This window comes from Pseudomonas sp. JL3, from assembly GCF_031570575.1.
In the GTDB taxonomy this organism is placed as follows: Bacteria; Pseudomonadota; Gammaproteobacteria; order Pseudomonadales; family Pseudomonadaceae; genus Aquipseudomonas; species Aquipseudomonas cucumis.
Map to the genome: position 1 here is coordinate 57,672 of NZ_JAKWJK010000005.1, position 226,306 is coordinate 283,977.

221 protein-coding genes, 2 tRNA genes, 1 pseudogene and 1 riboswitch (2 of these 225 only partly in view) are annotated in these 226,306 nt (G+C 57.7%); of the genes and pseudogenes, 105 read left to right on the top strand and 119 right to left on the bottom strand.

Going from position 1 to position 226,306, the window contains the following annotated elements:
• Positions 1–526: the start of a beta-glucosidase BglX gene (gene bglX / locus MMG91_RS11290; protein WP_310659623.1), read on the bottom strand. It extends 1,757 nt beyond the left edge of the window; 526 of the gene's 2,283 nt are visible here — the first part of the coding sequence; its start codon is at positions 524–526; its stop codon lies beyond the left edge, outside the window.
• A 275-nt stretch (positions 527–801) separates the two neighbouring features.
• Here bglX (MMG91_RS11290) and MMG91_RS11295 point away from each other — a divergent pair, with 275 nt between their 5' ends.
• The gene (locus tag MMG91_RS11295; protein WP_305505149.1) at positions 802–1,119 is read left to right on the top strand and encodes a helix-turn-helix transcriptional regulator; all 318 of its coding nucleotides are present in this window, start codon (positions 802–804) and stop codon (positions 1,117–1,119) included.
• Between the two features lie 11 nt (positions 1,120–1,130).
• Positions 1,131–1,382, top strand: a complete 252-nt coding sequence (locus MMG91_RS11300; protein ID WP_305448627.1) for an XRE family transcriptional regulator — start codon at positions 1,131–1,133, stop codon at positions 1,380–1,382.
• 61 nt (positions 1,383–1,443) lie between these two features.
• Here the strand turns inward: MMG91_RS11300 and MMG91_RS11305 are convergent, their stop codons facing one another.
• Positions 1,444–2,502: an MBL fold metallo-hydrolase gene (locus MMG91_RS11305; RefSeq protein ID WP_310659624.1), complete on the bottom strand. Its 1,059-nt coding sequence runs from the start codon at positions 2,500–2,502 to the stop codon at positions 1,444–1,446.
• Positions 2,503–2,715: 213 nt separating this feature from the next.
• Here MMG91_RS11305 and MMG91_RS11310 point away from each other — a divergent pair, with 213 nt between their 5' ends.
• Complete coding sequence (locus MMG91_RS11310; protein ID WP_310659625.1) at positions 2,716–3,324, top strand: TetR/AcrR family transcriptional regulator; 609 nt, start codon at positions 2,716–2,718, stop codon at positions 3,322–3,324.
• A 140-nt stretch (positions 3,325–3,464) separates the two neighbouring features.
• Positions 3,465–4,010 carry a DUF1003 domain-containing protein gene (locus MMG91_RS11315; protein WP_310659626.1) on the top strand — a complete coding sequence of 182 codons (546 nt, stop codon included), beginning with the start codon at positions 3,465–3,467 and terminating at the stop codon, positions 4,008–4,010.
• 6 nt (positions 4,011–4,016) lie between these two features.
• Here the strand turns inward: MMG91_RS11315 and MMG91_RS11320 are convergent, their stop codons facing one another.
• A complete protein-coding gene (locus MMG91_RS11320) occupies positions 4,017–4,958 on the bottom strand; it encodes a LysR family transcriptional regulator (RefSeq protein WP_310659627.1) in 942 nt (313 codons plus the stop codon).
• A 15-nt stretch (positions 4,959–4,973) separates the two neighbouring features.
• Here MMG91_RS11320 and MMG91_RS11325 point away from each other — a divergent pair, with 15 nt between their 5' ends.
• Together MMG91_RS11325 and MMG91_RS11330 are read left to right on the top strand one after the other, a co-directional pair.
• The gene (locus MMG91_RS11325; RefSeq protein WP_310659628.1) at positions 4,974–5,681 is read left to right on the top strand and encodes a CTP synthase; all 708 of its coding nucleotides are present in this window, start codon (positions 4,974–4,976) and stop codon (positions 5,679–5,681) included.
• Positions 5,678–6,001, top strand: a complete 324-nt coding sequence (locus MMG91_RS11330) for an antibiotic biosynthesis monooxygenase (RefSeq protein WP_310659629.1) — start codon at positions 5,678–5,680, stop codon at positions 5,999–6,001. Before MMG91_RS11325 ends, MMG91_RS11330 begins: the two co-directional genes overlap by 4 nt.
• 142 nt (positions 6,002–6,143) lie before the next feature.
• On the opposite strand, the gene MMG91_RS11335 is transcribed toward MMG91_RS11330, so the two are convergent.
• The gene (locus MMG91_RS11335) at positions 6,144–6,470 is read right to left on the bottom strand and encodes a DUF2025 family protein (RefSeq protein ID WP_030132586.1); all 327 of its coding nucleotides are present in this window, start codon (positions 6,468–6,470) and stop codon (positions 6,144–6,146) included.
• A gap of 236 nt (positions 6,471–6,706) precedes the next feature.
• On the opposite strand from MMG91_RS11335, the gene MMG91_RS11340 reads away from it, so the two are divergent.
• Positions 6,707–7,834: a glycerophosphodiester phosphodiesterase gene (locus MMG91_RS11340; protein ID WP_310659630.1), complete on the top strand. Its 1,128-nt coding sequence runs from the start codon at positions 6,707–6,709 to the stop codon at positions 7,832–7,834.
• Positions 7,835–8,518: a helix-turn-helix domain-containing protein gene (locus MMG91_RS11345; protein ID WP_305448619.1), complete on the top strand. Its 684-nt coding sequence runs from the start codon at positions 7,835–7,837 to the stop codon at positions 8,516–8,518. It abuts the gene before it with no gap.
• A 1-nt stretch (position 8,519) separates the two neighbouring features.
• On the opposite strand, the gene MMG91_RS11350 is transcribed toward MMG91_RS11345, so the two are convergent.
• Positions 8,520–9,398 (bottom strand): sterol desaturase family protein, encoded by an 879-nt coding sequence (locus MMG91_RS11350; RefSeq protein ID WP_305505134.1) that lies wholly within the window; start codon positions 9,396–9,398, stop codon positions 8,520–8,522.
• A 168-nt stretch (positions 9,399–9,566) separates the two neighbouring features.
• Here MMG91_RS11350 and MMG91_RS11355 point away from each other — a divergent pair, with 168 nt between their 5' ends.
• Positions 9,567–9,872 (top strand): PepSY domain-containing protein, encoded by a 306-nt coding sequence (locus MMG91_RS11355; protein WP_007934833.1) that lies wholly within the window; start codon positions 9,567–9,569, stop codon positions 9,870–9,872.
• A gap of 158 nt (positions 9,873–10,030) precedes the next feature.
• Positions 10,031–11,203 carry a GAF domain-containing sensor histidine kinase gene (locus tag MMG91_RS11360; protein WP_310659778.1) on the top strand — a complete coding sequence of 391 codons (1,173 nt, stop codon included), beginning with the start codon at positions 10,031–10,033 and terminating at the stop codon, positions 11,201–11,203.
• A gap of 15 nt (positions 11,204–11,218) precedes the next feature.
• Here MMG91_RS11360 and MMG91_RS11365 read toward each other — a convergent pair whose 3' ends face one another.
• Together MMG91_RS11365 and MMG91_RS11370 are read right to left on the bottom strand one after the other, a co-directional pair.
• Positions 11,219–11,566, bottom strand: a complete 348-nt coding sequence (locus MMG91_RS11365) for a hypothetical protein (protein WP_310659631.1) — start codon at positions 11,564–11,566, stop codon at positions 11,219–11,221.
• Between the two features lie 179 nt (positions 11,567–11,745).
• Positions 11,746–13,371: a methyl-accepting chemotaxis protein gene (locus MMG91_RS11370; protein WP_310659632.1), complete on the bottom strand. Its 1,626-nt coding sequence runs from the start codon at positions 13,369–13,371 to the stop codon at positions 11,746–11,748.
• A 275-nt stretch (positions 13,372–13,646) separates the two neighbouring features.
• Between MMG91_RS11370 and MMG91_RS11375 the strand changes: the two genes are divergently transcribed.
• Both MMG91_RS11375 and MMG91_RS11380 read left to right on the top strand, forming a co-directional pair.
• Positions 13,647–14,321, top strand: coding sequence for a CorA family divalent cation transporter (locus MMG91_RS11375; protein WP_310659633.1), 675 nt, complete (start codon positions 13,647–13,649; stop codon positions 14,319–14,321).
• Between the two features lie 153 nt (positions 14,322–14,474).
• Positions 14,475–14,615, top strand: a pseudogene (locus MMG91_RS11380) (hypothetical protein); the annotation flags it as partial.
• Positions 14,616–14,690: 75 nt separating this feature from the next.
• Here MMG91_RS11380 and MMG91_RS11385 read toward each other — a convergent pair.
• Positions 14,691–15,128 (bottom strand): multidrug/biocide efflux PACE transporter, encoded by a 438-nt coding sequence (locus MMG91_RS11385; protein WP_123360367.1) that lies wholly within the window; start codon positions 15,126–15,128, stop codon positions 14,691–14,693.
• 89 nt (positions 15,129–15,217) lie between these two features.
• Here MMG91_RS11385 and MMG91_RS11390 point away from each other — a divergent pair, with 89 nt between their 5' ends.
• On the top strand, positions 15,218–16,072 hold the full coding sequence (locus MMG91_RS11390; protein ID WP_310659634.1) for a LysR family transcriptional regulator: 855 nt from the start codon (positions 15,218–15,220) through the stop codon (positions 16,070–16,072).
• A 138-nt stretch (positions 16,073–16,210) separates the two neighbouring features.
• Here the strand turns inward: MMG91_RS11390 and MMG91_RS11395 are convergent, their stop codons facing one another.
• The 4 genes from MMG91_RS11395 to MMG91_RS11410 all read right to left on the bottom strand — a co-directional run bounded on the left by MMG91_RS11395 (position 16,211) and on the right by MMG91_RS11410 (position 18,850).
• Positions 16,211–17,446: an RNA polymerase sigma factor gene (locus tag MMG91_RS11395; RefSeq protein ID WP_310659635.1), complete on the bottom strand. Its 1,236-nt coding sequence runs from the start codon at positions 17,444–17,446 to the stop codon at positions 16,211–16,213.
• On the bottom strand, positions 17,446–17,937 hold the full coding sequence (locus MMG91_RS11400) for an SRPBCC family protein (protein ID WP_305448611.1): 492 nt from the start codon (positions 17,935–17,937) through the stop codon (positions 17,446–17,448). The genes MMG91_RS11395 and MMG91_RS11400 overlap by 1 nt, the downstream gene beginning before the upstream one ends.
• A 26-nt stretch (positions 17,938–17,963) precedes the next feature.
• Complete coding sequence (locus MMG91_RS11405; protein WP_201059721.1) at positions 17,964–18,308, bottom strand: YciI family protein; 345 nt, start codon at positions 18,306–18,308, stop codon at positions 17,964–17,966.
• Positions 18,309–18,424: 116 nt separating this feature from the next.
• Positions 18,425–18,850, bottom strand: coding sequence for a nuclear transport factor 2 family protein (locus tag MMG91_RS11410; RefSeq protein ID WP_305422900.1), 426 nt, complete (start codon positions 18,848–18,850; stop codon positions 18,425–18,427).
• 141 nt (positions 18,851–18,991) lie between these two features.
• Here MMG91_RS11410 and MMG91_RS11415 point away from each other — a divergent pair, with 141 nt between their 5' ends.
• The 3 genes from MMG91_RS11415 (at position 18,992) to aqpZ (ending at position 20,985) form a co-directional block, all read left to right on the top strand.
• Positions 18,992–19,477: a GNAT family N-acetyltransferase gene (locus MMG91_RS11415; RefSeq protein ID WP_310659636.1), complete on the top strand. Its 486-nt coding sequence runs from the start codon at positions 18,992–18,994 to the stop codon at positions 19,475–19,477.
• Between the two features lie 18 nt (positions 19,478–19,495).
• Complete coding sequence (locus MMG91_RS11420) at positions 19,496–20,101, top strand: pyridoxamine 5'-phosphate oxidase family protein (RefSeq protein WP_310659637.1); 606 nt, start codon at positions 19,496–19,498, stop codon at positions 20,099–20,101.
• Between the two features lie 185 nt (positions 20,102–20,286).
• Entirely contained in the window at positions 20,287–20,985 is a 699-nt protein-coding gene (aqpZ, locus tag MMG91_RS11425) for an aquaporin Z (protein WP_018926734.1), read from the top strand.
• Between the two features lie 20 nt (positions 20,986–21,005).
• Here the strand turns inward: aqpZ and MMG91_RS11430 are convergent, their stop codons facing one another.
• The 7 genes from MMG91_RS11430 to aceK form a co-directional block, all read right to left on the bottom strand.
• Positions 21,006–22,130 carry a GNAT family N-acetyltransferase gene (locus MMG91_RS11430; RefSeq protein ID WP_310659638.1) on the bottom strand — a complete coding sequence of 375 codons (1,125 nt, stop codon included), beginning with the start codon at positions 22,128–22,130 and terminating at the stop codon, positions 21,006–21,008.
• A 149-nt stretch (positions 22,131–22,279) separates the two neighbouring features.
• Positions 22,280–23,623 carry a porin gene (locus MMG91_RS11435; RefSeq protein ID WP_310659639.1) on the bottom strand — a complete coding sequence of 448 codons (1,344 nt, stop codon included), beginning with the start codon at positions 23,621–23,623 and terminating at the stop codon, positions 22,280–22,282.
• Positions 23,624–23,854: 231 nt separating this feature from the next.
• Positions 23,855–24,091, bottom strand: coding sequence for a zf-HC2 domain-containing protein (locus tag MMG91_RS11440; RefSeq protein ID WP_310659640.1), 237 nt, complete (start codon positions 24,089–24,091; stop codon positions 23,855–23,857).
• Positions 24,085–24,696, bottom strand: coding sequence for an RNA polymerase sigma factor (locus MMG91_RS11445; protein ID WP_305448604.1), 612 nt, complete (start codon positions 24,694–24,696; stop codon positions 24,085–24,087). Before MMG91_RS11445 ends, MMG91_RS11440 begins: the two co-directional genes overlap by 7 nt.
• 154 nt (positions 24,697–24,850) lie before the next feature.
• Positions 24,851–25,972, bottom strand: a complete 1,122-nt coding sequence (locus tag MMG91_RS11450; RefSeq protein ID WP_008009866.1) for a beta-ketoacyl-ACP synthase III — start codon at positions 25,970–25,972, stop codon at positions 24,851–24,853.
• Between the two features lie 307 nt (positions 25,973–26,279).
• The gene (gene hrpA, locus MMG91_RS11455) at positions 26,280–30,191 is read right to left on the bottom strand and encodes an ATP-dependent RNA helicase HrpA (RefSeq protein ID WP_310659641.1); all 3,912 of its coding nucleotides are present in this window, start codon (positions 30,189–30,191) and stop codon (positions 26,280–26,282) included.
• A gap of 167 nt (positions 30,192–30,358) precedes the next feature.
• Positions 30,359–32,080: a bifunctional isocitrate dehydrogenase kinase/phosphatase gene (gene aceK / locus MMG91_RS11460; protein ID WP_310659642.1), complete on the bottom strand. Its 1,722-nt coding sequence runs from the start codon at positions 32,078–32,080 to the stop codon at positions 30,359–30,361.
• Between the two features lie 129 nt (positions 32,081–32,209).
• Here aceK and MMG91_RS11465 point away from each other — a divergent pair, with 129 nt between their 5' ends.
• Positions 32,210–33,118, top strand: a complete 909-nt coding sequence (locus MMG91_RS11465) for a DMT family transporter (protein WP_310659643.1) — start codon at positions 32,210–32,212, stop codon at positions 33,116–33,118.
• 111 nt (positions 33,119–33,229) lie between these two features.
• On the opposite strand, the gene MMG91_RS11470 is transcribed toward MMG91_RS11465, so the two are convergent.
• From MMG91_RS11470 to cysK, 3 genes are all read right to left on the bottom strand, one after another.
• A complete protein-coding gene (locus tag MMG91_RS11470; protein WP_310659644.1) occupies positions 33,230–34,093 on the bottom strand; it encodes a DMT family transporter in 864 nt (287 codons plus the stop codon).
• A 393-nt stretch (positions 34,094–34,486) separates the two neighbouring features.
• Entirely contained in the window at positions 34,487–35,425 is a 939-nt protein-coding gene (locus tag MMG91_RS11475) for an aspartyl/asparaginyl beta-hydroxylase domain-containing protein (RefSeq protein ID WP_310659645.1), read from the bottom strand.
• Between the two features lie 248 nt (positions 35,426–35,673).
• Entirely contained in the window at positions 35,674–36,648 is a 975-nt protein-coding gene (gene cysK / locus MMG91_RS11480) for a cysteine synthase A (RefSeq protein ID WP_052966470.1), read from the bottom strand.
• Positions 36,649–36,774: 126 nt separating this feature from the next.
• Between cysK and MMG91_RS11485 the strand changes: the two genes are divergently transcribed.
• The 3 genes from MMG91_RS11485 (at position 36,775) to MMG91_RS11495 (ending at position 40,033) form a co-directional block, all read left to right on the top strand.
• Positions 36,775–37,851 carry a DUF748 domain-containing protein gene (locus MMG91_RS11485; RefSeq protein ID WP_305448597.1) on the top strand — a complete coding sequence of 359 codons (1,077 nt, stop codon included), beginning with the start codon at positions 36,775–36,777 and terminating at the stop codon, positions 37,849–37,851.
• Between the two features lie 145 nt (positions 37,852–37,996).
• On the top strand, positions 37,997–38,842 hold the full coding sequence (locus MMG91_RS11490) for a MoxR family ATPase (protein ID WP_007898718.1): 846 nt from the start codon (positions 37,997–37,999) through the stop codon (positions 38,840–38,842).
• A gap of 12 nt (positions 38,843–38,854) precedes the next feature.
• The gene (locus tag MMG91_RS11495; protein ID WP_305448596.1) at positions 38,855–40,033 is read left to right on the top strand and encodes a VWA domain-containing protein; all 1,179 of its coding nucleotides are present in this window, start codon (positions 38,855–38,857) and stop codon (positions 40,031–40,033) included.
• Between the two features lie 89 nt (positions 40,034–40,122).
• Here MMG91_RS11495 and MMG91_RS11500 read toward each other — a convergent pair whose 3' ends face one another.
• The 4 genes from MMG91_RS11500 to MMG91_RS11515 all read right to left on the bottom strand — a co-directional run bounded on the left by MMG91_RS11500 (position 40,123) and on the right by MMG91_RS11515 (position 43,864).
• Positions 40,123–41,049, bottom strand: coding sequence for a biotin-dependent carboxyltransferase family protein (locus tag MMG91_RS11500; protein ID WP_310659646.1), 927 nt, complete (start codon positions 41,047–41,049; stop codon positions 40,123–40,125).
• Positions 41,046–41,750, bottom strand: coding sequence for a 5-oxoprolinase subunit PxpB (pxpB, locus tag MMG91_RS11505; RefSeq protein WP_310659647.1), 705 nt, complete (start codon positions 41,748–41,750; stop codon positions 41,046–41,048). The genes MMG91_RS11500 and pxpB overlap by 4 nt, the downstream gene beginning before the upstream one ends.
• Positions 41,747–42,499 (bottom strand): 5-oxoprolinase subunit PxpA, encoded by a 753-nt coding sequence (locus MMG91_RS11510; protein ID WP_310659648.1) that lies wholly within the window; start codon positions 42,497–42,499, stop codon positions 41,747–41,749. Before MMG91_RS11510 ends, pxpB begins: the two co-directional genes overlap by 4 nt.
• A 78-nt stretch (positions 42,500–42,577) precedes the next feature.
• Positions 42,578–43,864: an MFS transporter gene (locus tag MMG91_RS11515; protein ID WP_305448592.1), complete on the bottom strand. Its 1,287-nt coding sequence runs from the start codon at positions 43,862–43,864 to the stop codon at positions 42,578–42,580.
• 186 nt (positions 43,865–44,050) lie between these two features.
• Between MMG91_RS11515 and MMG91_RS11520 the strand changes: the two genes are divergently transcribed.
• From MMG91_RS11520 to MMG91_RS11535, 4 genes are all read left to right on the top strand, one after another.
• Entirely contained in the window at positions 44,051–44,980 is a 930-nt protein-coding gene (locus MMG91_RS11520) for a LysR family transcriptional regulator (protein WP_305505097.1), read from the top strand.
• A 111-nt stretch (positions 44,981–45,091) separates the two neighbouring features.
• Positions 45,092–47,014: an IucA/IucC family protein gene (locus tag MMG91_RS11525; RefSeq protein ID WP_310659649.1), complete on the top strand. Its 1,923-nt coding sequence runs from the start codon at positions 45,092–45,094 to the stop codon at positions 47,012–47,014.
• Positions 47,004–48,215 (top strand): MFS transporter, encoded by a 1,212-nt coding sequence (locus tag MMG91_RS11530; RefSeq protein ID WP_310659650.1) that lies wholly within the window; start codon positions 47,004–47,006, stop codon positions 48,213–48,215. Before MMG91_RS11525 ends, MMG91_RS11530 begins: the two co-directional genes overlap by 11 nt.
• Positions 48,216–48,229: 14 nt before the next feature.
• Complete coding sequence (locus tag MMG91_RS11535; protein WP_310659651.1) at positions 48,230–50,341, top strand: TonB-dependent receptor; 2,112 nt, start codon at positions 48,230–48,232, stop codon at positions 50,339–50,341.
• An 81-nt stretch (positions 50,342–50,422) separates the two neighbouring features.
• On the opposite strand, the gene MMG91_RS11540 is transcribed toward MMG91_RS11535, so the two are convergent.
• From MMG91_RS11540 to MMG91_RS11550, 3 genes are read right to left on the bottom strand one after another with little or no spacing between them, the layout of a single operon-like run.
• The gene (locus MMG91_RS11540) at positions 50,423–50,965 is read right to left on the bottom strand and encodes a DUF2937 family protein (RefSeq protein WP_310659652.1); all 543 of its coding nucleotides are present in this window, start codon (positions 50,963–50,965) and stop codon (positions 50,423–50,425) included.
• A gap of 13 nt (positions 50,966–50,978) precedes the next feature.
• The gene (locus MMG91_RS11545) at positions 50,979–51,755 is read right to left on the bottom strand and encodes a class II glutamine amidotransferase (protein WP_310659653.1); all 777 of its coding nucleotides are present in this window, start codon (positions 51,753–51,755) and stop codon (positions 50,979–50,981) included.
• Positions 51,756–51,787: 32 nt separating this feature from the next.
• Positions 51,788–52,285 (bottom strand): MFS transporter, encoded by a 498-nt coding sequence (locus MMG91_RS11550; RefSeq protein ID WP_253551575.1) that lies wholly within the window; start codon positions 52,283–52,285, stop codon positions 51,788–51,790.
• Positions 52,286–52,437: 152 nt separating this feature from the next.
• Here MMG91_RS11550 and MMG91_RS11555 point away from each other — a divergent pair, with 152 nt between their 5' ends.
• Both MMG91_RS11555 and MMG91_RS11560 read left to right on the top strand, forming a co-directional pair.
• Positions 52,438–54,492, top strand: a complete 2,055-nt coding sequence (locus MMG91_RS11555) for a S9 family peptidase (protein ID WP_310659654.1) — start codon at positions 52,438–52,440, stop codon at positions 54,490–54,492.
• Between the two features lie 216 nt (positions 54,493–54,708).
• A complete protein-coding gene (locus MMG91_RS11560; protein ID WP_038979360.1) occupies positions 54,709–55,182 on the top strand; it encodes a cyclic nucleotide-binding domain-containing protein in 474 nt (157 codons plus the stop codon).
• Between the two features lie 43 nt (positions 55,183–55,225).
• Here MMG91_RS11560 and MMG91_RS11565 read toward each other — a convergent pair whose 3' ends face one another.
• Positions 55,226–55,516: a hypothetical protein gene (locus MMG91_RS11565; RefSeq protein WP_095920352.1), complete on the bottom strand. Its 291-nt coding sequence runs from the start codon at positions 55,514–55,516 to the stop codon at positions 55,226–55,228.
• Between the two features lie 96 nt (positions 55,517–55,612).
• Between MMG91_RS11565 and MMG91_RS11570 the strand changes: the two genes are divergently transcribed.
• The 4 genes from MMG91_RS11570 (at position 55,613) to MMG91_RS11585 (ending at position 57,844) form a co-directional block, all read left to right on the top strand.
• Positions 55,613–56,299 (top strand): spermidine synthase, encoded by a 687-nt coding sequence (locus MMG91_RS11570; RefSeq protein WP_007898703.1) that lies wholly within the window; start codon positions 55,613–55,615, stop codon positions 56,297–56,299.
• 49 nt (positions 56,300–56,348) lie between these two features.
• Positions 56,349–56,720, top strand: coding sequence for a YajD family HNH nuclease (locus tag MMG91_RS11575; protein ID WP_084323260.1), 372 nt, complete (start codon positions 56,349–56,351; stop codon positions 56,718–56,720).
• 183 nt (positions 56,721–56,903) lie between these two features.
• Positions 56,904–57,374 (top strand): RNA methyltransferase, encoded by a 471-nt coding sequence (locus tag MMG91_RS11580; protein ID WP_032830521.1) that lies wholly within the window; start codon positions 56,904–56,906, stop codon positions 57,372–57,374.
• 92 nt (positions 57,375–57,466) lie between these two features.
• Positions 57,467–57,844 carry a DUF2892 domain-containing protein gene (locus tag MMG91_RS11585; RefSeq protein ID WP_305448582.1) on the top strand — a complete coding sequence of 126 codons (378 nt, stop codon included), beginning with the start codon at positions 57,467–57,469 and terminating at the stop codon, positions 57,842–57,844.
• Between the two features lie 147 nt (positions 57,845–57,991).
• Here the strand turns inward: MMG91_RS11585 and MMG91_RS11590 are convergent, their stop codons facing one another.
• Together MMG91_RS11590 and MMG91_RS11595 are read right to left on the bottom strand one after the other, a co-directional pair.
• Positions 57,992–58,189, bottom strand: a complete 198-nt coding sequence (locus tag MMG91_RS11590) for a hypothetical protein (RefSeq protein WP_310659787.1) — start codon at positions 58,187–58,189, stop codon at positions 57,992–57,994.
• Between the two features lie 18 nt (positions 58,190–58,207).
• Positions 58,208–58,657, bottom strand: coding sequence for a YcgN family cysteine cluster protein (locus MMG91_RS11595; protein ID WP_052966452.1), 450 nt, complete (start codon positions 58,655–58,657; stop codon positions 58,208–58,210).
• A 278-nt stretch (positions 58,658–58,935) separates the two neighbouring features.
• On the opposite strand from MMG91_RS11595, the gene MMG91_RS11600 reads away from it, so the two are divergent.
• Positions 58,936–59,529: a nitroreductase family protein gene (locus MMG91_RS11600; RefSeq protein WP_123360403.1), complete on the top strand. Its 594-nt coding sequence runs from the start codon at positions 58,936–58,938 to the stop codon at positions 59,527–59,529.
• 56 nt (positions 59,530–59,585) lie between these two features.
• Here the strand turns inward: MMG91_RS11600 and MMG91_RS11605 are convergent, their stop codons facing one another.
• The 6 genes from MMG91_RS11605 to MMG91_RS11630 all read right to left on the bottom strand — a co-directional run bounded on the left by MMG91_RS11605 (position 59,586) and on the right by MMG91_RS11630 (position 66,121).
• On the bottom strand, positions 59,586–60,518 hold the full coding sequence (locus MMG91_RS11605; protein ID WP_310659655.1) for a D-2-hydroxyacid dehydrogenase: 933 nt from the start codon (positions 60,516–60,518) through the stop codon (positions 59,586–59,588).
• A gap of 120 nt (positions 60,519–60,638) precedes the next feature.
• A complete protein-coding gene (locus tag MMG91_RS11610) occupies positions 60,639–60,932 on the bottom strand; it encodes a YcgL domain-containing protein (protein WP_305448580.1) in 294 nt (97 codons plus the stop codon).
• Positions 60,929–62,062: a ribonuclease D gene (gene rnd / locus MMG91_RS11615; protein WP_310659656.1), complete on the bottom strand. Its 1,134-nt coding sequence runs from the start codon at positions 62,060–62,062 to the stop codon at positions 60,929–60,931. The genes MMG91_RS11610 and rnd overlap by 4 nt, the downstream gene beginning before the upstream one ends.
• 123 nt (positions 62,063–62,185) lie before the next feature.
• On the bottom strand, positions 62,186–62,848 hold the full coding sequence (locus MMG91_RS11620; RefSeq protein WP_305448578.1) for a class I SAM-dependent methyltransferase: 663 nt from the start codon (positions 62,846–62,848) through the stop codon (positions 62,186–62,188).
• 73 nt (positions 62,849–62,921) lie between these two features.
• Positions 62,922–64,571: a phosphoethanolamine--lipid A transferase gene (locus MMG91_RS11625; protein WP_310659657.1), complete on the bottom strand. Its 1,650-nt coding sequence runs from the start codon at positions 64,569–64,571 to the stop codon at positions 62,922–62,924.
• A gap of 167 nt (positions 64,572–64,738) precedes the next feature.
• Positions 64,739–66,121, bottom strand: coding sequence for a glutamine synthetase family protein (locus MMG91_RS11630; RefSeq protein ID WP_310659658.1), 1,383 nt, complete (start codon positions 66,119–66,121; stop codon positions 64,739–64,741).
• 532 nt (positions 66,122–66,653) lie between these two features.
• Here MMG91_RS11630 and MMG91_RS11635 point away from each other — a divergent pair.
• The 3 genes from MMG91_RS11635 to MMG91_RS11645 all read left to right on the top strand — a co-directional run bounded on the left by MMG91_RS11635 (position 66,654) and on the right by MMG91_RS11645 (position 69,883).
• Positions 66,654–67,838: a cyanate transporter gene (locus tag MMG91_RS11635; RefSeq protein ID WP_310659659.1), complete on the top strand. Its 1,185-nt coding sequence runs from the start codon at positions 66,654–66,656 to the stop codon at positions 67,836–67,838.
• Positions 67,839–67,852: 14 nt separating this feature from the next.
• A complete protein-coding gene (locus MMG91_RS11640; protein ID WP_310659660.1) occupies positions 67,853–68,800 on the top strand; it encodes a DMT family transporter in 948 nt (315 codons plus the stop codon).
• Positions 68,801–68,947: 147 nt separating this feature from the next.
• Entirely contained in the window at positions 68,948–69,883 is a 936-nt protein-coding gene (locus MMG91_RS11645) for a LysR family transcriptional regulator (RefSeq protein WP_310659661.1), read from the top strand.
• 3 nt (positions 69,884–69,886) lie between these two features.
• On the opposite strand, the gene MMG91_RS11650 is transcribed toward MMG91_RS11645, so the two are convergent.
• The 3 genes from MMG91_RS11650 to MMG91_RS11660 all read right to left on the bottom strand — a co-directional run bounded on the left by MMG91_RS11650 (position 69,887) and on the right by MMG91_RS11660 (position 71,631).
• Entirely contained in the window at positions 69,887–70,252 is a 366-nt protein-coding gene (locus MMG91_RS11650; protein WP_310659662.1) for a 5-carboxymethyl-2-hydroxymuconate Delta-isomerase, read from the bottom strand.
• A 57-nt stretch (positions 70,253–70,309) separates the two neighbouring features.
• Positions 70,310–71,236 carry a LysR substrate-binding domain-containing protein gene (locus tag MMG91_RS11655; protein WP_305448571.1) on the bottom strand — a complete coding sequence of 309 codons (927 nt, stop codon included), beginning with the start codon at positions 71,234–71,236 and terminating at the stop codon, positions 70,310–70,312.
• A 203-nt stretch (positions 71,237–71,439) separates the two neighbouring features.
• Complete coding sequence (locus MMG91_RS11660; RefSeq protein ID WP_305448570.1) at positions 71,440–71,631, bottom strand: DUF1508 domain-containing protein; 192 nt, start codon at positions 71,629–71,631, stop codon at positions 71,440–71,442.
• Between the two features lie 603 nt (positions 71,632–72,234).
• On the opposite strand from MMG91_RS11660, the gene MMG91_RS11665 reads away from it, so the two are divergent.
• Entirely contained in the window at positions 72,235–72,756 is a 522-nt protein-coding gene (locus MMG91_RS11665) for a hypothetical protein (RefSeq protein WP_310659663.1), read from the top strand.
• Between the two features lie 190 nt (positions 72,757–72,946).
• On the opposite strand, the gene MMG91_RS11670 is transcribed toward MMG91_RS11665, so the two are convergent.
• A complete protein-coding gene (locus MMG91_RS11670) occupies positions 72,947–73,102 on the bottom strand; it encodes a hypothetical protein (protein WP_310659664.1) in 156 nt (51 codons plus the stop codon).
• Positions 73,103–73,470: 368 nt separating this feature from the next.
• On the opposite strand from MMG91_RS11670, the gene MMG91_RS11675 reads away from it, so the two are divergent.
• Positions 73,471–74,235, top strand: coding sequence for a tetratricopeptide repeat protein (locus tag MMG91_RS11675; RefSeq protein WP_310659665.1), 765 nt, complete (start codon positions 73,471–73,473; stop codon positions 74,233–74,235).
• 219 nt (positions 74,236–74,454) lie between these two features.
• Here MMG91_RS11675 and MMG91_RS11680 read toward each other — a convergent pair.
• The 5 genes from MMG91_RS11680 to dapA all read right to left on the bottom strand — a co-directional run bounded on the left by MMG91_RS11680 (position 74,455) and on the right by dapA (position 78,144).
• A tRNA-Ser gene (locus MMG91_RS11680) sits at positions 74,455–74,544 on the bottom strand.
• Between the two features lie 83 nt (positions 74,545–74,627).
• Positions 74,628–75,341 carry a phosphoribosylaminoimidazolesuccinocarboxamide synthase gene (gene purC, locus MMG91_RS11685; RefSeq protein ID WP_095630959.1) on the bottom strand — a complete coding sequence of 238 codons (714 nt, stop codon included), beginning with the start codon at positions 75,339–75,341 and terminating at the stop codon, positions 74,628–74,630.
• Positions 75,342–75,369: 28 nt separating this feature from the next.
• Entirely contained in the window at positions 75,370–76,128 is a 759-nt protein-coding gene (locus MMG91_RS11690) for an MBL fold metallo-hydrolase (RefSeq protein WP_038979338.1), read from the bottom strand.
• A 4-nt stretch (positions 76,129–76,132) separates the two neighbouring features.
• Entirely contained in the window at positions 76,133–77,248 is a 1,116-nt protein-coding gene (bamC, locus tag MMG91_RS11695) for an outer membrane protein assembly factor BamC (protein ID WP_052966428.1), read from the bottom strand.
• A 17-nt stretch (positions 77,249–77,265) separates the two neighbouring features.
• Positions 77,266–78,144 carry a 4-hydroxy-tetrahydrodipicolinate synthase gene (dapA, locus tag MMG91_RS11700; RefSeq protein ID WP_007898664.1) on the bottom strand — a complete coding sequence of 293 codons (879 nt, stop codon included), beginning with the start codon at positions 78,142–78,144 and terminating at the stop codon, positions 77,266–77,268.
• Between the two features lie 325 nt (positions 78,145–78,469).
• Here dapA and MMG91_RS11705 point away from each other — a divergent pair, with 325 nt between their 5' ends.
• Together MMG91_RS11705 and MMG91_RS11710 are read left to right on the top strand one after the other, a co-directional pair.
• Positions 78,470–79,030, top strand: a complete 561-nt coding sequence (locus MMG91_RS11705) for a glycine cleavage system protein R (protein ID WP_253551533.1) — start codon at positions 78,470–78,472, stop codon at positions 79,028–79,030.
• Between the two features lie 10 nt (positions 79,031–79,040).
• On the top strand, positions 79,041–79,514 hold the full coding sequence (locus MMG91_RS11710) for a peroxiredoxin (RefSeq protein WP_305448564.1): 474 nt from the start codon (positions 79,041–79,043) through the stop codon (positions 79,512–79,514).
• A gap of 142 nt (positions 79,515–79,656) precedes the next feature.
• On the opposite strand, the gene MMG91_RS11715 is transcribed toward MMG91_RS11710, so the two are convergent.
• Together MMG91_RS11715 and MMG91_RS11720 are read right to left on the bottom strand one after the other, a co-directional pair.
• A complete protein-coding gene (locus MMG91_RS11715) occupies positions 79,657–80,727 on the bottom strand; it encodes an AI-2E family transporter (RefSeq protein WP_305448563.1) in 1,071 nt (356 codons plus the stop codon).
• Between the two features lie 31 nt (positions 80,728–80,758).
• Entirely contained in the window at positions 80,759–80,998 is a 240-nt protein-coding gene (locus tag MMG91_RS11720) for a sulfurtransferase TusA family protein (RefSeq protein WP_007898654.1), read from the bottom strand.
• 96 nt (positions 80,999–81,094) lie between these two features.
• On the opposite strand from MMG91_RS11720, the gene MMG91_RS11725 reads away from it, so the two are divergent.
• A complete protein-coding gene (locus tag MMG91_RS11725; protein WP_048394060.1) occupies positions 81,095–82,528 on the top strand; it encodes a M48 family metalloprotease in 1,434 nt (477 codons plus the stop codon).
• Between the two features lie 90 nt (positions 82,529–82,618).
• Here the strand turns inward: MMG91_RS11725 and MMG91_RS11730 are convergent, their stop codons facing one another.
• From MMG91_RS11730 to rpoE, 4 genes are all read right to left on the bottom strand, one after another.
• Positions 82,619–84,049, bottom strand: coding sequence for a DegQ family serine endoprotease (locus MMG91_RS11730; RefSeq protein WP_305448562.1), 1,431 nt, complete (start codon positions 84,047–84,049; stop codon positions 82,619–82,621).
• 247 nt (positions 84,050–84,296) lie between these two features.
• Positions 84,297–85,256, bottom strand: coding sequence for a MucB/RseB C-terminal domain-containing protein (locus MMG91_RS11735; RefSeq protein WP_310659666.1), 960 nt, complete (start codon positions 85,254–85,256; stop codon positions 84,297–84,299).
• Positions 85,257–85,264: 8 nt separating this feature from the next.
• A complete protein-coding gene (locus MMG91_RS11740) occupies positions 85,265–85,852 on the bottom strand; it encodes a sigma-E factor negative regulatory protein (RefSeq protein ID WP_007898648.1) in 588 nt (195 codons plus the stop codon).
• 30 nt (positions 85,853–85,882) lie between these two features.
• On the bottom strand, positions 85,883–86,464 hold the full coding sequence (gene rpoE, locus MMG91_RS11745; protein ID WP_003172477.1) for an RNA polymerase sigma factor RpoE: 582 nt from the start codon (positions 86,462–86,464) through the stop codon (positions 85,883–85,885).
• Between the two features lie 557 nt (positions 86,465–87,021).
• Between rpoE and nadB the strand changes: the two genes are divergently transcribed.
• Positions 87,022–88,638 (top strand): L-aspartate oxidase, encoded by a 1,617-nt coding sequence (nadB, locus tag MMG91_RS11750; protein WP_310659667.1) that lies wholly within the window; start codon positions 87,022–87,024, stop codon positions 88,636–88,638.
• Here the strand turns inward: nadB and MMG91_RS11755 are convergent.
• Positions 88,607–89,059: a protein YgfX gene (locus tag MMG91_RS11755; protein WP_310659668.1), complete on the bottom strand. Its 453-nt coding sequence runs from the start codon at positions 89,057–89,059 to the stop codon at positions 88,607–88,609. The genes nadB and MMG91_RS11755 overlap by 32 nt on opposite strands.
• Positions 89,043–89,297, bottom strand: coding sequence for a succinate dehydrogenase assembly factor 2 (locus tag MMG91_RS11760; RefSeq protein ID WP_030132661.1), 255 nt, complete (start codon positions 89,295–89,297; stop codon positions 89,043–89,045). The genes MMG91_RS11755 and MMG91_RS11760 overlap by 17 nt, the downstream gene beginning before the upstream one ends.
• Positions 89,298–89,445: 148 nt before the next feature.
• On the opposite strand from MMG91_RS11760, the gene MMG91_RS11765 reads away from it, so the two are divergent.
• Positions 89,446–90,387 carry a folate-binding protein gene (locus MMG91_RS11765; protein ID WP_310659669.1) on the top strand — a complete coding sequence of 314 codons (942 nt, stop codon included), beginning with the start codon at positions 89,446–89,448 and terminating at the stop codon, positions 90,385–90,387.
• A 35-nt stretch (positions 90,388–90,422) separates the two neighbouring features.
• A complete protein-coding gene (locus MMG91_RS11770; RefSeq protein WP_305448557.1) occupies positions 90,423–91,244 on the top strand; it encodes an HDOD domain-containing protein in 822 nt (273 codons plus the stop codon).
• 44 nt (positions 91,245–91,288) lie between these two features.
• Here the strand turns inward: MMG91_RS11770 and MMG91_RS11775 are convergent, their stop codons facing one another.
• Together MMG91_RS11775 and MMG91_RS11780 are read right to left on the bottom strand one after the other, a co-directional pair.
• Positions 91,289–92,677 (bottom strand): sensor histidine kinase, encoded by a 1,389-nt coding sequence (locus tag MMG91_RS11775; protein ID WP_305448556.1) that lies wholly within the window; start codon positions 92,675–92,677, stop codon positions 91,289–91,291.
• Positions 92,670–93,341: a response regulator gene (locus MMG91_RS11780; protein WP_007898613.1), complete on the bottom strand. Its 672-nt coding sequence runs from the start codon at positions 93,339–93,341 to the stop codon at positions 92,670–92,672. Before MMG91_RS11780 ends, MMG91_RS11775 begins: the two co-directional genes overlap by 8 nt.
• Positions 93,342–93,575: 234 nt before the next feature.
• Here MMG91_RS11780 and MMG91_RS11785 point away from each other — a divergent pair, with 234 nt between their 5' ends.
• From MMG91_RS11785 to MMG91_RS11805, 5 genes are read left to right on the top strand one after another with little or no spacing between them, the layout of a single operon-like run.
• Positions 93,576–94,868: an OprD family porin gene (locus MMG91_RS11785; protein WP_310659670.1), complete on the top strand. Its 1,293-nt coding sequence runs from the start codon at positions 93,576–93,578 to the stop codon at positions 94,866–94,868.
• A gap of 43 nt (positions 94,869–94,911) precedes the next feature.
• Entirely contained in the window at positions 94,912–95,889 is a 978-nt protein-coding gene (locus MMG91_RS11790) for a tripartite tricarboxylate transporter substrate binding protein (RefSeq protein ID WP_237884190.1), read from the top strand.
• A 58-nt stretch (positions 95,890–95,947) separates the two neighbouring features.
• Entirely contained in the window at positions 95,948–96,406 is a 459-nt protein-coding gene (locus tag MMG91_RS11795) for a tripartite tricarboxylate transporter TctB family protein (protein ID WP_305448553.1), read from the top strand.
• A gap of 1 nt (position 96,407) precedes the next feature.
• Entirely contained in the window at positions 96,408–97,922 is a 1,515-nt protein-coding gene (locus tag MMG91_RS11800) for a tripartite tricarboxylate transporter permease (protein WP_310659671.1), read from the top strand.
• Complete coding sequence (locus MMG91_RS11805; RefSeq protein ID WP_305505047.1) at positions 97,915–98,955, top strand: AbrB family transcriptional regulator; 1,041 nt, start codon at positions 97,915–97,917, stop codon at positions 98,953–98,955. The genes MMG91_RS11800 and MMG91_RS11805 overlap by 8 nt, the downstream gene beginning before the upstream one ends.
• Before the next feature lie 112 nt (positions 98,956–99,067).
• On the opposite strand, the gene ung is transcribed toward MMG91_RS11805, so the two are convergent.
• Positions 99,068–99,760, bottom strand: coding sequence for a uracil-DNA glycosylase (gene ung / locus MMG91_RS11810; protein WP_095630982.1), 693 nt, complete (start codon positions 99,758–99,760; stop codon positions 99,068–99,070).
• A 132-nt stretch (positions 99,761–99,892) separates the two neighbouring features.
• Here ung and MMG91_RS11815 point away from each other — a divergent pair, with 132 nt between their 5' ends.
• Positions 99,893–101,005, top strand: a complete 1,113-nt coding sequence (locus MMG91_RS11815) for an enoyl-CoA hydratase/isomerase family protein (protein ID WP_310659672.1) — start codon at positions 99,893–99,895, stop codon at positions 101,003–101,005.
• A gap of 52 nt (positions 101,006–101,057) precedes the next feature.
• Here the strand turns inward: MMG91_RS11815 and MMG91_RS11820 are convergent, their stop codons facing one another.
• Together MMG91_RS11820 and MMG91_RS11825 are read right to left on the bottom strand one after the other, a co-directional pair.
• Complete coding sequence (locus MMG91_RS11820; protein WP_310659673.1) at positions 101,058–101,558, bottom strand: hypothetical protein; 501 nt, start codon at positions 101,556–101,558, stop codon at positions 101,058–101,060.
• A 211-nt stretch (positions 101,559–101,769) separates the two neighbouring features.
• Entirely contained in the window at positions 101,770–102,009 is a 240-nt protein-coding gene (locus tag MMG91_RS11825; protein WP_305448548.1) for a hypothetical protein, read from the bottom strand.
• Positions 102,010–102,302: 293 nt separating this feature from the next.
• Positions 102,303–102,403, top strand: a riboswitch (guanidine-I (ykkC/yxkD leader).
• A gap of 62 nt (positions 102,404–102,465) precedes the next feature.
• Between MMG91_RS11825 and MMG91_RS11830 the strand changes: the two genes are divergently transcribed.
• The 18 genes from MMG91_RS11830 (at position 102,466) to MMG91_RS11915 (ending at position 125,114) form a co-directional block, all read left to right on the top strand.
• Positions 102,466–103,533 carry a putative urea ABC transporter substrate-binding protein gene (locus tag MMG91_RS11830; protein ID WP_310659674.1) on the top strand — a complete coding sequence of 356 codons (1,068 nt, stop codon included), beginning with the start codon at positions 102,466–102,468 and terminating at the stop codon, positions 103,531–103,533.
• A gap of 15 nt (positions 103,534–103,548) precedes the next feature.
• Positions 103,549–104,364, top strand: a complete 816-nt coding sequence (locus tag MMG91_RS11835) for an ABC transporter permease (RefSeq protein WP_310659675.1) — start codon at positions 103,549–103,551, stop codon at positions 104,362–104,364.
• Positions 104,365–104,383: 19 nt separating this feature from the next.
• Positions 104,384–105,172, top strand: a complete 789-nt coding sequence (locus MMG91_RS11840) for an ABC transporter ATP-binding protein (protein ID WP_305448545.1) — start codon at positions 104,384–104,386, stop codon at positions 105,170–105,172.
• A gap of 12 nt (positions 105,173–105,184) precedes the next feature.
• Positions 105,185–105,910 carry an urea amidolyase associated protein UAAP1 gene (locus tag MMG91_RS11845; RefSeq protein ID WP_310659676.1) on the top strand — a complete coding sequence of 242 codons (726 nt, stop codon included), beginning with the start codon at positions 105,185–105,187 and terminating at the stop codon, positions 105,908–105,910.
• Between the two features lie 11 nt (positions 105,911–105,921).
• Entirely contained in the window at positions 105,922–106,575 is a 654-nt protein-coding gene (locus MMG91_RS11850; protein ID WP_310659677.1) for an urea amidolyase associated protein UAAP2, read from the top strand.
• A 304-nt stretch (positions 106,576–106,879) separates the two neighbouring features.
• Positions 106,880–110,521 carry an urea carboxylase gene (uca, locus tag MMG91_RS11855; RefSeq protein WP_310659678.1) on the top strand — a complete coding sequence of 1,214 codons (3,642 nt, stop codon included), beginning with the start codon at positions 106,880–106,882 and terminating at the stop codon, positions 110,519–110,521.
• A 15-nt stretch (positions 110,522–110,536) separates the two neighbouring features.
• Positions 110,537–112,315 (top strand): allophanate hydrolase, encoded by a 1,779-nt coding sequence (atzF, locus tag MMG91_RS11860; protein WP_310659679.1) that lies wholly within the window; start codon positions 110,537–110,539, stop codon positions 112,313–112,315.
• 91 nt (positions 112,316–112,406) lie between these two features.
• Positions 112,407–112,625 (top strand): cysteine-rich CWC family protein, encoded by a 219-nt coding sequence (locus MMG91_RS11865; protein ID WP_305448540.1) that lies wholly within the window; start codon positions 112,407–112,409, stop codon positions 112,623–112,625.
• A gap of 45 nt (positions 112,626–112,670) precedes the next feature.
• Positions 112,671–113,363, top strand: coding sequence for a pseudouridine synthase (locus tag MMG91_RS11870; protein ID WP_305448539.1), 693 nt, complete (start codon positions 112,671–112,673; stop codon positions 113,361–113,363).
• Positions 113,364–113,679: 316 nt separating this feature from the next.
• Positions 113,680–114,564, top strand: a complete 885-nt coding sequence (locus MMG91_RS11875; RefSeq protein ID WP_305448538.1) for an alpha/beta fold hydrolase — start codon at positions 113,680–113,682, stop codon at positions 114,562–114,564.
• A 278-nt stretch (positions 114,565–114,842) separates the two neighbouring features.
• Positions 114,843–114,916: transfer RNA gene (locus MMG91_RS11880), tRNA-Gly, on the top strand.
• A gap of 532 nt (positions 114,917–115,448) precedes the next feature.
• Positions 115,449–116,114 (top strand): hypothetical protein, encoded by a 666-nt coding sequence (locus MMG91_RS11885; protein ID WP_310659680.1) that lies wholly within the window; start codon positions 115,449–115,451, stop codon positions 116,112–116,114.
• Positions 116,114–117,070, top strand: coding sequence for a hypothetical protein (locus MMG91_RS11890; RefSeq protein ID WP_310659681.1), 957 nt, complete (start codon positions 116,114–116,116; stop codon positions 117,068–117,070). The genes MMG91_RS11885 and MMG91_RS11890 overlap by 1 nt, the downstream gene beginning before the upstream one ends.
• Positions 117,071–117,520: 450 nt before the next feature.
• Positions 117,521–118,900 carry a site-specific integrase gene (locus MMG91_RS11895; RefSeq protein ID WP_310659682.1) on the top strand — a complete coding sequence of 460 codons (1,380 nt, stop codon included), beginning with the start codon at positions 117,521–117,523 and terminating at the stop codon, positions 118,898–118,900.
• The gene (locus tag MMG91_RS11900; RefSeq protein WP_310659683.1) at positions 118,900–122,274 is read left to right on the top strand and encodes a hypothetical protein; all 3,375 of its coding nucleotides are present in this window, start codon (positions 118,900–118,902) and stop codon (positions 122,272–122,274) included. Before MMG91_RS11895 ends, MMG91_RS11900 begins: the two co-directional genes overlap by 1 nt.
• Complete coding sequence (locus MMG91_RS11905) at positions 122,271–122,900, top strand: hypothetical protein (RefSeq protein ID WP_310659684.1); 630 nt, start codon at positions 122,271–122,273, stop codon at positions 122,898–122,900. The genes MMG91_RS11900 and MMG91_RS11905 overlap by 4 nt, the downstream gene beginning before the upstream one ends.
• Positions 122,863–123,261 carry a hypothetical protein gene (locus MMG91_RS11910; protein ID WP_310659685.1) on the top strand — a complete coding sequence of 133 codons (399 nt, stop codon included), beginning with the start codon at positions 122,863–122,865 and terminating at the stop codon, positions 123,259–123,261. Before MMG91_RS11905 ends, MMG91_RS11910 begins: the two co-directional genes overlap by 38 nt.
• A 227-nt stretch (positions 123,262–123,488) precedes the next feature.
• Entirely contained in the window at positions 123,489–125,114 is a 1,626-nt protein-coding gene (locus MMG91_RS11915) for a hypothetical protein (protein ID WP_310659686.1), read from the top strand.
• Positions 125,115–125,467: 353 nt separating this feature from the next.
• On the opposite strand, the gene MMG91_RS11920 is transcribed toward MMG91_RS11915, so the two are convergent.
• Positions 125,468–126,313 carry a GIY-YIG nuclease family protein gene (locus tag MMG91_RS11920; protein ID WP_310659687.1) on the bottom strand — a complete coding sequence of 282 codons (846 nt, stop codon included), beginning with the start codon at positions 126,311–126,313 and terminating at the stop codon, positions 125,468–125,470.
• Between the two features lie 716 nt (positions 126,314–127,029).
• Here MMG91_RS11920 and MMG91_RS11925 point away from each other — a divergent pair.
• From MMG91_RS11925 to tnpB, 10 genes are all read left to right on the top strand, one after another.
• Positions 127,030–127,200: a hypothetical protein gene (locus MMG91_RS11925; RefSeq protein WP_017704414.1), complete on the top strand. Its 171-nt coding sequence runs from the start codon at positions 127,030–127,032 to the stop codon at positions 127,198–127,200.
• Positions 127,201–127,256: 56 nt separating this feature from the next.
• Positions 127,257–128,291 carry a hypothetical protein gene (locus MMG91_RS11930; protein WP_310659688.1) on the top strand — a complete coding sequence of 345 codons (1,035 nt, stop codon included), beginning with the start codon at positions 127,257–127,259 and terminating at the stop codon, positions 128,289–128,291.
• 137 nt (positions 128,292–128,428) lie between these two features.
• A complete protein-coding gene (locus MMG91_RS11935) occupies positions 128,429–129,493 on the top strand; it encodes a hypothetical protein (protein WP_310659689.1) in 1,065 nt (354 codons plus the stop codon).
• A gap of 466 nt (positions 129,494–129,959) precedes the next feature.
• Positions 129,960–130,193, top strand: coding sequence for a hypothetical protein (locus tag MMG91_RS11940; protein ID WP_310659690.1), 234 nt, complete (start codon positions 129,960–129,962; stop codon positions 130,191–130,193).
• Positions 130,194–130,302: 109 nt separating this feature from the next.
• Positions 130,303–130,545: an MbcA/ParS/Xre antitoxin family protein gene (locus tag MMG91_RS11945; RefSeq protein WP_310659779.1), complete on the top strand. Its 243-nt coding sequence runs from the start codon at positions 130,303–130,305 to the stop codon at positions 130,543–130,545.
• A 258-nt stretch (positions 130,546–130,803) separates the two neighbouring features.
• Positions 130,804–131,163 carry a hypothetical protein gene (locus MMG91_RS11950; protein ID WP_310659691.1) on the top strand — a complete coding sequence of 120 codons (360 nt, stop codon included), beginning with the start codon at positions 130,804–130,806 and terminating at the stop codon, positions 131,161–131,163.
• A gap of 1,105 nt (positions 131,164–132,268) precedes the next feature.
• A complete protein-coding gene (locus tag MMG91_RS11955) occupies positions 132,269–134,602 on the top strand; it encodes a class I SAM-dependent DNA methyltransferase (protein ID WP_310659692.1) in 2,334 nt (777 codons plus the stop codon).
• On the top strand, positions 134,602–135,966 hold the full coding sequence (locus tag MMG91_RS11960) for a restriction endonuclease subunit S (protein ID WP_310659693.1): 1,365 nt from the start codon (positions 134,602–134,604) through the stop codon (positions 135,964–135,966). The genes MMG91_RS11955 and MMG91_RS11960 overlap by 1 nt, the downstream gene beginning before the upstream one ends.
• Positions 135,963–139,229 (top strand): DEAD/DEAH box helicase family protein, encoded by a 3,267-nt coding sequence (locus MMG91_RS11965; protein ID WP_310659694.1) that lies wholly within the window; start codon positions 135,963–135,965, stop codon positions 139,227–139,229. Before MMG91_RS11960 ends, MMG91_RS11965 begins: the two co-directional genes overlap by 4 nt.
• A 75-nt stretch (positions 139,230–139,304) precedes the next feature.
• A complete protein-coding gene (gene tnpB / locus MMG91_RS28975) occupies positions 139,305–139,484 on the top strand; it encodes an IS66 family insertion sequence element accessory protein TnpB (RefSeq protein WP_405046535.1) in 180 nt (59 codons plus the stop codon).
• A 253-nt stretch (positions 139,485–139,737) separates the two neighbouring features.
• Here tnpB and MMG91_RS11970 read toward each other — a convergent pair whose 3' ends face one another.
• Together MMG91_RS11970 and MMG91_RS11975 are read right to left on the bottom strand one after the other, a co-directional pair.
• Complete coding sequence (locus MMG91_RS11970) at positions 139,738–141,204, bottom strand: caspase family protein (RefSeq protein ID WP_310659695.1); 1,467 nt, start codon at positions 141,202–141,204, stop codon at positions 139,738–139,740.
• 521 nt (positions 141,205–141,725) lie between these two features.
• Positions 141,726–142,283, bottom strand: coding sequence for a hypothetical protein (locus MMG91_RS11975; RefSeq protein ID WP_310659696.1), 558 nt, complete (start codon positions 142,281–142,283; stop codon positions 141,726–141,728).
• A gap of 251 nt (positions 142,284–142,534) precedes the next feature.
• On the opposite strand from MMG91_RS11975, the gene MMG91_RS11980 reads away from it, so the two are divergent.
• Positions 142,535–143,368 carry a hypothetical protein gene (locus MMG91_RS11980; RefSeq protein ID WP_310659697.1) on the top strand — a complete coding sequence of 278 codons (834 nt, stop codon included), beginning with the start codon at positions 142,535–142,537 and terminating at the stop codon, positions 143,366–143,368.
• Between the two features lie 250 nt (positions 143,369–143,618).
• Here the strand turns inward: MMG91_RS11980 and MMG91_RS11985 are convergent, their stop codons facing one another.
• From MMG91_RS11985 to MMG91_RS11995, 3 genes are all read right to left on the bottom strand, one after another.
• A complete protein-coding gene (locus tag MMG91_RS11985; RefSeq protein ID WP_310659698.1) occupies positions 143,619–146,264 on the bottom strand; it encodes an AAA family ATPase in 2,646 nt (881 codons plus the stop codon).
• 120 nt (positions 146,265–146,384) lie between these two features.
• Entirely contained in the window at positions 146,385–146,795 is a 411-nt protein-coding gene (locus MMG91_RS11990) for a DUF6957 family protein (RefSeq protein ID WP_310659699.1), read from the bottom strand.
• 809 nt (positions 146,796–147,604) lie between these two features.
• Positions 147,605–148,333: a metallophosphoesterase family protein gene (locus tag MMG91_RS11995; protein ID WP_310659700.1), complete on the bottom strand. Its 729-nt coding sequence runs from the start codon at positions 148,331–148,333 to the stop codon at positions 147,605–147,607.
• 302 nt (positions 148,334–148,635) lie between these two features.
• On the opposite strand from MMG91_RS11995, the gene MMG91_RS12000 reads away from it, so the two are divergent.
• Positions 148,636–149,097, top strand: a complete 462-nt coding sequence (locus MMG91_RS12000; RefSeq protein WP_310659701.1) for a helix-turn-helix domain-containing protein — start codon at positions 148,636–148,638, stop codon at positions 149,095–149,097.
• A gap of 120 nt (positions 149,098–149,217) precedes the next feature.
• Here MMG91_RS12000 and nucC read toward each other — a convergent pair whose 3' ends face one another.
• The 4 genes from nucC to MMG91_RS12020 all read right to left on the bottom strand — a co-directional run bounded on the left by nucC (position 149,218) and on the right by MMG91_RS12020 (position 152,427).
• Positions 149,218–149,943, bottom strand: coding sequence for a CBASS effector endonuclease NucC (nucC, locus tag MMG91_RS12005; RefSeq protein ID WP_310659702.1), 726 nt, complete (start codon positions 149,941–149,943; stop codon positions 149,218–149,220).
• Positions 149,944–150,006: 63 nt separating this feature from the next.
• On the bottom strand, positions 150,007–150,939 hold the full coding sequence (locus MMG91_RS12010; protein ID WP_310659703.1) for an AAA family ATPase: 933 nt from the start codon (positions 150,937–150,939) through the stop codon (positions 150,007–150,009).
• Positions 150,939–151,454 carry a hypothetical protein gene (locus MMG91_RS12015; RefSeq protein WP_310659704.1) on the bottom strand — a complete coding sequence of 172 codons (516 nt, stop codon included), beginning with the start codon at positions 151,452–151,454 and terminating at the stop codon, positions 150,939–150,941. The genes MMG91_RS12010 and MMG91_RS12015 overlap by 1 nt, the downstream gene beginning before the upstream one ends.
• A 7-nt stretch (positions 151,455–151,461) precedes the next feature.
• Positions 151,462–152,427: a CBASS oligonucleotide cyclase gene (locus tag MMG91_RS12020; protein ID WP_310659705.1), complete on the bottom strand. Its 966-nt coding sequence runs from the start codon at positions 152,425–152,427 to the stop codon at positions 151,462–151,464.
• Between the two features lie 185 nt (positions 152,428–152,612).
• Here MMG91_RS12020 and MMG91_RS12025 point away from each other — a divergent pair, with 185 nt between their 5' ends.
• The 5 genes from MMG91_RS12025 to MMG91_RS12045 all read left to right on the top strand — a co-directional run bounded on the left by MMG91_RS12025 (position 152,613) and on the right by MMG91_RS12045 (position 157,643).
• Complete coding sequence (locus MMG91_RS12025) at positions 152,613–152,936, top strand: helix-turn-helix domain-containing protein (protein ID WP_099775649.1); 324 nt, start codon at positions 152,613–152,615, stop codon at positions 152,934–152,936.
• A gap of 2 nt (positions 152,937–152,938) precedes the next feature.
• Positions 152,939–153,829, top strand: coding sequence for an ImmA/IrrE family metallo-endopeptidase (locus tag MMG91_RS12030; RefSeq protein ID WP_310659706.1), 891 nt, complete (start codon positions 152,939–152,941; stop codon positions 153,827–153,829).
• A gap of 404 nt (positions 153,830–154,233) precedes the next feature.
• Complete coding sequence (locus MMG91_RS12035) at positions 154,234–154,878, top strand: hypothetical protein (RefSeq protein ID WP_310659707.1); 645 nt, start codon at positions 154,234–154,236, stop codon at positions 154,876–154,878.
• A 110-nt stretch (positions 154,879–154,988) separates the two neighbouring features.
• Positions 154,989–156,329 (top strand): hypothetical protein, encoded by a 1,341-nt coding sequence (locus MMG91_RS12040; RefSeq protein ID WP_310659708.1) that lies wholly within the window; start codon positions 154,989–154,991, stop codon positions 156,327–156,329.
• 753 nt (positions 156,330–157,082) lie between these two features.
• Complete coding sequence (locus tag MMG91_RS12045) at positions 157,083–157,643, top strand: magnesium transporter (RefSeq protein ID WP_305448537.1); 561 nt, start codon at positions 157,083–157,085, stop codon at positions 157,641–157,643.
• 31 nt (positions 157,644–157,674) lie between these two features.
• Here MMG91_RS12045 and MMG91_RS12050 read toward each other — a convergent pair whose 3' ends face one another.
• From MMG91_RS12050 to MMG91_RS12070, 5 genes are read right to left on the bottom strand one after another with little or no spacing between them, the layout of a single operon-like run.
• Positions 157,675–157,992: a cytochrome C oxidase subunit IV family protein gene (locus tag MMG91_RS12050; RefSeq protein WP_305505027.1), complete on the bottom strand. Its 318-nt coding sequence runs from the start codon at positions 157,990–157,992 to the stop codon at positions 157,675–157,677.
• Positions 157,993–158,005: 13 nt separating this feature from the next.
• A complete protein-coding gene (locus MMG91_RS12055; RefSeq protein WP_310659709.1) occupies positions 158,006–158,719 on the bottom strand; it encodes a heme-copper oxidase subunit III family protein in 714 nt (237 codons plus the stop codon).
• A gap of 6 nt (positions 158,720–158,725) precedes the next feature.
• Entirely contained in the window at positions 158,726–159,418 is a 693-nt protein-coding gene (locus tag MMG91_RS12060; protein WP_310659710.1) for a cytochrome c oxidase subunit 3, read from the bottom strand.
• A complete protein-coding gene (gene ctaD, locus MMG91_RS12065) occupies positions 159,415–161,190 on the bottom strand; it encodes a cytochrome c oxidase subunit I (protein ID WP_310659780.1) in 1,776 nt (591 codons plus the stop codon). The genes MMG91_RS12060 and ctaD overlap by 4 nt, the downstream gene beginning before the upstream one ends.
• 50 nt (positions 161,191–161,240) lie before the next feature.
• On the bottom strand, positions 161,241–162,707 hold the full coding sequence (locus MMG91_RS12070) for a c-type cytochrome (RefSeq protein ID WP_310659711.1): 1,467 nt from the start codon (positions 162,705–162,707) through the stop codon (positions 161,241–161,243).
• Positions 162,708–163,091: 384 nt separating this feature from the next.
• Between MMG91_RS12070 and MMG91_RS12075 the strand changes: the two genes are divergently transcribed.
• The 3 genes from MMG91_RS12075 (at position 163,092) to MMG91_RS12085 (ending at position 164,314) form a co-directional block, all read left to right on the top strand.
• Complete coding sequence (locus MMG91_RS12075; RefSeq protein ID WP_310659712.1) at positions 163,092–163,427, top strand: hypothetical protein; 336 nt, start codon at positions 163,092–163,094, stop codon at positions 163,425–163,427.
• Between the two features lie 263 nt (positions 163,428–163,690).
• Positions 163,691–163,870: a type II toxin-antitoxin system HicA family toxin gene (locus tag MMG91_RS12080; protein WP_048394018.1), complete on the top strand. Its 180-nt coding sequence runs from the start codon at positions 163,691–163,693 to the stop codon at positions 163,868–163,870.
• A 36-nt stretch (positions 163,871–163,906) separates the two neighbouring features.
• Positions 163,907–164,314 (top strand): type II toxin-antitoxin system HicB family antitoxin, encoded by a 408-nt coding sequence (locus MMG91_RS12085; RefSeq protein WP_305448532.1) that lies wholly within the window; start codon positions 163,907–163,909, stop codon positions 164,312–164,314.
• A 55-nt stretch (positions 164,315–164,369) separates the two neighbouring features.
• Here the strand turns inward: MMG91_RS12085 and tam are convergent, their stop codons facing one another.
• On the bottom strand, positions 164,370–165,140 hold the full coding sequence (gene tam / locus MMG91_RS12090) for a trans-aconitate 2-methyltransferase (RefSeq protein ID WP_310659713.1): 771 nt from the start codon (positions 165,138–165,140) through the stop codon (positions 164,370–164,372).
• 225 nt (positions 165,141–165,365) lie between these two features.
• On the opposite strand from tam, the gene MMG91_RS12095 reads away from it, so the two are divergent.
• On the top strand, positions 165,366–165,683 hold the full coding sequence (locus MMG91_RS12095; protein WP_405046533.1) for an AidA/PixA family protein: 318 nt from the start codon (positions 165,366–165,368) through the stop codon (positions 165,681–165,683).
• A gap of 130 nt (positions 165,684–165,813) precedes the next feature.
• Here MMG91_RS12095 and MMG91_RS12100 read toward each other — a convergent pair whose 3' ends face one another.
• Positions 165,814–165,960 carry a hypothetical protein gene (locus tag MMG91_RS12100; protein ID WP_008074520.1) on the bottom strand — a complete coding sequence of 49 codons (147 nt, stop codon included), beginning with the start codon at positions 165,958–165,960 and terminating at the stop codon, positions 165,814–165,816.
• Positions 165,961–166,156: 196 nt separating this feature from the next.
• On the opposite strand from MMG91_RS12100, the gene MMG91_RS12105 reads away from it, so the two are divergent.
• Positions 166,157–166,558: a low affinity iron permease family protein gene (locus MMG91_RS12105; protein ID WP_310659714.1), complete on the top strand. Its 402-nt coding sequence runs from the start codon at positions 166,157–166,159 to the stop codon at positions 166,556–166,558.
• Positions 166,559–166,609: 51 nt separating this feature from the next.
• Here MMG91_RS12105 and MMG91_RS12110 read toward each other — a convergent pair whose 3' ends face one another.
• From MMG91_RS12110 to fos, 5 genes are all read right to left on the bottom strand, one after another.
• Positions 166,610–167,113 carry a DUF4142 domain-containing protein gene (locus tag MMG91_RS12110; protein ID WP_310659715.1) on the bottom strand — a complete coding sequence of 168 codons (504 nt, stop codon included), beginning with the start codon at positions 167,111–167,113 and terminating at the stop codon, positions 166,610–166,612.
• A gap of 76 nt (positions 167,114–167,189) precedes the next feature.
• The gene (locus MMG91_RS12115; RefSeq protein WP_008014777.1) at positions 167,190–167,345 is read right to left on the bottom strand and encodes a KGG domain-containing protein; all 156 of its coding nucleotides are present in this window, start codon (positions 167,343–167,345) and stop codon (positions 167,190–167,192) included.
• 117 nt (positions 167,346–167,462) lie between these two features.
• Entirely contained in the window at positions 167,463–168,812 is a 1,350-nt protein-coding gene (locus MMG91_RS12120) for a diguanylate cyclase domain-containing protein (RefSeq protein ID WP_305505013.1), read from the bottom strand.
• Between the two features lie 103 nt (positions 168,813–168,915).
• Entirely contained in the window at positions 168,916–169,554 is a 639-nt protein-coding gene (locus tag MMG91_RS12125; protein WP_310659716.1) for a LysE family translocator, read from the bottom strand.
• Between the two features lie 64 nt (positions 169,555–169,618).
• Entirely contained in the window at positions 169,619–170,035 is a 417-nt protein-coding gene (fos, locus tag MMG91_RS12130; protein ID WP_310659717.1) for a fosfomycin resistance glutathione transferase, read from the bottom strand.
• A 49-nt stretch (positions 170,036–170,084) separates the two neighbouring features.
• On the opposite strand from fos, the gene MMG91_RS12135 reads away from it, so the two are divergent.
• A complete protein-coding gene (locus MMG91_RS12135; protein ID WP_305448524.1) occupies positions 170,085–170,219 on the top strand; it encodes a hypothetical protein in 135 nt (44 codons plus the stop codon).
• Here MMG91_RS12135 and yiaY read toward each other — a convergent pair.
• Positions 170,216–171,364 (bottom strand): L-threonine dehydrogenase, encoded by a 1,149-nt coding sequence (gene yiaY / locus MMG91_RS12140; protein ID WP_305505005.1) that lies wholly within the window; start codon positions 171,362–171,364, stop codon positions 170,216–170,218. The two genes, MMG91_RS12135 and yiaY, sit on opposite strands and share 4 nt — an antisense overlap.
• 156 nt (positions 171,365–171,520) lie before the next feature.
• On the opposite strand from yiaY, the gene MMG91_RS12145 reads away from it, so the two are divergent.
• The gene (locus MMG91_RS12145; protein ID WP_310659718.1) at positions 171,521–172,540 is read left to right on the top strand and encodes a DUF4917 family protein; all 1,020 of its coding nucleotides are present in this window, start codon (positions 171,521–171,523) and stop codon (positions 172,538–172,540) included.
• A gap of 68 nt (positions 172,541–172,608) precedes the next feature.
• Here the strand turns inward: MMG91_RS12145 and MMG91_RS12150 are convergent, their stop codons facing one another.
• From MMG91_RS12150 to MMG91_RS12170, 5 genes are all read right to left on the bottom strand, one after another.
• Positions 172,609–173,130: a hypothetical protein gene (locus MMG91_RS12150; protein WP_305448521.1), complete on the bottom strand. Its 522-nt coding sequence runs from the start codon at positions 173,128–173,130 to the stop codon at positions 172,609–172,611.
• Entirely contained in the window at positions 173,130–173,774 is a 645-nt protein-coding gene (locus MMG91_RS12155) for a hypothetical protein (RefSeq protein ID WP_305448520.1), read from the bottom strand. Before MMG91_RS12155 ends, MMG91_RS12150 begins: the two co-directional genes overlap by 1 nt.
• Before the next feature lie 158 nt (positions 173,775–173,932).
• Entirely contained in the window at positions 173,933–174,277 is a 345-nt protein-coding gene (locus MMG91_RS12160; RefSeq protein WP_095632345.1) for a YegP family protein, read from the bottom strand.
• A gap of 199 nt (positions 174,278–174,476) precedes the next feature.
• The gene (locus tag MMG91_RS12165; protein WP_038979286.1) at positions 174,477–174,782 is read right to left on the bottom strand and encodes a ribbon-helix-helix domain-containing protein; all 306 of its coding nucleotides are present in this window, start codon (positions 174,780–174,782) and stop codon (positions 174,477–174,479) included.
• Positions 174,783–174,796: 14 nt separating this feature from the next.
• Complete coding sequence (locus MMG91_RS12170) at positions 174,797–175,378, bottom strand: DJ-1/PfpI family protein (RefSeq protein WP_305448519.1); 582 nt, start codon at positions 175,376–175,378, stop codon at positions 174,797–174,799.
• A 241-nt stretch (positions 175,379–175,619) separates the two neighbouring features.
• Between MMG91_RS12170 and MMG91_RS12175 the strand changes: the two genes are divergently transcribed.
• A complete protein-coding gene (locus tag MMG91_RS12175; RefSeq protein ID WP_310659719.1) occupies positions 175,620–176,525 on the top strand; it encodes a DMT family transporter in 906 nt (301 codons plus the stop codon).
• A gap of 59 nt (positions 176,526–176,584) precedes the next feature.
• On the opposite strand, the gene MMG91_RS12180 is transcribed toward MMG91_RS12175, so the two are convergent.
• From MMG91_RS12180 to MMG91_RS12195, 4 genes are all read right to left on the bottom strand, one after another.
• Positions 176,585–177,799, bottom strand: a complete 1,215-nt coding sequence (locus tag MMG91_RS12180) for an SAM-dependent methyltransferase (RefSeq protein ID WP_123721990.1) — start codon at positions 177,797–177,799, stop codon at positions 176,585–176,587.
• Between the two features lie 152 nt (positions 177,800–177,951).
• Positions 177,952–178,569: a TPM domain-containing protein gene (locus MMG91_RS12185; protein ID WP_310659720.1), complete on the bottom strand. Its 618-nt coding sequence runs from the start codon at positions 178,567–178,569 to the stop codon at positions 177,952–177,954.
• Positions 178,570–178,615: 46 nt separating this feature from the next.
• Positions 178,616–179,365 (bottom strand): TPM domain-containing protein, encoded by a 750-nt coding sequence (locus MMG91_RS12190; protein WP_310659721.1) that lies wholly within the window; start codon positions 179,363–179,365, stop codon positions 178,616–178,618.
• A gap of 43 nt (positions 179,366–179,408) precedes the next feature.
• A complete protein-coding gene (locus MMG91_RS12195) occupies positions 179,409–180,020 on the bottom strand; it encodes a LemA family protein (RefSeq protein ID WP_310659722.1) in 612 nt (203 codons plus the stop codon).
• A 237-nt stretch (positions 180,021–180,257) separates the two neighbouring features.
• Between MMG91_RS12195 and bglX (MMG91_RS12200) the strand changes: the two genes are divergently transcribed.
• Complete coding sequence (gene bglX / locus MMG91_RS12200) at positions 180,258–182,549, top strand: beta-glucosidase BglX (protein WP_310659723.1); 2,292 nt, start codon at positions 180,258–180,260, stop codon at positions 182,547–182,549.
• 109 nt (positions 182,550–182,658) lie between these two features.
• Here bglX (MMG91_RS12200) and MMG91_RS12205 read toward each other — a convergent pair whose 3' ends face one another.
• The 5 genes from MMG91_RS12205 to MMG91_RS12225 form a co-directional block, all read right to left on the bottom strand.
• Positions 182,659–183,816 (bottom strand): phosphatidylserine/phosphatidylglycerophosphate/cardiolipin synthase family protein, encoded by a 1,158-nt coding sequence (locus MMG91_RS12205; protein ID WP_310659724.1) that lies wholly within the window; start codon positions 183,814–183,816, stop codon positions 182,659–182,661.
• 1 nt (position 183,817) lies between these two features.
• The gene (locus tag MMG91_RS12210) at positions 183,818–184,408 is read right to left on the bottom strand and encodes a YceI family protein (protein WP_310659725.1); all 591 of its coding nucleotides are present in this window, start codon (positions 184,406–184,408) and stop codon (positions 183,818–183,820) included.
• A 101-nt stretch (positions 184,409–184,509) separates the two neighbouring features.
• A complete protein-coding gene (locus MMG91_RS12215; protein ID WP_310659726.1) occupies positions 184,510–184,839 on the bottom strand; it encodes an amidase in 330 nt (109 codons plus the stop codon).
• A complete protein-coding gene (locus MMG91_RS12220) occupies positions 184,836–185,930 on the bottom strand; it encodes a serine hydrolase (RefSeq protein WP_310659727.1) in 1,095 nt (364 codons plus the stop codon). Before MMG91_RS12220 ends, MMG91_RS12215 begins: the two co-directional genes overlap by 4 nt.
• 90 nt (positions 185,931–186,020) lie before the next feature.
• On the bottom strand, positions 186,021–186,902 hold the full coding sequence (locus MMG91_RS12225; RefSeq protein WP_310659728.1) for an acyl-CoA dehydrogenase family protein: 882 nt from the start codon (positions 186,900–186,902) through the stop codon (positions 186,021–186,023).
• 154 nt (positions 186,903–187,056) lie between these two features.
• On the opposite strand from MMG91_RS12225, the gene olsB reads away from it, so the two are divergent.
• Both olsB and MMG91_RS12235 read left to right on the top strand, forming a co-directional pair.
• Complete coding sequence (olsB, locus tag MMG91_RS12230) at positions 187,057–187,812, top strand: L-ornithine N(alpha)-acyltransferase (RefSeq protein WP_310659729.1); 756 nt, start codon at positions 187,057–187,059, stop codon at positions 187,810–187,812.
• Entirely contained in the window at positions 187,812–188,606 is a 795-nt protein-coding gene (locus MMG91_RS12235) for a 1-acyl-sn-glycerol-3-phosphate acyltransferase (RefSeq protein ID WP_310659730.1), read from the top strand. Before olsB ends, MMG91_RS12235 begins: the two co-directional genes overlap by 1 nt.
• Positions 188,607–188,698: 92 nt before the next feature.
• On the opposite strand, the gene MMG91_RS12240 is transcribed toward MMG91_RS12235, so the two are convergent.
• Entirely contained in the window at positions 188,699–189,268 is a 570-nt protein-coding gene (locus MMG91_RS12240; RefSeq protein ID WP_310659731.1) for an ACP phosphodiesterase, read from the bottom strand.
• A 155-nt stretch (positions 189,269–189,423) separates the two neighbouring features.
• Between MMG91_RS12240 and MMG91_RS12245 the strand changes: the two genes are divergently transcribed.
• The 3 genes from MMG91_RS12245 to MMG91_RS12255 are packed head-to-tail and all read left to right on the top strand — an operon-like array spanning position 189,424 to position 191,984.
• A complete protein-coding gene (locus MMG91_RS12245) occupies positions 189,424–189,744 on the top strand; it encodes a helix-turn-helix transcriptional regulator (protein WP_030132713.1) in 321 nt (106 codons plus the stop codon).
• Positions 189,745–189,746: 2 nt separating this feature from the next.
• Positions 189,747–190,913 carry an MFS transporter gene (locus MMG91_RS12250; protein ID WP_310659732.1) on the top strand — a complete coding sequence of 389 codons (1,167 nt, stop codon included), beginning with the start codon at positions 189,747–189,749 and terminating at the stop codon, positions 190,911–190,913.
• Positions 190,914–190,934: 21 nt separating this feature from the next.
• Positions 190,935–191,984, top strand: a complete 1,050-nt coding sequence (locus MMG91_RS12255) for an alkene reductase (protein WP_305448505.1) — start codon at positions 190,935–190,937, stop codon at positions 191,982–191,984.
• A 93-nt stretch (positions 191,985–192,077) separates the two neighbouring features.
• Here MMG91_RS12255 and MMG91_RS12260 read toward each other — a convergent pair whose 3' ends face one another.
• Positions 192,078–192,692, bottom strand: coding sequence for a DMT family transporter (locus MMG91_RS12260; protein ID WP_310659733.1), 615 nt, complete (start codon positions 192,690–192,692; stop codon positions 192,078–192,080).
• Between the two features lie 161 nt (positions 192,693–192,853).
• Positions 192,854–193,486: an efflux system transcriptional repressor EmhR gene (gene emhR, locus MMG91_RS12265; RefSeq protein WP_030132716.1), complete on the bottom strand. Its 633-nt coding sequence runs from the start codon at positions 193,484–193,486 to the stop codon at positions 192,854–192,856.
• 266 nt (positions 193,487–193,752) lie between these two features.
• Between emhR and MMG91_RS12270 the strand changes: the two genes are divergently transcribed.
• From MMG91_RS12270 to emhC, 3 genes are read left to right on the top strand one after another with little or no spacing between them, the layout of a single operon-like run.
• Entirely contained in the window at positions 193,753–194,910 is a 1,158-nt protein-coding gene (locus tag MMG91_RS12270) for an efflux RND transporter periplasmic adaptor subunit (RefSeq protein ID WP_305448503.1), read from the top strand.
• Positions 194,911–194,913: 3 nt separating this feature from the next.
• Positions 194,914–198,078: an efflux RND transporter permease subunit EmhB gene (gene emhB, locus MMG91_RS12275; protein ID WP_305448502.1), complete on the top strand. Its 3,165-nt coding sequence runs from the start codon at positions 194,914–194,916 to the stop codon at positions 198,076–198,078.
• Positions 198,078–199,538, top strand: a complete 1,461-nt coding sequence (gene emhC / locus MMG91_RS12280) for an efflux RND transporter outer membrane subunit EmhC (RefSeq protein WP_310659734.1) — start codon at positions 198,078–198,080, stop codon at positions 199,536–199,538. Before emhB ends, emhC begins: the two co-directional genes overlap by 1 nt.
• A 71-nt stretch (positions 199,539–199,609) precedes the next feature.
• Here emhC and MMG91_RS12285 read toward each other — a convergent pair whose 3' ends face one another.
• The 4 genes from MMG91_RS12285 to MMG91_RS12300 form a co-directional block, all read right to left on the bottom strand.
• Entirely contained in the window at positions 199,610–201,580 is a 1,971-nt protein-coding gene (locus MMG91_RS12285) for a DUF692 family multinuclear iron-containing protein (protein ID WP_310659735.1), read from the bottom strand.
• Between the two features lie 15 nt (positions 201,581–201,595).
• The gene (locus MMG91_RS12290) at positions 201,596–202,756 is read right to left on the bottom strand and encodes an aKG-HExxH-type peptide beta-hydroxylase (protein ID WP_310659736.1); all 1,161 of its coding nucleotides are present in this window, start codon (positions 202,754–202,756) and stop codon (positions 201,596–201,598) included.
• Positions 202,757–202,771: 15 nt separating this feature from the next.
• Complete coding sequence (locus MMG91_RS12295) at positions 202,772–203,248, bottom strand: GNAT family N-acetyltransferase (RefSeq protein ID WP_310659737.1); 477 nt, start codon at positions 203,246–203,248, stop codon at positions 202,772–202,774.
• A 114-nt stretch (positions 203,249–203,362) separates the two neighbouring features.
• Complete coding sequence (locus MMG91_RS12300) at positions 203,363–203,626, bottom strand: Os1348 family RiPP precursor (protein ID WP_305449754.1); 264 nt, start codon at positions 203,624–203,626, stop codon at positions 203,363–203,365.
• Between the two features lie 603 nt (positions 203,627–204,229).
• Between MMG91_RS12300 and MMG91_RS12305 the strand changes: the two genes are divergently transcribed.
• The gene (locus tag MMG91_RS12305) at positions 204,230–205,489 is read left to right on the top strand and encodes an OprD family porin (protein WP_310659738.1); all 1,260 of its coding nucleotides are present in this window, start codon (positions 204,230–204,232) and stop codon (positions 205,487–205,489) included.
• Positions 205,490–205,555: 66 nt separating this feature from the next.
• On the opposite strand, the gene pcaC is transcribed toward MMG91_RS12305, so the two are convergent.
• The 10 genes from pcaC to pcaR form a co-directional block, all read right to left on the bottom strand.
• A complete protein-coding gene (pcaC, locus tag MMG91_RS12310) occupies positions 205,556–205,948 on the bottom strand; it encodes a 4-carboxymuconolactone decarboxylase (RefSeq protein WP_008005892.1) in 393 nt (130 codons plus the stop codon).
• A gap of 10 nt (positions 205,949–205,958) precedes the next feature.
• Positions 205,959–206,765, bottom strand: coding sequence for a 3-oxoadipate enol-lactonase (gene pcaD, locus MMG91_RS12315; RefSeq protein WP_310659739.1), 807 nt, complete (start codon positions 206,763–206,765; stop codon positions 205,959–205,961).
• A gap of 11 nt (positions 206,766–206,776) precedes the next feature.
• Positions 206,777–208,141: a 3-carboxy-cis,cis-muconate cycloisomerase gene (locus tag MMG91_RS12320; protein ID WP_310659740.1), complete on the bottom strand. Its 1,365-nt coding sequence runs from the start codon at positions 208,139–208,141 to the stop codon at positions 206,777–206,779.
• A 75-nt stretch (positions 208,142–208,216) separates the two neighbouring features.
• Entirely contained in the window at positions 208,217–208,783 is a 567-nt protein-coding gene (gene pcaG / locus MMG91_RS12325; RefSeq protein WP_310659741.1) for a protocatechuate 3,4-dioxygenase subunit alpha, read from the bottom strand.
• Between the two features lies 1 nt (position 208,784).
• On the bottom strand, positions 208,785–209,489 hold the full coding sequence (gene pcaH / locus MMG91_RS12330) for a protocatechuate 3,4-dioxygenase subunit beta (protein WP_310659742.1): 705 nt from the start codon (positions 209,487–209,489) through the stop codon (positions 208,785–208,787).
• 53 nt (positions 209,490–209,542) lie between these two features.
• Positions 209,543–210,748: a 3-oxoadipyl-CoA thiolase gene (gene pcaF / locus MMG91_RS12335; RefSeq protein WP_310659781.1), complete on the bottom strand. Its 1,206-nt coding sequence runs from the start codon at positions 210,746–210,748 to the stop codon at positions 209,543–209,545.
• Positions 210,745–211,524: a CoA-transferase subunit beta gene (locus tag MMG91_RS12340; protein ID WP_310659743.1), complete on the bottom strand. Its 780-nt coding sequence runs from the start codon at positions 211,522–211,524 to the stop codon at positions 210,745–210,747. The genes pcaF and MMG91_RS12340 overlap by 4 nt, the downstream gene beginning before the upstream one ends.
• Complete coding sequence (locus MMG91_RS12345; protein WP_305448492.1) at positions 211,524–212,381, bottom strand: CoA transferase subunit A; 858 nt, start codon at positions 212,379–212,381, stop codon at positions 211,524–211,526. Before MMG91_RS12345 ends, MMG91_RS12340 begins: the two co-directional genes overlap by 1 nt.
• Positions 212,382–212,673: 292 nt before the next feature.
• On the bottom strand, positions 212,674–214,020 hold the full coding sequence (locus MMG91_RS12350) for an MFS transporter (protein ID WP_310659744.1): 1,347 nt from the start codon (positions 214,018–214,020) through the stop codon (positions 212,674–212,676).
• A gap of 288 nt (positions 214,021–214,308) precedes the next feature.
• On the bottom strand, positions 214,309–215,151 hold the full coding sequence (gene pcaR / locus MMG91_RS12355; RefSeq protein WP_305448490.1) for a pca regulon transcriptional regulator PcaR: 843 nt from the start codon (positions 215,149–215,151) through the stop codon (positions 214,309–214,311).
• 664 nt (positions 215,152–215,815) lie between these two features.
• On the opposite strand from pcaR, the gene MMG91_RS12360 reads away from it, so the two are divergent.
• On the top strand, positions 215,816–216,016 hold the full coding sequence (locus MMG91_RS12360) for a hypothetical protein (protein WP_007903846.1): 201 nt from the start codon (positions 215,816–215,818) through the stop codon (positions 216,014–216,016).
• Positions 216,017–216,394: 378 nt separating this feature from the next.
• Positions 216,395–217,870, top strand: coding sequence for an inorganic phosphate transporter (locus MMG91_RS12365; RefSeq protein ID WP_007903847.1), 1,476 nt, complete (start codon positions 216,395–216,397; stop codon positions 217,868–217,870).
• A gap of 247 nt (positions 217,871–218,117) precedes the next feature.
• On the opposite strand, the gene ccoM is transcribed toward MMG91_RS12365, so the two are convergent.
• The 3 genes from ccoM to MMG91_RS12380 all read right to left on the bottom strand — a co-directional run bounded on the left by ccoM (position 218,118) and on the right by MMG91_RS12380 (position 218,984).
• Positions 218,118–218,231, bottom strand: coding sequence for a cytochrome c oxidase subunit CcoM (gene ccoM, locus MMG91_RS12370; RefSeq protein ID WP_010462558.1), 114 nt, complete (start codon positions 218,229–218,231; stop codon positions 218,118–218,120).
• A 144-nt stretch (positions 218,232–218,375) separates the two neighbouring features.
• Positions 218,376–218,537, bottom strand: coding sequence for a hypothetical protein (locus MMG91_RS12375; RefSeq protein WP_007935839.1), 162 nt, complete (start codon positions 218,535–218,537; stop codon positions 218,376–218,378).
• Positions 218,538–218,642: 105 nt separating this feature from the next.
• Positions 218,643–218,984 carry an aspartate-semialdehyde dehydrogenase gene (locus MMG91_RS12380; protein WP_305504967.1) on the bottom strand — a complete coding sequence of 114 codons (342 nt, stop codon included), beginning with the start codon at positions 218,982–218,984 and terminating at the stop codon, positions 218,643–218,645.
• 229 nt (positions 218,985–219,213) lie between these two features.
• Between MMG91_RS12380 and rapA the strand changes: the two genes are divergently transcribed.
• Positions 219,214–222,060: an RNA polymerase-associated protein RapA gene (gene rapA, locus MMG91_RS12385; RefSeq protein ID WP_310659745.1), complete on the top strand. Its 2,847-nt coding sequence runs from the start codon at positions 219,214–219,216 to the stop codon at positions 222,058–222,060.
• Positions 222,061–222,178: 118 nt separating this feature from the next.
• On the opposite strand, the gene MMG91_RS12390 is transcribed toward rapA, so the two are convergent.
• On the bottom strand, positions 222,179–223,528 hold the full coding sequence (locus MMG91_RS12390) for an MFS transporter (protein ID WP_310659746.1): 1,350 nt from the start codon (positions 223,526–223,528) through the stop codon (positions 222,179–222,181).
• Between the two features lie 290 nt (positions 223,529–223,818).
• Between MMG91_RS12390 and MMG91_RS12395 the strand changes: the two genes are divergently transcribed.
• Positions 223,819–226,101 (top strand): bifunctional diguanylate cyclase/phosphodiesterase, encoded by a 2,283-nt coding sequence (locus MMG91_RS12395; protein WP_310659782.1) that lies wholly within the window; start codon positions 223,819–223,821, stop codon positions 226,099–226,101.
• On the opposite strand, the gene MMG91_RS12400 is transcribed toward MMG91_RS12395, so the two are convergent.
• Positions 225,992–226,306, bottom strand: the end of a protein-coding gene (locus MMG91_RS12400; RefSeq protein ID WP_310659747.1) for an NAD(P)-dependent oxidoreductase. The gene runs 582 nt beyond the window's last position; 315 of the gene's 897 nt are visible here — the last part of the coding sequence; its start codon lies beyond the right edge, outside the window — the gene reads right to left on this strand; its stop codon occupies positions 225,992–225,994. The genes MMG91_RS12395 and MMG91_RS12400 overlap by 110 nt on opposite strands.

Here is a 226,306-nt window from a genome sequence, read left to right on the forward strand (position 1 = left end):
TGCGCGACACCAGGTAGGTGTCTTCGCCGAAGCCTTCGGAGGTGCGTCCCCAACGAGGGTCCCGGGCGATATCTATCATCGGGGCGAAGGTCATATCGATACCGTCGGCACTGGCTTCTTTTGCCGCTATCCGACCGCTTAACTCGATAGCGCCAATATCCCAGCTGGAGGCCAATGCCAGGCCAATGGGGAAAATGGTTCGATGGCCATGTATCACGTCCCAGCCGAAAAACATCGGTATTTTCAGGCGGCTTTGTTGAGCCGCGTCCTGCATGGGTCGGTTTACGTAACGGCTTACAGAGCCGTAGGTACCACCGATTCGCCCGGCGGCGATCTCTTCGCGTATCTTTTCGGGCGTCATCTTTTCATCAATGGCGATCAGCCGCAGTTGGCCAATTTTTTCCTCCAGGGTCATCTGATTTATCAGGTTGCTGACAAAGGCCTCTTTGCTCAACGATGCCATATCAGCCACGACAGGCAGACTTGTAAAACCGATCAGGGCACATAACAGACGTAGTCTTTTCATGATTCCCTTCCCCGCACAACGCTGTAACGCACTGCGTCATAAACGCCACTTTCCTTGTATTGAAAATCAGAAAGCTGACGTTCAATCATGCTGCTGACGGGAGTTGAAAAGCCTGAGCTTTCAAGATCCCGCATAGAAACAGCGTAGTCGGTCCCAGGCGCCTGCCTGAGCGAAAAAAGGAATCGATCAAAAAAATGAGTTTGATCCGGGCCCAAAACAACTGTACAAAAACACAGTATATTTTTGAATCAGCACTCTCGAGCCCGGAGAACACCATGGCCACTCTTGCGATGAAAATTACCCTGGAACGTATCGCCCTCTTCCAGTTCACCCCCGCCCACTGTGCCCAGGCCCGAGCGATGCTGGGCTGGAGTGTTGAAGAGTTATCCGGGGAATCCGGGGTTTCCGTTGATGCCATTCAGCGCTTCGAGGCGGAACGCGATGTGCTGGATGTCACCCGGCTGGCGTTGGCGTATCGGTTTGAATCGCAAGGTCTGGTGTTCTTCCCGGGGTTTGCACCGGGCAGAGGGATGAATGTGCGAGGGTCTACGCCGGATCCGGTGGGGCGTGCGGATTATGCGATGGTTGAGTGAGGTGTCAGCAGATGAATGAAATCGATGGAAGCAACAGCTGCGTTTATGAGGCGCTGGGCTATTCCGAGGCGGGTGAGATGCGGGCCAAAGCCGAACACGTCATGAAGATTGGCCTGCTCCTCGAAACCGGTCGGCTGAGTAAGACTGAGGCCGCGCAAAGGCTCGGACTGTCTCAGGAGGAGCTGGACGAAATACTGAGTGGAAAATTTCGCGATTTGACCGTGGCAAAGATCTCGGAATATCCAAACCTGCCTATTGGATGAACGCAGATAGATGGGTTCAGAACCCGGGCCGCTCCATGGCAGGCGGCCCGGCAGCACAACATCAAGCGTTCTGAGGCACCATCGGATCGCTGACACCGTCCACCCCCAGCCACCAGGGACGACCACGCTGCGGATACATCACGTTGAATGCTTCGCCCATTTGCGGTGTGGTGATTGACACGCTCCGTTCCCAGGCCAACGCCAAAATACGGTCGAAAGGTTCGTACCAGGTGTGCATCGACAGGTCGAAGGTGCCGTTGTGGATTGGCAGCAACCAGCGCCCTTTAAGATCAATGTGCGCTTGCAGGGTTTGCTCGGGCTGCATGTGAACGTGCGGCCACTCGACGTTGTAGGCGCCGGTTTCCATGAGCGTGAGGTCGAATGGGCCGTACTGTTCGCCGATGCGTTTAAAGCCGTCGAAATAGCCGCTGTCGCCACTGAAGAAGATCCGCGTGTCGCCGTCGATCATCACCCACGACGCCCATAAGGTGCTGTTGCTGTCGAACAGGCCACGACCGGAGAAGTGCTGCGAAGGTGTGGCGACGAATTGAAGACCACCGACCTCGGTGCTCTGCCACCAATCCAGTTGCCGTATTTTGCTGGCATCGATACCCCATTTGATCAGGGTGTCGCCGACCCCCAGCGGGGTGAGGAAGTATTGCGTTTTGTCCGCCAGTTTGAGGACAGCCTGATAGTCGAGGTGGTCGTAATGATCGTGGGACAGGATCACCGCTTCAATCGGCGGCAGGTCTTCGAGGCTGATCGGCGGTTGATGGAAACGCTTCGGGCCGGCCCATTGTACCGGTGAGGCGCGTTCGGCGAAGACCGGATCGGTAATCCAGAATTTGTCCCGCAGCTTGAGCAGTATGGTGGAATGACCAAGGCGATAGACGCTGTGGTTGGGCGCAGCGATCAACGCAGCCTGGGTAAGGGTTTGCACCGGGACCGGGGTGGACGGCCGGGTGTCGCGCGGTTTGTGAAAGATCATGTTCCAAATAATGCGCAAGGTTTTGCGAAAGCCTTCGCGCTTTACCGGTACATGATTTCGGTACTGCCCTTGAGCCTGTCGTGAAGCTTCAGGCGTTGAGGCGTTATCCGCTGGAGAAGTTGAAGTGGCCATGACTGAATGACTCCAGAAAAACCGCAGCACACGATTTTTCGCTTGGGACGATAAATGGCCAAGGCACGCACGCATCAGCCGCAGATTCTATTTTTTACTGGGCAGGATTAACAAAACATTACACTGCACAGTGTAGTTCCAAGGTTGCATCAAAGCTGATCACAAGTAAACTACCAAGTGTAGTTCCCCACTTCTTCCTGCCTAAGCGTATTTATGACAGCTCCCCAGCGCCTCACTGACCGTAAACGCGAAGCCATCATTCAGGCGGCGATTGCCGAATTCCGTGCCAACGGTTTCGACATCACCAGCATGGACAAGATCGCCGCCACCGCTGGCGTGTCGAAGCGCACGGTGTACAACCACTTCCCGAGCAAGGAAGAATTGTTCGCCGAGATCCTCAATCAGTTATGGGCCCGGGTGACGGCCGAACAGGAAACGGCCTACCGCCCTGACCTGCCCCTGCGCGATCAGTTGCGGCTGATATTGCTGGCGAAGCTGCAGATACTGGCCGATGACAATTTCCTCGACCTGGCACGGGTGGCGATCGCCGCCGCCATTCATTCTCCCGAGCGTGCGCAAAACATAATCGCCCGCATGGGTGAGCGTGAAGAAAGCCTGACCGTGTGGATTCGCGCCGCCCAGACCGATGGCCGTTTGAAACCGGTCGCGCCTGAGTTTGCCGCGCAACAGATGCAGGGATTGCTCAAGGCCTTTGCGTTCTGGCCGCAGATTTCCATGGGCCAGCCAGGCTTGTCACCCGAGATGCAGCACACCGTGATGGAGTCGGCGCTGGACATGTTCCTGGCGTGTTATGAGTTCTGAATCGCGCTGCAAAAAATGACAATGTCCGCCGTTCTATCGCTGATCGGTCGCGCTGCATAAAACATCGCAATGTGTTTCAGAATGAAACTGGCGCTGGGTCTATAGTGAGCCTCAGTCCCAGCGGCCATGCAGAGAGCACCATGAGCACCCCGACCCGCGAAACCGAAACCGAACTCACCGGCCCCGTCGATCACCTGCGCTTCCATCGCCCTCACGCTCACTTGGCACCCACTTTCGGCACCGACCGTTTTGCCCTGCGCGCCGAGGCCTTTGCACGGTTCTTCGGCACGCCGACTTTTCTCGGCGCCCAGACCCTGATTGTGGTGCTCTGGATGTGCCTGAACGTGTTCGGCGTGACGGATTTCGATCTGTACCCGTTCATCCTGCTCAACCTGGCATTCAGCCTGCAAGCGGCCTACGCCGCGCCGCTGATTCTCCTCGCCCAGACACGTCAAGCGGCACGGGATAAAGCCCAGTCAGACGCCGATGCGCGACACCGTGAAGCCTTGGCCATCGCCAACAGTGAACGCCAGGCCCAGGCCGCGCGAAACACTGCGCAACTGATGGAGTTGCTGGAGCAAAACACCCGGCTTACCGAGATCACCAAAACCCTGACCGAGCGTATCGAAAGCCTGACGTCGGAAATGCATCAACACTTCGTAGGCAAAGAGCCACCGAAGACGTGATCCGACTCAAGGCAACTTCAGCGCCCGTCCCAACTCATCGAACAACGTCACCACCGAGCGCAACGCGCGGCAGTCCGGGCGCGTGAGCAACCACAGGGCGGTGTCGTAACCGTGCAACGGCTCGGTCAACGGTTGCAGTCCATCACCGATGAGGAAGTCCGGCAATGCCGCGACACCCAGCCCGGCCCGCACCAACTCGGTCACCGACAACATGCTGTTGCAGCGATAACCCGGTGTCACGCCAGGCAACTGCTGACGACGCCAGGCAACGGTGGGGTGATCGGGCAGGAAGTCGTCCGGGGCGATCCAGGTCAATGCAGCCAAGTCGTGGGAATCAACCGATTGTAGATAGGCCGCGCTGGCACAGACCCGGTAGGAAATATCCGCCAGCCGCCGGCCAACCAAATGCTCGGGCGGTGTGCGTGTCAGCCGCAAAGCGATGTCGGCGTCGCGACGGCTGAGGTTGGCGAAATCGTTGGACGTGCAGAGTTCAATGGTCAGCCCCGGGTAAGACGGCATGAACCGCGCCAGCGCCGGCAACAACAAACTTTGCAGGACCGAGTCGGTGCAGGTCAGGCGCACGGTGCCGCTGATGACTTCACCGCCCTGCTCCACGCCAATGCGCGCCGCCTCTAGCGCTTGTTCGGCGCGTTCAGCCTGCTCGGCCAGGGTCTGTGCCAAGGTGGTCGGCAGATAACCGGTACGGCTCTTTTCGAACAGTTGCTGGCCCAACGCGGCTTCCAGTCGGCGGACGGCGCGAAACACCGTCGAGACATCGACTTTCAACAACGCCGATGCCCGGGCCAGAGAGCCGCCGCGCACCAGGGCGAGGATCAGGGACAGGTCCGGGTAGTCCAATCGATAGTGCGTCGGTGCATTGATCACTTGGAATAACGCCAATATTGATTGCGTGAACGCCAATCTATAGTGGGTGCCAGGAATCAACAAGCGTCGAGATCACTCATGGAAACCAACGCCATCCGCATCGCCCTGATCGGCGATTACGACCCACAGGTCACCGCCCACCAAGCCATTCCCATCGCCCTCGGCATGGCCGCCGAACATTCAGACAAGGACATACAGTTTCAATGGTTGGCCACTGACACCATCAACGCCGATACGCCACTGGATGACTTCGATGGTTTCTGGTGCGTGCCCGCCAGCCCTTATCGCGACATGGACGGCGCATTACGGGCGATCCGTTTTGCCCGCGAGCAGCAGCGACCTTTCCTCGGCACTTGCGGCGGTTTTCAGCACACGGTACTCGAATTTGCCCGCAACGTTCTGGGCTGGAACGATGCCGAACACGGCGAGACCTCACCCGAGGCGACGCGGGCGTTACTCACGCCGCTGACCTGTTCGCTGGTGGAAGCCGTCGACAGCATTCATTTGCTTGAAGGCTCGTTGATCGCCAAGGCGTACGAAAACGCTGAGATTCGCGAGGGATATCGCTGCCGTTATGGTGTGAATCCTGAGTTTGAACGGGAGCTGCTTAAACAACAGTTGCACGCGGTTGGCCACGACTCGGCGGGAGGGCTGCGGGCGGTGGAGCTAAAAGATCATCCGTTCTTCGTAGCCACGTTGTTCCAACCGGAACGCGCCGCGCTCAAGGGGATTCTGCCGCCGTTGGTCCGCGCGTTGATCGAGGCTTGTGCGAGGCAAAAATCATGATCGCCCAGACACCTGCAACGCCTTACTACGCAGTGATTTTCACCTCGCTGCGCACCGACGGCGATCACGGTTACGAACAGGCCGCCGAACGCATGGTGCAACTGGCCCGGGAGCAACCCGGCTTCCTTGGCGTGGAATCGGCCCGGGGTGCGGAGGGGCTTGGTATTACGGTGTCCTACTGGGACAGCGAAGCAGCGATCCTGGCCTGGAAACACCACCCCGAGCACAGCGCGATTCGCGAACGCGGGCGTTCGACCTGGTATTCGGCGTGTCATACGCGGGTGTGCAGGGTTGAGCGGGCCTATGCGTTCAAACAGTAAATGACGCAGTGTTCTGTAGGCCGTCTTCGCGGGCAAGCCCGCTCCCACAGGTTTTCGGGGTTGGGCCAGATTGCATGCACGCTACAAATCCTTGTGGGAGCGGGCTTGCCCGCGAAGAGGCCAGAACAGCCACCACAAACCCTCAACCCCGCACCAAACTCCTCACCGCCGTAATCTGCGGCACTTCCCGCCGATTCATGTACACCCGTAGCGGCTCGGTGATGTTGATCCGGTCGTCGATGTTCTGGTCCAGCAGCAACTGGATCAGTTCGCGCTTGAGCGTCATGGTCTGCTCGGGGCCGGGTGCCCAGACGAATTCGCTGGTGGGGATGATGCCGTCGTCGGCCACGTCCATGCCGAACGAGTCTTCGCTGAAGCGAACGATGTATTGGCCGGTCTTGCGATTGAGGCCGACGAAGCCTTTGAGTTGGTCGGCGGCCTGGCAAATGAGCTGGGATGTGATGCGCATGATAAACCTCACAAAAGGTCGTAAAGGACCGGTGATCGATGGTTTACACGCAGGGCAAGCGAACGGGTTTCCCTCTGCCGGGGAAATTGCCGGGGCCAAGAGTACTGCAAAGAACTGCACAAAAGCGCTGAAAAAAAATGCTTTAAATACGTTTATGTCGGTCTGGCGATAGCGCAAGTGGCGCTCAGTTGTTAAAAGATAGGTCTTTGAAAACCCATCGCAAAAGGACTTCGACCATGCCTGTCACCTTCACCAAGAGCGCCTTGCTGCTGAGCCTGATGCTCGGCCTCGGCCAGGCACAGGCTGCCAACGAGCCAAGCCCCACCGCACTGGCCACCCGTCTGGGCATTCCGCACCCGGCGGTGATCGCCCACCGTGGCGCGTCTTTCGACGCACCAGAATCCACCGCCGCGGCCTACAAACTGGCCCGCGATTTGGGTGTCGACTACCTGGAATTGGACCTGCAACGCAGCAAGGATGGCGTGCTGTTCGCCCTGCACGACAACAACCTGCAACGCACCACCGACGTCGCCACCAAATTCCCCGAGCGCAAGGACAGCCTGGCCAACGAATTCACTATCGCCGAACTCAAAACCCTGGATGCCGGCAGCTGGTTCAACCGCGCTTACCCGGATCGCGCACGCCCGAGCTACGCGGGTCTGAAGATCCTGACCCTGGACGAAATCATCGACATCGCCCAGGGCAACCCGCTGCACAAGCCGGGCCTGTACATCGAAACCAAGGAGCCAAAACAGTTTCCCGGCATCGAGCGTGACCTCAAGGATAAATTGCAGGACCGCGGCTGGCTGAGTCCTACCGGCTCAAAACTGGCGAAGAGCAATCTGGCAGTCGGCCAGGGTAAGGGCAAAGTGGTGCTGCAAACTTTCGAGAAGAGCAGCCTCGAACTGCTTGAGAAGGAAATGCCGCGAGTGCCGAAAATCCTGCTGCTGTGGGTGGGCGAAGGCAGCATCGAGCCGAAATCCAAAGTGACGCTCGCCGAGTCCGGTGACAAAGACAAAGCGAGTTACTACGCCAAACAAGAGCCAAAAGACAAAGCCGAGTTCCAGCAATGGGTCGAGTACGCCAAAGCCCAGGGTGCGATCGGTACCGGGCCTTCTGCCGCACTGACCAAGGGTGGCGATCAGAGCTATTCGGACCTGGTGAAACCGTGGATGAACCAGTACACCCACGATCAGGGCCTGTTGGTGCACGTCTACACCATCGATGATGCGGTGGATTATCAGAAAGTGGCGGATGCCGGTGTCGATGGCATCTTCACCAACCGCGCCAGCGAACTGCTTAAGTTCTACAAGCGCCCGGCAGCGGCGAGTGTTGCGCAGTTGTTGCAGAACAACGGGTACTGAGTGACACAAAACACCGAGTGGACTGGCCGCCTGTGGTTAGGGCGTGACTATGGCCTGATCCACGCAGAGCTGGGGCGCACCGCGCCCCATGCCCATTACGCCCATCAAGTGATCCTGGCCCCTGATCGACCGGTAACCGTCAGTCTCGACGGCGTGAACCAGACGGCCCATCGCTTGTTCATCCCCTCTCAAGTCTGCCACTCCATTGTCGATTCGCCGGATGCGGTGTTCACGGTCTATGCCGAGCCATTGATGTTCGACGCCCAGGCGCTGCACAACGTCGTGTTCGAAGCTGCGCTGTCCCTGGAAAGTCTCGACCACGCTGTTCGCCATTGTCCGCGCCGATCCCTTGGCGATCCTCGGGTCGAGCGCGCCTTGTCCGCCCTCGACAGATGGCTGACAACCAAGGTGCCAGGTAGCGCATTGGCCGCAGAGGCGCACCTGTCCTTGAGTCAACTGCAACGGCTGTTCGCCAGCCAGCTCGGCCTGCCCGTGCGCAGGTTGGTGCTGTGGCGGCGACTACGAATGGCGATGGTGCTGATTCTGGCCGGCAGCCCCGTGACCGATGCGGCGCACGAGGCCGGGTTTGCCGATTCTGCGCACTTCTCCCGGAGTCTGAAAAAGCTCTTCGGCGTGACCGCTCGCCAAGCGTTGCACCACATCGATCTGCGTCTACTGGCTTGATTCAGTGCCGCAACGGCTCAGGCACCGCGGGCTCTTTGCTCAACGACTCCGGCCCGAACGGGTCCAGCAGTTGCGCCATGTAGTCCCGAGGGAAGTCTGGACGGCTGCCGATGCCCAGGTCGCCCTGACGGATTTTATAATCCGTTGTGTAAAACCCGGTCCCCAGCAGCCAGTCCCACAGGTTGAAGAACAAGGCAAAATTCACGTCGCCGGCCCGTCCATACTTCATGTGATGAAAGCGATGCACCGGCGCCCAGGCGAACACCCAGCGCAAGTACCCCAGTTGCATATCGACATTGGAATGTTGCAGCAGTAACTGGATGGCGATGGCGAATGCCAGCAGCGCCGCTACATCTGACGGGATGCCCAGCATCAGCAACGGCAACAGCCCCGTCGAGGCTTCCAGCAGCTGATGCAGCGGATGTTTCATCAAGCCATTGAAGCAGTACAGCCGTTGAACGCTGTGATGCACCGCATGCAGCCGCCACAACCATCGCACACGGTGGCTGGCGTAGTGCATCAGGCTAATGCCGGCGTCGGCAATGAACATCGCCAGCGCCAGTTGCAGCCACAGCGGCCAACCCCTTGGCCATGCTCCATCGGACGACAACAGCGCCACCAGGCCCGGTAATGCGAGCAAACCCACGGCATTCAACGCCTCGTTGACCAGCGCATGCAGAATATCTCGCCGGCGATCACCGGCCGAAAGGTTCCAGCAGGCTTCATAGGGCAATGCCCATTCGGCGGCGAACGCCACCGCCAACGCCGCGAGAAACAGCGGCAACAGCCACAGCGTCGACTCCCCTACCAGCCACAATCCTGCCCCAATGAATCCGCCCCAGAACAGCGGCGCGTACAACCCGGCAACGATGAGTTTCATGTTCACCTCCATTGATCGAGGGTCCAGCATGAAAGCTGGCGACGGCAGGGAATTGAACAAACGACGCAATCGAAGGTGGCGTTTTAAGGGTGAGTTAAGTTGCGGCGATTAATCTGAACTCACTTAAACAGCTCACCCGCTTAAACAAATACCCCAAGGAATGAACCGATGAAAACCTTAACTGCCCTGTTCACCGCTGCCGCCCTGACCCTCACCGCTGGCCTGGCCCAAGCTGACGTTCGCGTCGACCAGATCCCCGAGTTGGTCAAAAGCGGCAAGATCAAACCCCTGGAAGAAATGAACCAGGCCGCGCTGAAGTTGCATCCGGGCGCCACAATTACCGATACCGACCTGGATAACCACTTCAACGGTTACGAATATGAAGTTGAACTGCGTCTGGCTGACAACACCGAATGGGACGTGGACTTCGATGCTGCCACTGGCAAGGTCCTGAGCAACAAACAAGACAAGTGATTCAACTGCAAAAAGCCGCACGACCTTCGGGTCGTGCGGCTTTTTTGCGTTCGGCGTAAGGCAAATCGCTGCAGTGATGAACGAAGCCGCGACAATTCGCGCAAGCCCGCTAGAATCCCTCAAAACCATTTGGCATGTTGAAGCAGAGAACCAAGGATATGGGGCAAACAGCGGCAGCAGACATCGCCACAATCAGCCGGATCAGCGCAGTGCCGGCGATTCTTCAGGTGATCAGTGAGTTGACCGGTTTGCGGTTCGCGGCGGTGGCTCGTGTTACCGAGGAGGCCTGGACTGCCTGCGCGGTGCTTGATCGACTGGATTTCGGTTTGCAGGTGGGCGATGAAATGGATCCAGTCTCCACCCTGTGCAACGAAGTCCGCCAAGGCCACCACTCGGTGGTGATCGACAAGGCCAGTGAAGATCCGCGCTACCGCGATCACCACACGCCCCGCACCTATCCATTCGAAAGCTACATTGCCGTTCCGATATCCCGCACCGACGGGCGCTTTTTCGGCACCCTTTGTGCCCTTGATCCCAATCCGGCGCCGCTCAAGGCCAGTACGATCCAGAGCACCATGGAATCGTTCGCCCGGATGCTGGCGCTGCAGATCGAAACCGAAGAAAACCTGCAACGGACCGAAGCGGCGCAGATCAAGAAACGCCAAACCGCCGAACTGCGCGAACAGTTCATCGCCGTGCTTGGCCATGACCTGCGCAACCCGTTGTTCGCCATCAGCGCCGGCGCCGAAATGCTCCTGCGCAAAGTCTCTGACCCGGCGAATGAGCAACGGGCCCGGCACATCCTCACCAGCGCTCGACGGGCGACCAAACTGGTGGACGATGTGCTGGACTTCGCGCGAGGTTCACTGGGCCGAGGCATCCCCGTAAATATCGAGCCGTGCCCGGATCTGGCGGATGCATTGCGGCATGTGATTTCCGAGATCCAGAGCATTCACCCTAAACGCATCATTCAGTCGTCGATTGGCGACCTGAGCAACATCCATTGCGATCGCGAACGGGTCACGCAATTGCTATCCAATCTGCTGGCGAACGCCGTTGTCCACGGTGATCCCAATGGCCCGATCGAGGTCAGTGCGCAGGTTGAAGAGGGGCACTTTGTGTTGCGTGTGAAGAACCAGGGGCTGATTGCCGAGGATGCGCTGCCACATCTGTTCCAGCCCTACTCGCGACGGGCCGGCGGAACACCGCAGGCCGGCCTCGGGTTGGGGTTGTACATTGCCAGTCAGATTGCGCAGTCCCATGGCGGGCAACTGGAGGTGGTATCGACCGAGCAACAGGGCACGACGTTTACCTTCAGCTTGCCGGTGTGACCTGCCAGGCTCGAATCACTTGACCATGATGATCAACGGCTTGGAGCGCCAGATTCGGTCGTCCCTAAAAACCTCGTAAAAAGTAGTCACCAAACCCGGTGTGATGAAGGTTTCCTTCACATAGAAATGCACAGGGTTTATTTCTTCAATCTTGGTGATCGTGTGCGTAAAAACTGTTTCAGTGCTCGTTTGGGTGATCCATACCACCTCAAGACGGTCCCCTTCGCTCAAACCCTGTTCGCCAGGGACAGACGCCCGCAGACCGGGAGCCCCGGGTAAAGACACCTCGCCTTCGTACTCTTGCCCGTCGACCGGCGTCATGCTCGGGATCTCCAGTTTTTTCAACACTTCAAGCGTAGACATGAAAACACTCCTTATCAGGAAATAGCGCCAGAGCGCAGACCCGATCATCAAGCCGTTCGGAATGCTCCTCGTCTACTGTCAGAACTAACAGGTACCCTCTAAATCAATGGGTTCGAAACGACGAACCCGACCAACGGTCATGCCTGCTGAATGGAATCTGCGATACACAGCCCCTTTCACTAAGCGCTCAACCGCGCCGTCACATCATTCAACTGCCCCGACAAGCCATGCAGATTTTGGCTGGCCGCCTCGGTGCGCTGCACGTTGTCCAGGTTGGTACTGGCGATGCTGGTGATTTCGGTGAGGTTGCGCGAGATGTCTTCGGCCACTGAAGTCTGTTCTTCGGCGGCGGTGGCGATCTGGCGGTTCATGTCGCGGATGGCTTCCACGGCATGGGTGATTCGCTCGAGCATGGCGCCGGCCTGGGTCACTTGCTCCACGCTTTCCTCACTGCGCGACTGTCCGCTTTCAATCGCCTGGGCCGCGTCCACCGCGCCGGTTTGCACAGTTTGAATGATCTGGTTGATCTCGATGATCGACGCCGCCGTGCGCTGGGCCAGGCTGCGCACTTCATCGGCGACCACCGCAAAACCACGCCCGGCTTCACCGGCACGGGCTGCTTCGATTGCCGCGTTGAGTGCCAGCAGGTTGGTCTGTTCGGCAATGCCGCGAATCACTTCCAGCACTTTACCGATGCGCCCGCTGTCGGCTTCCAGACGACGGATGACCGTGGCGGTGTTGGCGATTTCGCCGCGCATTTGGGTGATGGTGTGAATAGTCCCCTGCATGACTTTTTCGCCCTGCTGGGCGGACTGGTCGGCATCATCGGCCGCACGTGCCGCGTCGGCTGCGTGACGCGCGACTTCTTGCGCGGTGGCAGACATTTCGTTCATCGCCGTGGCGACCTGATCGGTGCGATTGAACTGCTCGTTGGTGCCGCTGGTCATGACGCTGGCGATGGAATTCAACTCGCCGCTGGCGCTGTCCAGGTCCGACGCGCTGCGCTGCAAGCGGCTGAAGGTTTCGGCGAGGAAATCGCGCAGGGTGTTGGCAGCCTTGGCCAGGTTGCCCAACTCGTCCTGACGGGTACTGGCCACGCGCTCGGCGAAGCGGCCCTGGCTGAGTTGTGCCACGTAATCGATCAGTTTACGGATCGGCTCCACCAGGTTGCGGTTGACCAGCCACAGACTCAACAGACCAATCAGCACGCCCGACACCAACATCACCACGAGCCCCAGCAACACCGTCTGATCGGCGCTGGCACTGATCAGCTTCGATTGCTCGGTGCCCTGCTTGCGCAACTCGCTGACCAACTCGCTCATCTGCTCACTGGCTGCTCGGTCCACGCCTTTGACCGCGTTGTCGCCGGCTGTTGGGTCGGCACCGGCCGCCACGTAGGCATCCCGCCCCTTCTGATAGGCCGCGCCTAATACACGATGTTCTTCACGCAGGCGTTCGATGCGGGTCTTGAGTTGCGGCTCGATGCCCTTCTGCCCCGCCAGCTCACTCAGGATGCTCTGCACGTCGCGCTGGCGGTCCTCGAACTGCTTCCAGTATTTATCCAGGTTCGCAGGTTCCTTACCGCGCAGCAGGACGTTTTTCCACTCCTGAACCTGCACCTTGAATTGCAGGTTGGCTTCGTCGATCAGTTGTGAAGTGTGCAGCGGGCCTTCGATCAGGTTCGCGTAGTTCTGAACGCCATTGGACAGAAAGTGAAAGCAGGCCAAAGCAATCAGCAACATTGCCAACAGGCTGCCACTCAACAGGGCGAGAATTTGTGCTCTGAGGGACTTTTGCAAAAACATCGAGGGATATCTCATGGCAGGGATGAAGCACGACTTATAGGCGTGCAAGGTGTCCGGACATCCCTGTCAGCAACGCTGATTAACGACTGGAATCGAAAGATCAACATCTGTCTCATCGGCGTGCCAGAGCTTTTCTTGAGCGCTTCCGACCATCGGCATGGAGGCGGATGTTCGGCGCCACCAAATTGTCGCAAAACCTTCAAAATGCGTTGCGATGATGGGGCTCAAGTGAACCTGTGAAACCTGCGACAGGCGTCTCCTCACAGCGAGACCTCATGAACCACAGCATTGACCAGCGCCATCGCGATTCCGATCTGTTCGGCATGCTCTACGGTTTCAGTTTTCGCCCCGGCGAGCGCGGCCGGGAAATCGATTCGGCCACGGCGACGCGCATCGAGCATGTCGACTCGGCGTTGCTGGCGGTGGTCAACGACGTGGTGTTCAACCTCAGCAGCATGGTCTCCTCGGATGTCTCGACGCTTTGGGTTTGTGCCCGCAGTCGGCTGATCATCAGCGCACGCCTGCAACCGCTGCACTCGGTGGACAAGCTGCGCTCTTCGGTGAAGGCCGGTGAATGCTTTCGCTCGCCGCTGGAGTTGCTGGTGCATTTGCTGCGCGATCAGGGTGAGGTGTTGACGCAGATCGTGCGCAAGACCAGCCTCAGCGTCGATCAGATCGAGGATGAGTTGCTGTCGTCGCGCCTGTCCACCAACCGCGCCGAACTGGGCGCCAACCGCCGGGTGCTGGTGCGCCTGCAACGGTTGCTGGCGCTGGAGCCGGGCTCGTTGCTGCGCCTGCTCAATCGCCCGCCGCAATGGTTGCAGAAGGAGGACGTCGGCGGCGTACCGCTTGCCGGCGATCCGGAAAGGTTCTGGATTCTGGTGACGCTGGTCGCGACGTTTACCCTGATTGCCGGACGCTGGGCGTTTCGCAAGCGCCAGGATTATTGAGCCTTTCCCGCCGATCGCCGCCGATCGCCGCCGATCGCCGCCGATCGTTCCCACGCTCTGCGTGGGAATGCCGCCCCGGACGCTCTGCGTCCAGCGTTGACGCGGAGCGTCAATGGATGCATTCCCACGCGGAGCGTGGGAACGATCAGTATGGGGACCGGGACCATGGTCGCCAACGGTGGCGGGTTGCAGATGAAGACCATCCGCAACCCGCTGATGGCCTGGGTGCTGACCTTGCCGGCGGCGATTGTGTTGTCGGGGAGTTTGTATTGGTTGTTTACCAAGCTGTTCTAACCACACAGCACCTGTAGAAGCGTTGTTGTTCAGTTCCAATTTATCAACGCTGCCGAAGGCTGCGATCTTTGCTTTTTAAACCTCGCAAGCCCTGCGCACCAACAGCCGCTCACGCACCACGTCGTAACCCCAGTGGTAGACGTAGGTGTAGGGCAGGAAAAACAGCAGCACGCCGATGTCCAGCAGGAACGCCTGCCACAGGCTGACCTTCAGCCACCAGGCAATCAACGGCACGCCGAACGCCACCAGACCACCTTCGAACAACAGCGCATGCACCACGCGGACCCACGCGTTACGCACAATGGCAAAGCGCTTGAGCAATCGGTCGAACAAGCCGTTGAAGACCACGTTCCAGGCCAGGGCAAGGGCTGCAATGGCCATGGTTACCGCGCCCATTTCCAGCATGGGTTTGTCCATGACCCAAGCCAGTAGCGGGGTGCAGATCAATATCGCCAGCAGTTCGAAACCGATGGCCTGGAAAATTCGTTCAGTGATGGATTTGTTGGCGTTCATGGCCAGACTCCCTGAGTGACTATGGTTGCCATGATCCGTCATCACGCCGATACTTCATAACCAATAACCATCGATCAAGGCGATAGTTCATGGCTTCCCACGAAGTGTTGCTGGCGTTTGTCCAGGCGGCGACTCAAGGCTCGTTTTCTGCCGCGGCGCGCAAGCTCGGTCGCAGTCAGTCGACCATCAGCGCGGCAGTGGCCAGTCTGGAAATCGACCTGAACCTTGTCCTGTTCGACCGCAGCAGTCGCAAGCCGAGCCTGACCCCGGCCGGGCACGTCATGTTGCAGCGGGCCGAGGAGATTCTGGCCGCCACCAGCCGTCTGGAAATGACCGCCAGCCAACTGTCCCAAGGCGTCGAGCCGAAGCTGACGGTAGCGATTTCCGATACCTACCAATCCGACCGTTTCGAAGCGGCGCTCAGTGCTTTCGAGCAGCGTTATCCAGACCTGGAACTTGAATGCCTGATCGCCGAATGCGATGACTTGGTGGCGCTGGTGCAACGCGGTCGAGCGCACGTCGCCTTCGCCGAGATGCAAGACCGCTACCCACCCGACCTGGTCAGTTCGACGGTGGACGAGCGCACGGAAATCGCCCTGTTCGTGTCCCACGCTCACCCGTTGGCGAAGCTGAAGGGAATCGATCAAGACGTGCTGCAACAGCACCGCGAGCTGCGTCTGGCGACGATCGTCAATCCGTATGAAAGCAGGGCGAAGGGGCGCGTCTGGTCAGCACCGAGTTACCTGATGCTGCTGGAAATGGCCCAGGGCGGGTTCGGCTGGGCGCCGTTGCCTCGGTGGTTGGTGGGGCGGTTCGGGGCTGGCTTGCTGGTGGAGCTGAAGGTGCGCGGCTGGCCGAAACCGGTGTGCGTCGATGCGCTGTGGTCGCGCCTGCACCCGCCGGGGCCGGCGGGGAGTTGGTTATTGAGCAAGATGCTGGAGTGAAGGTCCTGCGGCCCTTATCGCGGGCAAGCCTCGCTCCCACAGGGTTCTATGTCAGACACAGATTTTGCGCACATCATCGTTCACTGTGGGAGCGGGCTTGCCCGCGATGGGGCCAACTGCCGCACCGCACATCCATGATCATCCCAACTCCCGTAATCGCCCCTCGATAAACCGTCGCTCCGGCACCTGCTGCGTCAACTCCAGCGCACGCTCATACGCCGCTCGCGCCTCATCCACCCTCCCCAACTGCCGGTAAAACTCTGCCCGCGCCGAGTGCGCCAAGTGGTAATCCAGCAATTCGCCCCGCGCCAGAATCCCCTCGACCAACATCAACCCGGCCAATGGCCCATCGCGCTTGGCCAGCGCCGCCGCGCGGTTGAGTTCGATCACCGGTGAAGGCACGGCCCGCAGCAGTACGTCATACAAACCGACAATCTGCGGCCAGTCCGTCTCCGCCGCCGTGGGCGCTTCGGCGTGCACCGCCGCAATCGCCGCTTGCAGGCAATAAGGCCCGAAGCGCCGTGTCGTCAGCGCCCGCTCAATCAGGGCACAGCCTTCAGCAATCAACTCGGCGTCCCATAACGAGCGATCCTGCTCGTCCAGCACAATCAGTTCACCGCTCGATGAGGTCCTGGCCGGGCGCCGGGATTCATGCAACAGCATCAGCGCCAGCAGCCCCATCACTTCCGGTTCGGGTAGCAATTCCATCAACAATCGACCGAGACGAATCGCTTCGCGCGTCAGGTCTTCGCGGGTCAATTCGTTGCCGATAGACGCCGAATACCCTTCGTTGAACACCAGGTAAATCACCCGCAACACACTGTCGAGACGCTCAGGCAGTTCCGTCAGGGTGGGCACCTGATAAGGGATTTTCGCGTCACGAATCTTGGCCTTGGCCCGCACGATGCGCTGGGCGATGGTGGCCGGCGCCGAGAGAAAGGCCCGGGCGATTTCTTCCGTGGTCAGGTCGCAGACTTCACGCAGGGTCAACGGCACTTGGGCGTCCGCGGCGAGTGCCGGGTGACAACAGGTGAAAATCAGCCGCAAGCGATCGTCTTCCACATCTTCATCACTCCAGTCAGCCTGCTCCAGCTCTTCCAGTTGAGCGATCAACATCGGCCGGGATGCGTTAAAACGCGCACGCCGGCGCAACACATCGATAGCCTTGAAGCGCCCGGTGGACACCAGCCAAGTGCGCGGATTGTCCGGCACGCCGTCACGCTGCCAGCGTTCGACCGCGACGAAGAACGCCTCGTGCAGCGCTTCTTCGGCGAGGTCGAAATCGCCGAGCAGACGGATCAGGGTCGCCAGAATCCGCCGCGAGTCTTCGCGGTAGACCTGCTCGACTCGCGCCCGTACCGACTCGCCAGGCATCAGTCCGGCATGCCTTCAGTCACCAGCGTCTCCAGCCGATCGAGGCTTTGCCCCCAACCGTCATGAAACCCCATGGCCTCGTGCGCCTGACGATCTTCTTCGTTCCAGTGCATGGCGCGAGCGGTGTAGAGGGTTTTGCCGTCCCGGTCTTCGAGCGTCACTTCGGCGGTCATGAACGGCTTGCCGGAGGGAATCCAGCCGGGAAGAAAAGCGTCGGTGAACACCAGACGCTCCGGGGCGACGATCTCCAGAAACACGCCCATGGTCGGGTACTCGGAGCCATCCGGCGCCCGCATCAGGGTGCGAAACTGACCGCCCACCCACAGGTCCATTTCGCACTCGGGCGTGGTCATGCCGTGAGGCCCCCACCATTGGGCGAGCAGCGTGGGCTCGGTCCAGGCGCGGAAGATTTTGCTGCGCGGCGCATCGATCAGGCGACTGATGGACAGCTCGAATTTGGCCGGTTTTCGCTGGACGGATTGCGGACTCATGAAAGAACTCCTGTTGTGATTGTTATTCAGGGATTCAGCTGGCGAACGGGCCGCACCTCAACACAGCCGACCCGGGCCGCCGGGATGTTGCCGGCGACCTGGATGGCTTCATTGAGGTCCTTGGCATCGATCAGGTAGAAGCCGGCCAACTGCTCCTTGGTTTCAGCGAACGGGCCATCGGTGACCGACATTTTGCCGTTGCGCATGCGCACGGTGGTCGCTGTCTGTACCGACTCCAGCGCTTCGGCGGCGATCATCCGGCCGCTGCCCTGGATCGACTCAGCATAGGCCATGCACTCGGCGTCATTGGGGCTTTCGGGCAGCGAGTGCAACTCGTGCTCGTTGCTGTAGACCAGGCATAAATACTTCATGGGGACTCTCCATTCTTTGGGGCTCTCCATCTCTTGGAGCTCTGCCCTGATCGAACTGATCAACTATGGCTGCAGATGGGGGCTTTGGCGTTGCTTTCCGATAAACAGCCCGACCATCAGGGTTTCAAGTCGAACAGTGCCGCGCCGCTTGTCATGTCGAACGGCGCCGACCAGTGTTCGTGGACGATCTGCCATAGCCCCGCTTCCTGGCGGTAGCACGCGGTGACGCGCATCCAGCAGGCCTGGGTTTCACCCTTTTCATTGGTGCCACCGCAATGCGCCAGCCAGTGCGCGAAAGCGATCTCCTGCGACGGCACGATGTCGATCTCGTGGAACTCGAAAATGTGCGGGCCAGGGCACATCTCCATGCATTCCTGCCAATGCGCACGGTAGGCCGCCTTGCCCTTGAATTGCAGGGCTTTGACGGCATCGAAGGAGACAATGTCGTCGGCGTACAGGGCCATGACCTTTTCCACGTCCTTGGCGATGACCGCCTGGCGATAGTTCTCGATCAGGTTATGGATTTGTGTCTGAGCATTCATGATGGTTTCTCCGTGTTTTTTTATTGAAGACACCCTTAGTCGTCTGGCGAAAAGCCAAATCGACAGCCGAAATAAAAATAATCCATGGCTGCAAACTCGCTAGAATCCGAGGCTCATTTCCGTTGGAAAAAGGACACTCCAGTGACTGCCCGACTCGTGCCTTACGAAAGCCTGAACGCCCTGCAGCGCCAACAGGTCGAGGCGATCGAAATCCACGCCGAACAAATCAAATTCTCCGGCGACATTCATGGTGCGTTGCACACCTTGCTGTCCAAGCCGGGCCCTGGCGTCAAAGGCTTTGCCCTGCTGGTGGAGGATGTTCCGGTGGCCTTCCTGCTGCTCAAGCGCCCGCCGGTTTTGCCGGCCTGGGCGAACGAACACAGCGCTACCCTGCACGCCCTGCAAGTCGATCACCGTGCCCAGGGCAAAGGCTATGGCAAAGCCTGCCTGCAAGCCCTGCCCGAGGTTGCGCGCCAGGCCTGGCCGGAAATCAAAGGGCTGGAGTTGTCGGTGGATGCAGACAATGAGTCGGCCATCGCGCTGTATGCCAAATATGGCTTTGTCGACAGCGGCGAAGCGTACAAAGGCCGAATCGGTTACGAACGACGGATGGGGCTGGTTCTCTGATTCGTAGAGGGATGAACGATGTTGAATTCAATCGAAGCGCTGGAAGCGATCTACGGCCTGCCCCATGACCGCGCCGTGCGCAAGCAGATCCCGTTTCTGAACGAGGACTATCAGGCGATGGTCCGCGCCTCGCCATTGGTGATTATCAGCTCGGTCGGCCCCGACGGCATGGACGGCTCGCCGCGTGGCGATACGCCGGGTTTCGTGCGGATCGTCGATGAACGCACGCTGGCGATCCCGGATCGACCGGGCAACAACCGCATCGACACGTTGCGCAATGTCATGCTCGACTCGCGGGTATCGCTGCTGTTCATCATTCCGGGGATCGGCGAGACATTGCGGGTCAACGGCACGGCGCAGATCAGCGCCGAGCCCGAGTTGCTGGAGAGTTTTGCAGTCAATGGCAAACCGGCGCGCACGGTGATGCTGGTGACGGTGCAAGCGGCGTATTTTCACTGCTCGAAAGCAATGGTGCGTTCGGATTTGTGGAACCCGCAGAAACACCTCGAACGCTCTGCCCTGCCGACCGCCGGGGCGTTTCATAAGCGCCTGAACGATGGGCAGTTCGATGCCGAGACGTATGACCGGGAAGCACCGGCGAGAGTGCGGGATAGTCTCTACTGATTACCCGCTTTCACATTAGATCTGCGATAACCGCCATAACCCTTTGAACACGGGCTCTGGCGGTTTTTTATGGTCACTGGAATTTCATTAAAACCCTGCTGTACTCAGCCAAGGTTCTGGAGATGGTTCTGTAGTCCATCTGCTGGATGCACAACGACAGTGTTATCTCGACAGGGAAATTCGCTATGTCTTTGTTCAAACGCTCGGCTACAGAATTGGTGGGGACGTTCTGGTTGGTGTTAGGGGGCTGCGGCAGTGCGGTCTTGGCGGCGGCGTTTCCAAACGTGGGGATCGGTTTGCTGGGGGTGTCCCTGGCATTCGGTTTGACGGTGCTGACGATGGCCTTCGCTATCGGCCACATTTCGGGCTGTCATCTCAATCCTGCGGTCTCGGTCGGGCTGGTGGTCGGTGGACGATTCCCTGCCAAAGAACTGCCCGCCTACATCATCGCCCAAGTGATTGGCGGGATCATCGCAGCGGCTCTGCTGTATTTCATCGCCAGCGGCAAACCCGGCTTCGAACTGGCCAGCGGCCTTGCATCCAATGGCTACGGCGAACACTCGCCAGGCGGCTACTCGATGGCGGCGGGGTTTGTCAGTGAACTGGTGATGACCGCCATGTTCATCCTGATCATTCTCGGCGCCACCGACAAACGCGCCCCGGCCGGGCTGGCGCCCATCGCCATCGGCCTGGCGCTGACCCTGATCCACCTGATCTCGATTCCAGTCACCAACACCTCGGTCAACCCGGCCCGCAGTACGGGCCCGGCGCTGATTGTCGGCGGTTGGGCGATTCAACAACTGTGGCTGTTCTGGCTGGCGCCGATTCTGGGTGCAGTCATCGGTGGCGTGATGTATCGCTGGCTGGGTAAAGAGGACAGCTAACAAGGGACATAACGCGAAGATCAGCCTTGTCGGTAGGGCAAGGCCGTCTTCGCTTCTTCTGCATACCCCATGACCCCGACCCGCTCACGCTCAAGGAAGTCTTTGACCGCCGACTTCAAGCCCGGGTGGCGCAGGTAATGCCAGGAATGGGTGATCACCGGTTCGAACCCGCGAATCAACTTGTGCTCGCCCTGAGCGCCAGCGTCGAAACGTTGAAAGCCGTTGGCGATCGCGTAGTCCATGCCTTGATAGAAACAGGTCTCGAAATGCAGGCGATCGAACTCCGCCAGGCAGCCCCAGTAACGGCCATAAAAGCTGTCGCCCCCGACCAGACTGAAGGCCATGGCCACCGGTCGTGAGCCTTGTTTGGCCAGCACCACACGAATCGACTCCGGCATGCGCTCGGCCAGCAGACTGAAAAATTCCCGCGTCAAATACGGTGCTTGCCGACGCACCGCGTAGGTATTGGCGTAGCAGGCATACACAAAGTCCCACTGCGCCTGGTCCAGTTGCCGTCCTTCCAGCCATTCGAAGTCAATGCCCTGCCCGGCCACTTGCTCACGCTCCTTGCGCATTTGCTTGCGCTTGCGCGAACTGAGGGCGTCGAGGAAGTCCTGAAAATCCCGATAGCCGCGGTTCTGCCAGTGGTACTGACAGCCAATGCGCTGCAACCAGCCAGGCTGTTCGGCCAATGCCGCGTCGGTGAATGGATCGGTGAAGTTGATATGGGCGCTGGAGAGTCCTTCGATCTCCAGATAACCCGGCAGGCTCTGCAGGAGTTCGAAGCCGTCCTCGATCGTCGCCGCCAATAATCGCGGGCCGCTGACCGGGCTGAACGGCACCGCCGTCAACAGCTTGGGGTAGTAGTCGATGCCGGCACGCTCACAGGCTTCGGCCCAGGCATGGTCGAACACATACTCGCCGTAGGAGTGCCATTTGCGGTAGCTCGGCAGCGCGGCGATCAGGCGATCGCCTTCAACATGCAGCAGATGCTCGGGCTGCCAGCCGGAATGCGGGCCAAGGCTGCCGCTGTCTTCCAGCGCGCTCAGAAAGGCATGGCGCAGAAACGGCTGAGTTTCCGGCACCAGCGCATCCCAGGTGTGCAGCGCGATTTCGGACAGACGTTCCAGACGTTGCAGCGGCATCAGTATCCCCGACCATCATTTTCTACAGATGGGACGAGTATCGCCTATCTGATGGCCTAACCCGAAACAAAAAAAACCCCGCCGAAGCGGGGTTAAACGAGAGGAGCTTTAACGGATGAAGAAAGAGCTCGTACAGCGTTTACTGCGATTTAGAACACGTATTGAGCACGGACCACGAAGCCGTCACCGCTGTCATCACCGGTACGACGTGCCGGGGTAGTACCGCTGGCAGCAGTGGCATTGGTCACGTTGTCAGTCTTGGCCTTGAGGTAGGCGCCAGTGATTTTCACCGCTTCGTTGGCGTACCAGTTAACGCCCAAGGTGTGCACCTTGGCTTCGGCATCGCCGACATCGCGGGTCAGGCTGGCGGTAGTGATGTTGTCGTCTTCGACGGTCAGGCTGTCGTAACGATAGAACAGCTCCCAGGCACCGATCGACTTGTTGGCCGGTTTGATCGCATCGAACTTACCGACTTTATAGCCACGGGCTTCACCGGTGAGGGTGTAGGCACCCTGAACGTAGAAACCATGACCCTTGATGTCTTCGCGGTTGCTGGCATCGGCCTTGGTCTTGCGGGCGATATACTCACCCTGGATCGATGCCGGGCCCATGGCGAATGCGGCCTCCAGACCGTAAGCGTCGTCACGGTCATAGGAGCCGGCCGGCGACGAGGAACTACCGCCCAGCACCGGACGGTTACCGTTAGGGCCGGCATCGTTGCCGCCAAAGGTTTCAACGCCACGCATGCCCATACGGGTGCGATAACGCGAATCGAACGCGGTGTCGGACACATCACGCGAAGCCACGTTCACGCCGAAGTGCAGCACGTTACCGGCATCATGCAACGGGGCGAAGACAAAGCGGCCGTTGACCTGTTTGACGCTGTCGCCATCGGTGTCGTCGGTGTCTTTGCTGAATACGCCGGCGGAGGCGTAGAACGAGTCAGCGAAGGTACTGGAGGCTTGCAGGCCCAGGCCATTCTGGTGACCGTTTGCCCAATCGACCATGTCGTACGCCATGTTGCGCTCTGGCGCAGTGACCCACTTGGAGCTGGTGGCTTTTTCCAGGCCGAAGTCCGGGTCGAAACGACCGACTTTGATCGAGACCGGTTTGAAGCCGTTGTAGGCCAGCGACGCTTCGTCGAAGTAGCCGTTCTCGCTATCACCGGCGTTGTGGGAGAAGTCGTAGCTGATGGTGTAGGCCCAATCCGTGTACAGCACACCGGACAGTTCCAGGAACGCACGACGGAAGTAAGCGGCATCGGCCTTGTTGCCATTGTCGGTGTAGATACCGTCGAACTGGCTGTAGTCAGCCTGCAAACGACCGCCGAGTTTGAAGCTGAATTCTTTATCGGTAGTGGCGACTTCGAGGCCGCCCTTGGTTTTGACTACGATATCGGCACCGTCAGTGGTGACTGTGCCAGCGAAAGCCTGGGCGGTTACTGCCATGGCCAATGCGCTGGCGGCAAAACCGGCGAAGTGCTTACGGATCATCGAAGAGTTCCCCTAATTGGTGGTCTGTAGCTTGGAAACACGCGGTTCTGGCCCGCTTGTGTTGGGAGGGAATCTTGGAGGCGGGGTATTTCAGCAGGGTTGCTGATAGATAAAGATTTTATGACAGGGGAACTTTTTTACTTCGAATCGAAATAACAGAAAGCAGCCACGGAAGATGAGCTGCAAGCCGCACGCTAGAGCGCTTGAAGGGGTGTGTTACACGCGGGGAAGCTACGATTTATTTTTCAGATGCTCATTGGCAAGCCGTTCAGCCAGCGCATCCAGGTCAGCCACGGCCGGCTCGGGCATCACCTTGAGGGTGGCCTGCATCAACCGCATCTGCCGAATGAATCGCCGGCAATTGGGGCAGAACATCAAATGATGCCGCACCATCAGTCGCTCACGAAAACTCAACTGGCCATCGAGATAATCACTGGAGCGCGCCACTTGTTCCTTGCAGGTCAACATTCGCCGGTTTCCTCAAAATGCTCCACGGTCGCAAAGACCTTCAATCGTGCCCGATGCAGCAGCACACGAACATTGGAGAGCGATATTTCCAGAAGATTACAGATTTCTTCTAGCTCCAACCCCTGCCGGTCGCGCAAAAGCAGCACACCTCTTTGCAGGTCCGACAAATTGAGCAATGTATCTTCCAGGCATTCGCGCAGCTCGTTTTCGATCAACAGTGCCTCTGGCGTATCCTGGTGCCAAGCGAATGGCGCAACCAGCCAGTGACCGTCAGCAGAAGAAAAACGATCATCATCAAGAGTGCCATGAGGGGATGGCAGGTCATCGAGCAGCACTTCCCGGCGGTTCTGCTTGTAGCGGTTTTTGGCCGAGTTGGCGGTAATCGTCAGCAGCCAGGTCTTGAGGCTTGAACGCCCCTCAAACCCCCTCAAGTTACGCACAACCGACAACCAGGCATCTTGAACCACTTCATCGGCGTGGCGGTTGCCTACGATAGCGTAGGCCACAGCACGCATGGCACTCTGATAGGTTCCGACCAATTCCTTGAAAGCCTTTTGCTCACCTGCCAGCAAGCGCTCGAGCAGTTGCGCGTCGTCAGCCGCCATTAACAAACCCCTTGTTCTAACCTCGAAAATAAATACAACAGGACTTCGCTGTAGGCATCGTCCTGCTGGCATTTCCGAAAATTACAGCGTTCGGACTATTTCGAATGTAGGAAAAGTCATCACAATCCATAGGAAAGAACAACAGCAGGGCTGATCAGCGCTTGCGCAGAATCACGCTACCAATCGAGTAGCCGGCGCCGAACGAGCTGAGTACGGCCAGCGAACCGCTGACGAGGTCGTCCTGATTTTTATGAAACGAAATCACCGAACCGGCAGAACTGGTATTGGCATAGGTGTCGAGAATCACCGGGGCTTCTTCTTCGGTGGCTTCACGGCCCAGCAGCTTCTTGACGATCAGGTGGTTCATGCTGAGGTTGGCCTGGTGCAGCCAGAAGCGCTTCACGTCGCTGACATTGAGCTGGTTTTCTTCCAAGTGCGTGGCGATCAGCTCGGCGACCATCGGGCAGACATCGCGGAACACCTTGCGGCCTTCCTGGACGAACAGTTTGTCGGGGGCACCGATGCCCTCTTCCGCGGCGCGGTTGAGGAAGCCGAAGTTGTTGCGGATGTTGTTGGAGAACTTGGTCAGCAGTTTGGTGCTGACCACGTCGAACTGGTACTTGGACGTCGCGAGATCCGCACGTTCGATGATCACCGCGGTGGCGGCGTCGCCGAAGATGAAGTGGCTGTCACGGTCGCGGAAATTCAGGTGGCCGGTGCAGACCTCCGGGTTAACCATCAGGATCGCCCGGGCCTGGCCCAGTTGCACACTATTGGCCGCAGCCTGGATGCCGAAGGTCGCCGAGGAACACGCCACGTTCATGTCGAAACCGAAACCCTGAATGCCCAGCGCTTCCTGAACTTCGATGGCGATGGCCGGGTAGGCGCGTTGCAGATTGGAGCAGGCGACGATTACACCGTCGATGTCAGCGGCGGTCTTGCCGGCACGCTGCAAAGCTTGTTCGGCCGCGCCGATGGCCATCTGGCAAAGCACCGACCACTCGTCGTTGGAACGTTCGGGCAGGCGTGGCGCCATGCGCTGCGGGTCGAGGATGCCGTCCTTGTCCATGACAAAGCGGCTTTTGATGCCAGACGCTTTTTCGATAAACGCTGCGCTGGATTCGGTCAATGCCTGGATTTCGCCGCGCGCGATGGCTTCGGCGTTGTCGGCGTTGAACAGCGCGACGTAAGCGTTGAAAGACTGCACCAGCTCTTCATTGGAAATGCTGTTGGCCGGGGTGTACAGGCCGGTGCCGCTGATGACGACGTTATGCATGGTCGTTTCTCTAATCCGTTCAGGCAGAAAGCGCTGGCACCGACGTACCAACACACAAAGGGTCTATTCCAGGTCTGGACGCACACCTGGCATCGCTTTATTCCGATCCGCCCGGGCCCGTGAAGGCTCAAAACCGCGGGGCTGGCGTTTATAGGCGCGAAGTTTGCCATAAACGCTGGCTTTTGGCGCCTTTTGCGAGAGCAACAGCAAACCTGTGGGAGCGGGCTTGCCTGCGATGAGGCCATCACATTTAACATTTTATGTTGAACGGCAGGCCGCCATCGCGGGCAAGCCCGCTCCCACAAGGTTACGGTTCGACCTGGCTCCATTGCTTGTTCAGGCGCTTGTCGGAGATAGGTACTTTGGTCCCCAATTGTTGCGCAAATAGCGAGACCCGGTATTCCTCCAGCCACCAGCGATAGAGTTCCAGCTGCGGATCGCGCTTGCCTTCCTGGGCGTGTTTGTTGGCGCGGGTCTGGTATTGGGTCCAGAGGCCGGACAATTCGCCGCTCCAGACCCGATCTTTCTGCACTTGAGCGCCGAGTTTTTCGAAACGTTGCTCGACGGCCTTGAGGTAACGCGGCAGTTCCTTGAGCCACGGCATCGGCGTTTCACGCACGAACCCCGGATACACCAGATGGCTGAGCTGCTGCTTGATATCGTTCAAGGCCACGGCTTGCGCCAGGTCGATCTTGCCCTTGAAGCGTTTTTGCAGGCCGTGCCACAGCTTGAGAATCTCCAGGGTCAGCTTGGCCAACCGTTCAGCGTGCTCGGTCCAGCCGCCGCGTTTGCGTTCGGCCAGCGACGCCAGCCCGGCGCCATCGCGCGGCAATGGGTCTTCGCCATCGAGAATGCAGCTGTCGAGACTGGCCAGCAGAATGTCTTCCACCAGGCTGTCAATGCGCCCCAGTTCGCGATACATCAGGCCCAACTCGGTCAGCCCCGGCAACTTGCCGCGCAGGAACTTCGCCGGCTCCGCCAATTGCTGCATCAGCAAACGCTGCAAGGCCCGGCGATGCTGGAACTCGGCTTCGGCCGGGGTCGAGAATCGACCTTCCTTGACGGTGCCGGCCTCTTCCACCAGCGCCGGATACACCGTCATCGATAGCCCGGCGATTTTTTGCTGGGTTTTTTCCGCCACGGCGGCAAAGACTTTCGGCTCCACCGGTTGTTGGCTCTTCGCCGTTTGCGGCACTGCCAACGCAGCCTGACTGGCCTCGGCAAAGCGTGCGGTCAGTTCGGCCAAGTCACGGCCTTCGCCGAGGAACTTGCCCTGACCGTCGACGATTTCCAGGTTCATCCGCAAATGACTTTCGACCTGCTGCGAGGCTTCGGCCCAGGCTTCATCGCTGACCCGCGCGCCGGTCATGCGCAGCAACTCGCGGCCCAACGCCTGAGGCAACGAGCCCTCGGTAAACGTGATGCGCTGCAATGCGGCTTTGACGAAGTCCGGCACCGGCACGAAATTCTTGCGCAGGGCCTTGGGCAGGTTGCGCACCAACGCAATGCACTTGGCCTCGATCACCCCCGGCACCAGCCATTCCAGACGTTCCGGCGGCAGCATCGGCAACAGCGGCGCCGGCACCCGTAAGGTCACGCCGTCGCGAGGATGGTTGGGCTCGAAGTGATAACTGAGCGCCAGTTCCAGATCGCCGATGTGCAGGGTGTCCGGGTAATGCGCGGCGGTGACTTCACTGGCTTCGCGGGCCAGCACGTCTTCTTCGCGCATGATCAGCAGCTGTGGGTCTTTCTGACTGTTGACCCGGTACCAGCTATCGAAGGTCGCGGTCTGGTGAATCTCTGCCGGCAACCGCGCATCGTAGAAAGCGAACAGGGTTTCTTCGTCGGCGAGGATGTCGCGGCGGCGCGCCTTGGCTTCCAGTTCGTCGAGCTGCTCCAGCAGTTGCTGGTTAGCCGTCAAGCACTTGGCTTTGGATTGAATCTCGCCGCGCACCAAACCTTCTCGAATAAAAAACTCACGAGACACCACCGGGTCGATCGGCCCGTAATGCACCGGTCGGCGCCCCACTACGATCAGCCCGAACAGGGTGATCTGTTCGAAAGCCACGACCTGACCGCGCTTCTTCTCCCAATGAGGTTCGAAGTGGTTTTTCTTGATCAGGTGCCCGGCCAGCGGCTCGATCCAGTCAGCGTCGATCTTGGCGACCATCCGCGCGTAGAGCTTGGTCGTTTCTACCAGTTCGGCGGTCATCAGCCATTGCGGACGCTTCTTGCCCAGGCCCGACGACGGGTGAATCCAGAAGCGCCGCTGACGGGCGCCGAGGTAGTCACCGTCTTCGGTTTTCTGGCCGATCTGGCTGAGCAGTCCGGAGAGCACCGCTTTGTGCAGTTTCGGGTAATCCGCCGGCTCTTTGTTGAGGCTCAACTGCATGTCGCGGCAGATCAGGCTCAGCTGACGATGGGAGTCGCGCCACTCGCGCAGGCGCAGGTAATTGAGGAAATTCTTGCGGCACCAGTTGCGCAGCGGGCTGGCCGTCAGGGCCTGGCGCTGCTCTTCAAAACCACGCCACAGATTGACCAGCCCGGCGAAGTCCGAATCCACGTCTTTCCACTGCGCGTGGGCCTGATCCGCCGCTTGCTGCCGCTCCGGCGGACGTTCGCGCGGGTCCTGAATCGACATGGCACTGGCGACGATCAGCACTTCCTGCAAGCTGCCAAGTTTCGCCGCTTCCAGCAGCATGCGGCCCATGCGCGGGTCCACCGGCAACCGCGCCAGTTGGCGACCGAGCGGCGTCAGTTGACTGTTGCGGTCCACCGCCGAGAGTTCTTGCAGCAGGTTGAAACCATCACTGATGGCTTTGCCGTCAGGCGGCTCGATAAACGGGAAATCGGTGATCTCGCCAAGGCGCAGATGAAGCATCTGCAGAATGACTGCTGCGAGGTTGGTCCGCAGGATTTCCGGGTCGGTAAATTCCGGGCGACCGATGAAATCTTCTTCGCTGTAGAGGCGGATGCAAATGCCCGGCTCGACCCGGCCGCAACGGCCTTTACGCTGGTTGGCACTGGCCTGGGAAACCGCTTCGATGGGCAGGCGCTGAACCTTGGCGCGGTAGCTGTAACGACTGATGCGCGCGGTACCGCTGTCGATCACGTAACGAATGCCCGGCACCGTCAGCGAGGTTTCGGCGACGTTGGTCGCCAGTACTACGCGGCGCCCAGGGTGCGACTGGAAGATCCGCTGCTGCTCGGCCGGCGACAGCCGCGCGTACAACGGCAGAATCTCGGTATGTTTGAGCTGGGCCTTGCGCAGCATGTCCGCCGCGTCACGAATCTCCCGCTCGCCGGGCAGGAACACCAGCACGTCGCCGGGGCTCTTGCGCTCGCTGCGTTCGAACGCGGCAATTTCGTCGAGGGTGGCGAGGATCGCCTGATCCACGGTCAAGTCATCCTCGACACGGTTGCCCTCCTCGTCCTGCTCCAGGGTCAGCGGGCGATACCAGGTTTCTACCGGGAAGGTGCGGCCGGAGACCTCGACGATCGGCGCATCATCGAAATGCTTGGAGAAACGCTCCAGGTCGATGGTGGCCGAGGTGATGATGACTTTCAGGTCCGGACGACGTGGCAGCAGGGTTTTCAGGTAACCCAGCAGGAAGTCGATGTTCAGGCTGCGTTCGTGGGCTTCGTCGACGATGATCGTGTCGTAGCGTTCGAGGTAGCGGTCGTTCTGGGTTTCCGCCAGCAGGATGCCGTCGGTCATCAGTTTGATCAGGGTGTTGGAATCGCTCTGATCCTCGAACCGCACCTGATAACCGACCAGCGCGCCCAACGGCGTCGCCAACTCCTCGGCAACACGGCTCGCCACGCTGCGGGCAGCGATTCGACGGGGCTGAGTGTGGCCGATCAGGCCGTGCTGGCCGCGACCGATTTCCAGGCAGATCTTCGGCAACTGGGTGGTTTTGCCCGACCCGGTTTCGCCGGCAATGATCAGCACCTGATGCTTGAGCAGCGCCGCTTTGATTTCGTCGCGCTTGGCGGCGATCGGCAGGCTGTCGTCGTAACGAATCACCGGCAGGCTGGCGCGCCGCGCCAACACCTGATCACAGGACGCCTGCGTGCGCGTCACCCACTGGGCCAGTTTGGCCTCGTCCGGTTTCTTGCGCAGCTCAAGCAACTGCCGCCGCAGCCGGTGGCGGTCGGCGAGCATGGCGTGATCGAGGTTTTTCAGCAGTTTGTCGATTGAAGGCGATTCGTCAGTCATCAGGTACGCAAAAGTCGTCTAGTGGCGCAGGGGGCGGATTGTCGCAGATTTGGGCTCCGCTGTGATCGTTCCCACGCTCTGCGTGGGAATGCCTCAATGGACGCTCTTGGGACGCAGAGCGTCCCGGGCTGCATTCCCACTCAGAGCGTGGGAACGATCTCTTGAGGCTATTCGTTGTCCAGGCCCTTGCGCCGATACGGGAACACATCAATCACCTTCCCCGCTCGAATCGCCTCCTGCAAACTCTTCCAGTAATCAGCGTTGTACAACTCACCGTGCAGCTGATCGAACAACTTTCGCTGCCCCGAATCGGCAAACAGAAACGGCGGAAACTCTTCAGGAAACACGTCCAGCGGTCCGATCGAATACCACGGCTCGGAGGCCATTTCGTCTTCCGGTGTACGTGGTTGCGGGATGTGGCGGAAGTTGGCTTCGGTCAGGAAACAAATCTCATCGTAGTCATAAAACACCACACGACCGTGACGGGTGACGCCAAAGTTCTTCAACAACATGTCGCCGGGGAAAATGTTCGCCGCCGCCAGTTGCTTGATCGCCAGACCGTAATCCTCCAGCGCCTCGCGAACCTGCGCCTCGTTGGCGTGTTCCAGATAGAGGTTCAACGGCGTCATCCGGCGTTCGGTCCAGCAGTGGCGAATCAATACCGTGTCACCTTCCAGCGATACCGTGGACGCGGCCACTTCGAGCAATTCTTCCAGGCATGCCGGCTCGAACTTGCTCAACGGAAAACGGAAGTCGGCGAACTCCTGGGTATCGGCCATGCGCCCGACCCGGTCGACGCTTTTCACCAGGCGATACTTTTCGATCACCGTGGCGCGATCGACGTTTTTCGACGGCGAGAAACGGTCCTTGATGATCTTGAACACGGTGTTGAAGCCCGGCAGGGTAAACACGCTCATGACCATGCCGCGCACGCCGGGGGCCATGATGAACTGATCGTCGGTGTTGGCCAGGTGATTGATCAGCGCCCGGTAAAACTCGGACTTGCCATGCTTGTAGAAACCGATCGAGGTGTACAACTCGGCAATGTGCTTGCCCGGCAGGATGCGTTTGAGAAAGCCGATGAATTCCGCCGGCACCGGCACATCGACCATGAAGTACGATCGGGTGAAGGAGAAGATGATCGATACTTCCGCCTCGTCGGTGATCAGCGCATCAATCTGGATGCCCCGGCCTTCGCGGTGCAGCAGCGGAATCACTAGCGGCCATTGCTCGTCGGGGGTGTAAATGCGCCCCACCAGGTACGCCCCCTTGTTGCGGTAAAGCACCGAGGAAAACAGTTCGACGCTCAGCTCCGGGTCCTTGCAGACCCAGTCCGGCAGGTTCTCGCGCAACTGCACTTCGAGGCGACGCAGGTCTCCAGAAAGGTCGGCGTAATCTTCGCTGAAGCGGTAGTCGGCAAAGATGCTCGTGAGCATGCCGGACAACTGCCCCTGAGGCTTGTAGATGCGGGTTTGCGCGGCCCGGGCGCGGCGCAGGCTCGGCCGCGTGGTGTGGATGAACATGCAGCCGTCGCTGATCAGGTCGTGGCTGAACAGCCCGCAGAAAATCGAGTTGTACCAGGTCTCGGACAGTTCATCGTCGAAGCGCAGGTCGATCAGGCTGATGTAAGCGCTTTTGACCAGCGGCCAGTTGCTGACGTCCATCAGCACATCGGTCGCGAACGACGCCTGCAAGCGCCCTACCGTTTCGCCGACCTTGTCTTCGTAGAGGTTGATTCGCGCCGCCGACGCGACTTGCGTTTCCTGCCACTGGGCCTGCTCGAAGCGGGCCCGGGCGCCGTCGGTGATCTGACGGAAATGCTCGCGGTAATCGTCAAAGCCATCGAGGATCATTCGGGCGATGTCGGCGGCTGGCCATTGCTGCGGCATAGGTAAAACCTCGGCGGCTGTTCTTGTCGTTGGAGCCTGAGCTTAGTGGCCCTGTGTTATGCAACGCAACCATTGCCTTGTGCCCTGACTGGCGCGACACTTGCGCGCCAATCAAGGAAGGAAAGTGCTGTGAACCCCGTCGATATCCTGCGTATGTTGGCACTTGCCGCCATTTGGGGGGCGAGCTTTCTGTTCATGCGCGTGATTGCCCCAGTGATTGGCACAATACCCACTGCTTTTTTTCGCGTGTCGATTGCCGCCGTCGGGCTGCTGGTGATCCTTGGCCTGATGCGTATCAGCTGGGATTTCAAAGGCAAACTCAAGACAGTGATGATGCTCGGGGTGATTAACTCAGGGATTCCAGCAACGCTCTATTCCGTGGCGGCTCAAGTGCTGCCGGCCGGTTACTCGGCGATTTTCAACGCCACCACGCCTTTGATGGGGGTGTTGATTGGCGGCCTGTTCTTCCATGAAAAACTCACCGCTGCCAAGTTGGGCGGGGTATTTCTCGGCCTGTTCGGTGTCGGCATCCTCACCCGGGCCGGGCCGGTGGCGTTCAACATGGAACTGCTGATGGGCGCACTGGCGTGCCTGATGGCCACCACCTGCTATGGCTTTGCCGGGTTCCTCGCCCGACGCTGGCTCGACCATGCCGGTGGCCTCGACAGTCGCCTTTCGGCCTTGGGCAGCATGCTCGGCGCGACCTTGTTTTTGCTGCCGCTGTTCGGCTACAGCGTGATCAGCCAGCCACCGGCGAGTTGGGGCGGCTGGAGTGTCTGGTTGTCTTTGCTGGGGTTGGGTTTGGTATGCACCGCCTTTGCCTACATCATTTACTTCCGTTTGCTCAGCTCGATCGGCCCGGTAAAGTCGATGACCGTGACCTTCATGATCCCGCCGTTCGGGGTGTTGTGGGGGGCGCTGTTGCTGGATGAGCCGCTGTCGATGGCGCACCTTTATGGCGGAGTGTTGATTGCGGTGGCGTTGTGGTTGGTGTTGAAGCGGGCGGTGGTGAAACCGGTTGAAGTGGTTGCCAGGTAGTGCTGTTGACAATGCCATCGCGAGCAAGCTCGCTCCCACAATGGATCGGTGTCACGACGAAAATCCAATGTGGGAACGGTGCCCGAAGCAATGCTTCGGGCCTTGTTTGACTCAAGCAGTTTTACGGAAGACGAATACCAGACCAATGATGATCAGCAGCATGCCGAGCATGCTCAATGCTGCCAGGCGATTGCCAAAAATCAGGTAGTCCATGACCGCTGTCACCGCCGGCACCAGGTAAAACAGGCTGGTGACATTCACCAGATTGCCTCGTGCAATCAGCCTATACAGCAGCAGCGTCGCCAGCACTGATACCACCAACCCCATCCACAACACCGGCACAATGAACCCAATGCTGTGTTCGACGTGAATCGGCTGGAACGGCACAAATATCCCGCAGAGCAACAGCCCGGCAAGGTACTGCACCGGTAGTGTGCCGAGAGGATTGTCGGTAATACGCTTTTGCATGATCGAGCCGAAGGTCATGCTCGCCAGTGCCAACAGACCGAAGAGCATGCCGGCCAACGACATGCCGGCCAGACCGATGCCCTGGTAAACCACCATGATCAATCCGGCCAAGCCTAGCGCCAGACCGAACATCCGGCTTATTGATCGGTGCCGCTCCATGATCACCACGGTGAGAATCGGTTGCACGCCCATGATGGTTGCCATCATTCCCGGCGTGACGTTCAGGTTGAGGGCCAGCAGATAGAAAATCTGATAAGCCCCCAGCAACACCACCCCCGTGGCCATCGCATACAACATCGGTTTGCCGCTCTTGGGCAATTTCAGCTTGAGCAACGGCATCAACAACACCAGCCCGCACAAGGCAATGGCGAAGCGAACCAGCAGAAAAGCAAAAGGCGACGCGTGGGCCAAGCCCCATTTGGAGAAAATCGCCCCGCTGCTCCACAGCAAAATGAACAGGCTCGTGGACGCCGCCGCGAGCGCGGTTTTTTTCGAAAGGACAAACATGAATACCACCTGTAGTCAGGCAAAAAGCCAACTCAGCCGAAGCTGAAATTCAGTAGTTTTTTCAGGCGCTTTTTCAGACGGGCATGGGAACAGCAGAGAAAAGCTGATCAGCCCGAAAAGCCAACGCCCGGCGGTGATACGACTGCGCACACCGGCGTGCTACTGACAGGTGGAGGGTAATGACTGATCTGCACAGGCTGCTGATCCCCGCACGGCACGACGCCAGCGTTGACCGCTGAATCGACTACCGCTTTGATGGAGGAAGCTGGCATGGGCTGATCTTTTTAGATGGGTGAAAGGTGGTTCAGGAAACCACAGAGCGCCGACTATAACCAGCGCTCGACAGGGATTGCAATGACTTGACGAAAGAGCCCAGGAAATAGACCTGAGGCCTCAACCAAACAACCAATACCCCAACAACGTCAACACCACCACCGCCAGCACCGGCCGCAGTACGCGGTAGGCCTTGGGATTACGACGCTTCCATTGTTTGACCATACCGCTGAATTTGTCGGTGAAGCGCTTGCTCCAGGCATAGACCTGGTTGATCCCGCCGACGCGTTCATCATCAAGGTTCTGGGGGGCAGTGGCGCGCCCCAGCAAGCCACTGATCCAGCGGTTGACATGGGTCATGAGGCGATTGCTCATCGGACGCTCGATGTCGCAAAACAGGATGACCCGGGTTTGCTCGGTTTCGTTCTTGACCCAATGCACGTAGGTTTCATCGAACATTACGTCTTCGCCATCACGCCAGGCGTAAACCTGACCGTCGACGAAGATGCGGCAATGGTCGGAGTTCGGTGTCGACAGCCCTAGGTGATAACGCAGGGAACCGGCGAACGGGTCGCGATGCGGGTTGAGGTGACTGCCACCCGGTAGCAGCGCGAACATGGCGCCTTTGACGTTGGGAATACTGCTGACCAACGCCACGGTTTTCGGGCACAAGGCTTCGGCCGATGGCAGCGGTTTGTCGTACCACTTGAGGTAGAAACGCTTCCAGCCCTTCTTGAAGAACGAACCAAAACCGGCGTCGTTGTTCTTTTCGGCGGCGCGAATAAACCCCTCGTCAAACAAGTGCATGGCTTCGTCGCGAATAACTTCCCAATTGTCCTTGAGCACATCCAGTTCGGGGAACTTGCTGCGGTCCAGGTAGGGTTTGGATGGCACGCTGGAGAACAGGTACATCAGGGCGTTATAGGGTGCAAACAGGGCCGAGTGATTGACGAACTGACGCAGAACCGGCAAACGCGCTTTGCCACGCAAGTGCACATAGAGTGTGCTGCCGAGGAACAGCAACAACACCGAAGCCTTCGCCACAAAGGAAAAGCTCATCTACAACTCCTTGATAATAGTAACTTTGCACAACGCCATTTACCCGACGTGGCAGTCGGCCATGATCCACATTACCGGCCTCGGGAAAAACCCCCATAACTCACATTCAGTGTTAAGGATTTCGCAATAAACACTTATTAACACAAGGTACCTGAACGGGGGCTGACCTGAATCACCCCCCTTTCATACGAGAATCAAAAGCAAGATTCAAAAGATCGTCCGAACGCGGCCCGAACCTTCGGCAGCTCCTACTGTTTATTCTCCTGTTCGGTGAACAAATCACTGAACAGCATGCTCGACAGGTAGCGCTCGCCAGAATCGGGCAGGATCACCACGATGGTCTTGCCCTGCATTTCCGGGGTTTCCGCCAACCGCACAGCCACCGCCATGGCGGCACCGCACGAGATACCGCTCAAAATCCCCTCTTCCTGCATCAGGCGCAGGGCCATCGCCTTGGACTCATCGTCGCTGACCAGTTCGACCCGGTCGACCATCGACAGATCCAGGTTCTTCGGCACAAAACCAGCGCCGATGCCCTGGATTTTGTGAGGGCTCGGTTTGATCTCTTCCCCGGCGATTGTCTGGGTTATCACTGGAGACACCAGAGGCTCCACTGCCACCGAGATTATCGGCTTGCCCTGGGTATTCTTGATATACCGCGAAACTCCGGTAATGGTTCCACCTGTCCCGACGCCTGCCACCAGTACGTCGACGGCGCCGTCGGTGTCATTCCAGATTTCCGGCCCGGTGGTTTTTTCGTGGATGGCCGGGTTAGCCGGGTTTTCGAACTGCGCCGGCATGTAGTAGGTCGATGGATCACTGGCGAGGATTTCGGCGGCCTTCTCGATCGCGCCTTTCATGCCTTTGGCCGGTTCCGTCAACACCAGTTCGGCACCAAGGGCTTTGAGCACCTTGCGTCGTTCGATGCTCATGGACGCCGGCATGGTCAGAACCAGCCGGTAACCGCGGGCGGCGGCAACGAACGCCAGGCCGATGCCGGTATTGCCCGAAGTCGGTTCGATGATGGTCATGCCGGGCTTGAGTTTACCGCTGCTTTCGGCCTCCCAGATCATGTTCGCGCCGATCCGGCACTTGACCGAATAACCGGGATTGCGCCCTTCGATCTTGGCCAGGATGGTGACACCGCGCGGGGCGATACGGTTGATCTGAACCAGCGGCGTATTGCCAATGGAATGGGCGTTGTCAGCATAAATACGGCTCATGGCTGGGTCCTTATACAGCGTTGAATTAGCTGTCCAAGGTATGCCTGTTACCCGTGGTCGTCCAGTTAGTCGAACGTCCGCTTAGCCCCGCAGTCAATCGCTTTATACCGCCAGAGATTTGCCGTCATGAAGCGTCGATACAGTTGGCCCCTGTGGACCCTCGCCGGCCTTGTTGTGCTGCTGGTTGCCCTGCACATTGCCCTGCCCTACATGGTGCGCGATTACCTCAACGAGAGATTGGCAAACATGGGTGACTATCGCGGGCAGATTACCGATGTAGACCTGGCCCTGTGGCGCGGCGCCTACAAAATCAATGGACTGAAAATCGTCAAGGTTAATGGCAAGGTCCCCGTGCCTTTCGTCGACGCGCCATTGATTGACCTTTCCGTCAGTTGGCATTCACTCTGGTACGACCATGCCGTGGTGGGCGAGGCCCAGTTCGACAAACCCGAGGTGAACTTCGTCGATGGTGGCGCCAACAAGAAAAACTCCCAGACCGGTGAGGGCACTGACTGGCGGGCGCAATTAGAAAAATTGATGCCGATTACCCTGAACGAGGTGCGGATCAACGACGGGCGGGTCACCTTTCGAAACTTCAATTCAAAACCACCCGTAAACATGAATGCCACCCAGGTTAATGCCAGCATTTACAACCTGACCAATGTGGTCGACACCAAAGGCAAACGCGACGCCCGTTTCGAAGGCAAGGCGCTGTTGCTGGGGCATGCACCACTGGAAACCCTGGCGACCTTTGATCCATTCAGCAATTTCGAAGACTTCGAATTCCGCCTGCGCGCCAGGAACCTTGAACTCAAACGCATGAATGACTTCGCCTCGGCTTACGGCAAGTTCGACTTCAATTCCGGCCATGGTGACGTGGTTATTGAAGCCGAAGCCAACAAGGGCCAACTCACTGGCTACATCAAGCCGCTATTGCGGGACGTCGATGTGTTCAATTGGCAACAGGACGTGGAGAACAAAGACAAAGGGATTTTTCGCTCCATCTGGGAAGCACTCGTCGGTGGCACCGAGAATGTGTTGAAGAATCAACCGAAAAACCAGTTCGCGACGCGCGTCCAGCTCAGAGGCAGCGTGCATCAGAAAGATATCAGCGCATTCGAGGCGTTTTTGCAGATTTTACGTAATGGTTTCATTCAGGCGTTCAATGCCCAGTACGAACGACCCAAGCCGGATACGGACTGAGTCAAGATGTGACGCCCCATTCAGAGACTGAATAAGTCGTCTGCGTTCACAGTCGACCGGGCAGCGCGTTATAGTCGAGCCTGACAATTTATTGCGCCCCGCCCTGCCTCGTTCAGGTCGGCGTTTACCGTTCGAGGATTAGCAGATGAAGTTCGAAGGCACCCAGGCCTACGTCGCCACCGATGACCTGAAGCTGGCGGTCAACGCCGCTATTACTCTGGAGCGGCCACTGCTGGTCAAGGGCGAACCGGGCACCGGCAAGACCATGCTCGCCGAGCAACTGGCCGAGTCCTTCGGCGCCAAGTTGATTACCTGGCACATCAAGTCCACCACCAAGGCACATCAAGGTTTGTACGAGTATGACGCGGTCAGTCGCCTGCGGGACTCGCAGCTGGGTACGGAGAAGGTCCACGACGTTCGCAACTACCTGAAAAAGGGCAAGCTCTGGGAAGCTTTCGAGTCCGAAGAGCGGGTGATTCTGCTGATCGACGAAATCGACAAAGCCGACATCGAGTTTCCTAACGACCTGCTGCAAGAACTCGACAAGATGGAGTTCTACGTTTACGAGATCGACGAGACCATCAAGGCCAAGAAGCGCCCGATCATCATCATTACCTCCAACAACGAGAAAGAGCTGCCGGACGCCTTCCTGCGCCGCTGCTTCTTCCACTACATCGCCTTCCCGGATCGCGTCACGATGCAACGGATCGTCGACGTGCATTATCCGAACATCAAGAAAGACCTGGTCAGCGAAGCGCTGGACGTGTTCTTCGACGTGCGCAAGGTGCCGGGCCTTAAGAAAAAGCCATCGACCTCCGAACTGGTGGACTGGCTGAAGCTGCTGATGGCCGACAACATCGGCGAAGCCGTGCTGCGCGAACGCGATCCGACCAAGGCGATCCCGCCGCTGGCCGGTGCTTTGGTCAAGAACGAACAGGACGTGCAATTGCTTGAGCGTCTGGCGTTCATGAGCCGTCGCGGCACCCGCTAAGAGGCTGATGCCATGCTGCTCAACCTGTTCAATGAAATGCGTGCAGCCAAGGTGCCGGTCTCGGTGCGCGAGCTGCTGGACCTGATCAACGCGCTGAAACAGCGCGTGACCTTCGCCGACATGGACGAGTTCTATTACCTGTCCCGGACGATCCTGGTGAAGGACGAAAAGCATTTCGACAAGTTCGACCGAGCCTTCGGTGCTTACTTCAATGGCCTGGAAAAACTCGACGACCACCTTCAGGCCTTGATTCCCGAAGACTGGTTGCGCAAGGAATTCGAACGCTCCCTGAGCGATGAAGAACGGGCCGCGATCCAGTCCCTTGGTGGCCTGGACAAGCTGATCGAAGAGTTCAAGAAACGCCTCGAAGAACAGAAAGAACGCCACGCCGGCGGCAACAAATGGATCGGCACTGGCGGCACCAGCCCGTTCGGTTCCGGCGGTTTCAACCCGGAAGGCATTCGGGTCGGCGATGCCGGTAAGCGCCAGGGCAAAGCGGTGAAAGTCTGGGATCAGCGCGAGTACAAGAACCTCGACGATTCGGTGGAACTGGGCACGCGCAACATCAAGGTCGCCCTGCGTCGCTTGCGTAAATTCGCCCGTCAGGGCGCGGCGGAAGAACTGGACATCGACGGCACCATCGACCACACCGCGCGCGATGCCGGGCTGCTGAACATCCAGATGCGTCCGGAGCGCCGCAACACCGTCAAGTTGTTACTGCTGTTCGACATCGGCGGCTCGATGGACGCCCACGTGAAGATCTGCGAAGAGCTGTTCTCGGCCTGCAAGACCGAGTTCAAGCACCTGGAATACTTCTATTTCCACAACTTCATTTATGAATCGGTGTGGAAGAACAACATGCGCCGCACCTCCGAGCGCACCGCCACCCAGGACCTGCTGCACAAGTACGGCGCCGACTACAAAGTGATCTTCATCGGCGACGCCGCGATGGCGCCCTATGAAATCACCCAGGCCGGTGGCAGCGTCGAGCACTGGAACGAAGAAGCCGGTTACGTGTGGATGCAGCGCTTCAAGGAAAAGTACAAGAAGCTCATCTGGATCAACCCGTACCCGAAAGACACCTGGGGCTATACCTCGTCGACCAACATCGTAAGGGATTTGATTGATGACCAGATGTATCCGCTGACGTTGCGGGGGTTGGAGGAAGGGATGCGGTTTTTGTCCAAGTAGGACGCCGATCGTTCCCACGCTCTGCGTGGGAATGCATCAAGTGACGCTCTGCGTCCCGGGCGGCATTCCCACGCAGAGCGTGGGAACGATCAGTGTGAGGCAAACCGGCGTAGGTACTCGACGTGTTCCCGATGCGCCACATCCTGCACCACCGGTTTCAACCGCACCTTCGCCCCTGGCAAACACTGCGCCAATCGCGCCAGTGCCAACGGCGTCAACGCCCCCAACCGCGGATACCCGCCAATGGTCTGCCGATCATTGAGCAGCACAATCGGCTGCCCGTCCGGCGGCACCTGGACCGCGCCCAGCGGGATGCCTTCGGAAATCATCGGCTTGCCCTGATACTGCAACGCCGTTCCCAGCAAACGGATGCCCATGCGATCGGCACGGCTGTCGAGGGTCCAGACATTGTTGAACGCGTCAAACAGACTCTGCCCGCTGAACTCACCGATTTGCGCACCGAGCACCAGGTCCAGCGGTGCGTTGAGTTTGAAGTCCGGCACTTGTTCGGGCGCCAACTCCCGCAACAGTAACAGCGAGCTCCCCGAGTAGCTCAACTGCGCATCTTTGGCCAAAGCCCGCCCCATGCCATCCAGCCCACCGAGTTCCTCACGGACCACCGTTGCGCTACTGCCCAATACCTTTGGCGCATCAAATCCGCCCGGGGCCGCCAAATAAGCCCTAGCGCCAAGCAGCGGCTGAGTGAATTTCAATTGCTGACCTTTGTTCAGCCGGAAACTGCGCCACGGCGCCAATGCCTCGCCATCCACCCGCGCCCCCAGATCCGCCCCGGCCAACGCCAGCACGCAATCTTCCTGGGCAACGACAGTAAACCCGCCGAGGGTAATTTCGATCACCGATGCATCCAGCCCATTGCCCAGCAGCCAATTGGCCCACGACATCGATCGCCAATCCGCCGCCCCGCCCTGGGTCACGCCCAGATGCCGCACACCAAATCGCCCGGCATCCTGCAACAGGCACAGCGGCGTACTTGCTTCAATCGTCAGTCGGCTCATGCCAGGGCCTCCAACGGCGTGTCATCACCGCCCAGATTGATGAACTCGGCATGGCTGACCGCTTCGAAGCGCACCGTGTCGCCCGGTTGCATCAGGCTGTAGCCGTCGCGTTCGCGGTCGAACAATTTGGCCGGGGTGCGGCCGATCAGGTTCCAGCCGCCGGGGGACACCACCGGATAAGCCGCCGTCTGGCGTTCGGCGATACCAACACTGCCGGCAGCCACTTTTTTGCGCGGAGTATTCAGACGCGGCGCAGCCAATATTTCCTCCACCAATCCCATGAAAGCGAACCCCGGTGCGAAGCCCAATGCGAACACCTGATATTCGTGTTCGCTGTGGCGGCGGATCACCTCTTCCACCGTTAATCCACTGCGCCGGGAAAGCAGGCTCAATTCCGGACCGACGCTCAGGTCATACCAGACCGGCAACACATGGCATTTACCGCCAGTGCGAGCGTTGGGAGACAGATCGATCAAGGCTTCAACAATCAATTCCCGCGCCTGAGCCGGATTCAGCGCCATCAAATCGTAATGCACCATCAACGTCGTGTAGGACGGCACCAGATCGATCAAATGGCTGGCGAACGCTTCTCGCAGACGCTCGCTGGCGGCGAGCATCCACGGCATGTTGGCTTCGCTGATTTCATCGAACAGACGCACCATCAGGCAATCCAGCGCCACCACTTCCACCCGTGGTTTCATGATGCGCTCTGCTGATTCAAGGCTTCGCGAATGCGCTGCACGGCGGCCACCGAGCTGGCGTTATCGCCGTGTACGCACAAGGTATTGGCCTGCAAATGCAAGGCGCTGCCGTCGCTGGCCGTAAGGTTGTCACCGCGAGCAATGATCAGCGCCTGTTCGATGATTTTCTCGGGATCGTGATGCACGGCGCCCGGCAGTTGCCGCGAAACCAGCCTGCCTGCGCTGTCGTAAGCGCGATCGGCAAAGGCTTCGAACCACAACGTCACGCCATATTCATTGCCGAGTTGCTGCGCGGCACTGTTGTCGCGGGTCGCCATCAGCATCAGCGGCAAGCTCCGATCATAGGCTGCCACGGCCTGAATCACCGCGCGCAGTTGCGCCGGGTTGGCCATCATGTCGTTGTACATCGCGCCGTGGGGTTTGACGTAACTCACCCGCCCGCCCTGCGCCCGGCAAATGCCGTCAAGGGCACCGATCTGGTAATGCAACAGGTCCTGAAGTTCCTGGGCGGTGTAAGCCATGGACCGGCGACCGAACCCCACCAGATCCTGATAGGCCGGGTGCGCGCCAATCTGCACGCCGTGGCTCAGGGCCAAGCTGACGGTCTTGCGCATGATGCTTGGGTCGCCGGCATGAAAGCCGCAGGCGATATTGGCGCAGTCGATGAAGGGCATGACCTCGGCGTCCAGACCCATGGTCCAGTTACCAAAACTCTCGCCGATGTCGCAGTTCAATAGCAGGCGGTTCACGGTGAACGCTCCTGTAGGCTTTTATCTTTTTAACTGAAGGGCATATGCCCCTCAGATTATCAGTTACCGGACATTCGGTTATTGAGCATCGAGTTGCTTGCCACGGGTTTCCGGCAGGCTCAGGGCCGCCAGAATCACTACCCCGTAGGACACCGCCGCGAAGGCCCCGATTCCCACGCTCAGGGGCACCTTCTGGCTGAGCAAGCCGATCAGCAGCGGGAACAACGCAGCCAGTGCCCGACCGATGTTGTAGCAAAAACCCTGGCCCGAACCGCGAATTCGCGTGGGGAACAGCTCGGTCAGAAATGCTCCCATACCACTGAAAATTCCCGAGGCGAAGAACCCCAACGGGAAACCCAGCCAGAGCATCACACCGTTGCTGACCGGTAATTGGGTGTACAGCAAAACAATGGTGAACGAGCCGACGGCGAACAAAATGAAGTTCTTTTTGCGGCCCAGAATGTCAGTCATATACGCGCTGATGACATAACCGACGTAGGACCCGACGATCACCATCGCCAGATAACCGCCCGTGCCGAGGACGCTCAAGCCCCGTTCGTTTTTCAGAAACGTCGGCAGCCAGGAAGTGATCGCGTAGTAACCGCCGAGGGCGCCGGTGGTCAGGATCGAAGCGCGGATCGTGGTAAAAAGGATGCCGGGGGCGAAGATTTCGTAGAATTTGGCGGGGTTGCTTGGCTCTTGTTTGGCCTTGGCTTCACGATAGATTTCCGGGTCTTTCACCAGGCGACGGACGAAGATCACGAAAATCGCCGGCACGATGCCAAGGATGAACAGCGCCCGCCAGGCGTCTTCCGGCGGCAATACCGAAAACAGCAGCGCATACAGAATGGCCGTCAGCCCCCAACCCAGCGCCCAACCCGATTGAACCATGCCGACGGCTTTGCCACGGTCCTTGGCGCGAATCACTTCGCCCATCAGCACGGCACCGGCGGTCCATTCACCGCCGAAACCGAAGCCCATCAAGGTACGGCTGATCAACAATTGTTCGTAGTTCTGGGCAAAGCCGCAAAGAAAGGTGAAGAACGCAAACCACAGCACCGTCAGTTGCAGGGTGCGCACCCGACCGATGCGGTCAGAGAGAATCCCCGCCACCCAACCACCGATGGCCGAGGCAATCAGGGTGCTGGTGTGGATCAGCCCGGCCTCGCCGGTGGTGATGCCCCACATGGCAATCAGGGTCGGTACCACGAAGCTGAGCATCTGGGTGTCCATGCCATCCAGGCCATAGCCGATCTTGCAGCTCCAGAACGTGCGACGTTCCTGCTGATTGATGTTGCGGTACCAGTCGAAAGGTCCCGGGCGAGCCGTGGCCTTGGGGATGTCGAGGGTGTCGGGCGCACTCATGGCAAGTCTGCGTGCAAATTTTATTGGTATTGTTCTGAGCCCCGACGACGCCTATCGTGGGAACCGGATGTGCCGATTTTTGGGCCGCCAGCCCTGCTGCGTCCAACTAATAAAAACCCGCCCTAGACATAAGAAAACTTTATCCCACAAGCTGATCCCACAAGCTGATCCCACGAGCTGAGTCCCATGAACCTGAAGTTCCTCGAGACCTTTGTCTGGGTCGCCCGCCTCAAGAGTTTTCGCCTGACGGCAGACAAACTCTTCACCACCCAGGCATCGATTTCCAGCCGTATCGCCGTGCTCGAAGGCGAGCTTGGGGTGAAGCTGTTCCTGCGCGATTCTCGCGGCGTGAGCCTGACACCCGAAGGCCTGAAAGTGCTCGAATACGCCGAGCAGATGATGGACACGATGCAGGCGCTCAAGCAGTCGATCGAGACGCGTTCGAGTAAGGTCGGGCGGGTCCGGATCGGCGTCATGGACACCGTGATCCACACCTGGCTCAGCCCGTTGGTGGCGCAAATGATGGATCACTACCCGCTGGTGGAAATCGAACTGGTGGCCGATACCGCGCTCAACCTCTGCGATCAGCTGCAAAAAGGCTTTCTCGATCTGATCCTGCAAACTGACCTGCTGCGCCAGGAAAGTGTGCGCAGCCTGGAGTTGGCCAGTCATCCGATGGGCTGGATCGTCGCCAGCAATTCCATCTACAACCGCGAGTATTCAGGTGTCGCCGATCTGGCGCGGGAGCGGATCATCACCTATTCGAAAAACTCCCATCCTCACCAGGACATCTTGAGCCTGATGCAGGCCAACGGGGTCATGGCACCACGGCTGAACTGTGTGAACTCTGTGTCGGCGATTACCCGATTGCTGAGGGACGGCTTCGGCATTGGCGCGCTACCGCCGGTGCTGGTGGCCGAAGAATTGGCACGGGGGGAATTGACCTTGCTGGCCATCGATCAGCGGCCGCCGAATTTGCAGGTGGTGGTGTCGTGGCGGGTTGGCGTGGAATGGGTCGAAGAAATCGTGGCGTTGTGTCAGCAAGTCGTGGAGCGTTATGCACATAAAGTGGGCGAGCAGTACATCGTCTTGAGCAAACCACAGGCCCGGATCTGAAGGATATTTCTCAAATTGTAAATATGAACCACTATCATTTGCATTATTTTTTCAAGGAGGTATTCTCTGCGCGCTTTCAGCTAATCCATTGTCCAGAAGGAGTCGGACCTGATGCGCGGCTACACGCAAAAACAGCAACAATTGCTTGCTCACTGGAGCGAAGCTCTTGGCACTCAAGCTTTCCAGTCCCACCGCATCACGCTCGATCATTTGAGCAATGCACTGGAGCCTGCCGCCCAACGCTGTTTCCAACGCCTGATCCAGGCGTTGTTTCGTGAAGATCTGATCAACCCCGACGCTTGTGAATACGACGACTCCAGCCGTTGCTGGCTGCCACTTGGTGATGGCACGCATCTTTGCTTCGAGCACTTGTCCGGCGGCAGAATGAACAGCTGGGACGTACGCGGAAGCATCGTCCTCCACACCCCCGACAGCCTGCCCCAAAAAGTCCAGTTGCCCAGCGAACTGCTCGCTCTCCTCAGCACTCAGCTCAACCCACCAGCCTCCCCGCAAGTACTGGAACGTCTGGCCCGGGAGCTGGATGACAGCTTCAGCAACGACACCCTGTGCCTGGCGTTTCACCATGGATGGACCGAGCGCCTGAGAGAGCAGATCGATACCGAATACGACGACAATCTGCTCGCTTGGCTCAAAGCCGGCTCCAGCCATCAGAACCCTACGTCACTGCTCGAACAATGGGGCACGCTCGGCCATCCGTGGCACCCGAACTACAAGACCAAACTGGGCTTGAGCGCCGCTCAGGTCATCGCGTTCTCGCCAGAATTCGAAGCGAGTTTTCCGATCGTGCTGTGCGCCCTGCACCGCCAGTACGCACACGTCGAAGCGCTGGCTGGCACCACCGATTACTGGGACTGGTGGCAAGGTCATTTCCCACAGGCCGCCGAGCAATTGCAGCACCATTTGCAGCAGCTGGGTCTGGAAGTAAAAGACTACCTCCCGCTCCCGTCGCACCCGTGGCAAGCTCATGAAGAACTGCCACATTCGTTCGCCAACGAGATCGCCGACAACCTGCTGATCGTCACTGACATCGTAGCTTTTACCGGTCACCCGACCATGTCCTTCCGCACGGTCCTGCCGGAGGCCAGTCGCGTGGCGCCGATGGTCAAACTGCCGGTGGCTCTGCGACTGACCAGCGTGCAGCGCACCGTGTCGCCGCGCTCCGCCCGAATGGGGCCGCGCATCAGCCAACTGATATTGAATATTCTCGATCAGGAGCCGCAGATTCAGCGTCTGCTGAACATTGTTCCCGAGCGCATCGGCGTGCACTACGCACCATTGCCGGCCGATGACGAGCGCTCCCGACATGCTGCCGTGCTGTATCGCGATAACCCGCTGACCCTGCTGCAAGAAGGCGAGTTGGCGGTGCCGGTCGGCAGCCTGTTCGCCGTCAACGAATTCGAACAACCGCTGCTGCGTGATTGGGTAAGACTGGCTCAGGGCAGTGACGACAGCGAGTCCATGCTGGCGTTCTTCGATGATTACCTGTCGATTGCCGTACCGAGCCTGCTGGGCATTTACCTGATGTATGGCGTGGCGTTCGAAGCGCATCAGCAAAACAGTTTCATGGTGATGGGCGCTGACGGGCAGTTGAATCGGCTGCTATTGCGTGATTTCGGTGATGTTCGTATCGATCGCAAAACCCTGCACGCCAAGGGTCTGGATATCCAGTTGCACGATCCGAAAATGACCCTGTATGACGATTCCGGATTTGTCCGCGACAAGCTTCTGCACACCACCTTCATGTGCCACCTCGGTGAGCTGACGTTGCTCTGTGCCCGCCACTGGAATGTTCCGGAAACTATCCTTTGGGAGCGATTGGCATCGCACGTTGCGCAGTGCTTCGAGACCTTGCGCGAACGCGTTGAACCGGCACGTTGGGAAAACGAGCGCCAGGCCTTGCTGGAACAGGATTGGCCCGCCAAATCGTTCATGCGCATGCGCTTGCTTGACAGCCATGCCGACATCGTCGGACGCCTGAGTAACCCGCTGCGACCCAACAGCCATGCTCGCTGACAGTCGCGCCTTGCGACTGCTGATCGTCATCCAGTTTGTCTCCATGGGCGCCATGGAGATGAGCGGCCCGTTCTGGCCCTTGCAGATCCAGCATCTGCTCGGGCCGGAGGGTGCCGGCTACACCGCGCTGTTATCAGCGATGGTCTATGCCGGTCCGATGCTGGCGGCCATGCTCCTGACGCCCATGTGGGGCCGGTTGGGGGATCGCACCGGGCACAAACCGATGATTGTTCGGGCGTTGCTGGCACTCGCGCTGTGCCAAGGGTTGGCGGCCATCACCCTCGACCCGTGGCTGCTGGTGGGTATTCGCGTGATGCAAGGCGCATTGGCCGGTTTTCTCGCTGCCGCGCAAGCCTATGCCTTGGCCTGCTGCGACAGTTCCAGACGCGGTCAAACCCTGGCTCGCCTGCAATCGGCCACCGCCGTCGGCTCATTGATCGGCCCCGTGCTGGGTGGCTGGCTGATGGACGTCTCGGGGTTTGCCCTGCTCTGTTATGGCGCGACGGTGATTTGCCTGCTGTGCGCACTGGGGAGTTTTTTCCTCCCGGCCGACAAGGCTCGGACTTCGAAGAAAAAAGCCGTTGAACCGGTGGCCCTGCCCAAAGGCTGGCTCGGTGGAATCCTGTTGGTGATCGTCTTGATTCAGGCCGCGAAGATGATGCCGCAGTCGTTCTACGCGCTGTACGTTGCGAACATTCTGCATGCCCCAAGCTGGCTGATCGGCGCCACCTACGCAGCGAGCGCAGCGACCCTGGCCATTTCCGCGCCGCTGTGGGGACGCCTGTTCGACCGCTGGCAGCCCACCCACACCTTGCGCGTCATCGAAGGCGTGGCCTGGCTGTGTGCGCTGACGCTGGCGGCCACGGCATTGGCCAACGAATGGCTGGGGTTTCTCGTCAGTCGGCTCGTCTGGGGCATCTGGCAAGGCGCCCTGCTGCCCGTCGCTTATGCACTGATTGCCAACACCATTTCCGTAAACAAGCAAGGCTTCGCGCTCGGCCTCGGCAACAGCGCGGCAAAGGCTGGCGCTCTGCTCGGTGTCGTCCTTGGCGGGCTCGGCATGGGCCTGGTCGGCCTGGCTCACAGCTTCTGGCTGGTGGCGCTGACTTACGCCATCGCCGCCATCGGGATCCGCTGGGTGCGCTCGTTCAACGCCACGCCTGACCGCTCGACCTTATCTCCCCACACTTATCACAACTAAAAAAAGACCACGTCATGATCCGAACCAAGCTCTCCCTGCTGATCCCGCTGCTCGGTACCTTCAGCGCCCAGACCTGGGCCGAGGATACCGAGCAGCAGCCCGGCACCTTGAACATGCAAGCCACCGTCGTCTCCGCTACCCGCAGTGAAGCGAGCATTGCCTCGATTCCGGGCTCGGTCCAGGTTATCGATGAACAGCAGGTCCGTGAACAGAGCGGCGCGGGTCGCCGGGTCTCCGACATCCTCGGGCAATTGGTCCCCGGTCTTGCGCCGTCCAGCGGCGGGATGAGCAACTTCGGTCAGACCCTGCGCGGGCGCAACATGCTGGTGTTGATCGACGGCGTATCGCAGAACACCACGCGCGACAACTTCCGCCAGCTCAACAGCATCGCCCCGGCCAGCATCGAACGCATCGAAGTGATTTCCGGCGCCAGCAGCATCTACGGTGCCGGTGCTTCGGGCGGCATCATCAACATCATCACCAAGCGCAATCAGGGCCAGGACATTGCCTACAGCAGTAAACTGGGCCTGACCAGCGGCAACAACCTCAACCGCAAGGGCTTCGCCTACGAAGCCTTTCAGAGTGCGACGGGGCGCAAGGATGCCCTTGACTGGTACGTCTCCGCCGACCTGACCCAGCGTAACGATCAGTACGATGGCAACGGCAACCGCATCCCTCAGGACACGTCCCAGGGCAGCAACATGGATACCGAAACCTATGACCTGCAAGGTCGTTTCGGTTACGAACTGGATGCCGACAAAAAACTTAGCCTGTCGCTGCAGGACTACAAGGACCAGCAGGACACTGGTTACACAAAAGACCCGACAAACCGGCAGGAAGCCGTGGCAGTCAAAGGGCTGAAACTCGACGACCAGCCCTATACCCATAACCAGGCGGTCAACCTCAACTACACCGACAAGGACTTCTACGGTCAGGGCCTGCAGCTGGAAAGCTACTGGCGCCGCGCCGATGCACTGTTCTTTCCGGACCTGTCGCGAGGCAGGGCCGGGATCTCCGACAACAACAGCGTGCAGGATGTCTACGGCCTGCGCGCGGCCATCGACACGCCGCTGCCGGCGATCGGGAGCGCCACGGGTAACCTGGTCTGGGGCGCCGACTATGATAATGAGCGCTCTCGCCAACGAGGTGATCAATACACGCTCAATGGCCTGAATTACACCAAGACCGGCACCACCTACGAGCTGGGCCCGGACATCGAAACCACCACCAAATCGCTGTTCGGGCAGATGTCCTGGGACATTGGTGACTGGACCTTGCGTGGCGGTGTGCGCCGTGAATGGATCGAAAGCGACGTCTCCGACAGCATCGCTTATGGTCAGATCGTCCAGACCGGCGTACGCGCAACGCTGCCCGGTGACACCCTCAAATACGATGCCACCCTGTACAACCTGGGGGCGGTCTACCACCTGAGTGAAAACCAGGACGTCTTCGCCAATTACAGCCAGGGGTTTTCGCTGCCGGATATCCAGCGCTTCATGCGTGATGTCAGCAGCACCTTCGACATCCAGAGTCTCAACGCCCAGGCCATCAAGGTCGACAGTTACGAGCTGGGCTGGCGCGGTAACTGGGACCAGTGGCAGGCCGACGTCACCGTGTACGAAAACACCTCGGACGTGACCCAGTTCTACGATGCCAACGATCGCGTATTGCGCCTGATCAACCAGAAAGAGCGAGTTCGCGGTATCGAAAACAGCCTGACCTACCGCGCGACCGATCGCTGGTCGGTGGGTGGCACTTATGCCTGGGCCAAAGGCGAGACCGAACAGAACGGCAAATGGATCGATCTGCCGGCTACACGCATTTCACCGGCCAAGACCACACTGTTCGTCGGCTACACCGAAGACGACTACACCCTGCGCCTGCAAGGCATGCATTTGTCCAGTTACGACGCCGCCGCCAAGGACAACAACGGACGCGAGATCGAAGGCTATACGCTGGTGGACCTGCTTGGCTCCGTGCAACTGCCGGTCGGTCGTCTTGAAGGCGGCGTGTACAACCTGACCAACCGCACCTACCAGAACCTGTTCACCCAGGCCAACGCCAGAGCGCCGTACGCCAACGCCGAAGGCCGCACGCTGAGCATGAGCTACTCGGTGGATTGGTAAAAACCAGAGCCGGCTTGCCAGCGATGCGATCTGCCGGGCATACCGTGTCGCGGCAATCGCCGGCAAGTCGGCTCTACAGGGTTACAGGCCGCGCACATCCCGGTCTTCGATCGGCCGGCTCTGGCGCAAACGCTTGCCGCCCAGCACCACCCAGTCGATCAACCGGAACAGGCATTCAATGCCGAACGACAGCAGCAATGCGCCACTCATGCCCCAGATCATTGCTTCCGGTGTCAGCAGGATCTGGTAGCTGTAGCCGCTCCAGGTTTCCTTGCGAATATCCGGGTCGGCGGCCAGGGCCACTTGCAGGACGCGGATGTACCACGGGCCCTGCATGGCCTGGAATTGCTTGTCGAGGGCCAGTTGCCGGGTGAGCAAGGTGCTCAGGCTGTCGGCATCGCTGCGAAAGATCGGGTCTTCGCTGGCACGGTAATGGGCCACGAGCGCCTGCATGTCACCCTTGAAAAATTGATTGGCGGTGCCCTGAAAACCGCTCAAACCGGTCTGCGCCTCAATCAGATGCGCCTCGACCCGCTTGGCATAATCACTGATGAACCCAGGCACCTGGACACCAATCAACAGGCCCGCAGCGAACAACACCAGCCGAAGATAACTGAGCAACATGGGGGAGAGATCCTTATGCGGTCTTGCCCTGGCTGACGCATTCACCGCGTCGCCAGAGGCTCCATTGGCCCGGTTCGTAGCGGGTCCAGGTTTCATTTTCGGTCAAGGGTTCGGTAGCGATCACCGTGACTACATCGTTGGGTGTGGTTTCGGCCTGGAAGTCGACGATCACATCGACGTCCTTCAAACGCGCCGGGCCGAACGGTGCACGGCGGGTGATCTGCGCCAGTTTGCTCGAGCAGTAGCAGAACAGCCAGTCACCATCGCTGAGCAAGCAGTTGAACACGCCTTTGCTGCGGTACTCGGCGCAGGCGGCCACCAGGTCCGGCAACAGCGCTTCGATGTCTACCGGCTCGGGGAATGCAGCGCGTACCCGATTGAGCAAATCGCAAAACGCCGCTTCGCTGTCGGTATCGCCAACGGGGAGGTAAAAACTGGCGGTCGGATTGAAATCGGCCAACTGGCCATTGTGGGCGAAACACCAGTTGCGCCCCCACAATTCCCGCACGAACGGGTGAGTATTGGACAGGCACACTTTGCCAACGTTGGCCTGGCGGATGTGGCCGATCACCACTTCGCTCTTGATCGGATAGCGCTGCACCAGGTTCGCCACTTCCGACTCGCTGCTCGCCGCCGGGTCCTGGAACAGCCGCAGGCCACGGCCTTCATAAAAAGCGATGCCCCAACCGTCACGGTGTGGCCCGGTGCGGCCGCCGCGCTGCATCAGCCCGGTGAAGCTGAACACGATATCGGTCGGGACATTGGCGCTCATGCCCAATAACTCACACATGCTCGGACTCTCGATTCAGTACAGGGGCACGGTTACAGACGCGGTTCGACCCGCGAACGCTGAGGGTTGCTCGGCACCGGTGGCCGGCCGTAACGATCATCGCCGGCACCGCCGAAAGGCTGATCGTCGTCAGGCTCGTCGGCCCGCGCCGCTGCCTTGGCGGCAGCCGCCTGTTCCTTGCGAGCGTTGGAGGCGCGCTCGATGGGGAAACGGATGGCCACGAACACCAGGTAAATGCCGAAGACAATCATGCCGTACATAAACAGATCGGAAACCGCGCGCCAGGCGTTGTTGCCGACCTTGAACAGCAAGTCGAGGGCAGTAATGGCGATGGACGGGGCGACCTTTTCTTTCACCGGGTCGATGATGGTCGGGCTGAACAGCAACACCGCCACCAGCAGCCGCAGCGGCTCACGCAGCCAACGCCACATCCAGCGGGTGATGCGCATCCACACCAACAGGCAGCCTAAAGCGGCAAAGGCGTAGAGGCCCCAAGCGATCAGATAGTCGTTCTCGGTCATGGTGTCCATGGCAAGGCAGGCAAAGAGGCGCTTATAGTAACGACTTTTCGCACGTCAGGCTTGTCCCAATACCAGTCGGGCAAGACACAGGGTCTGCAGAGGCATCAAGATTTGCATGTCGCCTGCAAAACCCTATTCCGTACATTGTTCGAGAGCCATTCATGCCCTTATACGCCAACGTCACCAGCGCTCCGATTGCTCACAAGGCCGACGGTTCTGACCCGTATGCCTGGCTGCAGGAGCGCGACACCGACGCGGTGCTCGATTACCTGAAAGCTGAAAACCGCTATCAAGAGGCGCAAACCGCCGATCAGGCCAGTCTGCGCGAAACCCTGTTCGAAGAGATCAAGGCGCGGATTCTCGAAACCGATCTGTCGCTGCCCTCGCCCTGGGGCCCGTACCTGTATTACACCCGCACCACCGCCGGCGATGAATACGCCCGTCACTACCGCTGCCCGCGTCCCGCCGACGGCAGCCTGCAGATCGACGAAAGCCAGGAACTGCTGCTGCTTGATCCGAACGTGCTGGCCAAGGGTGGCTTCTTTTCCCTGGGTGCGTTCAGCATCAGCCCGGACCACCAGCGTCTGGCCTACAGCATCGACTCCAGCGGGGAAGAGATTTACACGCTGTTCGTGAAGGAATTATCCAGCGGCCGCGTCAGCGAACTGGAATTCCAGGACTGCGACGGCAGCATGACCTGGGCCAACGACAGCCTGACGCTGTTCTTCGGCGAACTCGACGACACCCATCGCCCGCACAAACTGTTCCGCTATCGGCTGGACGGCACCGCGGCCGAAGAAGTGTTCCATGAGCCGGATGGCCGATTCTTCCTGCATTGCTACCGCTCCAGTTCCGAACGGCAACTGCTGTTGTCGCTGGGCAGCAAGACCACCAGCGAAGTCTGGGTGCTCGATGCTTCGCTGCCGCATCAGGCCTTTACCTGCCTGGCACCAAGGGTTGAAGAGCATGAATACGATGTCGACCACGGCAAACTTGATGGCGAGTGGACGTGGCTGATCCGCACCAACCGCGACGGCATCAACTTCGCCCTGTACCAGGCCGCTGATACTGGCGTCGCGCCGACCGAAGCCGACTGGCAGAACCTGATTCCCCACAGCGACACGGTGATGCTTGAAGGTATGAGCCTGAACGCCGAGGCCATGACCCTGAGCCTGCGTGAAGGAGGCCTGCCGATCATCGAAGTCCGCCCACGGGACTTGGTGCCGTATCGCGTGCAATTGCCGGACGCGGCCTACAGCCTGCATGTGCAGAACAGCCTGGAATTTGTCAGCGACAGGATCCGTCTGCGCTACGAAGCCTTGAACCGTCCGGCGCAGATCCGCCAGCTGATTCTGAGCAGCGGCGAGCAGAAAGTCCTCAAGGAAACCCCGGTGCTCGGTCCGTTCGACGCCGATGCGTACGTCAGCCAGCGACTGTGGGCGACGGCCCCGGACGGTACGCAAGTGCCGATCAGCCTTGTGGTCAAACGCGAGTTCCTCGGCAAGCCGACGCCGCTTTATCTGTACGGCTACGGCGCCTACGGCGAAAGCCTCGACCCGTGGTTCTCTCACGCACGCCTGAGCCTGCTGGATCGCGGCATGGCGTTTGCCATTGCTCATGTACGCGGTGGCGGTGAGCTGGGCGAAGCCTGGTACCGCGCCGGCAAGCAGGAGCACAAGCACAACACCTTCAGCGACTTCATTGCCTGCGCCGAACACCTGATCGCCAAGGGCTTCACCACCCCATCACAACTGGCGATCAGCGGTGGCAGCGCCGGTGGCCTGTTGATTGGCGCTGTGCTCAACCAGCGGCCGGAGCTGTTTGGCGCGGCGATTGCCGAAGTGCCGTTCGTCGACGTGCTCAACACCATGCTCGACCCGGAACTGCCGCTGACCGTCACTGAATACGACGAGTGGGGCAACCCGCAAGAACCGGACGTCTATGATCGGATCAAGGCCTACGCCCCGTACGAAAACGTCACCGCGCAAGCCTATCCGGCAACACTGGTGATCGCCGGCTACAACGACAGTCGCGTGCAGTACTGGGAAGCGGCCAAATGGGTGGCGAAACTGCGTGCGACCAAAACCGACACCAATCCCCTGCTGCTCAAGACTGAACTGGGCGCCGGGCATGGCGGAATGAGCGGTCGTTATCAAGGATTACGTGACGTAGCCCTCGAATACGCATTTGTTTTGAAGGTTTTGGGCATCGCCTGAGGAACTTGGCCCGGTGTGCCGGTCTTAACACCAGACACCGGGGCCCGAAACCACACACATCCCCTGTGGGAGCGGGCTTGCCCGCGATGAGGCCATCACATTCCATATCAACATTGGCTGTGACATCGTCATCGCGGGCAAGCCCGCTCCCACAGGGGATGATGGGTGACTGAAGGCCCGGAACAGACACAGACACAAGAAAAAGACCGTGACGACATGTCAGAACCGACCTTACTGAACAACGAAATTCGCGACTGGCTGATGGACTGCGGCCTGTTCGATCAACTGCTGCCGGCAGACTTCGTGGCGGCTTCCGGTTACTTCAGCATCAGCACCATCGCCGAAGGTGAAGAAATTTTCCATGAGGGCGATGCCGGCAGTTTCATGTGCATCATCCACACCGGCCAGGTTGCGGTGCAGAAGACCAACAGCGACGGGCAACGGGTGACCATGGCCACCTTGCGCAGCGGTCGGGCGTTCGGCGAAATGGCCGTGCTCGACGGCGAACGGCGCTCAGCCAGTTGCGTGGCTGCGAGCAATTGCCAGTTGCTCAACCTGGGCAAGGATTCCCTGGAAAAGATGCTCAACGATGCACCAAAAATCGCCGCCAAGATTATCCGCGCCCTCGCCGTCTCCCTCTCCAAACGCTTGCGCATGGCCGACGGGCAACTGCTCTCGCAGCAGATTTAGTGTCCTGTCTCAGGTTTCACAAATAGTATTTGTGAAACAGACACTACCCGCCCGGCGTTTTGATTTTCGTCGTGCTCGGCTCAAGGCCCGGCAAGGTCTGGTCCTTGGGGGGATTGGGCATTTCGATCGGCGGCAACAGCGGTGGCCCGCCACTGCCGGAACCGGCCTTGGGCACGCTGGTCGGGGTGATCTGCGGGTACGGCGTCGGGGTGGCGGTGCCGGGTGAGCCGGGCATCGGCACGGGGCTGGTGGGGATGGTTTGCAGCTCCTGGGCCTGCACTGCAGTTATCGAGAGCGCGGCCAGGGCAATGACCGTTAGAATGGTGCGCTTCATCAATGGCTCCGTTGGCCTTGTTGTCTTTTTGCAGGCTACTCCCAACTGCGCGTGTTTGCCTTCCTCCGTATGTCAATTTCTCCTCAAGAGAGCCCCATGAAACGTTTCGTTCTGCTCGACACCACCCCCATCCCTGAAAACGGCGGTGCCCTGTGCCTGTTCGAATACGGCGAGGATTTCGTCATCAAGATTCAGGGCGGTGACGGCGGGCAGTTGATGAACACTCGCATGCATGGCTCCGAAGATGCCCTGGCGGAAATCCCCTGCCGCAAGGTCGCCGGCCGGCCGAATTCACGCGTGTTGATCGGCGGCCTGGGCATGGGCTTCACCCTTGCCTCGGCGCTCAAGCATTTGGGCAAAACGGCTGAAGTGGTGGTCGCCGAATTGGTACCTGGCGTGGTGGAGTGGAACCGCGGGCCGCTGGGCGAGAAAGCCGGCAACCCGCTGCTCGACCCGCGTACGGTGATTCGCATGGAAGACGTGGCCAAGGTGCTGCAAGCCGAGCCACAAGGTTTCGATGCAATCATGCTCGACGTCGACAACGGCCCCGAAGGTCTGACCCAGAAGGCTAACAGCTGGCTCTATTCCGCTGGGGGCCTGAGCGCCTGCGCCAAGGCCCTGCGGCCAAAAGGCGTGCTGGCGGTGTGGTCGGCCAGCGCCGACCGGCAGTTTTCCGACAAGCTGAAAAAAGCCGGTTTCAAGGCCGAGGAAGTGCAAGTCTTCGCCCACGGCAACAAGGGCACCCGCCATACCATCTGGATTGCCGAAAAGCTCAAGGGCTGAGCTAAACTCACGTCATAACCGTCATTAGTCTTTTTACAAAGGTGAACCCATGAGTTCGTCCACTCCAACCAACACGTCGAAGCTGGACCGCATCCTTGCCGACAACCAGCGCGACAAGGAAATGGGTTACCGCGACAAAGCCCTGAAGATGTACCCGCACGTGTGCGGCCGCTGCGCCCGTGAGTTCTCCGGCAAGCGCCTGAGCGAATTGACCGTTCATCACCGCGACCACAACCACGACAACAACCCTCAGGACGGTTCGAACTGGGAGCTGTTGTGCCTGTATTGCCATGACAACGAACACTCGCGTTATACCGATCAGCAGTATTTCGACGAAGGCTCGCTGAGTACGCCGAAAATTGCCAAGGCGACGCACAACCCGTTTGCGGCGTTGGCGGGGTTGATGAAGAAGGACGAGTAACCCACCTACTGATCGTTCCCACGCTCTGCGTGGGAATGCATCCCGTGACGCTCTGCGTCACACTCGGAAGCGGAACGCAGAGCGTCCCTGGCGGCATTCCCACGCAGAGCGTGGGAACGATCACTGAACACCCCTCCCCCAATCCCCGTATAATCGCCGTTTTTCCCCGAAGGCACCCCGCTCGTGGCAGACAAACGGTACAGCTGCATTGGTTTGTATAACCCCAAATCACCGGAGAACGTCGGTTCGGTGATGCGCGCCGCCGGCTGCTATGGCGTGGCGTCGGTCTTCTACACCGGCAAACGCTATGAGCGTGCCGCCGACTTCGTCACCGACACCAAGAGAGTCCACTACGACATTCCGCTGATCGGCATCGACGACCTGAAAAAAATCCTGCCCTTGGGCTGTGTGCCGGTCGCGGTCGAACTGGTCGACGGCGCCCGCTCGCTGCCGGAGTACACACACCCGGATCGCGCCCTCTACATCTTTGGCCCCGAAGACGGTTCGCTGGATAAAGAAATCCGCGACTGGTGCGAAGACGTGGTCTACATCCCGACCACCGGCTGCATGAACCTGGCGGCCACCGTCAACGTTGTGCTGTACGACCGCATGGCCAAAGGTAACAACACCCGCTCCGGACCGAAATTCCGCTGAATTGCCGCATATTCGATGGAACAAGCCGCTCGCCCAGGCAGTCAGCTAAATATCTATTGCTAAAGCAGCCCTTCCCTGCCTGGAGACAGATCATGCGCGAATTCAATCCTGTAGAACGTATCGAAACCACCCCGTTCCAGAGCCCTTCCGAAAAGAACGTTCACGGCTGGGAACGCGCCGGCTCCCTGGCGGGTGGCGTGGTCATGCTAAGCAAAGGCCTGCGACGCGGCGGCGTATTCGGATTGATTGAAATAGCCATTGGCGGCATGGCCCTGGCCCGGGGAATCACTGGGCATTGCTCGGCGAAAAGACTGTTGGAAAAGAATCGTCAGGACATGGAAAACGCCCGCGCGAGAATCGAGCGCGCCGGGGATGAGCTGAGCCGCATGAAAGCCAATGCCGAAGCGGCGACCAGCACGGCGACCGTGACGGGTAATGATTCGTTGAACTCGCCGAAGGCCGGGGTCTGATCCGAAAGTTACGGTGGGACTTAGGGCCTCTTCGCGGGCAAGCCTCGCTCCTACAGTAATTGGCGGTGTTCACACATGTTGTGTACGCCACGAATCCTGTAGGAGCGAGGCTTGCCCGCGAAGCGGTATTACTGAAGCAACCCGGTATCAAGCACCTTGGAAGACTCGCCTATAACGCTCTCGGATCAGCGGCAGACGCGTGTTCAGGAAGATCGATTCACGCGCGGCAAGGCTGCCGCGCCACATCGGGTCTTTGGCGCCGACAATCAGCAGCTTGCCGGGATAACGCGGAAAAACCGCCTGCACTTGCGGCCACACGAACGTCAGCACGTCCATGCGGCGCATGCCCTGCCTCGCCACAAATTAACCCGCGCGGAAAATCAGATGGTCTTCCCAATCATCTTCGGCCACGCTGCCCTCGGCGAGCATGCGCCCGGATTGGGAAATACGTTCGTGATGCACCGCCTCGCGATCACCGCACACCAGGTGATGCCAGAGCGGCAAATCCTTGCCTTCGCTGACCAATCGATAACCGCAGGTCGGCGGCAGCCATTTGAATTCATCAGCCTTGCCCGGCGTGAGCTGAATGCAATCGGGCACAAAGTCGCGGCGGTTGGGGTAATCGGTGCACTGACAGGTTTTGAGGTCCAGCAGTTTGCAGGCGATGCGCGTGTAGTAGACGGCGTTGTCGTCTTCGTCCTCGAGCTTTTGCAGGCAGCACAGGCCACAGCCATCGCACAGCGATTCCCATTCCTCTTGATCGAGTTGATCGAGGGTTTTGCGTATCCAGAACGGTTCGACTTTGGCGGCCATGGCTCAAGCATCAACATCAGGTGGTGAAAAGGCCGCCAGTCTAGTGCCAAGGCACTGGCGGGCCAAGCATTGGCGACTGCCGGTACATGGCACTTGTGAGTTTTTGCGCCGCCCGGTAGCTTTGCCAGTCGCAAGAAGCTCTAGCCAAGTGCCATTAACGCTCAACCGAGTTGCATCCAGGTGAACGGCCCAAGCTCTCGGAAAACCCTATCGCTCAGCTTAACTGCACCCGCCGTTTTTTTAGACGCCCCTCACTTTCAAACGTAAAGGATCTCTTGATGAGTGCTAACCCACGCGTTGCCGACTACGCCATTCACCCTCAGTTCACCGATCGCTGGTCGCCCCGCGCCTTCACCGGAGAAACCATTGCCGAAGAGACCCTGCTGAGCTTCTTCGAAGCCGCACGCTGGGCACCATCGGCGTACAACTCGCAGCCTTGGCGGTTTCTCTATGCGCGTCGCGATACGCCGAATTGGGAGCGTTACCTGGGTCTGCTGAACGAGTTCAACCGCAGCTGGGCGCAGCACGCCTCGGCACTGGTGATCGTGGTCTCGAAAACCACCTTTGCGATACCTGGCGCCACCGAAGAAACACCGGCGCTATGGCACACCTTCGACACTGGTTCGGCCTGGGGCCACCTGGCGCTGCAAGCGAGCATCAGCGGCTGGCACACCCACGGCATGGCCGGTTTCGATCAGGAACTGACCCGCAAAGAGCTGAATATTCCTGAGGGTTATGCGCTGCACGCGGCGGTAGCGATCGGCAAGCTGGGCGACAAGGCGACGCTGGCCGAGTACCTGCAAGCGCGCGAAGAGCCAAGCCCGCGTCGTCCGCTGAGCGAGTTGGCGGCTGAAGGCGATTTCACCCTCTAAACGCGCCGGAGCTGATCGTTCCCACGCTCCGCGTGGGAACGATCAGCTGGGTGAATTCAATACCCGCGATTGAAGTCCACTTCCCCGCGCAACGCTTCGCCCGCCTGATACGCCCGCAGGTTTTCGACGAACAACTTCACCATCATCGGTGGCGAAGTCGGTGCCGAACTGTGCCCGGTCAACAGCAGGCCCCACGCAGTCCAGAACGGATGGCGTTGCGGCAGCGGTTCCTGACGGCAGACGTCAATCACGGCCCCGGCCAGATGCCCTTCCTTCAAGGCTTCCACCAGATCCGCATCGACCACCGCCACACCGCGCCCGACGTTGATGAACAACCCCGTCGGTTTGAACTGCTTGAACAGTGCGGCGTCGTACAGGTCGTGAGTATTCGGGGTGTTCGGCAGCAGATTGATCACGTAATCCACTTCGCCGACCAGGCGCGGCAAGTCGCTCAGCGCGCCGACTTCGACAAACGGTGCCTGCTCCCGGGCGGTGCTGGCGATGCCGTATAACTCGACGCCAAACGGCAACAGAAACTGGGCCACGGTCTGACCGATGTCACCGGTGCCGACGATCAACACCTTGCGTCCGGCCAGGCTTTGACCTTGACGATTGTCCCATTTGCGCTCGACCTGGCTGACCAGCCGCGCCAGTACTTCGCGCTCGTGGCCGAGCATATAAGTCAGTACGTATTCGGCCATGACCTGACCGAAAATCCCTACCGCCCGGGTCAGGCGATAGTGCCGAGGCAAGCCGTCGGCCAGCAGCGGAGTGATGCCCGCCCAGGTCGATTGCAGCCATTGTGGTTCGTGGCCCTGACGCAGCAAGGTCGCCAGCAGGTCCGGCTGGCCGAGCCAGACCTGGCAATCGGCGGCCTGACGGGCCAGTTCGGCGGAATCACCGCTGGTCAATACTTCCAGATCAGGCGCTGCCTGACGCAACAATTGGGCATACACAGGGTGGTCGTGTTCAGCAATCAGAACGCGCATGGTTCAAACCTTTCAAAAACAGTGCAGACGGCCGCCGACGGAGTGTCACTCCATCGCCCTGGCCATCGCCAAAATCATTCCAGTGTTTCATAAAGGCTCTGAACAGAGCCTGTCTGCCGACTATATCGGATCGTTACGTCGCAGCAATTCTTCCGGCAGATGCTCGATGTATTCATCTTCGGCCGGCGGCATTTGCAGGTGGTAGCCCTGTTTCTCGAGGTTTTCCAGCACCACCGTGATGTCTTCGCGTGACAGCTTGCGCTCCGGTGTCAGCACCAGATCGAAAGCGTGATGCGGTTTGCCGAAGGCCGCCATCAGACTTTCCGGAACGCGCTCCAGTGCATCGCTTTTGAGCACATAGAGGTACATCTCGTTTTTCTTCAGGCTTCGATAGATGGAGCAAATACGTTTCAAGGCTGTTCTCCGGCGGTGGCCAGGCTGTCGAGCAGCGCCTGGCCCATCAATTCGCGGCGCCAGCCACGCAGCGAATCAGGCAATTGGTAGGGACCATTGGGGAAGCCGCTCTTGAGCAGCGCTTCCAGGGTTTTCTTGCGCAGCATCAGTTCTGGCGCGATGTTCAGGCGTTCGGCTTCAGCCTGGCCGATGGCGCGCAGCTGTTTGACCAGCGCGGCGGCGTCCACCGGCAACGGCTCCGGCACCGCCGGTGGCCATTGATCAGGCGACACACTGCCAGAGCGCTTGATCAGATCAAGCAGAAATTCGCCGTCCTGACGCACGGTACGCGGGTGCATGTCTTCGATTTTCGCCAGCGCGCCGAGGTTGTCCGGTTGCGTACGCGCCAATGGCCACAGGGAATGTTCACGGATGATGCGGTTGCGCGGCAGATCACGGGCACGGGCCTGCGTCTCACGCCAGGCGCAAAGCTCACGCAACACGGCGAGTTGGGCGCGGGACAGTTTCCAGGCCAGTTTGGCGTCGCGATAGACCTCATACGGGTCGACCTCGCGACGCAGGTTGGCCACCAGCTCGGCACCGTCTTCCAAAACCCAGGCGTATTTTTCGTCAGAAAGCTTCGGACGCAGCTGTACGAAAACTTCCGCCAGGTGCAAGGCATCTTCGGCGGCGTAGCTGATCTGCGTGTCGGACAGCGGACGTTGCAGCCAGTCGGAACGGGTTTCGCCCTTGGGCAGGTCGATGCCGAGCACTTCCTGCACCAGCCGCGAATAGCCCATGGAGAAACCGAGGTTCAGGTAAGCGGCGGCCAGTTGGGTGTCGAACAGCGGCGCCGGCAGGCTGCCGGTCAGGCGCAGCAGGACTTCGAGGTCTTCGCTGCACGCATGCACGACCTTGACCACGGCCGGGTTTTCCAGCAACGCGGCCAATGGCTGCCAATTGTCGATGGTCAGTGGATCAATCAGGTAAGCGCGTACGCCATCGCCGATCTGCAGCAGGCCTGCGATCGGGTAAAAGGTGTCGACCCGCATGAATTCGGTGTCGAGGGCAACGAATGGCAGCTGCTGCCACTCGGAGCAAAACTGACCGAGGCTATCGTTGTCGCGAATCCAGTGAATATCGATGGCCACACGGCTCTCCCTTGAAGAATGGCGCGCAGTATATATCGCCCCCGGCGATTTCCGCGCCTCCACTGAACAAGAGCTTTAGCGAAAATACCTGCTGGACCGCAAGAATAGTCTGACAGGAGGAAACTAACTGCCCTTACGCAGCACGTAGACCCGCATCCGCGCACAACCTGGCAGGAAGTCCTGATGGCTGAGCAAGTGGAAACCCGCCTGCCTGAACTCGGCCTCAAGCTCGGCCTTGCTCGCCTGTGGCTGGGCCTGTGCGCCTTCCACACCCGATCGGTGCAGTTTGAAATGTGCATCAGCCCGCACCGCCACGATCACCGTATCGCGACTGACCCGATGGAACTCGCCCAGCATGGCCAACCGATGCTCAGGACTGGCGATGTGTTGAAACAGTTGCATGCAAAAAATGCAATCAACCGCGTTCGCCGACAAGCCGATGGTGAAGGCTGAACTTTGAAAGGTCTTGATCCGTTCCAGCAGGTGCTGCGGATGGTGGGTGCGGGCGTGATCGAGCATGTCCTGGGACGGATCGGTGGCAAGAATCACCCGATTCGCATGCTCGGCCAGTACCGGCCAGAAGCGCCCGGCACCGCAGGCCACATCAAGAATCAATCCCGGTTCGCCAGCAACCTGAAGCGCGTTACGCACCAGTTGCTCGTCGCGCCAGAACGTCAAACGCCCCGCCAGGCCACGCGGTCGCGACTGAAGGCAGACGCGGGCGTGTTCCTGATCGTAGCGCCGGGCGAACTCGAGTTCGATGGCGGATGGGGACTGCGCAGACATGTGCAATGGCTCTTATTGGAATATCGACTGGCGGCAGGTTAACGACTGGCGCGTGAAAAAAAGGTCGACGGATTCACTTTTTGGCCAGCACACCGTCGATCACTGCACCGCGACACCCGGCAAACATGTCCAACTCCGGGTTGTAGACCTTGCTGTTGACCTCCAGCAAACCGAGCATCGAATGGAACAGATTGTCCTGGCTCAAGGGCTTTTCGCGACTCAATTGCAGGCAATGGGTGTCCACCGAGAACGACTTTTGGTAGCTGTCGGAGAACCATGCCAGCATCGCTACATGCTTCTGTTGTTCCGGCGCCAGCATGTAAGGCGTGCCATGAAGGAACAGGTTGTATTCGCCCAGGGATTCGCCGTGGTCCGACAGATAGAGCATCGCGGTATCGACTTTGTCCTGATTACTGCGCAATAGGTCGATCAGGGTCGACAGCACATGGTCGGTGTACACCAGCGTGTTGTCGTAGCCATTGACGATACTTTCGCGGCTGCAATTGTTCAGCGCATTGCTTTCACACACCGGCGTGAAGTGTTCGTACTCTTTCGGGTAGCGCTTGAAATATTCCGGACCGTGACTGCCCATTTGGTGCAATACCAGCACGGTGTCTTTATCCAGCGTGTCGATGAAGTGCTGCAAACCTTGCAGGAGAATTTCATCGCGGCACTCGCTATTGGCGCACAGCACCGGGTCTTTCAGGTTACTCACGTTGTCGACAGTGACCCGATCGCAAGTACCTTTGCAGCCCGACTGGTTATCGCGCCAGATCACCTCCAGACCAGCGTGTTTGAGCACGTCCAGCAAACCTTCCTCGTTCTTCGCCTTGCTGGCGTTGTAATCCTTGCGGCCCATGTTGGAGAACATGCAAGGCACCGACACGGCCGTTTCCGTGCCGCAGGAATGCACATCGGTGAAGGCAATCAGCCCGGCTTCCTTATCCAGTTGGGGGGTGGTGTCGCGGTCATAACCCAGGATGCCGAAGTTCTCGGCCCGGGCACTTTCGCCCACCACCAGTACCGTCAGGGATTTACGGCCGTGGGTCTGCCAGATCGGGTTTTTCCGAGCGTCTTCACCGATGTTGATGAAGGGCTGCCGGGCAGAAACGACTTGCTCGCGCAGATAGCCGAGCGAGGCACCGATGTAGTTGCTTGGCACCACCATCAGGCGCAATTCATGATGATTGCGAAACAACGACGACAGGCCTTGATAGTTGACCAAGGCGACACCACCGATCACCGCAACCGACGCGACACTCACCAGTACTTTACTTAATAACTCCCGGTGCCAGCGCCGGTAATTAACCGGCGTTTTCCACAACAACCACGACGGTAAAACTCCGAGCAATACAATATAAACAAACAACTTCACAGACAGTAAGTCGCGCACTTCTGTGGCATTGGTTTCCGCGAAATTACGAAACATATCGGCGTCGATCAACACACCGTATTGGCTCATGAAATAGGCCACGCAGGCACTGACCAAAAAGATCAACGTCAACACGGGTTTCATCACAGGCCGGAACGCCAGCAAGGTCAGCACAATGTTGAAGGCCGCCAGGATCATTACCCCGAACGCGACACGCATGGCGATGCCTTGACCGTCTGCAGCGGTGATCTCAAACAGGTGTTGCCAGAGAACTATATTGAACCCTGCCAATAAAAAGGCGCTGGCAATCAACGTCACCCACTCGGGGCGCACGGCTTTGAACTTCAACATGATGATTGGCTGTTCCTGAAAAGAAGTGCCCACGGCAAATGTGAAAATTTCATTTACCGCGACAACACAAATGTTAAGCAGCCAACCATCAATTTTTCGTGAAAAAGAAGCCAACGAATAGTTGGCCCATGGCGTCAGGCCCAAACTTTCAACACTGGAGATTAGTTTCAGGCCTGATGCAGATACCAGCGCCAGTCCTGCTCACCGACTTCGCCCATGAACTGCCGATATTCGGCATGTTTCACCGCCAGATACACACCAAGAAACTCACTGCCAAATGCTTCCCGCGCCCAATTTGAAGCCTCCAGCGCTCGCAACGTGGTCAACCAGTCGGTTGGCAACAATTCCGTAGCCTGGGCGTACCCGTTGCCCTCGACCGGTGCCCCTGGGTCAAGCTGCTCGCGGATGCCGCGATGAATACCGGCCAGAATCGCCGCAGCCGCCAGATACGGGTTGGCGTCAGCGCCGCAGATGCGGTGTTCGATATGCCGGGAGAATGCCGGCCCGCCGGGCACCCGCAAGCTCACGGTGCGGTTGTCCACACCCCAGGTGGCCGCCAGTGGTGCATAGCTGTTGGTCTGGAAACGACGGTACGAGTTGGCGTTCGGACAGAACAGCAGCAATGAATCGAGCAATGTACTGAGCATTCCGCCTACCGCTTGTTTGAGCAGTGGCGTGCCGTCCGGGGCTTCGCTGGCGAACAGGTTATTGCCGTCCTTGTCCGCCAGGCTGACGTGCATGTGCATGCCGGTGCCGGCCAGGTCATCGAAAGGCTTGGCCATGAAACAGGCGGTCATCCCGTGTTTGTGGGCCACGCCCTTGACCAGCCGTTTGTAGCGCACCGCTTCGTCCATCGCCTGCAAAGCATCGGTGCGGTGTTCGAGGGTGATTTCCACCTGCCCCGGCGCGTATTCGGAGATTGCCGTGCGCGCCGGAATGCCCTGAAGCTTGCAGGCGCTGTAGAGGTCGGCCAGAAACGGCTCGATCTGCTCCAGTTCACGCAAGCCGTAGACCTGAGTCCCACGTGGCCGCCCGCCATCGACATCCCGCGCCGGCTGCGGCCGACCGTTGCTGTCACGCTGCTGATCCAGCAAATAGAACTCCAGTTCTGCTGCCATCACCGGGTAATAACCGTCGGCCTGCAAGCCTTCGATAACCTTGGCCAGCAGGTGCCGTGGGTCGGCGATGGTCGCGGGCATGCCCTCTTTGGGATGCATGCTGACCTGCACCGCCGCCGTGGGAATCAATCGCCACGGCATACGCTGCAAACTGCCGCTGATCGGGTAGGCCCGGCAATCGATATCACCGACATCCCAGACCAGCCCGGAATTCTCCACGTCATCGCCATTGATGGTCAGGCCCAGAATGGTACTCGGCAGCGGCCGCCCGCTTTCGTACACCGCCAGCAGTTCATCGCGATGCAGCAACTTGCCCCGTGGCACACCATTGTTGTCGAGGATGAACAGCTCAAACATCTCGATATCCGGATGGTGTTCCAGGAAGGACAGGGCTTCTTCTTTCGTGGCGAAGGATGTCGTGGCACAGCTCATGGGAATTCTCGTCTATCCGCGTCAGGCAAACGCACAGGCGCCGCCGGTTTGACCCCGACGCACAGCGCGGGGCCTGTCAGAACAATCAACGGGACATGCAGGAATCCGGCGGGCGGGCGTGGCGGCAGTGCCATAGCGCCCAGAAGGCCAGTTCGGAGGGAAGTGCGACCGGACAAGCGTCCATAGAAAAGACCGCCGTAAACAGATGAGCAGCAGCGTCACACGGGTGGTTAAGTCGTTCAATCTGGAGTTGAAGAACCTTGGGTAAGGATTGGCTAAACATTCACTTAATGCCTTAAGTGAACAAAACCTACCAAACACCACCTCCCCCTGTGGGAGCGAGCCTGCTCGCGAAAGCGGCGGCACATTCAGTACCGAGGTTGACTGACACACCGCTATCGCGAGCAGGCTCGCACATTGGACCTACATTGCATCACAGCTATTTAATTTTTAAATACTGCTCCAGACTTTCTGATTTGCGGCTTCTGGAGCTCGCGCGCCTAATCGGCTCCTTGTTTCTGAAGGTCCGATTATGGAAAACGTTCGCGCAACCTCCCGTCCAGCCACCTGGCTGATGTTCAGCATCATTCTTGTCGCCCTGAACCTGCGTCCGTCGATGGCCGCCGTCGGCCCCCTGCTGTCAGCCATTCGCGGTGACATCCCGCTGAGTTTCAGCCTGGCCTCGCTCCTGACGATGCTGCCAGTCATGGCGATGGGATTGGCGATGTTCTTCGGTATCGGTGTCAGTCAGCGCCTGGGCGAGCAGCGCACCGTGGTGCTGTCGCTGCTGATCATCGGGCTCGCCACGGTGTCGCGGCTGTTCCTGGATTCGGCGGCGGAACTGATCCTGAGTGCCGTGTTGGCCGGCATCGGCATTGCACTGATACAGGCGTTGATGCCCGCCCTGATCAAGTCCCGTTTCAGCGACAACGTTTCCGTATGCATGGGTCTCTACGTGACGTCGATCATGGGCGGCGCGGCAATCGCGGCGTCGTTTGCACCGCTGGTGATGACCCGCACCGACAGTTGGCGAGTGGGGTTGGCGATCTGGGCAGCGTTGGCGCTGGTGGCGTTGCTGTTCTGGAGCGCTCAACGCTCGAGAAGGCCGACACCCAGTGCAAAATCATCAAGCAACGAATCCTTTTTCACCAATTCCCGCGCCTGGTTACTCGCGATCTTCTTCGGCCTGGGCACGGCGTCCTACACCTGTGTACTGGCCTGGTTGGCGCCGTATTACGTGGAGAAAGGTTGGAGCGAACAGCAAGCCGGTTTGTTGCTTGGCTTTTTGACCGCCATGGAAGTGTTGTCGGGGCTACTGACACCCGCCATCGCTAATCGCAGCCGCGACCGCCGCCTGGTGCTGGTGGTGTTGCTGACCCTGATCATGGCCGGTTTCTGCGGGCTGATTCTGAGCCCGCAACACCTGAGCCTGCTATGGCCATGCCTATTGGGGCTGGGTATCGGGGGGTTATTTCCGATGAGTCTGATTGTGTCGCTGGATCATCTGGACAATCCCCAACGCGCTGGCGGCCTGACCGCCTTCGTGCAAGGCATCGGCTACCTGATTGCCGGCCTCTCGCCGCTGATGGCCGGGATGATTCGCGATCAGATGGGCAGTTTCGAATGGGCCTGGTGGTCACTGACGGGCGTCATGGCGCTGATGATTCTGATGGTTCTGCGCTTCGATCCGCGACATTACGCCAAGCACATACACTGACCCGGAATCTCATCATGAAATACACAGGTTTTGCTGCCGCTCACATCGGCATGCTGCTCTGGGCTCTGTTGATTGCCGTCTCGTTTTCCGCAGCAGCCCAGGTCAGCCAGGCCATCGACCCGATTCTGCTGACCGGTTTGCGCCTGCTGTTTTGCGCCTTGGTATTTTTGCCCCTGCTGCTGTTCAAGGGCGATACCGTCATGACCGTCCGTGGCCTGTTCGGTCATGCCGTGCTTGGTATGCTGCTGGCGCTGTATTTCGGCTCGTTGTTCGAAGCGCTGCGCTACACCTCGGCGGTCAACACCGGGACGATGTTTACTCTGGTGCCGTTGCTGACGCTGCTGTTCGAAGCCTTCCTGATACCCGACAGCAGCCTGAAACAACGTGTATTGCCCATGCTGATTGCCGCGGCGGGTGCCGTGTTGCTGGTGTTGAAAGGTGCAGGCCCCGGCGAACTGCCGTCGCTTTATGCCGTGTCGGTGTACGGCGTCGGCTGCCTGGCAATGGCGCTCTACTCGCCCCTGAGTCAACGGTTCAAGGCCAACAGCCTCAAGGGTCGCGGCCCGGTGGGCATGACTTTCTGGAACATGCTGTTCGGCGCACTGTTTCTCTTGGCCTTCTGTGGGTTCAACGGCGGCTGGCGATCAGCGTCGTTACTGACTGCGAGCGATCTTTGGTGGTTGATCTACCTGGCACTGTTCGCCACCCTGGCGACCTTCTGGCTGCTGCATCGAGCCATTGGCGTCATCGCCCCTTCCTCAGTCATTTCCTACATCTACCTGAGTACACTGTTCATTACGCTTTTCCACTGGTTCTGGCTGCGCCAGTCGCCATTAACCCTGGAGATCATCGGCGCTTTACTGGTGGGCATCGGCATGTTGGCGCTGCTAATATCCAGCCGCGACGCGATCCCCGCGCAGCCATCAGCGTTAAAGGCCTCTGGCCAGCTTTCAAGAGATTGAATTCATAGGTCGTGTTGATAACATTTTCTGTCCCACAACTGACCATGAAACGTCCTACAAGGCATTCTCTTGGCACCATCGTTCCGTTAGGATCGTTCGCACACATTTGCGCATAGTCTGCGCAAGGAGCACAGCGAGACAGAACGGATGCTGAACAGTAACTTGCTTAGAAAGCTCGACATGCAGGACCTCATGGTGTTCGTCGCCGTGTATGAGCAAAGCAGCGTCACCGGCGTGTCGGAGGCGCTCTGCGTCAGCCAGTCCACCGTGAGTTACTGCCTGAAGAAACTGCGTACCAGTTTCGAAGACGAGTTATTCATCAATACCCGCACGGGTATGCGCCCCACCTACAAAGCCAGCACCATGTATACCCATGTGCTGAAGATTCTCGAAAGCATCAACCTGTGCCACGCCGGGACACCGACGTTCGACCCGACCTTGCAACCGGTCACCTTTAATATCTGTGCGCCGGAATACTTCGAGCAGTTGATCCTGCCGCGCTTGTTGAAGAGCTTCGATTTTGCCGACCTGCCGGTGATGGTCAACATGCACAAGTTCGAAACCGACATCCCGGCCGAAGAACTGCGCGATGGCAGCCTCGACCTGGTGATCTGTTTCGGCCCGGGTTTTCATCGTAGCCACGCCGATTTCAACGCCAGGAGGCTGCTGGAAGATGACTTGGTCTGTGTCTTCGACAAACGCGCCACGCCGCTGGAACCGCGCTTGAGCTTGCAAGCATTCACTCAACGCCGGCATGTGTTCCCGACGCCTTGGACATCCACTACCAATATGGTCGACGGTTGGCTGGCTCAACAGGCCCACAAAAGACAGATAGTCGCGCGGTCCAACAGCTACAGCGCGGCGCTGAAGATGATCACCGGCACCGACTTCATCCTGACCCTGCCCCGTCGCATCCAGCAGTTGCTGGCTAATGAGGCGATCTTCAATCACTGCGAAGCACCCAACGGCTTACCGGGTTTCACTCTCGACATGCAGTGGAGTCAAAGCGTCGATCAGGACAGCGCCAACACCTGGCTGCGTGAGCAAGTGATCAAGGCCTGCGTCGAACAGGAAATGGCCTGAAACTCATTGACCGATGGCAGTCTTGGTGTAGGACTCTCGATCGATGTCGAGGATTTCCACACACAGCTGGACCTCAACACCGACCGGCCATTCACATAAATCCTGCACCACCGCCAGCAAGCTATCAGACAATTGCTTCTTGATCTGCGGCGAGCGACCGCTCAACATCGCCAGCTTCACATGCACGAACGCCCGCTCGCCCAGTGCAGTGCCCGCCCTGAAAGTCTCGACCTTCACGGCACGAGCCTTGATGTCGAACTCAGCGCCAAACTGCCCGGAAGCGACCAACGCATTATTGAGTCGCATCAACGCCACATCGGCATTCAATTCGGGCAAGTTGGTGGTGTATTCCATGTGCAGGTGGGGCATGAAGGGGCTCCTGAAGATTGGCAGAAAGGTCGTACATATAACACAGCGCTGTCCTACTCACGGGGACAGCGAAGGAATTGCATGCTCACTCATAAACGCCTCCAGGCGCGAACGTAGCCAACGTTCGGCCGGATCGCTGTCGACATGACTGAGCCAGACCATGGACAAATCCAGGGTCGGTGTTTTGAACGGAAACGGTTCCCTGAACAGTTGGCCGGACGCGGCCATCGCCTCGGCCGTGTAATCGGGCAAGCTGGCGATCAGATCGGTGCCGGCGAGCAAGGCCGGTAACGAACTGTACTGCGGGACGGACAGCACTACGTGGCGTGTACGACCGATCTCCGCCAGCCATTCATCGGCGTAGCCACTGACATTGGCGGTGTGAGACACCAGCACATGCGGCCGCGAGCAATACTCATCAAGCGTCAATGGTGTGTCCGATGCGTCTGCGCGCAAGATACTGGGCTGGATGTGTCGCAGCAATTTGCGCTTGGCGTTGGCTGGCAGGCCGCGGGTCTGGCTGATACCGACGGTGATATCGCCGGACGCCAGCAGATCGGGAATGCGCCAGTAGTCGACATGTTGGACCACGAACACCACCTTCGGCGCTTCCTGGCGCAAAGCACGCAGCAACGGCGGCAACAAACCGAACTCGACATCGTCCGACAGCCCGATGTGATACGTCATGTTACTGCTGAGCGGATCGAAATCGTGGGTCAGGCTCAACGCCACAGACAATGAATCCAGTGCTGGTGACAGGTGCTGAATAATTTCCTTGGCCCGCGCCGTCGGCTCCATCCGATGGCCCACCCGAATAAACAGCGGATCGTTGAACATCGCCCGCAAACGGTTCAGCGCAGCGCTGATAGTCGGCTGACCGAGGAACAGCTTCTCCGCCACGCGCGTGACGTTGCGTTCGAGCATCAATGTCTCGAACACCACCATCAGGTTGATGTCGGCCTTGCGCAGTTCGTTGCGATTCATCCGTTGCACCCCGGTCCCCAAGACTTGGGTGACAGTTTAGGGAGGTGTCGTAATCGGCGTCTATGCGGGTTGGCAAACAGCCTCGAGCACTTTGTATTTAAAACACACGACCGGATCCAGAAAAAACCAGGGCACTCAACCTCCGTAAGACCACCCGGTTCAAATGAAGCTGCTCCCATTGAGCAGCTTCAGCGCCCTGAAACCTATATTTCCCTGACCGGGGTCTGATCGTGAGTCCCTTTGATCAAACTGATGGCATGCTCGCAGTCTGACTTGTTGACGTAAGCCTCCCCGCTAGCAATAGTTTCATGATTCCCCGCCCGCAAACGCCAGCGCCATTGACCCTTGCCGGTCTGTGCAATGCCACGGGTTTGCCTGTAAATCTCAAAATACATTGATCGCTCCTTGCGATTGCTGATTACGACAGGTCAGTGACCTGCGAAAACAGAGTAGATGAGGTTTTTTTGAGGCAACGTCTTTCAATGTCAGTGGATGTTTCGCAGAAAAGACCTTGATGGACGAAACGATCAATAGATACGGGGGCGGTAATTAAAGAGACTCGGTTGAGTTATTTTTCCCTTGAACAGGCATATTTTTCTCACGCTGTTGCGTTGATTAATCCGACACCAAAATCTCGAGGAAAAAGCAGACGAACGCGAAAATGGACCCACGGAAAAAGCTGCGCAAACGAAAAAGCCCCGTAGATGAAAATCTACGAGGCTTTTTCTATGTAATGGCGGAGGGATAGAGATTCGATTGGCTACCGTAGCGCAGCACAGAAGCTGGAGGCGATCTCCAAGCTCCCTCCCCTATCGCGATCACTCGCCTAAGCCTGAGTAGTTGCTACAGGGCGAATGCGTGACATGACAGGGGCAGTTGATGCAGATCAGATCACCTGGACTACACAGAGCTACACTCAATCTGCGTCATTAATTCTGAATGCTGTGTACTTCCGGTGTCAGAGTCTTCTTAACCTCCGCTCGGAAAGGAAGCTAACGATGAAAGCCCCAAAGCTTGCTGCCATTTTATTTGCTGTCGCCCTTGCCCCCACTTGGGTCGCAGCAGCAGACAAAACAGATCAATCAGCAACCTCCTCCACTCAAGCTGATCAACCAACAGTTAACGTTGAGGAGTTTGATAAACAGATGTCCCAAGCTCAAGAGAACTTGCGGAAAATGCAGGAACAAATGAGCAAAATCCAGCAGACCAAAGACCCCAAAGAACGCCAGAAACTCTTGCAAGAGCATCAGACCATGATGCAAAGCGGGATGGGGATGATGAACGGCATGTGGGGCAATAGAATGATGGGCCACAACATGATGAACGGTGGAATGAAGAGTGGCGGCCGTATGATGGGCTGGCAGGACATGCGCCGTAACTACTCGAACATGACCCCCGAACAGATGAAGCAGCACCAGTACATGATGGATCGGTACATGGGAATGCAGCAAATGATGATGGATCAAATGATGCAGCACCAGCACATGATGGGGATGCCAGCAGCTAAACCAACCCAGTAAGTGCCTTACTGACCATTTCACTGCGGAGCGTACCCCCCGTTTTTCGGGCTTTGCACAGAGCGGGGGGCGATCCAAACGCCAGCCAAACAAGTAAGCTGAACGTCCCCCATGAAATCACAGCTCGACATATCAGGCGCTTAGCAGGCGAGTGACGCGGTAAAGCGCCCTTCGGCCCAAGCCCCCAATTGAATTATTCACGATAGGCTTTCTCCCGCTCTCGATAGAACTCCGTCCTACTCTTGGCATCTTCCCGCTCCATTTCCTCGAAATGCTTGCGCTCTTCGCGATCCATCTCCTCATGGAACTTCCCGTGTTCCCTGTGCGCCTCCATCTCAGCCTTGTCCATTTGCCGGTGGCGTTCCCAATAACGTTTATTCGCTTCCCGGATGTCTTGTCCGGGTCATCAGCGAAAGCACCCACTGAGGTGAAGCAGAGCAAGATGAGTGCAAAAACGGGAGCTTTTTCCATGGTGCAGGCCGCGCTATCCGCGGCTTCCAGTAGACAACAAGAATCGTCGAAGGTACTGACTCGGCTACTGCGCCGGTTATCGTTACTGTGGGCGTTTCTGCGGGAACTTCAGAGTACTGGTCAGGTCGATAGAAGCCCCTTCATCCGCGATTGACGGGGCAGTAAACCAATCCCAGCCGAGCAGCGCTGGAGGCCTGTTTTACGATTACGACAGTGCCGTCTGTGATCAGCCGAGTCCACCCCCTGATGCCAACCAAGAGTTTTCTGCCGGGTCTCATCCTAGTGCTCTGCGCAGCCGCGTCGCATTGCTCGGTTGCTGCGGAGAGAAAAGCCTCCCCGCAAAGTAACAATGCATCAACCACCCTAATTGAATCCGCCTCGCAGCAGTATGCAGATGGCCAGTTGGACCAAGCCGCTGCCACGCTAGAGCGTGCACTGCATATCCAGCCGAACAATCCCGCAACGCTGCACTATCTCGGTGTGTTGCGTCTTCAGCAAGGACAGTACCAGCAGGCCGAAGCGCTGGCGGCGCGCTCCAACATGCGGGTTGGTCACAACGTCGCATTGCGCAACCGCAACTTCCAATTGATCCAGGCGGCGCAGAAGGCTCAGACGTCGAATAGCCCACCCAAGGCCGCAGAGGATTTGGTTGCAGTAGAGGAAGGGCTGGAAGAAGAGGTTGAAAGGCGCCGCGAAGCAGAAATTACGGCTACTGAGCAATCCACTCCGGATACTAAGCGCCACGCTGGCACCTTCGCTCGTCCAGAGGCGGAATGGGTAGCGAACTCGTCGACGAGTGGCAGGCCACGTCCCGAAGGGAAATTGCAAATGGCTTCCGTCAAGCCAGAACCCGCGTACGACGAGGTTGAGATTCCCCGCGGCCATCGGCCGCCTCCGGGTAAATGTCGAATCTGGTTTCCTGATCGCCCGGCGGGGCATCAGCCCGCACCCGGCAGTTGCAAGAAGCTGCAATATCGGGTTCCGTTCGGAGCCTACCTAGTGCGCGGCTGAGTTCACGAAGGGACATCATAGGCCCTGGCTCAAGCTCAGCTGAAGCGCCTCGAAATCAGAGTGCAATTTACTGCGGCAAGGAGAAAGCTCAGGTTGGATAAAGGTATTGAGCGGTCTGTAGAGCGAGTTTTTGCCCTAAAAATGCCCTAAATTAAACGCCAGAAACGAAAAAGCCCCTGCAATCTTCAACGATTACAGGGGCTTAGTCTTATTCAATAATGGCGGAGAGATAGGGATTCGAACCCTAGGTACCGGTGAAGGTACAACGGATTTCGAATCCGTCCCATTCGGCCACTCTGGCATCTCTCCAACGGCGCGCATCATAACAACACTTTTGCCGGAAGCGAACCCCCTAAGCGAAATTTTTCCGTGCTATCAGATGCTTGCGTCGATTACAGCGGTACGCCCAGACGGTTGGCGACTTCTTCGTAGGCTTCGATGACGTCACCGAGGCCCTGACGGAAGCGATCCTTGTCCATTTTCTTGCCGGTGGCCTTGTCCCACAGACGGCAGCCGTCCGGGCTGAACTCGTCGCCCAGGACGATGGTGCCGTCGGAGAAAACGCCGAATTCGAGTTTGAAGTCGACCAGCAGCAGGCCGGCGTCGTCGAACAGTTTGCTCAGGACTTCGTTGACCTTGAGCGACAGTTCTTTCATGCGAACCAGTTGCTCGGCGGTGCCCCAACCGAATGCCACGACGTGGGATTCGTTGATGAACGGATCGCCCTTGGCGTCGTCCTTCAGGAACAGTTCGAAGGTGTAAGGGTTGAGCTTCATGCCCTCTTCGACGCCCAGACGCTTGACCAGGCTGCCTGCGGCATAGTTACGCACGACGCACTCGACCGGAATCATGTCGAGTTTTTTCACCAGGCATTCGTTGTCGCCCAGCAGTTTGTCGAATTGGGTCGGCACACCGGCTGCTTCGAGTTTCTGCATGATGAAGGCGTTGAACTTGTTGTTCACCATGCCTTTGCGGTCGAGCTGCTCGATGCGCTTGCCGTCGAACGCCGAGGTGTCGTTGCGAAACAGCAGGATCAAACGGTCAGCGTCATCGGTCTTGTAAACCGATTTGGCTTTGCCGCGGTAGAGTTCTTCACGTTTTTCCATGATGGGCTCCGCTTGCTAAGTAGGTGGGCTAGGCGATGTGTCGCCAGTCGAGCCCTGAATCTTGATCGGCCAGTTGCAGCCAGTCCGGGTCGCACCCGAGGGTGTCGACAAAACATTGCCGGGCCAGCTGCGGCAGGTTGTTCTTGCTGCTCAGATGGGCCAGGACCAGGTGTTGCAGGCCTTGCCAGCCCAACTCGGCCACCAGGAATGCCGCCTGATGGTTGTTCAAATGTCCCAATTCACCGCCCACCCGCTGCTTGAGAAAGTACGGGTAGTGACCGCGAGCCAGCATGTCACGGCAATGGTTGGACTCGATCATCAATGCATCGAGGTCCCGGTAACCGTCCAGCACCGTATTGCAATACGAGCCCAGGTCGGTCAACAGGCCGAAACGCCGCTGACCGTCACTGAAAACATACTGCGTCGGCTCCTGCGCATCATGGGCCACGGCAATGACGCCAATGCTCAGGTTGCCGATTTGCAGTTGCTCGCCGCCAGCCAGAAAGCCTGCGGGTTCAATCGGTTTGCGCATCCCGCGCAGGGTCCCGCGACTGAGGTAGACAGGCAGATTGTAACGCCGAGACAGTAAACCCACGCCATGCACGTGGTCGGCATGTTCGTGGGTCACGAGTATCGCGCTCAGCTGTGAAGGGTTCACACCCAGTCGCAGCAGGCGTTTTTCGGTTTCTCGCAGGGAGAAACCACAATCCACCAGGACATACGTGTCGTCGCTGGCTATCAGCGTGCCGTTCCCTTGGCTACCGCTGCCGAGAACGGCAAAACGCATGTGATCAGCCCAGGTTGTCCTGAATCACGCTCAACACTTTACGCGCCACGTCTGCTGGCGCCACGGTGTTGATGTTTTTCTCGACGGTGACTTGGACGTTCTCGCCAACCTTGCTCAGGCGAACCTGATAACGCTCGGCGCGGGCTTCAACTTCTTCCTTGTCCGGCTTGCTGCCGAACAGACCGCTGAAGAAACCTGGCTTCTCGTCCTTTTTCTCGGCTTTTTCGGCGAGGTTGATGTAGTACAGGCCCAGGCTGCGGTTGATGTCTTCAACACGCCATTCGCCCTGTTCCAGCGCACGACCGACACTCGACCAGGCACGATCCAGATCGGAACCGACGTTGAGCACCGGGTTGCCGCTGCCATCTTCGGTCAGGCTGACACGACTTGGCGTATCGAAATCACGAGAGGCCAGCATGGAGACCGAACCGCCCTTCTCCGAGGTGCGACTCATGCTCGCGAGCATGTCGTCGACCAGTGCTGCGTCCAGGCCGGTGTTGACCGAACGATTGGTGAAATCCACATTGGCAGTGCTGCCAGCAGGACGCTCGGCGCTGACCACGTAGACTTCACTGGTGTTGCGCTGCACGCCTGGTTCGATACGCACCCGCACGCGGCTTTCGCTGTCGGCGCCGACACCGGCCGCGCTCAGGCGCTTGGCCATTGCTGCGGACAGTTCGTCGGAATGCTGCCAGGTGGTGGTGAATTCACCGGTTTGCGGGCGTTGTTCGTCCAGACGGAAACCGTTGTCCTGGAAGAACTGCACAGCCACGGGCCAGACTTCGGCCGGTGGATGCTGGGCCATGACCCAACGCGAATCGCCGCTCTTCTGCAGGGTGTAGTCGCTGGCATCAGCCGCTGCCGACAGCGGCTGCGGACGAGGCACGATGTATTCGCCCTTGGCGGTGTCGTCGGCCACGTTGCGCGGGATCGGCAACAGCGGATCCAGACGCTTGGCGGTGCTGACGTCCGGTGGAAGTTGCATCGGTGCAGTCTGTTGCGCTTCCAGGTAATCGCTACCACGGTCACGGAAGTAACCTTCCGGGCCCCAGATCCATCCACAGCCACTGGTGCTGGAGATAATCAAGGCAAGTGCGGAAAGTCCGGCCATTCGCTTCATGCGTAGTACTTCCTCAATTAAACCAGGACGCCGGACTGGCGCATGGCCTGCCGCAGCGGTTCGTGACAGGCAGCACTGAGCCAGGTGAGCGGCAGACGGATACCGTCCGGCATCAAGCCCATTTCATGCAGTGCCCATTTCACGGGGATAGGGTTGGATTCGATAAACAGGGTTTTATTGAGCGGCATCAGCTTTTCGTGGATCGCCCGGGCTTTGACGGCATCACCGGCCATGGCCGCGGCACACAACTCGCTCATGGCGCGCGGTGCGACGTTGGCGGTCACCGAAATATTGCCCTTGCCGCCGAGCAGCATCAGCTCGACCGCGGTCGCGTCGTCACCGGAGTAAACCAGGAAGTCGCTGCTCACGCCGGCCAGGATGTCCTTGGCGCGCTGCAGGTCGCCCGTGGCTTCCTTGATGCCGATGATGTTCTTCACGGTCGACAGGCGGATCACCGTTTCGGCCTGCATGTCGCATGCGGTACGGCCCGGCACGTTGTAGAGAATCTGCGGGATGTCGACGGCTTCGGCGATTGCCTTGAAGTGCTGGTACAGGCCTTCTTGCGTCGGCTTGTTGTAATAAGGGGTTACCAGCAGGCACGCGTCGGCGCCGGCGTTCTTCGCGTTGGTCGTCAGTTCGATCGCTTCGCGCGTCGAATTGGCGCCCGTACCGGCGATCACCGGAATACGCCCTGCAACCTGGGCAACCACGCGACGAATCACTTCGATGTGCTCGTTCACGTCAAGCGTGGCCGACTCACCTGTAGTGCCGACCGCCACGATGGCGTTGGTGCCCTCTTGCAGGTGGAAGTCCACCAGTTTGCTCAGGCTGTCCCAGTCGAGACGACCCTGTGCATCCATGGGTGTGACCAGTGCCACCATACTGCCCGCAATCATGCAACCGCTCCTGCCGGAAAAAGAGAGCGGTAATGGTACTGGCGCCAAGATGCTTGTACAAGCGAAGTACTGTACTGCTGCCATTCCCCTTGGCGCTGCTTTTCGCTACCCTTCAGACTTTGATCGGTACTGATAAGCTCGTACGCCGCGTTCCAGCCTCCATTTTCGGCATCACAAGCCCCGATCCAGCGTTGCCACCCCTCGCTCTCGCCACTCTGGAGCACGTCGCAACCTTCGGCCGGGTTTTCTGAATTCGCATCCGCAGGCTCGTCCCGGTAAAAAAAGCCATAAAAGTATCGACCGCTCATCGCTTTAGGAATGCTGCATGTCCACCCCCACAGTTCGCGAACAATTCCTTGTCATCAGTGCCCTCGGCGCCAACCCCATGGAGCTGACTAACGTCCTGTGCCGTGCCAGCCATGAAAACCGCTGCGCCGTGGTCACCTCTCGTCTGACGCGCCATGGCGAATGCAGTGCGCTGATCCTCGAGATCTCCGGCAGTTGGGACGCCTTGGCGCGCCTCGAAGGCAGCCTGCCAGTGCTGGCCAAACGGCACGCCTTCACCGTCAACGTGGTCCGCAGCGCGGCCCTGGAGAATCGTCCCCAGGCCTTGCCGTACGTCGCCTATGTCAGCTCGGCCTATCGCTCGGACATCATCAACGAGCTGTGCCAGTTCTTCATGGACCACAACGTCGAGCTGGAAAACCTGACCTGCGACACCTATCAGGCTCCGCAAACCGGCGGCACCATGCTCAATGCCACGTTTACCGTGACCTTGCCGGCCGGTGTGCAGATCAGCTGGCTGCGCGATCAGTTCCTGGATTTCGCCGATGCGCTGAACCTGGATGCCCTGATCGAGCCGTGGCGCCCACAAAACCCAATGTAAGGAAACTTTCATGGCCGTTGCCATCGACCAACCGGTTGCCGACTTCGAAGCCCCCGCCACCAGCGGGCAATCCGTCAGCCTCGCGGGCCTCAAAGGCAAGCAAGTGGTGATTTACTTCTATCCAAAGGACAGCACGCCGGGCTGCACCACCCAGGGTCAGGGTTTTCGTGATCAGCTTGACGCCTTCAAGGCCGCCAATACCGAAGTCTTCGGCGTGTCTCGCGACAGCCTGAAATCCCATGAAAACTTCAAGGCCAAGCAGGCGTTCACCTTCGAGCTGATCAGTGACAAGGAAGAAGCGCTGTGCCAGCTGTTCGACGTGATCAAACTGAAAAAGCTCTATGGCAAGGAATACATGGGCGTTGATCGCAGCACGTTCCTGATCGACAAGAACGGCGTGCTGCGTCAGGAATGGCGCGGCGTGAAGGTGCCGGGGCACGTGGATGCGGTTTTGGTTGCTGCTCAGGCGCTGAACAAGGCCTGATGATTTGGGCGTCTGTTCGGACGCCTTCGCGGGCAAGTCGGATCGCCGCACCGCTCGCTCCTACAGGATTTGCGGAATCTATGTGGGACCGAGCCTGCTCGGGATGAGGCCATTAGCCTTACTGAAAAATTCAGCCTGACAATTAAAGCAGTGGTGCCACAATCGGCTCCTTGCGCGGCCAGGCATCCAGCACGGCCTTGAATAGCGTCGCCAGGGGAATCGCAAAGAACACGCCCCAGAAGCCCCACAACCCGCCAAACAACAGCACCGCGCAAATGATCGCCACCGGGTGCAGGTTGACCGCTTCCGAGAACAGCAGCGGCACCAGCACATTGCCGTCCAGGGTCTGGATGATCCCGTAGACCGCCATCAAATAGATGAACTGATCGCTCCAGCCCCACTGGAACAGCGCAATCAGCAGCACTGGCACGGTCACCACCACTGCCCCGACGTAAGGCACCACCACCGACACACCCACCAGCAACGCCAGCAGCGCCGAATAGTTGAGCCCCAGCGCCACGAATGCGATGTAAGTCACGCCACCGCAAATGAAGATTTCGATGACCTTGCCGCGAATGTAATTGGCAATCTGCCGGTTCATTTCCTGGGCGACCCGGGTGATCAGCGCCCGTTCTCGCGGCAGATAGCCGCGCACCCACTGGCCGATCATCTCCCGGTCCTTGAGAAAGAAGAACACCAGGATCGGCACCAGCACCAGATAGATCATGATGTTCACCAGCAGCGGCAGACTCGACAGCGAGAATGTCAGCGCCCACTGGCCGAACTTGCCGATCTCACCCCGCGCCACTTCGATCGCCTGCAGCACTTGCTCATCCGACACCAGGTGCGGATAGCGCTCGGGCAGCAGCAACAGCAGCGACTGCCACTTGGCGAGCATGCCGGGCAATTCGTTGAACAGCGTGATCAGTTGATGCCAGAGCAGGGGCACCACGATGATGATAAAGACCAGCAGCAACCCCATGAATAATGCGAAAACCAGCCCCACCGCCGCGCCACCCGGCACGCGCAGGCGCTCGAGGGTCACCACCAGCCCCTGCATCAGATACGCCAGCACCATACCGGCCAGTACGGGCGCAAGCATTCCACCCAGGGTGAGCACCGCGGTAAATGCCAGAAACAGCAGTACCGCCAGCACCACAGCTTCTTCATCCGAGAAGTAGCGCTGAATCCAGTCGCGTAACACTTTGAACATCAATAATCCTTAGAAACGAACGCAGCGGATTTCAGGCTTTTTTCAACCAATAGCGGTAAACGCCCGCCTCATCTTCCTCACGAAGCAGCGTATGACCGGCCAATCGGGCAAAGGTGCGAAAGTCGCGTTGAGAGCCCGCATCGGTGGCGATCACCTTGAGCACCGCACCGCTGGCCAGCCGGTTGAGTTCCAGTTTGGCCTTGAGCAACGGCAGTGGACAATTCAGACCGCTGGCGTCCAGCTCGGCATCGTGGGTTACAGCGTCAGTCATCGAATCACTCCGGGGCAGGGGTTGAGAGCTTAGAATATCTGGTCCCAAGCGTAGTGTCCGGCTACAGTAAGGTCTTTGTCGACTAAGGCTTTGTGCATGACTTTTTTGCGCCCTACCCTGCTGACGCTCGCTTGCCTGCTCGCCTCACCGGGCTTCGCTGACGACTTGCCGTCACTCGGTGACGCCAGTTCTGCCATCGTCTCGCCGCAACAGGAACACCAACTGGGCCGTGCGTGGCTGGCGCTGTTGCGCAGCCAGGTGTCGCAGCTCAACGATCCGCAGCTCAAGGATTATGTCGAGTCCAGCGTCTATCGGCTGGTGGAAACCAGCCAGGTCAATGACCGACGCCTTGAGTTCATCCTGATCAACAGTCCGCAGCTCAACGCTTTTGCCGCGCCGGGCGGGATCGTCGGCGTCAACGGTGGCTTGTTCCTCAATGCCCAGACCGAGGGCGAATATGCCTCGGTACTGGCCCACGAACTGGCTCACTTGTCACAGCGTCACTTCGCACGTGGAGTTGAAGCGTCGCAACGCATGCAAGTGCCCATGATGGCTGCGTTGCTGGCTGGCATCGTGATTGCCGCAGCAGGTGCCGGCGATGCCGGGATCGCGGCCATTGCCGGTACTCAAGCAGCGGCGATTCAGGAACAACGACGCTTCTCGCGCCAGAACGAACAGGAAGCCGACCGCATCGGCATCATGAATCTGGAAAAGGCCGGTTACGATCCGCGTTCGATGCCGACCATGTTCGAACGGCTGATGCGTCAGTACCGCTTCGACGCCAAGCCACCGGAATTCCTGCTGACTCACCCGGTGACCGAATCGCGGATCGCCGACACCCGCAACCGCGCCGAACAGGCCAAGCCGGGCGGTATCGAAGACAGCATGCGTTACCAGTTGATTCGGGCGCGCGTGCAGCTGATCTATGAAGAAACCCCAGGCCTGGGCGCCAAGCGCTTTCGGGCCCAACTGGATGAAAACCCGAAAAACGACGTCGCGCGCTATGGCTTGGCGATCGCCCAGATCAAGGGTGGCCAGCTGAATGAGGCTCGCGAGAACCTTAAGCTGCTGCTGGCCAAATCGCCGAACGAGATCATCTATAACCTGGCGCAGGTCGATCTGGACATCACCAATAATCGTCTGCCCGATGCTCAATCACGGGTCGACCGGATGCTCACTCAATACCCCGGCAACTACCCGCTGAATCAGGTGCGTGTCGACCTGCTGCTCAAGCAGAATCGAGCGGCCGATGCGGAAAAAGCGCTGGAGAACCTGCTCAAGAGCCGACCTGATGATCCGGACGTCTGGTACATGGTGGCCGAGACTCGTGGCCTGTCGGGCAACATCATCGGCTTGCATCAGGCTCGCGCGGAGTACTTTGCGCTGGTCGGCGACTATCGTCAGGCGATCCAGCAACTGGACTTCGCCAAGCGCAAGGCTGGCAGCAACTTCCCGCTGTCATCGCGCATCGACGCACGGCAACGCGAGCTGATGGAGCAGGAACGCATGGTCAAGGACATGATGGGCTGACCGCTTCAGAAAAAAAGCTCAGAAACAAAAAATCCAGGTACAAAAAAACCGCCTCTTTCGAGGCGGTTTTTTATTCAGCCGATAACCGGTTTATTCAGCCAGTTTGAAGGTAATGAAACTGGCGCGACCTTGACGCAGAACCCGCATCGACACCGAGCGGTTCTTCGGCAGCGCCTTGGCAATGTCCGTGAACTCCTTGGAGGAGCCGATCGCCTGATTGTTCAGGTGAGTGATCACATCGCCAGGCTGCAAGCCGATCAGGGCAGCAGGACCGTCCTGCACTTCCTTGATGACCACGCCACCTTTAAGGTCGTAGGCTTTCTTCTGCTCATCGGTCAATTCGGCAACAGAAACACCCAGGCGATTGCTGCTGCGCTCGGTGCTGGATTTAGGCAGGGCGTCCAGTTCCTTGCCTTCTTCAGGGATAGCGCCAACGGTCAGCTCGACATTCTTGCGTTTGCCTTCGCGGATCACTTCAAGATCGGCTTTCGAGCCGGCTTTCAGCGCACCCACCAAGTGTGGCAGGTCAGCGGACATGACGATCGGTTGACCGTTCATGCTCAAGATCACGTCGCCCACTTGCAGGCCACCCTTGGCCGCAGGACCGTCATCCTGGATCTGAGCCACTAGCGCACCGGCCGGTTTCTCGAGACCGAACGACTCGGCCAGGTCCTTGCTCACTTCCTGGATCACGACACCCAGCCAGCCACGGCTGACTTTACCGCCGCTTTTCAGCTGATTGGAAACGTCCATCGCCACATCGATAGGGATTGCGAACGACACACCCATGAAGCCGCCGGAGCGGGTGTAGATCTGTGAGTTGATGCCGACCACTTCACCCGCCAGGTTGAACAGCGGACCACCGGAGTTACCCGGGTTGATCGCCACGTCGGTCTGGATGAACGGCACATAGTTTTCGTTCGGCAGGCTACGGCCGATGGCACTGACGATGCCTTGAGTCACAGTGTGATCAAAGCCGAACGGCGAGCCGATGGCCACGACCCACTGACCAGGTTTCAGATCCCGCGATTTGCCGAGTTTCAGAACCGGCAGATCCTTGCCTTCGATTTTCAGCAAGGCGACGTCGGAACGCTGATCGGTACCGATCAGTTTGGCTTTCAACTCACTGCGATCGGCGAGGCGCACGAGGATCTCGTCGGCATCGGCGATCACATGGTTGTTGGTCAGAATGTAGCCGTCGGACGAAATGATAAAGCCCGAGCCCAGGGATTGGGCTTCACGCTGACGATCGCCGCGGGGGGAACGCGGCGGCTGCGGCATGCCCCGCTCAAAGAACTCGCGCAGCATCGGCGGCAAGCCTTCAAGATCGGGAATTTGCTCACTGGACACCTTACGATCCGGCAACTTCTGGGTAGTACTGATGTTAACCACCGCGGGCGAGGCTTGCTCGACCAACTGCGTGAAGTCAGGCAACTCGACCGCTTGCGCAGCGACCGCCTGACCGAGCACCAGCACGGTGGCAAAAATGGAGAGATAAGACTTCAAGCGTGGTATCGACATACGGCTCCCGTTACGACGAGCATGGTTAAGCGATATGGAGCAAGGAACACCGGAAACGATACGCCGGTATTTTTGTTCCGGGAACAACAAACAAGGCCAGAGCCGAGGGGCTCTGACCTATAAAAAATTTTCGGGATATTTGCAAATGAAAATGCTCGGCAAAACATTTCGAGGCATCAACGGCGGGACAGCCATTGCTGACCTCCCACACCATAGAGACCTTGATTGGTGAGCATGGCAGATCAGCTCACTGCTTGCTGGCCGCGGCATCGTTGCGCATGGACAGCGCAATCCGTTCGGCGGTGCCAATCGGTATTTCACCAACCACAGTCACCATCATCTCGCCTTGTGGAGTAGTCAATCGCCGGGAGACAGCAACGGTTGGCCCCAACTGGGTGCGCGTGTCAGTAACTGTTGCGCCATTCAACGGCTCAAGGAACACCGAGAATCGGGCGAGACCGTCGTCGAACATCAGACTGTTGACCTGGGCTTTGGTCTCCGGGTCCTTGTGCGAGGTACTGCTGGTCAGCTCAAAACCTGGTGGTAGCCAGTCCGAACGCCAAACCTGCGCGGTTTTGACGGCGGAAGCCTTGTCACTGTCGAGGATAATGGGTTTGCAATCAGAACCGGCCTGCAAATCGCTATCGGAAGGCATCTGGGCAGTGTCCAGTCGGGTGAACTGGAACCGCTCGAGCAGTTGCCCTTTGTCATTGAGCAACAATGACTTCAACGGCAAACCGGTTTCCTTGTCCAGATGCAGCTCAAAACCGTAGCGATGCTGATCGCGAGGCTTCAACGACACGATCACCGCCGAACGCCCGGCCACACGCGACTTGCCAATGACGGCAAGGTCATACCAATTCTTTAGCTTTTGTGGATCGAGTGCACGAGCAGTGGAGTTGGGTGAGTCCCCCAGCCCTGCTATCAGGGTGCCGCTCACGCATTGAGTATGCCCATCAATGCGCACGACTTCCTGTGCCGAGCCGTCGAGCTGGAGTAAACGCTCGCGGACCTTGCCATCCTGGACGCGATGCCAGATGTTATGGGTAGAGAAACTACCGTTACGCTCGTAGACGAAAGTACCGTGAAAGCTCTGCGTTTGCTCCGCCTGTCCCAGACGCTTCAGCCAGTCCTGGGCTTCATCGGCGTGGGCTGGAACAACAAACCAGCCACTGAGCAGAAGCGTAAGTAGAGGTATGGCGCGCATGATCCTCCTTAACGGTTTTCCAGGCTTGCTGCACGAGCGTAAGGCAGAGCGCTCTCAGTACCTTTCAGTGCAGCCTGTTGAGCATGTTGGCGCAAGTAGCCTGGCAGACGCTGATCGTGCCAGCCTGGTTGACCTTGCAATACGCCGTTGGCCATAGGGCCAGTGGCTTCCGAACTCTCATTGTAGCCTGCCAATACAGCGGGGCCCTTGACCTGAGGAGCGGTCAGACCCGGTTGACTGGATTGCTGGGCCAGTTCGACACCGGCGATCTCGTCCTGATTGTACAGACGAACACCCGCAAGCACGGCAACGGTCACCGAAGCAGCGACTGCCAGACGACCCAGGCTGCGCCATGGACCGCGAGAGGCTTTTGCCGGTACGGCCTCGTCAGCCAGCGCAGCAGAGACTGCCGCAGCGATGTCCAGACGAGGAAGTAACAAATCCTTGTGCATAACTGCCCGAGCGATCTGGTAACGAGCCCAGGTATCGCGGGTTTCAACATCGTCGAAGGCATTCAACACCCGACGCAATTCCAATTCGTCCGCTTCGTTATCCATCACTGCGGACAGCGATTCCTGCAGGGCTTCACGACTCATGGCGTTCCTCTCTTGGCTGTCGCCGCTGTCTCAGTTTTCCTGCAACAACGGCTGCAGGGCTTTATCGATGGCTTCCCGAGCGCGGAAAATCCGGGAGCGCACGGTACCCACCGGACACTGCATGACGCTGGCAATGTCCTCGTAACTCAGACCATCGAATTCACGTAAAGTTAAAGCCGTACGCAAATCTTCTGGCAGTTGCTGAATGGTTCGATGGACGGTGCCTTCGATCTCATCCCGCAGCAATGCGCGTTCTGGCGACTCGAGATCCTTGAGGCCATGATCGCCATCGTAGAACTCTGCATCCTCGGAACTGACATCGCTATCCGGCGGCCGGCGGCCGCGTGAAACCAGATAGTTTTTCGCCGTGTTGATGGCGATGCGGTAAAGCCACGTATAAAACGCGCTGTCTCCGCGAAAATTACCAAGTGCACGGTATGCCTTGATAAAGGCTTCCTGTGCGACATCCTGGGCTTCATGGGTGTCGTGCACGAAACGCACGATCAACCCGAGAATTTTGTGCTGGTATTTCAGCACTAGCAGATCGAAAGCTCGCTTGTCGCCGCGTTGAACGCGCTCGACCAGCTGCTGATCCTCTTCCTGGGTTAGCATGAACACTCCTCGATAAGCTCGAAGGAGGCTTGCATTACTGAACGACCAGACTTGCAAACATAGACTCGGGCTTTTCGCAAAAGTTCTCCCCCTCCAAGCAAGTTTCCTGCGGGCTCTGATTTGGCACGCACGAAAAGCGCAGCGCGGGATAACCCGGCTGCGCGAATAATCTTGTCATCGGATTCATCAGCAAGGACCCAATCGCAAGTCCCGCACCGAAGCCGACGCTGTCCCTTGTTTCAGGCAACCGTCTATTGATCTTGGGCCTTTGGCAAAAGTTCCATATTTATAGCTGCCCGAAACCGACATTGTGCAACCGTGAAGAGAAAAAGACTGTTAAATCCACGATACAGTCGTTTTGTCGCCGAAGCAGTCCAAAAAACTTCCGACGAAGCGTCCAGGCTTTTTCGTCACAGTAGTTTCACAATGCCATGCTGGGCCGGCTATTGTGCCGCTCCCCCCCTCTATATACTAGGGGGCTGTGTGGCTGTCTTGACTCGCCGATCCAGCTGTCTTGCGCCAACCCCGTCCCGGGTCGCTTTGAGCGGAATCCTGAAATGAGCCAACAGTTTCAACACGATGTTCTGGTAATTGGCAGCGGTGCTGCCGGCTTGAGCCTTGCGCTGACCTTGCCCGGTCATTTGCGCATCGCCGTATTGAGCAAAGGCGACCTCGCCAACGGCTCAACCTTCTGGGCCCAGGGCGGTGTCGCTGCCGTTCTGGATGACACCGACACTGTCGAATCCCACGTCGATGACACCCTCAACGCCGGTGGTGGCCTGTGCCATGAAGACGCCGTGCGCTTTACCGTCGAGCACAGCAGAGAGGCGATTCAATGGCTGATTGACCAAGGCGTGCCCTTTACCCGCGATGAACAGTCGGGCACCGAAGACGGTGGTTTCGAGTTTCATCTGACCCGCGAAGGCGGTCACAGCCATCGGCGCATCATCCACGCTGCCGATGCGACGGGCGCGGCGATCTTCAGAACCCTGCTCGATCAGGCCAAACAGCATCCCAACATCGAACTGCTGGAGCAGCGAGTCGCGGTCGACCTGATCACCGAAAAGCGCCTCGGCCTTGAAGGTGACCGCTGCCTCGGCGCCTATGTGCTCAACCGCAGCACCGGTGAAGTCGACACCTACGGCGCGCGTTTCGTGATCCTCGCATCGGGCGGCGCCGCGAAGGTCTACCTCTATACCAGTAACCCCGATGGGGCCTGCGGTGATGGCATTGCCATGGCCTGGCGTTCGGGCTGTCGGGTGGCGAACCTGGAGTTCAACCAGTTCCATCCCACCTGCCTTTATCACCCGCAAGCCAAGAGTTTCCTGATCACCGAAGCCCTGCGTGGCGAAGGCGGGCATCTGAAACTGCCCAATGGCGAACGCTTCATGCAGCGCTTCGACCCGCGGGCGGAGCTGGCACCACGGGACATCGTCGCCCGCGCCATCGACCATGAGATGAAGCGCCTGGGTATCGATTGCGTTTACCTGGACATCAGCCACAAGCCCGAAGACTTCATCAAGACGCACTTCCCGACGGTTTATGAACGCTGCCTGAAATTCTCCATCGACATCACCAAACAGCCGATCCCAGTGGTGCCGGCGGCGCACTACACCTGCGGCGGCGTGATGGTCGATCAGCGGGGCCGCACCGACGTGCCGGGCCTGTATGCAATTGGTGAAACCAGCTTCACCGGCCTGCATGGCGCCAACCGCATGGCGAGCAACTCGCTGCTGGAATGTTTCGTTTACGCCCGTTCGGCGGCGGCGGACATTCTTGAGCAGTTGCCAGACGTGTCGATTCCGACCGCCCTGCCCGTTTGGGATGCGAGCCAGGTCACCGATTCCGACGAAGACGTGATCATTGCGCACAACTGGGACGAACTGCGGCGATTCATGTGGGACTATGTCGGCATCGTGCGCACCAACAAGCGCCTGCAACGGGCTCAGCACCGGGTGCGTCTGTTGCTGGACGAAATCGATGAGTTCTACAGCAACTACAAGGTCAGCCGGGACTTGATCGAGCTGCGTAACCTGGCGCAGGTGGCCGAGCTGATGATTCAGTCAGCCATGGAGCGCAAGGAAAGTCGCGGCCTGCATTACACACTCGACTACCCGAATTTGCTGCCGGTCGCCCTGGACACTATTCTGGTGCCGCCCACCTACGCCGACTGAACTTGAGCCGAACCCGCAGGCGTCGGTGTAAATCCGCCGCCTGCGAATCCCGCGGTACGCATATCGCCCTGATCCGTCGCTCACCGCGCAGACGAAAACGCAGTACCACAATCAATGGCAACGCCAGACTGTCCGGCCGCAGTTGCACGGGCTGCCAACCCACCGCCTGATTCCACAACTGCCAACCATCGGCATCGCGACGCAAGCCGCGAAACGCCTGCGGGTGTGTCAGCAGAATCTGTCGCGGCAATGCCCAGACGCCATGAGCCAGACAGCAAAAAGCGCCGAGCAGACTGGCCCAGGGCGGTATAGAGAGAAGAAGCAGCGAACCCAGCGCGAACAGCTGGGCCAGAAGATAGGCCGCCAGCAACTGCCGTGAGGCATGCCAGCGACATTCGAACGCGTTACTTGGGCTGGACACGATCCAGGATCATGCGAACCATGCGCTGAAGCTCCGGATCTTCGGATTCGTTGCGCTCCATGAACCAGCCGAACATGTCCTGATCCTCACACGTCAGCAGACGGACGTATAAATCGCGATCCACCTGGTTGAGGTGCGGATAAACCTCTTTCACAAACGGCACCAGCAACACGTCAAGCTCAAGCATGCCGCGACGACTGTGCCAGTAGAGGCGATTCAGTTCAACTTGTTCGACCATGGAGCGCTCCTCAAATAGGCGGCAAGTATACAGCCCCGAGACGAGTCGAACAGTCGGCTTTGGTCGCCCTCCACGAACCTTTGTGAACTACCCATTTCAAGGGCGCCCCCTTATGATGTCCTTCGGACTCTTTACCCTGCGATGACCCATGGCCGATTCTGCTTTTTTCTGCACCCTGTCTCACGAAGGCGTTCTCGCGGTACGCGGCGCGGATGCCAGCAAATTCCTGCAAGGCCAATTGACTTGCAATCTCAATTACCTGAGTGATACCCAGGCCAGCCTTGGCGCGCGCTGCACGCAGAAAGGCCGGATGCAGTCGAGCTTCCGCATTCTGCTCGAAGGCGACGGTGTGCTCATGGCGATGGCCAGCGAACTGCTGGAGCCGCAACTGGCGGACCTGAAAAAGTACGCAGTGTTCTCCAAATCGAAACTGACCGACGAAAGTGCCGGCTGGGTTCGTTTTGGCCTTGAGCATGGCGATGCGGCACTGGCCAGCCTGGGCCTGGCGCTACCGGCAGACACCGACAGCGTCGTTCGTAATGACGACCTGATCGCCCTTCGCGTCTCGTCTGACCGCGCTGAACTGTGGGTGCGTACCGATCAAGCCGACACCGTCAAGGGCAAGCTGTCCGCCCTGTTGGCCGAAGGCGATCTGAATCAATGGCTGCTGGGCCAGATCCGCGCCGGGATCGGTCAGGTCATGCCAAGCACCCGCGAGCTGTTCATCCCGCAGATGCTCAATCTGCAAGCCGTCGGTGGTGTGAGCTTCAAGAAGGGTTGCTACACCGGCCAGGAAATCGTCGCGCGCATGCAGTACCTGGGCAAACTCAAGCGCCGTCTATACCGCTTGCAACTGGAAAGCGGTGAATTGCCTGAACCCGGCACCCAACTGTTCTCCCCCACTCACGGCAGCTCAATCGGTGAAGTGGTGCTAGCCGCCCGCGCCGAGCAAAACATTGAACTCCTTGCCGTGCTGCAAGCCGAAGCTGCAGAAGATGGCAACCTGCACCTTGGCACACTCGAAGGTCCGGGCCTGCATCTGCTCGACCTGCCTTACCAACTGGATCGCGATCGCGAAATCCAGCGTTAATTGCAGCACTTGTCGCAATACCCTAGAGAAAAGAAATGAGCGAGCTGGCGGATAAGGTCCAACAGGATTTGGTTGAGGCCATCGATAACGATGACCTGGTTCTGCCAACGTTACCGGAAGTGGCCCTGCAGATTCGCAAGGCCGCCGAAGACCCGGAAATCAGTGTCAGCACACTGAGCAAAGTGATTGGCCGCGATACCGCGCTGTCGGCGCGCCTGATCAAAGTGGTCAATAGCCCGTTGCTGCGCGCGACCCAGGAAGTGACTGATTTGCACACGGCCATCACCCGGCTGGGTGTCAATTACAGCAGCAACCTGGCCATCGGCCTGGTGATGGAACAGATCTTCAACGCCCGTTCCGAAGTGGTGGAACAGAAAATGCGCGAGGTCTGGCGCAAAAGCCTGGAAATCGCTGGCGTCAGTTACGCGTTGTGCCGCAGCTATACGCAGCTCAAGCCTGATCAGGCGGCGCTCGGCGGGCTCGTGCATCAGATTGGTGTACTGCCGATCCTGACCTACGCCGAAGATCACTATGAATTGCTGTCTGACCCGGTCAGCCTCAACCATGTGATCGACCGGATTCATCCACTGCTCGGCGATAAATTGCTCAGGGTCTGGGAGTTTCCGGAAATGCTGGTGCAATTGCCGGGACTGTATCTGGATCTCAAGCGGCAATCGGAGCGGGTCGACTATGTCGATCTGGTGCAAGTGGCCAGCCTGTACTGCCACAAGGACACCGATCATCCACTGGCCCGAATCGACCCCTTCAGTGTGCCGGCCTTCAAGAAGCTGGGAATCGATCCGGAGAACGAGGCGATGTGCAAGGATCTGGAAGAGTCGCGGTCGATGTTTTACTGATTTCTGTGGCGAGGGAGCTTGCTCCCTCGCCACAGGTGTGGTGTTCACTCTCCTGCAATAAAACTCACCCGTACCTTCAGCCCCGCCTGCTCGCCATCGTGCAGGCTGATCTGCGCCAGGTGGGCGCGGCAGATCTCGCCGACGATGGCCAACCCCAACCCCGATCCAGCTACCTGTTCGTTACGCCGATAAAAACGCTCGAACACCCGATCCCGCTCTTCAAGAGGAATTCCCGGGCCATCGTCCTCGACCTCCAGCACCGCCGGCGCCATGACCCGCAGGATCACATTGCCCCCCGGTGGCGTGTGGGCCAGCGCGTTGTCCACCAGATTGCTCAACAGTTCGTTCAATAGCGTTGGCTCACCACGCAGCCACACCGGTTCGTCGGCTTCCAGCGCCAGCGCCACGCCACGTGCATGGGCCAGCGGCGCCATGGCCATGCCCAGTTCACGGGCCAACTGACTGAGGTCGAGCAACTGCGCACCGCCCTCGGCGATTGCCCGGGCACCATTCTCGACCCGTGCCAGCGAGAGCAATTGATTGGCCAGGTGGGTCAGGCGATCTGTGCCTTGGGCGGCGGTTTCCAGTGTGCTGCGCCAGGTTTCGGGGTCGTTCGACCGCATACCCAGTTCGAGCCGTGCCTTGAGCGCCGCCAACGGAGTACGTAATTCATGGGCGGCATCGGCGATGAACTGCGCCTGACGCTCGAACTGCCCGCGCAAACGCTCGGTAAAGTGATTGAGCGCACGCACCAGCGGCCCCAACTCGTGCTGCACTTCCACCAACGGCAAGGGCCGCAAGTCATCGGGCTGACGCTCTTCCACCGCCGTGCGCAAGCGCTCCAGCGGACGCAGCGCCGCACTGACCGCAAACCACACCATCAGCAATGCACCGATCGCCAACATGCCCAGACGCAACAACGTGTCGGCCATCAGGCTGCGAGCCATGCGTACCCGCGCCTCATCGGTTTCCGCCACGCGGATTTCCGCCATGCCGTTCATGTTTGGCTCGCTGACCGCTTTGAGCAGGCTGACCACTCGCACGTTCTGCCCTTGATAAGTGGCGTTATAGAAACGCGCCAGCGCCGGGTAGTCATCGGTGCGCGGCGTTCCCGGCGGCGGTGGCGGCAGGTTTTCGTAGCCCGAGATCAGCTTCTGATTGATGTCATTGACCAGGTAAAAAATCCGCCCGGCGCTGTCGTAGGCGAATGTATCGAGGGCGACGTAAGGCACGTTGGCGCTGAGACTGCCATCGCGCTGGGACAGGCCCGCGGCGATGGTCCGCGCCGAGGCCAGCAAGGTCCGGTCATACGCGGTGTCAGCGGCTTCGCGGCCGTTCCAGTACGCGCTCAATCCACTGGCGAGCATCAACACCACCAACAGCAGCGCGAGGTTCCACAGCAGCCGCCAGCGCAGGCTGCTGGCCTTATGCATCGCGGCTTTCCAGCAGGTAGCCAAGGCCGCGGAAGGTCACGATGGCTACCGGCTGGCCGTCGAGTTTCTTGCGCAAGCGGTGGACGTAGATTTCGATGGCATCGGGACTGGCCTCCTCGTCCAGACCGAACACCTGGGCGGCCAGTTGCTCCTTGCTCATCACCCGACCGGGACGGGCGATCAGGGCTTCAAGCACCGCCTGCTCGCGGGAGGTCAGGGTCAGCAATTCTTCGCCAAGGGTGAAGCGCCGGGTGTCCAGGTCATAGGCCAGCACGCCACAACGCTGCTGACGTTCACCGCCGAGCACACTGCGGCGCAGCAAGGCTTTGACCCGGGCCTCGAGCTCTGTCAGCTCGAAGGGTTTGGCCAGGTAATCGTCAGCCCCAAGGTTCAGGCCATGGACCCGATCCTTGACGTCGCTGCGGGCGGTCAACATCAGCACTGGCAGGTTTTTGCCCCGGGCCCGCAGGCGGGCCAGTACTTCGAAGCCATCCATGCGCGGCAGGCCGACATCAAGGATCGCCACGGCGTATTCCTCGCTGCTCAAGGCCAGGTCGGCCGCCACACCGTCGTGCAACACATCCACGGTCAGCCCGGTGCTCTTGAGCGCCTGAGCGACACTTTCGGCAAGCTGCAGATGGTCTTCAACGAGCAGAACACGCATGGATCTTTACCTCATTCAGGGATGGTCGACGCGATTCTTTGGCGCGGAGTTTACAGCCGCATCCGTCGCTGTGAAGCCCGAAAACCGTGAAAGTCAGCTGAAAGGTTAGCGAAAGGTTGGCCGGTTAGAGTCCAGCCACGGACAGTTTCGACTGCCGTTGCCAGTGCCCATAGCAGTACGAGAAACGCCTCGAAGCGTTTTCGTCAATAAGAACAATAAACGGAGTACGTCACCATGCTGTCCATGCAGCTTCAGGCTCACCCGCCTGCTCGTTTTTCCCGCCTCAGCCACACCGCCCTTGCCAGTGCCGCCGCCCTCGCCGGCTTTTCGCCGTTGAGCCAGGCTGCCTTCTTCGAAGACAGTACGGCAACCTTCGAAACCCGCAACATGTATTTCAACCGCGACTTTCGCGACGGTACCAGCGCCCAGCAATCCAAGCGGGACGAATGGGCCCAGGGGTTCATGCTCAATCTGCAATCGGGTTACACCGACGGCACCGTGGGGTTCGGTGTCGATGCACTGGGCATGCTCGGGGTAAAACTCGATTCAAGTCCGGACCGCACCGGCACCGGCCTGTTGCCGACCCATGACGACGGTCGCGCGGCGGACGAGTATTCCAAGCTCGGCCTGACCGGCAAAGTGAAAATCTCCGCCACGGAACTGAAGATGGGCAGCCTGATTCCGGAATTGCCGATCCTCAAAGCCAACGACGGGCGCATTCTGCCGCAGACCTTTGAAGGCGGTTTGCTGACCTCCAAAGAGATCAAGAACCTGACCTTCACCGGCGGCCGTCTGGAGAAAGCCAAGGACCGCGACAGTACCGACTTCGAGGACATCGCCCTCAACAACAAGAACAGCCGCTTCGCCGGCACCGTGGCCGGCAAGCATTTTGACTTTGGCGGCGTGGACTACAAGTTCGCCGACAAGATCACCGGCAGCTACCACTTCGCCCAACTCGATGAAGTCTACAACCAGCACTTCCTCGGCGTTGTCGCGTCGCAACCGTTCGGCCCCGGCACGTTCGGCACCGATCTGCGATTGGCCATCAGTGACGACGAAGGCGCAGCACGGGGCGGCAAGATCGACAACAAATCCCTGAACGGGCTGGTGAGCTATGCCTTGAGCGGGCATAAATTCAGCGCCGGTTATCAGCACATGTCGGGGGACAGTGCCTTCCCCTACGTCGATGGCAGCGATCCGTACCTGGTCAACTTCGTGCAGATCAATGACTTTGCCGGTGCCGAAGAACGTTCCTGGCAGGCACGTTACGACTATGACTTCGCCAAACTCGGCATTCCGGGCCTGAGCTTCATGAGCCGTTACCTGAGCGGTGACAACATCAAGCTCAAGAACGGCGACGAAGGCAAAGAGTGGGAACGCAACACCGAGATCAAATACGTCGTACAAAGCGGCGCCCTGAAAGATGTCGCCGTACGCCTGCGCAATGCCACCTACCGCTCCAACTACTCCGCTCGCGATGCCGATGAAGTGCGTCTGCTGGTGAGCTATAGCGTTGCCCTTTGGTAAACATCACGTTCAATAACAACAATGAATGCCCGTGGAGACTCAAATGAACTTATCACTGCGTAAAGTTGCTCTAGCCGCCAGCTGTGTACTGTTTGCCGGCCAACTGATGGCCGAACCCAAGCGCCCGGAATGTATCGCCCCGGCCTCTCCAGGCGGCGGTTTCGACCTGACCTGTAAACTGGCGCAAAGCGCGCTGGTGAACGAAAAACTGTTGACCAAACCGATGCGCGTGACCTACATGCCCGGCGGTGTCGGCGCGGTGGCGTACAACGCGGTGGTCGCTCAACGCCCGGCCGATGCCGGGACGCTGGTGGCGTGGTCCAGCGGTTCGCTGCTGAACCTGGCGCAAGGCAAGTTCGGTCGTTTCGATGAAAGTGCAGTGCGTTGGTTGGCCGCCGTTGGCACCAGCTATGGCGCCATCGCGGTAAAAAGCGATTCGCCTTACAAGACCCTGGACGATCTGGTCAAAGCCCTGAAGAAAGATCCAAGCTCCGTGGTGATCGGTTCCGGCGGCACCGTCGGCAGCCAGGACTGGATGCAGACCGCATTGATCGCCAAGGCAGCCGGGATCAATCCCCGTGACCTGCGTTACGTCGCTCTCGAAGGCGGCGGTGAAATTGCCACCGCCCTGCTCGGTGGCCACATCCAGGTCGGCAGCACCGACATCTCCGACTCCATGCCACACATTCAGAGTGGCGACATGCGTCTGCTGGCGGTGTTCTCCGAGAAGCGTCTGGACGAGCCGGAAATGAAAGACATTCCGACGGCTAAAGAGCAAGGCTACGACATCGTCTGGCCGGTGGTGCGCGGTTTCTACCTCGGGCCAAAAGTCAGCGACGAAGACTACGCCTGGTGGAAAGACGCCTTCGACAAACTGCTGGCTTCCGAGGATTTCGCCAAGCTGCGCGATCAGCGTGAACTGTTCCCGTTCGCCATGACCGGCCCGGAGCTGGACACCTACGTGAAGAAGCAGGTCGCGGACTACAAAGTGCTGGCCAAAGAGTTCGGCCTGATCCAGTGATCGCCTCTGTCTAGCGGCTACGGCCCCGGTTCTCGGGGTCGTGGCCCAGGAGTTCCTCATGCTCATACAACGCATTTTCGCTTCGGTGCTGTTGCTGGCCTGTGTCGGCTTGGCGCTGATGGCGTGGCCGTATCAGGCGGCTTTTTCCTACGAACCGGTCGGGCCTCGGGCCTTCCCTCTGCTGATGCTCGGCCTGATGGGCCTGGCATTGCTGTACATGGTGTTTCGGCCGACGCCGATCGTGCACAGTGACGATGACCCGAAACTGGACCGCGAAACCCTGACCAAAATCGGCATTTGCGTGCTGCTGTTGCTGGTGTTCGCCGGGACCTTCGAACCCCTTGGTTTCATCGTCGCCAGCATTCTGATCGGTGTCCCGATGGCACGCCTGTATGGCGGCCGCTGGCTGCCCAGCGCGGTGATCATCAGCCTGATGGCGATCGGTCTTTATCTGCTGTTCGACAAGTTGATGGACGTGCCACTGCCGCTGGGCGTGCTCGACGTTCTGGAGAACTGATATGGATACTCTTGGCTATTTGGGTCAGGGCTTCGGCGTTGCGCTGAGCCCGTACAACCTGGTGACCGCGCTGTGCGGCACCCTGATCGGCACCGTCGTCGGGCTGTTGCCGGGTCTGGGCCCGATCAACGGCGTGGCGTTGCTGATTCCGATCGCATTCGCCCTCGGCCTGCCACCGGAGTCGGCGCTGATCCTGCTGGCGGCGGTGTACCTGGGTTGCGAATACGGCGGCCGGATCAGCTCGATCCTGCTGAACATTCCAGGCGAAGCCTCCACCGTAATGACCACCCTCGACGGTTACCCGATGGCCCGCAAAGGCCTGGCCGGTGTAGCGCTGTCGCTGTCGGCGTGGAGTTCGTTCATCGGTGCATTCATCGCGACGTGCGGCATGGTGCTGTTCGCCCCGCTGCTGGCGAAATGGGCGATTGCCTTCGGACCGGCGGAGTATTTCGTACTGATGGTGTTTGCGATTGTCTGTCTCGGCGGCATGGCCGGTGATCGACCGCTCAAGACCTTCATTGCGGCGCTGATCGGTCTGTTTCTGTCGAGCGTCGGGATCGACGCCAACAGCGGCGTATACCGTTTCACCGGGGATAACATTCACCTGACCGACGGCATTCAGTTCGTTGTGCTGGTATTGGGCCTGTTCTCCATCAGCGAAATCCTCCTGCTGCTGGAAAAAACCCACCGCGGCCAGGAAGCGGTGAAGGCCACCGGGCGCATGATGTTCAACGTCAAGGAAGCCTCGGCGGTGTTCCTGGTAAACATCCGTTGCGGCTTGCTGGGCTTCATCATGGGCGTGTTGCCGGGTGCCGGCGCGACATTGGCCAGCGCTGTGGCCTATATGACCGAGAAACGTATTGCCGGCGCCAAGGGCACGTTCGGACAAGGCGACATGCGTGGCCTCGCGGCTCCGGAAACCGCCATCGGTGGCGCCGCCTGCGGTGCACTGGTGCCGATGCTGACCCTCGGCGTTCCGGGTTCGGGTACCACGGCGGTGATGATCGGCGCGCTGTCGCTGTACAACATCACGCCGGGCCCGCTGCTGTTCCAACAGCAACCGGACATCGTCTGGGGCCTGATCGCGTCGTTGTTCGTCGCCAACGTGATGCTGGTGATTCTCAACATTCCGATGATCCGCATCTTTACCCGCATCCTCGCCGTGCCTAACTGGGCGCTGGTGCCGGTGATCGCGATCATCACCGGGATCGGCGTCTACGCGGTGCATGCCACCACGTTCGACCTGTTCCTGATGATCGGCATCGGAATCTTCGGTTACATCCTGCGCAAGCTGGATTTCCCATTGTCGCCGGTACTGCTGGGTTTCATCCTTGGCGGTCTGATGGAGCAAAACCTGCGTCGCGCGCTGTCGATCTCCAATGGAGCACTGGAAATTCTCTGGTCGAGCCCGATCACGTTCGGTTGCTGGGTGCTCACTGCAATCATGTTGCTGATGCCGCTGCTGCGCATCTGGCGCAAACGTTCAGTCGCCCGGCGCGCTATCGCCGATGTCTGATAGGCCCCCCTTCAAAAGCTGGTGGGGAACACCGCTGGTCGGTCTGCTGGGCGGTTACCTCGCCAGCCAGATCGGCTGGCCACTGCCGTGGATGGTCGGCTCGTTGCTGGCGATCATCCTCGTGCGCTGCCTGACCCCCTGGCAATTGGCGGAAATCCCTGGCGGCCGCAAGTGCGGCCAGTGGGTTGTCGGCATCGGTATCGGCCTGCACTTCACCCCATTGGTGATGGAGCAGGTGCTGAGCCACTTCGGTTTGATCTTTTTCGGTGCATTAGTCACCAGCCTGTCCGCCGTGGTGGGGGTCTGGTTGATGCGGCGCACCGGGGAAGATCGCGCCACCGCATTCTTTTCCAGCATGCCCGGCGGCTCCGGGGAGATGGTCAACCTCGGCGCCCGCAACGGCGCGGTGCTCAGCCGTGTCGCGGCGGGGCAAAGTTTGCGGGTGTTGGTGGTGGTGCTGTGTGTGCCAGCGGCGTTCAAGTATCTTTTGGGCGACGGTGCGCCGGTCTTGCATCCAACAACCGTCGACTGGTGGTGGCTGGCCATTCTGTTCCCGGCGGGCGCCCTTGCCGCCTGGATCTGGGAACGGCTGCGACAACCCAACCCCTGGTTGTTCGGGCCGCTGCTGGTGAGTGCGACGGTGAGCATTGCTTGGGACCTGCACATCGGACTGCCCAACGGCGGCAGTCAGATTGGCCAGTGGCTGATTGGCAGCGGGTTGGGGTGTCACTTCAATCGGCAGTTCTTCCGGCGGGCACCATCGTTCATGGGCCGAACCCTGCTGGGCACGGTGTTGACCATGTTGATCGCCACCCTGGCGGCGCTGGGGTTGAGTGCGCTGACTCATCTGGATCTGCGTTCGCTGACGCTGGGCATGATGCCCGGCGGGATCGCCGAAATGAGTCTGACGGCGGAGACCCTGCAATTGTCGGTGCCGCTGGTGACGGCGATGCAGGTGATGCGGTTGTTGTTTGTATTGTTTCTGGCAGAACCGTTGTTTCGGTATTGGAACCGGGAGCCGGATTCTCCCTGATAGACCGAGTCGCCTGCTTCGCGGGCAAGCCTCGCTCCTACAGGATTTCGGCTAGTCGCGGGTTTGCGTCCGGCACAACATCTGGAGCGAGGCTTGCCCGCGAAGGCAATCTTCAGACCGACGGCAACCGCCACTCGATCGGCGTCTCGCCATTCTGCTCCAGAAACTTGTTCGCCCGACTGAAGTGCCCGCATCCGAGGAAGCCGCGATAGGCGGACAGCGGCGACGGATGGACCGAGGTCAGCACCAGGTGTTTGGTGGCGTCGATGAGTTTCTGCTTGCTCTGGGCATGCGCGCCCCATAGCAGGAACACCAGATGTGGCTGATGTTCGCTGACCACTTCGATAATCCGATCGGTAAAGTGCTGCCAGCCCTTGCCCGCATGGGCGTTGGCATTCGCGCGTTCCACGGTCATGGTGGTGTTGAGCATCAACACGCCCTGCTCTGCCCAACTCTGCAGGTAGCCATGGTTGGGAATGTCGATGTTCAGGTCGCGCTTCAACTCTTTATAGATGTTCACCAGCGATGGCGGTGCCGGCACGCCCGGTTGCACCGAGAAGCACAACCCATGGGCCTGTCCCGGGCCGTGGTAAGGGTCCTGACCGAGAATGACCACTTTGACCTTGTCCAGCGGCGTGGAATTGAGCGCGTTGAAAATCATCGGTCCGGGTGGATAAATCTCTTTGCCCGCCGCGCGCTCCTGTTGCAGGAATGTGCGCAACTCTGCCATGTAAGGCTGGTCGAATTCGGCACGTAGTGCCTCCTTCCAGCTCGGTTCGAGTTTGATACGGTCGTCAGCAGTCATGGTTACATCCGGCAAAAACAATGGGGCGAACCCTAGGAAAGCTGGCCATGCTTGTCAATTGATCTGACGCAGATCCGGCACTTTCCTATAGAGCGATCATACTGAACGCTCAATTTCCCGATCGAGGTCACGATGAATCTGCACTTCGAAGAACTCACCGGCACCGACGGCGCACGCATCGGCATCGCCAGCCTGGATGCCGAAAAGTCCCTCAACGCCCTCTCCTTGCCGATGATCAACGCCCTGCGCGATCAACTGGATGCCTGGGCCAAGGAGCCACAGATCGTTTGCGTGCTGCTGCGTGGCAATGGCGCCAAGGCTTTTTGCGCCGGCGGCGAAGTACGCAGCCTGGTGGAGGCGTGTCGCGCCCATCCCGGCGAAGTGCCGCCCTTGGCTGCACACTTCTTTGCGGCAGAATATCGCCTGGACTTCAGCCTGCACACCTACCCCAAACCGTTGATCTGCTGGGGTCATGGTTACGTGCTGGGTGGTGGCATGGGGCTGCTGCAAGGAGCGAGCATCCGGATTGTCACGCCGAGCAGCCGGTTGGCGATGCCGGAGATCGGCATCGGCTTGTACCCGGACGTCGGCGCCAGTTGGTTTCTGTCGCGGTTGCCCGGCAAGCTCGGATTGTTTCTCGGCCTGACCGGCGCCCAGATGAACGGTCGTGATGCGATCGATCTGGACCTCGCCGACCGCTTCCTGCGCGATGATCAACAGCATGAGCTGCTCGAAGGTTTGCTGCAATTGAACTGGCAGGAACAGACAGCCATGCAGCTCAACAGCCTGCTCAAGGCCTTGCAGCAGGAAGCGATCGCGCAGCTGCCCGAAGCGCAGTGGCTGCCTCGACGCGAGCAGATCGACGAACTGTTGGATGTCAGCGACGTTCGTTGCGCCTGGAAGGCCATCAGTGCGTTGCGCGATCATGCCGACCCGCTGCTCGGTCGTGCCGCCAAAACCATGACTGAAGGCTCGCCCCTGACCGCTCATCTGGTGTGGGAACAGATCGTTCGCGCCCGGCATCTATCGTTGGCTCAGGTCTTTCAGATGGAATACACCATGAGTCTCAATTGCTGCCGTCATCCGGAGTTCAGCGAAGGCGTGCGAGCGCGCTTGATCGACAAAGACCAGAAACCTCGCTGGCACTGGCCGGACATCAACACTGTGCCGGAGGCGGCGGTGGAGGCGCATTTCCATAAGGTCTGGGAAGGCCGGCATCCTTTGGCTGATCTCTCGGAATACTAAAAATCAGGCACAAAAAAGCGGCGCTTCATGCGCCGCTTTTTTATTGAGTGGTTTACCGGTGGTTGCCTCGGCCATCCCAATTGCCATCACGGTGATCGCCCCGACCGCCACGATTATCCGACCTGTTGTGGCCTCGATGGTCATCGCCTCGGCCGCCGCGGTGACGGCCATCCCAGCCGCCACGGTCACGACGGTCATGACGGTCCCATCCACGATTCTGATAGACCCGGTAGTCTGCTCGTGGCGCCGACTGGTAATAGCGCGGGGCCGGTTGATAGTAACGCGGTGCCGGTTGATAAACCCGCGGCTGGTGGTAGTAACGCGGCGTTGGTTGGTAATACCGTGCCGGCGGTGCGTAATACCTGCGCGGGGCCGAGTAGTAACGACCATCGGAGTAATAAGCCCCGCCACCGGAGTAATACGGCGCAGGGGACGTGTAAACCTCGGAACGGTAATAGCTGGATCCTCCATCGGAATAGGGCACGCACGCACCAAGAGACAATCCCGATAAAACAATCAGCAGAATTTGGCGGAGTTTTTTTTGACAGAGCATAGCGGCCTCCTGGACCGCGAGTGAGCCACACCAGCGACGCTGGCAGGCGACAGTCAATGGTTCGGCGACTGTCGAAATATCAGACAGTGAATTCGGAATCTGGTGCGTTCCTGCAACACGTTGAAACAAGTAGCCGATGAAAGGTTTTTCATCTACGCCAAAGAAAACGGCGCGTTCGTGAGCCGGACGCGCCGTTTTATTGATGAGCTGATTAACGGTGCCCGCGATGGTGTCCTCCGTGGTGATGACGGGGATGTCCACCGTAGTAAAAATAGCGATAGCCCCCGTAAAAACGCGGGCCGCCGTAGTAGTAAGGAGAGTAGTAATAGCCAGGGTAGTAATAAGGTGTCGAATAAACGTCGGCACCACCTACGTAGTAATAGCAGCCGGACAAGCCCAAACCAAAAAACACACAGAGCAGTATTCGGCGGAGCTGTTTTCGACAGAGCATGGCGGCCTCCTGGAAGACCCGCAACAGCAGTCGGCACAGGCCGGCTGACACCTGTTTTGACTTTCAAACCGGCATCGAGTGCCAGACGGCGTCGGCCTTCAGATCAGCGGCCACTGCGTCCATCTACGGTGCATAGACATGCGCCAACGCACCATGACAAGGCAGGGCATGCCGCTTGTTTATCCCTCCTCCTTTCCTCCATGCCCAAGCCAGAGGGCTCAAGCCGACTTGGCACGGCTCTCGCTTAACCAAAGACGTGCAGGAGTCATCACAGGTTCGCGGCACCACAATTTGCAATGGCTGACTAGGGTTCCGGCTCGCAATCGCGAGTGGCTGGTCCGAGAGTTGGCGACCTCCAGTTGAGGTTACACGGCGGGACAAAAGCCCGGGAGACAAGCCACCGTTCGCGGTGCCGCGTTGACTCCTGCCCGCCCTTGATCAACTGGAGAACCACCCATGCTCAAGCTTCGTTTACCCGCCCTCCTCGCCGCTACGTTCGCAGCCCTTGTGAGCGTCTCATCCCAGGCCGCACAAAAAGACCATTTCAGCGTCTGCTGGACTATTTATGCCGGCTGGATGCCCTGGGAATATGCCGGCAGCCAAGGCATCGTCGATAAATGGGCGAAAAAGTACGGCATCAAAATCGATGTGGTGCAGCTCAACGATTACGTCGAATCCATCAACCAATACACCGCCGGCCAGTTTGACGGCTGCACCATGACCAATATGGATGCGCTGACCATTCCGGCTGCCGGTGGCGTCGACAGCACCGCGCTGATCGTCAGCGACTTCTCCAATGGCAACGACGGCATCGTGCTCAAAGGCGAAGGCAAGAAAGTCGCCGACCTCAAGGGCATGGACGTCAATCTGGTGGAACTCTCGGTGTCCCACTACCTATTGGCTCGGGCACTCGGTTCGGTGGACCTCACCGAGAAAGACCTGAAAGTGGTCAACACCTCCGACGCCGACATCTCGGCCGCCTTCAACACCGACCAGGTCAACGCCGTCACCACCTGGAACCCGATGCTCTCGGACATCAAGGCCAAGCCCGGCGTGACCGAAGTCTTCAACTCCAGCCAGGTTCCCGGCGAAATCATGGACATGATGGTGGTCAACAGCGCCACCCTCAACGATAACCCGGCCTTGGGCAAAGCCCTGACCGGTGCCTGGTTCGAAGTGGTGGAGTTGATGAACGCCAAAAACGCCGCCAGCAAAGCCGCCCTCGAACACATGGCCAAAGCTTCGGGCACCGACCTGGCCGGTTTCCAGGCGCAACTCGACACCACCAAACTGTTCGCCACACCGAAAGAAGCGCTGGAATTCTCCACCAGCAAGCAACTGCCCGACACCATGCGCAAGGTTGCCGAGTTTTCCTTTCAGCATGGATTGCTCGGTGAAGGCGCCAAGGACACCAGCGCCATCGGCATGGCCTTCGCCAATGGCGTGACCAGCGGCGACAAGACCAACCTCAAGCTGCGCTTCGATCCGACCTACGTGCAGATGGCCGCTGACGCCAAGCTGTAAACCGGAGGACTGGCCATGCGCCTGATCAATCGCCACCCGGATCGCCCGAGTCGCCTGCTATTGGTGATCCTGCCGTTCGCCCTGGTGCTGTTCGCCTACTTCATGGGCTCGGCCGAGCGGCTGACGGACAACCCCAACGACAAGCTGCTGCCGAGCGCCGTGCAAATGACCGACGCCGTGAAACGGCTGGCCTTCACCGCCGACACGCGAACCGGTGAATACCTGCTCTGGCAAGACAGCGCCGCCAGCCTGCGAAGGCTGGCTATCGGCCTTGGCATCAGTGCATTGGCCGGGTTGTGCCTGGGCATCGCCGCCGGGACTCTGCCGCTGTTCGGCGCACCGTTGTCGCCGGTACTCACCGTGCTGTCGATGGTGCCGCCGCTGGCGATCCTGCCGATTCTGTTCATCGTGTTCGGGCTGGGGGAGTTGTCGAAAGTGATGCTGATCGTGATCGGTATCACCCCGTGCCTGGCCCGCGATCTGGAACAGCGCGCCCGGGAGATTCCTGTCGAGTTGCTGATCAAGGCGCAGACCCTCGGCGCGTCGACCTGGACCTTGATGTTGCGCGTGGTGTTGCCGCAACTGCTGCCGCGACTGTTGATCTCGCTGCGTTTGATGCTCGGCTCAGCGTGGTTGTTCCTGATCGCCGCCGAAGCCATCGCCTCCACCGACGGCCTCGGTTACCGGATTTTCCTGGTGCGCCGCTACCTGGCGATGGACGTGATTTTGCCGTACGTGGTCTGGATCACCCTGCTTGCCTGGCTGATGGATTGGGGCCTGAAACGCCTGACTCAGCGTGCTTTTCCCTGGCACCAAGGTGCCTCCAAATGAGTTATGAAGGGGCACGCGCATGAGCTTCATCACAGTAAAAAACGTCTGGCAGCAATACGCCGATCAGGTGGTGCTCGAAGGTCTGAACCTGAACGTCAACGAGGGCGAGTTCTGCACCTTGGTGGGTGCGTCAGGTTGCGGAAAATCGACTTTCCTGCGGCTACTGCTGGGCCAGGAACGGGCCAGTCGCGGCGAGATTCTGTTGGACGGCCAGACCCTGGCCAGCGAACCGGATGCCAGCCGTGGCGTGGTATTTCAGCGCTACTCGGTGTTCCCGCACCTGAGCGTGCTGGACAACGTTGCCCTCGGCCTCGAACTGCCGCGCTCGCCCCTGCTGGGACGGTTGTTCGGCAGCGCCAAACGCGAGGCGCGGGAACAGGCTTCGGTACTGCTGCACAAAGTCGGCCTCGGTCACTCGCTGGACAAGTACCCGGCGCAGCTCTCCGGCGGTATGCAACAACGGCTGGCGATCGCCCAAGCGTTGATCATGAAGCCGCGCGTTCTGCTGCTCGACGAACCCTTCGGCGCGCTCGATCCGGGCATCCGCAAAGACATGCACGGCTTGCTGCTGGAACTGTGGCGCGAGACGCAGCTGACGGTGTTCATGGTCACCCATGACCTCTCCGAAGGTTTCAGCCTCGGCACCCGCTTGCTGGTATTCGACAAGGTCCGCATCGACCCGCACGCCCCCGGTGCCTATGGCGCACGCATCACCTACGACATCCCTTTGAACAGCGACCGCCGCGCCAATCGCGCCGCCGTCGACGCCCTGCCGGCTCAGTTGGCAGGTTCGCTTCGCATCGCTTAGAGGAATCTACACATGACTGATTCGACCCAACTGTTTACGCCCTTCGCCGAAGAAATACTCCCCGGTGGAGGCCATCGTTCCTTCATTCTGAAACGCGGCCAACTCCTGCGCCTGACCGACCTGCGCGGCGGTGCCAACGTCAGCCTGACGCTGCTCAACGCCCATGAAAAAACCGAACGCCTGAACCTGCCCGACAGCCTCAAATGCCAACACACCGCCAAGCTCACCACCGGCCATTGCCTGTACTCGGACATGGGCCGCGTATTGGTGGCAATCACTGCCGACACGTGCGGCTGGAGCGACAGCCTCGGCGGCGTGCTGTGCGCTGAAGAGGTTGCGGAAAAATACGGCGCGGGCCGCTATCAGGAACTGCGCAACGGTTTCTTCCGCAACGGCACCGACAACCTGTTGGTGGAACTGGGCAAGTGGGGTTTGGGCCTCTCCGATCTGTTGATGACCCTCAACCTGTTCAGCCGTGTGAACGTCGATGAGGCCGGTCATTTCCACTTCGTCGAAGGCCATTCCAAGGCCGGTGATTACATCGAGTTGTACGCACCGATGGACACCCTGGTGGTGCTCACCGCGCTGCAACATCCGATGGACCCGGCGCCTGAGTACGCACCCAAACCGCTGAAGCTCAGCTGGATGAACGCCGATGCGAGTGTCGCCGAACACTGCCGCACCTCGCGCCCGGAAAACGAGCGCGGCTTCATCAACACCGACCGTCTGTTCGCCTGAGGATCGCTGCCATGTCACTCACTATCGCCACCGCTGCCGTTACTACAAACAGGCAGCCCGAAACCGCGATCTACCGCGCCACCATCCCCGCCGGCGAACCCTGGCTGATGGAGGTCAAGGCCGGCCAGACCTTGCGCATCCTCGACCTGGAAGGTAATCAGGCCGTCGACACCTTGTTCTACAGCCTCGCCAATCCCAAAGAGCGTTACGACGTGCAGCGCACGTTGCGCCGGCAGAACAGCGTCTACCTGAGCACCGGCAGCGTGCTCTATTCCAACCTCGGCAAACCGATGCTGACCATCGTCGCCGACACTTGCGGGCGTCACGACACCCTCGGCGGTGCCTGCGCCCAAGAGAGCAACACCGTGCGTTATGCGCTGGAGAAACGCTACATGCACAGCTGCCGCGACAACTACCTGCGCGCCTGTGTCCACGATGGTCGACTGGGCAAGGGCGACATCGGGCCGAACATCAACTTCTTCATGAATGTGCCGGTGACGGCCGACGGTGGCCTGACCTTCGAAGACGGAATTTCGGCGCCGGGCAAATACGTCGACCTGCGGGCCGAGATGGACGTGATCGTGCTGATCTCCAACTGCCCGCAACTGAACAACCCATGCAACGCCTACAACCCGACGCCTGCGGAGCTGCTGGTATGGAACTGAAAATTTCGTGCTTGCGGCGGTGGCTGTTTGCCCTGTGCCAAGCCCGTTCCGGGCAGTGCCTAAAAAAGTAAAAACACCACGAAACCCTGTGGGAGCGGGCTTGCCCGCGATAGCGGTGTGTCAGTCGACATCATTGTTGAGTGTGCTGGCCCCATCGCGGGCAAGCCCGCTCCCACAAGGTCAGCGGTGGTTTCAAGTTTAATAATTCTGCCGCCGAGGACGACCTTGGCGCCTATCGAAAAACTGCGGGACGGCCCGCATCCCAGGTAGAGGCTGATGCGTTATCGCCTCCGGGGGTTATGCCATGTTCGAAAAAGTCCTCATTGCCAACCGTGGCGCCATTGCCTGTCGCATCTTGCGTACCTTGGCTGAATTGCAGGTCAAGGGCGTTGCCGTTTACTCCGAAGCCGATGCCGCCAGCCTGCACATCCTGCAAGCCTTTGAGTCCCACAGCCTCGGCGAAGGCGCTGCCGCTGGCACTTATCTGGCGGTCGACAAAATCCTCGCCATCGCAAAAGCCACCGGCGCCACCGCGATCCATCCCGGCTACGGTTTTCTCTCGGAAAACGCTGCATTCGCCCAAGCCTGCGAAGCGGCCGACATCGCCTTCATCGGCCCCACACCGGAACAGCTTCGGGTGTTCGGCCTCAAGCACACCGCCCGCGCACTGGCCAAGCAACACGGCGTGCCAATGCTCGAAGGTACCGAGCTGCTCGATAGCCTCGATGCAGCATTGATAGCGGGCGAACAGGTCGGCTACCCGGTGATGCTCAAAAGCACCGCCGGCGGTGGCGGGATCGGTATGCGCGTATGCCGCAGCGCCGGCGAATTGAGCGAATCGTTCGAAGCCGTCAAACGCCTTGGTCAGAACAATTTCAGCGACGCTGGCGTGTTCATCGAGAAGTACATCCAGCGCGCCCGACATCTGGAAGTGCAGGTCTTCGGCGACGGCCAGGGCGAGGTGTTGGCCCTCGGCGTGCGCGACTGCTCAGTGCAGCGACGCAACCAGAAAGTCCTCGAGGAAACCCCTGCACCGAACCTGCCCGAGGGCATGGCCGAGGAACTCTGTGCAGCGGCAATCAAACTGGCCAAAGCGGTGCATTACCGCAGCGCGGGCACTGTGGAGTTCGTCTTCGACAGCGATGCCCAGCGTTTCTATTTTCTTGAAGTGAATACCCGTTTGCAGGTGGAGCACGGCGTCACAGAACAAGTGTGGGGCGTGGACCTGGTGCGCTGGATGGTGGAATTGGCGGCCGGTGATTTGCCGCCGCTGCGTGAGTTGAGCCAGGGATTGAAAGCCAACGGTCATGCGATTCAGGCACGACTCTATGCTGAAGATCCGGGTCGGGATTTCCAGCCGAGTCCCGGTCTGCTCACGGCCGTCAATTTTCCCGTTGCCGATGGCCAACACCTGCGCATCGACACGTGGGTCGAGGCCGGTTGCGAGATCCCGCCGTACTTCGATCCGATGATCGCCAAGGTCATCAGTTGGGCAGCGACTCGCGAAGCAGCACGCGTCGATCTGCATCAGGCTCTGGGCGACAGCCTACTGTATGGGGTGGAAACCAACCGCGATTACCTGCGGCAAATTCTGCTCGATGCGCCCTTTGCCAGCGGTCAGCCGTGGACCCGTTGCCTGGAAAGTCTGGTCTATCAAGCCAACACCTTTGAAGTGCTCAGCGCCGGTACGCAGACCAGCGTTCAGGACTATCCGGGACGCCTCGGTTACTGGGCGGTGGGCGTGCCGCCGTCGGGGCCGATGGACAGCCGGGCACTGCGTCTGGGCAATCGCTTGCTGGGTAATGATGAAGGTGCGGCGGCGCTGGAAATCACGATGAGTGGGCCGCTGCTGCGTTTCAATTGTGCTGCGGTGGTGGCCGTTACGGGTGCGGTGATTCCGTTGATGCTGAATGGTGAAGCGGTGCCGATGAACACCGCACTGTTGATTCCCGCCGGTGCCACTTTGAACCTCGGCACCATTGGCGGTGCAGGTGCGCGCAGCTATCTGTGCCTGCGCGGCGGCGTGCAAGTGCCGGATTATCTGGGTAGCAAAAGTACCTTCACCCTCGGCCAGTTTGGTGGCCATGCCGGTCGTGCATTGCGCGCTGGGGACGTATTGCACATTCGGACCTTGAGCGACCACAGCGCCGGGCAAAACCTGGCGAGCCAGCACGTTACCGAGTTGCCCGCCGTGCGGCAGATTCGGGTGATTTACGGCCCCCACGGCGCCCCGGAATATTTCACCGAAAACTACATCGCCACCTTCTTCGCCACGCAGTGGGAAGTGCACTTCAACTCCAGCCGAACCGGCGTGCGGTTGATTGGGCCGAAGCCTGAATGGGTGCGCGCCGACGGTGGTGAAGCCGGATTGCATCCGTCGAATATTCATGACAATCCGTACGCGATTGGCGCGGTGGATTTCACTGGTGACATGCCAGTGATTCTGGGGCCGGATGGTCCGAGCTTGGGCGGGTTTGTCTGCCCGGTGACGGTGATCGAGGCGGACCTTTGGCAGCTGGGGCAGCTCAAGGCTGGGGACAAAGTTCAGTTCGTCCCGGTCGATCTCAAAACCGCGCGCAATCTCGCCTTGAAATGGGATTCCTGTGGGAGTGGGCTTGCTCACGAAGAAGTTGATGCGGTGCCTGATCTGGCCCCTTCGCGAGCAAGCCCGCTCCCGCAGGGAATTGCGTCGCCTGTGGTGTTGGATTTGGGTCAGGACGACACGAGACTGGTTGCAAGGTTATCGGGCGACACTCATTTGTTATTGGAAATCGGTGCCCCCGAACTGGACCTGGTCCTGCGCTTTCGCGCCCACGCGTTGATGCAGGCACTGGAAAGCAAACACCTGCACGGCGTGATCGACCTGACGCCGGGCATCCGCTCGCTGCAAGTGCACTACCAACCCGAACAACTGCCGCTGGCCGATCTGCTGGGTATTGTCGCCGGTGAATGGGACGCCGTGTGCGCCGCCAAGGACCTGCAAGTGCCCTCGCGCATCGTCCATCTGCCGCTGTCCTGGGATGACCCGGCCTGCCAGTTGGCCATCGAGAAATACATGACCACCGTGCGTAAAGACGCGCCCTGGTGCCCGAGCAATCTGGAGTTCATCCGCCGCATCAACGACCTGCCGAACCTCGACGAAGTGCAGCGCACCGTGTTCGACGCCAGCTATCTGGTCATGGGCCTGGGCGACGTCTATCTCGGCGCACCGGTCGCCACCCCGCTCGATCCTCGGCATCGCCTGGTGACGACCAAGTACAACCCGGCCCGCACCTGGACCGCGGAAAACTCGGTAGGCATCGGCGGCGCCTATATGTGCGTGTACGGCATGGAAGGCCCCGGGGGTTATCAGTTCGTCGGTCGCACGCTGCAGATGTGGAATCGCTACCGCGAAGTCGCCGCGTTCGATGGCAAGCCGTGGCTGCTGCGCTTCTTCGATCAGATCCGGTTCTACCCGGTGAGCGCCGATGAACTGCTGCGCATTCGTCGGGATTTCCCGCTTGGGCGCTTTGATCTGAACATCGAACACAGTCAGCTGAATCTGGCGGATTACCAGGCGTTTTTGACGAAAGAAGCCCAGAGCATCGCGGCCTTTCGGGATCAGCAAAAAAACGCGTTCAACGCCGAGCGCGAACGCTGGATCGCCAGCGGCCAAGCGCATTTCGACAGCGAAGAGCTGGCCCCGGAAGTTGCCGAAGATGCACCGTTAGCCGACGGTCAGCAGAGCATCGACAGCCACATCGCCGGCAACCTCTGGCAGGTTCAGGTGCAGGCTGGCAGCCGGGTCGCGGCGGGGGATGTGCTGGTGATTCTGGAGTCGATGAAGATGGAAATCCCGCTGCTCGCGCCCATGGCGGGCGTGGTGCGCGAGATTCGCGTGCAACCGGGTTCGGCGGTGCGCGCCGGGCAGCGTGTGGTGGTGCTGGAACTCGATTCAAGCCATTAAAAAAGGATTAACGCCATGAACATCAATCTGCAACTCGACGCCCTGCGCAACGCTTACCGTGACGGCAGCACTACGCCTCGGCAACTGCTGCTGAGCCTGCGTGAAAAAGCCGCGGCCCTGAACCCGGACTATCACTTGTTCATCCATTTGCTCAGTGTCGAGGATCTGGAACCCTACCTCGCCGCACTCGACGATCGCGACCCAGACAGCCTGCCGCTGTACGGCGTGCCGTTCGCGATCAAGGACAACATCGACCTGGGGGGCATTCCCACCACCGCGGCGTGTCCGGCGTTTGCCTATGTGCCGGAACGCTCGGCAACCATCGTCGAGCAACTGCTGGCGCTGGGGGCGATTCCGTTGGGCAAGACCAATCTCGACCAATTCGCCACTGGCCTCAATGGCAGCCGCTCGCCGTATGGCGCTTGCCCGAACAGCGTGTTGCCGGAGTATCCGTCGGGCGGTTCCAGCGCCGGGTCTTCACTGGCGGTGGCGCTCGGCGTGGCGAGCTTTTCCCTGGGCACGGACACGGCAGGCTCCGGTCGCGTACCAGCGGCATTGAATAATCTGGTCGGTTTGAAAGCCAGCAAAGGGCTGATCTCCACTGCCGGTGTGGTGCCGGCCTGTCGAACGCTCGATTGCGTCACGACCTTCACGGCCACGGCCCGGGAAGCCAGTCAGTTGCTCGCGCTCACCGCTCATCTCGATCCACGGGACGAATACAGCCGCAGTAATCCGCTGTGGAATGACGGTTCGGCCTTCGGTACACCGCGTCCATTCCGTTTCGGTGTACCCCGTGCGCAGGATCTGGCGTTCTTCGGCTGCCCTGAAGGCCCGTTGTTGTTCGGCGACGCCATCGACCAACTCAAAGCCATGGGCGGCGAAGCGGTCGAGCTGGATTTGTCGCCGTTTCTCGAAGCGGCGCGGTTGCTCTACGAAGGGCCGTGGGTGGCGGAACGTTACAGCGTCGCCGGCGAGTTGATGGAGCAACATCCTCAAGCCGTGCTGCCGGTGATTCGCGCCGTATTGGCCAAGGCCCCAGCGGTAACCGGCGTGCAAACCTTCCGCGCCCAATACCGTCTGCAGGCCTTGAAAGCGCTGTGCGACAAAGCTTTGGAAGGCCTTGATTGCGTGGTCACGCCAACCATCGGCCGCCCGGTGACACTGGCGCAGCTTGCGGCCGAACCGGTGCTGCGCAACTCGGAACTGGGCTACTACACCAACTTCATGAACCTGCTCGATTACGCCGCCGTCGCCGTGCCCAGCGGATTCATGGGCAATGGTTTGCCATGGGGCGTGACGTTGTTCGGCCGGACGTTTACCGATCAGTATCTGTTGAGCGTGGCGGATGCCTTGCAACGTCAGCAAGGCTTGGCCGCACCTGCGCCGACGAATAGTGCGCGCAATGATCGCGCACGGCTGGTGGTGTGCGGTGCGCACCTGGATGGGCTGGCGCTGAACTGGCAACTCAAGCAACGTGGAGCCCGTTTGCTCGAAGCCACTTACAGTTCCCCCGACTATCAGCTGTATGCCCTGGCCGGTGGCCCACCCTATCGCCCTGGCATGGTCCGAGTGAAGGAAGGTGGCGCGGCGATTGCGGTGGAAGTATGGGAGTTGCCAAGCAGTGAGCTGGGTTCGTTCCTGACCGCCATTCCCGCGCCGCTGGGGCTGGGCAAGGTACAACTGGCGGATGGGCGATGGGAGAGCGGGTTTATCTGTGAGCCCTATGGGCTGGAGGGGGCGGTGGATATCAGTCATTTGGGCGGGTGGCGTGCGTATCTGCAAGATCGGCATTGATTTCCAGGATCGCCGGCTTGCGCAGGAATGCTTGCCGGCCGATCATGCGCGGTCTCGGGCCAAGCAAACCGGCCGTAATCGAATGCTCCTCATGAATAAACCTGACCTCTGCCCGGCTTGCGGCGCCGCCAACGACTGCAGCCTGGCTGACCCGCGAACCGTCGATCGTGCCTGCTGGTGCTACGGCGTCAGCATCGATCCGGCGGTGCTCCAGGCATTGCCCGCTGAGCTGCGCGACAAGTCCTGCCTGTGCCCGGCCTGCGCCCAGGTCGAGATGCAGTTGCAAGCAGCCGCCTGGCCGATCACGTAAGATGCGCGGCACTCTCCCACCGAATCCCCCCACCGATCCCTGACCATGCGCGTTGACCGCTTCCTCAGCAACCTGCCCCGCTTCAACCGTAAGCAGGTACGCCTGTTGCTGGTGGAAAAGCGCGTCAGGGTCGACGGAGAAGTCGTCAGCGACCCCCACGCCGAGGTGCTCGAGTTCAGCCGCGTGGAAGTCGACGACGAGGTGCTGCAAGTTGGCAAGCCGGCCCGCTACTTCATGCTGCACAAACCGCCCGGCTGCGTCAGTGCCACCCGCGACCCGCAACACCCTACGGTGCTCGACCTGATCGATGAACCGGACAAGGAAGACTTGCACATCGCCGGTCGCCTCGACTTCAACACCACCGGCCTGATGCTGATCACCAACGATGGCAGCTGGTCGCGACGCCTGACCCAACCGCAGACCAAACTGCCCAAGGTCTATTACGTCGAGACCGAGCAGAACATCACTGCCGAATACGCGATCACCTTCGCCAAAGGGTTGTATTTCGCCTTCGAAGACCTCACTACACAACCTGCCGAATTGGTTGTGCTCGGGCCAAAATCTGCGCGCCTGAGCATCGTCGAAGGCCGCTATCATCAGGTAAAACGGATGTTCGGCCACTTCGACAACAAGGTGGTGCGCCTGCACCGCGAATGCATGGGACCGTTGGTACTCGACGCTGTGTTGAAGCCCGGCGAGTACCGGCCGTTGAGTCGTGAAGAGATCCGATTGATCTAAGCAGACGACCGCTCAGCAGATGTTGTCGAACAATTTACGAAAGATACTTGCGCGATGACGTGACCCCTGCTTGAATCAGGACGTCGGCGCGAAACGTGACCGACGAGTCACCAAAACTACTCTAAGAAACTTTTTGCCGGCAGAGAACCCTCAGGTTCCGCCTTCCCCCGGCAAACTGCCCGCTTATAACAATACCCGTCGACCAGCGTGCAATGGATCGACATGGGCCTTCAAAAATTCCAGGCGTATGCCTACCTGTCACAAAGCTCGTGCAATCTGATTTGCGCGCATACCCGCTTGCCAGGAGTCTTATGTCATGAGGCCAGAAATCGCTGTGCTGGATATACAGGGTCAGTATCGGGTTTACACGGAGTTCTATCGCGCAGACGCCGCAGAGAAGACCATTATTCTGGTCAACGGCTCGATGTCCACGACTGCGTCGTTTGCACAGACCGTGAAAAACCTTTACCCAGAGTTCAATGTGGTGTGCTACGACCAGCCCTACGCGGGCAAGTCCAAGGCCCACAACCTGCATGAGAAAATGCTCACCAAGGAAATCGAAGGGCAGATCCTCCTTGAGCTGATCGACCACTTCGCCGCCGAGCATGTGCTGTCGTTTTCCTTTGGTGGCGCCGCCACGCTCGTCGCCCTCGCGCAACAGCCACGGCGCATCGAAAAGGCTGTGATCAGCTCGTTCTCGCCGGTGGTCAACGAGCACATGCTCGACTACCTTGAGCGCGGTGTCGATTATCTCGGCAGCCGTGACGGGAACCGGGTCGGTGACTTGGTGAACAGCACCATCGGCAAACACCTGCCCTCGCTGTTCAAGCGCTTCAACTACCGTCACGTCAGTTCGTTGGCCGAACATGAATACGGGCAGATGCATTTTCACATCAACGACGTGCTCAACAGCGACCGCCAGTGCTACCTGAACGCGGCAAAGAAAATCAACGTGCCGGTGCTGTTCATGAACGGCGAATGGGACGAGTACACAGCCGCCGCCGATGCCAAGCTGTTCGCCGGCCACGTGCAGCACAGCACCTTCAGCACCCTTCAGGCCACCGGCCACTTTCTCGACATGGAGCACAAAGCGGCCTGCCGAGACAGCCGCAACGCACTGCTGGGTTTCCTGAAACCGGCGCAACACGAAAGCCGACCGCGTTACCAGTACGTCCAGGACCAACATGCATTGGCAATCTGAAACAGAGTCATCGCGAGCAAGCTCAGCCCTGCAGCGTTAAACGCATTCCTGTAGGAGCGAGGCTTGCCCGCGAATGACCGCCATGCGGTCTCGGCTTTCGTTTCACCCGTGCTAAAGCCATCGCGTGCAAAGAAAAACTTCATTTTCACGCGCACATCTGGTACAAAGTCAGCCGCTCTGAGCGGGTGTCGTATAATGGCATTACTCCAGCTTCCCAAGCTGATAACGAGGGTTCTTATTGGACAGCCCGTTTTGGTGAGTAAAGACTGGCGCAAAAAGCGGGTATAGTTTAGTGGTAAAACGAAAGCTTCCCAAGCTTTAGTTGAGGGTTCGATTCCCTCTACCCGCTCCATCTCCTTCCAGTCAAACCCCGTATTCTTTGCCTTTCAGAGCACTTAAGCCGACGAAAGCGAATTCCTCCCCATGCTGGCTTCACAGCACCCTGTCAAACCGTTTCGGTTAGAAATCTGCCTGCAGTCACCGACCAAAGTGGTGAGTAAAGGGCTGCGACACTGGCCCGCAACAAGATCGCACCTTTATACCCACGCCCCACAAAATCCTTTCCCCATTTTCGATATTTAGCCACATATTGATCGCCTCCCAGCTAGTCTCTTCCCGTGAAGAATTCCAACCTCAAAGACCAGTAACCCACATGAGGCAGCCCCCGCCGCCGCCCCCAGGAATTCCAGTAACGCCCTGACAATCCGGTAGCGAGATCCGAAGAGCCAGAACAGTCGAGAGCAGATCCGCCCCATCCCAATGTGGCGATTCAAAATCTGGAGCTCCACAAGGAAGTGAAAAGGATAGCGATGAACACCCGCGCCAGTAGAGAACCCAGACCTCACGCTACCCCTATAGCGAATAACGACTGTTTTGAGCAGCTCATGCACCTCGTAAGCATGAACGGTTATGCATTCACCAGAACCTTGCTTCCTGAATCATCAACCCAAGAAATCGCAATTCGCCTCGGCTCCATTCTTGATCCACAGAAAATTGCACCAGGCCATGGGATCGCAACCGTTCAGACGTTGAAGCCACGAGAGTCAAGTGACCTCGACCTTCAAACCTACGGCGGAGTTTATGGCCGAAACGAATTTCCACTTCATTCCGACTACGCCCACTGGGGATCACCACCCCGCTTCCTGATGCTGCGCTGCCTTGAGGGCACCCCCTCGGTGAGTACCTATCTACTGCCAGCCTCTGACATTCTTGAGCATGCAGATGGACTCGCAGAAAGAGCTGTCGTAGTGCCGCGCAGAGCCCAGCCTGGAAGGATGCTATGCCCCATGCCAGTTTGCTTCCGAGATGGGGGAAATGCGGGACTGCGCTGGGACTATCTGTTTCTCAAACCACTGAATCAGGCTGCAATCAGAGTCGGCAAAAGCATCAAATCGATCCAAGAAATCCGTCGTATCGATGTCTGTCTGGCCGATCCCGGAGATACGCTAATTATTGATAACTGGCGAATGCTACATGGACGGTCTTCGGTTCCAAGCGCGACACACCGACGATTGGAGCGCATCTACATTTCAAAACTTTGGGAGCAGTGATGAATACAAGCGTGGATAGTTCACCTTGGGCCAAAGACACTCTACTAAGCAAGGCTCAGCTGTACGCGGATCAGATGAGCACCTACTCACCTGATGACTGGCAGTTTGGGTTGTTTTCATCATTGGGATTGGAGTTTCTCGCTCGTGCAGCCCTCTCAAACATTTCACCGGCTCTCCTCGCGGATCAACAGAACTGGCGCAATTTGATGTACGCGATGGGGAAAGAGGCAACGAGCAAACAGTTCTCTGCCGCCTCGATCGGCACGAAAGAGGTCTTAGCCAGACTGGCAGAGCTGCTTCCAACCTTCACTGCTGAGATTGCAGGCTTTTGCGCCAAGCATGTCGAGCGTAGAAACATCGAGCTGCACACTGGAGAAGCGGTATTTCTAACTGCCTCCAATTCTGAGTGGCTTCCTCGTTACTACCGAGCTTGCTCCGTGTTACTAGAGTCGATGGATAGACCGCTGAGCAGCCTCATGCCTGACGCCCAGAAAGCCAAGGAGATGATTGAGTCGCTGGAGGATGCATCCGCCAAAGCAGTGGATCAGGACATCAAAGCCCACGCGAAGGTTTGGGGCAACAAAAGTGACAAGGAGAGGCGGGTTTCAGAAGCCCAGGCAGACGCTTGGGCTACAAGGCAAGCCGGTCACCGTTGCCAATGTCCAGCTTGCAAGTCCGCAGCATTGCTACATGGCACCCCGATAGGGACGGTAGCAACAACAATTGGAGATGACGAGGTGACGCAGCGCCAGGGCATGCTTCCCTCCTCCTTCGAATGTGTTGCCTGCCTGCTCAAGATCTCCGGCTATTCGAAACTCTCCGCGTGCGGTCTCGGAAACGTCTTTACGGAGACGTCCAGATACTCAGCTGCAGAATTCTTTGATCTCTATACCGAGGATGATCTTGAGGATGCGAAGCGCGAAGGCCACGATTACGAAAGGGACAACAACGAGTAGAGCTGGTCGGCTGAAGTACTCAGCCCCACCAATGCACCACGGTCGGCGGTAATAACAGCCGACCGATCAGAATCCCTATCTCGCTAACCTTCGAAACTACGTCACTTCCCGCACCAACACCCACGACAACGCACGAGGAAGCCTTAGCTAGACTTGCCAACTTCTAAAATGAATGTAATATCCGGCACGAATTTATACATGAATCAGATAAGTCTGTCAATATATGCTTAAATCGTTTTTCCAAAATTCTTTCGCCACCGCCCAGAATCCCAGTTTAGCTGCCCGGAAGCCTCACTCACCCACTGCCGGCACCCTTTCACACCTTCGACTTGAGGCAGCGACCACTGCTGCCTACGCACGAAAGCCCTCACTGCTCACCAGCTTGGAGACGGAGGCGCTGTCGACTGCGAAAACCCCATCCTTCGATGCGACCTTTGGTGGGACAGGTCAATGAAGAATGTACGCCTCATAAATCGGGGGATTCCACGTCTCTATGAGACCGACACCGGCAAACCTATAGACGCATTCAACGCCTATTCGGATCTACTGTTCAACAATCTGTATCACTCAAGCGGCGCGAGCACTCCCACGATCTACTGTCCCGATGTGGCCGAGTTCTTTGACTACGGGTACGAAACCGGAATCTTAGGTGCTAGGTGCCTCACCCCAGAGGCGGCACACGCGACTATGTGCCAGTACCGGAACTATCTGACTGAAGGCGCGCAGAGCAAAGACTTCGTCATCAGAAGAGCAGCCATCGCGCTGAATCACCGACCTGTAAGTCCCGCGTTTGCGGCGCGCAAGATAGCAGCCGTCAACCATTTTCTACATAACAGCACGAGAGTGGCTCAAGACACTGCGGCACACCGGAGCATTCTTGCCGGAGAGAAACCTCTTCCGCCCGTGATGCCGCTGGTGATCAAACCCAGGCGAAGGAGCCTGGCAGAAAGAGAGCGTATCTTTGAGGAGACGCTTCAATTCGGCACACCCAGAACCGATTTCGCTTTTGCCCGAGGCGGAATCCCCAGCCTCAAGGTAAAACGCATCAATGCGAAACGGGACTTTCCGACCTGCCATATCCTGAGCCTGCTACGCCACGCACCTTCTGCATACTATCGCTGCCTCTGGGCGTTACAAGCCGGGGGAGGCTTGCGGATTTCGGAGATTTTTTTGGTTCGCAGGAGTGACATTAACTCCAATAATGAAACTATTAGGATTGAAGATCCGAACAATCGTCGTGATCCATCAAAGAAGAAGGAAAAGAAAAAAGACGGCTCCAATATCGCTTACAAAGGACGCGAGACGGCATCAGTCATTATGTTTGAGCCCTATAAAAGTATATTTTTCGAGGCGCTGGACGAATACGAAAAAGAGCGCCCAACTTCGTCAAGCGATTTCCTGTTCGTGTCAGAAAAACGAGAATCGCATGGCGAATCAGTTATTCAATCAGCTCTATTTAATACCACAACCAAAACCTATAACACAGAGCTCAGAAAAGCCCAAATAGCAGCGGGTATTGCAGGAGAAGGTGAAAAGTTTTTTACCTCTCATAGCCTTCGCCACTTCTATGGTAACTGGGCACGAAACTGCGTCTACATCCCCGGACGCAACCGCGTGGGTCTTGAACTTTCCGAGATTCAACTTCTAATGGGTCACAAAGACATCAAGTCAACTGAACGCTATGCCAAGCTGGACGAACTAAATGTGGCGGCTGAGATAGCGTCAGCCAATCAGCTTGTTCATGGCTGGAGCACATCCTATAGCGCTGATTTGGTTAGAGCACAAACCTACGCGCGACTTGCAGATGAGCTTCTGGCGAGGGCAGCCTAATGATCAATACATCAGATTTGATCATCTGGACAAAAAAAGGGACTATCCGTCGAGCAATCGAGATTCTGAAAGACCTCGAATGCACCAGTGCTACAAATGCAAAATACAATGGGAAGCCCATAGAAGAAATCTTTAACCTTCAGGCTCGCTCCCGAATAGCTCTTTGCATCTTAGTTCAGAAGACAGATATCGAGCGATTCAGCAAAGAGACCTTTGACACTCTTTATAATATCACAAAAGCCCCAAAGACAGACAGGCGTCATCTGAAAGAACTCTACGAAAAAGTGGTAGGAACCCCTCCCGCTTACCTAGAGGATGTTGAGGGACTTCGCTCTCCGCTTCGAGCAATGTTTGCAATTTTGTGGTCGGAAGGCGCCCTCACCTTACCCTATACATTCAACCTAGACGGAGCCTGGCAAAAATTCCCGCAACTCAAAGAAATCAGCCACGGATTCATTCATAATTTCACAAAGAACTCACCATCGCTATTCAAGTACGCGCGCGCATTCCAGTATAGAACCACTTGGCATACGCTAGCAGACATTTCATTTTCTGAACTATGGGAAGCCGCACCCAGAGTTATTGACATTCAAAAAGTGATAAGAGACTCTGGACAACTAAAAAATCTGGATTTCGGCTACCTGTCTTTTATAAAGCTGATTTCAGAACACCATCCTGGAATTGTCTCTCCAGACCAGTATTTTCATTTGGAAAAATACCACCAACATCTTCAGCAAAAGCCAAGGGCTTCAACTGCTCTTGAAAACCGCCAAAGCTTTGAGGCATTCAGGGATATGTGGGGGGTAGATTTGGAGTCATGGAAAAATATGACTCCCAAGGAGCGCGAGCACCTGCGCTATGAAAAGCGAACCCACCACTTACATGTCGCTTATCAGTTAGCGAATCAACAAGAGGCTACCGAAAAGCGGAAGGCCGTCATCATCGAGGCTCAGGAAAACTCTACGCCCGAGGAATTAGCTAAGGTTATAAAAAAAGCGGTTACTCGCACTTCAAAAGACTTCTCATGGTTGGCTAATGGCGCTTATATTGGACTAGAACATGTCAACATAAACTATCTATCATCCCACTGGAAAGCTGCTATTGGCCTTCTGAGCGATCATCTTGACAAGAAGGGTATACATGGGCGAGCCAGAAATAATTATTACATCGAAGTAACATTGCTGCTAGATTACATTTTTTGCTATCTGCCTCTCTGGAAGCAAAAGAACCAAAACAGCATAATTGACTTACCTCGCTTACTCACCGATTTCCATCGTACAGTATTCTGGAGCGATGACTACGTAGATACTGAAAACACATACCCAGATTCCGAAGACCACACCGCCAGTAACGACGAACTAAGCATCCTCAGAAAAAAGAACCTGCCACTCACGGCAATTCAATTTTATCTGCAATGCTATAGCCGAAAGACAGCCGCATCATTTGTATCAACCATCCATCTTCTATTTGACCTAGCGTGCGCAAAAGGCGTAGATCGCTATATCGATGATGAGGCGCTTAACGACGGAACTCTTGTCAACCCTGTATTCCCCAAGCTCGACTCGCCAGGGAGCGGCGGGCGGACGAAGACTGACAAAGTTGTCCTTCCGCTAGCTTCAGTTCCAGTTGCAAAAGAGTACATGCTTGCAATCGACGACATAGGGACAACGATACGAGCGAAGATTCTGGCTGGCGAAATGTCTGCCGAACTTCAAAATAAGATCAGATCCGAAGATTGGATTGATTTGGAAGAAGTTGGAATAGCTTATACTATCAAGCTAATCAACCCCAATACTCAAGCCATTGCTAAGGAGATACCGCTCCAAAGAATCGCAAATGCATACCACTGGCACCATGGTCGTTACAACGGCAAATTGGCCTGGATACCATGGCTATCAGCAAACAGGATGCTCACTGTTGCGATGTATGGCGGCCTGCGTATGCAAAACTGCCAATGGCTCGATATACTATCATTCGATAAATATTATTCACCTGAAAAAACTGTACTCGGATATACCACTCTATTCGTCAACACAGATAAAAATGGGGACAGCAGGCCCGTCTCGTTACCAACAGAAGTTTTTGAGCGTTTACTGGAAGAGCGCCAATTTCAAAATTCTTGGCGCCCTGTAACCCCGATTCACTACGAAAACAATCCTAAGGATCAAAAATACGGGGAAATTCATCCATTATTCAGAAGCCCATTCAATAAGAATGGCTTGCCCTTTTCGGACAACGCATACTCCAGCAAGTGGATCAGAATACTGAATGGAATTGAGTCCGTATACAATTCGATTGTACCAGACCATAAAAAACACAGCTTTACAACTGTCAACTCTAAAGGGGTAACGCTAGCAGTCCATACGCCGCACGCACTGCGTGCCACATGGATTACTTACATGGGGATTTATGGGCACCTTCCTCCGGCGATAATGGGAGAACAAGTGGCGCATGCCAATCCGAAATCGAGCATCTATTATACAGCACCCACTCTTCAGCAAACGGAAGAGCATATTCGCGCAGCTGAAATCAAGGCTAGTCAAGCGAGTTGGGACTCGCTGTGGCATGAACAATCTGCACAAACACCGCAAAATGGTTTGAAAGCGGCATGGCAAGCCGATGCCGCGAGGGCCGCACAAAGCCATGGCTTAGTTAGCCTCAGCTCGCCTGTAGTTGAACTAGAGAATGCAGGACTAAAACTTATAAAGCTTCAAAATGTAACGGATATTGGATGGTACCAATTATGCGCTTGCATGGCCAATGGGAAATGCCCAAAAGAATTGTTGGCATTTACTACCTGCGCTAAGACCTGTGGAATGTGTCCACACGCCGTATTTGGTGTAAGCCACCTGCCTGCTATTAACGCGAAGATGCGCTTTCTCATCGATGAGTGCGAAGCACTACAAGAGCAGTTAACTGCAACCTCCACAGCTCAGCCTGCATCACAGACCATACATGATCTTCACCACTTATTGACCGTATCGAAACTTGAACTAGCAGGCCTTGAACAGGTTCGGCAAATCCTAAATAAGCACATGGAAAGTGATGAATACAGAACCAAATACATTTCTCGTCACGGGGATCTCCGTGACCGTTGTTTAGAATATGACGACCAAGATCCTGTTCAACGCTTTCTTGCGAACATCATTGATGGCCGCGAGTTTCCTGCTTTTACCGCTAAAAACTATCTTATTCGCCTGAAAAAAATTGCATCTCAGCCACACCTGTTGTCCATTGCTCTGGCAAAACCTGAAGAAAGGGAGATCATTGCAAATCAGATCATTTACATGCTCGACAACACAGGCATTACAATACCTGAGCTTGCTCAGCGCATGGAAGACCAAACACTTTTCAGAATTGGACACGCAGCATGAGCAAAGCAAATGCTCACCTCGAAAAACATCAAGCCGACCAGCTTGATGCCACTCTAAGGAGGTTAGATGAGACTCTTTCCGAGTGGGTTTCGACCAAAAAAACATTTAAGTCTCTTTCTAAGTTAGCTACAGAACTAGCTAAAACTCTTGGATACGATAGGACGCTTTTCCTTGCAAAGCCCGACCCTAAAAAATCTCAGAACCATGGGATACATCGCGTATTAGTCGACAAATACGTAGGACGGCTAGTTCCCGGTAAGCCTATAGTCCCCTATGAAGTACTGGAAGCTCAGCTTAAGGAGACTCAGCGTCAGCTTGTCATGATTGAAGATGCCTACAAGGCTGGCTTGAGAAGGAAAAATACACTTCAGCCAGAAGCGGGTTCAAGCACCACTCAGGTCAATTTTTTCTATGAGTTCGAACAGACTTGTTTGGTTTTACAAAAGCTTTTGCGACACCCGAATACTGGCTTGGAGATAATTGACGGAGAACTATATGACACAGCACCTATCGTTGGTGACATCGTCCTCATCTGCAAAGCCGAGCGCTGCAAACCCTACCTCGACTGGCAGTCAGGGAAAGGGAACCTTGCTCGCAAACTTCTCAGCGCTGACAGCCCAGAGTGACGACGCAGTCAAACTAAAAAAATGGGCGATTTCAGTGCTCTCTGAAGGCCATCCGCTAGCAATGCGCGCGGGCAACTTGCAGTTGTCCTGGGTGGCGAGCGAAAGCGGCATCGACCGCCAGAAGTTTTACCCTGGTCGAGGGCCGAAAGACCTTCATGATCTGATAGCGGCGCTGTCGGAATACGCAAAGTCCTGCCCGCCCTCATCGACTGGCTCAAGTCGAAAACCAGGTAACGACGTATCTGCGCTTCGGGCGGCCTTGAAGGCACAACACCTGAAATCACGCGAGCTCAGAGCAGAGGTCAACCGGCTGAAGCTCATGCATGACCTGATTCACTCTGGGAAGCCCATGGTCTATTGATGAAGCAATACCTAGTGATAAGCGTCCTCCACCGACTTGATCGACGTACCGTCTTCTCCACAATCGACATCAGCAGAAATCGGCCAGAACGGATCGTCATAGACACGAATGAGATCGCCTCTCCGATCCTACCCGGTCTCGTCTTCGAAATTAAGCTCAGCTACCGGTCTGGACGCCCCCAGCTCGTTTACTCCCGCCCTGTAGGTCATATGCCTGAGAGCATTCGTATGGCATTTGATCGGGGAATAATTGGGGCCCAGCTCCATCTACCACGAGCGATCAAAAAGCTGATCCATCAACGGGCCAATGCTATATCCGACTGGCTCAATCTCGCAGATATCTCCCACCTCACGGCTCCAATCAATGAGCCATACGCCACCCAAATATGGCTTGAGATTTCAAACCAACGACAAGATCAGCAGATTTTGATGGAGCTGATTTCAGCTGGATTGAATCAACAGCAAGCTGAACGGTATCTGCAGTGCTATGGCGTTAACGCGTCCTCGCATTTGGCAGCCGTCCCCCAGACTGCATGGCCATTTGTGAACAACGGGATAGTTGCGTTGAAGGGGCAACAGGGGGATGTAGCTGAAAGCACCAATACCTCGTTTGAGATGTTGCTTTGGCTTCAAGACCAGGCGGATCGGGGTCACACTCTGTGTGCACGTAGTGAAATCCCGCCAAAGCTACGACCTGCGTTGGACATCTGTGTGGAGAACCACTGGGTAAGGGCCGATGAAAAGAAGATTCAGTTGAGCTCGCACGCCGTGCTGCAATCAAAGCTCAGGGAAAAGCTTGAAGGATTAACTGCCAATTTCTTTCCGACCTACAGCGACCCAGAGATAGAGTTTGCGTCTTCACGGCTTGCAGGGCTTTCAGGAAGGGTCACTATGGATTTTTATGCCCTCCTCCCCCTGCTGGTGAATCAACAAGTTGTGATGGTGAACTACGGCTCACTGACCGAGCTTGCACAGCTCATTGAAGAATACTCTGCGTTAGTCCAGACCCTTCACTGGAACCCTCCGCAAATTGCAGCCTATTCAGAGCAGAGAGCTCACGTACTGGCCAAATGGCTTCCTTATGAAGAGATCGTCCCTTTTTACCAGACTGCCCCTCATCGAGCCCGCATTGGACAAAGCCGGATCGTGATCGACTTCGACCGGTTTACACTTAGCGATCTAGTCGTCCTGCTTGAACAGGTGGGGAATGAAGATCAACTGATTCTCATCAGCCACCATGCGGCAGAACCCTGCGCCCTACGCCGTAGATTCCACCTGAGACAGCTACGAAGTTATTTCCATACCGTGGCTCTCGACCGCAGTGTACGAGCCCCAGAATTTCCTCCGGCAGCCAGTGATGCTGAAATCGATGAAGCGATTGGCCATGGGCATACGATCATCTCCGATGATATCGACGTTGTTCAGCAGATCAACTCACGTCGCAAAGCTGCTGGCACTCTAAAATTGGTGACCACTGATGGCGGCTATTCCAAGCATCAACCAGTGCTGTTCCAGCCCAGTGGCGCTCGTCGCTTTGACTCTTTTATAGGTGTAATCATCTCAACGACAGACAAAGGCTTAATGGTCAACGTCGCCGGAGTGGTTAGGCAACTGACGAGCGAGTTTGTCAGTGGGTGTAAGACATCGAAGGCATACGCAATCGACGTCTTTGACGCGGTACGAATCGGTATAAATCGCGGAGTGCTGATCACATGTCACGACCATGGCCTAGCGGAGTACTTGCGCGACTCTGGCACAGAGATAGTCCGGCATTATGCTTTGCCCGCCGCATCCAACAACGCCAAAATCCCTTCAGGTCAGCGCATTACCCCGCAGGTTGAAGGGCTAAACTGAACCCTGCCCTGAGGGCAATTTTCACAGACGGACTATGACTCTCACCCACGCCTCACTGGTCTTGCTTTTGGCAGCAAAAATTCACCGTATGGATACAGGTGTGTGAGCCGCCGCGAAGAACGTGGTCAAAAAGCGCCCTCGCAACAACCGTGAACTCATCTATCTGATCATCGACAGCAAACGGCGCCTAGAAATGACCAGGCAGATTGTGCTGAATCTCGACGCTTGATCCTCCAGGCCTGCCTCCAAGAGTCGCAACCGCGCGAAAGCGATCCTCGGCCCCTCACCTGCTCAGCCGCGTTTCCGATCGCCAGAGGACGACATGCACGCAGCGACCACTCACCGAATCATTTCTAGTCTGCCTGCTGTAATTTGTATTCACGGCGAGATCGAACAACAATCGGCATTGGTCGCAATTCGTAGGCTTGCAACAAGCGCTTAGCCGACTTGGGACTAAAGTGTTTGAGCTCATAACTGCTCAACACCTCATTGGTTGAAGACCATGAACGCGCCAAAAGCAGTACGAAGGCTTCATGCCGCAAGTCATCGCTCGCAAATTCTACCTGTTCGATTGTCAGGTAGGCTTTCGTGATGCACTCCCAAATTTTGATCTCCTTTTCCGGCGTTGTGTCGCGACTGAACGAGCTCAGTATTTCCTCCATTTTGCCAGGGTAGAGCCGACTGAGATGCATCTTGAGAATTTCAACGCGATCCAGTTGCTCCGGCGTCAAAGTACTAGTTCCTAACGGAGAATCACGTAGCGTGAAGGGATCTACTAACTCCGTTATCCCATCAAATGCTTCAGCCACACTTTTAGCATTCTTATCTCGCAACCCAGTGGGCAAGTGTGGTGGTGTTTTGTCGATTTCAAAGACTTCGGGAGGTGGCAGCCCGAGATGGTCATTGATTTTTGTACACGTGTCATACGCGATGGCAGCCGCTACAGCAGGAGAGGTGCGGAAGAATTCGCGACCGCGATTTAATCGATAGGCTGCCAAACGTTTATGGGTTTGCTTCTCGGCCAGCTTGCAATCGCCCACTGAGTAAGCGGTGGCAATCTCAAAGGGAACAGGAACCCCAGAGGAACCAACATAGAGCTCACGTGCTCGGACATCCGGCTCTCGCGTGGTAAGGCCGATTTTGATCACGTATGCGCCGTAGAGAGGGTTCTGCAAAAGATAGAGGTAACCAGGTGTCACTGAGAGTCATCCAGAGAGGTCAGGCAGCGAGTTGACAGTTAAAGCACACCTTTGGCTTTGCCAATATCCCGCGCTGCAGGCTGCGTCCCAGAGCAGGTTGTGCTTAACGGCATCGCAGGCATGTCGATAAGCCACCACTATCCTATCTATTGCTGCTGGCAACAACCGCAATCTCCTGGCGCATATAAGCTGACCAACCTTCACTCCAGCACGTCGATGCCAGTCAGCCGCTGGAATCCGTCCAATCTTCCTCCCTGATCTTGCCTGTTCCCCATGACAGCAGCTTGCGGCCCCGCAGGGGGCTTCCCCTTGGCACACTGAATTAGGGCCGCGTAGTGATTGCGAAAAGAGGTCAGCCGGGAAAAAAGGCGTTGCGCCCGGGCGCCATCGTTATGCCATACTCAAAGAATATCCGCCTTACCATAGCGATGGCCTCCCAATTGGCCCCGAGCTGAGCGAATCTAAACACAAACGTTCGGTCACGCCTTCACCGCGCGCGGTAGACAGTCCAGATGCGTTGAACAACTGACATCCGTCGAAGTCATAGGGGTGTGGACAAATGTGGAAGAAGATGGTTGACTCACTCAATCGGATCTCTATAATCCGGTAGCTTTTTTCAAGGCATTTCCCCTGAAACGCCTTTAGTATGCCCCGAATCACGCATCAAGACGTGTCAATGGGCCACAAACGTAGAATAGGAAAAGGAGTTGAATGCGATGACGACTGATCGTCTGTTTGACAAGATTCGCAATCGAGTTGGCGAGACCCCAGAGCTGCGTGAGGCTGCGGCCCGCGCGCGTATGAGCGCACTCAATGAGAAGCTGGAGCGTCAGCTCGCCTCTCAAGCCATGACTCCGGAAGTGCTGGCAAAAGCCTGTAGCCTCTGATCTTTCCTGTTCCATAAAAAGCAGCCTCAGCGGCTGCTTTTTTTTGCGCGATCAAAATGACTCCATACCTCGTTTCCAGTTTTCAGAAGGCCACACTCAGCGCCTTGATACGCGAATGCTTCGGCTACGACTTCGCTGATATTTTCCTGAAAGATCAGGTCACGTACCTGTTCAATTACCTTCAGGAGCGAGACTGCGTCTCCATGCTGCTGGAGCCTGAGTACATCGATCGCGAGTTCTTGGAAGACTATTCCCGTTACTACGTAAAGCGCTTCGGCAACGACAGCTATGAGTGCGGTCGCATCCACTTCTTCAGCCACGGTATTGACCACGAGCACTTGGATCTGCTGCTACAAGGGGAGCCGAAGGATGGGCTGACCCCAGAGAAGCTGCAGCAACACTACCTGGGGTTTATGGTGGTCAAACCGTTAAGCCGAACCTTTGTAGGCAAAACGTGCCTGCAACTCACAGGCGACAAGGGTGTGGGTGACGGCACCAAAAAGAAAATCGCCAAGCGTTACGACGTGAACCTTTTTGGCATCAAGCTGCATGTCGACTCGATCGCTTTCCAGGAACAAGACAAGGTCGTGGCCGCTTGTGCGACCACCGCCATTTGGACGGCACTCCATGCGCTCCCTTGGCGGGACGTTAAACACGTTCCTTCCTGCAGTGAAATCACCATCAATGCTCTGAATTTCGTCGACGGATCTAACAACGGCTTCCCCAACAAAGAGCTCACCAACAAGCAGATTCAGCGCTCCTTGGACGTTGAAGGCCTTCGCTACCACTCGACGCTGCTATTGGAGCAAGCCCTAGAATGGTTCCGGGCCTGCGTGACCTCCTATATCGACAGCGATCTACCCCTGGTGCTGGTGGGTGAAGTGTACTCGGTCGTGTCGCCTGCCCAGACTCAGGCCCAAACGGAGGAACAGACTGAGACCCAGGCGGGGGAACAGCCTGACGAAGCGGTGCCCACCCTTAAGAGAGTGGGCGGTCACGCAGTCACTGTGCTCGGGTACGATTTCAGGGTCGGCTCGAACCTTCTCTACATTCACGACGTCGCTTGGGGCCTTATGCCCGAGTTGACCTGATAGAACTGAACAACTACGAAACGCTAGGAGAACTACCCAAGCGCCGGACAGGCTGGGCTTTAGCATTTCGCCGTACCCCTGACCTAGGCAAGACATGGTTAGATGCCCACGAAATTCTCATCCCGGACGCTTGCATCGTGCCCGCAGAGAAGAAGGCTCGTCTGCCCTTTCAATACGCGCACGGCACAGCTGAAGCGATCGCTGAACAGATCGGTCTTTGGACGGAGCCACTACTGGCCTCTACAGAGAGCCGGCTTGAGCCAGGCCCCTTGAGGTTCAACATCAAGCTGTCCTCGATTGCTGAGGTCAGAGAGCATGTGCGCAACCACAAGCTGGAATACTCGGGTGGTGAAACGCTACAAGTCGAAGTCGATGAAGTGGTTTCCTTTACCGCAACAGAGCTGGAAAGGTGGAAGGAGGATCGCATCCGCATCCTGACCAGTCCGATGGCCAGATTGCAGTGGGAAATCGACTTCTTCTGGGGCAACAAAGAAATTTTCAAAGTGCTTCTGGACGCGACAGACATTCCCTTGGGCAATGCGGTGTCTGGCGTGTATGCAAGCGACCCCCTGTATTCTGAGTTGTTCTTCGGTCTGTTCCGTAAAGCAGAGAACAGCGGTGCTGAGACTGATACAACGCATTTCTATGGATCGTTTCGCAAGGCGCTTGAGCTGCGCGAACTCGACTATGTCAGCCACCTCAACCAGGCATACGGCGCACTCCGCGCGCCACTTAAGCTTGAACCCAGTGAGGTTGATGCGTCGGGCAAGGGTTTGAATGATACCCTGGAGCATTACTTCGATCCTCAAGAGACGACGCTGACAGACATCTTCCCCGGAATTGTCTCAGATCCAGTTATGAAGAACCTGATCTGGGCCATTGGCCGCGATGGCAGCCTGTTCCTTGCGGTGGATATCTCGGAACCGAAGCTGGGCCACCCCAGCATGACCGGCCTCCAGGCAGCTCGAATCGCAGGCGAGATTTGGTGGACAGAAGAAAATGGGGAGGCCATCTGGCATGTCAACTACTCGTCGGGTCGGTACAGCCGCGACTACGCGACTCCTGACAAGTACTTGAAAAACGCTGTACGGAAAATCGCCTCGTTCTTTCAGGATAAGGTCGATTTCGTGGCAAAAGGCCTGAGTCGCCCTCCTCTGGTTGAGGAGCGCATGAGGCGGGAGAGAGAAGAAAGAAAGGCTTGAGCTGGATCAAGCGTAACGACCTCGGCAGGCAGGCTACGGCCTGCCGGACTTCCTCTTTCAGGACAACAAGTGCCTCCCGAAATCGCGACCCCATCACCATCAGGGTTAGATCGGGTTTCCCTGTGCTACTTCTCCTATACGTCCATTATCTGATCTGCAATTTCCAACAGGTTGTACTCTTCAGTGTCTAGAACTTTGTCCGAAAAACCTACGAGCAAACGAGCACTCTGCTCGTTAGGATGCAGTACGCTCGCCTGATACTCTTCGAAAAGACTTGGGCTACGCGCAGCGTATCTCTGCTCCAGAACAGATTCTGGCGCGACGATATGCACGTGCCTCACCGTATCCCCGAAACGAAGCCTGACGCTCACGACGGACAAATATTTCGCCATGGAAGAAGACCTACTGGAACCTCGAACGCAAGCTAAAGCCGAACGGGCGATAGCAATTCTCGCGAGAGTCTGCAATGAATTATGTTGAATTGATTCAGCGTCAAGCCGAGCAAGCCTTTGGCAACAAAGTCAAAGCCGAGGTAACTCGTGATGCGGGTTCTCTCACGGATTCAAGGGATTCTCAAATTCCAGGCTGCGGACGTCTTGCCAGGCGCCATCAGCGAACGCTTGGGGGGGGATTTTTTGGTCATAATCAGACCGGTCATCAGCGCATTATAATGCGCCAGTATGTGAGGAATGAGGGGTGATGGCGCATTATAATGCGCTGACCGAATGCACATCATCCTCTCAGTGCTTTTTAAAATATAACGAAGAGGCCTGGCACTGATGGCTGGGATTTTTCAAAGTCTGAAGCGAATGGTTTGCTCGAAGGGCCCTCTCTTGAACTCAAAACAAAACCACGGCCAAGACTCAACGACAACAGAACTGATCCGTCACCTAGCTGAGCAGGTCTTTGGCAACAAAGAAAAAGCCAACATTTGGCTGACCCAACCGAAAACCGCTCTTGGAGGTAGCACACCACTGGAGCTCGCTCAGACTGAAGCGGGATACGAACGTGTCAAGGCAGAACTCGAAAGGCTTAGTCACGGATTCGCCTGAGAACTACATTCCCTTCTCCAAAACCCCGGACTCAACATGATTGTTTTTGATCTCAACACAAGCGGTGCCGAAGCCCTGCACAGTCCCGTCGAAGAATGAAGGCCATGTCAGGCAACACTCGTGAATAAGCTCGATTGCGAGATGCGTTGCTTGAGTTACCCACCGCTTTTGTGTCAAAACTTGAAGTCCCAGCGTAAACCATAACGGTGGATTTAGACCTGTCCAGAAACCCAAGCACATGATCATTTGGAGTTTTGTATGAGGATCACTACTCCCTTGGAGGGCCAGCTTTGGAAATTGGCCGTGGCTACGCTGGGAGCGGTACGCCTGGAGCACCTGGTAGCTGAACTCCTGACGGGCCATGAGAAGACTCGCGCGGTCAACATGTTTGGATTTCTGCGACTCGAATGGCTTGGCCTGGAAGCCCTTGAAGCGCTCCGTAACGGCCTACGCTTGGCTGGAGCGGAGTTAGCGCATTTGAGGGGAGACCCAACGAAGGTCGCGATACTGCACTGCCATTCCAGTCATTTGTTGCGAGGCATCGCCCAAGCTCTGCCTCCGGAGGTACTGCCTGAAGAGTTGTTTGAATGGCGTATACAACTTGATATGGGGATGTGATTTCGCGCCGTAGATAGCTGTGCCTCTTTACCTCCGAACAATGAAGAAAAAGGTCGCGATGACCACGCCCACCCTCGATATTGCGGAGGTGGGGAATTAAAAACTCCGCGCAACACAACGACTGACCCCCGGTGCCAAATCCCGCACGCTGCCACCTATAGCGCATCCCGTTAAGCACATAATGGATCACCAATCGGGCTCTGGCTCTGTACCCAAATGAATCGACATAACCAATGCACGTCGGTAATGCAAAGGGGTAGCGTTTAACTCTAAGGACAGAAGTCGGTCGGCTGCACCAACCAGGGCGTCAATCCGCTCTCGGGGAACTGCTATATACGCAATCAACCGTGTCCCGTTTGCAGCCATAGACCCTATTCCTTTCGGGGGGGCTATGTCTTGCGTAAATCGTGGATCTGCGTAGAGCTGGCACTCGACCTCTGGGTATTTGAAACCCTCAGGGTAGACCACTTCGCCTTTCAGCGTCAGGATCATATGCTCATGATAATGGCCTTCGTTTGCCCTCAAATTATTGGTCAGGGCTAGGCTGAGCGACCACGTAAAATCCCACCCGGACAATTTGATTTGATAGAGAGTTCGCTGCGTTTCAAGCCGGGGTCTGCCCCGCCGTGCTTTAGATTTTTGCTGGGCTATACGCCTCATAGCGATCTCCAGCGGGCCTTGTGGAGAGGTTTGCAACCCCCTACTCATCTCCAAAGCATAGTCGCATTGAACGTCGAACTGCTGCTCACAACTGTTCAACGCGTACATGCCTGGGGGTTTCGATGGGCCGTACCTAGGTCAACGCGGCACCTTGTAAGCTCACCAAAATTACTCACCCTTTGCGCTTATGGGAGCAATTTCAAAAACTCTCTGGGACAACGTTGCGCCGATAAAATCGATGACGCAGCAAAGTAGCCTCTGCGATCTAGATGCAACCCCGTCACTAGGGGAGGCATCGGCCCGCGCAAACCTATCCAATGGAAATATTATCGATCTGAGGCCATCACCGTGCTCTGTCGTTGCAGCATAATGCGCCCCAATCATATTTCATCACCGAGCTGCGCAATGGTTCAGCTGCCATCGAGCACTACAGGGATTTCAGAAAATGTCGCAAGCCTCTAACAACTTGGCCGCTTTTATCTGGTCATTGGCCGACTTACTCCGTGGCGATTTTAAGCAAAGCCAATATGGCCGGATCATTTTGCCGTTCACCTTACTGCGTCGCCTGGAGTGCGTGCTGGAGTCAAGCAAAGCAGCGGTGCTGATGGAGCATGCAAGAGTCCAGCAACTCAACATTTCCGAAGAGGCACAGGAAAAACTGCTCCTGCGCGCCAGCGGCGGGCTGTCGTTTTTCAATACCTCAAAAATGGATCTGTCCAAGCTCGGCGAGGCTGGCATCAAGGCCAACCTGGAATCCTATCTGCAAGGCTTCTCCAAGGATGCTCGGGAGATTTTTGAGCACTTCAAATTCACCGAATTCCTCGGCCAGCTCAACGACTCCAATCTGCTTTACAAGGTCGTGCAGCGGGTTCGGCAAACTGACTTAAGCCTCGCCGCGATTTCCAACCACGACATGGGCCTGGTTTTTGAAGAGCTGATCCGCCGCTTTGCCGAAGGGTCGAATGAAACCGCCGGTGAGCACTTTACCCCCCGCGACATAGTGCGCCTCACCACCGCCCTGGTGTTTATGGAAGATGATGATGCGCTGACCAAGCCCGGCATCATTCGCACAATCTACGACCCTACAGCAGGTACGGGCGGCTTTCTCTCATCCGGCATGGAATACGTGCATGAGCTGAACCCGCAAGCCCTGATGCGAGCTTATGGTCAGGAGCTAAACCCCGAGAGTTACGCCATCTGCAAAGCGGACATGCTGATCAAGGGGCAGGACGTCAGCAACATCAAGCTAGGCAACACCCTCTCGAACGACCAGCTTTACGCCACTGAATTTGACTACATGCTCTCCAACCCACCCTTTGGCGTGGATTGGAAAAAGATCGAGCAAGAGATCAGTGAAGAGCACACGCAGAAAGGTTTCAGTGGCCGTTTTGGCCCAGGTTTGCCCCGGGTCAGCGATGGTTCCTTGTTGTTCCTAATGCACCTGCTCAGCAAGCTACGCGACGGTTCTCAAGGTGGCGGGCGGATTGGCATCATCCTCAATGGGTCGCCGTTGTTTACCGGTGGCGCCGGCTCTGGCGAATCGGAAATCCGCCGCCACATTCTCGAAGCCGATTTGCTCGAAGCAATCGTCGCGCTGCCCACCGATATGTTCTACAACACCGGCATTTCCACTTACGTCTGGGTGCTGTCGAACAAAAAAGCCGCAGAGCGCAAGGGCAAGGTTCAGCTGATTAATGGCGTGAACTTGTGCAGCAAAATGCGCAAATCTCTCGGCTCCAAGCGCAATGAAATGGACGAAAGCGATATCGCCACAGTGATCCGCGCTTTCGGCAGCTTTGCCGCAATTGACGCCTACGAGCTAGACAAACGAAGCGCACAGAAAAGCAATCGCGGTCGCCAGGCAGCCAGCCCCAAAGCCGAAGTGGCCAAAACCTTCGCCAGCAAAATTTTCAGCACCTATGAATTCGGCTATCGACGTATCAGCATTGAGCGCCCGTTGCGGCTGTCCTGGCAGTTCAGTGACGAACGCGTTGCGACCTGTCGTTTCGCCCCCGGCGCCCTCAACAGTGCCATGCAGTGGCTCTACCAAGAGTACAGCGCGGTAGAGGGTGAGAGCTGGAATGACAGTGAGACCTGTAAGCGTTACGGTGATCTGAGCGCACATGAAGACGCGATTCGCCGTTACTTCAAACTGCACTTCGCCGATCTAAAAGAGAAGCACATCAAGGATCTACTCAACAGAACAACGTGGATGGATCAGAAGCGGCTGTTGCTCAAGGCGCGTAGCCTGCAGACCGTTATTGGCACTGCCCAGCATGATGACTTCAACACCTTTGACAACGTACTCAAAACCGCCTGCAAGCAGCAGGGCATTGCCGTTGACGCCAGAGACAAAAAACAGATTATCGATTCCGTGAGCTGGAAGAACCCTGCCGCAGCCAAGGTCATCAAGAAGGTTCACAAAACCAAAGCCAATCCACTGTATGGATTGTTTGCCGTCGACGGAGAGGTGCTGGAATACCAAACCGACAGTGAGCTGCGCGACAACGAGAACGTCGCGCTTGATCCAAGTCATGACGTTAATGCCATCAACGAGGCGTACTTCCTAAAAGAAGTGCAACCGCACGTACCCGATGCCTGGATAGATGCCAGCAAGAAGGACGCTAAGGATCAGCAAATTGGCATCGTCGGTTATGAAATCCCCTTTAACCGACACTTTTACGAATATCAGCCTCCGAGAGATTTGCTAGAAATTGATTTAGCTTTGGATGCCGTGTCGAAAGAAATTATGAAGTTACTGCAAGAGGTGCATTCATAATGACAGGCAAATACAAGGCATACCCAGAATACAAGGACTCAGGGGTTGAATGGATTGGAAAAATACCTCTCGATTGGGATATGTGGAAGCTTACTCATGCATGTCCGTATATTGCAAGCGGCACAACACCAAAATCAGATGGCGACAATTACTACAATGGTGAAAATCTTTGGGTGACGACTGGCGAGTTGCGAGAAGAAATTATTTTTGACACCCAAAAAAAAGTTACAAATAAAGCGTTAATTGATATGCCAACCTTGCGACTCCACCCAGAGGGTTCAGTTGCGATTGCCATGTATGGCGCAACGATAGGGCGTCTTGGGATATTCGGTAAAGAAGCGACAACAAATCAAGCTTGCTGCGTAATGCCTCCCTCAACAATCATCCACAACAAATTCCTATTTTATTGGCTGTATGCAACACGACAAGAAATCATCAACTTGTCGTCTGGTGGAGGCCAACCAAACGTCAATCAAGAAAAGATAGCCTCATTAAAAGTCAGTGCTCCTAATTATAAACTGCAGGCTAAAATTGCAAACTTCCTTGATTATGAAACCACCAAAATCGATACACTCATCAAAAAACAACAACAGCTCATCCGGTTGCTAAAAGAAAAACGTCAGGCCGTGATTAGCCATGCCGTTACTAAAGGTTTTAACTCCAAAGCCAAAATGCGCGAATCGGGTATTGATTGGCTGGGAAAAATTCCAGATCACTGGGTTAGCTGTCCCCTAAAGCATTATGCTCGCATTATTGATTGCAAGCATATAACAGCAGAGTTTTTTGATGATGGAATACCTTTAGCCAGCATTGGCGAAGTAAAGGAATGGCATGTAAATCTGCAGTCAGCAAAGTTGACTAGCGAAAAATACTATCTCGACCTAATTGAAGGCGGGAGAAAGCCACAACCTGGCGACATTATATATAGCAGAAATGCTACAGTTGGAGAGGCTGCGCTTGTTGCCGATGGGATGCCAAATTTTGCAATGGGCCAGGATGTTTGCCTCATAAGGCCGGATGCAAACTTGCTGCCCGAGTTTATTCTGCACGTTTTAAAGTCTTCAGTGGTACTTCAACAGCTAGACCTCGCTATGGTTGGCTCTACATTTAAACGAATCAATGTAGATGACATTAGAAACTTCTCTCTTGCCCTACCTTCAGTTACAGAGCAGGCTGAAATTGCCGAAAAAATAAATCGAGCATTAAGAAAATATGATGTTTTAGGTTCGAAGGCTCAGGCCGCTATTGAATTAATGCAGGATCGCCGCACTGCTCTAATCTCCACAGCTGTTACCGGGAAAATAGATCTTAGAAACTGGGTAGCGTCGAAAGAAAGTCAAACCAACAGGGAAGTAGCCGCATGAGTGCATTGGGTGGCGGTAAGGCCAACGAGTTGACGTTCCAGAATGAAATGCTCAAGCATCTCGTTGCCAAAGGCTGGCGGCTAGGCAAAATGGAAAACTACAACCGTGAACTTGCCCTGTACGTCGATGACCTGCTGGGTTTTGTCAAAGAAACCCAGGATGAACAGTGGCAAAAATTCTGCGCGCTCTACCCGAGCAACCCAGAGCACCACTTTCTTGAGCGTGTTGCCACCCAACTGAATAAAACTGACCCCAATGCCGCCAGTAAAGACATGCGAACCTTTGGCACATTGGGTGTGTTGCGTCATGAACTGCGTCACCGTGGTACTCGCTTCAGCCTGTGTCAGTTCAAGCCTGAACACGATCTAAATCCCGACACCTTGGCCCGTTATGCCAAAAACCGCTGCCGTGTCGTCCCCGAGTTGATTTATTCACCGTGGGCTAACAAAGCTCACCTCGAACAAACCGGCAGCAAGGCTAAAGCCTGGCGAATTGATTTGGTGTTGTTTGTGAATGGCTTGCCGGTTGTGACGCTGGAGCTGAAATCCGAATTCAAACAGGCCGTTCAAAGCGCCATTAAACAATACAAAACCACACGCTTTGCGACAGACCCTGTCACAAAAAAGCCCGAACCGCTGCTGACCTTCAAGCGTGGTGCTCTGGTGCATTTTGCCGTGAGCCAGTACGAGGTTTATATGGCTACGCGGCTGGAAGGCGCGGAGACCTTCTTCCTGCCATTCAACAAAGGCACCACGGTCGGCGGTGCCGGTAACGATGTACCGGCAGACATTAACCAGTACGCCACCGATTACCTGTGGAACGAGGTGTTGCTACCCAACAATCTGCTGTCGATTCTCGGGCGTTTTGTGCATCTGCAAATTGAAGAGAAAGAAGATTGGGAAGGCCGCAAATACAAAAAAGAAAGTCTGATTTTTCCGCGTTACCATCAGTGGGACGTGGTGAATAAACTGGTCAATGCCGCTCGCACCGAAGGCCCCGGCCATAAGTACCTGATCCAGCACAGCGCCGGTTCCGGTAAGTCGAACTCGATTGCCTGGATAGCGCATCAGCTTTCAGCGCTTTATGACGACCAGGGCTGCAAGCAATTCAACTCCGTGATTGTGGTGACGGATCGCACCGTGCTGGATGATCAGCTGCAAGACACCATCAACCAGTTTGAACACGTTGACGGCGCGGTTGGCCGTATAAATAATCAGGAAGGCGACGGCTCGAAATCAGAGAAACTGGCAACCGCACTGGAAAATTCACAGCCGATTATTATCGTCACCATCCAGACCTTTCCCTACGTGCTGCGCGCCATCGAGAATAGTGTCAGCCTGAAAGAGCGCAGCTACGCGATCATTGCCGACGAAGCCCACTCCTCGCAAACCGGCTCTACAGCGCGCCAGCTGAAAGAAGTGCTGATGATTGAGGCCAAGGCTGATGGTGAGGACGAACTCAACTCTGAGGACATCCTCGATGCCGCCGTGGCGTCCCGCCGGGCATCAAAAAACCTGAGTTACTTTGCCTTCACCGCCACGCCAAAAACCAAGACGCTGGAGCTGTTTGGCCGTTTGCCCAAGCCAGCTGAGCAACCCTCTAAAACTAATAAGCCCGAGGCCTACCATGTGTACAGCATGCGTCAGGCCATTGAAGAAGGCTTTATTCTGGATGTGCTGAAGAACTACACCAACTACAAAGTGGCCTACAACCTGGCGCAAAAAATCGATAAGGCCGATCAGGAAGTTGAGAGCAAAAAAGCCAAGGTCAAGCTCAACCAGTGGGTGCGTCTGCACGAGTACAACATCGCGCAAAAGGTGCAGGTGATCGTTGAGCACTTTCGCAGCAACGTCATGGGCCTGCTGGGTGGGCAAGCCAAGGCCATGGTAGTCACCAGCTCGCGCAAAGAAGCTGTGCGCTACAAGCTGTGTTTTGACAAATACATCGTCGATAAGGGCTACCAAAAAATCCATGCCATGGTGGCGTTCTCGGGTGAGGTGGAATTTACCGAGAAAGACCCGAACGCTGTCGCGCTACTCGGCACCAAATACACCGAAAGCAACATGAACCCAAACCTCAAAGGCCGCGACATGCGCAAAGCCTTTGATAGCGATGATTATCAGGTGATGATTGTTGCCAACAAATTCCAAACCGGCTTTGACCAGCCCAAGCTCTGCGCCATGTACGTTGACAAAAAGCTCGGCGGTGTGGAGTGCGTGCAGACCCTGTCACGATTGAACCGGACTTATCCGGGCAAGGCGGAAGTCGGCACTTTCATCTTGGATTTCTTCAACGAGCCGCAGGAAATCCTCGACTCGTTCCAGCCGTATTTTCAGACGGCAGAGCTGGCGGAAGTTTCCAATCCAGACTTGATCTTCGATCTGTTTGAAAAGCTAAACGCCGCTGGTATTTATAAATCGACTGAGGTTGAGCAATTCTGCGAGGCCTTCTTCGTCAAAAATAAAAGCAATGCGGCGATTGCCAATATTTGCAAGCCTGCGGTCGAGCGCTGGACAAAACGCTACAAGCTGGCGGCTGAGGCTTACGCGCACTCGAAAGAAATTTTTGAGCGGATTAAAAAGACCCAAGATGCGGTATTGATTGCCAACGCGGAAAACGACCTGAAGGAATGCAAGCAGGCCAAGGACGCTCTGGATATCTTCAAAAAGGATCTGGGCACCTTCGTGCGCTTTTATGAGTTCATGTCGCAGATCGTCGATTACGATGATAAGCAGCTGGAAAAGCTCAGTCTGTACGCGCGCAATCTAAGCCCTATGCTGCGCGAAACTGCTGTGGATGAGGACGATATTGACCTCAACAGTATCGTGCTCAGCCATTACCGCGTATCAAAAATACGCCAGCAAGACCTGAAGCTAATAGAAGACTCGCCCGACTATAAACTGGTGCCAGGTGAGGGGCTTGGCTCAGGAACGGCAAAGGACATCAAGGAAGAGCTGCTTTCGCAGATTCTAGAACGGCTCAACGAGCTGTTTGTGACTGATCAGCTGACAGAGAAAGACATGGTGAATTACGCCTATACCATCCGTGACAAGGTCAGTGAAAATCAATTGGTCATGCAGCAACTGGCCAACAATACCGCTGAGCAAGCACTGCTGGGTAACTTTGCTAACGCGGTAGATGACGCAATTATGGACAGTGGCGATGCTCACCAGAACCAGATGATGCAGTTGTTATCTGACCCGGCTAAAGCCAGTAAATTTGCAAAAGTGGTTTTCGATTTACTTCACCTAGCAAAGTATTGATCGACCGATTTTTGTACGCTTACGACCCCGTTTGACCATACCGCCGGGTGGGGTCTACAGCCGCATAGTGCTTATCTGTCTGCCAACTGCCGCGCCAATCGGATGAAAGAGGCGGTGCGCGACGGGGTGGGCATCTGGCTCCTGGCCCGTCGCTTGTACCAAGGCAAGTTTCTCTGGCCGAGTTCTTGGCACGGCTGGTTCTTAGATGAAGTTGGTTGCCGAACAATTGCCACCTCCCGTACTGCTTTGCCCTAGTAACGAGTGGGGTCAGGCCATGCGATTTCCACCGTATAACACCTGCCATGACCAACTAGGCTGTGTTGTCCGATAAGCCTACCTTCGGTTTGGGTCGGCCCCGACAATCAGCAGCATGACTCCGCTGCCCAATCTTGACCAGCTCTGCAAGACTAGCGTTCCCCAGAGTCCTGAGCACATTGGCACGGTTAGCTCGCTATGCTCAGGAAAGAGGGGTTCCATCCCGGCTTTCCTGTCGCTCTTTGAGACAGGATCACATAGCGCTTTTTCGAACAGTCCAGCCTAACGGCTGCCGCACAGCCGAAGGCTTCTTTTTAGTGCCGGAATAAGTGAAAGACAACAAACGTAGCGGGATCATCAGCTGTTGCGAGATACGCTCCTCAAAATCGTCCCTGCTTCGGGGACGGAATCGACTCGGCTCATCATTTTCATCCTCTTCTTCATCATCCTCTGGTCGAAGTAAGTTTTCCGAGGCGATACAAATGCGGCGGACGGTGGGGCTATTCTGACTTTCCTCTAGTATCAGAACAACGTCGACGGACACATCTACTTCTTTGCCTGGGAGAGCATAAAAGCGATGAGAGTGAGGTACCAGGCATTCCGAAATGAATTCAAAACTGGCTGCCGTCGATTTGTATTTTTGGAGCTTGAAAACTTTGTTGAATTGGTCAGATTTGAAATCCTGACGGAGATTTCCATCGCTATCAAAAAAAATCTCAAAGAGCGCGCCGTCCAGTATCGCCTTCTTTTTGTCTGGAGTTAGCCCTCGCGTCTTCGCGGAAAAGTCATCAATGAAGCCTAAGGCCGCATGCGCCCCACCACATGCCGCTTGGTAAATATTGCGCCCGATCACAAAGAGGTTATTTTTGCTAAACCCTCTGGCATCGGCGACATTGAAGTGCGCCAACGCGGCGTTCTGCACGCTCCAAGTGTAAACTTTCAATCCTCGAATCATCTCGTGGGATGAGCGCGTTACATCGAGTTCCAGTAGCCCATCCCTCAAAGAAGGTACACTGTAAGTATCAATACGGGCGCCTGTGCTGAGGTTGAAGAAAAACTCAGTTGCCAGCGAGGTATGCTCCCAAGAAATCTGCTTACCTTCAGTGGCGACACTCAATGTGTTACGCACTCGCTTGAACATGGCTTCAATGGTGCAATCTGGCGCATCTATATGCTGGAGGAGAGCAGCAGTGTACCGACCGTTCCTCTGCCCTCTACCGTCGGATGCGGTCTGACCAGGCGAAGTGGCGAAAGCGATCAGCGTCCCTCTAGGGGCATAGATGGAGGCCAAACCTGTTGTACCAGCAGACCTCTCCCATCGCCGCTCCCAGGGATTGTCCCGACAAGCGTCAAGAATGATGAGGTTTGTCGCAGTATGGGCCCTCTCCATACACTCGATCACGAAATCCAAATTCATCGCTGTGTGCTTGGCATCCAACTCAGAATCCATACAGGTATCAAGCGCTAGAAGGTAATTTTTACCCTCGATTTGAATACCATGCCCGGCGAAGAAAAAAAGGCCAACGTCCGCTCGGTGAAGCTCAGCGCGAAAATCTCTGAGCGCCACATCCATCTCATGATAGGTGCCGTCAATGCAATCGAACACTTCAAAACCAGAACTTGCCAGAGCACTTGCCATATCGAGTGCATCATGGCGTGGATTGGACAAGGGTTTTTCTTCATACCCTGCGTTACCGATGACAAGAGCAACACGCTTCATGGTTATCGCCTAGCTCCTTTAGATCGAATGGCTGAAAGCCATTAGAAGGGTTTTAGATCACTGGTTCAACCCACCGAAAAAAGAAGTACCTGCCTGAGGACACCTCACCGTCGGCGGAAGGATTACGGCGTTCGTCAATTTTTTACCCAGCGGCTAACCCCTACTTTTCGTCACCAGAGTCGCCGCATCGACGGGGCATGCGCGATGATAATGGCGCGCGAACGTATCCTGAGGACTCCGTTCCAGAAAAACGATGGCTATACTTTCGACATCGTGCTTGACCACCACATACCATAGCCTTGGATGATACGATTTGAAGCCGCGAGCGCGGGCTAAACTCGCTTTCGCAAAGTAAATTGTGCAAGTGATTGCGCCGCTTTCTACGGTTGTGCGTACATGAAATGGAACCCCTTGCTGCCCATAAAGAAATTCTTCTTACCTGATCAAGTTCTATTTGAACACGAGCCGCCTCACCAGCTAAAACTGGCCAGATAACCAAAGATGCTACCTGAAGCAAAATATCAAACTAACTCGATGGCACGCGACATGAAGGCGGCATCAAAAACTAACATACCAACTAACGCCAAGACCTGCACAGGGTGACGATCCATAGAACCGTGGAGAGTCCTCGCAAATATTAGGAGATACACGCCTATCAAAGCAATGACTACTATAGTCATTAAAAAAGAAATCAGCATTATTCCGCCCACAGGAATTGCGCTCTTCAGCAACCAAAGCACAAATGTCAAAAGCGTACACATCAGTGTTAGAGCACCATAGTGCTTTGATAGGAGCGAAAAATATTTCACTCCTATCAGAGAACTCATATCCACTTGTGATTCTGCAATTAACCTTACATCAACGTTAAACTCTCTAACCGCGTAGAAAAGTCCGCCAGAAAAAAACAAAATACTAGAAATCATCACTATTAGTGCAGCGTCTTCCGGACGCCACAAATTCGCGTTAAATGTCCCATACCCCGAAGCCGGCCATAGATAAATTACAACTGCCAACATACACATCAAACAAAAAACCGAATAGCTCACTAACGGATTTGCACGGATACTACGGTCATTCATAGCTTTACTACCTCTGGAAAGGCTTCACTACTACGCCATCAGCACCTCAATACTGGCATGTGTAGACTTGAATACCAATCATCTCAGTATAAAATCCCCCACGCCTTAAGCATTACGACACGCGTGGCCAGTCTCTGTCCCCTGGCAGCAAAGGAGTCGCCCCCGGCTTAAGCGTACATGTCATCGAGACCACGGCAGCGAGCGCCAAGCTTAATGAGCATCACTTAGATCTTCAAAACAGGGATATGAAAGTGTCAAAACGTGAAAACCCGCTGAACCCACGTCAAATGGAAGACCTAAAAGAGGCCCTGTCTATCGCTGCGGATGCCACCTCAAGATTCTCCTTACCTATCTATAAGCTCACGGAGAGTGGACTCCCCGACCTCGTAGGTACGGGCTTCGTAATCGATTTTCATGGCAGCTGCTATTTTGTTACTGCTGCCCATGTCATGGATCACCATGAGGTTGATCGCCCGCTCTTCTATTTCGTAAATAGTAAGCAACGGCAGTATATCGAAGGCCCTTGCAGAACGTCCTCAACCAACGTGGCTGATAGAAAGAATGATCAGATCGATCTCACAGTAGTGAAACTGCCTGATGGGGAAGGCCGGCCTTCTGAAGAGATTCAAAAATCAGTGATCTTCCCTGGCATGATCACCCAAGACACTTCAAAAATTGGAGATTGTCGTTTTATCGTGCCGGGATACCCACTGACCAAGTATGACCCGGACAAAAAGCAAAAATTATTGAATCCTGCCTGCTTCACATGGATGGGCAAGAGTATCCCTGATGAAACCTATAAAAGACTGAAGTTCAAAAAGTCACAAAATTTACTTATTCAATTTGGACGCAAACATGTAATGCGGACAGACGAAATTGTGGGATCGATGTTTCCTGAACCACGAGGAGTCAGTGGGTCTCCAGTTTGGCATACTGTCGGTTATCGAAACGAAGAAAGAATCCTAGTTATTGAAGAAATCTTTCTCGCTGGCGTACTAATTGAGCATATCCCGGAAGGTAAATGCTTCCTGGCAACTAGTATCGATATTGTAATGAGTATGATAATCGACCTTGACGGCGCGTGATCACAGTAAAATGGCCATACTGGGCGACTTCTGTCGCCCTTCCCTCCTACGTTAGCGACAATTGAAGGCCAAGGACGAAAACCGTTAATCCAAACTTCGAGATCATCGGTACTGCAAGCACCTAATCGGGTAGCAGGCACGCAATCATCCTGCCAAACACTTCTCCGCTAGCGTCGCAGATCGCCAGTAGATGAAGAAACGCGGATTGTGTCTAACCCCCAGTAAAGCTGGGTTAAAGTCAGCACGGTTTTCATCGACCTTTAAGCTTTAGCATGGCCAGTGTTTCCAGTCGAATTACGACTTGCTCAACAATTGCATCATCGAAGTCTTCGCGGTTCGCTTCCTCATGTGTACCCTTATTCAAATACAACCACACGAGTGACTGCTCCGGTTGCCCCAATATGAATCCAAGCGCCTCCACAACTGCCGGCTTATCAATGTGAACAAAATCCGGTGTTTTGTTGAGTTTGGATAACAACCCTTCACAAAGATTTCTCAAGGCAGGCTCAGCTCCGGAACCCGCAAGCTTGAGTGTCAGCATTCCTTGCTCACACTTACCGAGCCACCGCCATATCTTGTCCGTGAGCATCTCCAGGGCTTGCCGTGATGCCCCCAATGCCGCCCGGCTATCACCTCTGTCGACCGCCGCTCGCGCATTTAAAAGATAGGTTTGAGGTGGTACGTTGCCGATCACTCTAGGATGGTAATTGCCACTGTGGTGACGGAAGGCGTAGGCCGTCCAGTACTCTGGGCCAACGCGATTCTGAATGTCCTTGATGAACTCATTACTGTGGCAGGTCACAACGATCTGAGTGTCCATGAACCGCTCACTTTCAAATATCGTCTCCCGTATACCCTGCCGGTGCTCGTGGTCAATTGCATTGATTGCGTCGTCAAAAACAATCACAGGAGCGCGGATGCTCAAAGCCTTGGCGAGCAAGATGGCAAGACCAAGGCAACGGACATGGCCTTCACTCAAAATCTGCAGCGCATCAACCCACTCATCGGGTTTACCGCGAAAGCTCAGTTCGATCCGACCTTCACCCGTAACCGGGAGATACAACGATGCCAATTTGTCCTCTTCTGCGTCCCTCACGTTGAACTCGTTGTACAACTCAAGAGTAAGGGCGTTTAGACCCGCCATAAGTGTCCCTGGTAGCTCAGTTCGGTATTGGCGCAGCAAAGTCAAAAACTGGTTGTAACCCATGTTGATTCGGGTGTCCCGACTGATCTCCTGAACTTCTTTTTCAGCAGCGCGTATCAGAGGCTCGTTGGCTTGGTCGAAGGCATCGATACGCTGCTTGGCCGCAGAGGCAATTTGGATGACCTGCTGACGATTTGCAGCGTGTGTGGCCGCATCGATGCGTGCCTGATTCAACCGATCACGTTCTGCTATCAATCGCTCACGATCTGCGATGGCTGAACGTGCAGCCGCATCTTGTTGCTCCAAATTTTGGGCCCAATCCACTGCCTGCTGGGCGACTGATTTTGCGCCACCCTCGGCTTGGTAGCCCGCCACCCACCAAGCACGATGCAGATCTACATTTGGGTCAGCCAGGTACCGCTGTACTGGGGTAGGACTCTCTAACGTTGCTCCGACTCGCTGAGCGAAGTTAGCCAAAAACACTCGGAGTGTCTCCGAGGCGAGACGCCGCTTTTCTAGCGCTTGCGCGTGTCCGGCCTGGATAATGCTTAGTTCCTTCAAAGCAGCCAGACCTGCAGTCGCCTTCAAGTAAGGATCGTTGGTTACACGGTGCTCTCCAGTAAGCGGCGTATCACATGCTGGACAATGATCACCAGCGATGTGTTGGAGCCCTAGAACAGCGTTGTATAAATCCTGAAATGAAACATCACTGCTGCGATTGGCCAGCTCCTTTTCGCTAGCTTCGACTATGGCATGAGTAGCATCGGCGGCTCTGTAAGCCTCCACAAGTCCATTGCTACTGATGCCATAAACAAAAGGTGGTGGCTGATTCAGCAGGGCCTCAAGCTCCTGTAATCGTCCAGGAATGCCGTGACTTCCGATAGAGCTCAGCAACATCGGGTAAGTCATTCCGGCTTGAAATCTATCAGCGTACGCGTTCTCGTTTTTGGCTAGCTGCAAGAGTGCAGCAGCCTCATTAGCCACTGCCGATAAATCTTGGGACAGTGCCCCCCGTTTGCCGATCAGCTCGGTCTGCTTGGCGGGCAGCAACGTAAGCTGCCCATCCATTGTCTCGTTGAAGTGCCCTACAAACTCATTGAACTGATCCATCCCAAATAGGGCAGCTATCAGCTCTGTTTTTTCTCCGGCAGGTTTCGCCGCTATCCGGGAAAATGCATCGATTCTATTTTTTTCGACAAAGAAGAATTTGTAGGCGTCCGGGTCTGCTACTACCGGTATAGATAAACCTTCGATGGTGGTTGCTGTGAGTATCGGGGGAACGTAACGACCTTCGTGAGAATTAGAGAGATAGCGGTTGATGGCAATTCTCTTTATGCCGCTCTCATCCACCGCACCCAATAACGCGAACTCCAATGCTTCACAGAGACTGGTCTTGCCACTGCCGTTAGGCCCATAAAACATGGTGATCCGTTTTTGAACATCGAACGGTTCTGGATACCTGAATCCACGAAATGGCCCCACAGTAAGATGTGAGAGTCTCTTCCATTTCCATCCGGCGCCAGGTTTAAGTGGCTGAATCTGAGGCTCGGCAGGATTGATCGTAAGGAGTGATTTACGGGCCAAATCGGCAAGTAGAAATGAGCGCTGGCTACGGTGACGGGTCGTATCAGCAACGCTGACGAAGTTATCCAATACAACGTTTGCAAAGCGGCGGGCATCTTCTGATGCGCCTATGGCCGGATCGTGAATCCAGTGCACGAATTGCTGGAAGTCCTGTAGTGCCGACGTCATCCCTTTCTCCCGACGCTGCAAGCAAGTGATAGGGATCCACAATACATCGACAAAAGAAAGAAACATACAAAGGGCTGGTGTGCATTGACATGCTGACGACCGTACCTTCCGACGCGACCCCTAAGTTGCTTTTACGGCCTCCCTCAACGACGTCACAGCAGGCAAGCTCGCATGCTTTCGGGAGCCTCGACCAGCCAGGATGTACAGCGTGTCTTTGCTTTCAAAAAAGCATCCGTGGAAATCTTTTTGATAGCCAGTGATGAAACCATCGCCAGTTGGGGGGCAAGCTTCGCTGTCAAACACAGCTTTGCTTATGAATAGGACAGTGGGCTGAAGTCCCTGCTTCCGTACTTCGCGCTCCTGGGCCTCGGTGAGCAGGAGGTCGAGCAACATCCAATTCCGAACAATACAAAATGGCTGACCCTCGAACTCCTCACGCGCCAGTTGAATGAGCTCACCGTCTTCAAGCTGAGAGCCTCCGAGAATCTGCGCGGGGCCATACAGCACATCTTCAATCAAATCTGCTTGCACACTGCTGCCTAGTTTTCTAAAGACTTATAAAGCGGCACGGATCCAGACATCTGGGAGCCGTGCATCCTGGGAATTGGGTAACCTTGGATGCCGATTGAAAAGCCTATAATTCGCTAGTGGATCATATTGATCTCGGGCATAGCGCCGTTCTCATGCCACCAGTGACAAACAACGTATCGGCTTCCGTTGTGAGTTTCACAAAGCTGATATCCCATCAGTTCGAATACCCTTTCGAGCCTGGAAGTACGGATCGTTTTCCCGTCCTCAAACCGCCCGCGTGTTTCAGAAAAAACCACTCCGATCATGCAGGGAGGCTGGAATTCAGCGCAGCACAGGTAGCCTGTCACTTGGACACCGAAATCAATTTTCTTGGCGTCCAAAACGCATATTGGGAGCCCCATTTTTTCTTTCCTAAGCCTCGTTCATCACCACAAGCGCCCCACCAAAAACATCAATGAACTCGGTCGAACCGATCTAAGGCACCGTTCTCAAACAGCCAGTGAGCGACGACAAAAATCCCACCATCGATAGTCGTAAAAACGTCGTAGCCTGCACGCTGGCTTCGATCTACAACAGGTAGTGCATGTATGGGTAAGCCTTCGGGGTACCTTTGCGCAGGGTCACAGAACAGCAGCCCTGTGATTTTTGGAGGGAGCTCCAGAGCACACAACAGGTACCCAACAACGTCTGGATCAGCAATGGCAGCTCGCGCTCTCTCAATGACCGCTGGATACCTATGAAACCTGAAGTCGGACAATCTCGCTCCGTAAGTTTTGATCCAGTACATCCTCCCCCTCCTCCATCACCGCTCAGACTTCAATCGTGAAATCCGAGATGAAGCCTGTGTCTTCTCGGGGATAACCACGAGGATTTGAGATGAGCCGGCATCCGCCCAGCTCGATATCGATAGCCCTATGTGTATGTCCAAAAATCCAAACGTCTGCCATCGGAAGAAGTGAGTGCCACCGGTTGGTATAAGCCGCACTTAAATGGCCGTCATTCTTATCGCCAGCCACCTCCGGAACCGGGCAATGGTGCGTGATGACAACCGTTTTTCCTTCGAAAGGCTTTGCAAGTTCGATAGCCAAAAAGTCAAACGCTTCGTGGTTTCGCTCAATCACGTCCGACGGGCGTAGTCGCCGAAATCGTTCCTCGGCTCTGATCACCTGAAAGTCGTTCATCCACATCCCGCACGTGATCATCGCTTCCATCGCATCACCGCTGGAGGAGAAATCCGTCCAAGCCGTCGTGACCAAAAAACGCGTTTGGTTGCAAATCCAGGTCTGGTTTTCCAGCACATGCACATGCGGCGCAGCGGCCTCTCGCATTTTGCGAAGCGTGTGGTCGATGTGGCCTTTGTAAAACTCGTGGTTGCCGCTGCAATAAATGACGGGCTGGCTGAACACCTCGTTTGCCCAACTGACGCCTCTCGCTTGGGTGTCGATGTCGCCGGCCAACACAACGATGTCAGCATCCGTTGTGGGCGGTTCAAACGGGGCGAACTCGTTGTGCAGATCCGAGAAAATCTGGATTTTCATGTTTCGCCCATTTCCAAAAAGTAGGTCGACAACTGGAAAGCGCCATCCATTATCGGCGCCACAAATCAGGGAGATACAACCAAGGCCCTGACTCGATTTAGCTCTATATTGAAAGGTGCATTTCTCTCGAAAGGAACGTTTCGATGCTGACGCCTGCGAGCACCGCAATAGGGAGCTTGCCCAAAGGCCTATCCCACTCGTCTGTCTCAGACATAGCGACCTTGTCAGATCATTATGCCAATACGCATTTGCGTCTGACAACACAAATTCGACATATCGTTCTATTTGACGGGAACGCTTGAATGTCGCTTCGCACCGCCTATGCCGCAACACTGCAATTTCTGCGAGCCCACAAAAAGCTCTCGCAGCAGAAAATTGCAAAGCAGATCAACCAATCTCAAATCAGCCGCTTGGAGGCAGCTGAGAGATCGGTGTCACTGGAGGTAAGTGAGCAGCTTGCTGAGTCCTTTCAACTTGATCCGCTGTCTCTGCTGACAGTCGTTTACGCGGCACATCGTGGGCAATCACCACGCGAGATTCTCCGTCGCCTCCATGACGACCTCGATTCATCGAACTTGCTGGACGTCTCGGTTTCCAACGAACTGGACAAAACCGCACACCCTGTCACCGCGAAAGCGACCAAACTGAAGAGCGACATCTTCGAGTTGATGGATGAAGGACATTCACAGGCAGAGGTTGCCCGTCGGCTTGGCGTATCAAGGCAAACCGTCAGCAAGCATGTACGCGAGCGAGAAAACGATTGATTTAGGGGGGAGTGCCGAAACGCCTCGGAGGTGTCTAGTAAACCCGGGGCAGTTCAGTAAGTGCGGTTTTTTTATTCATATGGATTTCCCTACTTGGCGGCTACGCAAATTGGTAAACAACTATTTGGCCAACCACTTTCCATAGGCATCGATGTCAATCATGGGCACCGTGCCGCTGAATTGGAGCTGCGCTATGAGCTTGAATAGGAACGCCGTCGCTGGCTTATTTTCACTTTCAAAATTAAAAGTATTGCCGCCGACATCGTAGAAAAAATGACCATGGGAAGCCACGCAACCGAGGTCTAGTCTTCCTTCAGCCGTATCCACTTTGAGAGCTTTATCGAACGACGGCCCCAATGCCGGGCTCCAATCACTCTCGAAGGTCAACAGACCGCCCAGGATTGGAATCAATGGTTTAGCTGGGTATACACCACCTGCGTGAGGTATTGGCAGGCTAGTACGGTGAAGCTTGCGAACGCTGGCGACCTTTCGCTGGGCATAGGCGACAAGATCCGCCGAAGCTGTCTGCTTCGCTTCAAAAACAGCATAAACGCTTTCTGCTGGCACGATGATGTGCTCATCAAATTTGAAGATGAATGGGGAATACTGCCGATCAAAGACCACTACGTCGATCTGGTCGCTGAAGTTGCCCAGGCTGTCTACTACAAACGCATTAGCGGCCTGATAACGCTTGGGAAGATATGTATTAAGCATCTCGATCCACACACCCTCGCTCGCGTCACCCTTTGCGCCGGGATGTGCAAACGCTTTGCGCGCTGTTCCTAAACGGAGCTGGATATCGTCATGCAGAGATGCAAGCAATGTAGAAAGTGACCATGTTGACATATAGCCTCCGAAAAAACGGATATGGGTCGAGCATCATGCCTAGCACCTGCTCGACCCAACTGGTTAACGATCCTGGAAAGCGGGTGTAGGTAGCATTGCTTTGGCTGCCAGTAGTGCTGTTCTGGCGTCCACTGCTGAGCGCGGGTAGGCCGAAAGCACAATGGCAGGGATCAGTCGCTGGTTGATGTCGGAGAATGTAAAACCTGGCGCATCAACTGCTCGCGGGCCGGTCAGCTTAACGAGCTCATCAATCGCCTGAACGCCCAACCCGATGCCTTGCAACTTGGTCGTCAGCAGATACCGCCTCTGGGTCTCGTCTGGACGGCCAAATGTCAAAACTTCCGCCGCACGCCGTTGGACTGCAGGGTCGAGAGCTTTTAGACGGTTGGTGCACATCAGCACAGCTGCCGGCAGCTTCTGATTTGCAATACGATCGATGCCGCGAATTAAGGCGTTTACCCCCGCTCGATCCTCATGGTGCATTTGAGCGTTTTCTCGGGATTGAGCCAGGGCGTCAGCTTCGTCAATGAGCAGCAGCACCGCACCCCGAGCCTTACCACTGCGATTCTTGAGCTTTTCAGCAGCCTCGATTGTGTAGTCGAAGGCAGCCGAAACCAGTTGAGTCATTTCGCCCACTCGCCCCTGACCCCGGGTCGCGAGACTCAATGGATAGAGTGTGATATCAATGCCTTCTTGCCGAGCGACAGCGTCCCCGATCGTCTCCGCCAATTCAGTCTTCCCAGATCCGACATCCCCAGCCAGTACAGCAAGAGGTGGTCGGCGCATTACGGTATCGACTGCAGCCCGAGCTTGCGGGTGATACTTCTCCGCCCACTCCTGCAAGCCAAAAGGGTTGACCAGCAAGCCCAATACCTTGGCGAGCCGATCCTTCTGATCATCAAGACCCACAAGCCGCGCCAGACGCTCCTGTGGTTCAAAGTCAGGGAAAGACACACGCCGCTCAAACAGTTCGTCCAGAGACGGTTTCACGTTCATCAGTAGCTCCTTACGCTTGCGCGATTGAGGGCGCGACCGCCCGCTGAGTAGGTTTTGTCGTTGTCGAGATAACCACTGATGCCGGGTTCCGATGCGCTGCCGCGCGCAAATGGCAAGTCTTTCAGGGCGCTCTCCGTATCTGCAGACGAAGCGTTATGGTATTTCGAGCTGTAAGTCAGGTAGCTATAGAAAGACGCGCCGGAAACGTCCCGCCCCTGCCGAACACGCCCTGGGTCATCATCAGAGCCCGATCCAATCAGGTCGCCCGCGGTGTATCTCAACGTCGGTTCGATCCAATCGTCGCCACGTTTAAAGCCGTACGTAACCTCACCTAGATACCCTGCCTTGAGCAGCACAATCAGCTCCGCCTCGTATTGCTCGATCGAGACATCGCTGGGTTTGCCATAGAAGCGCTGCATACGGCGCAAATCCGTTGCAACCTTGGCTGCCATGTGGCGGGCATGGGTGACGGTAAAAGTCTGCGACTCAGCAACCGTAAAACTGTAGGAAGACATAGTGTGATCACCCCTGAAAAGAAGAGCCAAAGACCTTCTGCCAATAGCCCACCGTCAGCTGTTTAGTCGGCGCGTAGAATGCGGCGTCGATAGCGTCACCTGCGTCCATTGCCGCGTCGATGATCGCGTCGACATTGCGCTGGTTGTACAAACGGGCCACGTTGTTATCGGAGTTAACCGGGTCGATGATCTGAACCAGATCAGTCAAAGGGCCCACCTTGGAGGCAGAGTAGTTATCCTCAAAGACGATTCGCTCGCGGAGCTCGCTGGTGACCAGATAGGTAAAGAACGCCTGCAAGGCTTCAGGGTAATTGGAGAAATTCACGCCGTTGTCGCTCAGCTTGGCAAGGATCAACTCGATCATGAAGGATTTGAACCTGAAGTCCTGACGCTCCTGCTTCATCAGGCGTGCCCAGTATTTGGCGAGTCGAACAACCTGAGCGAAATGCGTCGGGGACGCGCGTTTTCTCGATTTCGCGAACTCAAGGTGCAACGGAATACTGGTTTCCAGGAAAGACCCATCCTCCTGACTAACCAAGTTACCCCGCCACTGCGGTAGGCCGGAGTACAAGACCGGTACGAGATCGACATCCAGGCCAGACCCTTTGAAAGACACGGTTACCGAGTACGTCTGAGGCTGGACTTGATCCGCGCTGAAATTCGGGAACGCCTTACGCAGTCGTTCCGCCAGGTAATCCAGAAGAGCGCGGGTGTCGCGTGGTGCATCTGAGCCACTGATGTAAACCGCAACGTCAATATCATTCAGCGAACGCAGAGCCGTACCCTTGGCCAAGCTGCCCGATACCATCATGCGCTTGAGCGAAAAATCAGGATGGTCCGACAGATAGCCCTCCAGCTTGTCCTGCAGGCGTCCTGCCTGTTCCCGGTACTCCTTCGCCTTTTCTTTGGGCAGGTTCACCCGCTCTTCCGCAAATCGGGCTATATCCTTGTGATCAACGTGCTCTTTCGACATCTCATCCCCCCTTGGAGATCTGTAGGTACTAAGGCCGGGCGAGGAGCTCAGAAGGCATGTCGTCTAGCCAAACAAAAAGTTCGGAGTAGCGAACTTTGTGACAAACTGCCCCCGCTTAGCGTCTTTGTCAAACGATTTGTTCGGAATCGTGGTACATTTTTCACCACTACTGGAGGAGATAGGACATGGCTACCCATCTCGGCGAGAAGCTCCGCGACCTGCGCAAGCAGCGCGGATTGACCTTGGAAAAGCTCGCGGACATGGCGGGGTTGAGCAAGAGCTACCTATGGGAGCTTGAAAATCGGGAATCTCAACGCCCTTCTGCTGAAAAGCTCACCGCGTTGGCAGATGTTTTGGGAGTAGGAACTGCTTACTTTTTCGAGGATGATCTGAGGGAGCCTGAAGAGAAACATCTCGACGAGGCTTTCTTTCGTGGATACAAGAATCTTGAACCAGATGCCAAGGCGCAGCTGAGAAAGATTCTGGATACATTCAAAAAGGATTTTTGAAAATGCCTGAGCCTGAGGTGTGGACACCGCAGAAAGCTGCAATTCGACTGACCAAGATTTGTGATTTTTTCAGTCAGGTTCATGGGGTTCCGCGCTTTCCCGTAGATGTACCAAAACTGGCTCTGGATACAGCGGAGGTCTTTAACTGGCCTGATCCCATTGCCAAGGTGGATGCGGTCGATATCAAGGGATTTGATGGGGCGCTATTTGCCAACGAAGCAAGAAGCCGCTGGATGCTGCTTTACAACAGTGGGTTGGAGTCACCCGGTCGAATCCGCTTTACCCAGGCCCATGAGCTTGGTCATTACATTCTGCACCGCCTCAAGCGCGACGAGTTCAAATGCAGCAGTGATGACATGCTGTCATGGGAGGACAAGAATATTGAAGCCGAAGCTGATCTATTCGCTTCTTTCCTGCTGATGCCGCTTAATGACTTCCGTAACCAGCTCACCACGAGCGTCGACTTCGAGGTGCTGCGTCACTGTGCGATGCGCTATGGCGTTTCACTGACGGCTGCAGCATTGAAATGGATTCAGTGCACCGAAGAGAGCGCAATACTCATCCTTTCTTGCGATGGATTCATGAAGTGGGCATTCCCCAGTGCTACTGCACGCAAGAACGGGGCCTTTTTTCGGACACGCCAAGGAGCTGTGGAAATTCCTGCAGGTTCACTGGCCGCGTCCCCTAACGTTGCGCAGGAGCGCCAAGGAATTGAGCTTCCAGCATCGCTATGGTTTCCACACGCTGATCGAAGCGCCAGCGTGCGCGAGATGAAGATCCAGTCCGAAAAATACGAATATACGATGACTCTGCTGTGCCTGCCGCGTAATGCGTCCGTATGGCCGCCCTTTGCTCAAAGCGACAATGAAAATGGCCGTTGGCGCCGTGATTGATAGGCACGGCATGACAAGCATGAGTGGCATATGAACGCGAATATCCATCGGTTAGTAGTATGAGGTGACGCTCCGGTACGCCACCAAAAATATCTTGCCAACCAGCAGTCCATGAACCGCTTTTACGAGCTCGTTGATGTGCAGGCAAGTTTGGCGATGGTGTGCGGAGCTTCAAGGGCCTGCTCAGCACTGCCGGCGCCTCGGCCTGAATCGCCGTGTAAAGGCCATAGCCATGAGGCTCGACTGCAGCATCTAGAAGAATACATCTCGCCATCTGCCTTTGTAGACATGATGCTGGGCTTGGTTCATCCGGTGCTCCTCAGTAGCGAGCGCCTCAACGAGCACTATTCCCACCATGGGGCAGGCACCGCTTTCGTACTGGAGACGCGGAGGAACTCTTCCTCGTGACGGCCCAACACGTGCTTAATGCCCAAGGCGCAACCCATGACGAGTTGCAGATTCTGCTTCGCCGCGCTCCTATTTCCATCTTGTTCGACCTCTGCGCAGTCTTCTGGGATGAATTCAATCCCGATCCCGATCCCGACTCTGACCTGGTCATTGTTCGAATCGTAAAGTCTCAGCAGGCAGGGCTATTCGCAGCAGGTCTTGCAAGCCTGGATGCAGCCCTCCATGTCGAAATCGAAAAGTTTGGAGCCGTCGATTGCTTCTACGTCTTCGGTTTTCCCGACGAAGGCCGAGAATACGACTACGAAAAAAAGGAATTGGCAGCAGAGATGGACTGTTTCAGAGGGCACCTTACCGAGCCGAAGGTTGAGGGCCTTTCAACTATTCAAATCGAGGGCGATCGCCCGGATGACCTACGTGGCATGAGTGGTTCAGTAGTCATCGCCGATCTCGATGAAGTGTGGAAATTCACGGGTATGGTGACGCTTGCAAGCGAGAAGCGCGGGCTTTTGCACTTCATTCCGACAGAGAAGATTGCTTACTACTTGAATAGTATTGTGCTGATGAAAAAAATGGGACTAATGATACCTAAGGACACGGACATCCCCCATTTGAGCGGATGGAACAAGCCACCTCTGACCTGATTGCGTTCTGGCAATTGGTGCTCTCTGGTATACATCGCGGCCAGCCACGCTCCGAGAGCACCTGGGACATAATCTCATCAAGATACTCATCCCTAGGAAGGGCCTAAAACATGAACTCCCCGCTTTGGATAGCCCCCCGCAATGGCCAGGATTGGATCGATCAACCGTGCCTCGATGCCATTGCGTGGTTTCGCTCGGTCATTGAGCATCGAGACTGGGAAACTCGCATGGACAATGTGCAAGCCAATTACGAAAGCGCCCTAACGAAATGGGCACAGGGTGAGCAAGTCCCGCTTTACGATCCGAACGATGCCATTTTCTGGTACATCCATCAGGCCAATGCTTTCGCTCAGGATAGGCGGAATTTCTTTGTGCCCGAGGGGTTTCGAATCGCCCCAGTCATGCATCGTATCGGCCACCTCCTGGCCCACCTCATGCAGATCGAGGGTGTGAACGACAGAGTCGAAACCCTACTCAAGAAAGGACGAAAGACGCCTGACGCGGGACTGTATGAAATATTGGTAGCAGGCGCATACAAGAGCCGAAGCTGGGCAAACGTTCAGTTCGTACCCGAGCAGTTAGGTAGTTCCAAGACGCCAGATTTAGTGGTCAGTAGTAACCGCCGACGTTGGGCAGTGGAATGCAAACGCATTAACCGCTCCGGCTATGAGCTGGAAGAACACGCATGTGCGGAGGCCTTGGCCAAGCCCGTTCACGAATTAGCTCGGCGTTTACGCCGTCGGTTACTGGTGGATGTGCGATACCTTCGGGAACTCAAAGAGTACCCTGCCGATACCTTGATCAAACACGTGGAGAGCTACATTGCGAACCCGCAAGCGCGGCTAGTTTTGGAGAAAGACAACCTGATCATGCATATCCGGGACGCAGACTGGACGATGCTGGAGACCGTCATGGCGCATGACGATGTCTACTACGGCTCAAGCCGTATGGTCGAGCTTATCAAAGGTTCTTACGACCTATCGTATGATCACAGTTTCAGCGCCGAGTGGACGCCCTCCACGCGGATGCCTTTGCATGCCGATCGGGTTTATCAAGCAAGCATCGTGAGCTGGCGAAGCGAGTCATTCCAGGCTGCAAAAGCCAAGGCAAAGCATTTCCGAAGCACTGTAGGGCGGGCCTCACAGCAGCTTACTCTGGAGATACCTAGTGCGGTGCATGTGGGCTACGAAGCATTGGGCGGGTCGTCTGCAGATGATATGCGCCACATACTCAATGCGATGGAAATGAGTAGGTTCGACGCCGAAGGCACCAGGCTCCGCTACGTCTACGCCAACTACTGGCGACCAGAGAATTCCACAGCTCGCATGGAGTCTTGGGCTGTAAGTGAAACTACTGCGTTTTACAGGGTAGGCAAACATAAGACGCCCGAGCCATTGCCCCATCACCTGTTATTTGCTGACGGTGATGGAGCACCTGGGAATCACTGGTAGCCTCGGCTTCGGAAAAATCGCTCCAGGCGATTGCAGATGACCTCAAAATACCTGGCTAAAGGATCTAAAGGGGTGGCAATTCATATGGTCTGAATGACTGTCAATCAGGTCGGGCTAAATGGGTGTCCGGTTTCATTAGACCACTACAAGTCCAAGCCTGTGCAAAAATACCGGACACCTCAGGAATTGCTCCGCGTTGCAGCGTAAAGCCTGATGAGGCTGGATCGAGCGGCAGTCTGGTTTGATCTGCCCCCCATGCTACAGCTGTTTTTTTTGGGGGGGGGGATTTGAATCGGGAGTCGGCGCCAGTACTCACCAGGTGAGTGAAGACCGATGGGGATGCACCATGCCGTAAACGGTTGCCGGGCAATTCGTGGGGGCCTCACATATTTACACACTTACACACTTCACCCGCCCTTTCGTCCAATAAAGGTTCGATTCCCTTCACCCGCTCCACTCAGATTTCAGTCTTACGTTGTTTTTTGACGGGAGATGCAGGAACAGAAAAAACCGGTCTTGATGGCCGGTTTTTTTATGTCTGGGATTTGGTGGAATCGGGCTGGGTGCGCCAGGCCCTAATGCTGCTTTCCAGTCCTTGTCGCTTCCCGCCCCGCATGCTAGCGAATGCTATACTTCTTTCGAATTGCATGAAGCATGTAACGTTCCCCATGGACACAGATACCGACTGCAAATCTCAGTTAAAGGCTGCAGGACAGAGGAGGTCTACAGCCAACACGAGATGGGAGGTGTGGCATGAATCGGCACTATTACATCAGTGACAATCTCGACGAACTCGAAGCCGTTGAAAATGAACTGGAAGCAAACGGCATCAATACCGAACAAATTCATGTGCTCAGTGAACAAGTGGCTGATGTGGAAGAACATCACCTCCACGAGGTTAACTCGTTAATGAAACAGGATGTTGTTCACTCTGGCGAGATTGGTGCTGTGGTCGGTGTGCCACTCGCGGCGCTGATCCTTGCCGGCGCCTATTGGATGGGCTGGACTGAATCCGCCGCAGGCTGGGTGCCTTTTATCTTCCTGGCCATTGTTATATTTGGCTTCTGCATCTGGGAAGGCGGTTTTTTTGGTATTCAGGTGCCGAACGCTCACTTCCGCAATTTTAAACAGATGGTAGAAGATGGAAAACATATCTTCTTCGTGGATGTTGAACCGGATCAGGAACCGGTATTGGACCGGGTAATCGAACATCATCCAGCGCTGACGATCGCCGGCACGGGAACGGCAGCCCCCCACTGGACAGTGGCCTGGCAGCACAAATGGCATCAGTTCAAGCGAGTGATTTCGGGTTAGCCCCTGTCGACTCAAGGCCACCGGAAGCTATTTATTGGCCGAAGGAAATGACCCGGCTGAGGAAAACATAGTCTGCCTCGGTGGCCATCAGCCCGACGAGCACCAGTAAACATAACGGTGGCAACAATATGGCGTAGACCATGGCCAACCGTTCCCAGGCCATGTGCATGAAGATGGAGACAATCAAACCTGCCTTCAACAACATGAAAGTGATAATCAGGGACCACCGAAGGTAGCCATGGAAGTGGAAATAGTCGACAAGGTACGACAGCGTGCTGAGGACGAATAACAGCCCCCAAATTTTAAGGTACAAACTGATTGGATGTTGCTGACCCTGAACATGTGCCATCACCCGTGCTCCTCTACCATAAATAGAAGAAAGCAAAAATAAACACCCACACCAAGTCCACGAAGTGCCAGTAGAGCCCGGCTATCTCGACATTCTGATAGTTTCCGGAGCGCTCATAATCTCCCCGCATTACTTTCAGCGCCACAATGCCGAGGTAGAGGGCGCCGATTGACACATGCAGTCCGTGGAAACCGGTAATCATGAAAAAGCTGGCACCAAACTGCGCCGCCCCCATGGGGTTCCCCCAAGGACGCACCCCTTCCGCGATGAGCTTGCTCCATTCAAATGCCTGCATGCCGACGAAGGTCACGCCCAAGGCCGCGGTCGCCAGCATCAGGGCAGCGGTTTTCGCGCGATCACGGCGATAGGCGAAGTTAACGGCCATGGCCATGGTCCCGCTGCTGCTGATCAGCACAAAGGTCATGATGGCGATCAGAATAAGCGGGATTTCTTGACCGGCAATCGTCAATGCGAACACTTCACTGGGGTTCGGCCAGGCGGTGGTGATGGTCATGCGTACCGACATGTAGCCGGTTAAAAAACAGGTGAATATAAAAGTATCGCTGAGCAGGAATATCCACATCATCGCCTTGCCCCAAGGGACCTGCTTGAAGACCTCTCTATCCGAGGCCCAGTCGCTGGCGATGCCCTGCCATCCCGGTGCAGGCGGTGAGTCTGGTGGATTGGATGAACTGGATTCGCCTGGGGCGAGTGGGTGCGATGCCATGGCTTTTCACCTCAGGCCGCAGAATCTGGCGATGGCTTCATAGGTTTGCGGCGTGCTGGCCAGCAAGGCGAATAGCACGAACCAAAGACCCAGTAAGTAATGCCAATAGGTGGTACAGAGCTCTATGCGGACGCTGAATTGCGCCAACGGCACGCGACGCAGGAATTTAGCGGCGATGATGCTCCAGGCTATCAGCCCGCCCAGCAGGTGTAGCCCATGCAGACCGGTCAACAGGTAGAAGAAACTGTTGGCCGGATTGCTGGCGACAAAGTAGCCCCAGGCGACAAACTGCTGCCAGAGCCAGAGTTGCCCCACCAGAAAGGCAATGGCAAATACGCCCCCCAATGCAAAACCCATGACCGTTGCGCCCAGTCGAGCCTGCCGGGCGGCCATACGAGACCACTGCAGTGCGATGCAACTCAATACCAGAAAAGCCGAATTCAGCCATAGCTGCCAGAGATTGGCTAACGGCGCCAAGGGGTCTGTCAGGGGGAGCCAGTCGGCCATTTGTGAACGGGCAATAAAGGCGAACAGGAAGAGAAAGAATAACGAACTCACCACAACCAGAAACAAGCGCAGGCCCACTCTTGCGATTTGGCTTCTATCGGCACCCTCGGTGCCCTGAATACCCCCAGGGTCGCGACTCCAACTGCCGCCGGGGTCAGCATCGTCGGCGTTTCTCAATAGCAGCCTTTTCATGTTTTAACGTCCGCTATCTTGGTTCCGGCACTCAGTTGCCGCATCTGCTCCAGCTCCTCGGCGGAGACCGTTTGCGCAACGAAATCCTGCTCTATCCCCGGCACACTGTAGTCATAGGCCCAGCGGTGCACGACCGGCAACTTCGCTCCCCAGTTACCGTGTATCGGCGGGGTGTTCGGCGTTTGCCATTCCAGACTGGCCGCGCCCCACGGATTACTGCCTGCGGGCTTGCCCTTGAATGCACTCCAGGCCAGGTTGAACAGGAACAGCAGCTGGGAAACGCCGACGATCAATGCGATCACCGTAATGAAGGCATTCAACTCTTGCGCCGATTGAGGAATGAACGCGTAGTTTTCATAGGCGTAGTAACGGCGTGGCATGCCCTGGAAACCCAGGTAGTGCATGGGGAAGAAGATGGCGTAGGTACCCAGAAAGGTAATCCAGAAATGCAGCTTGCCCAGGGTGTCGTTCAACATGCGCCCGGTTACTTTCGGGAACCAATGATAAATGCCGCCGAACACCACCAGTACCGGTGCGACCCCCATGACCATATGAAAATGGGCAACGACGAAATAGGTGTCCGAGAGCGGAATATCCACGATCACATTGCCGAGAAACAATCCGGTCAAACCGCCGACCAGGAAGGTGACGATAAAGGCCAGGGCAAACAGCATCGGCACGGTCAGATGGATGTCGCCGCGCCACAGGGTCAGCACCCAGTTGTAGACCTTCAGTGCGGTCGGCACCGCGATGATCAAGGTGGTGACGGCGAAGAAAAAGCCAAAGTACGGGTTCATTCCGCTGACATACATATGGTGCGCCCAGACCACAAAGCTGAGTACGCCAATCGCAATAATGGCCCACACCATCATTCGGTAGCCGAAGATATTTTTACGCGCATGCGTGCTGATCAAGTCGGAGACCAGACCAAACGCAGGCAGAGCCACGATGTAGACCTCCGGGTGGCCGAAGAACCAGAACAGGTGCTGGAACAAGATCGGGCTGCCACCCTGGTGCTCGAGCTGCTGCCCAAGCGAAACCATCGCCGGCATAAAGAAGCTGGTGCCCAACAGCTTGTCGAACAGCATCATGACCGCACTGACGAACAACGCCGGGAAAGCCAGCAAGGCCATAATCGAGGCCATGAAGATGCCCCATACGGAGAGCGGCATGCGAAACAATGTCATGCCGTGCGTGCGCGCCTGCAACACCGTGGTGACGTAGTTCAACCCGCCCATGGTGGCTGCAACAATAAAAATCGCCAGTGAGACGAGCATCAGGACGATGCCCCACTCCACCCCCGGTGTTCCCTGAGAAATGGACTGTGGCGGATAGAGCGTCCAGCCCGAACCGGTGGGGCCGCCAGGGGCAAAGAAACTGGAGAGCAGCACCACTACCGCTAGCAGGTAGAACCAGTAACTCAGCATGTTGACATAGGGGAAGACCATGTCGCGGGCGCCCACCATCAGCGGGATCAGATAGTTGCCGAAGCCACCCAGAAACAAGGCCGTCAGCAAGTAAATGACCATGATCATGCCGTGCATGGTCATCGCCTGATAGTAAGCACTGGCGTCCATGAACTCCAAAGTGCCGGGGAAGCCTAGCTGTATGCGCATCAAGCCGGACAACACCACGGCGATAACGCCCACGAATATAGCCGTCAAGGAGTATTGAATGGCTATGACCTTGTGGTCCTGACTCCAGATATATTTGGTCAGGAAGCTTTTAGGTTCGTGTAGTGCTTCTGTTTCGGCTTGCTCCGCATAGGCCATCACGTCATCCTCCTGTTCGAAGTTTCGGTGCATTCCTGGCTGCTTTATGGCTACTTCCCTGGCTCCGCCTTGCTCGCATCAGCGTCGGCATTCGCTTTGGATTTGATAAAAGCGATCAGTGCGTTCAACTCCTGATCACTCGGGGTAAAGGCCGGCATGACGGCTGCATAGCCTTTGACGATTTTGGTGCCTGGATTAAGAATCGAATCCTTTAAATAACCCTCATCGACCTTGATACTCGTACCGTCGGCAAGGGTTACGGTCTCGCCATAGAGGCCCTGCCAGCTGGGGCCGACACCCTTACTGCCATCGACACTGTGGCAGGCCAGACAGCCGAGCGACTCGGCCAGTCGCTGCCCCTGCGTCGCCAGATCGTCACCTCTGTCCAACTTTTCGCTGGCAGAAGGTTCTTGCGGCGCGGCACCCAGTGATTTGATCAGGGCGACGACAGCACCCAGCTCATCTTCAGTGAGAGTATAGGCCACCATGACTGGCGGGTAGCCCTGTACCAGTCGGGCCTTCGGATCGAGGATCGACTCTTTCAGGTAGGCCTCATCGACCAGCACACTGGTGCCATCGGCAAGCTGTTCAGTGCGGCCGTACAGCCCCATCCATCCCGGGCCGAGACGGGTACTGCCATCCTGGCTATGGCAGGCACCGCAGCCGTATTGTTCGACCAACTGGCGACCTTTTTCCAGCACGCTGTCCTGACTGGGTTTGGCAGCTGTCGTTAATGTTTGCGCAAAAGTCGGTTGGCTGTTCAGCCATTGATCGAAGGCGCCCTGCTCTTCCACGATCATCTGGCCGCGCATGTTGTAATGACCTAAACCACAATATTCAGCGCAAAGGATTTCATATTTCCCGGTTTTAGTCGGCGTAAACCAAAAGTACGACACCATCCCCGGCACCATGTCCATCTTGCTGCGAATTTGCGGGATATAGAAATTGTGCAGTACATCTTTAGAGCGCAGTAAAACTTTCACTGGCTGATCGAGCGGAAGGCGAACCTCATTGCTTTTTATAAGCACATCGTCCTGCCCAACAGGATCCTTGGGATCAAGGCCGAGGGGATTGGTGAAATCAACAAACTTAATATCCGATTTACCCAACTTCCCGTCCTGGCCGGGAAAGCGAAAGGCCCACTGCCACTGCTGGGCGACCACTTCAAGTTCATAAGCATTTTTCGGCACCTGGATGAAATCACTGTAAACCACCAGACCTGGCGCCAACATCGCGGCAATACCTACCGAGGTCACGATAATCAACCATGTTTCCAGTTTTTTATTTTCTGGCTGATAGTGCGCTCTGGCACCCTCCTTGTGACGATAACGCATCACGGCGACCGCCATAAATACCGTGATGGCGATGAAAAATATTCCGCTAATGATCAGGGTGATGAACAGGGTGGTGTCTATTGATCCCCAGTTGGAAGCTGCCGGTGTCGCATGCCAAGGCGCTAGTATATGGAACAACACTGATGCAATAACGATTAGTATCAAGATAATTGCTATTGCCATTTTCTATTCATCCTATTCCTGTTGTTCACTGGTTATGCAACAGCATCGCCACTGACGTCCAAGCAGGGCAGACAAGTACCATCCATTCCGACGGTAAAGTCAGCACAAAGTATAGTGCAGGGACGGAACAAGCGCTTTTTCTGCTGGCCAGATATTCCAATTCGAACATTAAGTTAATCGTTTAAAACTATTCGCTACATATAACTATGGATATCAGCATTACGTCTCGGGACTAATGGGCGTAGCGAATTGATGCGGGTTAGCGAGGCCGGGTTGCCAGCTATACTCACCCCTGATGACGGGATAGCAGAACTGGCCAGAAGCGGATGGCTTGAGAAGAGACAAGAGCTACAGAGTCCAGCAGTCCACGACGGAGGTTTCGTCATGAGTAACCTGACGATCGAAGGCTGGTGCAAACCCAGCGGCGCCCAAAAATCCACCCCGGTGGGTGAGATCAGCTTTGATGTCGATGGCCCCCTCCATCTGCGTCTGGAGCAAGCTGAAGAACGCCTGCAGAAAACCCATGAGCCTGAAGCCATGGTTGATGTCGACATGAACTCAATGGATTTGATCTTGCCAGAGGGATACGGCCCCTTGTCCGACTGCCAAATGCGCGTCTACTTGCAGCACGGGCGCGGTCAATTCCATTTGGTCGGGCATCGAGCGAGCGATGGAAGCCTGGTCTATACCAACGCGGTGTTGATTGATCAGCTGATTTAGAAGCTAAAGCGTGATTCTCGGGGAACACAAGCCGGCCCGAAGTGGCCGGTTTTTTTATACTTGAAATTTGATTTCTCTCTCTCCAGCGCCTCGGCAAAACCCTGCAATACAGAAAGCCGGCCTTCCCCAGCCATCGCCAAATGCCCTCCTAGACTCATTTCATGCTGCTGACACATCGATGCTCAGGATGCATTGGTGGTTATAGTGTTGATTAGTGAATCTCAGTAGGTATAGTAACCACAAGCACACCACAGGGAGGTGATGTGAATAGCCGTTTTTTGATAAGCCAAATCGTTGCAGACGGCTGGTATCTGGTACGGATCAAGGGCAGCCATCACCATTTCAAGCATCCGACCAAGCCGGGACTGGTAACGGTTCCTCATCCGAAAAAGGATCTGCTCAAAAAAACGGCCATCAGTATTTTGCAACAGGCGCTGCTCTGACGAGCCGATGGACAGCGCCTTCGGAGGATGACGAACATGCTTTACCCGATTGCGATTTCCTTGGGCGATGATGAACACGCCTGGGGTGTAGAAGTACCGGATATTCCGGGTTGTTTCTCCGCTGGGGAAGATCTGGATGACGCCATGGCCATGGCGCGCGAAGCCATCGAAGGTCATTTCGAGATATTGGCCGAAGACGGATCACCGATTCCGCCCGCCAACAAAGTGACCCTGCATGCGGCCAATCCGCAGTACGCAGGGTGTACGTGGGCCGTGGTGGACATCGATGTCACCAAATATCTGGGCAAGGCCCAGAAACTCAACATCACCCTACCCGGTTACTTGCTCAACCGCATCGACGAATACGTACTGCATCATCCGGAAGAGAAAAGTCGCTCCGGGTTTCTGGCCTCGGCGGCGCTCAAGGTTTTGCAGCAGGGCTGATGGTTCGACGGAGGGCAACCCAAGGGACAAACGACCAGGCGCGTCCCTTTACAGGTCAGCGCGTCGCTACCATGAACAACCGCGGAAACGGCAATAGTACCGAACCATCGCTCAGTGCCGGATAGGCCTGCTCGATCGCCGCCTGATACTCCTTGAGATACTGAACCCGCTCCGCTTCATTCAGCGGCTCAAGAAAAGGCCGTAAACCGCTGCCCTTGAACCACTCGACCACGCCCGATGCGCCGTCCGCGAGCGGATGATAGTAAGTGGTGCGCCATACATCGACGCGGGTGCAGTGGGCACGCAGCATCGAGTAATAACCGCCCGCATCCTCCATTTCCGTTCGCAGGCCAGCGACCCTTGCCAGTTTGTCAGCCCAAGGGCCGTTCGCTGCGACCTCGCGCATCAACCTGTGCGACGGTTCGTTGAGGTTGTCGGGCATCTGAATCGCCAAGCTACCGCCGGGTGCAAGCCTGGTGACCAATGACGGCAGCAACCGGGCGTGATCGGGCAACCACTGCAATACCGCGTTGGCGAAAATCACGTCGAACGGGCCGGTCTCGTTCCAGTTATCAAGGTCAGCGGTGTCGAATTGCACTTGAGGCAAGCGCTGGCGGGCGGCCTCGATCATATCGGGCGAACTGTCCAACCCACGCACCGCGGCATTGGAAAAGCGCTGCACCAGCAACTCGGTGGAATTACCGGGGCCGCAACCAACGTCGATGGCCGATTGGACATCCACTGCGGGAATGGCGGCCAGCAAGTCACGCGCCGGGCGCGTGCGCTCATCTTCAAACGCTACGTATTGTTTGGCGGACCAACTCATATCGTTCTCCTGTCGGTGCAGGTTGCAGCCAGAGGCATCTATAGTCCTACTCGCGGCCTGTTGGAAGGAACCCAACCCGTCATTTCAAGGCAAGGAGCAAGGCCAGCTCGTCCCCCGTGATCGAGTGGGTTCCGCAGTAGTGTGTTTGCAACGGCCGCAAGGCAAACCAGCGTTGTCGTACCTGGTAGGTAGCCAGGTAATCACTATGTTCAAAGGAGCTTTACTATGTCTAGAGTCACGGATGTACTTGTTTCGATCCGCGGCAGGACCGTCAGCCTGCTGGCCGAACACAGCGTGGTATTTCACAACATTTCGGTGGGCGATACCGGGATCCTTTCGCCGCCCAAACTGGTCGTCCACAGCGAGCAGCAGTCCCCGCGCCCGCCCCAACCCGGTAGCCACAAGGCCGATGATCATTATTGGGAGTGCTCGCAACTGACCCCAGGCGTGGCGGCCTGCGAATTGAGCTTCATGCTGATCAACCAGCGTTGTGAAGTGTTGGGGTATTTCAGCAGGGAGACTGAAGTGACGCTGTCGGCATGAACAGATAGGTAGACAACCAATACCAGTTCAGGCGAGGAACCTGTGGGAGCGGGCTTGCTCGCGAATGCGGTGTGTCAGGCGATATCAATATTGACTATGCCGCCGTCTTCGCAAGCAAGTCGGATCGCCGCTATTTACTATCCGCCCCCTTCTCCTGCATCTGCACCGAAGACTTGGTGCCATCCGTATTGTCTTTGGTCTCGTTATCCGAGTTATCGAAGCAGCCCTGCAACGCAAGCAGGCAGCAACAAAGGTAAAACGTGCGGGCGAGGTTCATGCTGTTCTCCAGTTTCAGGGGGTTGAAGTAGTGACCCATGTCGGTGGAAATGGTTGCGACTTTCTCGGCCCCGAGCGATGAACTCTGACAGAGGGTTCAGCGCAGCGGTTTTTCATCCCGCAGGCAATATTCAGCAGAATTTTCGTCATGCCCATGCTGTCTGAAAATCAGGCGCATCCTTATAAGGAACACGGCAATGAAATTCGCGAAAATTGCGCAGAAACTCTCCCTGTGGGCCGGCCAGCCCCGGACATTTCTGGGGGCGATCGTTCTGATTATCCTGTGGGGTTTGAGCGGGCCGATTTTCCATTTCAACGATACCTGGCAGCTGATCATCAACACCTCTACCACCATCATCACCTTCCTGATGGTGTTCCTGATCCAGAACACCCAGAACCGCGACACGGACATTTTGCACTTGAAGATCGATGAGTTATTGCGAGTAACGAAAGAAGCGCAGAACGCGATGCTGGGGCTCGAATCGCTGGATATCAAACAGTTGGAAGCGTTGAGAAAGAAATATCGCCACCTCGGCGAGGGCGAAACGATTTCCCTGGACGGCACTGTCGTCCCGGAAACAAAGAAACAGGATGAATGAATTGGTCCCTGCCCCCGCGGGTGACCGGTGACGTCACCCGCGCCATTGGTGCTAGCGACTGGCTTGCAGGGCCCTGGCCATTTGCAGATGGTTTTGCAGTTTGGGCAGGGTCTCTTGGGCGAACGCTTTGATTTGCGGCACATCCGTGGTCTGCGCTTGTTGTTGAAGCTGCTCGATGGTCTCTTGGGTGGTTTTCACCTGACTGGCGGCGTACGCCTGATCGAAGGACGCGTCGTCCTTCACCTCCGGAATCAGCGTTTTGGCCTTGTCCATCACCTCTTCGCGTGGTGCGACCGGTAAATCGAGTTGCTTGGCAATTTTCGCCAGATGCTGGTTGGCGGTGGTGAGGTCGTTGATCACCACGATGGTGTAATCCTTGACCTCTTTGGACTCGGTTTTCTGGTGCGCCAAGCGACTGGCTTCGATGTCGGCCATGCCTTTGGCCGACGCTTCGTTGATGAATTCGGCAGCCGACTGGGCAAAGGCACTGCTGGCAAACAGACCCAGTAACGTGACAAAACTGACATTGCGTAAACGGGTGGCCATCCGGCTCATGGTCGCGCCCTCCTTCTTTCTTTGAACATTCCAACGGGGGCTTTCGCCCCCGTCTTTAATAAAACCACTTTCACTATTACCGGGATTTCTGACCACCTTTGCGGCCCATGCCGCCTTTCGCGGAGTCTTTATCAACGGTCGTCGTGGTGGTTTTCCCACCTTTGCGACCGGCTTCAGACGCCTTCGTTCGATCGTGGGCACTACCCGGGCTTGGATTTTTTGAAGTAGGCATGGTTCTCATCCTCTTGATGATGATCGCTGCGAGCAGCCGCCCGCATAGAATAAGAATTTGCATCGCCAAAAAGGTTTAGAAAAACTGGCAACGCTGCGACGAACGGTGACGGTTTTTTCAGGCCCCGAGACGCAGGTGCTGCTGGCGCTTGGCGCTGTACATCGCCTCATCGGCATGCCTGAACAATTGATTTTCTTCAGTCCCATGTTCGGGGTAGCGCGCAACGCCAATGCTTGGCTGGATGTTCAGGTTATGCCCGTCCAGGCGCAGGGGCTGAACCAGCACCTGGCGGATTTTTCCCGCCACACGCTCGGCATCCTCCGCGGCCTGGATGCTGTGCAACAACACGACAAATTCATCACCGCCGATGCGCGCCACGGTGTCGGTTTCACGTACGCAGCCCTTGAGCCGATTGGCGACCGCTTGCAGCAGCATGTCGCCAACCGTATGCCCGTGGGTGTCATTGACATGCTTGAAGCGGTCGAGGTCGACGTAGAGCAAAGCCATTTGACCGGAGTCTGTTCGGGCCAGCTCCAGCGACGCTTTGAGGCGTTCGCGCAGCAACTCGCGATTGGGCAACTGAGTCAGTTGATCGTATTGAGCCATGCGCTGGAGCCGGGCATGCAATTGCTTGCGCTCGATAGCGGTCGCGATCTGAGCGCAAACATATTGCAGCAGTTCCTTGTCTTGCTCGGTGTAACGCTCGCCGCCGGGTACGCTTTTAACGATCAGCGCGCCAATGGTGCCGTTCTGCGAACTCAAAGGCACACCCAGCCAGCAAGGCGAATCCCGGCCCGCGACCAGCGATGCAAACCCCGCCGGCGGATCGTCCTGATCCGGGGTCAGCAGAATCGGCAAGCCGCTGCGAATCACTTCACTGCAAAGACGCCCGGTCACAGTTCCGGGCTCCTCGGGTTGGGGTTCACGATCGTCGACGTGATAGGGAAAGTTCAGCTGCGCGCAGTGCTCGTCATACAGCGCCACGGAGAAATTCAACGCCGGGAGCCATTCGCCGATAATCAAATGGATGCGTTTGAACAGCGCCAGCAGATCCTCCGCCGCGTGGGCCGCTTCGGAGATTGCATACAGCGCCGCTTGCCGGGACTCGGCCTGTTTGCGCTCGGTGATGTCGCGCGCGACGGCAATGCGCAACTGATCGACCTGCGACCAACGCGCCGACCAGAGAATATGCACCACCCGCCCGTCCTTGCGCAGGTAACGATTTTCAAAGTTGAGCTTGGGCTCGCCCCCCATGATCTCCCGCGCGGCATCGAGGGTGCGCTGTCGGTCGGCGGGATGCACCAGGTCGATCATCGGCTGGCCGATCAACTCGTCGGGGGTGTAACCGAAAATGCGCTCGCAGGCCGCGCTGACAAATACAAAGCGACCTTGTTTATCCACCGCACAGACGGCGTCCAGCAACAGATCGATGTAGCTCGCCAGTGGTGCGGAATTTCTGGTTTCCATAATGCCGAGAGCGTGTCCGGACAATGCAACATTGAACAACCCTCCCTGACCGGTCATACGCCCGAGCGATGACTGTGCAGCTGACGCTTCCCTGCGATCAGCCTCAAGCCTTGTTCGTCACCAGCCCCGGCAGCGCATGCACCAGGGCGTTGATGGCAAAACCGATGAACATTACGCCGCAAAAACGAGTGATCGCCAGTTCATGACGCTGATACAACGTGCGCACCTGACGCGCACCGACAATGCCTATGAGGATAGCGTAGGCCAAAAGGCCACCTACGAAGCTCAGGATGATCAACCATGGCAGCATCGACCAATGCAGCAGTTCCGCACGGCTGGACAACAGCGCAGTAAAGGTCGCCACCGCCACCGGGTATGCCTTGGGGTTGGTCAAACCGAACATGATGCCGTGCCAGAACGGCTGCCGAGCCGGCCCCTGAGGCGCCTCGGCGCTGCCGCGACGAGCCCGAACCGCACGCAGACCCAGCCAGAACAGGTACAGCCCACTGAATACACCCAGCACATCGAACGCGGTGCTGCCGATTTCCCGCGCACCGACAATCGCGATCAACGCCGTGCTGCACCAGACCACGTCGCCCAGCAAATGCCCGCACAGAAACCCCGCTCCGGCCCGCCGCCCGCGCGCCGCACCGATGCCAAACACCGCCAGCACACCCGGCCCCGGCGTGATGCCGTAAATGAAGCCCGAGGCGAGAATGGCCATTAGCAGCGATGGAGTCATGGGAATTCCTGTTGAAACGCCGGATGAATGGACGCAAGTCTATCTCAGGTCTTCCAGCATCGACCTACTGATCGTCGAAGAACTTCATCCCCGCATACGGCCGTTGCCGACATGCCGCCAGCCGCGACGCCAGATCCCCGACATGCGCCTCAAGCTTGTGCCCGTCCGGGTCGAGAAAATAGAACGACGCGCCTTCGCTGCGGTTGTCCCGCCATTCCCGCACATTGGCGGTTCGCAGGCGTTCGACGAACAACGGGAAATCCGTAGCGCCGATACTGAAGGCGTAATGAGTGTAGTCAGCGGCGGGCGTGGACTCGCGCAGCGGATCGAGGGAAAGGCACAACCACAGCCCGGGTAATGAGAGATAGGCGCCGGTGTCCCAAGTCGCTTCAAGCTGGAGTTGCAGCAGATCGCGATAGAACGCCACGCTGCGGTTCAGGTCGGTGACGGCGAGGGTCAGGTGGTTGAGGCCGGTTAGCATGGGTTTAGTAACCTTGAGGCTGGGTCCGACCGGAGCGTACAGCTTAAACGTGCTTGAGCGTATTGCGGTACTGGCCGGCAGCGCGGTCATGTTGCTGGGTAGCATCGCCGGTACGTCAATAGCGCTGCTGGCCGTGGGCGCGCTACTTTGCGTAGTGTTCGCGCCCGGCCGTCGAACCACTTAGAACGCGCTGCGGAAAATCTCCTCGATCTGCCGCTGATCCGCCTTCCGAGGATTAGTCAGTCCACAGGCGTCTTTCATGGCATTGCTGGCAAGCACCGGGATGTCGTTGAGCCTGGCACCGAGCTCGCGTAAACCGGCGGGAATTTCCACATCCTTGGCCAGGTTGCGAATGGCCGCGATCGCTGCTTGAGCGCCCTCTTCCGGGCTGAACCCGCAAATGTCGGCGCCCATCGCGCGGGCAACATCGGTCAGGCGGTCGGCGCAGACCAGCGCGTTAAAACTTTGCACATGAGGCAGCAACACCGCATTGCATACGCCATGGGGCAAGTCGTAGAACCCGCCCAACTGGTGAGCCATGGCATGGACATAGCCCAAGGACGCATTGTTGAACGCCATACCGGCGAGGAACTGCGCGTAAGCCATGTTTTCCCGCGCGATCATGTCACTGCCGTCCCGCACGGCCAGGCGCAGGTTATTGCTGATCAAGGTGATGGCCTTGAGCGCACAGGCATCGGTAATCGGGTTGGCCGCGGTGGAGACGTAGGCTTCGATGGCATGGGTCAGCGCATCCATGCCAGTGGCGGCAGTCAGGCCCTTGGGCATGGCGACCATCAGCGCCGGATCGTTGACTGACAGTAGCGGCGTGACGTTGCGATCGACGATGGCCATTTTCACGTGACGGGATTCGTCGGTGATGATGCAAAAACGGGTCATCTCACTGGCAGTGCCGGCAGTGGTGTTGATCGCGATCAACGGCAGCTGCGGTTTGGCCGACTGATCGACACCTTCGTAGTCACGAATCGTCCCACCGTTTGTGGCGCACAAGGCGATGCCCTTGGCGCAGTCATGAGGCGAACCGCCGCCCAGAGACACCACGAAATCACAGCGACTTTCCTTGAGCAGGCCCAGGCCAAGTTCGACGTTGGCGATGCTCGGATTCGGCTTCGCGCCGTCGAAGATCACCGAGTCGATGTCCTGGATTGCCAGTTTCTCGGCAATCATCGTCGCCACGCCAGCCTTGGCCAGCCCGGTGTCGGTGACGATCAGTGCCTTGCGAAAACCATACTTGCGAATGGCGTCCATGGCTTCGTCAAGGCAACCAGTGCCCATGATGTTCACAGCGGGGATGAAAAACGTACTGCTCATGCGCGAGTCTCCTGACTGAAGCCGAATCAACAGCACCGATCCGGCGGGTGCGCACAGGATCGACCCATTAGTCGTGCGGTAACTTGATCTGGCTCAAGTCCGGGTCGTGATAAAGTCGCCGTCCATCAGACCTTTTGCTTTGAGACGACAAACGCAATGACCGATTTCCAGGATGTCGATGCCCAACTTGAAGACTGGAACGCCTTGCGCACCACCGCCTCTTTTGGCGGCCTGCTGGTGGGTAACGGGGCCAGTCGTGCGGTATGGGACGACTTCGGCTATGACTCGCTGTTCGAAAACGCCCGCACCGTCGAAGAGAAGCCTCTGAGCCAATCCGAACTGAGCGTGTTCGACGCGATGCAGACGCGCAGTTTCGAACAAGTGCTTGGGGCGCTGAAAACCACCAGCCGAGTCAACAAGGCCCTGGCTGTCAGCTCTGCCGCACCGCGCAACCGCTATTACGCGATCAAGGAAGCACTGATCAACACCGTGCATGCAGTGCACATCCCATGGAGGCTGGTACAGGCCTCGACCCTGGCGACGATCAATCAGGAGCTGGGCAGCTATCGAACGGTGTTCACCACCAATTACGACTTGCTCAATTATTGGGCGATCCAGCACCGGCCTGACGTTATTACCGATCTGTTCCAGGGCACCGAGCCGAGCTTTGATCTGAGCATCACCGCGACAGACAAAACCCGGCTGCTGTACCTGCACGGCGGCCTGCATCTGGTGCGCAATCAGGACGGCACGGCGCGTAAATTGATGTCGACCGAGGGTACGTTGCTCGGCAGTTTCGCCATCAATAATACGATCAAGACTCTTGACGACGTACCGCTGTTCGTCAACGAAGGTCCGACCCAGGACAAACTCAAGACCATTCGTAGCTCGGATTACCTGTCGTTCTGCTACGACCAGTTACTGGGCCATGGCGACGGGTTGTGCATCTTCGGGCACGCCCTTGGCGAGCAGGACAGTCACATCATTCATGCATTGCGCCAGGCGAGGCCGAAGACAGCAGCGATCTCGATTTACCCGCGCAGCAAGGCGTTCATCCAGCATCAGAAGCGGCATTACACGAAGGTGTTTGGGGGGACGGGCGTGGAGCTGCGGTTTTTTGATTCGAAGACCCATGCGCTCGGTAGTCCCAAGCTGACCGTACCGGTCGAGGTTTAGGTCAAGATCAAAAGATCGCAGCCTTCGGCAGCTCCTACGATGTCGGAGGCTGCGATCTTTTTTATCGGTTAAATGCCTGCTGCGTTCTTTAAAGCTTCGCGCCGGAACGGCTGATCCTTCAGCACCTGAGCGATAAAGGTGTCTGCAATCAATTGCACATGCTCGAACTGTCCTCCGGATGCATTGAATGCACCGCGCCAGGACTTGGTCTGGTTATGGACCGTGTAGACACCCAGCACCTCTGTGCCATGGCTGACGCTAAAGATCAGCGTACTGTCCCAACTCACTGGCACCGGAACCAGAAACAGCGTGAAGGCGCTCAGAAACATCTGTGGCTGCAACGCGCCGACATCGCTGTTGGCAATGACCAGCACGTTGTAACCGTCAGCGCTTCGACCAGCCTTGACCTCGTCGAACGTACCGCGACGGCGCAGTTCGTCCCGCAGCATCCAGCTTGGGAGCCCCATAACACTGACATTGATCACCGGCAGTCGCTGGTTGTAATCAACCTCAGGGGCTTTAAGTGTATGGGTTGCCTGACAGCCACCGAGCAGCAGGGTCAGCCACAGAAATAGTGCTTTGGTGCGCATTAGAGTTTTCCTGAGAGCATGGATTTGTAAACGGAGGAGCTCGCTCCATCCTCTTCGCGGATGAACGGCGTTGCCGAATAAAGGTTTGGCAGGTCCAGCCGTTGCAGTCCTGGTACTTGGGGATATTTCGCCCGCACCAACGCTGAGTCACGCTCAAGGTGATCGCTGTGCAAAAAGAGGCAAGTGGATTGTCCAGGTGTCACGCAGCCCGCACGGAAATCACCGATGTAGTAAGCCTTGCCGGCTTCTAATTGAAATGGGATGGTGAAATCTTCCCGGCTCCAGGACACCGAAGAACCATGATCGAAGCGCAGGTTATAGAGCTCATAACGCCCAGGTTTGAGCGGCATGACAAACAGTGTGCCGATTCCGTGCCCTGTCTCGCGCACGTCCCGCGGTGTGCGAGCATAAAACTCATTGTGCAAACGCGCCGTGGCAAAGTTGTCGCTGCCTCGCTGGCGAATCATCAGCATTTGTTCCTGTGCGGTATTGACCGCCTTGGGCCAGATACCGACAACACCCACCACATAAGCCACGCCTGAGCCGGCGTTGGGCGTGAGTTCTTCGTCGATGTGAATCGGGGACATGCTGTGACAACCCGCCAGGCCCAGCAGCAATGTCAGTAGAGCAAAAACGCGGATCATGGAAGAAAACTCTCTTCAGTGAATATTTGAAGACGTCACGAAAGAGGGCTTGCAGAACCACTTCCATGTAATGGACGCGGAGAATAATGGAAATGATGGCACTTAGCCAGAATCTGGTCGCCAATGATCTGGCGACCTTTGATGGAAGGTATTTTCGATCAGAGCACTGGCAAGGTCTTGTCCTTGATCACCGTGGTCGGGCCGTTGGCTTTGACGCTGGCGATGCCTTTATCCCTCGCGGCATCCGATGAGTAGGATTCGCTACTGCCGATGATCTCGTGGTTACCGGCCTTCAGGTTGAAGTAAGGATGACCGTCCTTGGTGGTTTTTTTCTCGTAGCGTTCGTCCAGCGGACTGTTGGCCTGAACCGAGGCGATACCGCCATCGGCCGCACCGCGAGAGGTATACAGCTCACTGGTCAGAATGGTTTCGGCATTGGCCGCTTTCAATACAAACTTGAATTGACCGTTGACGGTTTTGCTCACTTCGTACCATCCAGACATGCTTTTTCTCCTTGGCGATTGAGAGGTTTCGCGCTTCAGAGTAAAGACCACGCCAGGATATCTGTCGCCTGTACCGGCCCCTTCGCGGGCAAGCCTCGCTCCTATAGGGATTCGGTTGACCGCGAATTTGCGTCCGACACAAAACCTGTAGGAGCGAGGCTTGCCCGCGAAAGCGTCCTCACGACTGATGCAAATTGCTCTATTTCACCACCGCCCGCACCACCGATAACTCAGGTGTCTGCACCCGGCGCTGGCTCAGGTAACGCATGCAGCTGACCCGCAGGAACGAGGCGAAATTCACCACTTCACCGCGGTAGTCCATCACCTCTTCATACAGCTTGGCGATCAGCTGATTGGTGGTCATGCCGTCGACCTCGGCGATTTCGCTGAGGATGTCCCAGAACTGATTCTCCAGCCGCAGGGTGGTGACCACCCCGCAGATGCGCAGCGAGCGGGAACGCGACTCGTAGAGAATCGGATCAGCCTTGACGTAGAGCTCGCACATGGACAGGTCCCTCGTTACAGCGTGATTTTGGTGCCCAGCAACCCGAGGAAACCAGCCAACCAGCTCGGGTGCGCCGGCCAGGCCGGAGCAGTGGCCAGATTGCCTTGAACATGACCTTCCGTCACCGGGATATCGATGAACGTGCCGCCAGCCAGACGCACTTCCGGAGCACATGCCGGATAGGCGCTGCACTCGCGCCCCTCAAGAATGCCTGCCGCGGCCAACAGTTGCGCACCGTGACACACGGCGGCGATCGGTTTGCCGGCCTTGTCGAAGGCTCGCACCAGGTCCAGGACTCTTTCGTTCAGGCGCAGGTACTCCGGCGCACGACCGCCCGGCACCAGCAGCGCGTCGTAGTCCGCCGCGTCTACCTTGGCGAAATCGAAGTTCAGGGCAAACAGGTGGCCGGGTTTTTCACTGTAGGTCTGGTCGCCTTCGAAGTCATGGATTGCTGTGCGCACGGTCTGGCCGGCGGTTTTGTCCGGGCAAACGGCGTGTACCGTATGGCCGACCATCAGCAGTGCCTGGAAGGGCACCATCACTTCGTAGTCTTCGACGTAGTCGCCGACCAGCATCAGAATTTTTTTAGCCGCCATGGGAAGGACTCCTCTGGAAAATGCGTGGGCATGCAGGAGTATTCAAGGTAGTCCTTATCCGGCGGGTCGGGTAATAACCAGCTACTACCTGAAGGACCGCTTTCTCGTTCTTCGCGGGCTTGCCCGCGAAAGCGTCCTCAAACTGTACGGATAACTCTGCGCCTATCTGTAACAGAGCAGCGCCTGCGGTTTATGGCTAGATAAAGAAACTTCCCGCCATCTTGAATTCTGGTCACCCATCATGTCCTCGCGCGAAAACACCGGCATGGCCCTCGGCCTGCTCGGCGTCGTTATCTTCAGCCTGACCTTGCCCTTCACACGGATCGTCGTGCAGGAACTCCATCCGCTGCTCAACGGCCTCGGCCGTGCGTTGTTCGCGGCGATTCCGGCAGCGCTGCTGTTGCTGTGGCACCGGGAAAAATGGCCCACTTGGAAGCAGGTCAAAGGCCTGACGCTGGTGATCGCCGGGGTCATCCTTGGTTTCCCGGTGCTGTCGGCCTGGGCCATGCAGACCTTGCCAGCCTCCCACGGCGCACTGGTCAACGGCTTGCAACCGCTATGTGTGGCGCTGTATGCCGCGTGGCTGTCCCATGAGCGACCATCGAAAGCCTTCTGGGCTTGCGCCGCATTGGGCAGTGCGCTGGTGCTCGGCTATGCGCTGATCAGCGGTGCCGGCAGCATTCAGGCCGGCGATTTGTTGATGCTTGGCGCGATTGCCGTGGGCGGGTTGGGTTATGCCGAAGGCGGCCGGTTGGCCAGGGAGATGGGCGGCTGGCAGGTGATCTGCTGGGCGCTGGTGCTATCGACGCCGCTGCTGATCGGACCGGTGATGTATCTGGCACTGCAACATCAAGGTGAAATTTCAGCCAAATCCTGGTGGGCGTTTGGTTACGTCTCGCTGTTTTCACAGTTCATCGGGTTCTTTGCCTGGTACGCCGGGCTGGCCATGGGCGGCATTGCCCGGGTCAGCCAGATCCAGTTGCTGCAGATCTTCTTCACGATCGCATTTTCGGCGTTGTTTTTCGGTGAGCATGTCGAGCCGATTACCTGGCTGTTCGCGGCCGGGGTGATCGTGACGGTGATGTTGGGACGCAAGACCGCAATCAAACCCCATGTGGGAGCGAGCCTGCTCGCGAAGGGACCATGACATTCAACATTTATGCTGAGCGTTAAGCCGCCTTCGCGAGCAGGCTCGCTCCCACAGATTTAGAGAAGGCCGTCGGCCCGCAGCAATGTTTCCAGGCAATGTTCGCTGATGTGGTAGAAATCCTTCAGTTCCTGAATCTTCACCAACAGCTGAGCCGGGTCCACCGGCTCGGCGCGTTTGACCGCCAGGATCATCTTGTTTTTGTTGGTGTGGTCCAGTGAGATGAACTCAAAAACCTTGGTCTCATAACCGCAGGCTTCCAGAAACAGTGCACGCAAACTGTCAGTGACCATTTCCGCCTGCTGGCCCAGGTGCAGGCCGTATTGCAACATCGGCTTGAGCAGCGCCGGGCTCTGGATCTGCAGGCGGATCTGCTTGTGGCAACACGGCGAGCACATGATGATCGAAGCGCCGGAGCGAATGCCGGTGTGAATCGCATAGTCGGTGGCGATGTCGCAGGCATGCAACGCTATCATCACGTCCAGCTCGCTCGGCGCCACGCTACGCACATCACCGCATTTGAACACCAGCCCCGGATGCTCCAGCTTCGCAGCGGCGGTGTTGCAGAGGCTGACCATGTCTTCGCGCAACTCGACGCCGGTCACCTCGCCCTCGGCTTTCAGGGTATTGCGCAGGTAGTCGTGGATCGCGAACGTCAGGTAACCCTTGCCCGAGCCGAAATCCGCCACCCGCACCGGTTTGTCCAGCGCCAGCGGCGACGAGGTCAGCGCATGGCTGAAGACTTCGATGAACTTGTTGATCTGCTTCCACTTGCGCGACATCGCGGGGATCAGCTCATGCTGCGCGTTGGTCACGCCGAGGTCTTTGAGAAACGGTCGGCTCAAGTCGAGGAAACGGTTCTTCTCGCGGTTGTGCTCGGCGGACGGTACTTCGCGCAATTGCTGAGGTTTGCTCTTGAACAGCGAAGATTTGCCCTTTTTGCTGTATTCGAGCTGGGCTTCGTCGGTCAATGACAGTAAATGCGCATTTTTGAACGACGCCGGCAACAGCGCCGCAATGGTCGCCACGCCTTCGGCAAGCGGCAGGTTTTTGGTGATGTCGCGGGTCTTGTAGCGGTAGACGAAGGACAGGCATGGCTGATCCTTGACCGTCAGCTGCTTGATGATCAGCCGCTGCAAGTCCGCTTCGCCACCGACGTACTTGGCCAGCACCAGTTTGATGAAGGCGTTCTGATCGAGGCTGGTTTGCAGCAAGTCGATGAACTGAGCGTGATGATCCGGCGCGAGGCTGGCGGGAGTGGCGGTGACAGACATGGGAAAAAACGGCCTCGGGCGGTGCGAATCGGAGAATGGCGGGTATTTTAGGGGGGATGGCCGTTCGGGACACGCAGTTATTTGCCGAACGGTGTGAATCCTGAGGCTAGCGAGCCCCCTCGCCAAAAAAGCGCCTCAGGCTGGAAATGGCGTCAGCTCAACACCACCAACCGATTCGGCAATTCATTCCTCACATGGGTCACCGGCACATGCACCTTGAGCAATTCGCCGCATCCCTCGATGCACGTCACAAACCCCTGCAACGTCTGCCCCTGTTTCACCTGGTGCGTAAACGCCGCCACTATCGCGTCCCAGTTTTTGTTGTCCAGCCGTTTGGAAATGCCTTCATCCACCAGAATCTCCACATAGCGCTCGGCCTCGGAGACAAAAATCAGCATGCCGGTGCTGCCCACGGTGTGGTGCAGGTTTTGCTCCAGGAACTGCCGGCGCGCCAGGTTCGACGCGCGCCAGTGACGGACCGAGCGCGGGATCAGGCGCGTGGTGACTTTCGGAATACGGAACACCAGGCACAACACGATGAAGCTGAGCCATTGCACCAGCAACAGGCTGTGCATGGTCAGCCAGCCCGTCAGGTAATGCACGATACCCGGCACCACCAGCGCCAGCAGACTGGCCCAAAGCAGCGGGATATACGCGTAATCGTCGGCGCGGGCCGCAAGCACCGTCACCAGTTCGGCGTCGGTGTCGCGCTCGACCCGGGCAATGGCCTCGGCGACTTTGCGTTGTTCATGTTCAGTCAGTAATGCCATGGTTATGAATGCCTGCTCGCTATTGTTGTTTTTACCTGCAGTGTTATCACCAGCCGCCCGACGAACCGCCGCCCCCGAAACTGCCCCCACCGCCGCTGAAGCCCCCGCCGCCACCGCCGCCAAAACCTCCGCCGCCGAAGCCCCCTCCCGAGCTGCCCCGGCCGCCGCCACTTGGCAGAATACCGAACATCTGGCCGACGAAGATCGTCAGGATAAACAGCAACACCAGGAACACGAACACCCCCGGATGCCGCTCAACCAAATCACTCTCCTGATCGCCACGCGGTTCATACACCGTCGACGGTTCGTCCAGCGGATTACCGCCCAGCACCACCAGCATCGCCGCCACCCCGTCGCTGATGCCTTTGCTGAAATTGCCGGCCTTGAATGCGGGCGTGATCACTTGATTGATGATCACCGAACTCTGCGCATCGGTCAGGCGACCTTCCAGGCCATAACCGACTTCGATCCGCAGCTTACGCTCCTCTCGCGCGACGATCAGCAATGCGCCGTTGTTCTTGTCCTTCTGGCCGATGCCCCAGTAGCGCCCCAGCTGATAACCGAAATCCGCGATGTCAGCGCCCTGCAAGTCCGGCAATGTGACCACCACCAACTGCTCGCCGGTGGTTTTTTCGTGGGCGTTGAGCTGTTGCGTCAGTTGCTCGCGCACCGCAGGCTCGATCATCTGGGCGTTGTCCACCACCCGCCCGGTCAATTCCGGGAACTTCAACTCGGCCTGGGCCGTCAGGGCAAACACCCAGAACACCAGCAGCAGGCCCACTTTCAACACGCGCATTGGCAACCTCATCCTTGGTGACGCTTCAAGCCCGTTCCGGCACTTACTGGAACTTCACTTCAGGCGCTTTCTCGGCACCGGGGCTGGTGGCCTCGAAGGTTTCGCGGATTGGCAAATCGCTATACATCACGGTGTGCCACAGACGACCGGGAAAGGTACGGATCTCGGTATTGTATTTCTGCACCGCCAGGATGAAGTCGCGGCGCGCCACGGCGATGCGGTTCTCGGTGCCTTCAAGTTGCGATTGCAGCGCCAGGAAGTTCTGGTTGGCCTTGAGGTCCGGGTAGCGCTCGGACACCACCATCAACCGGCTCAAGGCGCCGGTCAGCTGATTCTGCGCCTGCTCGTACTGTTTGAGTTTTTCCGGATTGTCCAGCGTGCTGGCATCTACCTGAATCGAGGTGGCCTTGGCGCGGGCTTCGATCACCGCGGTCAGGGTTTCTTGTTCATGCTGGGCATACCCCTTGACGGTTTCCACCAGGTTGGGAATCAAGTCGGCGCGACGCTGGTACTGGTTCTGCACCTGGCCCCAGGCGCCCTTGGCCTGTTCGTCGAGGGTCGGGATATTGTTGATGCCGCAGCCGGCCAGCAGTGTTGCCAGCCACATCAGGGCTGCAATCTGCAGGCTCGACCGATAGTGATGTCGTACATTCATCTGGTTGATGCTCCCTTGCATATTCCGTTTATGAAACAACCTGCGAACTCTGAACCCGGCTCTTGGGGCATAATTTGCGCCGCTACTGGATTGCATCGAGCCAATGGGCTAAAAGATGTCCCGGCGCTAACACATTGCACAAGTGTGCTGCATTCACCTGAACAACAATAGTCGCTCCCAAAATTTTGGCTGACCGGCGTGTATTCACTGCCGTTTAGGCTTTTGAGAAAACAATTCATGAAGAAGCTGTGTTTGCTGGGCCTGTTCGTCAGCCTGGCCAGTCATACCGTATTGGCCGCCACGACGCCCGCACCTCTGGAGAACAAGGACGCTTTCATCGCTAACTTGATGAAGCAGATGACCCTCGATGAAAAGATCGGCCAGTTGCGCCTGATCAGCATCGGCCCGGAAATGCCGCGGGAGATGATCCGCAAGGAAATCGCCGCCGGCAATATCGGCGGCACGTTCAACTCGATCACCCGCGCCGAAAACCGTCCGATGCAGGACGCGGCCATGCGCAGCCGGTTGAAGATCCCGATGTTCTTCGCCTATGACGTGATCCACGGCCACCGCACCATTTTCCCGATTCCGCTGGCCCTGGCCTCGAGCTGGGACATGGACGCCATTGGTCGCTCCGGGCGCATCGCCGCCCAGGAAGCGGCGGCTGACAGCCTCGACATCACCTTCGCGCCGATGGTCGACATCTCTCGCGACCCACGCTGGGGCCGCACGTCCGAAGGCTTCGGCGAAGACACTTATCTGGTTTCGCGGATCGCCGGCGTAATGGTCAAGGCCTTCCAGGGCTCCGGTGCGAACGCGGCCGACAGCATCATGGCCAGCGTCAAGCATTTTGCCTTGTACGGCGCGGTCGAGGGCGGTCGCGACTACAACGTCGTCGACATGAGCCCGGTCAAGATGTACCAGGATTACCTGCCACCGTACCGCGCCGCCATCGACGCCGGTGCCGGCGGGGTGATGGTCGCGCTGAACTCGATCAACGGCGTGCCGGCCACCGCCAACACCTGGCTGATGAACGACCTGCTGCGCAAGGAATGGGGCTTCAAGGGCCTGGCGGTCAGCGATCACGGGGCAATTTTCGAGCTGATCAAGCACGGCGTTGCCGCTGACGGTCGCGAAGCCGCGAAGCTGGCGATCAAGGCCGGCATCGACATGAGCATGAACGACACGCTCTACGCCAAGGAATTGCCAGGGCTGTTGAAGGCCGGTGAGATCGAACAGAAAGACATCGACAACGCCGTGCGTGAAGTGCTCGCCGCCAAGTACGACATGGGCCTGTTCAAAGACCCGTACCTGCGCATCGGCAAGGCCGAGGATGACCCGGCCGACACCTACGCCGAAAGCCGCCTGCACCGTGCCGAGGCCCGCGATGTCGCGCGCCGCGGCCTGGTGTTGCTGAAGAACCAGGGCGAAACCCTGCCGCTGAAGAAAACCGCAAAAATCGCTCTGGTCGGCCCGCTGGCCAAGGCCCCGATCGACATGATGGGCAGTTGGGCGGCCGCTGGCCGGCCTGCGCAATCGGTGACCCTGTTCGACGGCATGACGAATGCGCTGGGGGCACAGTCGACGCTGATCTACGCCCGTGGCGCGAACATCACCAGCGACAAGAAAATCCTCGATTACCTGAACTTCCTCAATTTCGATGCGCCGGAAGTGGTGGACGATCCCCGCCCAGCCAACGTGTTGATCGACGAAGCGGTAAAAGCCGCCAAGGATGCTGATGTGGTGGTGGCCGCGGTGGGCGAATCCCGTGGCATGTCCCACGAATCGTCGAGCCGCACCGACCTGAACATCCCGGCCAACCAGCGCGAGCTGATCCGGGCGCTGAAAGCCACCGGCAAACCGCTGGTGCTGGTGTTGATGAACGGCCGTCCGCTGTCGATTCTCGAAGAGAACGAGCAGGCTGACGCGATTCTGGAAACCTGGTTCAGCGGCACCGAAGGCGGCAACGCCATTGCTGACGTGCTGTTCGGCGACTACAACCCGTCTGGCAAACTGCCGATCACCGTACCGCGCTCGGTGGGTCAGATTCCAACCTACTACAACCACCTGAGCATTGGCCGGCCGTTCACTCCGGGCAAACCGGGCAACTACACCTCGCAGTATTTCGAAGACACCACCGGGCCGCTGTTCCCGTTCGGCTTCGGCCTGAGCTACACCCAGTTCAGCCTGACCGACATGGCGCTGTCTTCGACGACACTGAACAAGACCGGCAAGCTCGACGCCAGCGTCGTGGTGAAGAACACCGGCAAGCGTGATGGCGAAACCGTGGTGCAGCTGTACATCCAGGACGTGACCGGTTCGATGATCCGCCCGGTCAAGGAACTGAAGAACTTCCAGAAAGTACTGGTCAAGGCCGGCGAACAGAAAGTCGTGCACTTCACCATCACCGAGGATGACCTGAAGTTCTACAACGCCCAGCTCAAATACGCCGCGGAACCGGGCAAGTTCAACGTGCAGATCGGCCTGGATTCCCAGGACGTGACGCAGCAGAGTTTCGAATTGCTGTAATTTGGTGTTGATCGTTCCCACGCTCCGCGTGGGAATGCCTCAAGGGACGCTCCGCGTCCAGTGACGCGGAGCGTCACGGGCTGCATTCCCACGCAGAACGTGGGAACGATCAGCCCCGTCGATCCAGCAGATTCACCACCAGCCGATCCACCCATCCCCACACCCTCTGCTTGACCCGCCGCCACAACGGCCGGCGCGTCCATGCTTCGAGGCTGACTTCCTGGCTCAGGGCAAAGTCATTCTCGAAACTCGCCGCCACTGCCCGGGTCAGTCCGGGGTCCAGGGCTTCGAGGTTGGCTTCCAGATTGAAACGCAGATTCCAGTGATCGAAGTTGCACGAGCCGATGCTCACCCAGTCATCGATCAACACCATCTTCAGGTGCAGGAAACACGGCTGGTATTCGAAGATCTTCACCCCGGACCTGAGCAGACGCGGGTAGTAGCGATGCCCGGCGTAGCGCACCGACGGGTGATCGGTGCGCGGCCCGGTCAGCAGCAGACGCACATCGACGCCACGAGTTGCCGCCCGGCGCAGTGAGCGGCGGACTTTCCAGGTCGGCAGGAAGTACGGCGTGGCCAGCCAGATTCGCCGCTGTCCGCTGTTCAGCGCGCGAACCAGCGATTGCAGAATATCGCGGTGTTGGCGGGCGTCGGCATAGGCGACCCGGCCCATGCCCTCGCCCATGGCCGGCACTCGCGGCAAGCGCGGCAAACCGAAGTGCGCAGCGGGTTTCCAGGCGCGGCGATAGCGGTTGGCGATCCATTGGCGGTCGAACAGCAACTGCCAGTCGATCACCAACGGGCCGACGATTTCCACCATCACTTCGTGCCATTCGCTGGTGTCTTCGCCCGGTGTCCAGAACTCATCGGTGACCCCGGTGCCACCGACCACCGCCAGGCATTGATCCACCAGCAGCAGCTTGCGGTGATCGCGATAGAAATTGCCTACCCAACGGCGCCAGCTCAGGCGATTGTAGAAACGCAACTCGACACCGGCGGCCGTCAGGCGCTTGCGCAAGGTCAGGGTAAAGGCCAGGCTGCCATAGTCATCGAACAGGCAACGCACCCGCACGCCGCGTTCGGCCGCCTGGACCAGCGCCTGAACCATGGCCTCGGCGCAGGCTCCCGCCTCTACCAGGTACAGTTCCAGTTCAACTTGTTCTTCGGCGCGGGCTATCGCCACCAGCATTCGCGGAAAAAACTGCGGGCCGTCGATCAGCAGTTCAAAGCGGTTGCCGTCGCGCCACGGGAAAATTGCGCCGCGCATCTCAGCGCGCCGTGAAAATCAGCACCGCACCCACCGGCACCGACAGACTGATGGCAGACAAGCCGGCAACCTTGCGCAAGGTTTCCAAGCCTGGGGCCAGGTCGAAATCTTCAGCGCTGATGACCAGAGGTTCGAGGGTCACCACTTGAAAGCGTCGGTCATCGAGGCGGGTCGCCAGCAGTTCGGCGTTGTATTGGTGTTGTTTGCCATGCAGGTTGACGGTCAGCGGCAAACGCAACTCCAGCTGCGCACCGGGCGCCAGGTCGTTGATCGGCCGCAGGTCGATTTGCGTGGTGATCAGCGCTTCGGGGAACGTCTGGATCTCGAACAGCTCCTTGCGCATGCGTTCGTCGCGCAGCGGTATGCCGCTGTTGACCGACTCCAGTTCAACCTCCACCTGCGCCAGGCCCTTGGGATCGACCTTGCCGTGCAGCACCAGAAAGCGCTGCACTTCGGAGATGTTGGCGTTTTTAGTGCTGATGAACGACAGCCGCGAAGACTCGCCATCCAGATACCAATTGGCCTGGGCCGACACGGTGGCACCGGCCAGCAGCAGGAAGGCGAGGGTTTTGCGGATGGAACGCTTGAACATAAAAACTCGGGGGCAGATAAACCTGAGCGAACCTTAACTGTCCGCAAGCCAGTTGCAAACCTGTAGCAGCTGCCGAAGGCTGCTACATAACTGCGATCTTTTCAGGGCATCAACCGGCAACCCTGCCGTTCACCGACCCAAGCGGCGCTGTTGCTGCGCCCCATACCGCCGACCGTCACCTGCTTGCTGGCGGCATCATCGATAAAATCGCTGGTGGGCAAATACTGCTTCACATAGCCCTGGCAATACTCGGCCGGATTGTTCATCACATAGCGGCACGAGCAGTATTCCTTGGCGGTGTAGGCGCTGATGATGTCGGGGAAGGCCCACAGCGCCAAATGCTCCTGCCAGCCCCAGCCAAGCAAGGCGATCAGCAGCACCAGCAACAGTGTGCTGAATGGCCGACGGCGAATAAAACTGCGGCGGCTCATGGCTGCACCTTCATGGCAAAGGCTTTGAGCGCGAGTTTGAGCAATTCGTTGTGCCGATAACTTCCATCGCGGTCATCGCCGTAGCGCACGATCACCAGCTTTTCGCTGGGAATCACGTACATCGCCTGGCCCCAATGGCCCAACGCGGCGAAGGTGTCGGCGGGGGCGGCGGGCCAGGGCTGTGTCGCGCCATCCACTGCGCGATTGAGCCACCAATGTCCGCCGGGCACCGCTTCATCCTGGTTGGCTTGATAGCGGGCAAAAGGCTCGCGGCTGAAGTCGACCCAATCCTTGGGCAGTAATTGCCGCTCACGCCAACGACCGTCGCGCGCCATCAACAGGCCGACCCGCGCCAGATCCCGGGCGGTGAGGTAGGCGTAGGACGATGCGACAAACGTGCCCGTGGCATCCGCTTCCCATACCGCACTGCGAATCCCCAAGGGTTCGAACAGCGCGGTCCACGGATAATCCGGATAACGGGCCGGGCCGACGATGGTTTTCAGCGCTGCCGCCAGCAGGTTGCTGTCGCCGCTGGAGTAGCGGAATGCCTGGCCAGGTTTGGCGTACTCGTCGTGGTCGGCGGTGAACGCGGCCATGTCGCGGTGACCACGGGTGTAAAGCATGGCCACCACCGAGGACTTCAACGGTGCGTATTCGTAGTCTTCCTGCCAGTCCAGGCCCGAGGCCCAGTGCAGCAGGTCGGCCATGGTCATGCCGGGATGTTTTTCCAGCGCAGGATAGAACTGCACCGCCGGGTCCTGCAGTTTGAACAGCCCTTCGCCATAGGCCACCCCGAGCACCGCGGCCATCAGGCTTTTGCTGATGGACCAGGTCAGGTGCGGCGTTTCAGCAGTGGTCGGGCTGGCGTAGCGTTCGTAGATCAGCTGACCATCGCGGATGACCAGCAAGGCATCGGTGCGAATGCCTTGGTGAGTGGCATCGTTGCGAGGTGGGAAGGCGTAGTTTTCCAGGGTTTGAAGCGCCGGGCCGCTGACTTTCGGGCCGGGCGACCATTGCTCGGCCGGCCAGTTTTCGGCCTGGGCCGCGAGGCTGAGCAGCAGCATGAAAATCAGGGACAAGCCTTTGAACATGAGGGGCGCTCGGAGGGATGAACCTGCAGAGCCTAGTTGAGCTTGATGACAGTTTTAGAACTTGCGTTGCCAATAAGATCGCCTTCAGCCTTACAACAATCCCGCCAACGCCTTGGCCAACCGCTTGCCCCGCGCCCCTGCCGCCAAATCCATCACGCTCTGATCGCGCTGCCACATCGCCGCCCATTGTGGCGAGCCATCGGCCAGGGCCTGATTCACTTCAGCCTTGAGCCCATCGAACTGCGCAAACAACCCGCCCAGCAACACATGCCCGGCCGGATTGTTCGGCGCCTGGCGGCTGACTTCCGCGCACCCGGCCAGCAACGCCAGCAAGCGCAGCTGCAAGGTTTGCGGCCAGTCGCTGTCTTGGCCAACGCCAAACAGCCACGCAGTCATGGCGCTCAGCACATAGATGTCTTCCAGGGTGCGGAATGGTTTGACGTACGCATCCCAGCCATCCCCTGCGAGCAATTCACACAGTGCGTTGTCGAGAAACAACCGGCCGTGGCTTATGTCTGGCATCAGAGGCATCGGCGCGAGTTTTTCCAGACGCACACCCGGTTCGCCGGGATAAACCACCGCAAGGTTCAAGCGCGGCACTTCGCCGGGTTCTTCACTGCGAGCAGCCACCAGCAACCAGTCGGCGGCATCGCCTGCGGTGACGAAATCCTTGCGCCCGCTCAGGCGCAAATCGCGCAGCCGGGTCTGCATATCCGCCACCCGCAAACTGCGCTGTTCGGTCGCACATAACGCGCCGAGGCTCAGCGGTGCGCTCGGCCAGAGCATGCGCAAAGCCGCCTGATAACCCACCAGAAACGCCAGCCCCGGTGTCGCCATCAGCCGCCCACCGACCACCGCCAATTCGAACGGCGTCACCGTGCCCAACTGTTGCAACAAGGTTGCAAATCCTTCGCCCAGGTCCGGGTTGGCGGGCAGACGGTCGCGGCGATTCAACAGAGATTGCCAGGGCATAAGAGGCTCCTTGTGGGCTGTCATATAAGCATCACCAAAGCTTCATGGCGATGACACCGGGGCTACATAGCCTGACTTTGCACAACACGGCTGCATAAAGAAAGTCGATCGGCTGCAACCCAAGACGGGTGGCCAGCCCGTACGGAGACTCACAATGACTCAGATCGCCCGCATCAGCGACACCGGCAATGAACGCCGCCTGCAAGCCGAACGCCTGGTGGGCGCCGAGGCGTTGCAGGAAGCCCAGGCCTTGCGCTTCAACGTGTTCAGCGGCGAATTCAACGCCACGCTGAAAGGCGCGGAGCTGGGTCTGGACATGGATGACTATGATGTTCACTGCGCCCACATCGGCGTACGTGACTTGAACACCGGGCGCCTGGTGGCGACCACTCGTTTGCTCGACCACACGGCCGCCAGCAGCCTGGGCAAGTTCTACAGCGAAGAAGAATTCAGCCTGCATGGCCTGGTCCATTTGAAAGGCCCGATCCTGGAAATTGGGCGCACCTGCGTCGACCCGGCCTACCGCAACGGGGGCACTATCGCGGTGCTCTGGGGTGAACTGGCGGAAGTGCTGAACCAGGGCGGCTACAGCTATTTGATGGGGTGCGCGAGCATTCCGATGCAGGACGGCGGCATCCAGGCCCACGCGATCATGCAGCGCCTGCGCGAACGTTACCTGTGCACCGAACACCTGCGGGCCGAGCCGAAAAAACCACTGCCGACGCTCGATATCCCGTCCAATGTCATTGCCGAAATGCCGCCGCTGCTCAAGGCCTACATGCGCCTGGGCGCGAAAATCTGCGGAGAGCCGTGCTGGGACGAAGACTTCCAGGTGGCCGACGTGTTCATCCTGCTCAAGCGCGACGAGCTCTGCCCGCGTTATGCCAAGCACTTCAAGGCGGCTGTGTAATGAGCCGCTTGCGGGTGTACGCGCGAATTGCGCGAGTGCTTTTGGTGGTCACGCTGGGCTTGAGCATGGCCAGTGTGTTCGGGGTGTTCGAGCGACTGGGGATTGCCCATTCGATGGTCCGTCGCCAGCGTTGGTCGCGGTTTTTCATGGCGCGGCTGAGCAATGCCCTGCCCTTTCGCGTGACCGTGCATGGTGAATTGCCGAAGGCGCCGATGCTCTGGGTCAGCAATCACGTGTCCTGGACCGACATTCCGTTGCTGGGCATGCTCACACCGCTGTCGTTCCTGTCCAAGGCCGAAGTGCGCACCTGGCCTGTGGCGGGCTGGCTGGCCGCCAAGGCCGGCAGCCTGTTTATCCGTCGCGGGTCGGGCGACAGCCAGTTGATCCGCAAACAAATGACCCGCCATCTGGAGCAGGAGCATCCGCTGCTGATGTTCCCCGAAGGCACCACCACCGATGGCCGCTCGCTGCGTACGTTCCATGGCCGTTTGCTGTCCGCTGCGATCGATTCCGAAGTGGCATTGCAACCGGTAGCAATTCGTTATCTGCGCGGTGGCGAGCTCGATACTTTGGCACCGTTCATTGGCGATGATGATTTGCTGTCGCACCTGATGCGCTTGTTCGCCCATGATCGGGGTGAGGTGGAAATTCATTTGCTCAAGCCGATCGAATGCCAGGACAGGGAGCGTGCGGCGCTGGCGTTCGAAGCGCAGCAGGCGGTGCAGAGGGCGTTGTTTGGTGAAGTCGCGAAATCTGCCGAGCCACAGCATGCCGGCGAACTGATCGCCGCATAACCCCGCTGTCCGTAGGAGCGAGGCTTGCCCGCGAAGCTTTTGGCGCTCGAGGGCCTCTTCGCGGGCAAGCCTCGCTCCTACAGGGATTTGTGTTAACGGTTCTGGGCGAACGCCTGCAACTCGGGATAGAACAACCGGAAATCCTCGCTCAACGGCTCATACAATACCCGTAATTCCTGCATCGCCCGCGCCAACTCCTCCGGCCGGGTCAACCTGCGCGAAATCCCGCGCAACACCTGCTCAAGCACTTCGAACTCCTGATAAGCCCCCAACCAGTCATTGGCCACCATGTGCGGCGCAATCTTCGCCAGGCGCTCCGGCAACTGCGGCTCGGCGGACAGCACCCGGTAAACGTCCGAGGTGAATTGCGCAAGCGGACGGTCAGCGTATAGCACCCAGTCCCGCGCCAGGCAGTGGTCGAAAAACACATCGAGCACGATCCCGGCGTAACGCCGGCGCGTGATGGAAAACCGCGACAAGGCGATGTCCACCAGCGGATGGCGATCAGTAAACACGTCGATGCTGCGGTGCAACTGGATGGCCGCTTCTATCTCCGGATCGAACTGCCCTTGCAGCCGCCCTTTGACGAAATCGCCATACAGACTGCCGAGCATTTGACCGGGGCGCTGGCCACCGAGGTGCAGATGTGCGAGATAGTTCATGCGCGCAGCTTAACACCGCGCCATCCATATCGTTATAACCCGATATACCGATTCATGCGGTCATCAGACCAAAATCATATTGGTATATCGCGAAGTACCGATTTAAAGTTCGCCTCATCGCGATATAGCGTTTTACTCATCACGAGCCCCAAATCATGACCATCGACCTCGACGAAATAATAAAAGCGCTGGCACACCCAGTACGCCGAGACATCCTCATCTGGCTGAAAGACCCCAAGGTCCAGTTCCCGGAACAACTCCACAACCATGAGTACGGCATTTGCGCCGGACAGATCGATCAACGCTGCGGCCTGTCGCAGTCGACCGTGTCCGCCCATTTGGCGACCTTGCAACGGGCGGGACTGATCAGCAGCCAGAAGGCCGGTCAATGGCACTTTTTCAAACGCAACGAGGACGTGATTCAGGCGTTCCTCGATGCCATCGTCAAGGAGCTCAGCGCTCCGACAAGGAACTGACAATGCCCCTCTCGCTACTCATTCTGGCCTTGAGCGCCTTCGCCATCGGCACCACCGAGTTCGTCATCATGGGCCTGTTGCCCGAGGTGGCGGCTGATCTTGGTGTGTCGATCCCCGGCGCTGGCTGGCTGGTGACCGGTTACGCCCTGGGCGTGGCCATCGGTGCACCGTTCATGGCACTGGCCACCGCCAGACTGCCGCGCAAGGCCGCATTGGTAGCGTTGATGGGCATCTTCATCATCGGCAACCTGCTCTGCGCCCTGGCCAGTGACTACAACGTTTTGATGTTTGCCCGTGTGGTCACCGCGCTGTGTCACGGCGCCTTCTTCGGCATCGGTTCGGTGGTGGCGGCCGGTTTGGTGCCGGCCAACAAACGTGCATCGGCCGTGGCCTTGATGTTCACCGGCCTGACCCTGGCCAACGTCCTTGGCGTGCCGCTGGGCACCGCGCTCGGTCAGGAAGCCGGCTGGCGTTCAACCTTCTGGGCGGTGACCGGGATCGGTGTGATTGCGCTGATCGGCCTGATTCGCTTCCTGCCGGCCAAGCGCGATGAAGAGAAACTCGACATGCGCGCCGAACTGCGCGCCCTCAAAGGCGCCGGCATCTGGCTGTCCCTGAGCATGACTGCGCTGTTCGCTGCCTCGGTCTTCACCTTGTTCACCTATGTCGCGCCTCTGTTGGGCGAGGTCACCGGAGTCTCGCCGCGCGGCGTGACCTGGACCTTGATGCTCATCGGCCTGGGCCTGACGGTCGGCAACATCATCGGCGGCAAGCTGGCGGACAAAAGCCTGGCTGCGACGCTGATCGGTGTGTTCATCACCATGGCGGTCGTGTCCACCGTGCTGACCTGGACCAGCATTGCCGTGATCCCCACCGAAATCACCCTGTTCCTCTGGGCCACTGCGTGCTTTGCCGCCGTACCCGCCCTGCAAGTGAACGTGGTGACCTACGGCAAGGCGGCACCGAACCTGGTGTCGACCCTGAACATCGGCGCTTTCAACGTTGGCAACGCGCTCGGTGCCTGGGTCGGCGGCAGCGTCATCGCTCACGGTTTCGGCCTGACACGCGTGCCACTTGCGGCCGCCGCACTGGCGGTGCTCGCCCTGCTGGTGACCCTGATTACTTTCCGTCAGAGCGGCGATGCCGAGCTGGCCCCCGCTACTAACTGATCGCTAAAAGAGAGCTACTTCATGACGACTATTTTCGATCCGATCAAACTGGGTGACCTTGAACTGGCCAACCGCATCATCATGGCGCCGCTGACCCGTTGCCGCGCCGACGAAGGCCGTGTGCCGAACGCACTGATGGCCGAGTACTACGTGCAACGCGCCTCTGCCGGCCTGATCCTCAGTGAAGCGACTTCGGTGACGCCGATAGGCGTGGGCTACCCGGACACTCCCGGTATCTGGTCCAACGATCAGGTGCGCGGCTGGAGCAACGTGACCAAAGCAATCCACGGCGCTGGTGGCAAAATCTTCCTGCAACTGTGGCACGTGGGTCGGATTTCCCACCCCTTGTACCTGAACGGCGAAGCACCGGTCGCGCCGAGTGCCATCCAGCCCAAGGGTCATGTCAGCCTGGTGCGTCCATTGGCCGATTTCCCAACCCCGCGCGCTCTGGAAACCGCTGAAATCGCCGACATCATCGACGCTTACCGCGTGGGTGCCGAGAACGCCAAGGCCGCCGGTTTCGACGGAGTGGAAATCCACGGCGCCAACGGTTACCTGCTCGACCAGTTCCTGCAAAGCAGCACCAACCAGCGCACCGACAACTATGGCGGCTCCCTGGAAAACCGTGCGCGTCTGTTGCTGGAAGTCACCGATGCCGCCATCGAGATCTGGGGCCCGGGCCGCGTGGGTGTGCACCTCTCACCCCGTGCCGATCTCCATGACATGGGCGATGACAATCTGTCCGAGACCTTCACCTACGTCGCTCGCGAATTGGGTAAACGCGGCATCGCCTTCATCTGCTCGCGCGAGAAAGAAGCCGGCGACAGCCTCGGCCCACAACTGAAAGAAGCCTTCGGCGGCCCCTACATCGCCAACGAACGCTTCACCAAGGACAGCGCCAACGAGTGGCTGGCCAGCGGCAAGGCTGATGCGGTCGCCTTCGGCGTGCCGTTTATCGCCAACCCGGACCTGCCGGCGCGCTTGAAGGCCGATGCGCCGTTGAACGAGGCGCGTCCGGAACTGTTCTATGCGAAGGGTCCAGTCGGTTACATCGACTACCCGGTGTTGTAAACGTGCGCCGTTGAAACGCAAAAGCCCCGACTCGAAAGAGCCGGGGCTTTTGCGTATGGAAGATCAAAAGATCGTCCGAAAGCTGCGATCTTGTCAGCGCTTGCGCTGTCCCCAGGCGACCGCAAGACCGCTGAGGCAAATCACCGTGATACCGATCACGCCAAAGCTGTCCGGGGTATGGTCGAAGATCAAATACCCGTATATCCCGGCAAACAGAATCTGCCCGTAACTGAAGGGTGCCAGCATCGCCGGCGCTGCATGGCGGAAGGCTTGGGTCAGCAGCATGTGCCCGAGCATGCCGCAAGTGCCAAGCCCGATCATGAACAGGCCGTGCAGCAGCGTCGGCGTGCTCCAAAAGAACGGCACTAGCGCAGTCATGATCAGGCTGTTGAGAATGCCGGTAAGAAAGTTGCTGGTGGTCGGGCTGTCGATACCGCTGAGCAGTCGGGTGAGCAATTGATAAAAGCCAAAACACAGCGCCGAACACAGCGGCAGCAGAATCGCCGGGGTGAACAGCGCACCGCCGGGCCGCACGACGATCAACACGCCGACAAATCCACCCAGCACCACCATCAGGATCGGATAGAACCCGGACAGGTACTTGGACAAAGTGTCGTGACTGGCGAACAACAACACCGCCAGGCAAATCAGCGCGATACCCTTGATCGGCTGCTCGGCGCCCTTGTAGCCTGGGTTGTTAACACTCATTCACACACTCGACACAAAATCCCTACAAAATACGTAGCTCGCTACCTATCAACCTGGCGAACGTATGTATATAAAAGCACCCCATTACCAAAGGCGAGCGAAGCAGGGATATTCCCCCCGCTTCAAGTCTTGACACAAACGGATCCAATTACGCATTTTGTTCAATTGCGCAGGCTGGGACTCAAGCGCAGCATATCCAACCCTGTATCGACGCAACGCTCGGCCTCGGTGTGCAGTTGAAAACTGTCGGGAGCCAACAGCCATTGATACAGAATGCCATCTATATAGGCATGCAAACTGATGGCCGCGCGGGCAGTATCGAGGTCTTCCGGCAATTGCCCGCGATTCACCGCATTACTCAGGGCCAGAGCGATTCGCACATTGCAATCGAGACTGGCCGTTCGGCGCTGCTGGCGCAGATCGCACATTTCATCGGTGAATTCGCACTTATGAAACAGAATCTCGTTGATGCGTCGGGTTTTCGGGTCCAGGGCAACTTGATGAAACAAATGAATCAGCAGTTTGCGCATGCAACCCAGCGGATCGAGTTCATCTTCGCTTTCACTGGCCTTGGCCATTTCATCCAGCGGCTCATGCAAGGTATCGAGCATCGCCTGCACCAGATCCGCCTTGTTACTGAAATGCCAGTAGATGGCCCCGCGAGTCACGCCGGCCAGGGTAGCGATATCCGCCAGCGTCGTGCGGGCCACGCCCCGCTCGTAAAAGGCTTTTTCTGCCGCTTCGAGTATCTGGCTTCGGGTTTCTTGAGCTTCCTCTTTGGTACGACGGACCATGGCAGTAAAACCTCAATCAGGGGTGCTTCAGCGATGTCTGAATATCAGCTGAATAAAAGTGGGGCGAGCGCTCTTGGGCGTCTCATCAGGCCTACAATTCAAACCTTTCAACGGCTTTTGTAACCATGTGGGTACACCGCCAAGGCCTTTACAAACAACCATGAACGTAAGTATATTCCTTAGCAAGCTACTTATCCACCCGGAAAAAATTTTTTAACCTTCCACATTTCTTGTGCGCAATGTGCGCGCCTGACCCGAGGATCTTCATGCAATTCAAGCCAGCTGTTACCGCTCTGGTTACTGCCGTCGCCCTGGCATCGCTGCTCAGCGGATGTAAAAAGGAAGAGGCGGCACCTGCCGCACCAGCCCCTCAGGTCGGCGTCGTAACCCTGCAACCTCAAGCCTTCACCCTGACGTCCGAACTTCCGGGGCGCACCAGTGCGTTCCGCATCGCCGAAGTTCGCCCACAGGTCAACGGCATCATTCTCAAACGACTGTTCAAGGAAGGCGGCGACGTCAAGGCCGGTCAGCAGCTCTATCAGATCGACCCATCGGTCTATGACGCGACCCTGAAAAGCGCCGAAGCCAACCTGCGTTCGACCAAGTCGATCTCCGACCGCTACAAGCAACTGGTCGACGAACAGGCTGTCAGCCGTCAGGAATACGACACAGCGCTGGCCAACCGCCTGCAATCGGAAGCGTCCCTGCAGAGCGCCCAGATCAACGTGCGCTACACCAAGGTTTACGCACCGATCTCTGGTCGCATCGGCCGTTCGTCGGTGACCGAAGGCGCGCTGGTCAGCAGCGGCCAGACCGACGCCATGGCCGTCATTCAGCAACTGGACCCGATCTACGTCGACGTCACCCAGTCTTCGGTGGAGCTGCTTGAGCTGCGCCGCGAACTGGAAAGCGGTCGTCTACAAAAGGCTGGCGACAACGCCGCCGCGGTCAAGCTGACTCTCGAAGACGGCAGCCAGTACACGCTGGACGGCAAGCTTGAGTTCTCCGAAGTTTCGGTTGACCAGACCACTGGCTCCGTGACCCTGCGTGCCGTGTTCCCGAACCCTGATCACACCCTGCTGCCGGGCATGTTCGTTCACGCGAAGCTGCAGGCCGGTGTGGACAGCGCGGCGATTCTGGCTCCGCAACAAGGCGTGACCCGCGACCTCAAAGGCTCTCCGACCGCGCTGGTCGTCGGTCCGGACAACAAGGTCGAACTGCGTCAGCTCAAGGCCAGCCGCACCGTCGGTAACCAATGGCTGATTGAAGACGGTCTGAAAGCCGGCGATCGCGTGATCACCGAAGGGCTGCAATTCGTCAGACCTGGCGTTGAAGTCAAGGCCACTGAAGCCACGAACGTTGGCATAAAGAGCCCGGCCCCCGCACACGCAGCTAACACAGCTGTCGGCGGCAAAGGGGAGTAAACCATGTCGAAATTTTTTATCGACCGTCCGATTTTCGCCTGGGTGATTGCCCTGGTGATTATGCTGGTCGGGGCTCTATCGATTCTCAAACTGCCGATCAACCAGTACCCGAGCATTGCGCCACCGGCCATTGCGATCTCTGTGACCTACCCGGGCGCGTCTGCACAAACCGTGCAGGACACCGTGGTGCAGGTGATCGAGCAACAGCTCAACGGTATCGATAATCTGCGTTATGTCTCGTCGGAAAGTAACTCCGACGGCAACATGACCATTACCGCGACCTTCGAGCAGGGCACCAACTCCGATACCGCGCAGGTTCAGGTCCAGAACAAGCTGAACCTGGCCACCCCGCTGCTACCGCAAGAAGTGCAGCAACAGGGCATCCGCGTGACCAAGTCGGTGAAAAACTTCCTGATGGTCATCGGCGTGGTGTCGCGCGACGGCAGCATGACCAAGGACGACCTGTCCAACTACATCGTGTCGAACATGCAGGACCCGATTTCGCGCACGGCCGGTGTCGGTGACTTCCAGGTCTTCGGTGCCCAGTACGCGATGCGAATCTGGCTCGACCCGGCCAAGTTGAATAACTACAACCTGACCCCGGTGGACGTGAAAACCGCCATCGCGGCGCAGAACGTCCAGGTCTCGTCTGGTCAACTCGGCGGCTTGCCTGCCCTGCCCGGCCAACAGCTGAACGCAACGATCATCGGCAAGACCCGTCTGCAGACTGCCGAGCAGTTCAAGGCGATCTTGCTGAAGGTCAACAAGGACGGTTCGCAAGTGCGCGTCGGCGACGTTGCGGAAGTCGGTCTGGGTGGCGAAAACTACTCGATCAGCGCCCAGTTCAACGGCGCCCCGGCCTCCGGCCTGGCGGTGAAACTGGCCAACGGCGCCAACGCCCTCGACACCGCAAAAGCCCTGCGCAACACCATCGACACCCTCAAGCCGTTCTTCCCGGAAGGGATGGAAGTGGTGTTCCCGTACGACACCACCCCGGTGGTGACCGAGTCGATCAAGGGTGTGGTTGAAACCCTGGTCGAAGCGATCGTACTGGTGTTCCTGGTGATGTTCCTGTTCCTGCAAAACTTCCGCGCCACCGTCATCACCACTATGACCGTGCCGGTGGTATTGCTGGGTACGTTCGGGATCCTCGCGGCGTTCGGCTTCAGTATCAACACCCTGACCATGTTCGGTATGGTGTTGGCCATCGGCTTGCTGGTGGACGATGCCATCGTCGTGGTGGAAAACGTCGAACGGGTCATGAGCGAAGAAGGACTGTCCCCCAAGGAGGCCACCAAGAAATCCATGGGGCAGATCCAGGGTGCGTTGGTCGGTATTGCCCTGGTTCTGTCGGCAGTACTGTTGCCGATGGCGTTCTTCAGTGGCTCCACCGGTGTGATCTACAAGCAGTTCTCGATCACCATCGTCTCGGCCATGGCCCTGTCGGTACTGGTCGCGTTGATCTTCACCCCGGCGCTCTGCGCCACCATGCTCAAAGCGATTCCGAAAGGTGAGCACGGCACGCCGAAACGCGGCTTCTTCGGCTGGTTCAACCGCAGCTTCGACCGTGGCGTCAAAAGCTACGAGCGCGGTGTCGGTAACATGCTCGCGCACAAGGCTCCGTACCTGCTGGCGTACCTGATCATCGTGGTTGGCATGATCTGGTTGTTCACCCGTATTCCAACGGCGTTCCTGCCGGAAGAAGACCAGGGCGTACTGTTTGCCCAGGTGCAGACACCGGCCGGTTCCAGCTCCCAGCGCACGCAAGTGGTCGTGGACGAAATGCGCGAATTCCTGCTGCGTCCGAGCAATGAAGGCGGCGAAGGCGACGCAGTGGCCTCGGTGTTTACCGTGACCGGCTTCAACTTCGCCGGCCGAGGCCAGAGTTCGGGTATGGCGTTCATCATGCTCAAACCATGGGAAGAACGTAACGCTGACAACAGCGTGTTCAAACTGGCGGCCCGTGCCCAACAGCACTTCTTTACCTTCCGTGATGCCATGGTGTTTGCCTTCGCACCACCGGCGGTACTGGAACTGGGTAACGCCACCGGTTTCGACGTGTTTCTACAGGACCGCGCCGGTATCGGTCACGAAAAGCTGATGGAAGCCCGTAACCAGTTCCTCGGCATGGCGGCGCAAAGCAAGGTCCTGTCGCAAGTCCGTCCTAACGGTCTGAACGACGAGCCGCAATACCAGCTGGAAATCGACGATGAGAAGGCCAGCGCCCTGGGCGTGACCCTCACCGACATCAACAACACCCTGTCGATTGCCCTGGGCAGTAGCTATGTGAACGACTTCATCGACCGCGGTCGCGTGAAGAAGGTTTACATCCAAGGCCTGCCTGGCGCTCGCATGAGCCCCGAAGACCTGAAGAAGTGGTACGTGCGCAACAGCGCCGGCACCATGGTTCCGTTCTCGTCGTTCGCCAAGGGTGAGTGGATCTACGGTTCGCCGAAACTGGCCCGTTACAACGGCGTAGAAGCGATGGAAATCCTCGGTGCCCCGGCGCCAGGCTATTCCACCGGTGAAGCGATGGCCGAAGTCGAAGCCCTGGCCAAGAAACTGCCGGCCGGTGTCGGTATTTCCTGGACCGGCCTGTCGTACGAGGAACGTCTGTCCGGCTCGCAAGCGCCAGCGTTGTACGCCTTGTCGCTGCTGATGGTGTTCCTGTGTCTGGCGGCGTTGTATGAAAGCTGGTCGATCCCGATCGCGGTGATGCTGGTGGTACCGCTGGGGATCATCGGTGCGCTGATGGCGACCAGCCTGCGCGGCCTGTCCAACGACGTGTATTTCCAGGTGGGGCTGTTGACCACCATCGGTCTGGCGGCGAAAAACGCCATTCTGATCGTCGAGTTCGCCAAGGAACTGCATGAGCAAGGACGTAGCTTGCGCGATGCCGCGATCGAAGCCTGCCGGATGCGTCTGCGACCGATCATCATGACCTCGCTCGCGTTCGTGCTCGGCGTAGTACCACTGGCCATTTCCACGGGCGCCGGTTCGGGTAGCCAGCATGCGATCGGTACCGGGGTGATTGGCGGTATGATCACGGCCACTGTGCTGGCGATCTTCTGGGTCCCATTGTTCTTTGTCACCGTGTCGTCCATGGGTCAGCGCAAAATCGCCGACCAAGATGACGACGCTATTGAACCTTCTAAAGAGGCTGGCTAATGAGCAAGTCGCTACTCTCCATCGCAGTCGCCGCCTTCGTGCTGAGCGGCTGCTCGCTGATACCCGATTATCAGCAACCTGAAGCACCGGTGGCGGGCCAATACCCGCAAGGCCCGGCGTATTCGTCGGCCCAGGCGCCCAACCAGGCCGCCGCCGAACAGGGCTGGAAGCAGTTTTTCCACGACCCGGCGCTGCAACAGCTGATTCAGACCGCACTGGAGAACAACCGTGACCTGCGTGTCGCGGCGCTGAACATCGACGCTTATGCGGCTCAGTACCGCATTCAGCGTGCCGATCTGTTCCCGGCGGTTTCGGCCACCGGCAGCGGTAGCCGTCAGCGAGTCCCGGCACGGGCCTCGCAAACCGGTGAAGCGGCCATCAGCAGTTCCTACTCGGCCACCGTCGGCATCAGTGCTTATGAACTCGACCTGTTCGGTCGGGTTCGCAGCCTGAGCGAAGAAGCCCTGCAGAAGTATTTCGCCACTGAAGAAGCGCGCCGCAGCACGCAGATCAGCCTGGTGGCCAGTGTGGCCAATGCCTATCTGACCTGGCAGGCTGACAAAGAGCTGCTGAAACTGACCCAGGAAACCCTCGGTGCCTACGAGGAAAGCTACAAACTCACCTCGCGCAGCAACGAAGTGGGTGTAGCCTCGGCGCTGGATCTGGCCCAGTCGCGTACCTCGGTGGAAAACGCCCGTGCGCAACTGGCGAAGTACACCCGCCAGGTCGCCCAGGATGAAAACAGCCTGGTGCTGCTGCTCGGCACCGGTATCCCGGCCAATCTGCAAGCGGCCAAGCCACTGTCGGACGACGTGCTGAGCGAAGTGCCGGCCGGCCTGCCGTCGGACTTGCTGCAACGCCGGCCCGACATCCTTCAGGCCGAGTACAACCTCAAGGCTGCCAACGCCAACATCGGCGCGGCACGGGCTGCGTTTTTCCCGAGCATCAGCCTGACCGCCAATGCCGGTTCCCTGAGCCCGGACCTGTCCGGTCTGTTCAAGGGTGGTTCGGGCACCTGGTTGTTCCAGCCGCAGATCAACCTGCCGATCTTCAACTCCGGCAGCCTGCGCGCCAGCCTGGATTACTCCAAGATCCAGAAAGACATCGGCGTGGCAAACTACGAGAAGTCCATTCAAACGGCCTTCCAGGAAGTCGCCGATGGCCTGGCCGCCCGCCAGACCTACACCGAGCAGTTGCAGGCTCAGCGTGACTTCGTCAGCGCCAACCAGGACTACTACCGTCTGGCCGAGCGTCGCTACCGCATTGGTGTCGACAGCAACCTGACCTTCCTCGACGCCCAGCGCCAGCTGTTCAGTGCCCAACAGGCACTGATCACCGACCGTCTGGCGCAGCTGACCAGCGCGGTCAATCTGTACAAGGCGTTGGGCGGTGGCTGGAATGAACAGACGGCGAAGAACGAGCCGTTGAAAGAAGAAGCGCCGAAGATGAAGTTGTTCTGATAGCGCGGTAAACACGAAGCCCACCGTCTGGTGGGCTTTTTGTTGGCCGTGAATAAACCAGCCTGTTCACTTCACCCCCCGACTCCGTTGACCAGAAACACCGGTTCCTCCAGATAATCGAGCCCCAAGCGGTTTTCGAACATTTCATCGCGTAATGCCGCAGTGGTAAAAGAGCCCAGGCCCAGGGCGGTGGCCAGCAGTGAAAAGGTCTGACTCAGATGCCCGGCATCCATCAGCGCCACCCGCAGTGCGCGGCTGAATTCGTATTTCCAGGCCATTCGCTCGACCCGCGCCGTGGAAACGAACACCGCTGCCGCATCCTTGATCCACGCCTGTCCACCACAAGCCTCGCTGATCCAGGTTCGCGGATCTTCCAGGGAAATCAGCTCAAGCCCATGACGGCGTACTGAATAGTGGTAAAGGCCCCGCTCGAAACCCTGCACGTTCATCAGCACCGCATACACCTCGGTACCCTGCAGCGAACCGCCGGCCGGCGAGGTCTTCTTCAGGAAGTAGTCGCCCATGCGGTTCTGCTCCATGACGGTCGCGCCCCAAGTGTAGTAGAGCAACAAAGACAGTTGCGCCGAACTCAACGACTGGTCACTGAAGGTTCGTGACGTGCGGCGATTGCACAGCGAGTCCAGCAGCGTCGGCTGAGTGATCGCACAGGGCGTCAGCAGCGGATTTTCCAGGGCGATGAACGGATGGGACCAATAGTCCTTGAACGCCGAGGGCTGGCGTTGCGTCGAGGCCTTTTGCTCCAGCTCCGTATCCAGCTCGGCAACGCTGATGTAGGGCGTGTGCGAGCCGGTCCGGGTACTCAGGTAAAACTCCAGCGCGGCGTCCCAGCGGGTCCAAAGGTTGAGCGGATGCTTACCTTCGTTATAGGTGACCGAATCCGATTGATTCGCCACGGGCAGCAAAACACCATGGCTGACCAGTGTCCTCAGAAACGCCAGGTTGTCGTCCTGTGCAGGACTTTGCAAAACACCCGGCAGCAACAAGGCACTTTCCAGCGATTGCGGGCTCAGGAAATGGCGCAGTAACGGCAGCAACGTCACGCCAAACTCCAGGCTTAGGTCTCGTTGCCGATCCCGAATAAAAAACGATCCCATCCCGATGCTGAGCCAGGTGCTCTCCCTGAGTCGCAAAGGAGTCTGCGCATCCTCCGCCAGGGCCTCTTGCGCGCCCTGTTGATCACGGCCCCGCCAGAACAGGGCCTTGGGCTTCAAGGATTTGATGGCTTTGATCAACGTCAGCAGTTCCGCGTCATCGGTTCTGCGGGAAATATCCCACTCCAGGGTGATCGCTTTCACCGGGGATGAGGCGAACAGTTGGCGCAAGATCTCCCAATCCCGCTGCGGATGGCCGGTGTGAACCTCAATCAATCGGTCCAGCGGCAACGAACGCAAATAGTCGTTCAGGTCATACCCCTGGGTTCTGGCGGTCGCCATCGCGCTGTCCAGATCCAGCAGGAAACCCGCCCCGCTGCGCTCCACCACACTGGAGATGAATTCACCTTCGGGCAGTTCTTCTCCACCCGAGAATGAAAACAACCGCGGCGCGTTTTCCAGCACCAGCAGTGTGGCCGTGAGCTCGCGCAATTCGATGGCATTGGCCACCACCGTATCAGCCACCTCTTGGGCCAGGGTCGGCAAAATGAAGTGCTGCGTGTCGCCACCGTGGAAACGCGACCAGGAAATATGCTCAGCCAGCCACGGCGAGCGGGTTTTGTCGCACAGTCGCCGCGTCATGTTCAGAAATTCGCGATCCATCGCGATGCCCACGCTGCCCAGGGACAAACTGGACGAATGCAGCAGGCTCGGTGTTTGCACGCCGACCTCGAGCAAGCGCGGCTCGAGGATGCAATGGGTCGGTTGAAATTCGACATAGTCAAAGTGCGGCAGGCCCTCGGCGAGAATCCGTTCGACGGTTGGATCAAGCCCTTCCTGCGAACTGTCATGCCGAGGACCGCGTCGCGGCAAGTGGTATTCCAGCCCTACCCCTGCCTCGGGAAATTGCGCAGCATCAAACATCGCCATGATCGCCTCCCGGGCTCAAGCGGTCGCATCCAGCGCACGCTCAGGCACTGTCGCCGGCGCTGTCTTGGTCATTAACCCGGCGTGCTTGCTCTCCAGTGCCCTGACTTCTTTGGCCAGGTTTTCCAGAAGCTGTCGTCCCTGGGGCGTGAAATCGCCACTGGCTTGCAGATCCGGCAAGGCCCGGATCAATCCTCGCATGATGAACGCCAGCCGGTTTTGCGCTCGCTGCAACTCTTCGGACGAGCGCGAGCGGACCCGCTCCAGGTATTTGACCAATGCGATATACACGTAAAACGCATGAAAATAGCCGTACAAATCACGCTTCTGCCCTGACCACGGCAGGGTGAACGACGCCTCCCGCGAGGCAACTTCTTCGATCACCGGGCACATTTCGACAATGTAATAGAGTAGTTGATGAGTGGCCTCATGCACCAGTGACTCTTCCAGATCGAGTATCGAATTGTCGCGGCTCGACAGCAGGATGACCCCGGTGTAACGGGACGCCGAACAACTTCGAAATGAGCCATCGGGCAAATAACAAATGGCCTTGACCAGCTTCTTGAACCGCTCATGGCAGGCGGGCCAGGTGTGCTCTATTCGCAATAAGGCAATACTGACGATATCGCTAAAGAAACGCACTGGGTGACCATCACGTTCCAATTGCTTGCGGGTCGCTTCATCTTCCGGAAACTTATAACTGGGTGGTACCGCCATCGCGATGAGCGGATCGACATCGAATCGATACACCGGCGGGCAATCATGAATCAAACGGGATGTATCTTTTGCCTTTACCCGCGCCAGCATATCGGGAAAACCGATCAGCAGTTTTTCCAACTCGCCTGTCTCTTCAGATTTTTCGGTCAACACCAGATTGGTATGACGAAACGTCAAGCCCTGCCATATTTGAAATATCGGATCATTAATAATCGGATGCTGCTCCTGAGGTTCAAGCAATATAAGATTCACCGCTTGTTCAAAAAAGACGGCCAAGTGTGGTGAATCGGGAAACAGTCTGAAAAGTTCGGCATACAGCACAGTAAAAGTCGTATAACGATTTCGGCTGACACGCTCCAGTAATACGTCAAATCGAGAGGACTCCGTATCAGGGAGAAATGTCGTGCCTTGAAATAAATCGTCGACGGATAACTCACGTTGTCCACTGTTCCCGGTATCCATTTTTCAAACCTTCCCTTAGGCAGACGGCAACAGCTTCGCCATCGTCAGACTGGCGACGCCATAACCCAGTTGTTCATAAAGACCACGAGCCGCCTCGTTGCGGCCAAACACATGCAAGCGTATTTCCTCACACCCCGCCTGGCGCGCCCACGACTCGGCGGCCAACATTGATTGCTTGGCATAACCCCGACGGCGTTCGCCGGGCTCAATGTAGATATCCAGAATAAAAGCGCTCAGCCGGGTACCGGCATGTCGCAGGGCGATCCACAGTTCACCGATTCGCCGATCTTCGTCCTTGATCACCCAGAGTTGATTGTTTTCAGTCAGTCGCCCTTGCGGCAACAATTGCTCGAAGACGTTCCTGGACTTTTGCGATGCCTCTTCCTGCCCCCACTCACCTGAGGCGACCATGCCCTGGCCATATTCGGCAACGGCTCTTTCGGCGAACGTCACGAAGTCCGCGTTATCCATTGGAGCCAGGGTGACAGACATGGGGCATTCACTCCCTGTTCGACCACGTTGTTGTCCTGGTATTGAATCGAGCCATTTGGCGTACCGCACAAATCGACCGGCTTTACGTGGCACGCCAAACGGCATCACCGATCGTTAATCCATTTGTGCCTGTACATTCTGTTGTTGGTCGAATATCGCAGCATTACCCAGCTTGTCGCGAATACCCGCGCCGGCACTTCCCAGCTTTGCAGTATCAATGTTCTTTACGGCTGTGAGTTCAGTAGCAGTTAAGTGCACACCTATTCCTTTTACAGCGGCCTCGGCGTCTTTATGCAGTTGCTCAGCGAACTCCTTATCGAGAAGGGCGCGACCTACAACCGTAGCAAGACGCTCCTGATTAACAGCTCTTGTGGGCATGGTGTTTCTCCTTGTTATTTCAGCCTGATAAAAAAGTACTCCTGACGAGGCATAAACTTCCTTTGCCTGCCCTGAGAATTTTGAATATAGCAAGACCTCCTTTGTTTTCCAGCAATGCCAGCAACTGTCTTTAAATCTTTTCACGATAACCGATAATGCCAATCCTTAAGTTTAACTAGCGATTACCCATATATCTTTAATTACAGAAATAACTGTAAGAAGCTTCTTACAACCAAAGCATTAAGTACTTCCATCTAACATAAAAAGCGCCATTCATGAAACACGCACCCGGATACCTGTTATCAACCCGAATAACGATGGGATTTGATTAAAAATGCCTCATACCGTCCGCGTCCCGGCTGGCGTCGATTAGCGTTCGATAATCGCCCAAAACCCCATCCACCCAATTGAATCCCCCTGTCCATCCCTCGCACCATTGCCCGCACCTGCAAAATCAATAACTACAAGGTCCGACACCATGACTACGCGCCCTCCCCGCTCCGGCTGACCCGATCCTTTATCCGAATTCGATTCTTGTGTCTGCGACCTCTTGGTTGCGGCTGTGTACTGCTTTATCCCTGACAATTAGAGAGACCCGAGCCCATGACTTCCTCCACCCCGCAGTATTTGTTTCCCAGCCTGATCGCCATCGCACTGGCCGGTGCGGCTCTGCCCGCCATGGCCGAGGAAGCCGGTTTTGTCGAAGGCGCGAAGGTCAACCTGAACCTGCGCAATTTCTACATCAACCGTAACTTCACCAACCCGACCAAGGCTCAAGGCAAGGCTGAAGAGTGGACGCAAAGCTTTATCCTCGACGCTAAATCCGGGTTCACCCAGGGCACCGTCGGGTTCGGCATGGACGTGCTGGGGTTGTATTCGGTCAAGCTCGATGGCGGCAAAGGCACTGGCGGTACGCAGTTGTTGCCGCTGGATCACGATGGTCGCCCGGCGGACAACTTCGGTCGCACCAACGTGGCGTTCAAGGCGAAGCTGTCCCAGACCGAAGTGAAGGTCGGCGAGTGGATGCCGGTGCTGCCGATTCTGCGCTCGGACGACGGGCGCTCGCTGCCGCAAACCTTCCGTGGCGGCCAGATCACTTCGAAGGAAATCGACGGCCTGACGCTCTACGGCGGCCAGTTCCGCGCCAACAGCCCGCGGGACGACAGCAGCATGAACGACATGTCGATGACCGGCAAAGCGGCGTTCACATCCGACCGCTTCAACTTTCAGGGCGGCGAATATGCCTTCAACGGCAAGCGCACTCAGATCGGCCTGTGGAACGCTGAACTCAAGGACATCTACAGCCAGCAATACGTCAACCTGATCCACACCCAACCACTGGGCGACTGGACACTGGGCGCCAACCTCGGGTTCTTCTACGGCAAGGATGACGGCAGCGCCCGGGCCGGCGAGCTGGATAACAAAACCTGGTCGGGTCTGTTCTCGGCCAAATACGGCGGTAACACCTTCTACGTCGGCCTGCAAAAACTCACAGGCAGAAGCGCCTGGATGCGGGTCAACGGCACCAGCGGTGGCACGCTGGCCAACGACAGCTACAACGCCAGCTATGACAACGCCAAGGAAAAATCCTGGCAAGTGCGCCACGACTACAACTTTGCCGCCCTTGGCGTTCCGGGCCTGACCTTGATGAACCGCTACATCAGCGGCGACAACGTACACACGGCCACCACCAGCGACGGCAAGGAATGGGGCCGCGAAAGCGAACTGGGCTATACCGTGCAGAGCGGCGCCCTCAAAGAGCTCAACCTCAAATGGCGCAACTCAACCATTCGCCGGGATTTCAGCAACAACGAGTTTGACGAGAATCGGTTGATCGTCAGCTATCCGATCAGCTTGTTGTAAACCCCACTATCGCCATCGCGAGCAGGCTCGCGATGGCGATAGTTCAGGTAATACAACTTTCGCGGATCACTCCCGCGATTCAACCCCCAACTCATCCCACACCGACTCGGCCAGGTGGAAGGTCGCGTTGGCCGCCGGGATGCCGCAGTAGATCGCGCTCTGCATGATCACTTCTTTGATTTCGCCGCGGGTCACGCCGTTATTGGCAGCGGCACGCAGGTGCAGTTTGAGTTCTTCGTTGCGGTTCATGCCGATCAGCATGGCGATGGTGATCAGGCTGCGGGTGTGGCGCGGCAGGCCCGGGCGGGTCCAGATGTCGCCCCAGGCATGGCGGGTGATCATCTCCTGGAACTCCGAGTTGAACTCGGTCAGCGCGTTCAGGCTGCGGTCGACATGGGCATCGCCCAGTACCGCGCGACGAACGTTCAGGCCCTCGTCGTAACGTTGTTTCTCGTCCACAACAATCCCCTCAATGAGCTGACAAAAACGCCAGTACTCGGTCGCTGAACGCAGCGCCGGCCTGGACGTTAGACAGGTGTGCGGCGTAGAACTCGGCGTACTCGGCGCCACGCACTTGTTCCTGAATGAAATGCCCGCCCGACGGCGGTGTCACCGCGTCTTCAGTGCCGGCGATCACCAGCAGCGGCACCTGAATCGAGGACAACTGATCGCGGAAGTCGGCATCGCGTACCGCCGCGCAATTGGCCGCGTAACCTTCAGGAGAGGTGGCCGCGAGCATGTCGGTAATCTGCTTCGCCGCTGCCGGATTGGCCTCGGAAAAGTCTGGAGTGAACCAGCGCGCAATCGACGCATCGCGCAGGGCAACCATCGCTGCCGCGCCGTCACGCAGCACGGTTTCGATCCGTGGATTCCACACTGATGGATCGCCGATTTTCGCCGCGGTGTTGCACACGATCAGTTTGTTCAATCGCTGACCTGCATTGATCCCCAGCCATTGGCCAATCAACCCGCCCATGGACAGGCCACAGAAATGAGCGCGATCGATGTGCAAGGCATCCAGCAGCGCCAGCACGTCGCGGCCCAATTGCTCGATGCTGTACGGCCCCGGCGTCACCAACGACTTGCCGTGACCACGGGTGTCAAAACGCAGCACGCGAAAATGCTCGGTGAACGCCGGGATCTGCGCGTCCCACATGTGCAGGTCGGTACCCAGTGAGTTGGACAGCACCAGCACCGGCGCATCCGCCGGTCCATCGAGTTGCGGCCCTTGAATTTGGTAGTGCAGTTCGCCCTCGGCGAGTTGTACGAATGCCACAGCAGTCTCCTTCAAGCGGTCAACGCAAAATGTTCAGCCACCGCTCGCTCGACCCAGGTATGGGCCTGACCGAGGTAATGGGCGGGGTCCAGCAGACGATCGAGTTCAGCGTCCGACAGCTCGGCAGTCACCTGCGGCTCGTCACCGAGTACCGCGCGCAGATGACGTTGCTCGGCCACTGCGCGCTTGCAGCATTGCTCCAGCAGATGGTGCGCGGTGTCGCGACCGACCCGTTGCGCCAGGACGATGCTCACGGCTTCGGCCAGCACCAGGCCCTGGGTCAGGTCGAGGTTGTGCGTCATTCGCTCGGCATCCACTTCCAGTCCGTTGGCCACCAACAGCGCTTGCTGCAAGCTGCCTGACACCAAACAGCAGATCTCCGGCAGAGTTTCCCATTCGGCATGCCACAGGCCCAGGCTGCGTTCGTGTTCCTGCGGCATCGCGCTGAACAAGGTCGAGAGCAAACCCGGCACCCGCGTCGCCGCGCCGATCAGCACCGCGGCGCCCACCGGGTTGCGTTTGTGCGGCATGGTCGAAGAACCGCCCTTGCCCGGTGCCGACGGTTCGAACACTTCGCCGGCCTCGGTCTGCATCAACAGGCTGATGTCGCGGCCGAGTTTGCCGAGGCTGCCGGCAATCAACCCAAGCACCGCGCCAAACTCCACCAGACGATCACGCTGGGTGTGCCAGGGTTGATCCGGCAAGGTCAGTTGCAGTTCTGCGGCCAAGGCTTGGGCAATCGGCATCGCCTGTTCGCCGAGGGCCGCGAGGGTGCCGGAGGCGCCGCCGAATTGCAGCACCAACAGGCGCGGTTTGAGTTCCAGCAAACGCTGACGGCTGCGCGTCACCGCCCCCAACCAACCGGCGATTTTCATGCCGAGGGTGACGGGCGTCGCGTGTTGCAACCAGGTGCGTCCGGCCAATGGGGTGGCGACGTAACGCCAGGCCTGGGTCGCGAGGGTTTCTCCCAACTGCATCAGATCAGCTTCGATCAATTCCAGCGCGCGGCGCAGTTGCAGCACCAGGCCGGTGTCCATCACATCCTGGCTGGTCGCGCCCAGATGCACGTAACGCTCGGCTTCGGTATCGTTCTTCGCGATCTGCTTGCCCAACGCCTTGACCAGTGGAATCGCCGAATTCCCCGCCGTGGCAATCGCCTCACCCAGCGCAGCGAAGTCGTAATGCTCGGCCCGACATGCCGCTTCAATAGACATGACAGCCGTCTGCGGAATCAGCCCAACCCGTGCTTCGGCCCGGGCGAGTGCCGCTTCGAAATCAAGCATGGCCTGCACCCGGCCCTGATCGCAGAATACCTCACGCATGTCGTGTGCCGTGAAGTAGGCATCGAACAATTGATTGCCCGGTCGCTGGTTCATAAACAGTCCTTGCAGGCGTAGCCGGTCAGGCCCCCGCGTAAAGATCAAGAATCCCACAGATTTTGTGGCATTCAATCAATAATCGAAGAACACCGTCTCCGCATCCGTGCCCTGCAAAATCACATTCCACTGATAAACACCCGCAGCATCCTGCTTCGCCAGCAAGGTACTACGGCGTTCGGCAGGCACGCATTCCAGCAGCGGGTCCGCCGCGTTGGCCGGTTCGCCATCAAAGTAAATCCGCGTCAACAAGTGCTTCACCAACCCGCGAGCAAACACCAGTACCACCAAATGCGGCGCCTGCGTCGTTCCCTTCAGGCCTTCCACGGTGCCCGGTTTGATCGTGGTAAAGCGGAAGCGCCCTTGCGCATCCACCGGCACCCGGCCAAACCCTTCAAAGTTCGGGTCCAGGGGTTTGTCCTGATCGTCTTCAGGGTGGTCGTACTTGCCGGCGGCGTTGGCCTGCCAGACTTCCAGCATCGCGTCGTTGACGAAGTCGCCGTTGCCATCGACGACTTGCCCGGTGATCGCCACACGCTCACCGAGAGTCTGTGCAACGGTCAGGTCTTCGCGGTTCAGCCAAGTCAGGCCGATGTGGTAATACGGCCCGACGGTGTGGGACGTGGTCGCGTTCAGCGTCATCTTATTTCTCCATCGGCGTGGCTTCGCGGCCGCGCAAGACGATGTCCCAGCGATAACCGAGGGCGTAGGAAGGGATGGTTTTTTCCAGGTCGAAGCTGGCGATCAGGCGCTCTTTGGCGCTGGTGTCGGGCACGCAGTTGTAGATCGGGTCGTAAGCCAGCAACGGGTCGCCCGGGAAATACATCTGGGTCACCAGGCGCGTGAGAATACTGGGCCCGAACAGTGAGAAATGGATGTGCGCCGGGCGCCAGGCGTTGTGATGGTTACCCCACGGATAGGCGCCAGGCTTGATGGTCTGGAACTGATACCAGCCATCGGCGTCGGTCACGGTGCGGCCGGTGCCGGTGAAGTTCGGGTCCAGCGGTGCGTCGTGCAGGTCACGCGCATGGGCGTAGCGACCGGCGGCGTTGGCCTGCCAGATCTCCACCAGAATGCCTGGCACCGGCAGACCGTTTTCATCCAGCACACGGCCGTGAATGATGATCCGTTCACCCAGTGGCTCGCCCGAGTGCTGGGCAGTCAGGTCGTTGTCCTGTTCCTGGATGCGCTCGGCGCCAATGGTCGGGCCGGTGATTTCCGACAGCGAATGAGGCAAAAACACCAACGGCTTGGACGGCGAGCGAAGGTTGGTGGATTGATAAGGAGGGTGCAGGTATTCCGGCTGAGTGCCCGCCTGCGGGCGACGGTAACCAGGTTTGTCAGTCATTGCGCTTTCCTCAATTCTTATTAGTCGACGCTTCTTATTCACAGCCAAGCGTGTCAGACCCGTTCGATCGCCAAGGCCAGACCCTGGCCGACACCGACGCACATGGTCGCCAGACCTTTCTTGCCGCCGGTCTTTTCCAGTTGATGCAGCGCGGTCAGTACCAAGCGTGCACCGCTCATGCCCAGCGGATGGCCCAAGGCAATGGCGCCACCGTTCGGGTTGACCTGGGCCGCGTCGTCCGCCAATCCCAGTTCACGCAGTACGGCCAAGCCCTGGCTGGCGAAGGCTTCGTTGAGTTCGATCACGTCGAAATCATTGACCGCCAAGCCGAGGCGCTCAGTCAACTTGCGCACCGCCGGCACCGGGCCGATGCCCATCACCCTGGGTGCGACACCGGCACTCGACATGCCCAACACGCGAGCGCGGGCAGTCAGGCCATGTTTCTTCACCGCGTCACCGGAGGCCAGAATCAACGCCGCCGCACCGTCGTTCACGCCGGAAGCGTTGCCGGCGGTAACGGTTTTGTCCGGGCCGTTCACCGGTTTGAGTTTGGCCAGGGTTTCCAATGTCGTGTCAGCACGGGGATGTTCATCCTGCGTGACGACGCTTTCACCCTTCTTGTGGGCAATGCGCACTTCGACGATTTCTTCAGCGAAAAATCCTGCGGCTTGCGCGGCCGCCGTGCGTTGCTGACTGCGCAGGGCGAACGCATCCTGATCGGCGCGGGACACCTGGTAGTCGTCGGCCACGTTATCGGCGGTCTGCGGCATCGCATCGACGCCGTATTGGGCTTTCATCAACGGATTGATGAAACGCCAGCCGATGGTGGTGTCTTCCAGTTTCATGTTGCGCGAGAACGCCGCATCGGCCTTGCCCATCACGAACGGTGCACGGGACATGGACTCGACGCCGCCGGCAATCGCCAACTCCATCTCGCCACTGGCGATGGCCCGGAATGCGGTGCCGATCGCATCCATGCCCGAAGCGCACAGCCGATTGAGAGTGACGCCGGGAATGGTTTCCGGCAGGCCTGCCAGCAACAACGCCATGCGTGCCACGTTGCGGTTGTCTTCGCCGGCCTGGTTGGCGCAACCGAGGAACACCTCGTCCACCGCATTCCAGTCCACCGAAGGGTTGCGCGCCATCAGCGCCTTGATCGGCACGGCGGCCAGGTCGTCGGCGCGAACCGCCGACAAGCCACCGCCGAAACGGCCGATAGGGGTGCGAATGGCGTCGCAGATATAAACGTCACGCATCAGGCTTCTCCGGGTGTTTGGCCGTGGGCCGCCGCGGTGCGTGCTTCCAGATCGCGCAGCGCGGTCAGCTCGACATCGGTTGGCTCGGCGGTGTTTTCCACCTGATCGGCGAAGCGAATCGCCCAACCGGTGGCGGCAATCACTTGCTCGCGTGTCACGCCTGGGTGCAGCGCGGTCACCACGAATTCATGAGTATCCGCTTCGGGTTCCATGATGCACAGGTCGGTAATAATGCCGACCGGACCGGCGCCCGGCAGACCCAGACGCTTGCGCGAATCACCGCCCTCGCCATGGCCGACCGAAGTGATGAAATCGAGTTTATCGACAAAGGAGCGCGCCGATTGCTTGAGGATGATCAGCACGCTCTTGGCGGAACCGGCGATCTCCGGCGCGCCACCGGCACCCGGCAAGCGAACCTTGGGCTGATGGTAGTCGCCCACCACGGTGGTGTTGATATTACCGAAGCGGTCGACTTGCGCGGCACCGAGGAAACCGACGTCGATGCGCCCGCCCTGCAACCAGTAGCGAAAAATCTCACCGGTCGGGACGACAGTGTCAGCGGTTTCCGCCAGTTCACCGTCACCGATCGACAGCGGCAGTACGCTCGGCTTGGCACCGATCGGACCCGATTCATAGATCAGGACGACGTCTGGCGAGGAAGTCAGACGCGCCAGGTTGGCGGCTTTCGACGGCAGGCCGATACCGACGAAGCACACCGAACCGTTTTTCAGACGGCGGGCGGCGGCAACGGTCATCATTTCATTGGTGGTGTAAGTCATTACTTGGCCTCCGAAGCAGCGGCCAGCTTGGCCTGGAACTCACTGAAGTCAGCGCAACCGTGGATGTACTCGTTGATCCACGCGGTGAAGGTTTCACGGTCGCGGGCAATCGGGTCCCAGGCTTGATAGAAGCGGTTATCGCGTTCGGTGTAACCGTGGGCGTAGGACGGATGCGCGCCCCCCGGTACATGGCAGACCGCGCTCAAGGCCCAGGTCGGCAGCACGCAAGCGTTCATCGGAGCATTGAGGTCGTCGACGATTTCTTCAACAGTGACGATGCAACGCTTGGCGGCCAGCGCCGCTTCTTTCTGCACGCCGAGAATGCCCCACAGCAGTACATTGCCTTTGCGGTCGGCTTTCTGCGCATGAATCACGGTAATGTCGGGGCGCACCGACGGCACCGCCGCCAACACTTCGCCGGTGAACGGGCACGTCACGGTTTTGATCAGCGGGTTGACCTTCGGCAGGTCGGAACCGCCGTAGGCACGCAGCACCGCGAACGGTAAGCCCGAAGCGCCCGCGACGTAGGCATTGGCCAGGTCGGCGTGGCTGTGTTCTTCAATTTCCAGCGCATGCGGCCACTGCCTTTCGACCGCGTCACGCAAACGGTGCAACGAACCAACGCCAGGGTTACCGCCCCAGGAGAAAATCAGCTTGCGAGCACAACCGGCACCGATCAACTGGTCGTAGATCAAGTCGGGCGTCATCCGCACCAGGGTCAGATCTTTCTTGCCCTGACGGATGATTTCGTGACCCGCCGCCGTAGGAATCAGGTGAGTAAAGCCTTCGAGCGCGACGGTATCGCCGTCGTTGACGAACTGCTTTATCGCATCATGCAGCGAAAGGATTTCAGCCATGGGGCAGGCTCCCGTTTTGTTATGAACCGACAGTGGTAGAAAAAGGCGCGAGGTTCAGCGCCGGAATGACTGAAGATTAAGCCCCTGGAAAAACCCGAACAATCCGATAATCGACTAAGTGTTCGTTTATCGAACAGATTGTTATCTCCCTACCGATCTCCTCTGTCGATCGTTTCCACGCTCCGCGTGGGAATGCAGCCCGGGACGCTCCGCGTCCCAGAAGCGGACGCTCCGCGTCCGTTGAGACTTTCCCACGCGGAGCGTGGGAACGATCACATCTCGGAAATTGCCCTCAGGTCGCATCCGCATGGCTGACCATGCCCTTGATCACCACCGCCGTGGTCGCCAACGCAGCCGGAATTACCAGCGCCGTCAGCACCTGTTCGAAATTCCAGCCCAGGCCCAACAACGTTGCACCCATCCACGCACCGAGGATCGCGCCGAAGCGGCCAATCCCGAGCATCCACGACACACCGGTCGCCCGCCCTTGGGTCGGGTAAAACCGCGCCGCCAAAGACGGCATCGCCGATTGCGCGCCGTTGACACACATCCCGGCCACCAGCACCAGGGTCGCCAGCAATGTGATGTTGCCCAGGCTCTGCCCTACTGCGTAGGCAAACACCCCGGCCAACAGGTAGAAAATGCCGATGACCTTGTGCGGATTGAACCGGTCCATCGCCCAGCCCACACCCACTGCGCTCAACACTCCACCGAACTGGAACAGCGCACCAATGAACGCCGCCTGCTCCATGCTCGCGCCGCTGTCGCGCATCAGCGTCGGCAGCCAACTGGTCAGCAGGTAAACAATCACCAGCCCCATGAAGTACGTCAGCCACAGCAACAACGTGCCGGTGCTGTAAGTGCCGGAGAAGATCACCGCGAACACATTGCGTGCCTTCACGGTTTTCTGTTCCGGCACGCTGAAGCTCGAAGCTTGGGCCACCAGCGTCGGGTCGATGGGTGCCAGGGCCTTGCGCACTTTGTCCGTGCCACGATTGCGCACCACCAGATAGCGCGCCGATTCCGGCAACCAGAACAGCAAGACGACGGCGAGAATCAGCGGCAGAATCCCACCGATCATCAACAGGCTGTGCCAACCGAAAGCCGGGATCAGTTTGGCCGAGATGAACCCGCCCCCGGCCATGCCGAGGTTGAAGCCGCAGAACATGCTGGTCACCAGCAGGGATTTCTTGCGCTCCGGGGTGTATTCGGACAGCAGCGTGGTGGCATTCGGCATGCCGGCGCCCAGACCCAGACCGGTGAGGAAACGCAGCACCAGCAGTTGATCGACGTTGGTGCTGTACGCCGACGCCAGGCTGAAAGCGCCGAACAACAATACTGCGCCCACCAGTACGACTTTTCGCCCAAAGCGGTCAGCCAATGGGCCGGAACCCAAGGCGCCGAAGACCATGCCGATCAACGCCGCACTCATCACCGGGCCGAGACTGGCCCGATCGATGCCCCAGTCCTGGGACAGTGCCGGCGCAATAAAGCCCATGGCCGCGGTGTCGAGGCCATCGAGGAAAACAATCAGGAAACATAGAATCACCACCCGCCATTGGTAGCGCGAAATGGGTTGAGCGTTGATGAAGGACTGCACGTCGAGGCAGTTTCCTACAGCAGACTGAGGCTGGTTCATTATTTTTATTCCACGCAAAGAACGCAGTCGAACAAGTGCCAGCCGGGGCTGACGCTGTCACAAAAAAGGAGGTCGGGATCAGGCGATGCGGTTTCGGCAGCTAAATCGGCGGGAACAGCGACAGTCGGGAAACGTGCGCATAACGATGCCTCTTCTCATTATTATTGGGGGCGTCGTCCGGCGACTGAATGAAGGCCAGCAGTGCCGGATGACGCTGCCGCGACATTAATGAGCCAAGGGAAAGAGCGTCAATTCGATAAACGCGACTCTGTGCGTTTATCGAACAGCTTAGGCAAAGAGTTGCGCGCTCAGATCACGACTGGCGCTTAGCAGACCGGGCAAGAAACGCTGTTCCAGCTCGCTGCGACTGACCCGGCCGGCGTGGGTGCTGACGTTTAACGCCGCCACCACTTGGCCAGAAGCGTCGTACACCGGAACGGCAATCGAGCGCAGGCCCTGCTCCAGTTCCTGATCGACGATGCACCAGCCTTGTAGCCGTACCTCTTGCAGGCATTCGAGCAACGCCTCGGGGGTATGCAAGGTGCGACTGGTCTTGGCTTGCAGCTCTGCATGGTCAAGGTATTCGCGCAATGACGTGTCATCTAGCGCGGCGAGAAGAATCCTGCCCATGGACGTGCAATAGGCCGGCAGTCGCCCGCCCACCGAGAGGTCGACGGAAATCAGCCGCTGGGTGGTCGCCGAGCGCGCAATGTACAAAATGTCATCACCTTCCAGCGTGGCCATGTTACAGGCCTCATGCAGCTGCTCACTCATGCGGTCCAGATACGGCTGGGCAGAAACCGCCAATGGCGTCGACGACAAATAGGCATGGCCCAGGGTCAATACTTTGGGCAACAGCGAATAGGTGCGCCCATCGGTGGTGGCGTAGCCAAGTTTGATCAGGGTATGCAGGCAACGTCGCACAGCGGCGCGGGGAATTTCCGTGCGATGGCTGATCTGCGCAATGGTCAGATGCCGCTTGCGCTCCTGGAACGCTTGCACCACCGCCAGACCACGGGCCAGGGAGGTCATGAAATCCGGGTCACCGGTCAGGGCCTGGATTCGCTTGGCTGGCGAGGCAACGATCGGCGGTGCCACTGAAGCGAAGGAATTGCGCATTTGATCGTTCATATCAGGTTGTTTCCCACACGGATCAGCGACTATTACAAGCGGCTCCCGGTCTGACACTCAAGCCATCGGCCACCAAGATTGGGCGATTATCGAACCACCAGCCGATAATCGCAATCGATGGTGTCTAAGGTGAGTCGCACGGCTTTCACACCGCACAACGATTGTTATTTTCGGTCACAGACTAAAGAAGCACGGGTGTACTAATTTGTTCGGCTAAATGGCGTCAGAAAGTCACCGCTGTAACTGGCCATCACCGGCACCGTAGTTACCGGTAAAACTTTGCGAGTAACAAAACAATCACACACGAGGAACTACTTTTAACTCTCAAGAGATAGTGTTCTTCGGATCGACCGCTATAATGCATCTCAGTGGCGACCGGTTTTTTACGTGCCGATTTCGCCAACCGGCAGCGCAATATCCATTGCCGCTGTCCGCAGCAAGCGCCTGACGCTCATTTCATATGCTCCGCCAACGCGCTCGCTGAAACAGGAGACTGATGCTACGTCAGCTGTTTTTCTCTGGTGCCGTGGCCGCCTGCAACAAGGACGTATTGATTGCGCCGAGGGAACAATGCCGTGTCCGGCATTGTCCTTTCAACGAGCCTGGTCAATAAATCGATGCAGTCGTTTCACCAGAATTAATCTCAACTCAATCAGGTAGCACTGTGACGAAAGACGAACTGCGCGCGGAACTTGAGCGCCAGGAACAACGTTACAAGGAAGTTTACGGCGGGGAAGTCACCACCTACGCCGCTCAGCCCGAACCCGAACGCAAACCCTGGCGTAAACGCGCCACCGTTCAGGACCAGGCCTTCTCCCAGGAATTGCAGAAGATGGAAAAGGAACTCAAAGCCGAAGAGCCATGACCGCCTCGGTTTGAATTCTTTCAAGAGCCTGCATCTACACCTGTTAAAAACGGGTTGTATGGATGATGCTTTTCGTGCCCGCTACAAGCGGGCAGCGGTCTCCTCATCCATTGGATGAGGCAAATGGCTCCTGTCTGGCGCTCTTCCAAGAAATTTTCACACAAGCGTTCAAGCCTCTCGCTCTGTCGGGAGAAACCCTTGTGGCTGCGGCCTTTCCAAGTAAATTCAACGACTTGTAAAACCCTGAAAAAACCGGGGGTCCGGGGGATTGCCACAAATTAATTCGTTGAAGAATGTTACCGATGAGCAGCAAGTGCATCGATTAGCAGTCTTTTCTGGCATAATCGCGCCCCCTTACGACCGGGTCAGAAAACCTTCATGATCGATTTATTCAGCGGACTGGATGCTTGGGTGCTTGTGAGCCTCTTGCTCGCCCTGGCCTTTGTCCTCGCCTTCGAGTTCATCAACGGCTTTCATGACACCGCAAACGCGGTGGCCACTGTTATCTACACCAAAGCCATGCCGCCTCATCTGGCGGTGTTCTTTTCCGGTGTGTTCAACTTCCTCGGCGTGCTGCTGGGCGGTGTGGGCGTGGCGTATGCCATCGTCCATTTGCTGCCGGTAGAACTGCTGATCAATGTGAACACCGGTCACGGACTGGCCATGGTGTTCTCGTTGCTCGCCGCCGCCATCACCTGGAACCTGGGCACCTGGTACTTCGGTATCCCCGCCTCCAGTTCCCACACGCTTATCGGTTCGATCCTCGGTGTCGGCCTGGCCAACGCCCTGATCAACGACATTCCGTTGGCCGATGGCGTGAACTGGCAGAAAGCGATCGATATTGGTGCGTCCCTGGTGTTCTCGCCGATGGCCGGTTTCCTGATCGCTGCCCTGGTGCTGATCGGTCTTAAATGGTGGCGTCCACTGTCCAAGATGCACAAGACACCGGAACAGCGCCGCAAGATCGACGACAAGAAACACCCGCCATTCTGGAACCGTCTGGTGCTGGTGATTTCGGCGATGGCAGTCAGCTTCGTGCACGGCTCGAACGATGGCCAGAAAGGTATCGGCCTGATCATGCTGGTGCTGATCGGTATCGTGCCGGCGCAGTTCGTTCTCGACCTGAACAGCACCACCTACCAGATCGAGCGGACTCGCGATGCGACCTTGCACCTGAGCCAGTTCTACGAGCGCAATCGCGAATCCCTGGGTGAGTTCCTGGCGCTGGGCAAAAGCGTGAAAGGCGATTTGCCGGAGAAGTTCCGTTGCAATCCGCAACAGACCGAACCGACCATTTCAGCGCTGCTTGGCACCCTTAAAGGTGTAGCCGACTACCATTCGTTGCCGTCGGAAAGCCGCATCGAAGTACGTCGCTACCTGCTCTGCCTGGACGACACCGCGAAGAAAGTCGCCAAGCTGCCAGGCCTCGCTGCCCGTGAAAAGGCCGACCTGGACAAGCTGCGCAAAGACCTGACCACTACCACCGAATATGCCCCGTTCTGGGTGATTCTGGCGGTCGCACTGGCTCTCGGCCTGGGTACCATGGTCGGCTGGAAACGCGTGGTACTGACCATCGGCGAGAAAATCGGCAAGCAAGGCATGACCTACGCCCAAGGCATGTCGGCGCAGATTACCACCGCGTGCATGATCGGCGCGGCGAACATCTTCAGCCTCCCGGTTTCCACCACCCACGTCCTGTCTTCAGGCGTGGCCGGTACCATGGTCGCCAACAAAAGCGGCCTGCAAGGCGGCACCGTCAGAACCATCCTGCTGGCCTGGGTCCTGACCCTGCCAGCCACCGTGGCCCTGTCGGCCGGCCTGTTCTGGCTGGCGTCGAAGGCACTGGGTAGCTGATACACCGCTACTGAAAAAGGCGCGTTCCGTGAGGTTCGCGCCTTTTTATTGCCCGTATTTCGGTATTAGATCGTTCCCACGCGCAGCAAAGGAATGCAGCCCGGGACGCTCCGCGCCCCTTTCGAGAGCTGGAACGCGGAGCGTCCCTTGAGGTATTCCCACCGCAGAGCGTGGGAACGATCGCACAAAAAAAAAGGGCGACCGAAGTCGCCCAAAATGCCTTGCGTGCTCATTGCTCCAGAAAGACCTACGGTTTGCGCTTATGCGAATCCTTCCAGATAAAAAATCCAAACCCTGCAAAAAACAGAACCATGAGGCCGACTGTCAGCACTCCGGCGATCACCACGTTGTCGAAAAACATGACTAGCCTCCTGCACTTGCCCTGTTGCGATGGGGCTAAGTTAACCAATCAGGCAGGAGAGAAAATTGACCGGGATCAATGCCGCCCGAGACAGGCGTAAAAGGAAGGGAAATAACTGACCTGCATCAACCGATGCAGGGTGTTTCAACGCTTTTTCGGTTTGTTCTTCGGCTTTTTCTTCGCTTTGCCCAACGGCATCGCCTGCTCGAACGCCTGGCGTACTTCGTTCAGACGCTTTTCATTAAGGTCATGAACCCGCTTGGCGCGTTCAGAGTTGAGGTCGATCAGCTTGTCATCTTGGCTCATGGCGTTCAGTGCATCGCTTGGAAATGAATTCAACTGCCGGCTAAAGGCGACAGAATTACGCCAATAATGCGGTCTGGCGCGGGCGCTGACCAGTGATCCGACACTTCAGATCTCGATATCGACCCACAACCCCTGACGCGGCTGATCTTCCATCAACGGCACCACCGGCACGGTATTGTCGGCATTGAGCTCATTACCGGGAATCGCCAAGTGCTCTTCAGGATCTTCATCGGCCTCACGACGGCGCCGCTCCCGTTCCTGCTGCCGACGCTGTTCCTCGCGCAGCTGCAGGCCCGCCTCTTCCGGGTCGCGTTTTTGCAGGTCGATGGTGCTTTCGTTGGAGCTTTCCTGCACCGCCACCACGGGCGGAATGTCCGGGCGCGGGCGAATCGGATCCTGCTGTGAAGTGATTGGTACGGCGCTCAGGGGGAGCATCGGTGGCAGCATATTATTAGTCTCCTGTCAGCAGGCTGTCGGCTGCGGGGATGGCGACTTGAGCCATCGGTCGCAAACTTGTGATCCGCCCGGCACTGTAAGAGCTGGCGCAGCCTGCGTTCTTTTGATCTTTATCTCCCGAAAAGTTCGCATCCTCCCTCCGCGCACGCATGTAATCCTTTGGTCCTTAAGGCTCATTCCGTTAAGATAGCCCGCTTTTTCAAGGTGGGAGTCAGGCAGCATGGCGCAGCAGTATCAACCGGGGCAACGCTGGATCAGTGACAGCGAAGCCGAGCTGGGTTTGGGCACCGTTCTGGCACAGGACGGCCGCTTGTTGACCGTGCTCTACCCGGCCACTGGCGAGACTCGCCAGTACGCGCTACGGAATGCGCCCCTTACCCGCGTGCGGTTTTCGCCGGGTGACAGCATCACTCACTTCGAAGGCTGGAAACTGACCGTACAGGAGGTCGACGACATCGATGGCCTGCTGGTCTACCACGGCCTCAACGCGCAGAACGAAGTGGTCACGCTGCCGGAAACCCAGCTGTCGAACTTCATTCAATTCCGTCTGGCCAGCGACCGTCTGTTCGCCGGGCAGATTGATCCGCTGGCCTGGTTCTCCCTGCGATACAACACCCTGGAACACACCAGCCGCCAATTGCAGTCCTCGCTCTGGGGCCTGGGCGGCGTGCGTGCGCAACCGATCGCGCACCAGCTGCACATTGCCCGTGAAGTCGCCGACCGCATCGCGCCGCGCGTTCTGCTGGCAGACGAAGTGGGCTTGGGCAAGACCATCGAAGCCGGTCTGGTGATCCATCGTCAACTGCTCTCGGGCCGCGCCAACCGCGTGTTGATCCTGGTGCCGGAAAACCTCCAGCACCAATGGCTGGTGGAGATGCGCCGCCGCTTCAACCTGCAAGTCGCGCTGTTCGACGAAGAACGCTTCATCGAAAGCGATGCCGCCAACCCGTTCGAAGACACCCAGCTTGCATTGGTTGCGCTCGAATGGCTGGTAGACGACGAAAAAGCCCAGGATGCGCTGTTCGCGGCCGGCTGGGATTTGCTGGTGGTCGACGAAGCGCACCACCTGGTGTGGCACGAAGACCAGGTCAGCCCTCAGTACTCACTGGTGGAGCAACTGGCCGAAGTTATTCCCGGCGTCTTGCTGCTGACCGCGACCCCGGAACAACTCGGTCAGGACAGCCACTTCGCCCGTCTGCGCCTGCTCGACCCGAACCGTTTCCATGACTTGCACGCCTTCCGCGCCGAGAGCGAAAACTATCGCCCGGTGGCCGAAGCCGTTCAGGAGCTGCTGGACAAAGGGCGCCTGTCGCCTGAAGCGCACAAGACTATCCACGGTTTCCTCGGCAACGAAGGCGAAGCCCTGCTGACCGCCGTCAACGATGGCGACACCGAAGCCAGCGCCCGTCTGGTCCGCGAACTGCTGGACCGTCACGGCACCGGCCGCGTGCTGTTCCGTAACACCCGCGCCGCCGTGCAGGGGTTCCCGGAGCGCAAACTGCACCCGTACCCGCTGCCGTGCCCGGCCGAATACCTCGAACTGCCATTGGGCGATCACGCCGAGCTGTACCCGGAAGTCAGCTTCCAGGCCCAGCCGGACGCCAACGAAGAAGAGCGCTGGTGGAAGTTCGACCCGCGTGTCGAGTGGCTGATCGACACCCTGAAAATGCTCAAACGCACCAAAGTGCTGGTGATCTGTGCCCACGCCGAAACCGCCATGGACCTGGAAGACGCCCTGCGCGTGCGTTCCGGCATTCCGGCCACGGTCTTCCACGAAGGCATGAACATCCTCGAGCGCGACCGCGCCGCCGCCTACTTCGCCGATGAAGAATTCGGCGCTCAGGTGCTGATCTGTTCTGAAATCGGTAGTGAAGGTCGCAACTTCCAGTTCTCGCACCATCTGGTGCTGTTCGACCTGCCGTCGCACCCGGACCTGCTGGAGCAGCGTATCGGTCGTCTCGACCGGATCGGTCAGAAGCACGTCATCGAACTGCACGTGCCGTACCTGGAAACCAGCCCGCAAGAACGGCTGTACCAGTGGTATCACGAAGCGCTGAACGCGTTCCTCAACACCTGCCCGACCGGCAACGCCTTGCAGCATCAGTTCGGCCCGCGCCTGCTGCCGCTGCTGGAAACCGCCGATGACGGCGAGTGGCAAGCGCTGATCGACGAAGCGCGCGCCGAGCGTGAGCGCCTGGAAGCCGAGCTGCACACCGGTCGCGACCGCTTGCTGGAACTCAACTCCGGCGGTGCGGGCGAAGGTGATGCACTGGTCGAAGCGATCCTCGAACAGGACGATCAGTTCGCCCTGCCGATCTACATGGAAACCCTGTTCGACGCCTTCGGCATCGACAGCGAAGACCATTCGGAAAACGCGCTGATCCTCAAGCCAAGCGAAAAAATGCTCGACGCCAGTTTCCCGCTGGGCGACGACGAAGGCGTGACCATCACCTACGACCGCAACCAGGCGCTGTCTCGCGAAGACATGCAGTTCATCACCTGGGAACACCCGATGGTTCAGGGCGGCATGGACCTGGTCCTGTCCGGCTCGATGGGCAACACCGCCGTGGCGCTGATCAAGAACAAGGCGCTGAAACCGGGCACCGTGTTGCTGGAACTGCTCTACGTCAGCGAAGTGGTTGCCCCGCGCTCGCTGCAACTGGGCCGTTACCTGCCGCCGGCCGCCCTGCGCTGCCTGCTCGACGCCAACGGCAACGACCTGTCGACCCGGGTGTCGTTCGAAACCTTGAACGATCAACTGGAAAGCGTGCCCCGCGCCAGCGCCAACAAGTTCATCCAGGCCCAGCGCGACCAGCTGACGCCACGGATCAACGCCGGCGAAGAGAAAATCACCCCGCGTCACGCCGAGCGCGTCGCCGAGGCACAACGTCGCCTGGCGGCGGATACCGACGAAGAACTGGCACGCCTGACCGCCTTGCAAGCGGTCAACCCGACCGTGCGCGACAGCGAACTGGTTGCCCTGCGCAAGCAACGTGAGCAAGGCCTGGCCATGCTCGACAAAGCCGCGCTGCGACTGGAAGCGATCCGGGTGTTGGTGGCGGGTTAAGTCCCTTCTGCTCCACCGCTATAAAAAAGAAGGCCCGCAGTGATGCGGGCCTTTTTTTGTCTGCTTGATTGTTGTGGTGTTCTTGAGGGCCTCATCACGGGCTTGCCCGCGATGGCGATTAGGCTGTCGCCGCAGAACCCACAGGCTCAACCACCGCCACCAACCCTTCCTTCATCCGCTTGGCATCCCTGACAAAACACCGCGAAGCCAGAAACAGAAACACCATGGTAAAGAACAGCGCCACCGGAATCAGATACATCGCGTCATGCAAACCGACAGCTTTGAACGCTTCTGTCATCTGCCCAGCGCCGGCCGAGAGCATCGCCGTGTGCGCGAAGTGATCCGATAAACCACCCACCACCACCGGCCCCAAACCTCCACCCAACAGATACAACCCGGCAAAGAACAACGCCATCGCCGTGGCCCGCAGGCGCGGTTCGACCACGTCCTGGATCGCCGTGTACACGCAGGTATAGAAGTTGTAGGCGAACAACCACCCCAGGCTGAACACCGCGACAAATACCCCGATCTCGATCCGTCCGGCGTGCAGCGCCCAGGCGGTGCACAGGGTCGAAATGATCAGGCTGAATCCCGCGAACAGTAGCCGCCCATTGGCCACCCGCTGGTGAATCTTATCGGCGATCCAGCCGCCGAGTGTCAGGCCGAACAACCCGGTCACCCCGACGATCACCCCGGTCGCCACTGCTGCATCCTGCAACGGCATCAGGAAATAACGCTGCAGCATCGGCACCAGAAACGAGTTGCAGGCATAGGTCGCGAAGTTGAAGCACAGCCCCGCCATTACCAGCCACAGGAAAGTCGGCACCGCCAGCACTCGACGGATCGGCCGGTCTACGCGTTCCTGAGACACTTGCACGCTTTCCGCCGCGCCGCGTTTCGGCTCTTTGATGAAGAACATGAAGACCGCCAGGATCAACCCCGGCACCGCCGCGATGAAGAATGGCGCGCGCCAGCTGTCGAACGCCTTGACCATCCAGCCGATGGTGAAGAACGCCAGCAGCAACCCCAGTGGCAGGCCAAGCATGAAAATGCCCATGGCCCTAGCTCGACGATGAGCCGGGAACAAATCGCCGATCAGCGAGTTGGCAGCCGGTGCGTAACTGGCTTCACCGATACCGATGCCCATGCGCACGATCAGGAAACTCCAGAAACTGCCCACCAGCCCGTTGACTGCAGTCAGCCCGCTCCATGCCGCCAGGCCCCAGCCCATCAACTTGCTGCGCGAACCGGTATCGGCCAATCGCCCCAGGGGCAGGCCGGCAATGGCGTAAACGATAGTGAATGCGGTGCCGATGATCCCCAGTTGAAAGTCGCTGAGGTGCCATTCCATGCGGATCGGCTCGATGATGATGGCCGGGATGGTGCGATCGAAGAAGTTGAACAGGTTGGCCAGGAACAGCAGGAACAGAATGCGCCAGGCATTCGCCGCTTGGGTCGAGTTCTGCATGGGTCCGTCTCTTTATTGTTATTGGGGCTTCATTGCCAACGCATTCGAGCCCGGAACCGTCAATCTAGTCAGGCCCGCCAGTGCTGTCTGTAATTATTCGTAATCCTGATACCCCTCCATGGCCACCCATGGGGAATGAAACAATTTATTTCCAATCGTTCTAAAGGTCATTCCAAAAACATTGGCATTAATATGCCACCACCTCTTGCGCTCCATGCAAGGCCTCTATACTGCAAGCATTCGCCAGCGCGCATGGCGCCGGCCAGGATGGTTCAGAGATGGGGCATGCTATGGAGTGGCTTGGTTTGCATTTCATGACCGGGCTACCGGAGGGCGGGCAGGTCATACTCGATTGCACCCATAACCCTTTTCTAGTGTTGCTGGCCTATCTAGTGGCTTGCGCGACCGGCTTCGCGACGCTGGGCATGACCGAGCGGGTCGCCCATGTGGAAAAACCTGCGTCCCAACGCCTTTGGCGCTGGGTCGGTGCCGGGTGCCTGGCAGGCGGTATCTGGGCCATGCATTTCATCAGCATGCTGGCGTTCCAGGCGCCGATCGACATCCATTACCACTTGCCCACTACCCTGCTCTCGCTGTTGTTCGCCCTGACCGCCTCATGGCTGGCCATGCACACCCTCAGCCATCCTCAGTTGAACTTCTGGCAATACCTGCGAGCCGCGGTATGGATCGGCCTGGGCATCGCAACCATGCATTACATGGGCATGGCCGCCCTGCGATCGAATGCGATGGCCTACTACCAACCCGTGCTGTTCGTGCTTTCCATTGTGATCGCCATCGGTGCCAGCCTGGCCGCCCTGTTGATTTCAAGTCACCTGCGCGATGGCGCCGGCGTGTTTCATCAATTGCTCAAATACACCGCCAGCCTGGTGCTCGGAGCCGGCATCGTGAGCATGCATTTCACCGGCATGGCGGCGTTCAGCCTGGTGCTGCCCGCTGGCAGCCTTGAGCCCTTGCCCAGCGATAACAATCACCTGCAACTGGGACTGACGGTAGCGGTCATGACGCTGCTGATCATCGGCAGCGGCATCAGCGCTGCATGGGCGGACAAGAAACTGCAACACAAAGAGCATGACCTGCAGCGGGTCAACGCCCTGCTCAGTCAACTGGATCAGGCACGCATGTCGTTGCAACAGGTGGCGCATTACGACCCCTTGACCAATCTCATCAACCGCCGAGGCTTTAATCAGATCTTCGCCGAGAAACTCATCGAGAAAACCAACGAAGGCGGCATGCTGGCGGTGATGTTCCTCGACATTGACCACTTCAAGCGGATCAATGACAGCCTCGGCCATGATGCCGGCGATGAATTGCTCAAAGTTCTGGCCAGCCACATCAAGGCCGCGGTGCGCAGCCATGAAGACGTGGTGGCGCGCTTCGGAGGCGACGAATTCTGCATCCTCATCAGCCTGTACGACCGTGAAGAAGCACGGCAAATGGCCCAGCGCATCATGCTGAAAATGAAGGAACCCATCGAGTTGTCCGGTCGGCGCATGGTCATGACCACCAGCATCGGCATCAGCCTGTTTCCAGAAGACGGCAAGACCAGTGAAGAACTGCTGAAAAACGCCGACCTGGCGCTGTACCAGTCCAAGGATTGCGGTCGTAACGCCCTGCATTTTTTCAGCTCAAACTTGAAAACCCGCGCCACCCTGGAGTTGCAACTCGAAGAGGAACTGCGCCACGCCCTGCGCGAAAACGCCGGGTTGATGCTGTATTACCAACCGATCTATGACCTGAGAACCGGTCAGGTCACCAAACTTGAAGCGCTGATTCGCTGGCAACACCCGGTTCACGGATTGCTCACGCCGGATCGTTTCATCGCCATTGCCGAAGCCAACGGCCTGATCGCCGAGCTGGACCATTGGGTGCTGCGCAAGGCCTGCGAGGACTTGAGCGAGCTGTCCCATCATGATTGCGAAGAACTCAAAATCGCGGTGAATTGCTCACCCCTGAACCTGGCGCGAGAAGAACTGGCCGATGAAATCGAGCACGCCCTGCACGCCTTCGGGGTGGCACCACACCGGCTGGAACTGGAAGTGACCGAGAATGCACTGATGGGCAATATCACCAACACCCTGGTGTTGCTGCGGCAGATTCGTGCCCTCGGGGTCTCGTTGTCGATCGATGACTTCGGCACCGGTTATTCATCCCTGGCCTACCTCAGGCGCCTGCCATTAAACACGTTGAAGATTGACCGCTCGTTTATTCAGGACATCCCCAAGGCCACCCAGGACATGGAAATCGTCCAGGCCATTATCGTCATGGCCCATACCCTGCATTTGCAGGTCGTCACCGAGGGCGTTGAAACCTTCGAGCAATACGACTTCCTCGAGCGTCATGGCTGCGATTTCGTTCAGGGCTATCTGCTCAGCCGCCCGGTGCCGCTGGCCGAGTTGCGGCCGGTGCTGGCGGAAATCAATCAGCGCAAGCACATGCACACCGTCAATCCCTTGAGTCTGGCTCGCGGTATAACTGCACTAACGTCGACGGATCCTTTTCCAGGAACCCCTGCCCCCCATGGAGGCGCATCAGTTGTGCGGCCAATCCGCTGATCGGCGTGGCCGAGCCTTGTTCGCGAGAGAATTTCACGGCGCTGTCGAGGTCCTTGAGCAGCGTGCGCACGTGCCATTTCACCGGCTCGAAACGGCTTTCGGCCATTTGCGGCGCGAGGATCTGCAAGGGCTTTGAATCGGCGAAACCACCGGCCAACGCTTCGGCGATCAGGCCGGCGTCGACCCCGGAACGCTCGGCCAAGGC

Excerpts from the sequence above, each read along its gene's own strand:
- MMG91_RS11915 (WP_310659686.1), top strand. The coding sequence starts at position 123,489 with ATGGCATTTGATCGGGGAATAATTGGGGCCCAGCTCCATCTACCACGA.
- bamC (WP_052966428.1), bottom strand. The coding sequence starts at position 77,248 with ATGAAGCGAATGGCCGGACTTTCCGCACTTGCCTTGATTATCTCCAGC.
- rpoE (WP_003172477.1), bottom strand. The coding sequence starts at position 86,464 with ATGCTAACCCAGGAAGAGGATCAGCAGCTGGTCGAGCGCGTTCAACGC.
- ung (WP_095630982.1), bottom strand. The coding sequence starts at position 99,760 with ATGACTGCTGACGACCGTATCAAACTCGAACCGAGCTGGAAGGAGGCA.
- MMG91_RS12110 (WP_310659715.1), bottom strand. The coding sequence starts at position 167,113 with ATGAGCCGGATGGCCACCCGTTTACGCAATGTCAGTTTTGTCACGTTA.
- MMG91_RS11555 (WP_310659654.1), top strand. The coding sequence starts at position 52,438 with ATGCCCTTATACGCCAACGTCACCAGCGCTCCGATTGCTCACAAGGCC.
- MMG91_RS11325 (WP_310659628.1), top strand. The coding sequence starts at position 4,974 with ATGGAAACCAACGCCATCCGCATCGCCCTGATCGGCGATTACGACCCA.
- emhC (WP_310659734.1), top strand. The coding sequence starts at position 198,078 with ATGAGCAAGTCGCTACTCTCCATCGCAGTCGCCGCCTTCGTGCTGAGC.
- MMG91_RS11765 (WP_310659669.1), top strand. The coding sequence starts at position 89,446 with ATGGCCGATTCTGCTTTTTTCTGCACCCTGTCTCACGAAGGCGTTCTC.
- MMG91_RS11870 (WP_305448539.1), top strand. The coding sequence starts at position 112,671 with ATGCGCGTTGACCGCTTCCTCAGCAACCTGCCCCGCTTCAACCGTAAG.
- MMG91_RS11985 (WP_310659698.1), bottom strand. The coding sequence starts at position 146,264 with ATGACGTCGGCACTACAGGACTTCCAGCAATTCGTGCACTGGATTCAC.
- MMG91_RS12125 (WP_310659716.1), bottom strand. The coding sequence starts at position 169,554 with ATGACTCCATCGCTGCTAATGGCCATTCTCGCCTCGGGCTTCATTTAC.
- MMG91_RS11315 (WP_310659626.1), top strand. The coding sequence starts at position 3,465 with ATGAGCACCCCGACCCGCGAAACCGAAACCGAACTCACCGGCCCCGTC.
- MMG91_RS11295 (WP_305505149.1), top strand. The coding sequence starts at position 802 with ATGGCCACTCTTGCGATGAAAATTACCCTGGAACGTATCGCCCTCTTC.
- MMG91_RS11485 (WP_305448597.1), top strand. The coding sequence starts at position 36,775 with ATGAAGCGTCGATACAGTTGGCCCCTGTGGACCCTCGCCGGCCTTGTT.
- aceK (WP_310659642.1), bottom strand. The coding sequence starts at position 32,080 with ATGCCGCAGCAATGGCCAGCCGCCGACATCGCCCGAATGATCCTCGAT.
- pxpB (WP_310659647.1), bottom strand. The coding sequence starts at position 41,750 with ATGAAACCACGGGTGGAAGTGGTGGCGCTGGATTGCCTGATGGTGCGT.
- MMG91_RS12170 (WP_305448519.1), bottom strand. The coding sequence starts at position 175,378 with ATGGCGGCTAAAAAAATTCTGATGCTGGTCGGCGACTACGTCGAAGAC.
- MMG91_RS11620 (WP_305448578.1), bottom strand. The coding sequence starts at position 62,848 with ATGTCTGCGCAGTCCCCATCCGCCATCGAACTCGAGTTCGCCCGGCGC.
- MMG91_RS12365 (WP_007903847.1), top strand. The coding sequence starts at position 216,395 with ATGATCGATTTATTCAGCGGACTGGATGCTTGGGTGCTTGTGAGCCTC.
- olsB (WP_310659729.1), top strand. The coding sequence starts at position 187,057 with ATGACTCAGATCGCCCGCATCAGCGACACCGGCAATGAACGCCGCCTG.
- MMG91_RS11975 (WP_310659696.1), bottom strand. The coding sequence starts at position 142,283 with ATGAATGACCGTAGTATCCGTGCAAATCCGTTAGTGAGCTATTCGGTT.
- MMG91_RS11440 (WP_310659640.1), bottom strand. The coding sequence starts at position 24,091 with ATGTTGACCTGCAAGGAACAAGTGGCGCGCTCCAGTGATTATCTCGAT.
- MMG91_RS12180 (WP_123721990.1), bottom strand. The coding sequence starts at position 177,799 with ATGTCTGTCACCGCCACTCCCGCCAGCCTCGCGCCGGATCATCACGCT.
- MMG91_RS11940 (WP_310659690.1), top strand. The coding sequence starts at position 129,960 with ATGAATTATGTTGAATTGATTCAGCGTCAAGCCGAGCAAGCCTTTGGC.
- MMG91_RS11650 (WP_310659662.1), bottom strand. The coding sequence starts at position 70,252 with ATGCCCCACCTGCACATGGAATACACCACCAACTTGCCCGAATTGAAT.
- MMG91_RS11360 (WP_310659778.1), top strand. The coding sequence starts at position 10,031 with ATGGGGCAAACAGCGGCAGCAGACATCGCCACAATCAGCCGGATCAGC.
- MMG91_RS11835 (WP_310659675.1), top strand. The coding sequence starts at position 103,549 with ATGCGCCTGATCAATCGCCACCCGGATCGCCCGAGTCGCCTGCTATTG.
- MMG91_RS12195 (WP_310659722.1), bottom strand. The coding sequence starts at position 180,020 with ATGAATGTACGACATCACTATCGGTCGAGCCTGCAGATTGCAGCCCTG.
- MMG91_RS11820 (WP_310659673.1), bottom strand. The coding sequence starts at position 101,558 with ATGCTCTGTCAAAAAAAACTCCGCCAAATTCTGCTGATTGTTTTATCG.
- MMG91_RS11645 (WP_310659661.1), top strand. The coding sequence starts at position 68,948 with ATGCTGAACAGTAACTTGCTTAGAAAGCTCGACATGCAGGACCTCATG.
- dapA (WP_007898664.1), bottom strand. The coding sequence starts at position 78,144 with ATGATTGCGGGCAGTATGGTGGCACTGGTCACACCCATGGATGCACAG.
- MMG91_RS12115 (WP_008014777.1), bottom strand. The coding sequence starts at position 167,345 with ATGCCTACTTCAAAAAATCCAAGCCCGGGTAGTGCCCACGATCGAACG.
- MMG91_RS11405 (WP_201059721.1), bottom strand. The coding sequence starts at position 18,308 with ATGAAGTATTTATGCCTGGTCTACAGCAACGAGCACGAGTTGCACTCG.
- MMG91_RS12350 (WP_310659744.1), bottom strand. The coding sequence starts at position 214,020 with ATGAACCAGCCTCAGTCTGCTGTAGGAAACTGCCTCGACGTGCAGTCC.
- pcaR (WP_305448490.1), bottom strand. The coding sequence starts at position 215,151 with ATGAACGATCAAATGCGCAATTCCTTCGCTTCAGTGGCACCGCCGATC.
- MMG91_RS11800 (WP_310659671.1), top strand. The coding sequence starts at position 96,408 with ATGGATACTCTTGGCTATTTGGGTCAGGGCTTCGGCGTTGCGCTGAGC.
- MMG91_RS12045 (WP_305448537.1), top strand. The coding sequence starts at position 157,083 with ATGAATCGGCACTATTACATCAGTGACAATCTCGACGAACTCGAAGCC.
- MMG91_RS12060 (WP_310659710.1), bottom strand. The coding sequence starts at position 159,418 with ATGAAAAGGCTGCTATTGAGAAACGCCGACGATGCTGACCCCGGCGGC.
- MMG91_RS11850 (WP_310659677.1), top strand. The coding sequence starts at position 105,922 with ATGTCACTCACTATCGCCACCGCTGCCGTTACTACAAACAGGCAGCCC.
- MMG91_RS11840 (WP_305448545.1), top strand. The coding sequence starts at position 104,384 with ATGAGCTTCATCACAGTAAAAAACGTCTGGCAGCAATACGCCGATCAG.
- MMG91_RS12375 (WP_007935839.1), bottom strand. The coding sequence starts at position 218,537 with ATGAGCCAAGATGACAAGCTGATCGACCTCAACTCTGAACGCGCCAAG.
- purC (WP_095630959.1), bottom strand. The coding sequence starts at position 75,341 with ATGGAAAAACGTGAAGAACTCTACCGCGGCAAAGCCAAATCGGTTTAC.
- cysK (WP_052966470.1), bottom strand. The coding sequence starts at position 36,648 with ATGAGCCGTATTTATGCTGACAACGCCCATTCCATTGGCAATACGCCG.
- MMG91_RS12015 (WP_310659704.1), bottom strand. The coding sequence starts at position 151,454 with ATGTCTTCCTACAGTTTTACGGTTGCTGAGTCGCAGACTTTTACCGTC.
- MMG91_RS11865 (WP_305448540.1), top strand. The coding sequence starts at position 112,407 with ATGAATAAACCTGACCTCTGCCCGGCTTGCGGCGCCGCCAACGACTGC.
- MMG91_RS12290 (WP_310659736.1), bottom strand. The coding sequence starts at position 202,756 with ATGGATACCGGGAACAGTGGACAACGTGAGTTATCCGTCGACGATTTA.
- MMG91_RS12270 (WP_305448503.1), top strand. The coding sequence starts at position 193,753 with ATGCAATTCAAGCCAGCTGTTACCGCTCTGGTTACTGCCGTCGCCCTG.
- MMG91_RS11495 (WP_305448596.1), top strand. The coding sequence starts at position 38,855 with ATGCTGCTCAACCTGTTCAATGAAATGCGTGCAGCCAAGGTGCCGGTC.
- MMG91_RS11305 (WP_310659624.1), bottom strand. The coding sequence starts at position 2,502 with ATGGCCACTTCAACTTCTCCAGCGGATAACGCCTCAACGCCTGAAGCT.
- nucC (WP_310659702.1), bottom strand. The coding sequence starts at position 149,943 with ATGTCAACATGGTCACTTTCTACATTGCTTGCATCTCTGCATGACGAT.
- MMG91_RS11655 (WP_305448571.1), bottom strand. The coding sequence starts at position 71,236 with ATGAATCGCAACGAACTGCGCAAGGCCGACATCAACCTGATGGTGGTG.
- MMG91_RS11815 (WP_310659672.1), top strand. The coding sequence starts at position 99,893 with ATGAATCTGCACTTCGAAGAACTCACCGGCACCGACGGCGCACGCATC.
- MMG91_RS11475 (WP_310659645.1), bottom strand. The coding sequence starts at position 35,425 with ATGAGCTTTTCCTTTGTGGCGAAGGCTTCGGTGTTGTTGCTGTTCCTC.
- MMG91_RS12150 (WP_305448521.1), bottom strand. The coding sequence starts at position 173,130 with ATGCGCACCAAAGCACTATTTCTGTGGCTGACCCTGCTGCTCGGTGGC.
- MMG91_RS11385 (WP_123360367.1), bottom strand. The coding sequence starts at position 15,128 with ATGAACGCCAACAAATCCATCACTGAACGAATTTTCCAGGCCATCGGT.
- MMG91_RS11780 (WP_007898613.1), bottom strand. The coding sequence starts at position 93,341 with ATGCGTGTTCTGCTCGTTGAAGACCATCTGCAGCTTGCCGAAAGTGTC.
- MMG91_RS12175 (WP_310659719.1), top strand. The coding sequence starts at position 175,620 with ATGTCCTCGCGCGAAAACACCGGCATGGCCCTCGGCCTGCTCGGCGTC.
- emhB (WP_305448502.1), top strand. The coding sequence starts at position 194,914 with ATGTCGAAATTTTTTATCGACCGTCCGATTTTCGCCTGGGTGATTGCC.
- MMG91_RS11825 (WP_305448548.1), bottom strand. The coding sequence starts at position 102,009 with ATGCTCTGTCGAAAACAGCTCCGCCGAATACTGCTCTGTGTGTTTTTT.
- MMG91_RS12225 (WP_310659728.1), bottom strand. The coding sequence starts at position 186,902 with ATGCCCTGGCAATCTCTGTTGAATCGCCGCGACCGTCTGCCCGCCAAC.
- yiaY (WP_305505005.1), bottom strand. The coding sequence starts at position 171,364 with ATGAGCAGTACGTTTTTCATCCCCGCTGTGAACATCATGGGCACTGGT.
- MMG91_RS11435 (WP_310659639.1), bottom strand. The coding sequence starts at position 23,623 with ATGATCCGTAAGCACTTCGCCGGTTTTGCCGCCAGCGCATTGGCCATG.
- MMG91_RS11355 (WP_007934833.1), top strand. The coding sequence starts at position 9,567 with ATGAAAACCTTAACTGCCCTGTTCACCGCTGCCGCCCTGACCCTCACC.
- MMG91_RS11545 (WP_310659653.1), bottom strand. The coding sequence starts at position 51,755 with ATGTGTGAGTTATTGGGCATGAGCGCCAATGTCCCGACCGATATCGTG.
- MMG91_RS11490 (WP_007898718.1), top strand. The coding sequence starts at position 37,997 with ATGAAGTTCGAAGGCACCCAGGCCTACGTCGCCACCGATGACCTGAAG.
- MMG91_RS11375 (WP_310659633.1), top strand. The coding sequence starts at position 13,647 with ATGAACCACAGCATTGACCAGCGCCATCGCGATTCCGATCTGTTCGGC.
- pcaH (WP_310659742.1), bottom strand. The coding sequence starts at position 209,489 with ATGACTGACAAACCTGGTTACCGTCGCCCGCAGGCGGGCACTCAGCCG.
- MMG91_RS12105 (WP_310659714.1), top strand. The coding sequence starts at position 166,157 with ATGAAATTCGCGAAAATTGCGCAGAAACTCTCCCTGTGGGCCGGCCAG.
- emhR (WP_030132716.1), bottom strand. The coding sequence starts at position 193,486 with ATGGTCCGTCGTACCAAAGAGGAAGCTCAAGAAACCCGAAGCCAGATA.
- MMG91_RS12160 (WP_095632345.1), bottom strand. The coding sequence starts at position 174,277 with ATGTCTGGATGGTACGAAGTGAGCAAAACCGTCAACGGTCAATTCAAG.
- MMG91_RS11965 (WP_310659694.1), top strand. The coding sequence starts at position 135,963 with ATGAGTGCATTGGGTGGCGGTAAGGCCAACGAGTTGACGTTCCAGAAT.
- MMG91_RS12320 (WP_310659740.1), bottom strand. The coding sequence starts at position 208,141 with ATGAACCAGCGACCGGGCAATCAATTGTTCGATGCCTACTTCACGGCA.
- MMG91_RS11640 (WP_310659660.1), top strand. The coding sequence starts at position 67,853 with ATGAAATACACAGGTTTTGCTGCCGCTCACATCGGCATGCTGCTCTGG.
- MMG91_RS11600 (WP_123360403.1), top strand. The coding sequence starts at position 58,936 with ATGAGTGCTAACCCACGCGTTGCCGACTACGCCATTCACCCTCAGTTC.
- MMG91_RS11845 (WP_310659676.1), top strand. The coding sequence starts at position 105,185 with ATGACTGATTCGACCCAACTGTTTACGCCCTTCGCCGAAGAAATACTC.
- MMG91_RS11785 (WP_310659670.1), top strand. The coding sequence starts at position 93,576 with ATGCTGTCCATGCAGCTTCAGGCTCACCCGCCTGCTCGTTTTTCCCGC.
- MMG91_RS11430 (WP_310659638.1), bottom strand. The coding sequence starts at position 22,130 with ATGCCGCTGCAACGTCTGGAACGTCTGTCCGAAATCGCGCTGCACACC.
- MMG91_RS12390 (WP_310659746.1), bottom strand. The coding sequence starts at position 223,528 with ATGCAGAACTCGACCCAAGCGGCGAATGCCTGGCGCATTCTGTTCCTG.
- MMG91_RS12000 (WP_310659701.1), top strand. The coding sequence starts at position 148,636 with ATGTCGCTTCGCACCGCCTATGCCGCAACACTGCAATTTCTGCGAGCC.
- MMG91_RS11930 (WP_310659688.1), top strand. The coding sequence starts at position 127,257 with ATGACTCCATACCTCGTTTCCAGTTTTCAGAAGGCCACACTCAGCGCC.
- MMG91_RS12025 (WP_099775649.1), top strand. The coding sequence starts at position 152,613 with ATGGCTACCCATCTCGGCGAGAAGCTCCGCGACCTGCGCAAGCAGCGC.
- MMG91_RS11885 (WP_310659680.1), top strand. The coding sequence starts at position 115,449 with ATGCACCTCGTAAGCATGAACGGTTATGCATTCACCAGAACCTTGCTT.
- MMG91_RS11520 (WP_305505097.1), top strand. The coding sequence starts at position 44,051 with ATGAACCTGAAGTTCCTCGAGACCTTTGTCTGGGTCGCCCGCCTCAAG.
- MMG91_RS11715 (WP_305448563.1), bottom strand. The coding sequence starts at position 80,727 with ATGTTCAAAGTGTTACGCGACTGGATTCAGCGCTACTTCTCGGATGAA.
- MMG91_RS12185 (WP_310659720.1), bottom strand. The coding sequence starts at position 178,569 with ATGGCATTACTGACTGAACATGAACAACGCAAAGTCGCCGAGGCCATT.
- rapA (WP_310659745.1), top strand. The coding sequence starts at position 219,214 with ATGGCGCAGCAGTATCAACCGGGGCAACGCTGGATCAGTGACAGCGAA.
- MMG91_RS11665 (WP_310659663.1), top strand. The coding sequence starts at position 72,235 with ATGAAAGCCCCAAAGCTTGCTGCCATTTTATTTGCTGTCGCCCTTGCC.
- MMG91_RS12250 (WP_310659732.1), top strand. The coding sequence starts at position 189,747 with ATGCCCCTCTCGCTACTCATTCTGGCCTTGAGCGCCTTCGCCATCGGC.
- MMG91_RS11740 (WP_007898648.1), bottom strand. The coding sequence starts at position 85,852 with ATGAGTCGTGAAGCCCTGCAGGAATCGCTGTCCGCAGTGATGGATAAC.
- hrpA (WP_310659641.1), bottom strand. The coding sequence starts at position 30,191 with ATGACTGACGAATCGCCTTCAATCGACAAACTGCTGAAAAACCTCGAT.
- MMG91_RS12305 (WP_310659738.1), top strand. The coding sequence starts at position 204,230 with ATGACTTCCTCCACCCCGCAGTATTTGTTTCCCAGCCTGATCGCCATC.
- MMG91_RS11725 (WP_048394060.1), top strand. The coding sequence starts at position 81,095 with ATGACTTTTTTGCGCCCTACCCTGCTGACGCTCGCTTGCCTGCTCGCC.
- MMG91_RS12040 (WP_310659708.1), top strand. The coding sequence starts at position 154,989 with ATGAACTCCCCGCTTTGGATAGCCCCCCGCAATGGCCAGGATTGGATC.
- MMG91_RS12340 (WP_310659743.1), bottom strand. The coding sequence starts at position 211,524 with ATGACTTACACCACCAATGAAATGATGACCGTTGCCGCCGCCCGCCGT.
- MMG91_RS11335 (WP_030132586.1), bottom strand. The coding sequence starts at position 6,470 with ATGCGCATCACATCCCAGCTCATTTGCCAGGCCGCCGACCAACTCAAA.
- MMG91_RS11925 (WP_017704414.1), top strand. The coding sequence starts at position 127,030 with ATGACGACTGATCGTCTGTTTGACAAGATTCGCAATCGAGTTGGCGAG.
- uca (WP_310659678.1), top strand. The coding sequence starts at position 106,880 with ATGTTCGAAAAAGTCCTCATTGCCAACCGTGGCGCCATTGCCTGTCGC.
- MMG91_RS12010 (WP_310659703.1), bottom strand. The coding sequence starts at position 150,939 with ATGAACGTGAAACCGTCTCTGGACGAACTGTTTGAGCGGCGTGTGTCT.
- MMG91_RS12165 (WP_038979286.1), bottom strand. The coding sequence starts at position 174,782 with ATGTGCGAGCTCTACGTCAAGGCTGATCCGATTCTCTACGAGTCGCGT.
- MMG91_RS11535 (WP_310659651.1), top strand. The coding sequence starts at position 48,230 with ATGATCCGAACCAAGCTCTCCCTGCTGATCCCGCTGCTCGGTACCTTC.
- MMG91_RS11625 (WP_310659657.1), bottom strand. The coding sequence starts at position 64,571 with ATGTTGAAGTTCAAAGCCGTGCGCCCCGAGTGGGTGACGTTGATTGCC.
- MMG91_RS12120 (WP_305505013.1), bottom strand. The coding sequence starts at position 168,812 with ATGGAAACCAGAAATTCCGCACCACTGGCGAGCTACATCGATCTGTTG.
- MMG91_RS11830 (WP_310659674.1), top strand. The coding sequence starts at position 102,466 with ATGCTCAAGCTTCGTTTACCCGCCCTCCTCGCCGCTACGTTCGCAGCC.
- MMG91_RS11420 (WP_310659637.1), top strand. The coding sequence starts at position 19,496 with ATGTTGAATTCAATCGAAGCGCTGGAAGCGATCTACGGCCTGCCCCAT.
- MMG91_RS11445 (WP_305448604.1), bottom strand. The coding sequence starts at position 24,696 with ATGGCGGCTGACGACGCGCAACTGCTCGAGCGCTTGCTGGCAGGTGAG.
- MMG91_RS11790 (WP_237884190.1), top strand. The coding sequence starts at position 94,912 with ATGAACTTATCACTGCGTAAAGTTGCTCTAGCCGCCAGCTGTGTACTG.
- MMG91_RS11705 (WP_253551533.1), top strand. The coding sequence starts at position 78,470 with ATGTCCACCCCCACAGTTCGCGAACAATTCCTTGTCATCAGTGCCCTC.
- MMG91_RS11365 (WP_310659631.1), bottom strand. The coding sequence starts at position 11,566 with ATGTCTACGCTTGAAGTGTTGAAAAAACTGGAGATCCCGAGCATGACG.
- MMG91_RS11900 (WP_310659683.1), top strand. The coding sequence starts at position 118,900 with ATGATCAATACATCAGATTTGATCATCTGGACAAAAAAAGGGACTATC.
- MMG91_RS11775 (WP_305448556.1), bottom strand. The coding sequence starts at position 92,677 with ATGCATAAGGCCAGCAGCCTGCGCTGGCGGCTGCTGTGGAACCTCGCG.
- fos (WP_310659717.1), bottom strand. The coding sequence starts at position 170,035 with ATGCTAACCGGCCTCAACCACCTGACCCTCGCCGTCACCGACCTGAAC.
- MMG91_RS11690 (WP_038979338.1), bottom strand. The coding sequence starts at position 76,128 with ATGCGTTTTGCCGTTCTCGGCAGCGGTAGCCAAGGGAACGGCACGCTG.
- MMG91_RS12295 (WP_310659737.1), bottom strand. The coding sequence starts at position 203,248 with ATGTCTGTCACCCTGGCTCCAATGGATAACGCGGACTTCGTGACGTTC.
- MMG91_RS11995 (WP_310659700.1), bottom strand. The coding sequence starts at position 148,333 with ATGAAAATCCAGATTTTCTCGGATCTGCACAACGAGTTCGCCCCGTTT.
- MMG91_RS11805 (WP_305505047.1), top strand. The coding sequence starts at position 97,915 with ATGTCTGATAGGCCCCCCTTCAAAAGCTGGTGGGGAACACCGCTGGTC.
- MMG91_RS11450 (WP_008009866.1), bottom strand. The coding sequence starts at position 25,972 with ATGCATAACGTCGTCATCAGCGGCACCGGCCTGTACACCCCGGCCAAC.
- MMG91_RS12095 (WP_405046533.1), top strand. The coding sequence starts at position 165,366 with ATGTCTAGAGTCACGGATGTACTTGTTTCGATCCGCGGCAGGACCGTC.
- MMG91_RS11410 (WP_305422900.1), bottom strand. The coding sequence starts at position 18,850 with ATGAATGCTCAGACACAAATCCATAACCTGATCGAGAACTATCGCCAG.
- MMG91_RS12210 (WP_310659725.1), bottom strand. The coding sequence starts at position 184,408 with ATGTTCAAGCGTTCCATCCGCAAAACCCTCGCCTTCCTGCTGCTGGCC.
- MMG91_RS11950 (WP_310659691.1), top strand. The coding sequence starts at position 130,804 with ATGAGGATCACTACTCCCTTGGAGGGCCAGCTTTGGAAATTGGCCGTG.
- MMG91_RS11540 (WP_310659652.1), bottom strand. The coding sequence starts at position 50,965 with ATGTTGCTCAGTTATCTTCGGCTGGTGTTGTTCGCTGCGGGCCTGTTG.
- pcaG (WP_310659741.1), bottom strand. The coding sequence starts at position 208,783 with ATGACGCTGAACGCGACCACGTCCCACACCGTCGGGCCGTATTACCAC.
- MMG91_RS12205 (WP_310659724.1), bottom strand. The coding sequence starts at position 183,816 with ATGCGCGGCGCAATTTTCCCGTGGCGCGACGGCAACCGCTTTGAACTG.
- MMG91_RS12020 (WP_310659705.1), bottom strand. The coding sequence starts at position 152,427 with ATGTCGAAAGAGCACGTTGATCACAAGGATATAGCCCGATTTGCGGAA.
- MMG91_RS11795 (WP_305448553.1), top strand. The coding sequence starts at position 95,948 with ATGCTCATACAACGCATTTTCGCTTCGGTGCTGTTGCTGGCCTGTGTC.
- MMG91_RS11530 (WP_310659650.1), top strand. The coding sequence starts at position 47,004 with ATGCTCGCTGACAGTCGCGCCTTGCGACTGCTGATCGTCATCCAGTTT.
- MMG91_RS12050 (WP_305505027.1), bottom strand. The coding sequence starts at position 157,992 with ATGGCACATGTTCAGGGTCAGCAACATCCAATCAGTTTGTACCTTAAA.
- MMG91_RS12260 (WP_310659733.1), bottom strand. The coding sequence starts at position 192,692 with ATGAGTGTTAACAACCCAGGCTACAAGGGCGCCGAGCAGCCGATCAAG.
- MMG91_RS11310 (WP_310659625.1), top strand. The coding sequence starts at position 2,716 with ATGACAGCTCCCCAGCGCCTCACTGACCGTAAACGCGAAGCCATCATT.
- MMG91_RS12030 (WP_310659706.1), top strand. The coding sequence starts at position 152,939 with ATGCCTGAGCCTGAGGTGTGGACACCGCAGAAAGCTGCAATTCGACTG.
- MMG91_RS11955 (WP_310659692.1), top strand. The coding sequence starts at position 132,269 with ATGTCGCAAGCCTCTAACAACTTGGCCGCTTTTATCTGGTCATTGGCC.
- MMG91_RS11895 (WP_310659682.1), top strand. The coding sequence starts at position 117,521 with ATGAAGAATGTACGCCTCATAAATCGGGGGATTCCACGTCTCTATGAG.
- nadB (WP_310659667.1), top strand. The coding sequence starts at position 87,022 with ATGAGCCAACAGTTTCAACACGATGTTCTGGTAATTGGCAGCGGTGCT.
- MMG91_RS11470 (WP_310659644.1), bottom strand. The coding sequence starts at position 34,093 with ATGTTTGTCCTTTCGAAAAAAACCGCGCTCGCGGCGGCGTCCACGAGC.
- MMG91_RS11675 (WP_310659665.1), top strand. The coding sequence starts at position 73,471 with ATGCCAACCAAGAGTTTTCTGCCGGGTCTCATCCTAGTGCTCTGCGCA.
- aqpZ (WP_018926734.1), top strand. The coding sequence starts at position 20,287 with ATGTCTTTGTTCAAACGCTCGGCTACAGAATTGGTGGGGACGTTCTGG.
- MMG91_RS12245 (WP_030132713.1), top strand. The coding sequence starts at position 189,424 with ATGACCATCGACCTCGACGAAATAATAAAAGCGCTGGCACACCCAGTA.
- MMG91_RS11575 (WP_084323260.1), top strand. The coding sequence starts at position 56,349 with ATGAGTTCGTCCACTCCAACCAACACGTCGAAGCTGGACCGCATCCTT.
- MMG91_RS12085 (WP_305448532.1), top strand. The coding sequence starts at position 163,907 with ATGCTTTACCCGATTGCGATTTCCTTGGGCGATGATGAACACGCCTGG.
- MMG91_RS11390 (WP_310659634.1), top strand. The coding sequence starts at position 15,218 with ATGGCTTCCCACGAAGTGTTGCTGGCGTTTGTCCAGGCGGCGACTCAA.
- MMG91_RS11350 (WP_305505134.1), bottom strand. The coding sequence starts at position 9,398 with ATGAAACTCATCGTTGCCGGGTTGTACGCGCCGCTGTTCTGGGGCGGA.
- MMG91_RS11960 (WP_310659693.1), top strand. The coding sequence starts at position 134,602 with ATGACAGGCAAATACAAGGCATACCCAGAATACAAGGACTCAGGGGTT.
- MMG91_RS11570 (WP_007898703.1), top strand. The coding sequence starts at position 55,613 with ATGAAACGTTTCGTTCTGCTCGACACCACCCCCATCCCTGAAAACGGC.
- MMG91_RS11670 (WP_310659664.1), bottom strand. The coding sequence starts at position 73,102 with ATGGACAAGGCTGAGATGGAGGCGCACAGGGAACACGGGAAGTTCCAT.
- MMG91_RS11590 (WP_310659787.1), bottom strand. The coding sequence starts at position 58,189 with ATGCGCCGCATGGACGTGCTGACGTTCGTGTGGCCGCAAGTGCAGGCG.
- MMG91_RS11395 (WP_310659635.1), bottom strand. The coding sequence starts at position 17,446 with ATGCCTGGCGAGTCGGTACGGGCGCGAGTCGAGCAGGTCTACCGCGAA.
- MMG91_RS11735 (WP_310659666.1), bottom strand. The coding sequence starts at position 85,256 with ATGCGCGCCATACCTCTACTTACGCTTCTGCTCAGTGGCTGGTTTGTT.
- MMG91_RS11500 (WP_310659646.1), bottom strand. The coding sequence starts at position 41,049 with ATGAGCCGACTGACGATTGAAGCAAGTACGCCGCTGTGCCTGTTGCAG.
- MMG91_RS12395 (WP_310659782.1), top strand. The coding sequence starts at position 223,819 with ATGGAGTGGCTTGGTTTGCATTTCATGACCGGGCTACCGGAGGGCGGG.
- bglX (WP_310659723.1), top strand. The coding sequence starts at position 180,258 with ATGAAGAAGCTGTGTTTGCTGGGCCTGTTCGTCAGCCTGGCCAGTCAT.
- MMG91_RS11630 (WP_310659658.1), bottom strand. The coding sequence starts at position 66,121 with ATGAGCTGTGCCACGACATCCTTCGCCACGAAAGAAGAAGCCCTGTCC.
- MMG91_RS11875 (WP_305448538.1), top strand. The coding sequence starts at position 113,680 with ATGAGGCCAGAAATCGCTGTGCTGGATATACAGGGTCAGTATCGGGTT.
- MMG91_RS11330 (WP_310659629.1), top strand. The coding sequence starts at position 5,678 with ATGATCGCCCAGACACCTGCAACGCCTTACTACGCAGTGATTTTCACC.
- MMG91_RS12215 (WP_310659726.1), bottom strand. The coding sequence starts at position 184,839 with ATGAGCCGCCGCAGTTTTATTCGCCGTCGGCCATTCAGCACACTGTTG.
- MMG91_RS12055 (WP_310659709.1), bottom strand. The coding sequence starts at position 158,719 with ATGGCATCGCACCCACTCGCCCCAGGCGAATCCAGTTCATCCAATCCA.
- ccoM (WP_010462558.1), bottom strand. The coding sequence starts at position 218,231 with ATGTTTTTCGACAACGTGGTGATCGCCGGAGTGCTGACAGTCGGCCTC.
- MMG91_RS11945 (WP_310659779.1), top strand. The coding sequence starts at position 130,303 with ATGGTTTGCTCGAAGGGCCCTCTCTTGAACTCAAAACAAAACCACGGC.
- MMG91_RS11300 (WP_305448627.1), top strand. The coding sequence starts at position 1,131 with ATGAATGAAATCGATGGAAGCAACAGCTGCGTTTATGAGGCGCTGGGC.
- MMG91_RS11660 (WP_305448570.1), bottom strand. The coding sequence starts at position 71,631 with ATGTATTTTGAGATTTACAGGCAAACCCGTGGCATTGCACAGACCGGC.
- MMG91_RS11585 (WP_305448582.1), top strand. The coding sequence starts at position 57,467 with ATGCGCGAATTCAATCCTGTAGAACGTATCGAAACCACCCCGTTCCAG.
- MMG91_RS11970 (WP_310659695.1), bottom strand. The coding sequence starts at position 141,204 with ATGAAGCGTGTTGCTCTTGTCATCGGTAACGCAGGGTATGAAGAAAAA.
- MMG91_RS11370 (WP_310659632.1), bottom strand. The coding sequence starts at position 13,371 with ATGTTTTTGCAAAAGTCCCTCAGAGCACAAATTCTCGCCCTGTTGAGT.
- MMG91_RS11560 (WP_038979360.1), top strand. The coding sequence starts at position 54,709 with ATGTCAGAACCGACCTTACTGAACAACGAAATTCGCGACTGGCTGATG.
- MMG91_RS12070 (WP_310659711.1), bottom strand. The coding sequence starts at position 162,707 with ATGGCAATAGCAATTATCTTGATACTAATCGTTATTGCATCAGTGTTG.
- MMG91_RS12240 (WP_310659731.1), bottom strand. The coding sequence starts at position 189,268 with ATGAACTATCTCGCACATCTGCACCTCGGTGGCCAGCGCCCCGGTCAA.
- MMG91_RS12155 (WP_305448520.1), bottom strand. The coding sequence starts at position 173,774 with ATGATCCGCGTTTTTGCTCTACTGACATTGCTGCTGGGCCTGGCGGGT.
- MMG91_RS12380 (WP_305504967.1), bottom strand. The coding sequence starts at position 218,984 with ATGCTGCCACCGATGCTCCCCCTGAGCGCCGTACCAATCACTTCACAG.
- MMG91_RS12100 (WP_008074520.1), bottom strand. The coding sequence starts at position 165,960 with ATGAACCTCGCCCGCACGTTTTACCTTTGTTGCTGCCTGCTTGCGTTG.
- MMG91_RS11730 (WP_305448562.1), bottom strand. The coding sequence starts at position 84,049 with ATGTCGATACCACGCTTGAAGTCTTATCTCTCCATTTTTGCCACCGTG.
- MMG91_RS11550 (WP_253551575.1), bottom strand. The coding sequence starts at position 52,285 with ATGGACACCATGACCGAGAACGACTATCTGATCGCTTGGGGCCTCTAC.
- MMG91_RS11890 (WP_310659681.1), top strand. The coding sequence starts at position 116,114 with ATGAATACAAGCGTGGATAGTTCACCTTGGGCCAAAGACACTCTACTA.
- MMG91_RS12075 (WP_310659712.1), top strand. The coding sequence starts at position 163,092 with ATGAGTAACCTGACGATCGAAGGCTGGTGCAAACCCAGCGGCGCCCAA.
- tam (WP_310659713.1), bottom strand. The coding sequence starts at position 165,140 with ATGAGTTGGTCCGCCAAACAATACGTAGCGTTTGAAGATGAGCGCACG.
- MMG91_RS12255 (WP_305448505.1), top strand. The coding sequence starts at position 190,935 with ATGACGACTATTTTCGATCCGATCAAACTGGGTGACCTTGAACTGGCC.
- MMG91_RS11770 (WP_305448557.1), top strand. The coding sequence starts at position 90,423 with ATGAGCGAGCTGGCGGATAAGGTCCAACAGGATTTGGTTGAGGCCATC.
- MMG91_RS11635 (WP_310659659.1), top strand. The coding sequence starts at position 66,654 with ATGGAAAACGTTCGCGCAACCTCCCGTCCAGCCACCTGGCTGATGTTC.
- MMG91_RS11595 (WP_052966452.1), bottom strand. The coding sequence starts at position 58,657 with ATGGCCGCCAAAGTCGAACCGTTCTGGATACGCAAAACCCTCGATCAA.
- MMG91_RS11605 (WP_310659655.1), bottom strand. The coding sequence starts at position 60,518 with ATGCGCGTTCTGATTGCTGAACACGACCACCCTGTGTATGCCCAATTG.
- MMG91_RS12220 (WP_310659727.1), bottom strand. The coding sequence starts at position 185,930 with ATGTTCAAAGGCTTGTCCCTGATTTTCATGCTGCTGCTCAGCCTCGCG.
- MMG91_RS12285 (WP_310659735.1), bottom strand. The coding sequence starts at position 201,580 with ATGGCGATGTTTGATGCTGCGCAATTTCCCGAGGCAGGGGTAGGGCTG.
- MMG91_RS11720 (WP_007898654.1), bottom strand. The coding sequence starts at position 80,998 with ATGACTGACGCTGTAACCCACGATGCCGAGCTGGACGCCAGCGGTCTG.
- MMG91_RS11760 (WP_030132661.1), bottom strand. The coding sequence starts at position 89,297 with ATGGTCGAACAAGTTGAACTGAATCGCCTCTACTGGCACAGTCGTCGC.
- MMG91_RS11340 (WP_310659630.1), top strand. The coding sequence starts at position 6,707 with ATGCCTGTCACCTTCACCAAGAGCGCCTTGCTGCTGAGCCTGATGCTC.
- MMG91_RS12190 (WP_310659721.1), bottom strand. The coding sequence starts at position 179,365 with ATGCGCGTGTTGAAAGTGGGCCTGCTGCTGGTGTTCTGGGTGTTTGCC.
- MMG91_RS12145 (WP_310659718.1), top strand. The coding sequence starts at position 171,521 with ATGACCGATTTCCAGGATGTCGATGCCCAACTTGAAGACTGGAACGCC.
- MMG91_RS11565 (WP_095920352.1), bottom strand. The coding sequence starts at position 55,516 with ATGAAGCGCACCATTCTAACGGTCATTGCCCTGGCCGCGCTCTCGATA.
- MMG91_RS12300 (WP_305449754.1), bottom strand. The coding sequence starts at position 203,626 with ATGCCCACAAGAGCTGTTAATCAGGAGCGTCTTGCTACGGTTGTAGGT.
- MMG91_RS11905 (WP_310659684.1), top strand. The coding sequence starts at position 122,271 with ATGAGCAAAGCAAATGCTCACCTCGAAAAACATCAAGCCGACCAGCTT.
- MMG91_RS11400 (WP_305448611.1), bottom strand. The coding sequence starts at position 17,937 with ATGAGTCCGCAATCCGTCCAGCGAAAACCGGCCAAATTCGAGCTGTCC.
- MMG91_RS12235 (WP_310659730.1), top strand. The coding sequence starts at position 187,812 with ATGAGCCGCTTGCGGGTGTACGCGCGAATTGCGCGAGTGCTTTTGGTG.
- MMG91_RS12345 (WP_305448492.1), bottom strand. The coding sequence starts at position 212,381 with ATGGCTGAAATCCTTTCGCTGCATGATGCGATAAAGCAGTTCGTCAAC.
- atzF (WP_310659679.1), top strand. The coding sequence starts at position 110,537 with ATGAACATCAATCTGCAACTCGACGCCCTGCGCAACGCTTACCGTGAC.
- MMG91_RS11515 (WP_305448592.1), bottom strand. The coding sequence starts at position 43,864 with ATGAGTGCGCCCGACACCCTCGACATCCCCAAGGCCACGGCTCGCCCG.
- ctaD (WP_310659780.1), bottom strand. The coding sequence starts at position 161,190 with ATGGCCTATGCGGAGCAAGCCGAAACAGAAGCACTACACGAACCTAAA.
- MMG91_RS11710 (WP_305448564.1), top strand. The coding sequence starts at position 79,041 with ATGGCCGTTGCCATCGACCAACCGGTTGCCGACTTCGAAGCCCCCGCC.
- MMG91_RS11525 (WP_310659649.1), top strand. The coding sequence starts at position 45,092 with ATGCGCGGCTACACGCAAAAACAGCAACAATTGCTTGCTCACTGGAGC.